The sequence below is a fragment of the Pseudomonas sp. QS1027 genome, assembly GCF_002814235.1.
GTDB lineage: Bacteria > Pseudomonadota > Gammaproteobacteria > Pseudomonadales > Pseudomonadaceae > Aquipseudomonas.
The window spans coordinates 172,263-402,948 of sequence record NZ_PHSU01000004.1 but is presented as its reverse complement, the minus strand read 5'-3'; the positions used below and the strand labels follow the sequence as shown (position 1 = coordinate 402,948).

Annotated in this window: 185 protein-coding genes, 5 pseudogenes and 1 riboswitch (2 of these 191 only partly in view); of the genes and pseudogenes, 86 read left to right on the top strand and 104 right to left on the bottom strand. The window is 60.6% G+C overall.

The genetic code is table 11. From position 1 onward, the window contains the following. Positions 1-122, top strand: the 3' portion of a protein-coding gene (locus CWE01_RS05515) for an AbrB family transcriptional regulator (protein WP_218274273.1). Its footprint begins 991 nt before the window's first position; only the last 122 of its 1,113 coding nucleotides appear in the window; the start codon falls outside the window, past its left edge; its stop codon occupies positions 120-122. A gap of 41 nt (positions 123-163) precedes the next feature. Then, positions 164-469, top strand: a complete 306-nt coding sequence (locus CWE01_RS05510) for a hypothetical protein (RefSeq protein WP_100939521.1) — start codon at positions 164-166, stop codon at positions 467-469. A 74-nt stretch (positions 470-543) separates the two neighbouring features. Here the strand turns inward: CWE01_RS05510 and CWE01_RS33255 are convergent, their stop codons facing one another. Further along, positions 544-693: a hypothetical protein gene (locus CWE01_RS33255; RefSeq protein WP_157815185.1), complete on the bottom strand. Its 150-nt coding sequence runs from the start codon at positions 691-693 to the stop codon at positions 544-546. A gap of 127 nt (positions 694-820) precedes the next feature. Beyond that, entirely contained in the window at positions 821-1,747 is a 927-nt protein-coding gene (locus CWE01_RS05505) for an alpha/beta fold hydrolase (protein ID WP_100939520.1), read from the bottom strand. A gap of 172 nt (positions 1,748-1,919) precedes the next feature. Here CWE01_RS05505 and CWE01_RS05500 point away from each other — a divergent pair, with 172 nt between their 5' ends. Further along, on the top strand, positions 1,920-2,354 hold the full coding sequence (locus CWE01_RS05500; protein ID WP_100939519.1) for a GNAT family N-acetyltransferase: 435 nt from the start codon (positions 1,920-1,922) through the stop codon (positions 2,352-2,354). A 9-nt stretch (positions 2,355-2,363) separates the two neighbouring features. On the opposite strand, the gene CWE01_RS05495 is transcribed toward CWE01_RS05500, so the two are convergent. Next, positions 2,364-3,023 (bottom strand): isoprenylcysteine carboxylmethyltransferase family protein, encoded by a 660-nt coding sequence (locus CWE01_RS05495; RefSeq protein WP_100939518.1) that lies wholly within the window; start codon positions 3,021-3,023, stop codon positions 2,364-2,366. A 261-nt stretch (positions 3,024-3,284) separates the two neighbouring features. Here CWE01_RS05495 and CWE01_RS05490 point away from each other — a divergent pair, with 261 nt between their 5' ends. From CWE01_RS05490 to CWE01_RS05480, 3 genes are all read left to right on the top strand, one after another. Continuing rightward, entirely contained in the window at positions 3,285-4,091 is an 807-nt protein-coding gene (locus CWE01_RS05490; protein ID WP_100939517.1) for an ABC transporter substrate-binding protein, read from the top strand. A gap of 79 nt (positions 4,092-4,170) precedes the next feature. Beyond that, positions 4,171-4,899, top strand: coding sequence for an amino acid ABC transporter permease (locus tag CWE01_RS05485; RefSeq protein WP_100939516.1), 729 nt, complete (start codon positions 4,171-4,173; stop codon positions 4,897-4,899). 1 nt (position 4,900) lies between these two features. Next, positions 4,901-5,587 carry an amino acid ABC transporter permease gene (locus tag CWE01_RS05480; RefSeq protein WP_100939515.1) on the top strand — a complete coding sequence of 229 codons (687 nt, stop codon included), beginning with the start codon at positions 4,901-4,903 and terminating at the stop codon, positions 5,585-5,587. Positions 5,588-5,604: 17 nt separating this feature from the next. Here CWE01_RS05480 and CWE01_RS05475 read toward each other — a convergent pair whose 3' ends face one another. Next, on the bottom strand, positions 5,605-6,498 hold the full coding sequence (locus tag CWE01_RS05475; protein ID WP_100939514.1) for a LysR family transcriptional regulator: 894 nt from the start codon (positions 6,496-6,498) through the stop codon (positions 5,605-5,607). Between the two features lie 129 nt (positions 6,499-6,627). Here CWE01_RS05475 and CWE01_RS05470 point away from each other — a divergent pair, with 129 nt between their 5' ends. From CWE01_RS05470 to CWE01_RS05460, 3 genes are all read left to right on the top strand, one after another. Next, entirely contained in the window at positions 6,628-7,062 is a 435-nt protein-coding gene (locus tag CWE01_RS05470; protein WP_100939513.1) for a GFA family protein, read from the top strand. A 9-nt stretch (positions 7,063-7,071) separates the two neighbouring features. Next, positions 7,072-7,527, top strand: coding sequence for a GFA family protein (locus CWE01_RS05465; RefSeq protein ID WP_100939512.1), 456 nt, complete (start codon positions 7,072-7,074; stop codon positions 7,525-7,527). A gap of 227 nt (positions 7,528-7,754) precedes the next feature. Further along, positions 7,755-9,323 carry a sensor domain-containing diguanylate cyclase gene (locus CWE01_RS05460; RefSeq protein ID WP_100939549.1) on the top strand — a complete coding sequence of 523 codons (1,569 nt, stop codon included), beginning with the start codon at positions 7,755-7,757 and terminating at the stop codon, positions 9,321-9,323. 58 nt (positions 9,324-9,381) lie between these two features. Here the strand turns inward: CWE01_RS05460 and CWE01_RS05455 are convergent, their stop codons facing one another. From CWE01_RS05455 to CWE01_RS05445, 3 genes are read right to left on the bottom strand one after another with little or no spacing between them, the layout of a single operon-like run. Beyond that, the gene (locus CWE01_RS05455) at positions 9,382-10,806 is read right to left on the bottom strand and encodes an efflux transporter outer membrane subunit (RefSeq protein ID WP_100939511.1); all 1,425 of its coding nucleotides are present in this window, start codon (positions 10,804-10,806) and stop codon (positions 9,382-9,384) included. Then, a complete protein-coding gene (locus CWE01_RS05450; RefSeq protein ID WP_100939510.1) occupies positions 10,803-12,389 on the bottom strand; it encodes a DHA2 family efflux MFS transporter permease subunit in 1,587 nt (528 codons plus the stop codon). The genes CWE01_RS05455 and CWE01_RS05450 overlap by 4 nt, the downstream gene beginning before the upstream one ends. Then, positions 12,382-13,488 carry an HlyD family secretion protein gene (locus CWE01_RS05445; protein WP_100939509.1) on the bottom strand — a complete coding sequence of 369 codons (1,107 nt, stop codon included), beginning with the start codon at positions 13,486-13,488 and terminating at the stop codon, positions 12,382-12,384. Before CWE01_RS05445 ends, CWE01_RS05450 begins: the two co-directional genes overlap by 8 nt. A 98-nt stretch (positions 13,489-13,586) precedes the next feature. Here CWE01_RS05445 and CWE01_RS05440 point away from each other — a divergent pair, with 98 nt between their 5' ends. Continuing rightward, positions 13,587-14,309 (top strand): CerR family C-terminal domain-containing protein, encoded by a 723-nt coding sequence (locus CWE01_RS05440; protein ID WP_100939508.1) that lies wholly within the window; start codon positions 13,587-13,589, stop codon positions 14,307-14,309. A gap of 5 nt (positions 14,310-14,314) precedes the next feature. On the opposite strand, the gene CWE01_RS05435 is transcribed toward CWE01_RS05440, so the two are convergent. After that, entirely contained in the window at positions 14,315-15,007 is a 693-nt protein-coding gene (locus tag CWE01_RS05435) for a helix-turn-helix transcriptional regulator (protein ID WP_100939507.1), read from the bottom strand. A 72-nt stretch (positions 15,008-15,079) separates the two neighbouring features. On the opposite strand from CWE01_RS05435, the gene CWE01_RS05430 reads away from it, so the two are divergent. Continuing rightward, positions 15,080-16,333, top strand: coding sequence for an MFS transporter (locus CWE01_RS05430; RefSeq protein ID WP_100939506.1), 1,254 nt, complete (start codon positions 15,080-15,082; stop codon positions 16,331-16,333). Here the strand turns inward: CWE01_RS05430 and CWE01_RS05425 are convergent. Both CWE01_RS05425 and CWE01_RS33805 read right to left on the bottom strand, forming a co-directional pair. Further along, complete coding sequence (locus tag CWE01_RS05425) at positions 16,325-16,765, bottom strand: DUF1801 domain-containing protein (protein WP_100939505.1); 441 nt, start codon at positions 16,763-16,765, stop codon at positions 16,325-16,327. The two genes, CWE01_RS05430 and CWE01_RS05425, sit on opposite strands and share 9 nt — an antisense overlap. Before the next feature lie 108 nt (positions 16,766-16,873). Beyond that, positions 16,874-17,002 (bottom strand): hypothetical protein, encoded by a 129-nt coding sequence (locus CWE01_RS33805; RefSeq protein ID WP_256579312.1) that lies wholly within the window; start codon positions 17,000-17,002, stop codon positions 16,874-16,876. Between CWE01_RS33805 and CWE01_RS05420 the strand changes: the two genes are divergently transcribed. The 3 genes from CWE01_RS05420 to CWE01_RS05410 all read left to right on the top strand — a co-directional run bounded on the left by CWE01_RS05420 (position 17,001) and on the right by CWE01_RS05410 (position 19,472). After that, positions 17,001-17,969 (top strand): alginate lyase family protein, encoded by a 969-nt coding sequence (locus CWE01_RS05420; RefSeq protein ID WP_256579311.1) that lies wholly within the window; start codon positions 17,001-17,003, stop codon positions 17,967-17,969. The genes CWE01_RS33805 and CWE01_RS05420 overlap by 2 nt on opposite strands. Before the next feature lie 196 nt (positions 17,970-18,165). Further along, the gene (locus CWE01_RS05415) at positions 18,166-19,164 is read left to right on the top strand and encodes a bile acid:sodium symporter family protein (protein WP_100939503.1); all 999 of its coding nucleotides are present in this window, start codon (positions 18,166-18,168) and stop codon (positions 19,162-19,164) included. Between the two features lie 161 nt (positions 19,165-19,325). Continuing rightward, positions 19,326-19,472, top strand: a complete 147-nt coding sequence (locus CWE01_RS05410) for a LysR family transcriptional regulator (RefSeq protein ID WP_100939502.1) — start codon at positions 19,326-19,328, stop codon at positions 19,470-19,472. Between the two features lie 45 nt (positions 19,473-19,517). Here the strand turns inward: CWE01_RS05410 and CWE01_RS05405 are convergent, their stop codons facing one another. Beyond that, a complete protein-coding gene (locus CWE01_RS05405; RefSeq protein ID WP_100939501.1) occupies positions 19,518-19,946 on the bottom strand; it encodes a helix-turn-helix domain-containing protein in 429 nt (142 codons plus the stop codon). 108 nt (positions 19,947-20,054) lie between these two features. Between CWE01_RS05405 and CWE01_RS05400 the strand changes: the two genes are divergently transcribed. Continuing rightward, complete coding sequence (locus CWE01_RS05400) at positions 20,055-20,819, top strand: SDR family oxidoreductase (protein WP_100939500.1); 765 nt, start codon at positions 20,055-20,057, stop codon at positions 20,817-20,819. Here CWE01_RS05400 and CWE01_RS05395 read toward each other — a convergent pair. Further along, on the bottom strand, positions 20,804-21,742 hold the full coding sequence (locus tag CWE01_RS05395) for a 5'-nucleotidase (RefSeq protein ID WP_177143117.1): 939 nt from the start codon (positions 21,740-21,742) through the stop codon (positions 20,804-20,806). The genes CWE01_RS05400 and CWE01_RS05395 overlap by 16 nt on opposite strands. 77 nt (positions 21,743-21,819) lie before the next feature. Continuing rightward, positions 21,820-23,145, bottom strand: coding sequence for an LLM class flavin-dependent oxidoreductase (locus CWE01_RS05390; RefSeq protein WP_100939499.1), 1,326 nt, complete (start codon positions 23,143-23,145; stop codon positions 21,820-21,822). A 203-nt stretch (positions 23,146-23,348) separates the two neighbouring features. On the opposite strand from CWE01_RS05390, the gene CWE01_RS05385 reads away from it, so the two are divergent. Continuing rightward, positions 23,349-24,245, top strand: coding sequence for a LysR family transcriptional regulator (locus tag CWE01_RS05385; RefSeq protein WP_100939498.1), 897 nt, complete (start codon positions 23,349-23,351; stop codon positions 24,243-24,245). A gap of 73 nt (positions 24,246-24,318) precedes the next feature. On the opposite strand, the gene CWE01_RS05380 is transcribed toward CWE01_RS05385, so the two are convergent. The 10 genes and pseudogenes from CWE01_RS05380 to CWE01_RS05335 form a co-directional block, all read right to left on the bottom strand. Beyond that, positions 24,319-24,963 (bottom strand): glutathione S-transferase family protein, encoded by a 645-nt coding sequence (locus CWE01_RS05380; RefSeq protein WP_100939497.1) that lies wholly within the window; start codon positions 24,961-24,963, stop codon positions 24,319-24,321. Between the two features lie 184 nt (positions 24,964-25,147). Continuing rightward, a pseudogene (locus tag CWE01_RS05375) lies at positions 25,148-25,716 on the bottom strand (MFS transporter); the annotation flags it as partial. 65 nt (positions 25,717-25,781) lie between these two features. Beyond that, positions 25,782-27,293: an efflux transporter outer membrane subunit gene (locus CWE01_RS05370; RefSeq protein ID WP_100939496.1), complete on the bottom strand. Its 1,512-nt coding sequence runs from the start codon at positions 27,291-27,293 to the stop codon at positions 25,782-25,784. Between the two features lie 19 nt (positions 27,294-27,312). Continuing rightward, positions 27,313-30,552 (bottom strand): efflux RND transporter permease subunit, encoded by a 3,240-nt coding sequence (locus CWE01_RS05365; protein WP_100939495.1) that lies wholly within the window; start codon positions 30,550-30,552, stop codon positions 27,313-27,315. A gap of 15 nt (positions 30,553-30,567) precedes the next feature. Next, positions 30,568-31,752 (bottom strand): efflux RND transporter periplasmic adaptor subunit, encoded by a 1,185-nt coding sequence (locus tag CWE01_RS05360; RefSeq protein WP_100939494.1) that lies wholly within the window; start codon positions 31,750-31,752, stop codon positions 30,568-30,570. A gap of 166 nt (positions 31,753-31,918) precedes the next feature. Beyond that, positions 31,919-32,566, bottom strand: a complete 648-nt coding sequence (locus CWE01_RS05355; RefSeq protein ID WP_100939493.1) for a gamma-glutamylcyclotransferase — start codon at positions 32,564-32,566, stop codon at positions 31,919-31,921. 148 nt (positions 32,567-32,714) lie between these two features. Continuing rightward, positions 32,715-33,008 (bottom strand): LysR family transcriptional regulator, encoded by a 294-nt coding sequence (locus CWE01_RS05350; protein ID WP_100939492.1) that lies wholly within the window; start codon positions 33,006-33,008, stop codon positions 32,715-32,717. Next, positions 32,995-33,318, bottom strand: coding sequence for an antibiotic biosynthesis monooxygenase (locus tag CWE01_RS05345; RefSeq protein WP_100939491.1), 324 nt, complete (start codon positions 33,316-33,318; stop codon positions 32,995-32,997). Before CWE01_RS05345 ends, CWE01_RS05350 begins: the two co-directional genes overlap by 14 nt. A 122-nt stretch (positions 33,319-33,440) precedes the next feature. Further along, a complete protein-coding gene (locus CWE01_RS05340; RefSeq protein WP_100939490.1) occupies positions 33,441-34,073 on the bottom strand; it encodes a response regulator transcription factor in 633 nt (210 codons plus the stop codon). Between the two features lie 30 nt (positions 34,074-34,103). Further along, positions 34,104-35,465: a cache domain-containing protein gene (locus tag CWE01_RS05335; protein ID WP_100939489.1), complete on the bottom strand. Its 1,362-nt coding sequence runs from the start codon at positions 35,463-35,465 to the stop codon at positions 34,104-34,106. Positions 35,466-35,627: 162 nt separating this feature from the next. Between CWE01_RS05335 and CWE01_RS05330 the strand changes: the two genes are divergently transcribed. Continuing rightward, a complete protein-coding gene (locus tag CWE01_RS05330; protein ID WP_100939488.1) occupies positions 35,628-37,685 on the top strand; it encodes a carbon starvation CstA family protein in 2,058 nt (685 codons plus the stop codon). 76 nt (positions 37,686-37,761) lie between these two features. Here the strand turns inward: CWE01_RS05330 and CWE01_RS05325 are convergent, their stop codons facing one another. The 3 genes from CWE01_RS05325 to CWE01_RS05315 form a co-directional block, all read right to left on the bottom strand. Next, on the bottom strand, positions 37,762-39,381 hold the full coding sequence (locus tag CWE01_RS05325) for a methyl-accepting chemotaxis protein (RefSeq protein ID WP_100939487.1): 1,620 nt from the start codon (positions 39,379-39,381) through the stop codon (positions 37,762-37,764). Between the two features lie 438 nt (positions 39,382-39,819). Further along, on the bottom strand, positions 39,820-40,818 hold the full coding sequence (locus CWE01_RS05320) for an NADP-dependent oxidoreductase (RefSeq protein WP_100939486.1): 999 nt from the start codon (positions 40,816-40,818) through the stop codon (positions 39,820-39,822). 94 nt (positions 40,819-40,912) lie between these two features. Next, a complete protein-coding gene (locus CWE01_RS05315; RefSeq protein ID WP_100939485.1) occupies positions 40,913-41,782 on the bottom strand; it encodes an alpha/beta fold hydrolase in 870 nt (289 codons plus the stop codon). A gap of 170 nt (positions 41,783-41,952) precedes the next feature. Here CWE01_RS05315 and CWE01_RS05310 point away from each other — a divergent pair, with 170 nt between their 5' ends. Next, positions 41,953-42,531 (top strand): TetR/AcrR family transcriptional regulator, encoded by a 579-nt coding sequence (locus CWE01_RS05310; RefSeq protein WP_100939484.1) that lies wholly within the window; start codon positions 41,953-41,955, stop codon positions 42,529-42,531. Positions 42,532-42,553: 22 nt separating this feature from the next. Here the strand turns inward: CWE01_RS05310 and CWE01_RS05305 are convergent, their stop codons facing one another. Further along, positions 42,554-43,408 carry a helix-turn-helix domain-containing protein gene (locus CWE01_RS05305; protein WP_100939483.1) on the bottom strand — a complete coding sequence of 285 codons (855 nt, stop codon included), beginning with the start codon at positions 43,406-43,408 and terminating at the stop codon, positions 42,554-42,556. A 208-nt stretch (positions 43,409-43,616) separates the two neighbouring features. Here CWE01_RS05305 and CWE01_RS34170 point away from each other — a divergent pair, with 208 nt between their 5' ends. Next, positions 43,617-43,982, top strand: coding sequence for an antibiotic biosynthesis monooxygenase (locus tag CWE01_RS34170; protein ID WP_157815184.1), 366 nt, complete (start codon positions 43,617-43,619; stop codon positions 43,980-43,982). Here the strand turns inward: CWE01_RS34170 and CWE01_RS05300 are convergent. The 5 genes from CWE01_RS05300 to CWE01_RS05280 are packed head-to-tail and all read right to left on the bottom strand — an operon-like array spanning position 43,903 to position 48,742. Further along, positions 43,903-45,207: a dicarboxylate/amino acid:cation symporter gene (locus CWE01_RS05300; protein ID WP_100939482.1), complete on the bottom strand. Its 1,305-nt coding sequence runs from the start codon at positions 45,205-45,207 to the stop codon at positions 43,903-43,905. The genes CWE01_RS34170 and CWE01_RS05300 overlap by 80 nt on opposite strands. Before the next feature lie 30 nt (positions 45,208-45,237). After that, a complete protein-coding gene (locus CWE01_RS05295) occupies positions 45,238-46,179 on the bottom strand; it encodes a D-2-hydroxyacid dehydrogenase (protein ID WP_100939481.1) in 942 nt (313 codons plus the stop codon). Then, on the bottom strand, positions 46,176-46,571 hold the full coding sequence (locus tag CWE01_RS05290; RefSeq protein ID WP_100939480.1) for a VOC family protein: 396 nt from the start codon (positions 46,569-46,571) through the stop codon (positions 46,176-46,178). The genes CWE01_RS05295 and CWE01_RS05290 overlap by 4 nt, the downstream gene beginning before the upstream one ends. Then, positions 46,568-47,536 carry a hydroxymethylglutaryl-CoA lyase gene (locus CWE01_RS05285; protein ID WP_100939479.1) on the bottom strand — a complete coding sequence of 323 codons (969 nt, stop codon included), beginning with the start codon at positions 47,534-47,536 and terminating at the stop codon, positions 46,568-46,570. The genes CWE01_RS05290 and CWE01_RS05285 overlap by 4 nt, the downstream gene beginning before the upstream one ends. 15 nt (positions 47,537-47,551) lie before the next feature. Next, positions 47,552-48,742, bottom strand: a complete 1,191-nt coding sequence (locus CWE01_RS05280; protein WP_100939478.1) for a CaiB/BaiF CoA-transferase family protein — start codon at positions 48,740-48,742, stop codon at positions 47,552-47,554. A gap of 117 nt (positions 48,743-48,859) precedes the next feature. Here CWE01_RS05280 and CWE01_RS05275 point away from each other — a divergent pair, with 117 nt between their 5' ends. After that, on the top strand, positions 48,860-49,789 hold the full coding sequence (locus tag CWE01_RS05275) for a LysR family transcriptional regulator (RefSeq protein WP_100939477.1): 930 nt from the start codon (positions 48,860-48,862) through the stop codon (positions 49,787-49,789). Positions 49,790-49,802: 13 nt separating this feature from the next. Here CWE01_RS05275 and CWE01_RS05270 read toward each other — a convergent pair whose 3' ends face one another. Then, entirely contained in the window at positions 49,803-50,693 is an 891-nt protein-coding gene (locus CWE01_RS05270; protein ID WP_100939476.1) for a LysR substrate-binding domain-containing protein, read from the bottom strand. A gap of 213 nt (positions 50,694-50,906) precedes the next feature. Here CWE01_RS05270 and CWE01_RS05265 point away from each other — a divergent pair, with 213 nt between their 5' ends. The 5 genes from CWE01_RS05265 (at position 50,907) to CWE01_RS05245 (ending at position 56,357) form a co-directional block, all read left to right on the top strand. After that, a complete protein-coding gene (locus CWE01_RS05265; RefSeq protein ID WP_100939475.1) occupies positions 50,907-52,025 on the top strand; it encodes an ABC transporter ATP-binding protein in 1,119 nt (372 codons plus the stop codon). A gap of 15 nt (positions 52,026-52,040) precedes the next feature. Then, on the top strand, positions 52,041-52,961 hold the full coding sequence (locus CWE01_RS05260; RefSeq protein WP_100939474.1) for an ABC transporter permease: 921 nt from the start codon (positions 52,041-52,043) through the stop codon (positions 52,959-52,961). Beyond that, complete coding sequence (locus CWE01_RS05255) at positions 52,958-53,767, top strand: ABC transporter permease (RefSeq protein ID WP_177143101.1); 810 nt, start codon at positions 52,958-52,960, stop codon at positions 53,765-53,767. The genes CWE01_RS05260 and CWE01_RS05255 overlap by 4 nt, the downstream gene beginning before the upstream one ends. A 27-nt stretch (positions 53,768-53,794) precedes the next feature. Then, positions 53,795-54,832, top strand: coding sequence for an extracellular solute-binding protein (locus CWE01_RS05250; RefSeq protein ID WP_100939472.1), 1,038 nt, complete (start codon positions 53,795-53,797; stop codon positions 54,830-54,832). Between the two features lie 61 nt (positions 54,833-54,893). Beyond that, the gene (locus CWE01_RS05245; protein ID WP_100939471.1) at positions 54,894-56,357 is read left to right on the top strand and encodes an amidase; all 1,464 of its coding nucleotides are present in this window, start codon (positions 54,894-54,896) and stop codon (positions 56,355-56,357) included. A 13-nt stretch (positions 56,358-56,370) separates the two neighbouring features. On the opposite strand, the gene CWE01_RS33800 is transcribed toward CWE01_RS05245, so the two are convergent. Next, positions 56,371-56,496: a hypothetical protein gene (locus CWE01_RS33800; RefSeq protein WP_256346585.1), complete on the bottom strand. Its 126-nt coding sequence runs from the start codon at positions 56,494-56,496 to the stop codon at positions 56,371-56,373. Positions 56,497-56,664: 168 nt separating this feature from the next. Here CWE01_RS33800 and CWE01_RS05240 point away from each other — a divergent pair, with 168 nt between their 5' ends. After that, positions 56,665-59,037 carry a bifunctional diguanylate cyclase/phosphodiesterase gene (locus CWE01_RS05240; protein WP_100939470.1) on the top strand — a complete coding sequence of 791 codons (2,373 nt, stop codon included), beginning with the start codon at positions 56,665-56,667 and terminating at the stop codon, positions 59,035-59,037. Positions 59,038-59,040: 3 nt separating this feature from the next. Here the strand turns inward: CWE01_RS05240 and CWE01_RS05235 are convergent, their stop codons facing one another. From CWE01_RS05235 to CWE01_RS05225, 3 genes are all read right to left on the bottom strand, one after another. Next, positions 59,041-59,478, bottom strand: a complete 438-nt coding sequence (locus CWE01_RS05235) for a phosphate ABC transporter substrate-binding protein (protein WP_100939469.1) — start codon at positions 59,476-59,478, stop codon at positions 59,041-59,043. Between the two features lie 11 nt (positions 59,479-59,489). Further along, complete coding sequence (locus CWE01_RS05230) at positions 59,490-60,728, bottom strand: hypothetical protein (protein ID WP_100939468.1); 1,239 nt, start codon at positions 60,726-60,728, stop codon at positions 59,490-59,492. Positions 60,729-60,921: 193 nt separating this feature from the next. Continuing rightward, positions 60,922-62,811 (bottom strand): ATP-binding protein, encoded by a 1,890-nt coding sequence (locus tag CWE01_RS05225; RefSeq protein WP_100939467.1) that lies wholly within the window; start codon positions 62,809-62,811, stop codon positions 60,922-60,924. A gap of 293 nt (positions 62,812-63,104) precedes the next feature. Here CWE01_RS05225 and CWE01_RS05220 point away from each other — a divergent pair, with 293 nt between their 5' ends. Genes CWE01_RS05220 through CWE01_RS05210 form a run of 3 tightly spaced genes read left to right on the top strand, consistent with a single transcriptional unit; the run spans position 63,105 to position 64,722 of the window. Beyond that, positions 63,105-63,320: a 4-oxalocrotonate tautomerase family protein gene (locus CWE01_RS05220; RefSeq protein WP_100939466.1), complete on the top strand. Its 216-nt coding sequence runs from the start codon at positions 63,105-63,107 to the stop codon at positions 63,318-63,320. Next, a complete protein-coding gene (locus CWE01_RS05215) occupies positions 63,317-63,967 on the top strand; it encodes a DsbA family oxidoreductase (RefSeq protein ID WP_100939465.1) in 651 nt (216 codons plus the stop codon). The genes CWE01_RS05220 and CWE01_RS05215 overlap by 4 nt, the downstream gene beginning before the upstream one ends. Positions 63,968-64,011: 44 nt before the next feature. Continuing rightward, on the top strand, positions 64,012-64,722 hold the full coding sequence (locus CWE01_RS05210; protein WP_100939464.1) for an SDR family NAD(P)-dependent oxidoreductase: 711 nt from the start codon (positions 64,012-64,014) through the stop codon (positions 64,720-64,722). 63 nt (positions 64,723-64,785) lie between these two features. On the opposite strand, the gene CWE01_RS05205 is transcribed toward CWE01_RS05210, so the two are convergent. Next, positions 64,786-65,595 (bottom strand): alpha/beta fold hydrolase, encoded by an 810-nt coding sequence (locus tag CWE01_RS05205; protein ID WP_100939463.1) that lies wholly within the window; start codon positions 65,593-65,595, stop codon positions 64,786-64,788. A gap of 148 nt (positions 65,596-65,743) precedes the next feature. Then, the gene (locus CWE01_RS05200; protein ID WP_100939462.1) at positions 65,744-66,637 is read right to left on the bottom strand and encodes a LysR family transcriptional regulator; all 894 of its coding nucleotides are present in this window, start codon (positions 66,635-66,637) and stop codon (positions 65,744-65,746) included. A gap of 104 nt (positions 66,638-66,741) precedes the next feature. Between CWE01_RS05200 and CWE01_RS05195 the strand changes: the two genes are divergently transcribed. From CWE01_RS05195 to CWE01_RS05185, 3 genes are read left to right on the top strand one after another with little or no spacing between them, the layout of a single operon-like run. Next, the gene (locus CWE01_RS05195; protein ID WP_100939461.1) at positions 66,742-67,410 is read left to right on the top strand and encodes an RraA family protein; all 669 of its coding nucleotides are present in this window, start codon (positions 66,742-66,744) and stop codon (positions 67,408-67,410) included. Further along, positions 67,407-68,069, top strand: a complete 663-nt coding sequence (locus CWE01_RS05190) for an RraA family protein (protein ID WP_100939460.1) — start codon at positions 67,407-67,409, stop codon at positions 68,067-68,069. The genes CWE01_RS05195 and CWE01_RS05190 overlap by 4 nt, the downstream gene beginning before the upstream one ends. Continuing rightward, a complete protein-coding gene (locus CWE01_RS05185) occupies positions 68,066-69,280 on the top strand; it encodes a pyridoxal phosphate-dependent aminotransferase (protein ID WP_100939459.1) in 1,215 nt (404 codons plus the stop codon). Before CWE01_RS05190 ends, CWE01_RS05185 begins: the two co-directional genes overlap by 4 nt. A 47-nt stretch (positions 69,281-69,327) precedes the next feature. On the opposite strand, the gene chrA is transcribed toward CWE01_RS05185, so the two are convergent. The 4 genes from chrA to CWE01_RS05165 all read right to left on the bottom strand — a co-directional run bounded on the left by chrA (position 69,328) and on the right by CWE01_RS05165 (position 73,639). Further along, the gene (gene chrA, locus CWE01_RS05180) at positions 69,328-70,542 is read right to left on the bottom strand and encodes a chromate efflux transporter (RefSeq protein ID WP_256579310.1); all 1,215 of its coding nucleotides are present in this window, start codon (positions 70,540-70,542) and stop codon (positions 69,328-69,330) included. Positions 70,543-70,633: 91 nt separating this feature from the next. Continuing rightward, positions 70,634-72,172, bottom strand: coding sequence for an ATP-binding protein (locus CWE01_RS05175; protein WP_100939457.1), 1,539 nt, complete (start codon positions 72,170-72,172; stop codon positions 70,634-70,636). A 114-nt stretch (positions 72,173-72,286) separates the two neighbouring features. After that, positions 72,287-72,613: a hypothetical protein gene (locus CWE01_RS05170; RefSeq protein WP_256346582.1), complete on the bottom strand. Its 327-nt coding sequence runs from the start codon at positions 72,611-72,613 to the stop codon at positions 72,287-72,289. Between the two features lie 15 nt (positions 72,614-72,628). Continuing rightward, complete coding sequence (locus CWE01_RS05165) at positions 72,629-73,639, bottom strand: AraC family transcriptional regulator (RefSeq protein WP_100939456.1); 1,011 nt, start codon at positions 73,637-73,639, stop codon at positions 72,629-72,631. A gap of 268 nt (positions 73,640-73,907) precedes the next feature. Here CWE01_RS05165 and antA point away from each other — a divergent pair, with 268 nt between their 5' ends. From antA to antC, 3 genes are read left to right on the top strand one after another with little or no spacing between them, the layout of a single operon-like run. Continuing rightward, the gene (antA, locus tag CWE01_RS05160) at positions 73,908-75,317 is read left to right on the top strand and encodes an anthranilate 1,2-dioxygenase large subunit (RefSeq protein ID WP_100939455.1); all 1,410 of its coding nucleotides are present in this window, start codon (positions 73,908-73,910) and stop codon (positions 75,315-75,317) included. Further along, positions 75,314-75,805 carry an anthranilate 1,2-dioxygenase small subunit gene (antB, locus tag CWE01_RS05155; RefSeq protein WP_100939454.1) on the top strand — a complete coding sequence of 164 codons (492 nt, stop codon included), beginning with the start codon at positions 75,314-75,316 and terminating at the stop codon, positions 75,803-75,805. The genes antA and antB overlap by 4 nt, the downstream gene beginning before the upstream one ends. Positions 75,806-75,823: 18 nt before the next feature. Then, a complete protein-coding gene (antC, locus tag CWE01_RS05150) occupies positions 75,824-76,855 on the top strand; it encodes an anthranilate 1,2-dioxygenase electron transfer component AntC (protein ID WP_100939453.1) in 1,032 nt (343 codons plus the stop codon). A gap of 96 nt (positions 76,856-76,951) precedes the next feature. On the opposite strand, the gene CWE01_RS05145 is transcribed toward antC, so the two are convergent. After that, positions 76,952-78,481: an FAD-dependent oxidoreductase gene (locus CWE01_RS05145; RefSeq protein WP_100939452.1), complete on the bottom strand. Its 1,530-nt coding sequence runs from the start codon at positions 78,479-78,481 to the stop codon at positions 76,952-76,954. Between the two features lie 139 nt (positions 78,482-78,620). On the opposite strand from CWE01_RS05145, the gene CWE01_RS05140 reads away from it, so the two are divergent. Continuing rightward, positions 78,621-79,034 (top strand): MarR family winged helix-turn-helix transcriptional regulator, encoded by a 414-nt coding sequence (locus tag CWE01_RS05140; protein ID WP_218176791.1) that lies wholly within the window; start codon positions 78,621-78,623, stop codon positions 79,032-79,034. A 10-nt stretch (positions 79,035-79,044) separates the two neighbouring features. Here CWE01_RS05140 and tauD read toward each other — a convergent pair whose 3' ends face one another. From tauD to CWE01_RS05110, 6 genes are all read right to left on the bottom strand, one after another. Further along, a complete protein-coding gene (gene tauD / locus CWE01_RS05135) occupies positions 79,045-79,866 on the bottom strand; it encodes a taurine dioxygenase (protein ID WP_100939450.1) in 822 nt (273 codons plus the stop codon). Between the two features lie 5 nt (positions 79,867-79,871). After that, the gene (tauA, locus tag CWE01_RS05130; protein WP_100939449.1) at positions 79,872-80,858 is read right to left on the bottom strand and encodes a taurine ABC transporter substrate-binding protein; all 987 of its coding nucleotides are present in this window, start codon (positions 80,856-80,858) and stop codon (positions 79,872-79,874) included. Between the two features lie 218 nt (positions 80,859-81,076). Further along, positions 81,077-81,937 (bottom strand): sugar phosphate isomerase/epimerase, encoded by an 861-nt coding sequence (locus CWE01_RS05125; RefSeq protein WP_100939448.1) that lies wholly within the window; start codon positions 81,935-81,937, stop codon positions 81,077-81,079. Between the two features lies 1 nt (position 81,938). Then, positions 81,939-83,180, bottom strand: a complete 1,242-nt coding sequence (locus CWE01_RS05120) for an NAD(P)/FAD-dependent oxidoreductase (protein WP_100939447.1) — start codon at positions 83,178-83,180, stop codon at positions 81,939-81,941. Positions 83,181-83,198: 18 nt separating this feature from the next. Continuing rightward, positions 83,199-83,519, bottom strand: a complete 321-nt coding sequence (locus CWE01_RS05115) for a MocE family 2Fe-2S type ferredoxin (protein WP_100939446.1) — start codon at positions 83,517-83,519, stop codon at positions 83,199-83,201. Between the two features lie 42 nt (positions 83,520-83,561). Further along, entirely contained in the window at positions 83,562-84,659 is a 1,098-nt protein-coding gene (locus CWE01_RS05110) for a fatty acid desaturase family protein (RefSeq protein WP_100939445.1), read from the bottom strand. Between the two features lie 182 nt (positions 84,660-84,841). Between CWE01_RS05110 and CWE01_RS05105 the strand changes: the two genes are divergently transcribed. Further along, positions 84,842-85,891, top strand: coding sequence for a LacI family DNA-binding transcriptional regulator (locus CWE01_RS05105; protein WP_100939444.1), 1,050 nt, complete (start codon positions 84,842-84,844; stop codon positions 85,889-85,891). 77 nt (positions 85,892-85,968) lie between these two features. Here CWE01_RS05105 and CWE01_RS05100 read toward each other — a convergent pair whose 3' ends face one another. Both CWE01_RS05100 and CWE01_RS05095 read right to left on the bottom strand, forming a co-directional pair. Next, positions 85,969-103,743, bottom strand: a complete 17,775-nt coding sequence (locus tag CWE01_RS05100) for a non-ribosomal peptide synthetase (protein WP_100939443.1) — start codon at positions 103,741-103,743, stop codon at positions 85,969-85,971. Further along, positions 103,740-113,234 carry a non-ribosomal peptide synthetase gene (locus CWE01_RS05095; RefSeq protein ID WP_100939442.1) on the bottom strand — a complete coding sequence of 3,165 codons (9,495 nt, stop codon included), beginning with the start codon at positions 113,232-113,234 and terminating at the stop codon, positions 103,740-103,742. Before CWE01_RS05095 ends, CWE01_RS05100 begins: the two co-directional genes overlap by 4 nt. Positions 113,235-113,559: 325 nt before the next feature. Here CWE01_RS05095 and CWE01_RS05090 point away from each other — a divergent pair, with 325 nt between their 5' ends. Further along, the gene (locus CWE01_RS05090; RefSeq protein ID WP_100939441.1) at positions 113,560-114,432 is read left to right on the top strand and encodes a helix-turn-helix transcriptional regulator; all 873 of its coding nucleotides are present in this window, start codon (positions 113,560-113,562) and stop codon (positions 114,430-114,432) included. Between the two features lie 362 nt (positions 114,433-114,794). Here CWE01_RS05090 and CWE01_RS05085 read toward each other — a convergent pair whose 3' ends face one another. After that, the gene (locus CWE01_RS05085; protein WP_100939440.1) at positions 114,795-115,676 is read right to left on the bottom strand and encodes a LysR family transcriptional regulator; all 882 of its coding nucleotides are present in this window, start codon (positions 115,674-115,676) and stop codon (positions 114,795-114,797) included. Between the two features lie 96 nt (positions 115,677-115,772). Here CWE01_RS05085 and CWE01_RS05080 point away from each other — a divergent pair, with 96 nt between their 5' ends. Both CWE01_RS05080 and CWE01_RS05075 read left to right on the top strand, forming a co-directional pair. Then, positions 115,773-117,170: an MFS transporter gene (locus tag CWE01_RS05080; RefSeq protein WP_100939439.1), complete on the top strand. Its 1,398-nt coding sequence runs from the start codon at positions 115,773-115,775 to the stop codon at positions 117,168-117,170. A gap of 285 nt (positions 117,171-117,455) precedes the next feature. Further along, positions 117,456-118,133, top strand: coding sequence for a type 1 glutamine amidotransferase domain-containing protein (locus tag CWE01_RS05075; RefSeq protein ID WP_100939438.1), 678 nt, complete (start codon positions 117,456-117,458; stop codon positions 118,131-118,133). Between the two features lie 108 nt (positions 118,134-118,241). On the opposite strand, the gene CWE01_RS05070 is transcribed toward CWE01_RS05075, so the two are convergent. Both CWE01_RS05070 and CWE01_RS05065 read right to left on the bottom strand, forming a co-directional pair. After that, positions 118,242-118,826, bottom strand: coding sequence for a TetR/AcrR family transcriptional regulator (locus tag CWE01_RS05070; protein ID WP_100939437.1), 585 nt, complete (start codon positions 118,824-118,826; stop codon positions 118,242-118,244). A 129-nt stretch (positions 118,827-118,955) separates the two neighbouring features. Continuing rightward, positions 118,956-119,390: a nuclear transport factor 2 family protein gene (locus CWE01_RS05065; RefSeq protein ID WP_100939436.1), complete on the bottom strand. Its 435-nt coding sequence runs from the start codon at positions 119,388-119,390 to the stop codon at positions 118,956-118,958. A 142-nt stretch (positions 119,391-119,532) separates the two neighbouring features. Between CWE01_RS05065 and CWE01_RS33795 the strand changes: the two are divergent. The 4 genes and pseudogenes from CWE01_RS33795 to CWE01_RS05050 all read left to right on the top strand — a co-directional run. Next, a pseudogene (locus tag CWE01_RS33795) lies at positions 119,533-119,865 on the top strand (saccharopine dehydrogenase NADP-binding domain-containing protein); the annotation flags it as partial. A 65-nt stretch (positions 119,866-119,930) separates the two neighbouring features. Beyond that, on the top strand, positions 119,931-120,506 hold the full coding sequence (locus tag CWE01_RS33790) for a hypothetical protein (protein ID WP_256579318.1): 576 nt from the start codon (positions 119,931-119,933) through the stop codon (positions 120,504-120,506). Then, the gene (locus CWE01_RS05055) at positions 120,503-120,976 is read left to right on the top strand and encodes a hypothetical protein (protein ID WP_100939435.1); all 474 of its coding nucleotides are present in this window, start codon (positions 120,503-120,505) and stop codon (positions 120,974-120,976) included. Before CWE01_RS33790 ends, CWE01_RS05055 begins: the two co-directional genes overlap by 4 nt. Before the next feature lie 109 nt (positions 120,977-121,085). Then, complete coding sequence (locus CWE01_RS05050) at positions 121,086-121,769, top strand: phytanoyl-CoA dioxygenase family protein (protein WP_100939434.1); 684 nt, start codon at positions 121,086-121,088, stop codon at positions 121,767-121,769. Between the two features lie 37 nt (positions 121,770-121,806). Here CWE01_RS05050 and CWE01_RS05045 read toward each other — a convergent pair whose 3' ends face one another. From CWE01_RS05045 to CWE01_RS33785, 3 genes are read right to left on the bottom strand one after another with little or no spacing between them, the layout of a single operon-like run. Next, positions 121,807-122,592, bottom strand: coding sequence for a 2-keto-4-pentenoate hydratase (locus tag CWE01_RS05045; protein ID WP_100939433.1), 786 nt, complete (start codon positions 122,590-122,592; stop codon positions 121,807-121,809). Continuing rightward, on the bottom strand, positions 122,544-123,158 hold the full coding sequence (locus CWE01_RS05040) for an NAD(P)-dependent oxidoreductase (protein ID WP_100939432.1): 615 nt from the start codon (positions 123,156-123,158) through the stop codon (positions 122,544-122,546). Before CWE01_RS05040 ends, CWE01_RS05045 begins: the two co-directional genes overlap by 49 nt. A gap of 3 nt (positions 123,159-123,161) precedes the next feature. After that, complete coding sequence (locus CWE01_RS33785; protein WP_256579309.1) at positions 123,162-123,287, bottom strand: hypothetical protein; 126 nt, start codon at positions 123,285-123,287, stop codon at positions 123,162-123,164. A gap of 72 nt (positions 123,288-123,359) precedes the next feature. On the opposite strand from CWE01_RS33785, the gene CWE01_RS05035 reads away from it, so the two are divergent. Both CWE01_RS05035 and CWE01_RS05030 read left to right on the top strand, forming a co-directional pair. Next, complete coding sequence (locus tag CWE01_RS05035) at positions 123,360-124,055, top strand: tRNA (adenine(22)-N(1))-methyltransferase TrmK (RefSeq protein WP_305884363.1); 696 nt, start codon at positions 123,360-123,362, stop codon at positions 124,053-124,055. A gap of 87 nt (positions 124,056-124,142) precedes the next feature. Continuing rightward, the gene (locus CWE01_RS05030; protein ID WP_256579308.1) at positions 124,143-124,598 is read left to right on the top strand and encodes a DUF4400 domain-containing protein; all 456 of its coding nucleotides are present in this window, start codon (positions 124,143-124,145) and stop codon (positions 124,596-124,598) included. Between the two features lie 113 nt (positions 124,599-124,711). On the opposite strand, the gene CWE01_RS33665 is transcribed toward CWE01_RS05030, so the two are convergent. From CWE01_RS33665 to CWE01_RS04995, 7 genes are all read right to left on the bottom strand, one after another. Beyond that, positions 124,712-130,441: a calcium-binding protein gene (locus tag CWE01_RS33665; RefSeq protein WP_100939430.1), complete on the bottom strand. Its 5,730-nt coding sequence runs from the start codon at positions 130,439-130,441 to the stop codon at positions 124,712-124,714. Between the two features lie 9 nt (positions 130,442-130,450). Beyond that, positions 130,451-130,921 (bottom strand): hypothetical protein, encoded by a 471-nt coding sequence (locus tag CWE01_RS05020; RefSeq protein ID WP_100939429.1) that lies wholly within the window; start codon positions 130,919-130,921, stop codon positions 130,451-130,453. 47 nt (positions 130,922-130,968) lie between these two features. Continuing rightward, positions 130,969-132,393 (bottom strand): HlyD family type I secretion periplasmic adaptor subunit, encoded by a 1,425-nt coding sequence (locus CWE01_RS05015; RefSeq protein ID WP_100939428.1) that lies wholly within the window; start codon positions 132,391-132,393, stop codon positions 130,969-130,971. A gap of 6 nt (positions 132,394-132,399) precedes the next feature. Further along, complete coding sequence (locus CWE01_RS05010) at positions 132,400-134,544, bottom strand: type I secretion system permease/ATPase (RefSeq protein ID WP_100939427.1); 2,145 nt, start codon at positions 134,542-134,544, stop codon at positions 132,400-132,402. A gap of 169 nt (positions 134,545-134,713) precedes the next feature. After that, entirely contained in the window at positions 134,714-136,177 is a 1,464-nt protein-coding gene (locus CWE01_RS05005) for a TolC family outer membrane protein (protein ID WP_100939426.1), read from the bottom strand. A 111-nt stretch (positions 136,178-136,288) separates the two neighbouring features. After that, positions 136,289-136,585, bottom strand: a complete 297-nt coding sequence (locus CWE01_RS05000; RefSeq protein WP_256579317.1) for a nitrilase-related carbon-nitrogen hydrolase — start codon at positions 136,583-136,585, stop codon at positions 136,289-136,291. Between the two features lie 147 nt (positions 136,586-136,732). Beyond that, positions 136,733-137,158, bottom strand: coding sequence for a helix-turn-helix domain-containing protein (locus CWE01_RS04995; RefSeq protein WP_100939424.1), 426 nt, complete (start codon positions 137,156-137,158; stop codon positions 136,733-136,735). Between the two features lie 100 nt (positions 137,159-137,258). Here CWE01_RS04995 and CWE01_RS04990 point away from each other — a divergent pair, with 100 nt between their 5' ends. After that, positions 137,259-138,173, top strand: a complete 915-nt coding sequence (locus CWE01_RS04990; protein WP_100939423.1) for an NmrA/HSCARG family protein — start codon at positions 137,259-137,261, stop codon at positions 138,171-138,173. 92 nt (positions 138,174-138,265) lie between these two features. Here the strand turns inward: CWE01_RS04990 and CWE01_RS04985 are convergent, their stop codons facing one another. The 5 genes from CWE01_RS04985 to CWE01_RS04965 form a co-directional block, all read right to left on the bottom strand. Next, on the bottom strand, positions 138,266-138,361 hold the full coding sequence (locus CWE01_RS04985) for a colicin E3/pyocin S6 family cytotoxin (protein ID WP_100939422.1): 96 nt from the start codon (positions 138,359-138,361) through the stop codon (positions 138,266-138,268). Next, positions 138,324-138,635, bottom strand: a complete 312-nt coding sequence (locus tag CWE01_RS04980; protein WP_256579307.1) for a pyocin S6 family toxin immunity protein — start codon at positions 138,633-138,635, stop codon at positions 138,324-138,326. Before CWE01_RS04980 ends, CWE01_RS04985 begins: the two co-directional genes overlap by 38 nt. Positions 138,636-138,667: 32 nt before the next feature. Further along, positions 138,668-138,910 (bottom strand): pyocin S6 family toxin immunity protein, encoded by a 243-nt coding sequence (locus tag CWE01_RS04975; protein ID WP_100939421.1) that lies wholly within the window; start codon positions 138,908-138,910, stop codon positions 138,668-138,670. Between the two features lie 8 nt (positions 138,911-138,918). Beyond that, positions 138,919-140,115, bottom strand: coding sequence for a colicin E3/pyocin S6 family cytotoxin (locus CWE01_RS04970; RefSeq protein WP_256579306.1), 1,197 nt, complete (start codon positions 140,113-140,115; stop codon positions 138,919-138,921). Positions 140,116-140,428: 313 nt separating this feature from the next. Beyond that, positions 140,429-140,602, bottom strand: coding sequence for a LysR family transcriptional regulator (locus CWE01_RS04965; protein WP_256579316.1), 174 nt, complete (start codon positions 140,600-140,602; stop codon positions 140,429-140,431). Positions 140,603-140,731: 129 nt separating this feature from the next. On the opposite strand from CWE01_RS04965, the gene CWE01_RS04960 reads away from it, so the two are divergent. After that, complete coding sequence (locus CWE01_RS04960; protein WP_100939419.1) at positions 140,732-141,349, top strand: FMN-dependent NADH-azoreductase; 618 nt, start codon at positions 140,732-140,734, stop codon at positions 141,347-141,349. 48 nt (positions 141,350-141,397) lie between these two features. Here the strand turns inward: CWE01_RS04960 and CWE01_RS04955 are convergent, their stop codons facing one another. Beyond that, entirely contained in the window at positions 141,398-142,132 is a 735-nt protein-coding gene (locus tag CWE01_RS04955; protein WP_100939418.1) for an ABC transporter substrate-binding protein, read from the bottom strand. A gap of 141 nt (positions 142,133-142,273) precedes the next feature. Then, a complete protein-coding gene (locus tag CWE01_RS04950; RefSeq protein ID WP_100939417.1) occupies positions 142,274-143,173 on the bottom strand; it encodes a LysR family transcriptional regulator in 900 nt (299 codons plus the stop codon). Between the two features lie 103 nt (positions 143,174-143,276). Between CWE01_RS04950 and CWE01_RS04945 the strand changes: the two genes are divergently transcribed. The 3 genes from CWE01_RS04945 to CWE01_RS04935 all read left to right on the top strand — a co-directional run bounded on the left by CWE01_RS04945 (position 143,277) and on the right by CWE01_RS04935 (position 145,049). Further along, complete coding sequence (locus CWE01_RS04945) at positions 143,277-143,654, top strand: cupin domain-containing protein (RefSeq protein ID WP_100939416.1); 378 nt, start codon at positions 143,277-143,279, stop codon at positions 143,652-143,654. A gap of 228 nt (positions 143,655-143,882) precedes the next feature. Continuing rightward, the gene (locus tag CWE01_RS04940) at positions 143,883-144,470 is read left to right on the top strand and encodes a TetR/AcrR family transcriptional regulator (RefSeq protein ID WP_100939415.1); all 588 of its coding nucleotides are present in this window, start codon (positions 143,883-143,885) and stop codon (positions 144,468-144,470) included. Between the two features lie 75 nt (positions 144,471-144,545). Continuing rightward, complete coding sequence (locus CWE01_RS04935; protein WP_100939546.1) at positions 144,546-145,049, top strand: hypothetical protein; 504 nt, start codon at positions 144,546-144,548, stop codon at positions 145,047-145,049. A gap of 27 nt (positions 145,050-145,076) precedes the next feature. Here CWE01_RS04935 and CWE01_RS04930 read toward each other — a convergent pair whose 3' ends face one another. Beyond that, entirely contained in the window at positions 145,077-146,210 is a 1,134-nt protein-coding gene (locus CWE01_RS04930) for a multidrug effflux MFS transporter (RefSeq protein WP_100939414.1), read from the bottom strand. Between the two features lie 99 nt (positions 146,211-146,309). On the opposite strand from CWE01_RS04930, the gene CWE01_RS04925 reads away from it, so the two are divergent. Further along, complete coding sequence (locus CWE01_RS04925) at positions 146,310-147,074, top strand: helix-turn-helix transcriptional regulator (protein ID WP_100939413.1); 765 nt, start codon at positions 146,310-146,312, stop codon at positions 147,072-147,074. A gap of 19 nt (positions 147,075-147,093) precedes the next feature. Here CWE01_RS04925 and CWE01_RS04920 read toward each other — a convergent pair whose 3' ends face one another. Next, positions 147,094-147,825, bottom strand: coding sequence for an SDR family oxidoreductase (locus CWE01_RS04920; RefSeq protein WP_100939412.1), 732 nt, complete (start codon positions 147,823-147,825; stop codon positions 147,094-147,096). Between the two features lie 101 nt (positions 147,826-147,926). Here CWE01_RS04920 and CWE01_RS04915 point away from each other — a divergent pair, with 101 nt between their 5' ends. Further along, positions 147,927-148,841, top strand: a complete 915-nt coding sequence (locus CWE01_RS04915; protein WP_100939411.1) for an AraC family transcriptional regulator — start codon at positions 147,927-147,929, stop codon at positions 148,839-148,841. Here CWE01_RS04915 and CWE01_RS04910 read toward each other — a convergent pair. From CWE01_RS04910 to CWE01_RS04900, 3 genes are all read right to left on the bottom strand, one after another. After that, entirely contained in the window at positions 148,828-151,452 is a 2,625-nt protein-coding gene (locus CWE01_RS04910) for an EAL domain-containing protein (RefSeq protein ID WP_100939410.1), read from the bottom strand. The two genes, CWE01_RS04915 and CWE01_RS04910, sit on opposite strands and share 14 nt — an antisense overlap. Positions 151,453-151,734: 282 nt before the next feature. After that, positions 151,735-152,655, bottom strand: a complete 921-nt coding sequence (locus CWE01_RS04905; protein ID WP_100939409.1) for a DMT family transporter — start codon at positions 152,653-152,655, stop codon at positions 151,735-151,737. A 281-nt stretch (positions 152,656-152,936) separates the two neighbouring features. Continuing rightward, positions 152,937-153,836, bottom strand: coding sequence for a LysR family transcriptional regulator (locus tag CWE01_RS04900; protein ID WP_100939408.1), 900 nt, complete (start codon positions 153,834-153,836; stop codon positions 152,937-152,939). A gap of 100 nt (positions 153,837-153,936) precedes the next feature. Here CWE01_RS04900 and CWE01_RS04895 point away from each other — a divergent pair, with 100 nt between their 5' ends. The 9 genes from CWE01_RS04895 (at position 153,937) to CWE01_RS04850 (ending at position 165,309) form a co-directional block, all read left to right on the top strand. After that, on the top strand, positions 153,937-154,671 hold the full coding sequence (locus CWE01_RS04895; protein WP_100939407.1) for a glycine betaine ABC transporter substrate-binding protein: 735 nt from the start codon (positions 153,937-153,939) through the stop codon (positions 154,669-154,671). Positions 154,672-154,894: 223 nt separating this feature from the next. Further along, positions 154,895-154,997, top strand: a riboswitch (guanidine-I (ykkC/yxkD leader). A gap of 65 nt (positions 154,998-155,062) precedes the next feature. Beyond that, a complete protein-coding gene (locus CWE01_RS04885) occupies positions 155,063-156,130 on the top strand; it encodes a putative urea ABC transporter substrate-binding protein (RefSeq protein WP_100939405.1) in 1,068 nt (355 codons plus the stop codon). Between the two features lie 14 nt (positions 156,131-156,144). Continuing rightward, positions 156,145-156,960, top strand: coding sequence for an ABC transporter permease (locus CWE01_RS04880; RefSeq protein WP_100939404.1), 816 nt, complete (start codon positions 156,145-156,147; stop codon positions 156,958-156,960). Then, entirely contained in the window at positions 156,957-157,754 is a 798-nt protein-coding gene (locus CWE01_RS04875) for an ABC transporter ATP-binding protein (protein ID WP_100939403.1), read from the top strand. The genes CWE01_RS04880 and CWE01_RS04875 overlap by 4 nt, the downstream gene beginning before the upstream one ends. Further along, positions 157,747-158,460 (top strand): urea amidolyase associated protein UAAP1, encoded by a 714-nt coding sequence (locus CWE01_RS04870; RefSeq protein WP_100939402.1) that lies wholly within the window; start codon positions 157,747-157,749, stop codon positions 158,458-158,460. The genes CWE01_RS04875 and CWE01_RS04870 overlap by 8 nt, the downstream gene beginning before the upstream one ends. Before the next feature lie 10 nt (positions 158,461-158,470). Continuing rightward, the gene (locus CWE01_RS04865) at positions 158,471-159,097 is read left to right on the top strand and encodes an urea amidolyase associated protein UAAP2 (protein WP_100939401.1); all 627 of its coding nucleotides are present in this window, start codon (positions 158,471-158,473) and stop codon (positions 159,095-159,097) included. Positions 159,098-159,280: 183 nt separating this feature from the next. After that, a complete protein-coding gene (gene uca, locus CWE01_RS04860) occupies positions 159,281-162,880 on the top strand; it encodes an urea carboxylase (RefSeq protein WP_100939400.1) in 3,600 nt (1,199 codons plus the stop codon). After that, positions 162,877-164,640, top strand: coding sequence for an allophanate hydrolase (atzF, locus tag CWE01_RS04855; RefSeq protein ID WP_100939399.1), 1,764 nt, complete (start codon positions 162,877-162,879; stop codon positions 164,638-164,640). Before uca ends, atzF begins: the two co-directional genes overlap by 4 nt. A gap of 177 nt (positions 164,641-164,817) precedes the next feature. Then, positions 164,818-165,309 carry a GNAT family N-acetyltransferase gene (locus CWE01_RS04850; RefSeq protein ID WP_100939398.1) on the top strand — a complete coding sequence of 164 codons (492 nt, stop codon included), beginning with the start codon at positions 164,818-164,820 and terminating at the stop codon, positions 165,307-165,309. 39 nt (positions 165,310-165,348) lie between these two features. On the opposite strand, the gene CWE01_RS04845 is transcribed toward CWE01_RS04850, so the two are convergent. Beyond that, positions 165,349-166,623: a glucarate dehydratase family protein gene (locus tag CWE01_RS04845; protein WP_100939397.1), complete on the bottom strand. Its 1,275-nt coding sequence runs from the start codon at positions 166,621-166,623 to the stop codon at positions 165,349-165,351. Next, positions 166,620-168,017: an MFS transporter gene (locus tag CWE01_RS04840; RefSeq protein WP_100939396.1), complete on the bottom strand. Its 1,398-nt coding sequence runs from the start codon at positions 168,015-168,017 to the stop codon at positions 166,620-166,622. The genes CWE01_RS04845 and CWE01_RS04840 overlap by 4 nt, the downstream gene beginning before the upstream one ends. Positions 168,018-168,122: 105 nt before the next feature. Here CWE01_RS04840 and CWE01_RS04835 point away from each other — a divergent pair, with 105 nt between their 5' ends. Further along, positions 168,123-169,025 (top strand): LysR substrate-binding domain-containing protein, encoded by a 903-nt coding sequence (locus CWE01_RS04835; RefSeq protein WP_100939395.1) that lies wholly within the window; start codon positions 168,123-168,125, stop codon positions 169,023-169,025. 32 nt (positions 169,026-169,057) lie between these two features. Here CWE01_RS04835 and CWE01_RS04830 read toward each other — a convergent pair whose 3' ends face one another. Next, positions 169,058-170,245 carry a XylR family transcriptional regulator gene (locus CWE01_RS04830; protein WP_100939394.1) on the bottom strand — a complete coding sequence of 396 codons (1,188 nt, stop codon included), beginning with the start codon at positions 170,243-170,245 and terminating at the stop codon, positions 169,058-169,060. Between the two features lie 153 nt (positions 170,246-170,398). Between CWE01_RS04830 and xylA the strand changes: the two genes are divergently transcribed. From xylA to CWE01_RS04810, 4 genes are all read left to right on the top strand, one after another. After that, positions 170,399-171,715, top strand: coding sequence for a xylose isomerase (gene xylA / locus CWE01_RS04825; protein ID WP_100939393.1), 1,317 nt, complete (start codon positions 170,399-170,401; stop codon positions 171,713-171,715). 141 nt (positions 171,716-171,856) lie between these two features. Further along, positions 171,857-172,858 carry a D-xylose ABC transporter substrate-binding protein gene (gene xylF, locus CWE01_RS04820; protein WP_100939392.1) on the top strand — a complete coding sequence of 334 codons (1,002 nt, stop codon included), beginning with the start codon at positions 171,857-171,859 and terminating at the stop codon, positions 172,856-172,858. A gap of 32 nt (positions 172,859-172,890) precedes the next feature. After that, on the top strand, positions 172,891-174,447 hold the full coding sequence (xylG, locus tag CWE01_RS04815; RefSeq protein ID WP_100939391.1) for a D-xylose ABC transporter ATP-binding protein: 1,557 nt from the start codon (positions 172,891-172,893) through the stop codon (positions 174,445-174,447). Then, complete coding sequence (locus tag CWE01_RS04810; RefSeq protein ID WP_100939390.1) at positions 174,448-175,584, top strand: sugar ABC transporter permease; 1,137 nt, start codon at positions 174,448-174,450, stop codon at positions 175,582-175,584. It abuts the gene before it with no gap. Between the two features lie 145 nt (positions 175,585-175,729). On the opposite strand, the gene CWE01_RS04805 is transcribed toward CWE01_RS04810, so the two are convergent. After that, positions 175,730-178,213, bottom strand: a complete 2,484-nt coding sequence (locus CWE01_RS04805) for an autotransporter domain-containing protein (protein WP_100939389.1) — start codon at positions 178,211-178,213, stop codon at positions 175,730-175,732. Positions 178,214-178,495: 282 nt separating this feature from the next. Here CWE01_RS04805 and CWE01_RS04800 point away from each other — a divergent pair, with 282 nt between their 5' ends. Then, positions 178,496-179,482: a helix-turn-helix domain-containing protein gene (locus tag CWE01_RS04800; protein ID WP_256579305.1), complete on the top strand. Its 987-nt coding sequence runs from the start codon at positions 178,496-178,498 to the stop codon at positions 179,480-179,482. A gap of 98 nt (positions 179,483-179,580) precedes the next feature. Here CWE01_RS04800 and CWE01_RS04795 read toward each other — a convergent pair whose 3' ends face one another. After that, the gene (locus tag CWE01_RS04795; RefSeq protein ID WP_100939388.1) at positions 179,581-182,415 is read right to left on the bottom strand and encodes an autotransporter domain-containing protein; all 2,835 of its coding nucleotides are present in this window, start codon (positions 182,413-182,415) and stop codon (positions 179,581-179,583) included. Between the two features lie 256 nt (positions 182,416-182,671). Between CWE01_RS04795 and CWE01_RS04790 the strand changes: the two genes are divergently transcribed. Next, positions 182,672-183,010 carry a helix-turn-helix transcriptional regulator gene (locus CWE01_RS04790; protein WP_100939387.1) on the top strand — a complete coding sequence of 113 codons (339 nt, stop codon included), beginning with the start codon at positions 182,672-182,674 and terminating at the stop codon, positions 183,008-183,010. Here the strand turns inward: CWE01_RS04790 and CWE01_RS04785 are convergent. From CWE01_RS04785 to CWE01_RS04770, 4 genes are all read right to left on the bottom strand, one after another. Then, complete coding sequence (locus CWE01_RS04785) at positions 182,970-184,319, bottom strand: MFS transporter (protein WP_100939386.1); 1,350 nt, start codon at positions 184,317-184,319, stop codon at positions 182,970-182,972. The genes CWE01_RS04790 and CWE01_RS04785 overlap by 41 nt on opposite strands. A gap of 155 nt (positions 184,320-184,474) precedes the next feature. Continuing rightward, complete coding sequence (locus CWE01_RS04780) at positions 184,475-185,749, bottom strand: cation:dicarboxylate symporter family transporter (protein WP_100939385.1); 1,275 nt, start codon at positions 185,747-185,749, stop codon at positions 184,475-184,477. A 91-nt stretch (positions 185,750-185,840) separates the two neighbouring features. Next, positions 185,841-187,049: a pyridoxal phosphate-dependent aminotransferase gene (locus CWE01_RS04775; protein ID WP_100939384.1), complete on the bottom strand. Its 1,209-nt coding sequence runs from the start codon at positions 187,047-187,049 to the stop codon at positions 185,841-185,843. Positions 187,050-187,056: 7 nt separating this feature from the next. Then, a complete protein-coding gene (locus CWE01_RS04770; protein WP_100939383.1) occupies positions 187,057-187,719 on the bottom strand; it encodes an RraA family protein in 663 nt (220 codons plus the stop codon). A 153-nt stretch (positions 187,720-187,872) separates the two neighbouring features. Between CWE01_RS04770 and CWE01_RS04765 the strand changes: the two genes are divergently transcribed. The 6 genes from CWE01_RS04765 to CWE01_RS04740 all read left to right on the top strand — a co-directional run bounded on the left by CWE01_RS04765 (position 187,873) and on the right by CWE01_RS04740 (position 193,488). Next, positions 187,873-189,042, top strand: coding sequence for an alpha-hydroxy acid oxidase (locus CWE01_RS04765; RefSeq protein ID WP_100939382.1), 1,170 nt, complete (start codon positions 187,873-187,875; stop codon positions 189,040-189,042). Then, positions 189,039-189,935 carry a LysR family transcriptional regulator gene (locus CWE01_RS04760; RefSeq protein WP_100939381.1) on the top strand — a complete coding sequence of 299 codons (897 nt, stop codon included), beginning with the start codon at positions 189,039-189,041 and terminating at the stop codon, positions 189,933-189,935. Before CWE01_RS04765 ends, CWE01_RS04760 begins: the two co-directional genes overlap by 4 nt. 120 nt (positions 189,936-190,055) lie before the next feature. After that, on the top strand, positions 190,056-190,877 hold the full coding sequence (locus CWE01_RS04755; RefSeq protein WP_100939380.1) for an ABC transporter substrate-binding protein: 822 nt from the start codon (positions 190,056-190,058) through the stop codon (positions 190,875-190,877). Further along, positions 190,874-191,719 (top strand): amino acid ABC transporter permease, encoded by an 846-nt coding sequence (locus CWE01_RS04750; protein ID WP_100939379.1) that lies wholly within the window; start codon positions 190,874-190,876, stop codon positions 191,717-191,719. Before CWE01_RS04755 ends, CWE01_RS04750 begins: the two co-directional genes overlap by 4 nt. Positions 191,720-191,752: 33 nt before the next feature. Beyond that, the gene (locus CWE01_RS04745) at positions 191,753-193,135 is read left to right on the top strand and encodes an LLM class flavin-dependent oxidoreductase (RefSeq protein ID WP_100939378.1); all 1,383 of its coding nucleotides are present in this window, start codon (positions 191,753-191,755) and stop codon (positions 193,133-193,135) included. A 20-nt stretch (positions 193,136-193,155) separates the two neighbouring features. Then, entirely contained in the window at positions 193,156-193,488 is a 333-nt protein-coding gene (locus tag CWE01_RS04740) for a TfoX/Sxy family protein (RefSeq protein WP_100939377.1), read from the top strand. A gap of 128 nt (positions 193,489-193,616) precedes the next feature. On the opposite strand, the gene CWE01_RS04735 is transcribed toward CWE01_RS04740, so the two are convergent. From CWE01_RS04735 to CWE01_RS04725, 3 genes and pseudogenes are all read right to left on the bottom strand, one after another. After that, positions 193,617-194,672: a HoxN/HupN/NixA family nickel/cobalt transporter gene (locus CWE01_RS04735; RefSeq protein ID WP_100939376.1), complete on the bottom strand. Its 1,056-nt coding sequence runs from the start codon at positions 194,670-194,672 to the stop codon at positions 193,617-193,619. A 462-nt stretch (positions 194,673-195,134) separates the two neighbouring features. Further along, a pseudogene (locus tag CWE01_RS04730) lies at positions 195,135-195,571 on the bottom strand (helix-turn-helix domain-containing protein); the annotation flags it as partial. Positions 195,572-195,582: 11 nt separating this feature from the next. After that, positions 195,583-196,191, bottom strand: a complete 609-nt coding sequence (locus tag CWE01_RS04725; protein ID WP_100939375.1) for a TetR/AcrR family transcriptional regulator — start codon at positions 196,189-196,191, stop codon at positions 195,583-195,585. A gap of 94 nt (positions 196,192-196,285) precedes the next feature. Between CWE01_RS04725 and CWE01_RS04720 the strand changes: the two genes are divergently transcribed. After that, positions 196,286-197,167: an SDR family oxidoreductase gene (locus CWE01_RS04720; protein ID WP_100939374.1), complete on the top strand. Its 882-nt coding sequence runs from the start codon at positions 196,286-196,288 to the stop codon at positions 197,165-197,167. Positions 197,168-197,555: 388 nt separating this feature from the next. Here the strand turns inward: CWE01_RS04720 and CWE01_RS33515 are convergent, their stop codons facing one another. The 5 genes and pseudogenes from CWE01_RS33515 to CWE01_RS04695 all read right to left on the bottom strand — a co-directional run bounded on the left by CWE01_RS33515 (position 197,556) and on the right by CWE01_RS04695 (position 200,954). Beyond that, on the bottom strand, positions 197,556-197,777 hold the full coding sequence (locus CWE01_RS33515; RefSeq protein ID WP_177145223.1) for a hypothetical protein: 222 nt from the start codon (positions 197,775-197,777) through the stop codon (positions 197,556-197,558). A gap of 488 nt (positions 197,778-198,265) precedes the next feature. Then, a pseudogene (locus CWE01_RS04710) lies at positions 198,266-198,484 on the bottom strand (cupin domain-containing protein); the annotation flags it as partial. Positions 198,485-198,677: 193 nt separating this feature from the next. Then, complete coding sequence (locus tag CWE01_RS04705) at positions 198,678-199,622, bottom strand: HD-GYP domain-containing protein (protein WP_100939371.1); 945 nt, start codon at positions 199,620-199,622, stop codon at positions 198,678-198,680. A gap of 397 nt (positions 199,623-200,019) precedes the next feature. Beyond that, positions 200,020-200,250 (bottom strand): annotated as a pseudogene (locus tag CWE01_RS33780) (DUF808 family protein); the annotation flags it as partial. Between the two features lie 95 nt (positions 200,251-200,345). Next, positions 200,346-200,954 (bottom strand): LysE family translocator, encoded by a 609-nt coding sequence (locus CWE01_RS04695; protein WP_100939369.1) that lies wholly within the window; start codon positions 200,952-200,954, stop codon positions 200,346-200,348. 24 nt (positions 200,955-200,978) lie between these two features. Here CWE01_RS04695 and CWE01_RS04690 point away from each other — a divergent pair, with 24 nt between their 5' ends. From CWE01_RS04690 to CWE01_RS34165, 3 genes are all read left to right on the top strand, one after another. Continuing rightward, a complete protein-coding gene (locus CWE01_RS04690; RefSeq protein WP_256346846.1) occupies positions 200,979-201,509 on the top strand; it encodes an Lrp/AsnC family transcriptional regulator in 531 nt (176 codons plus the stop codon). Positions 201,510-201,543: 34 nt separating this feature from the next. Next, on the top strand, positions 201,544-202,680 hold the full coding sequence (locus CWE01_RS04685; protein WP_100939367.1) for an acyltransferase: 1,137 nt from the start codon (positions 201,544-201,546) through the stop codon (positions 202,678-202,680). 110 nt (positions 202,681-202,790) lie between these two features. After that, positions 202,791-202,964: a DUF6124 family protein gene (locus tag CWE01_RS34165; RefSeq protein ID WP_371315541.1), complete on the top strand. Its 174-nt coding sequence runs from the start codon at positions 202,791-202,793 to the stop codon at positions 202,962-202,964. 233 nt (positions 202,965-203,197) lie between these two features. Here CWE01_RS34165 and CWE01_RS04680 read toward each other — a convergent pair whose 3' ends face one another. Continuing rightward, complete coding sequence (locus tag CWE01_RS04680) at positions 203,198-203,557, bottom strand: hypothetical protein (protein ID WP_100939366.1); 360 nt, start codon at positions 203,555-203,557, stop codon at positions 203,198-203,200. A 197-nt stretch (positions 203,558-203,754) separates the two neighbouring features. Here CWE01_RS04680 and CWE01_RS04675 point away from each other — a divergent pair, with 197 nt between their 5' ends. The 3 genes from CWE01_RS04675 (at position 203,755) to CWE01_RS04665 (ending at position 216,049) form a co-directional block, all read left to right on the top strand. Further along, positions 203,755-203,967, top strand: a complete 213-nt coding sequence (locus tag CWE01_RS04675; protein ID WP_100939365.1) for a hypothetical protein — start codon at positions 203,755-203,757, stop codon at positions 203,965-203,967. A gap of 338 nt (positions 203,968-204,305) precedes the next feature. Next, positions 204,306-214,892, top strand: coding sequence for a non-ribosomal peptide synthetase (locus CWE01_RS04670; protein ID WP_100939364.1), 10,587 nt, complete (start codon positions 204,306-204,308; stop codon positions 214,890-214,892). Then, complete coding sequence (locus CWE01_RS04665; RefSeq protein ID WP_100939363.1) at positions 214,889-216,049, top strand: FAD-dependent monooxygenase; 1,161 nt, start codon at positions 214,889-214,891, stop codon at positions 216,047-216,049. Before CWE01_RS04670 ends, CWE01_RS04665 begins: the two co-directional genes overlap by 4 nt. Positions 216,050-216,102: 53 nt before the next feature. Here the strand turns inward: CWE01_RS04665 and CWE01_RS04660 are convergent, their stop codons facing one another. From CWE01_RS04660 to CWE01_RS04625, 8 genes are all read right to left on the bottom strand, one after another. After that, positions 216,103-216,651 (bottom strand): cupin domain-containing protein, encoded by a 549-nt coding sequence (locus CWE01_RS04660; protein WP_100939362.1) that lies wholly within the window; start codon positions 216,649-216,651, stop codon positions 216,103-216,105. 121 nt (positions 216,652-216,772) lie between these two features. Next, complete coding sequence (locus CWE01_RS04655; RefSeq protein ID WP_100939361.1) at positions 216,773-217,675, bottom strand: DUF808 domain-containing protein; 903 nt, start codon at positions 217,673-217,675, stop codon at positions 216,773-216,775. A gap of 107 nt (positions 217,676-217,782) precedes the next feature. Next, a complete protein-coding gene (locus CWE01_RS04650; protein ID WP_100939360.1) occupies positions 217,783-218,928 on the bottom strand; it encodes a hypothetical protein in 1,146 nt (381 codons plus the stop codon). A 136-nt stretch (positions 218,929-219,064) separates the two neighbouring features. Continuing rightward, a complete protein-coding gene (locus CWE01_RS04645; RefSeq protein ID WP_100939359.1) occupies positions 219,065-220,651 on the bottom strand; it encodes a GMC family oxidoreductase in 1,587 nt (528 codons plus the stop codon). Positions 220,652-220,700: 49 nt separating this feature from the next. After that, positions 220,701-221,582 (bottom strand): sugar phosphate isomerase/epimerase, encoded by an 882-nt coding sequence (locus tag CWE01_RS04640; RefSeq protein WP_100939358.1) that lies wholly within the window; start codon positions 221,580-221,582, stop codon positions 220,701-220,703. 109 nt (positions 221,583-221,691) lie between these two features. After that, complete coding sequence (locus CWE01_RS04635) at positions 221,692-222,711, bottom strand: glycoside hydrolase family 3 N-terminal domain-containing protein (RefSeq protein WP_100939357.1); 1,020 nt, start codon at positions 222,709-222,711, stop codon at positions 221,692-221,694. Then, positions 222,698-223,729 carry a glycoside hydrolase family 3 N-terminal domain-containing protein gene (locus CWE01_RS04630; RefSeq protein ID WP_100939356.1) on the bottom strand — a complete coding sequence of 344 codons (1,032 nt, stop codon included), beginning with the start codon at positions 223,727-223,729 and terminating at the stop codon, positions 222,698-222,700. The genes CWE01_RS04635 and CWE01_RS04630 overlap by 14 nt, the downstream gene beginning before the upstream one ends. Before the next feature lie 73 nt (positions 223,730-223,802). Beyond that, positions 223,803-224,969 carry a Gfo/Idh/MocA family protein gene (locus CWE01_RS04625; RefSeq protein ID WP_100939355.1) on the bottom strand — a complete coding sequence of 389 codons (1,167 nt, stop codon included), beginning with the start codon at positions 224,967-224,969 and terminating at the stop codon, positions 223,803-223,805. A gap of 465 nt (positions 224,970-225,434) precedes the next feature. Here CWE01_RS04625 and CWE01_RS04620 point away from each other — a divergent pair, with 465 nt between their 5' ends. Further along, the gene (locus tag CWE01_RS04620; protein ID WP_100939544.1) at positions 225,435-226,301 is read left to right on the top strand and encodes a helix-turn-helix transcriptional regulator; all 867 of its coding nucleotides are present in this window, start codon (positions 225,435-225,437) and stop codon (positions 226,299-226,301) included. Here the strand turns inward: CWE01_RS04620 and CWE01_RS04615 are convergent. After that, on the bottom strand, positions 226,292-227,392 hold the full coding sequence (locus CWE01_RS04615; protein WP_100939354.1) for a thiamine pyrophosphate-dependent enzyme: 1,101 nt from the start codon (positions 227,390-227,392) through the stop codon (positions 226,292-226,294). The genes CWE01_RS04620 and CWE01_RS04615 overlap by 10 nt on opposite strands. A gap of 509 nt (positions 227,393-227,901) precedes the next feature. Between CWE01_RS04615 and CWE01_RS04610 the strand changes: the two genes are divergently transcribed. From CWE01_RS04610 to CWE01_RS04600, 3 genes are all read left to right on the top strand, one after another. Further along, positions 227,902-229,062: a PotD/PotF family extracellular solute-binding protein gene (locus tag CWE01_RS04610; RefSeq protein ID WP_100939353.1), complete on the top strand. Its 1,161-nt coding sequence runs from the start codon at positions 227,902-227,904 to the stop codon at positions 229,060-229,062. Positions 229,063-229,157: 95 nt separating this feature from the next. After that, positions 229,158-230,093 (top strand): ABC transporter permease, encoded by a 936-nt coding sequence (locus CWE01_RS04605; RefSeq protein ID WP_100939352.1) that lies wholly within the window; start codon positions 229,158-229,160, stop codon positions 230,091-230,093. 27 nt (positions 230,094-230,120) lie between these two features. Continuing rightward, a protein-coding gene (locus tag CWE01_RS04600) for an ABC transporter permease (RefSeq protein WP_100939351.1) crosses the window boundary here: on the top strand, positions 230,121-230,686 show its 5' portion. 226 nt of this gene lie beyond the right edge of the window; the window shows 566 of its 792 coding nt (coding positions 1-566); its start codon is at positions 230,121-230,123; its stop codon lies off the right edge, out of view.

The following is a 230,686-nucleotide window of genomic DNA, read 5'->3' as shown; positions in this document are numbered from 1 at the left end:
ATGTGCCCTTCGTCATGACCATGCAGATGGCGCGCTTCGGCGTGGTGCTGTTGGCCGGGCCGGCAATCGCGGCCTTCATCGCCCGTCGCGTCGCCCCCACGAGCCACGCTACCGATAACTGAACCACCAACCTTTATCCATGCCCCTCGCCTGAAGGTGATCCATGTCCATCACAGCTTTTTTTGCCGGTGTCTTTCTCTGCAATGCCCTTCCGCACCTGGTCAGCGGCCTGTGCGGTGAAGTCTTTCCCACACCCTTTGCGAAACCGCGAGGCAAAGGTCCCTCATCACCCCTGGTGAATTTTCTCTGGGGTGCCTTCAATCTGCTGGTGGGGCTTGTGCTGCTGTCGAGACAGCCGGTGATTATCGGCTTGAATCCGGAGTTTATCGCGCTGACAGTCGGTGCCCTGGCGATAGGGACTTACCTTTGCGTGCACTTCGGCAAGGTGCGTGCGTCCGCCAAAGCCTGATCCCTGGTGCCACTCCCTGCCGAAAGGAACGGCGGACGTCCGCAGGGAGGCCGGATAGAGACCGCTACGTAGAACTATCGATCAAGGCTTGGCGACATGCCCTTGGCATCGACCAGGACCTTGCCCGCGCCGGTGTCAGCGACTTTGGCAGGCGCATCGGCGAAGGCCGGGCCGGACAGGCAGGTCATGGCGACGGCAGCAGCGAGGGTGATTTTCTTCAGCATCGGTAGCTCTCTGTTTGTAGGATAAGTCGAACCATGTAGGAATGGCGCAAACAGCCGCCACATGGGGAAAACACGTGACAGAGCGCTTTATTCACCCGACCTGAAAATATTTATGGTTCTCTTTCTCTCAAGTAGCCTCTTCCAGGAACTCGCGATACTGCGCCGCCGTCTGCTCCGGCCGCTCGACCATCGGCAGATGGCCCACGCCGTCCCAGCACTCCAGACGCGCATGGGGGATGCCGGCGATCCAGGTTTTTGCACTGGCCAGGGGGACCATGCGGTCTTCGCGCCCCCACAGCAGCAAGGTCGGGACACGGATATTGCTCAGCCAGGGCTCCATGCGCGGGCTGTCATGGAAGTCGTCGAAGATTTCCGCGAGCTCAGGGCGCCGCTCGATATAGGCCTGCGACTCCGCCGCCAGCAACACGCCCGGTATCCAGGGTGGCGAGGCCATGGTCATGGAAAAGAACCGATCGAACTCCGCCCGCGAGTGGATCAGAAACGGGTTCTTGCCTTGCTTGACCAACTCTTCCACTTCATTGGGCTGCGGCAGGTTCACCCCCACAGGGCCCATCAACGCCAGGGACAGCACGCGCTCCGGATAATGCGCCGCCAGCCAGGTGCCGACGTAAGCTCCCATGGAGCTGCCGACCACATGCACCTTGTCGATCCCGCTGGCGTCCAGCAGTTCGATCATGCGTTGCGCCTGGGTCGCGATGCTGTAGTCAGCCCCCGCTTCGAAGCCACTTTTACCGTGCCCGGCCAGGTCGGGAATGATCACCCGGTAGTCGGCCACGAAGGATCGCGCAAAACGTAGCCAGAGGTTCTTGTCGGCACTGAAACCGTGGATCAGCAACAGCGGTGCTGCGTTGCGCTGGGTCCCACCCTGGAAGGTCGCCAAGGTCATCCGTTGAATCGCCACCGGGACTTCCTTCACCCGGGAAAGCCGTGCTTCCAGGCTCGTAATCAGGTCAAACAACAGCCCTCCTGCACGTGGATAGGTCCACCATCCCCACACGAGGAGGATGGCGATCAGGGCAAGGATCAGGAACATCAACACTTCTCCAGAACAGGGTTCGCGAAACCAGTCTCCGCACGACCTATCGAGTCATAAAAACAGAACGGGCATCCGCCAGCAAGACGCCTGGGCGGATCGACGTGACAACGCCTGAGTGGCTTCTGATAGGCTGCCAGACCGGACAATCCACACAGCCAGGCCCAGCCCCATGATCAATATCCGTGCCATGACGATGGACGATTACCAGGCGGTCATCGACCTTATGCGCAACACCCCGGGCATCTCCCTGCGCGATGCCGATTCCCGTGAATCGACCGCCCGCTACCTGGAGCGAAATCCGGGAATGAGCTTCGTGGCGCAAGTCGACGGCGAGCTTGGCGGCTGCATCATGTCAGGGCATGACGGTCGCCGGGGCTACTTGCAGCACCTGCTGGTCCTGCCCCGTTATCGGCGTCAGGGCATCGCCAATGCACTGGTCGAGCGCTGCCTGTCGATCCTGGAGAGCCACGGTATCCTCAAGTGTCATCTCGACGTGTTCAAGACCAATGAGGAGGCTGCCCGTTATTGGCAAAGCCAGGGCTGGCAGCTCCGGCAGGATATCGACCGCTATTCGTTTACCCGCTCGGGCAATCAGAACGCGTGACGCTGTGGCTCAATAAACCCCGGGCAGCAGACGCCAGGTGCGGGCACGATAAGCCTCGTACTCCTCGCCAAACTCGGCCTTGAGCAAGGCCTCTTCCGAGTGCATGCGCGCGATCAGTGGGATCAGCGTCAGCGCCGTCAGCAATACCCCGACGCCGGAGCGGAAAGCCAGTGCCCAGCCCAACGAGTTGACCAGCAGCCCGAGGTAACTCGGGTTGCGCAGGGTTCGATAGAGCCCTGTGGTCACCAGCCGGTGCCCCGGCTGAATCGCCACCAAACCGCTGAAGCGCTTGCCCAGCACAAACACCGGCCACATCCGCAGCACGCCGCCAACGGCAAACAGCAGCACACCGAACCAACGCACGCCCTCCCCGCCAAAGGTCCACCAGCCCAGGCGGGCCGTCCAGGGCACCAGCCCCACCAGCAGCAAGCCGAGGGCGCCGATGACCGGAATCACCCAGCGATTGCCGCGATCCTCACGGACACCGGGGCTGAGATTCGCTTCGGTAAACAACGCAGAGCCCGCCAACAAGACGGTCACCACGGCGAGTGCGAGCAATGCGGGCTGGGCAACAAACGCCGACCAGCCACCGAAACCCCACACCGCCAGCCCGAGATAACCCAGCGTCGCCGCGATGCTGAAAAACGCCAAGCGAAATGAGATTTTCATGCTGCCCTCGGCTGAATGAAACGGATGCTTTCAGTCTAGAAGCATTCGTCGATGCCGGATTGATAGGACTTCGTTTACCCAGTCAGGCAATAGGAACGCGTGACAGACCGGCAACGCTCTAGCGTGCGGGTTACAGGAATCCCCCCGAAAAACCTGCTTATTCCAAAAAGACATCAACAAATTCTTTTATATTCTTTTATTGTTCATCCGCGGACTGCAAGACTCGGCACCAGAATCATCCACTAAGTGTTGAGATCATCAATGAAGAAATTAACTGCCCTCACTGCCCTCACCCTCGCCGTCCTCTCGGGATTGGCCCATGCCGACCGCCTGGAAGACATCAAGAAATCCGGCGTTCTGCGTGTCGCCTCGTTCGACAGCAACCCGCCTTTCGGCTTTATCGATGCCAAGAGCAAACAGATCGAAGGCCTGGACGTGGACTATGCCAAGGCCATCGCAGACAAGCTGGGCGTCAAGCTGCAACTGCAACCGACCAACCCGGCCAACCGCGTCCCGCTGCTGGTCGCCAACAAGGTCGACCTGGTCCTGGCCAACTTCACCATCACCCCGGAGCGCGCCGAACAGGTCAACTTCAGCATTCCCTACTTCAGTTCCGGCCAGCAGTTCATCGTCAGGAAAGGCACCCTCAAGTCCCAGGATGAGCTGAACAAATGGCGTGTCGGCGTGGACAAGGGCACCGTCAACGAAGGCGTGCTGCGTGAGAAATTCCCGGGCGCCAAAGTCGTTGCCTACGACGATACCCCGTTCGCGTTCACGGCCCTGCGCAACGGCAACGTCCAGGCCATCACCCAGGACGGTCCGAAGCTGATCGGCCTGCTGGCCAACGTGCCGGACAAGGACAAATACGAGATTCCGCCCTTCACCATTTCCAACGACCTGATCGGCGTCGGCCTGCCCAAGGGCGAAGCCGCACTGACCGAAGTGGTCAACCAGACGCTGGTCGAGCTGGAAAGCAAAGGCCAGGCGCAGAAGATCTACGACACCTGGTTCGGCCCGGACACCAAGACGCCGCTGACCCGCCTGTACAAGATCGGCGACAAGAGCTGATCGCCCTCTCCGCCGTACACCCACAGCCCGCGCGGTTTTCCGCGCGGGCTCTTTGTATTCTGGATGGACACCGTGATTGATGTTTGGTGAATTGCTGGGCCCGCATTACCTGAAATGGCTGTTCGATGGATTTCTCCTGACCCTGGCCCTGTCCGCCGTGGTCTGCCTGGTGGCCACCGGGCTCGGCTTCCTGGTCTGCCTCGCGCGCCTCGGTAGCTCTCGCCTGGCGTCCTGGCCGGCACGGGCCTACCTGGCGTTGTTTCGCAACACGCCGCTGCTGGTGCAATTGTTCTTCTGGTATTTCGGCCTCAGCGCCCTGCTGCCCGAAGGGCTGGTGAACTGGTTGAACACGCCCCATGAAGTGAGCCTGGCCGGCGTTGAAATCAGCTGGCCGTCCTTTGAGTTCATCGCCAGTTTCTGGGGACTGACGCTATACACCTCGGCCTTTATCGCCGAAGAGTTTCGCGCCGGCGTCGCCTCGGTGCGCCCGCAGCAACGCGAAGCCGGCGTGGCCATGGGTTTCCGACCGGCACAGGTGTGGCGTTATATCGTCCTGCCCCAAGCCTTGCGCACCGCCCTCGGGCCCTTGCTCGGGCAGTACATGAACGCGCTGAAGAACTCCTCGCTGACCATGGCCATCGGCCTCGCCGAGCTGTCCTACGCCTCGCGCCAGGTGGAGACCGAAACCTTCAAGACCTTCCAGGCCTTCGGCTTCGCCACCCTGCTCTACATCTTCAGCATTGCACTGATCGAAGCGGCCGGACAATGGATCCGCCAGACCAGACGTTATCGCCAGGGAGCCGCGTGACATGGACTTTTCCGTTATCAGCGACAACCTCGAATACTTCCTGATCGGCGCCTATCCCGACGGTCCCCTGGGCGGCGCGGCCCTGACCCTGGTGCTGAGCGTACTGTCCGGCATTTGCGCCGCAATCCTCGGCCTGGTGCTGGGCATTGCCCTGAGCAGCCTCAAGGGCTGGCCACGGGGGATATTGATCGCGGTGCTGGGTTTCCTGCGGGCGATCCCGGTACTGATGTTGATCTTCTGGAGCTACTTCCTGCTGCCGATCATCTTCCACGTGGATATCCCGGCGCTGTTCACCGTGGTCTGCGCACTGTCGCTGATCGGCGGCGCCTACCTGGCGTACTCGGTCCACGCCGGGATCCAGAGCCTGCCGGACGGCCAGTGGGCGGCGGCCCGCGCGCTGGGCATGCGGCCCGTTCAGGTCATGCGCCTGATCATCCTGCCGCAGGCCTTGCCGATCATGCTGCCGTCGTTCCTCAACCAGTGGATCTCGCTGATCAAGGACACCTCCCTGGCCTATGTGATCGGCGTCGGCGAACTGTCCTTCGTGGCAACCCAGGTCAGCAATCGGGTGATGGTCCACCCCACGGAGATCTTCCTGTTCGTGGCGCTGGTCTACTTCGTGTTCTGTTCCAGTCTCGATCTGCTGGCCAATTTCGCCACCAGAAGGCAGACGGTGAAGCACGCGTGATCAAGCAGCCTGGGGACTTAGTGAGTCCCCAGGAACTGGGTCAGCGATTCCCCCAGCGCATCGAACACCAAGGCAATGCGCTGAACCCGACGCATGTCCTGGTGCATGGCGGTCCACACATCCACGGTAAAATCCACCTGTTCGGGCAACACACGCACCAGACCATGACGCCGGGCCAATTGGCTGGAGCAGACGCCAATCCCGAGCCCGGCGCGCAACGCCGCCAGTTGCGCGAGGTGGTCATCGGTACGAACCGGCGTTCGCTGCGCTGTGCAGTCGAACCCGCGTTCGCGCAGAAACTGCAGTTCCACCAGATTGCGGTCAGGCCCGATCAACGGGTAGTCATCCAGCTGTGCGACGGTGTCTGGCACGCCCTGCTCCGCCAGCAGTTCAGGGGTGGCATACAAGCCGACCTGCAAGTCGCCGACCTTGCGGGTGACCACGGTCGCTTCGGTCGGGCGACGGATACGCACCGCCACATCGGCCTCCTGCCTGGCCAACGCTTGCAGGCGATTCGACACGCTGAGTTCGACGGCCAGTTGCGGATAGGTCTGGCGTAGCGTGCGCAACATGGGGGGCAAGACCTCGACCCCGAGCAATTGGCTGCTGGTCAGGCGCACTGTACCGCCCGCCAATTGCGCATCCGCCGACGCCGCCCGGTTGAAGGCATTGGCTGCCATGGCCATCGCCTCGACATGGCTGATCAGGTCCTTGGCCGTCTCCGTCGGCAGCAGCCCGGCCGGTGAGCGGATAAACAGGCTGACGCCCACGCTCTGCTCCAACGCCTCGATCCGCCGGCGCGCGGTAGCCTGTGCGATGCCCAGCAAACGGGCCGCCCCCGAGAGACTGCCGGTGCGCAATACCGCCAGAAAGGCACGCTGGGTTTCCCACTGTAGCTGAGGCGCGTTCATACATTTCCTGTGAGCCGCTGGGCAATTTTGGCTAATTTTCTTTCGCGAGGCACGGCCTCATGCTGGTCAAGCATATCCCACGGACACCCCGCGTCGTCCGCCGCCTCAACGTTTGAAGGAGTTTTACCGATGCCACTCACTGGTCAATGCCGCTGCCGCGCCGTGAGCTACACCCTGGCTGCCGACCTGCCGCTGGCGGTCTACGCCTGCCATTGCCGTGACTGCCAGACCTGGAGCGGCAGCGCTTTTGCCCTGCATGCGCTATTGCCGGAAGGCACCCTCCGCGCTGAAGGACCGATCACTGAATACGCCTATGACAGCAACGGTCTGCATTCCCGTCACGCCCTCTGCGGTGTCTGTCATACCCGACTCTACAACACCACCAGCGCCGCCCCCGGCCTGCAGGTGCTGCGCGCTGGCACGCTGGATAACAGCCCGTCCCTTCAGCCTGTCGCGCATATCTGGGTGCAACACAAACAACCCTGGCTAACACTGCCGGAGGGGCTGCCCGCCTGGCCACAGAGCCCGACGCCCGGAGCATTCGCTGAAGCGTTGAGAGGATAGGAGGTCGTTATGAGTCAACCAGTATTTGCCAGCGGCAGTTGCCGCTGTGGTCAGGTCGCTTTCGAACTGCGCGCCCAGCCGATCATCACCACGGCCTGCCATTGCACCGGCTGCCAGAAAATGTCGGCCAGCGCGTTTTCCCTCAGTGCGTTGGTGCTGGACGAGCAGTTCGTGGTGACTCAGGGAGAGCCGGTGATCGGTGGCTTGCATGGGGCAACGCGACACTACTTCTGCCCCCATTGCCTGAGCTGGCTGTTTACCCGCCCGGCGGGCAACGAATCGGTTGTCGGCATGCGTTCCAGCTTGCTGGACAATCCAAGGCAATTCGCCCCGTTCATTGAAACCTGGACCTGCGAAAAGCTGCCGTGGGCCAGTACCGGGGCCGTGCATGACTTCGAGGAATTCCCCGAACCGCAGGACTTTGCAGCATTGGCGCAGCAGTATGCGCAGTGGCATCAGGCATAAGGACTCAAGCAAGGCGCCGTTCAACGAGCAATTCCACCGCAATGACGATCACGATTGCCCGGGACCTTCCGGCTTTCCAGCAGCTTTACGATGAGCAGACAAAATGCCCTTCAATCACACTCAAAAAGATAGCAAACCACAATAAAAACACCCAAAAAAATTATTTAACTTTAATAAAAAGAACATAAGCTACACAAAGCCATTTCAACCACATGGATGTGTTGTTCATGCTCACAAAAACGACTTCAGCTTTCAACGCCAAATGGGCGGATACCAAGCTCAAGATCAGTCATGTGATTCTCTTTGTCGCGGCAGTCTGCATTTCATTGATCGGCATCAGCATCTGGGGGGTCTCCAACTCCCTGGCGTATCACCTGCATGAAAAAGAGATCGAGATGTCAAACCTCTCGAAGGCCTTGTCGTCCAGCATAGCGGCCACACTCACCCAAGCTGACATCGTCATACTCGGGATCCAAGAGCAGACCAATATTGAAGGCACTGGACCGGCGGAATTGAAAATACTCGGGGAGATATTAAAGGCCCAGCAAGAACGACTGCCACAAATCCATGGCTTTTCGATTTACGACGAGCAAGGACGCTGGTTATTAAATTCAGACAACAGAAACCGGCCCGACACAAACAACTCGGACCGCGACTACTTCATCTACCATCGCGACCATACCAGTTCCGCGGCATTCCTGGGTCCTCCCATACGCAGCCGCTCAACAAACGAATGGATCATCACCCTGTCGCGCCGGATCAGTCACACGGATGGCAGTTTTGCGGGTGTGACAATAGTCACCCTCTATCTTAAATACTTCCTCAGCCTCTATGACAATATCGACATCGGCAAGAATGGCATCATCAACCTGGCCTCCTCGACAGGGCACATCATCGTACGCTCCCCCTTTCACGACACTGAAGTGGGTACCGACATTTCAACCGGGGAGGTATTCGCCTTATTGAAGCCCGGTGCCGCCTCGGGCACCGCAACGATAAAGTCATTTATTGACAATGTCGTACGAATCATCAGTTTTCGCCGCGTTGATGGCTATCCCCTTGTGGTCATCGCGGCTTTTGATAAAGATGAAATATTGACGGACTGGCGTCGAGAGTCCTTTGCAAGTTTTATCATATCGTCCATATTGCTGCTCATCCTCAGCCTGCTGGGCTATCGCCTGATAAAAATCATGAACCAGCAGATTCAAGCACAAAAAGAACTGCAATATTCCGAAAGTGCCTACATCGAGGCGAACAAGGCGCTCGGCCAATTGGCACTCGAAGATGGCTTGACCGGGCTCTCGAATCGCCGCAAATTCGACCTATTTATCAGCGCGGAAATAAACAAAGCCAAGCGCAAACCCGATGACCTCGCTCTCATCCTGATCGATATCGACCTGTTCAAGAAGTACAACGACCATTACGGCCATGTACAAGGCGATGAATGCCTGAAATCCGTGAGCACCCTGATCAAGAAAAATATCACTCGGGAAAATGATCTTGCAGCCAGGTATGGCGGAGAGGAATTTGCCATTGTCCTCCCGGGTACCGATTATGTCGGTGCTTTTATCATCGCCGAGAAAATCCGAACAGATGTGGAGCGCAGTGCCATTCAACACTGCGAATCAGCGGCCAACGTCGTCACCATCAGCATTGGCATCAGTGCCTTGTCCGGGTCAAAGGCCGACACCCCCGAGCAGTTGATCGATATCGCTGACAAAGCACTGTACGTCGCAAAATCCAATGGCCGGAACCGGACGGTTATTTCCAACAATCTGTCCAGCGCCCTGGCCTGACCCCATGCCGCAGTGCATGGGCTCCATCAGCGGCACGCAGCCAGCGCTGCCGCTTGACTCAGCCCTGCCACCCCAACCCCAACGCCTTGTGCAACGAAGCAAAATCCTTCAGCAATTCACTGTCACCGCTCACCCGATTCTGCTCGGCGTCAAAGCGCGTGCGTTCGGCATTCAGCCAGTCCAGGGTGCTGGCGGTACCCGCGTCATAGCGTTCGCGGGTCAGGCTCGCCGCACGGGCCGACGAAGCTTCGATATCACGCAGCAGGACTACATTTTCACGCTGGTGACCGTAGCGTGCCAGGGCGGTGTCCGCGTCGCGCAGCGCACCGAGGACCACGCTGCGGTAATGGGCCCGGGCTTCGTCGACGCCGCCTTCGGCGCTGTCGACATCGGCCGCCACGCGACCGAAGTCCAGGGCATTCCAAGTCAGACGCGGGACCAGCAGCCAGGTGGCGTTGTCCTTGCGCACCAGGTGCGAAGGCGCCGCGGCACTGAAGCTGAGATCACCGGTCAGCGATAACTTGGGAAACCAGTCGGCCTTTTTCTCGCCGACCTGTGCGGTGCTGGAGGCCAGTTGACGCTCAGCGGCGCGAATGTCCGGGCGAGATTTGATCACCGCCGCCGGATCAGCGACCGGTACACTCGCGGGAACACTCGGCAGCGCCCCGGGTTGGCCGAGCCGGCTGTCCAGTTCGCCCGGTTCCAGGTCACAGAGCACTGCCAGTTGGTCCAGCGACTCGATGATCTGCGCCTGCAACGGCAGGCGCTGGGCACGGGTGGTCTGCCATTGGGTGGTGACTTGCTCCAACTGCAATTGTGAAGCCACGCCACGGCTGCGGCGTTGCTGGGTCAGGTCGACCACCTGGGCTTCCAGACCCGCCGAAGCATCGACCAGGGCCAGGCGGGTTTGCTGGTCACGCAAGCCGACATAGGCTTGCACCACTTCAGCAGCCAGTTGCACCTGGGCATCGGCCAGGCTCTCGGCCGAAGCATCGGCACTGGCAGAAGCCGCCTCGATGGCTCGGCGTGTACCGCCAAACATATCCACTTCCCAGCTGGCATCGAAGTCCGTCAGATACAGCGACAACGGCCCACGACCACCACTGCTCTGCTGCCCTGTCAGGCTGGAAAGATCGGGAGAGCGCATGCGAATCGCCGTGGCATTGGCACTCATCTTGGGCAGCTCGGCGGCCTGCTGGCCGTGCAACCCGGCCCGGGCCTGACGCAAGCGCGCCTGGGCCACACGAATATCCGAGCTGTCATTGAGGGCGGTTTCCACCAGGCTGTCGAGCTGAGCATCGCCCAGTTCACGCCACCAATGGGCAACCGCCGGGGTGCTGAGGGCAACGGGGTCCGCATGGGCGAAACGTCCAGCGGACACGGTTTTTTCGGCCACCGCAGGCGCGCCGTGGTAATCGGGGCCGACAGTGCAACCGGCGAGCAGGCCCACGATCAGGGCCGAAATCAGGGTTCTATCGATCATCGTGCAGGGCTCACCGCAAGGGTCGGTTTCTTGAGTAGAAGGGCCAGGGGAATACACAGGGCCAAGGCAATGCCCAGCAGGTAGAAACAATCGGTGAAAGTCATGACCGACGCCTGCAGGGCAATGTCGCGACTCAACTGGCCGACCGTCTGCAATTGCGCCAGGGCCTGGTCACCGCCCTGGCTCATGAAGGACGCCGTCTGTGCCGCCATATGGTCCTGCCCCAAGGTGCTGTTGGCCGTCAGCGATTCGCGAATCATCGCGTCGTGATAGCTGCTGCGCCGATCGATCAGCACCCCGGTCAGGGCCAGCCCGATGGAGCCGCCGATATTGCGCGACATGTTGTAGAGCCCCGCCGCCTCGCCTTTTTCGTGGGGCAGCACAGCCGCCATGGTGATCTGGTTGAGCGGCATCATCGCCAGGATCTGGGCGAACCCGCGCACCAGTTGCGAGGCGTCGAAATCATGGCCGACACTGTCGACCGTCAGGTTCAGGCTCATCATGCAACTGATCACGAACAGCACCAGCCCGGTGCCCACCAGCCAGCGGCTGTCATAACGCTGCATCAGCCGCGGCAGGATCGGCATCATCATGAACGCCGGGACACCGGAGAGCAGCATGATCGCCCCGGATTGCTGGGCGTTGTAGCCGGCAATACTGTTGAGAAACTGCGGCAGCAGGTAGGAAATCCCATAGATGGCCGCCCCCACCGTCGACACGATCAGGATCACGCTGGCGTAGCGCGGGTTGCGCATCAGGCTGAGCTTGATGATGGGTTGGCGGGCCGTGAACTGACCGACGGCGATCAGGATAAAACCCAGGGTCATCAGCAGACTCAGACCGACAATCATCGAGGACTCGAACCAGTGTTCACGCTGCCCCTCTTCCAGGATCACCGTCAGCGAACTCAAGCCCAGGGCCAACCCAAGGATGCCGATCCAGTCCGCCTTGATGAACTGTTGAAGGTCGGCCTTTTCCGGGCGAATGCCGGTCCAGAGCAAGGCGATCAGCGCCAGGCTGATGGGCAGGTTGAGAAAAAAGCACCAGCGCCAACTGGCGTTCTCGGTCAACCAACCGCCCAGCACCGGCCCCATCAAGGGCCCGAGCAAGACGGTCAGGCCAAACATCGACATGCCGATTGCCATCTGGTGCCGGGGCAGGCGTGTGCCGATGATGGTCTGCGCCGTCGGGATCATCGCGCCACCGGCAAAGCCTTGGCCGACACGCGCCAGGATCATGCCCGTGAGGCTGCTGGACATGCCGCAGAAAAACGAAAACAGCGTGAAGGCCATTGCCGTGCCCATCAGGAACCGACGCAAGCCGAAGACCCGGGTCAGCCAGGCCGCCAGCGGGATCATGACGATCTCCGACATCAGGTAGCCGGTGGCGATCCAGGTGCCTTCCGTGCCCGAGGCGCCGATCTGCCCCTGGATCTGCGGCAAGGCCGAGTTGGTGATGGAGATGTCCAGCGTGGCCAGCAAGGCGCCGAGGGAGCCGGCCGCGACCGCGATCCAGTCGGTCACCGAGGCATTCGCCTCCTGCGGCGCGCCCTGCGTGGCCGCAACCGTCGTGGCGTTAGCCATGGTGGCGGGTGTCCACGTCAACGGTCACCGACAGCCCCGGCATCAGCACGGCGCGCGCCGACTCCGGCACATCCAGTTGGATACGTACGGGAACCCGTTGGACGATCTTGGTGAAGTTGCCGGTGGCGTTCTGCGCCGGCAACAGCGCGAACTGCGAACCGGTGCCGGGCGAGAGGCTGTCGATATGCCCGCTCAGATCTTCACTGCCCAGCGCGTCAACGTGCACCGTGACCGCCTGGCCAGGTTGCATATGGTGAATCTGGGTTTCCTTGAAGTTGGCCGTCAGGTAGAGCGCCTGCACCGGCACCACGGTCAACAGCCGCGTCCCCGGTTGGGTGAACTGGCCGACCCGCACGCTGCGATCGGCCACCCGGCCGTCCAGGGTGCTGATCACGGTGGTGTCGTCCAGGTCCAGCTGCGATTGCCGGGCACTGGCCTGGGCCACCGCCAGTTGCGCCTGGGTTTGCTGCAACTGCGCCTTGAGCGTGCCGATACGGGTTTCAGCCGCGCGCAACGCGGCTTGATGCGCGGCCAGGCCGGTGCTGGCCTGGGCCAGTTGATTGTTCAGATCAGCCAGATGTTCTTCGGTCTCCGCCCCGGAGCGGGCCAGTGGCCCATAACGCGTGACCTGGGACTTGGCATGGCGCAGGTCGGCGTTGGCGCCGTCCAGTTGGGCCCGGCCCTGAGCAATGCTGGCGCCCTGCTCCACCAGTTCGGCTTCAGCCCTCGCTACATCGGCCTGGCGCGAAGCCACGGTGGCCTGGGCCTCGTCCAGCGCCGCCTGATACTTGCGCCGATCGAGGCGCACCAGCGGCTGGCCAACGCTCACGCTTTCGTTATCGCTGACCAGCACTTCGGCAACGTACCCGCCGACCTTGGGCGCCACGGTCATGCTGTCGGCCTGCAGGTAAGCGTCATCGGTGCTTTCAATGAACCGCCCACTGAACCACCAATGCGCGCCCCAGCCGATCAGCGCCAGGAGCGCGACCACGGCGACCCCGATCAAGGCTCGTGGCGGCTTGTTGCGTCGCTCGGAAAGGTTGCTTTCAACCACGGGCTCAAGGCGACCGTGCTGACCGATAGGCTGATCGACGGACATGCCGTACTCCAAAGTATTCCAGTTGGTAAAAAATGCGGCGATGGCGAATTTATGTCAAGTGATATAATTTGTTCTGGCATTCTTTTTCAGGCTCACCCATGGCACGACATCGACCAGCAAATGAAGGCGGCTACCAGCGCGGGGAAGAAACGCGCCTGCGGATTATCGAAGCCGCCGTTGACCAGTTCGCCACCCATGGTTTCGAAAGCGCCTCGACGCGCCAGATCGCGACCGCGGCCGGGGTCAATGCGCCAGCGCTGCAGTACTATTTCGACAACAAGGAAGGGGTTTACCTGGCGTGCGTCGAGCACATCCTCGCGCAGCTCTGGGCGCAGCTGACGGACGAGGTCTCGGCCGCCGAAGAGGCGCTGGAAGATCCCCACGCCGATGACCGGACATTGATCGAGCGTTACCTGGATATTCTCGGCGTCTTCCTGTCGTTCATTCTCGAGACACCGGAATCCGCCGACTGGCGTCGCTTCATGGCCTGCGAACAAGCCGGACTGGGCCCGCCATCCGCCGCCAAGCTGATGGAGCAAGGCCTCAATCAGCGCCTGTCCCACGTCACCCGCACCATCGTCGGGCGCCTGACCGGACGGCCCGCCGATGACGAAAGCACGATCATCCGGACGATGGCCCTCAACAGTCAAAGCATCGTCTTTCGCGTGAAGCGCGCGCCCGTTCTGCGGGCGCTGGGCTGGGACACCATCGACCAGCAACGCATGGAAACCGTGCGCAACGTGATGCTTTCACAGAATCGCCTGACGCTGCTGGCACTGGTCAGTGAGCGCGACGCGGCAGACGCAGGAACGACGCAGTGACGCCTTTAACGAGCCTGTAGGCCAAACGCGGTTGCCAGGCTCTTCGCGCCCTTCGGCGTCAGGTTCAGAGCCCTGGAATCGAGATGGCGGTTCACCCAGCCACGCTTGAGCAGCAGCTCCAGCAGGGCCGCGCCCAGCGCACCACCGATATGCGGTGAACGCTCGCTCCAGTCCATGCAGGGATAGGCCAGGCGCCGGCGCTGACGCGACACGGCCGCGATATCGATGCCCAATCGCACCAACGAGGCGGCGCCCGCTTCGGTGAGGACATAGTCCTTGCCCTGCTCTTCGATCCAGCTCGCCTGTAACAAGGCATCATGCAGTTTGACCGCGACTTCCCCGGCGATATGGTCATAGCAGGTCCTGGCCTGCTTCAGGGCTGAAGGCGTGCTGGGCTGAAACGGCGTCACGTGACGATCAGTAAGCGATAACAAGGCCTCCAGCGCGTGCGCCACCTGGGGGTTGGCCAATCGGTAATAGCGATGCCGGCCCTGAACCAGCATCTCCACCAGCCCCTGCTCACGCAAACGCAAAAAATGGCCGCTGGCGGTGGACGCGCCGATGTCGGCTACAGCCGCCAATTCCGTGGCCGTGCGCGCGTGGCCGTCCAGCAGACTGCAGAGCATTCGCGCGCGAGCCGGATCGGCAATCGCGCCGGCCACCGCAGCCAGAGAAAGATCAGCCGCTTCGACATCCATAGTTCACCTCTTCCCGAAGTATCGCGGTTTTTCATCATCATACTGATGCCAGACCACTTGAAGGGATTCCTCATGAAACAATCGATTTTTTTCGGCCGAAAGGTCGTGGCGGCGACGTTTGTGATGGCGGTGTTCGGCTGGGGGATTGGCTTCTACGGTCCGCCGATCTTTCTCTACGCGGTGATTCAACGGACCGGCTGGTCGCTGCCCTTGTGCTCGGCCGCCGTCACCCTGCATTTTCTCGCGGGCACCCTGGTGGTGGTGAACCTGCCCGTCTTGTACAAGCGCCTGGGTCTTCCGCGCACGACCGTGCTCGGATCGATCCTGCTCGGCATCGGCGTGTATGGATGGTCGGTTGCCGATCAACCCTACCAGTTGTTCCTGGCCGCACTGTTGAGTGGATTGGGCTGGGTGACCATGGGGGCAGCCGCGGTCAACGCACTCATCTCTCCATGGTTTGTCGCCAGGCGTCCGGCCGCCCTGGCAATGGCCTATAACGGCGCCAGTATCGGCGGGGTGATCTTTTCATCCGCGTGGGTGTTCCTGATCGACCGGATCGGCTTCACCCAGGCCGCGCTAGGGGTTGGCCTGGTGTCGATAGCGACGATTGCCGTGCTGTCGATCAAGGTCTTCAAGCTCCGGCCTGAAGACCTCGGGCAATATGCCGATGGTGCGGATCAGCCACCTGAGCAGGTGGCTGTCTCCCCGGGTAGCACGACAACCTCGCTATGGCGCAATCGTCGATTCGTGACACTGGCGGCCGCCATGTCCCTGGGGTTGTTCGCCCAGATAGGGCTGATTACCCACTTGTTCCTGCTGCTGGTCGATCACGTCACAGAAGCAAAGGCCGGATTGGCGATGGGCCTGGCAACGGCAAGCGCCATCGCCGGCCGGTTTCTGGTCGGTTGGCTGATGCCACCCAATGCCAACCGGCGCACCGTTGCCTGCCTGAGTTATGGCTGCCAGTTGCTCGGCTGCCTGGTCATGACCGGATTAGGCAACTTCCCCGATCTGCTATGGCTGGGGGTCATCCTTTTTGGCGCGGGGATCGGCAACGCCACCTCCTTGCCACCACTGATTGCCCAAGCCGAATTCCCGCGCCAGCAGACGCAGCGCGTGGTGACGCTGATCGTCGCCACCGCCCAGGGCTGCTATGCCTTTGCGCCAGCGTTCTTTGGTGCACTGAAGTCACTGGGCGGGTCCCATGGCGAACTCCTGCTGTTGGGGCTGGCAGCCGGAATCCAGGGGCTGGCGATATTGGCTCTGGTGCTGGGTAACCGGCGTTCGGCTCAACAAATCCCGGAATTCAGCCGGCCCTCACTCTGACTGCGACTTTGATCGGGTCGACTTGCTGCGAGCCGCCGAAGTGTTGAGCACCACGGCGGCGCGAACCAGAGCGGTCAATGCCTGCTCATCGATCTGCTCGCCCTCGCGTATATCGATGGCGCGCCGGGTGTTGCCTTCAAGGCTGGAATTGAAGAGACCCGCGGGATCCTCCAGCAAAGCGCCCTTGGCGAAGGTCATCTTCACCACCTGCTTGTAGGTCTCGCCGGTGCAGATGATCCCGCCGTGGGACCAGACCGGTACGCCCCGCCACTTCCACTCCTCGACCACGTCCGGGTCGGCCTGCCGGATAAGCGCTCGAACCTGGGCGAGGGTTTCGCCTCGCCAGTCCCCCAGTTCCTTGATTCTCGCGTCAATCAGTTGCGAGGCCGTGCCGCCCTCGTCTTGCGGTAAACCGGTTTGTTCCTTGTTCATGGCCGTTGTCGTCCTCTTCGTGGCGGTTACCGCTCGCCGGTTTCATCAAGAAAGAAACCACGCCGTGCTAATTTTTCCACCACTTACCAGCCGCACTGGTTTCACTTATCAAGCGTTGAGATAGAGCATGTCACGAGCTTTCCCCGCTACAGCAGCCTGGGTCTTCGGCATCAGCGCAACATTGCTCAATACATTCGCGAGCGCCGCCCCGACAGCCGTAACTTCAGCACCAATCATGAATCTCTGCCAGCCCGCCACCACCAGCCCATCCGCCAGGCAGTTGCTGGCGGCCGCACAAAGGCATCTCGGCGATGGTACCAACGCCCTGCCCCGTCTGCATACGGAAGGCACCCTCCCGCACCAGGGCATCCGCGACCAGAGCATCGCGGCGGAAAAGGATTGGCCGGTATTGCGCCAGGCAGCGCTGGCCTGGCGCCTGAGCGCCGATCCGCGCTATCTGCAACAGGTCGAAGCAGGCCTTGCCGCCTGGACCGGCACCTATCAGCCGGACTTCAACCCGATTGACGAGACCAATCTCGATCAACTGATCGATACCTATACCCTCACCGCCAACGCACTGAGCCCGCAAACGCGGGCCGCCAGCCAGGCCTTCCTGCGCAAACTCGGAAACGGCTACATCGCGCAAATCCGACAATTCCACGGTTCGAAGGGCGGTAAGGAGATCAACAACTGGCAGAGTCATCGCGTCAAGCTGGTGACAATGGCCGCCGCCGCACTGGCAGATCACGCCATGCTCGAACAGGCCTTCCAGCTGTTCCAGCAACAGGTGACGGACAATCTCCTGCCAGATGGTTCGGTGTTCGACTTCAGGGAGCGCGATGCGCTGCACTACGTCGTCTATGACCTGGAGCCACTGGTTCAGGCAGCCCTGGCGGCCAAGCCCTACGGTGGCAACTGGCTGACTTACACCGCCCCCACCGGTTCCTCCCTGGTCCGCTCGCTCGATTGGCTGGTGCCCTATGCCAACGGTCAACGCAGCCATCAGGAGTTCGTGCATACCCGCGTGAAGTTTGACCGCGACCGCGCCAACGTCGGAGAAGCCGGGTACAGCGGCACCTGGGAGCCGAAAAGCAGCAACAAGCTCTACTGGCTGGCAGCGCAACTGGATGCGCGTTACTTGCCCCTGGCCCGGCAACTGTCACCGACCCCTCAGGACTGGATCGGGGCCTGCTACCTGAAATAGGCATGGGCAACTGATCATTTCCGGCAGCGAAGCCGCCGTGGAACACCAGGGTTACATGGCAGGCGTGCTCGAAGCGGCCGATTGGGCGATGCGTTATGTCCTTTAGGCGACATTCATGGACTTATTGGCGTTAGTCGGCAATCGATAGACAGGCTAAAGTCCATCTACTGTTTTTTGCTTCTGGATGACGTGCCTGATGACCCGCCCTCGTTTCTTGCCCGACAACTTCACCCTGACCCTGGTCAGCGTGGTGCTTCTCGCCAGTTTCCTGCCCGCCAGCGGCCAGGTCGCTGTCGGTTTCAGTTGGCTGACCAATATCGCCATTGCCCTGCTGTTCTTCCTGCATGGCGCCAAGCTGTCGCGCGAGTCGATCATCGCCGGTGCCGGCCACTGGCGCCTGCATCTGCTGGTGTTCAGCCTGACCTTTGTCCTGTTCCCACTGCTGGGTGTCGCGCTCAAGCCGCTGCTGTCGCCGCTGATCGGCGACAAGCTGTATATGGGCATGCTCTACCTCTGCGCCCTGCCGGCCACGGTGCAGTCGGCGATTGCCTTCACCTCCCTGGCCCGGGGCAATGTGCCGGCGGCGATTTGCAGCGCGGCGGCGTCGAGCCTGTTCGGTATCTTCCTCACGCCGTTGCTGGTGACCTTGCTGCTGGATGTGCACGGCAGCGGCGGTTCGACCCTCGATGCGATCCTGAAAATCAGCGTGCAACTGCTGCTGCCGTTCATTGCCGGGCAGATCGCCCGCCGCTGGATCGGCGCCTGGGTGGGACGCAACAAGGCCTGGCTGAAGTTCGTTGACCAGGGCTCGATCCTGCTGGTGGTGTACAGCGCCTTCAGCGAAGCGGTGAACGAAGGCATCTGGCATCAGATCCCGCTCTGGGACCTGGCCGGCCTGGTGGTGGTCTGCGGCGTGATACTCGCGCTGGTGCTGCTGGCGTCCACCGTGCTGGGCAAGGCCTTTGGCTTCGACCAGGAAGACCGCATCACCATCCTCTTCTGCGGCTCGAAGAAAAGCCTGGCCACCGGCGTACCCATGGCCCAGGTGCTGTTCGCCGGTAGTACCATCGGCGTGCTGATCCTGCCGCTGATGCTGTTCCACCAGATTCAGCTGATGGTCTGTGCGGTGCTGGCGCAGCGTTATGCAAAACGGCAGGAGTCGGTGGCTGAATTGATGGGGCAGGTTGATCCTTGATAAACGTGACCCAGCGGACTATACGGCAGAAGCCTTGACGGCGACGCTGGGTACGGATTTGCCCACCTGCAAGACATAGACCCCAACAATGATGCACAGCCCAGGCTCAGTGAGCCGGCCACCATCACCATGTAGAACACGCCACTGACATTGATGCCGCGATGAAATACAACAGCTTCACCCAGGCGGCGGAGGAACTGCATGTCACCCCCGGAGCCGTCGGGCAGCAGATCCAGAAGCTTGAAGAGTGGCTGGGGACGTCGTTGTTCATACGCTCTGTCCGTCACTATCCTGAGGTTGCTGGATAACCTTGGCCCTGCCGGACCTTTGTCGAACCTGTGAGGTGGGCTGCTTCATTTTTTTTCGTCGAAATCTCGACGCGACTTCTCGATCTCATCCAGGTTATTGGCGGCCCAGACCCAAACGCCACAAAACGCGGCACTCAAGGTCACGCCCAGGGAAGTGAGGGTGTACTCGACTTTCGGGGGAACCACGGCGTACACCGTACGTTGCACCAATCCATCACGCTCCATCGCGCGCAAGGTCTGAGTCAGCATTTTCTGGCTGATACCCTCTACCCGCTCGCTCAAACGAGTGAAACGCAAAGGTTTTTTATCAATCAAGGCTTCAAGGATCAACATCGTCCATTTGTCCGCGACGCGACCGATAAGGTCCGTCACCAACGATGCAATACGCGGGTCTATGTCTGCAGGAGGTGTAAGGCTGGAGTAGAACCGTGCCGCCGCAATCTCTTCCTCGGTAAAGTTCGGAATGTCCTTCATCTTTTACACTCTCCGCAGGGTAAGTATCTAACGTTTGGGTGCCTTCTTTCATTTGGATAGTGTATCGCCCATGCTGGCCGCTCGCGTCAAAAAACGAGGGCTTACCTGATGAAAATGAACAATCGTGTTGTCCTGATTACGGGCGCAAGCAGTGGGATAGGGCTCGAGCTGGCGCGCCAGCTGATGGCACTCGGAAACACCGTAATTATTACCGGGCGCGATAGGGAGAAGCTCGATTCAGTGCGAGCGTCGCTTCCTGGAATACACACGTTTCAAAGCGACGTGAGTGACCCGGCGAATATTCGCTCATTATTTCTGAGCATCAGTGAACAATTCGCCAATCTCGACATACTGATCAACAATGCCGGCGTGATGCGCAATATCCGGCTGAAGAACGCGTCCGAGCTCGTCAGCCTGACCCAGGAAATAGACATCAACCTGAATGGCCCGATATGGATGATCCAGCAGTTTCTTCCGCTGCTACTCAAACAGCCGGAAAGCATGATCGTCAATATCTCCTCCGGCCTTGCGTTTGTTCCCTTCCCCGCAGCACCTATCTACAGTGCCTCGAAATCCGCACTCCATGCTTATACCCGGTGTTTGCGGGCGCAACTGAAGCACTCCAGCGTCTCGGTTGTCGAGGTCGCCCCCCCGGGCACTGAAACCCCGTTATACCGAGGCGAGTTTGCTCAAGAGATGAAGGACACAAAAGGCATGGAGGTGGCGCTTCTGGTGCGACTCGCCATCAAAGGGATAGAAGCCGGAAAACCCGAAATCCGCCCAGGTCTCAGCAACGTACTGAAGATCGCAAGCCGCATCGCCCCCGGGAGCATTTTCCGGCAGATGACCAGGATGAGTCAGCTTTTCGGCTGATTCGTCACACCGAATGGAATATGCACGGAAGGCACGACCGCGCTGGCCGATTTCAGGTGGCCCGACTGGTCGTCGAAGAAGATGTGCGGTTTCAACACAGCCAGTACTCGACCTTTCTCGATGCCGCCGAGGAAAAAAGCGTCATTGGCCATGACGCCCCAACTCTTCAGCGTATTCAGCGCCCGTTCGTGGGACGGCGCACTGCGGGCGGTCACGATAGAAACCCGCAGACGATTCTTGTACTCGGCGTTCAGCGCTTTGTATTTCTCTTCCTCCGACTGGATCTTCGCGATACGCACAAAGAACTCTTTAAGCGGCCCTGGATTGTGGGGCTGCGCCACATTTTTCACTTCATGGGCGTGAAAACCCACCAGCCCGGACGCCTGCATCACCGACTCGGACTCATCCCCCGCGAGGACGCCATCAAAGTCGAAGGCGATCCTGAGGGTATCGTCGTCTTCGTCATCATCGGATTTTGAGTCCATCACCTGACCCGCCGGATACCCAGCCTTGATAGCAGCGTCCACATCGGTCTTGTCGGCCGAAAGAAAGAGCGCAATATTCAAGGCCGGGATGTACTCGTAAGGCGACTTGCCCTGCATGAAGATCGCCCGCGTCATCCCCAATCCGTAGTGATCGATGGTCCGCATCACCCGCAGTCCCGTGTCCGGATCGTTCTTGGACAGCAGCACCACTTCCACCAGGGGATCTTCCGGGTCGGAACTCAAATCATTCAGAGAGAGCAAACGCTTGATGAAAGGAAAGGCGATACCCTTGGGCAGCGGCTCGTCCAGTTTCTGCTCCTGGAACTTCCGATACTCCTCCTCCCCCTGGCTCTTGAAGACTGCATCTGAAGCACTGAGGTCAAACACAGCGCTCGATGCCACGCCAATCACCAAGCGATTATCCAGCTCATAGGGCATAACCAATCTCCGTCGTCATGGCGACATACTATCAGCAACCGCCAGTCGATGGCCGTGGCCCGCTTGCCCCCCGGCACCTAGGAAAAGAACCGATTTTCCGGGCGTGGTAATCCGAGATTTTCGCGCAGGGTCGTCCCCTCATATTCACGCCGGAAAATGCCCCGGGACTGCAACTCGGGAACGACCTTGTCGACAAAGTCATCCAGTCCGCCCGGCAACCAGGAAAACATGATGTTGAAGCCGTCACTGCCCTCGGTCTCCAACCATTGCTCCATCTCATCGGCAATGCTCCGGGCCGTCCCGACGAACGACAGGCCGGCATAACCGCCGAGGCGCTGGGCCAATTGACGAACCGTCAGTTGTTCACGATCGGCCAGGGCCAGCACCCGCTCGCGGGAACTCTGGCTGCCATTGGTTTCGGGGATGGGCGGAAGGAACCCGTCAGGATCGAATTTCGTGGCGTCGACCCCAAGGGCCACCGACAGCGAGGCCATCGCACTCTGCTCATGCACCAGGCTGTCGAGGTGCGCGCGGATCCGCCGGGCGTCCTCTTGCGTATCGCCCACCACCACAAAAGCCCCCGGCAGAATCTTCAGATGTTCCGGGTTGCGACCGATCAAATTCATACGGCGCTTGATGTCGGCATAGAACGCCCGGCCCTCCTCCAGCGTGCCAGGGGCGACAAAAATCACCTCAGCGGTTTCGGCCGCCAGCTGGCGTCCCGGCTCGGAGGAGCCGGCCTGGACAATCACCGGCCAACCCTGCACCGGACGGGCGATATGCAGAGGGCCGCGCACGCTCAGGTAGCGGCCCTTGTGGTCGAGGGTATGCAGCTTGTCCGGATCGAAGTACACACCGCTGTCGGCATCGCGCACGAAGGCGTCATCCGCCCAACTGTCCCACAGCCCGGTCACCACATCGTAGAACTCCCGCGCCCGGGCATAACGCTCATCGTGGGAAAAGGCCTGTTCCAGGCCGAAGTTCAGAGCCGCATCAGGGTTGGCGGTGGTGACGATATTCCAGCCGGCACGGCCGTTGCTCAAGTGATCCAGGGAAGCGAAACGGCGGGCGATATGGAACGGCTCGTCGTAGGTGGTCGATGCGGTCGCCACCAGGCCGATATGCTCGGTGGCCTGGCTGAGGGCGGACAACAGCGTAAAGGGTTCGAACGAGGTGGCGGTATGACTGCGCTTCAAGGCCTCGATGGGCATGTTCAACAAGGCCAGGTGATCGGCCATGAAAAACGCATCGAACCGGGCGCGCTCCAGGCTTTGGGCGAAACGCTTGAGGTGGGCGAAGTTGAAATTGGCGTCGGGATAAGCGCCCGGGTAACGCCAGGCGCCGGTGTGGATGCTGACCGGACGCATGAAGGCGCCCAGCTTGAGTTGGCGTCGTGCACTCATGAAGAACTCCATTGTCAGGAAGATTCCCGAGCATCGGCCAGATGGACTTTTCCTGTCCAATAATCAAAGGTGCTGGCTTATGCCATTGCCTCTCATCGAGAGACAATGTGTCGCCCCAAAGGCGTCAATCACTCGAAAAATAACGTCTATAGTTCGCCTGCCGAAACCCACTGACAGGCTGAGGCGCTCAACGAGAGACAATCATGGAACGTATCGATGCTTCATTTCCGGACATTGCCGCCTTTGTCGGCGTCGCGCAGACCGGCAGTTTTACCCGCGCCGCCGAGAACCTCTCAACCAGCAAATCCAACGTCGGCAAGGCCGTCCAGCGCCTGGAGGCCAGGCTCGGCACCAAGCTGTTCCAGCGCACCACCCGCGCCGTACGCCTGACCGAAGACGGTGAAACCTATCTGGAGGCGGCCATCGCGGCCCTGGATGGACTGCGCGATGCCGCGCAGGCGTTGGCGGCTCGCAAGGAAGAACCCATTGGCCGGGTGAGGCTGGACATCCCCTCGGGTTTTCGCCAACTGTTTCTGCCGACCATTTCCGAGCTTCGTCAGCGCTATCCGCAGGTGACACTGGAACTGTCCATGACCGATCGCATGTCCGATGCCGTGGGCGAAGGCTGGGACATCGTGGTCAGGGCCGGCGAACTGCCCCAGGACAGCGAGATGACCGTGCGCCGGTTATGCAACACCACGCTCACCCTGTACGCCGCCCCCGATTACCTCGCACGCCATGCACCGATAGAGTCCGCGGCGGATCTGGTCCACCACGAAGCGATCATCTTTCGTGGCTTCACCGGTCGGTTACGGCCCTGGTCACTGGCTGAAAATGGCCATATCCGGGAGTTTTCCCCCACCCCGGTGCTGGTGGTCTCGGATGGCCAGGCGGTGATCGATGCCACCGTTGTCGGACTCGGCATTGCCCAACTCTTCGACAAGGTCGCCCAACCCTACGTGGATTGCGGCAGGCTGGTGCCTGTGTTGCCCGCTGTGGATGCACCCGGCCCGCCCGTTCACGCCCTGATTCCCCTCGGCCACCGGATGCCGGCGAAAATCCGCGCCGTGCTGAACTACCTGGCGGATCGCTTGCGCTAGGCCATCTCCTCCGGCAGAAAGTTGCCAATAAAAAAGGCCGCAGAAGCGGCCTTCCTACATAACGATATCAACCTCAGGCTGACTTGCGCGCTTCATGAAGCGCAACGATCTCGGCTTCGTCTTTCAGTGCCTTCTGTACAGAAGCACGGGCATCAATACGTGCCTTGTACGCCATCAGATTTTTCAGGTGGGTGATCGGTGCACCGGAGCGCTCATGCCACCAGGTACCGAACACATATGCATCGGCAACGGTGAAGGTATCGCCGGTGAGATAAGCACGACCATCGGCCAGACGCGCATCGAGTACGCCGTAGGCGCTGGCCAGCTTGGCGTGGCTCCATTTGATCCCGTCTTCGGTCATCAGCTTGCGCATCAGGGGGATGTGTTTCTGGGCGATTTCAGTCGCCAGGAAATTCAGCAGTTGATCGAACTTGGCACGTTCCAGGGTACCGGCAGGAGGTGTCAGTTGCGACTCTGGAAACTGGTCGGCCAGGTAGGAAGAGATAATGACGGTTTCAGACAGTTGATCGTTCTGGGCATTGTCGAGCACCAGAACCGGTACATAACCCAATGGATTGACTTCATTGAAGTCATCGCCATTGGAAGTGCTCTTGCCGAACACATCAAAGTGAATCAACTCCGGGCTCAGGCCCAGTTCATTGGCAATGATCTGGACGGTTTGGGAGCAGGTCTGATGGGCGATATAAAGTTTGGTCATGATAACGATACCTGAAGTGAGTTCGGTGAGTCGGACCCTGGTTGGGTGCGATGGATAAAGTGTGTGCTTTCAAGTTTTGTTGATAAACAACCCGTAAAGCGATGCTCTGTAGACCACTGGGCGACAATCAAGCCGCGTCACTGGCCCCCTCCTCGGACACCGTGCGGTTTTTACTCAACAGGCCCAGCACCACGGCGGCGGAGGCCAGCAGGCAGACCACCAATGGGCTGCCCCAGCCGCTGTCAGGCGCCTGGATCACGCCGAAGGTGAACAAGGCCAGCACCGCGCTGAAGGTGATCGTGCCTGGCCAGTCCAGGCCCATGGCATCCGGGTCGCGGGTTTCACGCATGCGCGGAAGGCCAAAGACCATGGCGATCACACCAATCAACGCAGTAAAGACAAAGATCGCCCGCCAGTTGAAGGCTTCGATCAGTACACCCGCCACCAGCGGGCCAAACGCCAGGCCGATACCAAAAGTCGTCCCCAGCATACTGAACGCCCGGGTACGGGCATGCCCTTCGAACTCTTGCGCCAGTGCGGCCGAACCACTGGCCAGCGCCGCCGTACCGGCAACATGAACGCGTTGGTGATCCAGGTCAGGGCCACCGGGCTGCCGCCCAGATCCCGGCCAATCGCGGGCGTGGCAACCGCCCCGCCAGTAAAACTCAGGGGAAGCACCAAAGCGGAAAGACAAATCGCTGCAAGATTGAGCAACTTGTCCCGCGATTTGGCATCGTGGTCAATCGAGGTCATGGTTTCACCGTTAGTGGGATGGACAGTTGTGCGGGCAGCCGTTGAAGATCGCGCTGCCCGCTAAATCAATTTTGCGAAAGCGTCACATCGGGCTGGAGCGCCCGGGCATCCCCCCAACCGCCGCCCAGGGCGCGAATCAGGTTGACCGTTGCGGCTGCCTGAACACCTTCCAGCTGCACCGCCGCACGGCGTGATTGCAAGGCCACACGCTCGGCATCGATCACCGCGAAATAGCTGGCATCGCCTTCGGTGTACTGGGCACGGGCCAGTTTGGCGGCGCGCTGGGAAGCCTCCACCGCTTGCGCTTGAGTGCGGGTCTGGTCTTCCAGCACCCTCAGGTCGGAGAGGTTGTCTTCCACTTCACGGAACGCCACCAGCACCTGCTGCCGGTAGTTGGCGACCTCTTCTTCGTAGACCGCCCGGGCATTGGCCAGATTGCCCTTGCGCAGGCCGCCATCGAAGATCGGCAGGTTAAGCGCAGTGCCGGCCAGAGGCCCCAGGAGGAACGTACGGCTGCTCCATTTGAAAAGATTGCTCAGCGAACCCGACTCGAAACCCGCCGAGCCGGTCAGGGTCAACGACGGGAAAAACGCCGCTTTCGCCACGCCGATCCGGGCATTGGCGGCGGCCATGGAACGCTCGGCCGCGGTGATGTCCGGACGCCGCTCCAGCAGCGACGACGGCAGGCCGGCGGGCACCCGCAGGTTCACCGCTTGCAGGGGATTGGCCGCCATGGAGAACTCCGCCGGCGTCTTGCCCAGCAACACCGCGAGGCTGTGCTCCGAGGTTGCGCGCAGGCGCTGCACGGTCATGGCATCGGAACGGGCCGTCGCCAGTTCGGATTCAGCCCGGGCAACATCCAGATCGGCGATGTCACCCGTGGCGTAACGCTGCTGGAGCAACTTCAAGGCCTGCTCACGCAATTCGATCGCCCGGCTGTACACCTCGACTTCCGCGTCCAGCTCACGCAACGCGAAATAGTGCTGCGCGACATCGGCCTGCAACGCCAGCAGCACCGAATGGAACAAGGCCTCGCTGCGCTGGGTTTGGGCATCGGCGGCCTCCACCGTCGAGGACACTCGACCAAACAGGTCGACCTCGTAAGACACCCCGGCCTGGGCCCGCCACATCGTCTGGCTGACGCCCTGGCCACTGTCCGACTGGAACTGCGAGGCCGGCGAGACCTTCTCCCGGGTCGGGCCGAAGCCCGCGTCCAGGGTCGGGAACAGCGCGGAACGGGCCGACTGGTTCAGCGCCCGCGCCTCCTTCAGCCGGGCCGCCGCCGCCACCAGGTTCTGGTTGGCGTCGTGGGCCTGGCTTTCGAGCTGATTCAACGCGGTGTCGTTGAACACCCGCCACCACTCGCCCCGTGGGATGGACTCCGACGGCTCGGCGGTTTTCCAGTTGCCCGCCTCAGCAGGCTTTAAAAGCGGCTGGGTCTTTTCCTCCTTGTACGCCGGAGGCATCGACACCTGGGGTTTGAGGTAGCTCGGGGCCAATGAGCAACCGGCTGTCGCCAGCAGGGTTGCCAGCCACACCGTCCCGAAAAACAGGCGATTCAAGGCAAAGACTTTCATGTCGTTCTCCTTACTTCTGTTACGCGATTTCAGGCGCGCGAACCGAAGACTGGGTGGAAGGGATAGCGTGATCCGAAGGTTCATGGCTGCCGATATCAGCGCCCAGGTGCGGGTGCTTGCCGTGCTTGTCCACCAGATGTTCCACACCCGACAGCTTGCGCAGCAGCACGTAGAACACCGGCGTCAACATCAGGCCGAACAAGGTCACCCCGAGCATCCCGAAGAACACCGCGACGCCCATGGCCTGGCGCATCTCGGCACCCGCGCCGGAGGAGAACACCAGCGGCACCACGCCCATGATGAAAGCGATGGAGGTCATCAGGATCGGCCGCAGCCGCAACCGGCTGGCTTCCACCGCCGCCTGGACGATGGTGCGTCCCTGCATCTCCAGCTCCCGGGCAAACTCGACAATCAGGATCGCGTTCTTCGCCGACAGCCCCACCAGCACCATCAAGCCGATCTGGGTGAAGATGTTGTTGTCGCCATGGGTCAGCCACACACCGAGCAAGGCAGAAAGAATGCTCATCGGCACGATCAGAATGATTGCCAGTGGCAAGGTCAGGCTTTCGTAGAGGGCAGCCAGCACCAGGAACACCAGCAGCACGCTGATCGGGAACACCCACATTGCCGCGTTGCCTGCCAGGACCTGTTGATAGGTCAGGTCAGTCCACTCGTACTTGATGCCGCGCGGGAACACTTCCTTGGCAATGCGATCGACCGCCGCCTGGGCCTGGCCGGACGAGTAGCCCGGCGCCGGGCCACCGTTGATGTCCGCCGCGGTATAGCCGTTGTAGCGCACGACCATTTCCGGGCCATAAGTGGTGGTGACTTTGATCAGCGACGACAGCGGCACCATCTCGCCTTTGTCGTTGCGGGTTTTCAGCAAACCGATGTTTTCAGCGGTGGCACGAAACGGCGCATCCGCCTGTGCCCGCACCTGGTACACGCGACCGAAGGCGTTGAAGTCGTTGACGTACATCGACCCCAGGTAGATCTGCAGGGTGTCGAATACATCCGTCACCGACACGCCCAACTGCTTGGCCTTGACCCGATCCAGCTCAACGTTCAGCTGCGGCATGTTGATCTGGAACATCGAGAACGCCGGGCCCAATTCAGGGGCTTTCGCCGCAGCGGCGAGGAAATCCTGGGTCGCCTTGTTCAGCGCCTCATAGCCCAGCGCGCCACGGTCCTCGACCATCAGCTTGAAACCACCGACCGTCCCCAGGCCCGCCACTGGCGGTGGTGGGAACACGGCAATCGCTGCGCCCTTGATCCCGGCATACTTGGCATTCAACTGCGCCACGATGGCCGAGGCGGACTGGTCCTTGGAACGGTATTTGGACGGTTCAAGCACAGGGAACACCAGCGCGCTGCTGGGGGAGTTGGCCAAGCTGACCGACAACCCGGGGAACTGCGGCAGGTTCCTGACCCCTGGAATGGCCAGGGCGATATCACCCATTTCACGAACGACTTTCTCGGTGCGATCAAGGGTGGCGCCGCTGGGCAACTGCGCAATAGCGACCACGTAGTCCTTGTCTTGTGCGGGTACGAAACCGCCAGGCACGATCTGCCCCATCCAAACCGCGCCGCCCAGCAGGATGCCGTAGATCACCAGCATCACCAGCTTGCGGTTGATCACCCGGCGCACGCCGTGGCCATAGCTTTGCGAGCCACGGTTGAAGACCCGGTTGAACAGCGTGAAGAAGCGTCCGAACAGTGCGTCCATGATCCGCGTCAGCCGGTCTTTCGGAGCATCGTGCCCCTTGAGCAGGATGGCCGACAGCGCGGGCGACAGGGTCAGCGAGTTGAACGCCGAGATCACGGTGGAGATGGCGATGGTCATCGCGAACTGCTGGTAGAACTGCCCGGTCAGGCCGGACATGAACGCCAACGGCACGAATACCGCCACCAGCGTCAGAGCGATGGCAATGATCGGCCCGCTGACTTCCTGCATGGCTTTATAGGTCGCATCCCGTGGCGAGAGACCGTCGGCAATGTTGCGTTCGACGTTCTCCACCACGACGATGGCGTCGTCCACCACAATGCCGATGGCCAACACCATGCCGAACAGCGACAAGGCGTTGATGGTGTAGCCAAAGCCCAGCAGCAGCGCAAAGGTCCCGATGATCGACACCGGCACCGCCAGCAATGGAATCAGCGAGGCGCGCCAGGTCTGCAGGAACACGATCACCACCAGCACCACCAGGGCGATGGCTTCGAGCAGGGTCTGGATCACCGCATGAATACTGTCGCGCACGAACTGGGTCGGGTCGTACTTGATGCCGTAGTCGACACCGTCCGGCATGTCCTGCTTGATCTCCTCCATGACCTTGCGCACGTCATCGGAAATCTGCAACGAGTTGGCGTTGGGCTGCTGGAAGATGATCATCTGCACGGCCGGCTTGTTGTCCAGCATCGCCCGCAGGGTGTACTCGGAAGCCGCCATCTCGACCCGCGCCACATCGGACAGATGGGTCACCGCCCCGCCGCCGGCCTTGAGGATGATGTCGCGGAATTCCTGCTCGGTTTTCAAACGGCCCTGGGCGTTGACGCTCAGTTGCATCGGCACGTTGGTCAGCATCGGCGCACCGCCGACGATACCGGCCGCCACTTGCACGTTCTGCTCGCGGATGGCGTTGACCACATCGGTGGCCGTCAGGTTCAGGCGCGCCACTTTCTGTGGGTCGAGCCAGATCCGCATCGAGTAGTCACCGGCGCCCCACATCACCACTTCACCCACGCCCGGAATCCGTGCCAGGCGATCCTTGACGTTGATCAGGGCGTAGTTGCGCAGGTAAGTCAGGTCGTAGCGCTGGCTGGGCGAGGTAATGCTCACGCCCATGGTCAGGGTCGGCGACGACTTGATCGTGGTCACGCCCAGGCGTTGCACGTCCGGAGGCAGGCGCGGCAAGGCCTGGGCCACACGGTTCTGGACGAACTGCTGGGCCTTGTCCGGGTCGGTGCCGAGCTTGAAGGTCACGGTGGTGGTCAACTTGCCGTCGCTGTTGGCCAGCGACTGCATGTACAGCATGTCTTCGACGCCGTTGATCTGTTCTTCAATCGGCGACGCCACGGTTTCCGCGATGACTTTAGGGTTGGCGCCCGGGTACTCGGCGCGAACCACCACCGAGGGCGGCACCACTTCCGGGTATTCGGCGGTGGGCAGTTTGGTCAGGGCAATCAGCCCCGCCAGCACCACCAGCACCGAGAGCACGCCGGCGAAGATCGGCCGGTCGATAAAGAATTTAGAGATATTCATGAGGATGCTCTCCCGTCAGGCCGCAGGCTTCGCGGCACGGCTGATGTTCGCCATGTCAACGCTATTGGCGTGGACGCTGTCGTTCGGACGCACACGCTGCACACCGCTGACGACCACACGGTCACCGGCTTTCAAACCGGAGGTGATGATGCGCAAGCCTTCATGCAGGTTGCCCAGGGTGACTTCGCGGTACTCGACCTTGTCGCCCGCCCCCACCAGCAGCACGAATTTCTTCGCCTGGTCCGTGCCGATCGCCGAGTCGTCCACCAGCACGACCTCCGACGGCTTGCCGCCGCCGACCTTGAGGCGTGCGTAGAGGCCCGGCAGCAGCGCCCCGCTGGCATTGTCGAAGCGGGCACGCACGCGGATGGTTCCGGACTGGGTGTCCAGTTGGTTATCGATGGAATCGACGACCCCCATGCGCGAAAAGCTGTCCTCATTGGCCAGGCCAAGGGATACCGGGGCGGGCTGGGCCGAAGACTGATTCAGGTAGCGCAGGTAGGTTTGCTCGTCGACATCGAACGAGGCATAGATGGGCGACACCGACACCACACGGGTCAGCAGCGGCGCTGCGGCACCGGCCGAAACGACGTTGCCGACGGTCAGTTCCGCACGCGACACGCGACCGCTGATGGGCGCGCTGATTTCGGTGTAGGACAGGTTGACCCTGGCCGCATCCAGCGCCGCTTTGGCCACCTTGACGTTGGCGATGGCTTCACGGGAGGCATTTTGCTTCTCATCGAAATCGCGCCTGGAAATGGCGTTCTGATCGATCAGTCGTGCCGCGCGGCCGGCATCGGTGGCGGTGTAAAGCGCACGGGACTCGGCAGCCGCCAGTTGCCCTGCCGCACGATCCACTTCAGCCAGGTAAGTCCGTGGGTCGATGGTGAACAAGGGATCACCCTTCCTGACCAGGGCGCCATCCTTGAAATGCACGGCAACCAGGGTGCCGGAGACCAACGGGCGAATATCCACCTTGCCCACGGCTTCGAGACGGCCGGAATAGTCCTGCCATTCACTGACGGGCTTGAAGACGACAGTAGCGACATCCACTTCGGTCTTCGGCGCCTGGGTCACCTCGGCGGCATGGGCTGCGTTGATGGGGGAAAAATGACCGCCATACTTCACGGCGATCCCGGCAGTGCCGGCCACTAAGAGCGCACTCAACGCGACGGAAAGTCGTTTGTGATGGGCGATCATTTCTTTATCTCCTACTTGTTAAATGACATGGGAAGCCGTGATTGAAAAATGACTTCGTTCTCCTGCAACACTTTAAAAACCTGAACATCTTTATTTCGGGCACAAAGAGGCCCGCGCCCGGAACTTGGGCCTTGCAGATAAATAATCCATTGCTTGAGGTGTTACTTCACAGGGCAATACCTGCCGATAATGCACCGATATATTCGTCCACTACACCGCTGGCGCATAACGCGTCATTCAGTTTGCGAACATAATCCGCATTCGTCCCCATGGGGCCTGACGCTTGAGCAATAAACGGCGTAATCGACTCAATACTTGCATCCTGCTCATACAGTGGGTGATCCGGCTCGGCGACAAACACCAGCGCCATGATGGGTGTGCCGTCATCCAGAGAGACCGGCGCCCATACCGGACGGTAGGCGCCCGTCGGCATCTCACGCACCCACAGTAATATCAACTCTTCCTGCGCAACCTGCTCCGTCAAGCGCAAGGCAACACCCTGAGTCGAACCACCCGGTTCCAGAGCGAGCATTCGCCCAGGTGTTTCAAGCGTGGCGCGACCGGCAATGATTCGCATACAAAAACTTCTGTGCCAGCCGTGTAAAGTTGCACGCTGTTGGCCGGTGAAACTCAACAGGGGATTCCACAATAACGAGCCGTAAGCAAAGACCCAGACATCGCCAGAAGTTGGGCGAGTCGCCAGGGTTTCGCGCAGGGACTGCTCGATCCGCTCAAGTGTCCACATCATCTCTGTTGGCACTTCACCAAAGTGTTCAAGGTAAGCGCCGGAGGTGATCAGCTGTTTCGTCAACATCGCCACGTCCTCTGAATCTTCGCTGCCGATGTTTGAATAATGACGCAACGCCATAACCGGATAAATAACGCGAAGTGATACTGTTAGTCGCCATTCGGGAGACAATCGCGGGTGAAGCAGCCGACAACCCGGCGCCAGAACCCGACAATCAGTTTTTTGCGCACTTGTGATGGGTCAGCAGCAGCTCGATCTGCGCCATGGCCGGTAACAGCAGGCCGGCGATTTCCCGAGCCTTGGCCGTGGGGCGCATGCTCTGGCCTCCCCGCACGAACAGCGGATCACCAAAGTAGCGACGCAAACGGACCAATGAACCGCTGACGGCCGGCTGGGTGACCCTCAGGCAATGGGCGGCTCGGCTGACACTGCGCTCGCGGAAAACCAGGGTGAACACCAGCATCAGGTTCAAATCAAGGCCACTGAACGGCACTTCATTGACCGACATGACGTTCAACTTCAGATCGCCCCAGGACAAAGCTGTTGAAGTGGATTCGACGGATCAGGCCACTGTTCAACAGCTCCATGAAACCGATCAACTCAGGATGGTTGAAATGCGCCAGCATCTGCCCCTCGGAACGCCAGTAACCGGTGACGATCCAGGCGTTTTCAAGCGCATGATGGTCAGCGACCCCATAGCCCATGCACGCCGAACTGTTCAGCAGCGCATGCACGATATGGGAAAGCTTCGTGCCGACCTCACCCGCCCGTCCGGGAGCGGCTTCTATTTCGATGGTATTGATCGCTGCAATGGGCATTATCAACTCTCCTGCGTGAGAGCCTGAATTATGTCGGGGCACCCAGTAGGCATAAATAACGCGCCGTGCGCTTCACCGTCGCCACGAGGGCGACAATTAAATAGCCCGTGTGCTGACGGGCCTCAGTGGGAAATGATCCCGTGGTCAATCGCGTATTTGACCAGGGCCGCGGGCTTGTCGATGTTGAGCTTGCGGCGGATGCTCAGGCGATGGGTCTCCACCGTGCGTACGCTGATGTCCAGCTCGCGGGCCATTTCCTTGTTGTTCATGCCCTCGACCATCTTGCGCAGCACCTGGCTTTCGCGCGGGGTCAGCTCGTTGTCGGTGTGCTTGTCGGCGATCAGCCGCTGGGCGATCGCGGCGCTGTAGAAGGTCCCGCCGCTGGCGATGGCTTCAATGGCCGCAATGATTTCCCGTGAAGGGGAATTCTTCAGCACGTAACCGCTGGCGCCGGAACGCACGGACTCACTCACATACTCATGGTTGTCGTACATGCTGAGGACCAGGATCTTCAGCAACGGATACGTCTTGCTCAACACCCGGGTCAGCTCGAGTCCGTTCATGTCCTTCAGGCCGATATCCACCAGCAGCAGGTCCGGCTGGCAGCGCCGCACCATCTCAAGCGCCTCGGCGCCACTCTCGGCTTCGCCCACCACTTCCAGGGCGGGCATGATCGCCAGCAGGGCCTTGATCCCATCCCGGACCAGGGAGTGATCGTCGACCAGGGCGACGCGGATTGGATAAAGCAGGCTCATCAGGGACGTTCGCTCTTGTGGTGGGCTGAGTCAGGACTTTGTAGTGGGCATTTTAAGCGGCAACAGCACGTCCAGCACACTTCTTCCCGGCGTCGATGCCAGCTCCAGGCGTCCGCCAAAATGCTCGACCCGTTCACGGATATTACGCAAACCGATACCGGCGTGACGCCGTTCGACCTGGGCGACGTTGAAACCGATACCGTCATCGACCACCGTCAACCGTACGGACTCGACGGACCCGCGCAGGGTAATCGAGACAGTGTGCGCCTGTGCGTGGCGCTCAATATTGGTCAAGCCTTCCTGCACGATGCGAAACAGAGAGACCGGTAGTCCATCGACCAGCTGGCAATCGAACTCGTTGTTATCGTAGGTCACCACCAGCCCGCTGCGCTGCTCGAACTCGGCGGCGAGCTGGCCAATCGCCGCTGGCAGGCCCAGGGTGTCGAGCAAGGACGAGCGCAGGTCATGGGAGAGACTGCGGACCTCGCCAATCGCCTCCCCCAGACGCTCGACGGCTTCCCTTAAAATGTCCAGCCCCCGGTCCTGCCCCTTCTCCAGCACATGGCTGGCCAGTTCGAACTGAAACTTGATGGACACCAGTACCTGGCTGATACCGTCGTGCAGTTCACGGGAAACCCGTGAGCGCTCTTCCTCCTGCAAACTGACGATACGCTGGGTCAGACGCTGAAGCTTCTTGTCAGCCAGGCGATGCTCGCTGACGTTCAGGGTCATGCCGCTGGCAAAGACCAGCAGCACCGCCACCAGGGCGACCACCGCGATCGCCAGCATCGTCTTGCGGATGCCCTGGGCCACCTCGTCACGGGCCTGCTGGGTGGCGCGCTCGACGTCCTCAAGGTAAATGCCGGTCCCGAGCATCCAACCCCAGTTATCCAGCATCACCACATAAGCGAGCTTGTCGGTCACCTGGCCGGTGGAGGGCTTGTTCCAGGCGTAGCGCTGAAAGCCCTCCCCGGATTCGGCACTTTTCAGCAGCGCCTGGATCACCGGCAAGCCGTGGGGGTCCTTCATGTCCCAGAGGTATTGGCCCACCAGCTCCGACTGCCGCGAGTGCATCAGGCTGCGGCCCTGGCGGTCGTAGACAAAGAAGTAACCGTTGATCCCGAAGCTGAGCTTGCGCAGCTCTTCCAGCACTTGCTGCTGGGCGTGGGCGTCCCCCTTGCCGTCGTCGTAGAGCGGCGCGATCAGGCTCTGCGCCATTTCGACGTAGTTTTTCAGTTCCGCACGCTTGCTCGCCAGAATGCTGTCTTCGATCAGTTGCGCCTGCTGATCGCCCAGTTGGCGGTTCAGGGAAATCACCAGCGCGCAGATGACCGCGATAGCCAGGACCAGGGGCAGGATCCCCAGGGCGACGATTTTGTGCTTGAGCTGCATGGCGAATCCCGGGCTTCTCGGTAGAACTACGTAGACGCTGCGTACGTAGTCGTGCGGATACTTTTGTTGACGGCATACACGGATATTGGGCCAGCTCCGTACCGCGGACACAATTATAAAAATTACCGCCGCAGTCTACCGACTGTTGGCAGGAGACACGCAATGAACCGTCTGGCTAAACACCTCGTCTGGTTTGCCGTGGCTGTCCTGGGAGCGTTTGCGCTGAGTGTCGTGGCCCTGCGCCGCGGCGAAGCCATCAACGCCCTCTGGATCGTAGTCGCCGCAGTCGCAATCTACCTCGTCGCATACCGCTACTACAGCCTGTTTATCGCCAGCAAGGTGATGCAACTGGACCCCAGTCGCGCCACTCCCGCCGTCATCAACAACGACGGCCTGGACTACGTACCCACCAATAAACACATTCTTTTCGGTCACCACTTCGCGGCCATCGCCGGCGCGGGGCCGTTGGTCGGCCCGGTATTGGCGGCGCAGATGGGCTACCTGCCCGGTACGCTCTGGCTGATCGCCGGCGTGGTGCTGGCCGGTGCCGTGCAGGACTTCATGGTCCTGTTCATGTCCACCCGTCGCAACGGCCGTTCCCTGGGGGACATGGTCCGTGAGGAAATGGGCCGCGTGCCGGGGACCATCGCCCTGTTCGGCTGCTTCCTGATCATGATCATCATCCTCGCGGTGCTGGCGCTGATCGTGGTCAAGGCCCTGGCCGAGAGCCCATGGGGCATCTTCACGGTGATGGCGACCATCCCGATCGCGATGTTCATGGGCATCTACATGCGCTACATCCGCCCGGGCCGCATCGGTGAAATCTCCGTTGTCGGCGTGCTCCTGCTGCTCGGTTCGATCTGGCTCGGCGGGCAGATTGCCGCCGACCCGGTCTGGGCCAAGGCCTTTACCTTTACCGGGCTGCAGATCACCTGGATGCTGATCGGTTACGGTTTTGTCGCGGCGGTGTTGCCGGTCTGGCTGATCCTGGCGCCGCGCGACTACCTGTCGACCTTCCTCAAGATCGGCACCATCATGGCCCTGGCCATCGGCATCCTGATCACCATGCCCGTGCTGAAAATGCCGGCCCTGACCCAGTTCGTCGACGGCACCGGCCCGGTGTGGAAAGGCGGCCTGTTCCCGTTCCTGTTCATCACCATCGCCTGTGGCGCCGTCTCGGGCTTCCACGCGCTGATTGCCTCCGGCACCACGCCCAAGCTGCTGGCCAGCGAAGGCCATGCCCGCTATATCGGTTACGGCGGCATGCTGATGGAGTCCTTCGTGGCAATCATGGCGATGGTCGCCGCCTCGGTCATTGATCCGGGCGTCTACTTCGCCATGAACAGCCCGGCGGCGGTGGTTGGCGCCGATGCCGTGAGCGTGGCGCAGACCGTTACCAGCTGGGGCTTCGCAATCACCCCTGATGCCCTGCTGGCCGTGGCCAAGGACATCGGTGAAACCACCGTGCTGGCCCGCGCCGGCGGTGCGCCGACCCTCGCGGTCGGTATCGCGCAGATCCTCCACCATGTGCTGCCGGGTGAAAACACCATGGCGTTCTGGTACCACTTCGCGATCCTGTTCGAGGCGCTGTTTATCCTGACGGCGGTGGATGCGGGGACCCGTGCCGGACGTTTCATGCTGCAGGACCTGCTCGGTTCCTTCGTCCCGGCGCTCAAGCGCACCGAGTCGTGGACCGCCAACCTGATCGCCACCGCCGGTTGTGTGGCGATGTGGGGTTACCTGTTGTACCAGGGCGTGATCGACCCGTTGGGCGGCATCAACACCTTGTGGCCGCTGTTCGGCATCTCCAACCAGATGCTCGCCGGTATCGCGCTGATGCTCGGCACCGTGGTGCTGATCAAGATGAAACGCCAGCGCTATATCTGGGTCACCTTGCTGCCCGCCGCCTGGCTGCTGATCTGCACCACCAGCGCCGGCTTCATCAAGCTGTTCGACGCCAACCCGGCCATCGGTTTCCTCGCCCTGGCGAAGAAATACAGCGTCGCGCTGGACGCCGGCCAGGTGATCGCCCCGGCCAAGGACATCACCCAGATGCAGCACGTGATCTTCAACGCCTATACCAACGCCGTGCTGACAGGTCTGTTCCTGTTCGTGGTCTTCAGCATCCTGTTCTATGCCATCAAGGTCGGTGTCGCGGCCTGGGGCACCAAGGAGCGCACGGATAAGGAGTCGCCTTTCCAGGCTATTCCGGAGGTTTGATCGAGGATTGCCGACGCAGATGAAAAAAGGCTCCGTATCGAAAGATACGGAGCCTTTTTCGTTGAGGCCCGGCGGCCTAGACTTTAAACCGCGCCACGGTCTGGTGCAGGGCGCCGGCCATCTGCGCCAACTCCAGGCCAGCCGTGTGAGTCTGCTGGGCACCCTGCGAGACCTGCTCGGACAGGTTACGAATCCCCACCAGGTTGCGATCCACCTCCCGCGCCACCAGGGCCTGTTCCTCCGTGGCACTGGCGATCATCAGGTTGCGTTCGTTGATCTGCGAGATCGATCGGGTGATCTCCTCCAGCGCCTCGCCGGAGCGCCGCGCGACCTCCAGGGTGGCCTGCACCAACTGACTGCTGCTTTGCATGGCGCTCACCGCCTGCCCGGTGTCCTGCCGCACGTTGCCGATCATCTGCTCGATTTCCTGGGTCGAGACCTGGGTGCGATGGGCCAGCGCCCGCACCTCATCGGCGACCACCGCAAAACCGCGTCCGGCATCACCGGCCCGAGCCGCTTCAATCGCCGCGTTGAGGGCCAGCAGGTTGGTCTGCTCGGCGATGCTGCGAATCACGTCCAGCACTTTGCTGATGTCCTGCACGCGCCCGGCCAATTGCTGGATACGCTGTGAGGTATCGGTCATGCCATCCGCCAGCGTGCCGATCGAGGCCACTGTTTCCTGGACTTGCTCACGGCCGCGCTGCGCGGTTTGCTCGGAGACCTTGGACGCCTCGCTGGTGCTGACGGCGTTGCGCGCAACTTCGTCGACCGCCGCGGTCATTTGATTGACCGCCGTGGCCGCCTGCTCGATCTCCTGGCCCTGCAACTGCAGGCTGTTGCGGGTCTGGCTGCTGACCACGCTCAACTGCTCGGACGAACTGGCCACCTGATCGACCGACGCCGCAATGCCCTTGACCATCGTATTCAGGTTTTGCTGCATCTTGTGCATGTTCAGCATCATACTATCGGCGCCACTGGCATTCAGCGGCACCTGAATCGTCAGGTCGCCCTGGGCGATTTGACTCAACACCCGCGCGGCCGCATCGGGCTCCCCGCCCAAAGGCCGGGTGACACTGCGCGTGACGACGATCGCCGCCGCGGTGACCGAGACCAGGCAGAGCACAAACAAGCCCAGCATGTTCCGCCGCGCGTCGTTGTACAGCTCCTCCGCCGACCGCTCACGATCGACGAAGATCTGCCCTTGCAGCGCCATCAGGGCGTCCAGGCTCTGGTAGACTTGGAGCTCGGCGGGAATGACTTGCTGCTTCAACTGCGTCATGGCGGCATCGACAGTGCCTTGCTTGATCAGCACCTGCACTTGGGTGAACGCGGCGACATAAGCCTCGCGATTCCGTTTCAGGGTCGCATAGGCGCTCTTGCCCTCTGGGGTATCGAGCAACGGCTCGAGGGTTTCAAGGGCCTGGCTGATGTGTTTTTTGGTGGTTTCGATGGACTGTTGTGCTTGCTGATTGTCTTTGTCGAGCAGCAGATCCCGGGTGTTCCTGGCGTTATCCCGCACACCGGTGGCGATGACCATGATCGGATCGATCTTCGGCCAGTCCTGCTTGACGATCACCATCGCCTGTTCCTTGAGCGTTGCCAGATCGTGCAACGCATACAACACCAGGCCAGTGAGGACCAACGGCGCAATTGCAAAGCCGATGACAATACGTTGTGCCGTGCTTAACTTGGCCATATCAGACACTTCCCGATCAGGGTTTCGAATACGGTTACGGCAAAAAAAAACGCCTGAAACCTCTCGGTTCCAGGCGCCTTTGCCTGTTCCTTTACGGTGTTGAAACCAGGCCTCCCTGCCTGATCCACCGATGTTGCCTTTCACCTGTTCGAACAGCCGCTCGTCGTTAAGCGAGGGGCCGTCCACAGGACTGCGCTTGAGGTGAACCTGAAAGGAGTATTGCACCCTTTGTGCCAGCCGCCAGCGCGAGGGACTTCAATACTCACTGATTAGGGTAACCATTCGAGACGCCTGGACGAATGATGGCAAATACCCATGAGCCCATCCCTGATTGGTGCAAGCCGCCACCCGTGGCGCCCTATAAAAGTGCAGATAGTGATCACCGTTCCCATCGCGCCCCGTCGCGGTGCCCGGGCCTGGGGAGTCAGCGATTCACCGTTAGCTGACCTTGATGATCACCTTGCCCTTCGCCCTGCCCTGTTCGACATAGCTCAATGCCTCAGCGGTCGACTCCAGCGGGAAGACTCTATCCACCACCGGCTTGATGGCGCCAGACTCAATAAGGGCGCTGATTTCGTGCAACTGTGCACCATTTGCCCGCATGAAAACGAACGCGTAGCGGAGACCGGCTTTACGCGCCTTCCTGCGGATGCCTAGGCTCAACAGGCGCATGACCTGCTTCAATCCCCAGGACAGGCCCTGCTCTTCGGCGAATTGCGGAGTCGGTGGGCCGGAGATGGAAATCAGTTGTCCGCCCGGTTTCAGCACCTTGAGCGATTTCTCAAGGACATCCGACCCCAGGCTGTTCAACACGACGTCGTAGCCCTGCAGCACAGTCTCGAAGTTCTGCTTCTTGTAGTCGATCACAACGTCCGCGCCCAGGGCTTTCACCCACTCGACATTGCTTGTGCTGGTGGTCGTGGCCACAAAGGCCCCCAGGTGCTTGGCGAGCTGGATGGCGACAGTGCCCACCCCACCTGAACCCGCATGAATAAGCACCTTCTGCCCCTTCTTCAGCTTGGCGGTTTCCACCAGCACCTGCCAGGCCGTCAGTGCCACCAGGGGCATGGACGCGGCTTCGCCCATGTCGAGGTTTCCGGGCTTCAGCGCCAGCGCATCCTCCGTCACGCTGATAAATTCGGCAAAGGTACCGATGCGATCATCCTGCGGGCGGGCGTAGACTTCGTCGCCAGGCTTGAACCGGCGCACGTTGGCCCCGACACGCACCACCACGCCCGCCAGGTCATTGCCCAGTACCAAGGGAAAGCGATACGGCAGGATCAGCTTGAACTCGCCCTTGCGGATCTTGGAATCCAACAGGTTGACGCTCGCGGCATGGACCTGGACCAGAACGTCGTTGGCCCGCACCTCAGGCTCGGGTAGCAGGCCAATCTGTCCATTCCCCTTGCCATAGCTATCGATGAAAAATGCCTTCATGGTGATCTGACTCTCTGAATGACGAAGTTGAAGCGCCGTGGTGAGCATGGACGGCGCCGGAATCCCGAGACTGCCTGTTCGGCGAGTCGAAGTGTCAGGCCTCGAGGAAGGCCAGGGCCTTGGGCACGAAGTCGGCGTGGTGCTGGAAAATCCCGCCGTGCCCGGCGTCTGCATAGATGATCAGTTGCGCGTTCGGGATGCGGTGCGCCATATCAGTAGAGTTGACCGTAGGCACCATGATGTCGTTATCACCATTAGCGATCAGCACCGGGATGCGCAGGCTCCCCAGATCCTGGGGAGCCTGCCGCCCCCAGGCCTTTATCGCTTTCAATTGCCGCATGAAGGCGGCAGGTGTGGGACCTTTGTCCCGGTTCTGTTTGCGCTCCGTCAGTCGCTTCAAGAAAGCCTTGGCCGCTTGCCGACCATTGGCCGTAGTCGTGAAGAACAGGTAGGACTTCGGGTCCCGCTGCGTCAGCAAACCCTTGATCATCAACGGCCAGGACACGCTACCCACCTTGTCGATACCTTGGCCGCCCGCAGGCCCGGTGCCGGTCAAAATCAGCTTGCGGACCAACCCGGGGGCTTTGAGCGCGATGTCCTGCGCCACAAAGCCGCCCAGTGAAAACCCCAGCAGGTCGACCTTCTCGAAGCCCAGCGCGTGGATCAGGGCGATGGCATCCAGAGCCATTTCAGCGACGGTCAGCGGCGCTGTTCCGCCTGAGGCGCCGATACCCCGGTAGTTCGTGGCGATGACATGACGCCTGGCGGCAAGGCCATCGACGATCCGCGGGTCGAAATTGTCCAGAACCGCGCCCCAATGGTTGAACAGAATCAAGGGCACACCACCGCGAGGCCCCAGATCACGGTAGGCAAAGGCTGTCCCCGCGACGTTGATCGAGCGGTTCACCGCATCGACATACGACGGAGCGGACCCCAGGTGCAGGTATTGCTCGGCATGGCTCATTGTTGACTCCGTGGGTTTCGTAGGGGTGTCGCCCATAACCTCGGCCTTGCAGAGAGTGGCGAGTCATTATGATGATGATCATAATCCAAATCGTCAACTACTTTGATGACGATCGACATCTATGTATAGTGAGCGCCTGACTGTTGGCAGAAACAACGAGGCATCGAGGCATGAGAGTCACCAAAGCCCAAGCCCAGGCGAATCGGGCACACATCGTCGAAACGGCGTCCGTGCTGTTCCGTGAGCGGGGCTATGACGGCGTGGGAGTGGCGGACCTGATGGCGGCGGCCGGCTTCACCCATGGCGGGTTCTACAAGCATTTCCGTTCAAAAGCCGATTTGGTGGCGGAGTCGGCGGCATGCGGGCTGGCACAGACCCTGGCCAATGGCGCCGGCCTCGACCTGGCCGAGTTCGTCACGCTGTACCTGTCCCGGGAGCACCGTGATGGCCGCAGTGTGGGTTGCACGATGGCGGCCCTCTGCGGGGATGCCGCGCGTCAATCGGAAGAGATCAAGGCGACTTTTGCCGACGGGATCGAAAACACCCTCGCCGTCCTGGAACGCGAGAGGCTGGCACTGGGCGACGTGGATCAGCACACCGCGCGGGCAACGATGATCAACCGGCTGGCCCAGGCGGTCGGTGCCGTCATGTTGTCCCGTGCCTGTCCGGATGACTCACCACTGGCCGATGAGATTCTCGAGGTCTGTCGCACGGCCATGCTCGCGCCCCTGCAGCCGCCGACCCGCTGAAATCTCAGACGCCCCCCGCCCCTCAGCTATCAGCGCCCAGCACGATACCGGGCACATTGGCGAAGTCGCCCTCCCGCGTGGTGTTGGCCACCCGCTCCAGCAGGTAGCGCGCCGGGGGTTTGCCGACCGCCTTGCGGAACATGGTGACAAAGCCGCTGGAACTCTCGTAGCCCAGGTCCAGGGCCACCGCCTGCACACTTTCGCCCCGGGTCAGCCGCCGCAGTGACAGGATGATATGCAACTGCCGGCGCCAACGGCCGAAACTCACGCCGGTTTCCTGCAACAACAGCCGACTCATGCTCCGCTCGCTCATGCCGATACGCGTGGCCCACTCGCTCATCGGCACCTTGGCCGAAGGCTCGTCCAACAGCCGCTGCGCCAGTTGCCGTAGCCGCCGGTCTCGCGGCATGGGCAAGTGCAGGTCTTCCACCGGGGCCTCGCATAACTCGTCGAGCAACGTCGCGACCAGACGGGCATCGCGCCCCTGCACGTCATACAGATGTGGCAGGCTCACCGCCCGCAGGATCAGTTCCCGCAATAGCGGCGAGACCGCAAGGGTGCAACAGAATCGAGGTAGATTGGCGACGGCCTCAGGCTCGATGAACAGGCAGTAGCACTCCGTTTCGCCAGAACCACGAGCCACATGCAGCATGCTGCCCGGGATCCACACCGCGCATTGCGGCGGCACGATCCAGACCCCATCCTCGACCTCGCAATTGAGGATGCCGCGTACCGAATACAGCAGTTGTGCCTTGCGGTGCTGGTGCTTGGCATGCTCCCAGCCTTCGGAGACCAGGGAGGCATTCAAGGCGTAGACAGGACGGGGAATGTTATCGACATCCCGTGAGCCCGCCAGATCGTCGCATGAAGTTTTCATCAAGGAAGTGAGCCTCGGGGCTGAACGAGCATTTGGCCGTTTTGAAAAATAGTGTGGCCATATTTCGCAATGACGTCCAGTCGGGGGCTGAGTATCGTGTGGGTGATCCTATTGAGTACCCAGGAGTACCGACATGCTGGTCAATGCCACACGGTTCCCGCTGGTCTGGATGCAGACAGGCCTATCCACCCTGACTTAGGTAAATCCCATGCACCTCGTTGCCATCAGCACCGTTGAAATCCACGCAAAAGATAGTTGTTCAACGACCCTCCAGGCTCGACTGGACGCATTGGTTGAAACCTTGCGGGCGCTCTCAGGCTGCGCCTCCTACAGCCTGACGCGTTGCTCTTCACGCCATGACGTCTGGATCATGACCGGCTACTGGAATGCGCTGGCTACCATGGAAGCGCACTTCAGCCTGCCTTGCCTGGCGGATCTGTTCGCCCTGACGCTGGAGCGACTGGCCGATACCCTCAAGTTCGGCACCTTTGTGCTCAGTGCTCCCGGGCACAACCCTTGTGCAATTCGGCCGCCAGCCTCTCTTCGTCCAGCGCCCCTTCCCACTTGGCGATAAACAGCGTTGCCACACCGTTGCCGATCACATTGATCAACGCCCCGCCCTCGGAAATGAACCGGTAGACCCCCAGTACCAGCACCAACCCCGCCGCCGGGATCACATCCAGGCTGCCGAGGGTCGCCGCCAGGGTGATGAACGCCCCGCCGGTGATACTGGCCGCGCCCTTGGAGGTCAGCAGCAGAATGAACAGCAAGGTCACCTGGTGCCAGAGGTCGAGGGGAATATCCAGCGCCTGGGCAATGAAAATCGCCAACACCGTCATGTTGATACAGCTGCCATCGAGGTTGAAGCAGTAACCCGAAGGCACCACCAGGCCCACCACCGATTTCTCGCAGCCAAGGCGCTCCAGCTTGCCCATCAAGCGCGGCAAGGCCGACTCCGAAGACGAAGTCCCCAGCACCAGGAACAGTTCGTCGCGGATGTACTTGAGAAATTGCCACAGGCTGAAACCCGCCAGCCGCGCCACCAGATTGAGCACCACAAAGACAAAAAACAGCGCCGTCACGTAATAGCAGATCAGCAAGTTGCCATACGCCCCGAGAGAGCCCACGCCGTACTTGCCGACCGTAAAGGCCATGCCGCCGAAGGCGCCCAACGGCGAGACATACATGACAATCCTGACCATGCGGAAAAACGCCTGGGCCACCAGGTCGATCAGGTTCAGCAACGGCTTGCCGGCGGCACCGAGCATCTGCAAGGCAAAGGCGAACAGAATCGAGATAAACAGCACCTGGAGGATATCGCCCTCGGCAAAGGCGCCGAACACGGTACCGGGCACGATATGGGTGAGAAACCCCACCACGCTCTGTTCATGGGCCAGCTTGCTGTAGCTGTCGATGGCATGGGCATCGAGGCTCGCCGGGTTGATGTGCATGCCGGCACCGGGCTGCATCAGGTTGACGCCGATCAATCCGACCACCAGCGCCAGGGTGGTCAGCACCTCGAAGTACAGCAGCGACTTGAACCCGACCCGGCCGATGCGCTTGAGGCTCTGCATGCTGGCAATGCCGCTGACCACGGTGCAGAAGATGATTGGCGCAATCAGCATCTTGATCAGCTTGATGAAGGTGTCGCCCAGCGGCTTCATTTCTTCGCCGAGGCTGGGGTAGAAATGCCCGAAGACAATGCCCAGCACGATCGCCAGCAGCACCTGCACATACAGATGGCGGAACACTCCGCGCAGTCTTGAAGGGCGCGGTTTTCCTATTGTTATTGTTGTCATGGGTCGACCTTCTTGTTGGGGGTGAAGCCGTTACGAAACGAGGTTGATCAGGTTCCCCGAGTAGTAGCCGTGCAGGTTGCCGAGGATGCCATCGGCCAGGCGTTGCAGGCTGCTCTGGCTGGCCCAGGCCACATGGGGCGTGACGATCAGGTTGGCATGGCGGTGGGTGAGCAAGGGCTGGTCAGCCGCCGGCGGCTCCTGGCCCAGCACATCGAGGGCTGCACCGCCGAGACGGCCGCTGTCCAGCGCGGCGAGCAGCGCGAGCTCATCCACCAACGGTCCGCGGGCGGTATTGATCAGCAAGGCACCGGATTTCATCCGCGCCAGTTCCGCGGCACCGATCAGGTGGCGGGTGTGCTCGGTCAGCGGGCAGTGCAGCGAGATCACATCGCTTTGCGCCAGAACCGTTTCAAACGCCTGGTAACCCTTGCGCACGGGGATCGCGCCACGGTGTTCGGCATACAGCAGCTGCATGCCCAGGGCACTCGCCAGACGGGCCGTGGCTTGGCCGATGCCGCCTTTGCCGATGATGCCCAGCACACTGCCCTGCACATCCCGGATCGGCGCGCGATGGACGCAGAAATGCCGCGAACCCGGCCAATCCCGCACGGCGGCGGCCTGGTAGGCGAACAGCTGGCGACGCAGGGCGAAGATCGAGGCGATCACCGATTCGGCGACACTTTGCGCCGAGTAGGCCGGAACATTGCACACCGTCACGGCGAAATCACGGCAGGCCGCCAGGTCGATGCAGTCGTAACCGGTGGCGGCGACGCAGATAAACTTCAGGTTGGGCAGTTGCTCAAGTTCGGCCCGGCCGATGCGCACCTTGTTGGTGATCACGGCATCGGCATTGCGGGCGGCGTCCACCACTTGCTCCGGAGTCGTGTCGGGACGGTCCTGCCAGTCCGTGACCCAGGCCGGGCGCGCCAGGCCCACGGGCAGACTGGCGCTGTCGAGAAAGACCACCTTCATGCTGCAGGCTCCGGCTGTACCGGTTCGGAAATCTCGATCAGGTTCAGGTCCGGATCACGCACATACACCGAGCGGATCGGCCCGGTGGCGCCAGTGCGCAGCACCGGACCTTCGATGATTGGCCAGTCGACGCGGGCCAGATGAGCAATCACCTGGTCCAGGGGGATCGAAGCGATAAAACACAGGTCCAGCGCCCCCGGCACCGGCAGGTGCGCCTTGGGCTCGAACTCGTGACCACGCACATGCAGGTTGATTTTCTGCTGGCCGAAGGCGAATGCCTTGCGCCCGCCGGCAAAGGTCTGCACCTGCATGCCCATGACTCGCACGTAGAAGTCCTCGGCGGCCACCGGGTCGATGGTGGTCAGCACCAGGTGGTCAAGATGGTCGATCATGGTTGCAACTCCTGGGTTCGGGTCGACGGCACCTGTTTTTCCAGGTTGGCGACATGGGCGGGTATCGGGTGCAGGTCCAGGCGTTTGCCGGCCTTGAGGATCTGGCTGGGAATCTCGTGGCCGACCAGGCCCGGCAACTGCGCGGCCGCCGCCAATACGCGGTCCAGGTCGACCCCGGTGTCGAAGCCCATCAACTGCAGCATGTGCAGCAGGTCTTCGCTGCAGACGTTGCCACTGGCCCCTGGCGCGTAGGGGCAACCGCCCAGGCCGCCAAGGGATGCGTCGAAACGGTCGACACCGGCATCAATGGCCGCCAGGGCATTGGCCAGGGCCATGCCACGGGTATTGTGGAAATGCAGGGTCAGTTGCAGCGCCGGAAAACGCTCACGCACCGCACGGGACAGCGCCTCGACCTGACTCGGGTAGGCCATGCCCGTGGTGTCGCACAAGGTCACGCCACGGGCGCCCCGTTCGGCAAAGCGCTCGACCCAGTGCAACACCTCGCCCACCGGCACATCGCCCTGCATCGGGCAGCCGAACACCGTCGACAACGACACATTGATCGCCACCGGTGCCTGGCCGATCACGCTGAACACCTCGCTGAGCTGGGCAAACGACTGCTCGCGAGTCATGCGCAGGTTGGAACGGTTGTGGGGTTCGCTGACCGACATCACCAGGTTGGCTTCATCGATATTGCACCCCAGGGCCCGCTCGGCACCGCGCACATTGGGCACCAGCACGGTGTATTCCACCGCCGGATGACGCCGGATGCCGTGCATCACCGCTTCGGCGTCCCGCAGCGCGGTAATGGCCTTGGGCGAAGTGAACGAGGTGACCTCGATCTTGGCGAAACCGCATTGGCTGAGGCTGTCGATCAGGGCGATCTTGTCGGCGGTTTCGATAAACCGCGCTTCGTTCTGGAAGCCGTCACGGGTGGCGACTTCCTGCAGGAAAAGACGTTGCATGGGTATTCCTCGGGTTCAGATGATGCCGCGTTGGCGCCAGTCGGCCTGCTGCGCCGGGTCGATGCCAAGCTGGTCGAGAATCTCGCCGGTGTGCTGGCCGAGAGTGGGTGCCGGGCGTGCTACGCGGCCCGGCGTGCTGCCCAGCTTGGGCACGATGCCGGGCAAGGTCACTGGCGTGCCGTCGTCCAGCTGGCTGTCGAGCAACATGTCGCGCGCCCGGTAATGCGGGTCCTGGGCGATGTCGGCGGCGTTGTAGATCTTGCCGGCCGGGATGCGCGCCTCGGTCAGGATCGACAGCACTTCGTCGAGACCCAGCCGCGCGGTCCACTGGGAGATGGCGGCATCGATGCGCTCGACCTGCAACACGCGGCCGTCGTTCTGCGCAAGGTCAGGATCACTCGCCAGATCACGACGGCCAATCACCTCCATCAGGCGTTGATAGATGCTGTCGCCATTGCCGGCGATCAGGGCAAACCCACCGTCGCGGCAACGATAGGCATTGGTCGGGGCGATCCCCGGCAAACTGCTGCCGGCGGGCTCGCGAATGGTGTTGAACACCGAGTATTCGGGCAACAGGCTTTCCATCATGTTGAACACCGACTCGTACAGCGCCACGTCGATCTGCTGGCCTTCCCCGGCGTTCTGCTCGCGATGACGCAGGGCGAGGAGAATGCCGATCACCCCGTGCAAGGCCGACAGCGAGTCGCCAATGGAAACACCGACCCTGACCGGCGTGCGCCCGGGCTCGCCGGAGAGATGTCGCAGGCCGCCCATGGCTTCGCCGATCACCCCGAAGCCGGGACGGTCACGGTAGGGGCCGGTCTGTCCGTAGCCGGAAACCCGGAGCATGATGAGTCTGGGATTCAGCGCGTGCAGTGTGTCCCAACCCAGCCCCCAGCTTTCCAGGGTCCCCGGGCGGAAATTCTCGATCAGCACATCGGCGTCGACCACCAACTGACGTACCACCTGCTGAGCCTCGGCCTGGCGCAGATCCAGGGTCAGCGAGCGTTTGTTGCGCGACTGCGCGGCCCACCAGACGGAGGTCCCGTCGTGCAGCAGGCGCCATTTGCGCAGCGGGTCACCGCTGAGCGGCGGCTCGATCTTGATCACATCGGCACCAAACTCGCCGAGCATTTTCGCCGCAAAGGGTCCGGCGATCAGTTGACCGAGCTCAACGACCTTGATGCCTTGCAGAGGTAATTCCATGACATTTCCCGCGCTTGTCGAGTACTTGTGCTAGGGATAATCGACACAAATTGAACAGATGAAAATTTCATATTTCGCCACTATCCTTTCCAAACTGGAAAGCCTCGGACTCTTTTGATGATCAATCCCCTGCATTTCGACCTGTTGTCCTTGCGCCTGCTGATCTTCGCCGCCGAGTCCGGCAACCTGACCCGCGCCGCCGACAAGGCCAACATGACGGTCTCGGCAGCCAGCAAGCGCCTGGCCGAGCTGGAGCGCACGACCCAATGTCCGTTGTTCGTGCGCCTGCCGAGGGGGCTTGAACTGACGGCGGCGGGACAAGGCATGGTCGAACACGCCAGGACGATTCTTGAAGGGGTCAACCGCATGGCCTCTGATGCCAGTGATTACGCGGTGGGTGTACGCGGACATGTACGGCTATTCGCCAACACCTCGGCGGTGGTCCAGTTCCTGCCGGATGACCTCGCGCAGTTCCTGCGCGACAACCCGCACGTACGCATCGGGCTGGAAGAAGCCCTCAGCGAACCGATCATTCAAGCCGTGGAAAACGGGCGTGCCGATATCGGTATTTTTGCCGATAACGTGCCGGCCGAAGGGCTCTGCACGCTGCCCTATCGTGATGACCGCCTGGTGCTGCTGGTGCCTGTCGGCCATGAGTTGGCCAATGCGGGCCGTGTGTCCTTCACGGACACGCTCGGCTTCGATTATGTGGCACTCAACCAAGGCAGCTCATTGCTGCGCAGAATCACCGACGCCGCCGTGAGCGCGGGCAAGGTCCTCAAGGTGCGCATTCAGGTCAGCAGCTTCGACGGTATCTGCCGCATGATCGAAGCGGGTTTGGGGATCGGGATATTGCCGTTGCAGGCGGTGCGGAGCGAATTGCTCGGTACTCGCCTGATAGCGGTCGACTTGAGCGATGACTGGGCGCAGCGCACCCTGTTTGTCGGGGTCAAGGACGCAGCGCAACTGGCCCCGGAGGCGGCCAAGTTGTTTGAGTATCTGAGTAGTGTGCGTGGCGCGGACAAACAAGAACGCCATTCGCACTGAGGTGGCTTGCTACTTAAGCACCAAACTCCTTTTCCAACTCCGCCTGCAACCACTCGATAAACCATGTCACATCCGCCGACAGTTCGGCAGACGGCGTCAGCACTCGATAGCTTTCGAGCCTCACCTGGGCGTCGACCGCCCGCACCAACCGGCCGGCCTTGAGCTCTTCGCGCACCAGCACTTCATTGGCCAGGGCAATGCCCTGCCCGCTCTCGGCCACCGACAGGGCATGGTCATTGTTGACGTAGAGCATGTCGGAGTTGAGGTGAATATCCAGACCGTGGGCGGTGAACCACAGGTTCCACCACTCCCCGTCATCGACGTGGATCAGGTTGTGTTTCACCAGATCCGCCGGGGTCTCGATGGGCTCGATGCCGGCCAGGTAACCCGGGGTACAGATCGGAAAGACCCAGGGACGGATCAGGCTCGCCCGTGAATGCGGATATTGCCCGTCCAATCCATACACGATCCCCAGGTCAGTGCTCTTGCCATCCACCGAGGTGAAGGTGGAATTGGGCTCGATGGCGAACTTCAAGCCCGGCCGCAGGTGGCGCATGACTTCGATGCGTGGCATCAGCCAGCGCTTGGCGAATCCCGGCACCACCATGATCCGCAGCCAGCGCTCGGCCTCCTTGGGCCGGACCTCCTTGCCGGCGTCGATCATCAGTTGCAAGGCCGCTGCAATCTTGCGGTGATACTTCTCCCCCGCCAGCGTCAGGGTGACACCCCGTGAGGTGCGCTCGAAGAGTTGAACCCCCAGCCATTCCTCCAGCAGCTTCACATGCCGACCGATAGCGGGCTGGGTCACGTGCAAGTCTTTCGAAGCCTCGACGTAGCTGCCCAGGCGGGCCGCCGCATCGAAGGCACGCACGGCATTGAGCGGTGGCAAACGGCGATCAGGCATGATTGCAGGCGCCCTTGGCTATTAATTTATTTAACAGCAGCTATGTTAAATCTGAAGTTTCGCTGTCGCAACCGCTCACTGATAATCAAGCCACAACAAAACAAACGAACACCCGAACACATCTCGATCCTGCCCAAAAAAATAATATCCATTGCTCATCGATTTGGCTGTCTGCGGCACATCGGCGAGCCATGGGGGAATCGGAGGTCACGCATGAATGCTGTGCATTCGCTGCAAACACTGGCGGTGTCGATCCGCTCGGTGCGCAAGGTCTACGGAGATCCACACACAGGTCCCGTGGCGCTGAAAAGTATTGATCTGGACATCCGCGACAACGAATTCTTTACCCTGCTCGGCCCGTCGGGCTGCGGCAAGACGACCCTCCTGCGGATGATCGCCGGGTTTGAATTTCCGACCGAAGGCGAGATTCTGCTCTACGGCGAGAACATCGCCGACCGCCCGCCCTTTCAACGCCCGGTCAACACGGTGTTTCAGCATTACGCGCTGTTCCCGCACATGACCATCGCCGAAAACCTGGCCTTCGGCCTCGAATCCCAGCCCATGGGCAAAGTCCTGAACAAGGCCCGGATCGCCGAGCGGGTCCGCGAAATGCTCGCCCTGGTGCAGATGGAGCGCTTTGCCAGCCGCAAGCCGGCGCAACTGTCCGGTGGTCAACAACAGCGTGTGGCCCTGGCCCGGGCCCTGGCACCCCATCCCAAGGTATTGCTGCTCGACGAACCGCTCTCGGCCCTCGACCTCAAGCTACGCCAGGCCATGCGCGAAGAACTGAAAACCATCCAGGCCAGGACTGGCATCACCTTCATCTTCGTCACCCATGACCAGGAAGAAGCCCTGACCATGTCCGACCGTATCGCCGTGTTGTCCGAAGGCGAAGTACAGCAGGTCGGCCGCCCGGAAGATATCTACGAGCGCCCGCGCAATCGCTTTGTGGCGGACTTTATCGGCGAAACCAACTTCATCGAAGCGACGGTCACTCACCTCGAAAACGACCTGGCCTGGTTTGCCGGGCCCGCCGGTCATCCGCTGCCGGCGCAGCCCTGCAGCGACGTGCTGGTCGGCGCAAGCGTGACGCTGTCGGTGCGGCCGGAACGCCTGCACCTGGTGGCGTCGCACACCGAAGCCGCGCTGCGGTGCCGGATCGAAGCGCAGGTCTATCTCGGTACCGACCTGCAATATCAGGTCAGCCTGAGCGACGGCTCGCGTCTCACCGTGCGTACGCCCAACAGCGTCGAGCAGAGCCTGCGCTTCGCCGTGGGCAGCCAGGCCGGCCTGCTGTTCGACCGCGGTAGCGCCAGCGTCCTGCACGATTGAACACGAGGATTTGCCATGCACGCCATCCCCATAGCCAACACCCTGGAACGTCGCCGCGCCTTCCAGAGCTTCCTCGGGGTCAGCCCGGCGCTGATCGCCATCAGCCTGTTTCTGATCGTGCCGATCCTGATCGTCATCGGCTATTCGCTGATGGAAGCCAACCCCTATGGCGGGGTGAACAAGGTCTTCAGCACCGAGGCCTACACCTCGCTCTTGTTCGAACGCCAACTGGACGACAGCCTGGCCTTCACCGACGCCTACCTGATGATCGCCTTGCGCTCGATCGGCATCGCCGGGCTGACCACCCTGATCACCCTCCTTATCGGCTTTCCGGTGGCGGTCTGGCTGGCGATGCAGCCGGCCCATCGGCGTGGCCTGCTGATTTTCCTGATCACCGTGCCGTTCTGGGCCAACCTGCTGATCCGCACCTACGCCTGGATTCTGCTGCTGCGTAACACCGGGCTGATCAACAACAGCCTGATGGGCCTGGGCCTGATCGACCAGCCGCTGCCAATGCTCTACACCGACGGCGCCGTGCTGCTGGGGTTGGTCTACACCTACGCGCCCTTTGTCGTGCTGCCGATCTACGCCACCCTGGAAAAGATGGACACGCGCCTGCTGGAGGCCGCCCAGGATCTCTATGCCGGACGCCTGCGCACCTTGCACAAGGTGGTGCTGCCCATCGCCAAGCCAGGGATTATCGCCGGCGCCATCCTCACCTTCGTGCCCTGCCTGGGGGCGATGATTGCCCCGGAGCTCCTGGGTGGCGGTACCAGGATGATGCTCGGCAACCTGATCTTCAGGCAGTTCAGCGACGCGCGTAACTGGCCCTTCGGCGCAGCGCTCTCGCTGGTGCTGATGGCGGCGGTGATGCTGGTGCTGACGGTGTATGCCCTGCGTGCCGAACGCCAGCGCATCGCCAAGGGAGGTGTGTGATGCGACGTCTCTTCAAGCGAAACGAGTTCAGCGTGCAGGACTTCCCCGGCTTCGGCGGCTTCAGCTTCCTGTTCTACCTGTACCTCTACGCACCGATCGTGGCGCTGGTGGTGTTCTCCTTCAACGCCAATCAATCGGCGACGGTCTGGACCGGCTTCAGCCTCGACTGGTATCGCGCGGCCTTTGCCAACCAGGCACTGCGCCAGGCAGCGGGCAACAGCCTGCTGATCGCGGTGTGCGCCAGCATGATCGCCACGGCCATTGCCACCCTCGCTGCCCTCGGCACTTCGCGGGGGGCCCGGTTCAAGGGCCTGCAACTGTCCATGGGCGCGATCATGCTGCCGCTGGTGCTGCCGGAAATCGTCACCGGGGTCGCCACCCTCGCGCTGTTTTCCACCCTCGGCCTGTCGCTGGGCTACGGCAACCTGATCATCGCCCATACGGTGTTCTGCATTCCCTTTGCCTACCTGCCGATCCGGGCCCGACTCAATGACATGGACCTGTCGCTGGAACAGGCCTCGGCCGACCTGTATGCCGGCCCGTGGCGGACCTTTCGCAAGGTCACCCTGCCACTGCTGATGCCAGGGATTTTCTCCGGGCTGATGCTGGCCTTCATCGTCTCGCTGGATAACTTCGTCATCTCGATGATGGTCTCCCAGGCGGGCACTACCACCTTGCCGATCTTTATCTTCGGCCTGTTGCGCATGGGCGTGACACCCGACGTCAACGCCGTCTCGACCCTGATCCTGGGCGTCTCGGTGCTGTTCGTCAGCCTCTCCTGCCTGCTGGGCAAAAAGAACGCCTGAACCTTCTACGTACTGTGGGGAAATAGCATGAGCAAGCTGATTGCAAGCGTCACCACCTCGTTGTTACTCGCCTTGCCGCTGGCCGGGGTCAAGGCTGCGGAAAAACTCAACGTGGTGAGTTGGAGCGGTTACTTTTCGCCGGAGATTCTCGCCAAGTTCCAGCAACAGACCGGCATCGAAGTCACCGTGGATTCCTACGATTCCAACGAAACCCTGCTGGCCAAGCTCAAGCAAGGCGGCGCCGGCTATGACGTGGCGATTCCGTCGCACCAGTTCGTGCCGATCCTGATCAAGGAAAACCTGCTGGAGCGCTTCGACCCGGTCAAGGAGCCCTACTATGCCGGCATTGTCGACAACTTGAAGAAACCCACCTGGGACCCGGAAGGTGCCTACTCCGTGCCATTCATCTGGGGCACCACCAGCGTGGTGCTCGACAGCGCACGCTACACAGGCCCGACTGACAGCTACAAGGTGCTCTATGAGCCGCCGGTCGAGTTGCAGGGCCGGATCAACATGCTGGATTCGGTCAGCGACGTGATCGACACGGCCAGCCTGTACCTGAATATCCCGCTGTGCAGCGAAGACCCGAAACAGATGCAGCAGATCCTGGCGCTGCTCAAGGCGCAGAAACCCTTCGTCAAGACCTACAGCTCCAAGGCCGGCTCGATCCGCGAGAACCTCGCTGCTGGCGAAATCGACATGTCGATGTTCTGGGGTGGCTCGTCGATGCGCGCCCGGGAAATGAAACCCAGCCTGAAATACCTCTACCCGAAAGAAGGCGTGATGGCCTGGGTCGACAATATGGTCATCCCGGCGGGCAGCAAGAACCCGGCGAACGCCAAGGCCTTCATCGCCTTCCTCAGCCAGCCTGAAAATGCCGCGATGACCCAGAACTTCCTCAAGCACCAGAGCCCGATCAAGGGCGTGGAACCCTTCCTCGACGCCGGCCTCAAGGACGCACCGGAACTGCATATCCCCGCAGGCACGCGGGTGGTGTTCAGCCAGACCTGTGGCGAAGGTGCAATTCGCCTGGCCGACCGTCTCTGGACCAACCTGATGCGTTGATCCCTGTCGCCCCGTCGCCAGGACGGGGCCTTTCTCCCGCCGTCTGAAAGGCAGTGTTGCAATGACTTCCAATAACATCAACGAACTGGTCCTGCTGCAGGCCCACGAACTCGCCGAGCGCATTCGCCGGCGCCAGGTTTCTTGCCGGGAAGTGATGCAGGCCTACCTGACCCACATCGAGCGCTTCAACCCCCGGGTCAATGCGCTGATCAGCCTGCAAGCCCCCGAAGACCTGCTGGCCCAGGCCGATACCCGCGACGCCGAACTGGCCCGCGGCCAATACCGCGGCTGGATGCACGGCCTGCCCCATGGGATCAAGGATCTGTCCCAGACCCGGGGTATTCGCACCACCCTCGGCTCGCCGCTGTACAAGGACTTTATTCCCGATCGCGATGGGATCATGGTGGAGCGGATCAAGGGCGCCGGCGCGATCATCATCGGCAAGAGCAACACCCCGGAATTCGGCCTCGGCTCGCAGAGCTACAACCCGCTGTTCGGTGCGACCGGCTGCGCCTTCGATCCGAGCAAGACCGCCGGTGGCAGCAGCGGCGGCGCGGCGGCGGCGCTGGCCCTGCACCTGGTGCCGGTCGCCGATGGCAGTGACATGATGGGGTCGTTGCGCAACCCGGCCGCGTTCAACAATATCTTCGGCTTCCGTCCGTCCCAGGGCCGCGTGCCCTTCGATGACAGTACCGATCTGTTTTTCGATCAGTTGGGTTACGAAGGTCCCATGGCTCGCAGCGTGCGCGATGCCGCCTTGTTGTTATCGGTGCAGGCCGGAGCGGATGCCCGGGCGCCCCTGTCCATCGCCGAGCCCGGCAGCGCTTTCGCCGCGCCGCTGGAACGGGACTTCACCGGTACCCGCCTGGGCTGGCTGGGCGACCTGAACGGCTACCTGCCCATGGAAAACGGCATTCTTTCACTGTGCGAGAAGACCTTCGCCGATTTCGAAAGCCTGGGTTGCCACATAGAGCCCGTACAACCTGAATTTGCCCCACAACAATTGTGGAGCAGTTGGAGAACCTTGCGCCACTGGATGGTTGCCGGGTCCCTGGGACCTGCCTATGCCGACCCGCAAACGCGTGCGCAGTTGAAACCGGAGGCCTGCTGGGAAATTGAAAACGGCCTGAAGCTCTCGGCCAGCGAAGTGTTTGCCGCTTCGGTGGTACGTAGCAACTGGTACCGCGCGATTTCGAAACTCTTCGAACGCTACGACTATCTGCTGATGCCGAGCGCCCAGGTGTTCCCGTTCGACAAAAATATCCCTTGGCCAAAAGCCATTGAAGGCGTGGCCATGGACACCTATCACCGCTGGATGGAAGTGGTGATTCCGGGCACGCTGTCCGGCTGCCCGGTGGCCAGTGTCCAGGCCGGCTTCAACGAAAATGGCCTGCCGATGGGCCTGCAGATCATCGGCAGGCACCAGGCCGATTTTGCCGTGTTGCAACTGGCGCACGCCTATGAGCTGGCGAGCCGCTGGTTCACGCGGCATCCGTCGCCGCTGCTCGGCGAGGCCTGGCACTGAACACGCCTCCTGTTCACGCCAGCTTGGCCACGGGGGCGTGGCGAGTGCTGGTAAACAGCCCACCCCCGATGTCCCGCACGATGTCCAGGTGCACCTGCGGGTCCCGGGTTTCGGACTCCAGCAGCAAGGTGGAGGCCACCACCGTCGCCCCACAGTAATCAAGGCAGGTGCGGTTTGTGGTCTATAGTTCCTAGCGAATCAATTGATCATTTCTTTCGCACGGACGCTACAAGGCCCCCCTCCTCGAGCCACCACCCCGTCGGATGCCCGCTAGCCTAGAGTGTTGCTACAACGCAGGGAGCACAGCATGTCGATCCAACGGACAAATGGACTGAGGTCGACTCCCGGTAGCGCAACACCCGCAGACACCACGCCCGAGACTCACAGCAACCTCTTTCGGCGTGTTCCGGAGCTGATCAGGGAAGCCTACATCCTGTTCCCGCTGCTGGCCGCCCTGCTGGTACTGGCCATCTGGTCGGCCACCCTCTACCTCATCAAGATAGAACAGACCCGGGCCCAACGCAGCGCAGCCACCACCAGCCTGGAGATCAGCGCCACCTATGAAGCGCAGATGTTGCGAGCCGTTCGCGAAATTGACCAAACCCTCAAGCTGGTCAAATACACCTATGAGGCCGAGGGTGAGCGTAATCCCCTGCCCAAGCTCAAGGAACGGTCCTTGCTGCCACCGGCCCTGCTGTTTGACGTCAGTGTGGTCAACCCGGACGGCGAGCCCGTGGCAAGCACTCGCGCCAACGAGGCGGGAAATATCACCGAACCGGATGAACAACAGACGTTGCGGCACAACGATACGCTGTTGATCAGTCGTCCCTGGAAAAGCCCGCTGACGGGAGAATGGCGATTGCGCTTCAGCCGTCGGCTCAACGCAGCGAACGGCGCGTTCTCGGGTATTGCCCGGGTCGAAGTCGATGCGGCTTATTTCGTCAGCAGCTATGACGACTCGAAACTCGGCGACCGGGGTGTACTCGGACTCCTGGGAACCGACGGCATCTTCCGGGTACGACGCACCGGAGAGTCGGTGCTGGCCGGCGATGCCGTCGACTACGCGACACTGGCCCCCAATACCGAGGACACCCAGGCACGGCTCTCGACCAACGCCTGGGATGGCGTGCGTCGCTATACCAGCGTGCGCCAGCTGTATGACTTTCCCCTGGCGGTGATTGTCGGCTTATCCGCCGAAGAACGCCTGGCCGCCGTGAACCGGCAAGCGCAGGCCTACCTGTGGCGGGCCGCCGCTGGCAGTCTGCTGCTGGTACTCCTCGCCGGCCTGCTGAGCCGCATGAACTGGCAGCTGGCGCAAAGTCGCTTGCGCGCCGCCGAGGACAAAGTGGCCTATGCCGAGCGCGTCGAGTACCTCGCCTATCACGACGGTCTCACTGCACTGCCCAATCGCAGTCTGTTCAGCAAACTGTTGAGCCAGAACATCAGTGAGGCGCGCCGTTATCATCGACAACTGGCAGTGTTGTTCCTTGACCTCGACCGCTTCAAACACATCAACGACACGCTGGGCCACCATGCCGGCGACCATCTGCTGCAGGAAGTCGCGGGTCGCCTCACGGCCTGCCTGCGCGCCAGCGATATCGTCGCTCGCCTGGGTGGCGATGAATTCGTGGTCTTGCTACCGGAGCTGTCCGAGGCCAAATATGTGGCGAACACCGCACAGAAAATCCTCTCCGCCATTGCCAAGCCTTTCAAGCTTCAGGGGCAGGAGTTCCGGGTGACCGCCAGTGTCGGCATCAGCCTCTATGCGCAAGACGGCCTGGACGAACAGACGCTGACCAAACATGCCGATATCGCCATGTATCAGGCCAAGCAACAGGGTAAAAACAACTTCCAGTTCTACTCCGAGAAACTCAACGCCGAGTCGCTGGAACGCTTGACCCTGGAACTCGGCCTGCGCCATGCGCTGGAGCGTAATGAGTTCCGCCTCCACTATCAGGCCAAGCGCGATATCCGCAGCGGCCAGATCACCGGCATGGAAGCACTGTTGCGCTGGGAACACCCGGACCTCGGGCTGATAGCGCCCATGCAATTTATCCCCGTCGCCGAGGAAACCGGCCTGATCGTGCCCATCGGCAAGTGGGTACTGAGGACCGCTTGCCTGCAAAACATCGCCTGGCAACAGCAGGGACTGCCGCATCTGGGGATCGCCGTAAACCTGACGGCCCGTCAGTTTGTCGATGACAACCTACTCACCGACCTTGCCGCGATACTGGCAGAGACCGGCATGGAAGCCGGCTTGCTGGAACTGGAGATCGCCGAGAGCCTGCTCATGCAGGATGTCAAAAGAGCGCTGCAAGTGTTGAACGGCCTTAAAAAACTGAAGATCCGGATCGCCATCGACGACTTCGGGATTGGCTACTCGTCGCTCTCGGCACTCAAGCAGTTCCCACTCGACTCGATCAAGATCGACCGCTCGTTTATCCGTGACGTCACCAGCGTGGCGGAAGACAAAGCCCTGACCGAGGCCATTATCGCCATGGGGCGAACCCTCAGCCTGACCGTGGTGGCCCAAGGCGTGGAAACCCGCGAGCAGGCCGACTTCCTGCGGGACAACGCCTGTGACGAGTTCCAGGGTTTCTACTTCAACAAGCCGATGCCGGCCGATCAGTTCGGGGTCTTGCTCCAGACACAGGCGGCCAACAAGGCCCCCGGCAGATAACCGTCATTGCGGGTCGACGGGCAGCGCCCTGACGCTGGCATCCACTTCCCGAGCCTCGATATAGCCGATGCTATCGGGATTCCCGGCAATCCGTTTCTTCACTTCCGCGCCATTGGCTACCGCTTCCGGCGGCTGGCCCCTGCCAGTAAAAATGATTTTCGACCAGTGCGCCTTGAGCTGCGCGGCCGACTTGCCGGTGAAGACGGTGTAGAACTCATCACGGGTCGCGGAGCCTTCCGTCTGATCGATTGGAATGGCCTGCTTGCCGCTGGGAAAGCGATTGCTCTTGCCCAGGAAGATGTCCGCCACCTGATTACGCGTCAGCGCCTGCACCGGGCTGGCAGCGGCGACAACCACCACTACCTCGGCCATGGCCAACGTGCTGCCCAGACACAGGGCAAACCCTGCCACCGTGCAACCGGCACGTTTGAGAAAGCCCATGATCGGCGCCATCAGAAGACAAAGTCGACAGCGAGGCTGAGCAGGTTGAACGAGCCTCCCGGCTGATAGTCCGGCTGCAAGTTGATCAACGGGCCCGAGGCATTGCTATCCAGACGCGTGTAGTCGTACTGCAGTTTGGCGTCCATATTTTTCGTGAAATCCCAGCGCATGCCAACGGACAGGGTGTGCTGGCCGCTGCCCGATGCCAATTGGCTATTGAGTGCACTGTTAAGACCGGCAGCGGCGCTCGCGAGATCTGGCGATAACCCCGATGTCGTCAGGCCCGCGCTGGAAGTTTCGCTGATCGTCTTTGAGCGCGCGTAGGTGACATAGGGTGTGAATGTGTCAATCCTGTATCCACTGCTGACATACCAGGCGTTTATCGTCCCTATGACCGAAGGGCTGTCGGTATGCCCCCATTCACCCATGACAAACCATTTGCCGGGATCATAGATGGCCCCCACACCGATGAACTCAAAGGGCTTGCCCTTGACATCATAACGGTCGGCTATCGCATTGCCTTGCGCACCGAAGCCTCTGAAACCGTCGAAAAGTGGATTGAACGACTCCACGGTCACGTGGGTTTTCTGGTAGGTGACGCGGAGGGTCAAGTCCCTGTATTCAGTCAAATTGGAAATGCCCCACGCGTCCCTGCTCAAGGTCCTGCCGGTGTTGTCGGGCATCCGGAAATCGCCCTGGCCGACATTGCCCTGCACGGTATTGGTCAGGTCGCCGAAGTGCAGTCGGTAGCTGAGGTCGAGGCCATCGGTGCTGGTGACCGGTATCAGGCTATAGACCTCTCCCGGCGGGCGTACCCATGGCAGGGTGTAACCGACTTTTCGGCTGTCGGAGAGCAGGAAAGCCGGCTGCACCGTGCGACCGGCGCGCAGGCTGAAATCGGGCGTGAACTGGTATTTGAAGTTCGCCCATTCGAGGGTGGGACGGTAGCTGTCGTCGTAACGCTGCTCCGAGATGACCTGTACCACGGCCGAGAGCTGCTGGGTAAGGTTGGCCGTTACCTGGGCACCGATCAGGCTGTCGACATCGGCATCCCAGTTACGGGTGTAACCGGCACCATTGGGCTTGTAGATGCTGGACGTGAAATCGGCGTTTTTCTCGCTGGAGTGAACAATACCGACCGTGCCGAAACTACTCAGGGAAAACGTTGGCATCGTCGAGTCGTCGGCGTTGACGGTGGCGACATACAGCGCCATCACTGCCAGGGCCAGTGTATTGAGTTTTGGCGTCATGGGATCAACGCAGCCGTATCAGGCAAGCGAAGACATGCAGGCACGCGTTCGCTCTGGAAAGCGTCTCGAGATTGACTGATGGGGTGTCGGGGAAGACCGCGGCCATTCGTTTCTATTCCTTGTAACGTTGGCTCAATAAAATCCAGCGATGCCACGAGCGAAATTGTAGACGACAAAAACCCTTGCGCTCGGGTTATGCAGCCACTGCGGGGCTCGAAACCTGGCTGGGCAGTTCCAGGGTGAAGATTGCCCCTTGTCCCGGCCCGTCGCTGTGGACCTTCAATACCCCGCCCATCTCCATGGCCGCCAGGATGCAGCTGTGCAACCCGAAACCATGACCGTCTTTGCGCGTGGTGAATCCGTGGGCAAAAATCCGCGTCAGATTCTCTGCGGCAATGCCCTCGCCATTGTCGATCACCTGGATAACCAAGGTCTGCTCCGGCAGCATCTCGGTATGCAGGGTAATCAGCGGAGGTCGATCGGCCGGATTGTCCATCGCCCCGCCGGCATTTTTTATCAGGTTGACCAGGATCATCAGCAGGCGATGCTTGTCCAGTTGCAAACAGGGCGTTTCGGCAAACTCTTTCACCACGGTGATCTGCCGGGCGGCGAGGAAGCTGGCGTTCATGCGCAAGGCGTCCTCGATCAACTGCGGTACCTGCACGGTCTCGGCGAGACTCGACACCCCTGAATAAGACTGCTGGGCCGCGACGATTTCCTTGATGTGATCAATGCTCTTGGTCAATTGCTCGAGCTCATCGGCCATGCTCTTCTGTTCGACCGCCAAAGCGTCCACCAGCTGGTTCAGATAGCCCGGCAACAGCTTGCCTTTCGCGTCCTGGGAGATGAAGTCCCCCAGATCCGCGGCATGCTCGTTCATCAACTGCACCGCTTTGCTCAGTCCCAAGGCCTTGCTGGTGCGCAGCTTGCGGGTAACCACCTCGGCGGAGACATTCACGCTATTGAGCACATTGCCGACGTTATGCAGGACGTTGGTGGCGATTTCCGCCATGCCGGCCTGGCGCGCAATGGCGACCAACTGGGCCTGGGCTTCGGCCGCGCGCAAGCGGCTTTGCGCCAGCTGCCAGCTCATCCGGCTCAGCAGGCCGACCAGCAATACCAGCAACAGGCTGCCGCCTGCGGCACGCCACACATAGGTATGCGCCTGCCCGGTCACCGTGGCCAGTTGTTCGTCTTCGGAAAGCCCGACAATCACTGCCAGGGGCAGGTCATAGAGCTGGCGGGCGCTGGTGTAGCGGCGCACGCCGTCCCAGGTATTGGTCGCCAGCAGCGCCTGGGTGTCCTCGGTGTCCGGGACCAGCGCCGCGTAATCGACCGCGTTGCCGGCCAGCACCGACTCCCCGGTACGCAGCACCCGGAAAACGCCATCGGTGCCCAGCAGGCCGAGTACGCCGCGGTCGCCGAGTTTCGAGGCGTCATAACTGCTGACGAAATAGGCCGCATCGACCTCGACCCGGGCGATACCCGAGAACCTGCCGTCCGGCGCATTGAGGCGACGACTGAAGCGCAGCCGCCATTCTCCTGTCTGCGGGTTTTTCCAGGGACGGCTGATCAACAACGTATCGTTGTTCAGCAATGCCTGCTGCTCATCCGGGTCAGCGACAGTGTCCGTCTCGTTGGCCCGTGTGCTCGCCACCACACCGCCGCCCGGGTTGGCCACACTGACGTCAAACAGCAAGGGCGGCGGCAACAACGCCCGTTCCTTGAGCCTGGGCAGCGGATTACGCTCGCCCTCGGCCTCATAGGTGTATTTGACCAGCTTGAGGGTTTGATCGATTTCGTGAACGGCACGCAACATCTGCGCCTCGTAGGTGGCGCCGATCTCCAGGCTGGCCGTGGTTGCAGCGCGTTGCGCGCGTAACAGTTCACTGTTGATGAGGTACAGCGTCGTCGCCCAGATGACCAGCAACAGGACAACCGCCAACAAGGGAAACAGGATATAGGCTTCCTTGACCTGATCGAGCCCACGCCGAAACAGGCTATGGGTGCTCTTGGCAATGGCCTCTGCGAACCGGGCGATACGAGGAGACGACCCGAGTCCGTTTGGTCGTTGGAACGACATGTTGTGCTCCCTGCGTTGTACTGATACTCCAGGTTGGCCGGCATCCGACGGGATCAGGGCTCAAGGAGATGGCGGGGGCTCCCGGCAGTGTCCGCAGGAATGAAATTCCCAACGGATCCGATAAGAACTATAGATCACAAACCGGTTGAACGAGCCCGATTAGCGAGCATCCAACTCATTACATCACGTCACCAATGATGTTCTTCTCACCACCTTTATCCATCCATCGCAACACAATAGATTGACTCCACTGCCTGCCATCATGCCGATGGGCAGGCCACTGGAGACTTGTCATGCCTTTTGTCAGCGTGCGCATAACCCGCGATGGCGTCACCTCGGAGCAGAAAGCCCAGGTGATTGCTGAAATCACTGAAACCCTGCAACGGGTGCTGAACAAACGCCCGGACCTGACCCATATCGTGATCGAGGAAGTCGACACCGATAACTGGGGCTACGCCGGTATCAGCACCACCCAATACCGCCAGCAACTGGCGCAGAACCCGTCATGAGCGCGCCGGTCAAGCTCGACTTCATCTCCGATGTGGTCTGTCCCTGGTGCGCCCTGGGCGTGACGGCCCTGGAGCAGGCGATCGCCAACCTGGCCGGTGAAGTCCCGGTCGAGTTGACCTTCAAACCCTTCGAACTGAACCCGGACATGCCCGCCGAAGGCGAACACGCGGTCCGGCACATGATGCGCAAATACGGGCGCAGCGCCGAGGAAGTCGCCGCCGGCAAGCAGATGCTGATGACCCGTGGCCAGGCCATCGGTTTTCAGTTCGACCTGGAAAAACGCAGCCATTTCTACAACACCTTCGATGCCCACCGCCTGTTGCTCTGGGCCTTGCAGGAAGGACGGCAGCTCGAACTGAAGAGAGCCTTGCTGCGCGCCTATTTCAGCGACGGCCAGAACCCGAGCGACCGCGAAACCCTGGTGCGTCTGGCAGCTGACGCGGGCCTGGAAGCAGATCGGGCCCGTGAAGTGCTGGCCTCAGGCGAATTCGCCGACGAAGTCCGTGAACTTGAGGATTTCTACCGCGCACGCGGCATCAACTCGGTGCCGGCGATGATCCTCAACGGCCGCCATCTGGTGTCCGGTTCGCAATCGGTCGAGTACTACGAACAGATGCTGCGGGAAATCGCCCACGCCGCCCCTTGATACATCACGCCCTACCCCACTTATCCGCCTATAGAGGTTTTGTCATGAGCACTGCAAAAAAAGTCGTTGTGATTACCGGCGCGTCCCAAGGGATCGGCGCTGCACTGGTCAAGGCCTACCGTGATCTCGATTACCGGGTGGTCGCCACTGCCCGTTCGGTCAAGCCGTCGACTGATCCGGACATCCTCACGGTCGTCGGCGACATCGCCGACCCGGCCACCGCCGAGCGCGTCATCCGTGAAGGTGTCGCCCGTTTTGGCCGCATCGACAGCCTGATCAACAACGCCGGGATCTTCATCGCCAAGCCATTCACCGGCTACACCCACGAAGACTATGTCAACGTGCTGGCGGTGAACCTGAATGGTTTCTTCTACATCACCCAGCTGGCCATTACCGAAATGGAAAAACAAGGCAAGGGCCATATCGTCAACGTCACCACCAGCCTGGTGGATCACGCCATTGACGGGGTGCCGTCGGTGCTCGCATCGCTGACCAAGGGCGGGCTCAACTCGGCGACCAAGTCCCTGGCGATCGAGTACGCCAAGCGCGGGATCCGGGTCAATGCGGTCAGCCCCGGGATCATCAAGACCCCGATGCATGCCGAAGAAACCCATGAAGCGCTGGGCCGCCTGCATCCGGTTGGGCGGATGGGGGAAACCGGCGATATCGTCCAGGCGATTGTCTACCTGGAATCCGCCGGCTTTGTCACCGGTGAAATCCTCCATGTGGATGGTGGGCAGAGTGCCGGACACTAAGAGACTCGGCTGAATACAAACGCCCCGACCTTCAGGCTTCGGGGCGTTTGGGTTGCAGGTCGCTTAGCCACCACTCTGGAAATCGGCAATCTGCTGCCACATCGCAATCGGATTGGAATACATGGGGAAGTGCCCGCACTGCGCAATGGGCGCCAGCCGCACGCCTTCGGCCTGGATATGCGAGAGATAGGACAGCGAGGCGTTCTGCTCGCCATACATGAACATACGGGGGCATTTCAGACCGAGGAATTTGCCCATCAGGTCGGCGTTATCGGAAAGCTCGACCATTGACTGGAAGATCCCGCGCACCGCACCGGCCCGGACCTTGTGCCGCAAGCTGGCCGAATACAGCGCACTGGCATACGCCGGAGCCTGGCGGGTACGTTCGATAAACGCGGCAAAAAAAACCTCGGGATCGTCCGCCGGATAGTCGACGATCTGCCGGCTGAGAAAGCAGTCTTCCGGGGCAATATTGCCCTCGATATCGACAAAGCTGAGTATCCGCCCTGGGAACTGATGGGCCAGCATCAACGCGGTGAGTCCGCCCATGGAGTGGCCGACCAGATGGAAGCGCTCGATATCGAAATGCTCCAGTACCTGCAACGCCGTCTGCAGCAGGAAAGGAATGGAAATCCGCGACAGATCACTGCACTGGCTTTCGCCGCAACCCGGCGCGTCATAGGCGACAAAGGGATGCCCGGCAAAGGCCGCCTGTTGCACGATGTCGGCGTAGTCTTCCTTGGTCGAGCCAAAGCCATGCAGGAAGACAATGGGCGCCAAGGCCCCCTCACGACAGATGGCGGCGACGTTCAGTTGAACCCCCTCTACCGTCAGGGGGAGCTGCGTGTGGGTGAACGTTTCTGCTGAGGGCACGTTAATGACTCCTTGAACGAAAGATTGCCGCCCAGACGCGGGCTGCCGACGGCACAGGCGGCAATTTCGAGGAAATCAGGCCTTCTGTAAATTCCTCATTGAGGAAGGTTTTCATACGCAAAACCTATCGACCTCGCAAACACCCCGGTCATACCTTGGCCCGAAACCGGGTGACCAGCGCTTCTACCAATGGATTGGGCCGGCTGGTATTCCAGGCCATCGCGGTGGTAACCACCTGCAACTTCTGGCTCAGCGGCCTAAACACCACATTGGCGGGGGCCAGCTTTTTCAATGACGCCGGCACCAGCGCGATACCTTGGCCATAGCTGACAAAGGCGATCTGCGAAGCGACCGAGCGCACTTCATGCAGTACACGCGGGGAAAAACCACTGGCCCGGCAGGTCGCAATCAAGTTGTCGAAATACACCGGACTGACCTTTCGGGAAAACATCACCAGGGGCTCATTGGCCAGGCTCGACAGGCTGACTCGCGAGCGCGAGGCCAATGGATGGTCACCGGGCAGCGCCACCACCAGCCGATCTTCCGTCAATGGCAGTGACCGGATCGAAGCCCCCAGATCACCGTCCAGACGGGCAAACGCCAGGTCGATATCCCCGGCCTCCAGCGCCGGGACGGCTTCAACGCTGTCGATTTCCCGCACCGACACCGTGAGGTGCGGGTATTCACGCTTCAGTTGTTCGATCAAGCCCGGCAACACGTCAAACATGGCCGTTGAAATCGCGCCGATGGTCAGCAGGCCCGACTGCCCCGCCACCGCCTCTTCCACGGCCAGTTCCAGGCGCTCCAGTTGCTCGGCGAACTTGCGTACCGCCGGCAGGATCGCGGCCCCGACCGGGGTCAGTTTCGCCCCGCGTCGCGAGCGTTCGAAAAGCGTGACCTTGAGGGCCTGCTCCAGGACCTGGATCTGCTCGCTCAGCGGTGGCTGGGACATGCCCAGACGCTTGGCGGCGCGGCCGAAATTCTGCTCTTCGGCCACCGCCAGGAACAACCAGAGGTGACGAATCAGACGAAAATTGATCATGGCTAATCCATAGGTTCAGCGTATCTAACGCTTCTGTGATTAGTAATATACCTATCAAACTTCCTCACCGAAACTGGGCGCCTCCGTCACCACAGGGCTCCCCCATGACCCACAAGAGTTTGCTGGAACGCTTGGCGGCGCTGGACACCAACACCGTGTCCGATGCGCTCGATTTCCTCGGCCTGCCCGGCGCCACGGTCGGGCTGCGTCCGCTGTGGAACTGCCCGAAAATCGTCGGACGGGCCAGTACCGTACTGCTGGCCCCCAAGTCCGATAAAGCGCCGAGCGTGCACCTGATCACACCAGTGGTCGAACAGATCGACAGCGACGATCGGGTGCTGGTGATTGCCGGCGGCCTCGAAGGCATCTCCTGCTGGGGCGATATCCTCGCCAATGCCGCATCCGCCAAGCAGGTGCGCGGCACGGTGATCGACGGTTTCAGTCGCGACATCGACGGCAGCGAAGCGATTGGCTACCCGGTCTACGGCCGTGGAGTGACGATGATCAGCGCGCGCAATCGCGTGGTGCAGATCGATGCAGCCGTGACGATCAACATGGCTGGTGTCGACGTCAGCGAGGACGATTATGTGATCGCCGACAACTGCGGCACGCTGTTCATCTCCTCTCCCCATATCGAGAAGGTGATCGACCTTGGCGAACGCATTGCCCGTCGCCAGGACGGCATGGTCGAGGCCGTGCGCAGCGGTCGTTCGGTGGCCGAGGTGATGCATGACACCCAGTTCGAAGCCATCTACGTGGAGCCCGCGCGATGAATCTTGAAGATCGGCAACTGGTTGCCCTGTTCGAAGGCCTGGACACCCCGGGCGTGTCCGACGCCATGGACAAGCTCGGCCTGCCCGGCCAATGCCTCGGCATCGCGCCCCTGGACAACTACCGCGCGGTGATCGTCGGTCCGGCGTTCACCGTGCAGTACGTGTCGGCGAGCGTGCCGCCCGGCACCGTGGGTGATTTCATCGAGGACGTGGCGCCCGGTGACGTGGTGGTCATGGCCAACGACGGCCGCACCGACTGCACAGTCTGGGGCGACATCATGACCCAGTACGCCGGCACACGACAGATTGCCGGTACCGTCATCGACGGTGTTTGCCGAGACGTGAACAAGGCGCTGGGGGACGGCTATCCGATCTTCAGCAAGGGCCGCTTCATGCGCACCGGCAAGGACCGCGTACAGGTCCAGTCGACCCGCCAGCCGGTGTCCATCGGCACGGCGCGGGTTTGCGACCGCGACATCGTGGTCGCCGATGCCAACGGCGTGGTGATCGTGCCCCGTGCCCGTGCCGCCGAAGTGGCAGCCTGTGCCCGCCAGATCGAAACGGTCGAAGCCGGGATTCGCGCCCTGATCAGCCAAGGCAAAACCCTGAAAGAAGCCAGGGCCGCACTCGGTTATCACAACCTGCAGAGGAAGGTATGAGCATCGATATTCAACGGCTGAACCAACGCCTGGCCAGCGCGCAACCTTCGGCGACCTACCGGATCATGGACCGGGTGGCGGAACGGCGGGCACAAGGCGCAACGATCATTTCACTCTGCGCGGGCGAACCGGACTTCGATACGCCCGAGCATGTGCGTGCTGCGGCCATTGATGCCATCGAGCACGGCCACACCCGCTACACCCAGGTCGCCGGTGTCCGTTCGCTGCGTGAAGCGGTGGCGGCCAAGTTCCGGCGAGAGAACGGCCTGGACGTCACCTGGCAGGACACCCTGGTCTGCAACGGCGGCAAACAGGTGATCTACAACGCCCTGGCGGCCACGCTGAACGAGGGCGATCAAGTCATAGTGCCCGCGCCCTACTGGGTCAGTTACCCGGAGATGGTCCAGCTGTGCGGCGGTGAAGCGCGGATCGTTGTCTGCGATGCCGATACCGGCTTCAAGTTGACCGCCTCGGCACTGAATGACGCGATCACGCCGCAGACCCGCTGGCTGATCCTCAATTCGCCGTCCAATCCCACCGGTGCGGTGTACAGCCGGGAGGAGCTCCAGGCGCTGGCCGCTGTGTTGCTGGCCCATCCCCAGGTACTGATCCTGGCCGATGATATCTATGAACACCTGATCTTCGACGATCAGGCGTTCCATACCCTGGCCCAGGTGGAGCCAAGGCTGGCACCGCGGACCCTGACCATGAACGGTGTATCCAAGGCCTATGCCATGACCGGCTGGCGCATCGGCTTTGCCACGGGGCCACGCTGGTTGCTGGCGGCCATGGAAAAACTGCAAGGGCAGCAGACCTCGGGAGCGAGTTCGGTTTCACAGCAGGCGGCACTCGCGGCGCTGGAAGGCCCCAAGGATTTCATCCACGAAAGCCGGGCAGTTTTCCAGCGCCGTCGCGACTGGATGGTGGCGTTGCTGAATGACATACCGGGACTGGCATGCGAGAGTCCGGCGGGTGCGTTCTATGCCTTTGCCTCTTGCGCCGGCCTGATGGGTCGCACCTCACCCGCAGGGCGAGTACTGCACAGCGATGAAGAGGTCGCCCATGCCCTGCTGGATGAAGCGGATGTCGCCGTTGTGCAGGGCAGCGCGTTCGGGCTCGGCCCCTACATCCGCATCGCCTATGCGCTGGATGACGCCTCCTTGCGCCAGGCTTGCGAAGCCATTCAGCGGTTTTGCAGCGCCTTGCGCTGATCCAGCATGTCCAGCGACGCCAGTGTCATTGGCACTGGCGTCCACGTTCATACGATGCTCAGCAAGCCTCCCAGCAAGCCACATCCCAGCACCACCAACCAGGGCGGAACCTTCCAGAACATCAAGGCGACCAGGGCCAGCAACGCCAGCCCGAAATCCTCGGGCTTGAAGATTGCGCTGGTCCAGACCGGGTTGTACAAGGCCGCCAGGAGCAACCCGACCACCCCCGCGTTAACCCCCGCAAGCGCCGCCCGGGTGCGCACGCTGTGGCGCAGTGGCTCCCAGAATGGCAGCACACCGATCACCAGCAGGAACGAAGGCACGAAAATAGCGATGAGGCACAGCGTAGCGCCCGCCCAACCGGAAGGCTGGACGCTCATGGAGGCGCCGAGAAAAGCCGAAAAGGTCAGGAGTGGGCCCGGCACCGCCTGCGCCAGGCCATAGCCGGCGAGAAACGTGTCATTGGCGACCCAACCATTGGGCACCGTGGCCGCCTGAAGCAACGGCAGCACCACATGCCCACCACCAAATACCAGCGAACCGGCACGGTAGAAGGCGTTCACCATGGCAAGCGCGGATGAAGGCCAGACCTCGATCGCCAACGGCAGGCCAACCAGCAGGCTGAAGAACAGCACCAGCGAGATCACCCCGACTGTCCGGCTGACCGAGATCGGCAAAGACTCCGCCGCTTGACCCTGAGCGGGTTTGAACAGCAGCAAACCGATGACGGCGGTACAGGCGATCACCCCGATCTGTCCCCAGGCGTTGGGCCACAGCAAGGCGGCGCAGGCCGCGAGCGCAGCAATGGTCACCCGGGGCACATCGGTGCAAAGAGTGCGCGCCATGCCCCAGACGGCTTGAGCCACCACGGCCACCGCGACGATCTTGAGACCGTGCGGCAGGCCACTGGGCAATGCACTTCCCCAAGTGGACATCCCCTGGGCAAACAGGACCAGGACGATAGCCGAGGGCAAGGTAAACCCTGCCCATGCCGCGAAAGCCCCGCCCAATCCTGCACGCGACAGCCCTACCCCGATGCCGACCTGGCTGCTGGCAGGTCCTGGAAGAAACTGACACAGGGCGACCAGATCGACATAACTCTGCTCGCTGAGCCATTGGCGCCGAGCCACGAACTCCTCGCGAAAGTAACCCAGATGCGCGATCGGCCCGCCGAAAGAGCTCAGCCCCAGGCGCAGGAACACCAGAAACACTGTCCATGCAGAGTCGGGTCTGCCCCCCTTGGTGCTACTGGCTGCTGACAATGTGCAGGCTCCCCGAAGTCGCGGCTGTCGTTTGCTCGCTGATCTCATTCAGGCGCAACTTTACTATCGGGGACTGCTCATCGAACACCTCTTATCCACCCATGACCTGCACCTGCGCCAGGGCTTCCATCAGTTGCGACTGGCTGTAGGGCTTGAGGATCCGCGGTAGCCTGGCGGCCAGACCGTCCAGATGCTGGGCATACCCGGTGGCCAGAATGATCGGCAGTTCGGGGTAGAGTTTTCGCACGACCTCGGCCAACTCGGCCCCATTCATCTGCGGCATGGCCACGTCGGTGATCATCAGGTCGATGCCGGGGTATTGCCCGAAGCATTGCAGGGCCTGCAGACCGGAAGCCGCACCAATCACCTGATGCCCCAGGTCCTCGAGCAACAACATGGTGCTGTTGAGCACCAGGCTGTCATCGTCGACCACCAGGACCGTCATGGGTTTGAACAGCGACCTGTGCCTGTCCTCTGTTGGCAACGGCAGTCTCGGAGCGGCCCCGGTGTCCACCGGCAACCAGAGTTCGGCCGTGGTGCCCTGGCCCTTGCTGCTTTTCAGCACCAGTCGACCGCCCAACTGTTCCGCCAACCCATGGACCATCGACAGCCCAAGTCCGGTGCCCTTGCCCACCCCCTTGGTGGTGAAGAAGGGATCTGCTGCGTAGGCCAGGGTCTGTTCATCCATACCTTCGCCATCGTCGACAACCGACAGGCACACGTACTGATCGTGCACCAGCGTAGCGAGCTTGTCGCGGACCTCGGCTTTGATCGAAATAGTGCCGCCAGCCGGCATCGCATCGCGGGCGTTGCTCACCAGATTGAGCAAGGCCAGCTCCAACTGGTTGATGTCGACATGCACCGCTGGCAATCCTTCCGTCAGCTCAGTCCGAACCGTCACCTGGTCCCCCACCGAACTGCAGAGCAGGTCGAAAAGATTGTCCACCAACCGAGGCAGTTGCACCGCCTCGGTCTTGAGTTCCTGGCGCCGGGCGAAGGCCAGCATCCGCTGGGTCAGCGATACACCACGTTCGGTCCCGAGCAGCGCGTTATCCACCAGCCGCGAGAGCTTCGGGTCGCCATCGACGCGTTTGCGCAGCAATTCGAGGTTACCCTGGATAACGGTCAGCAGATTGTTGAAATCATGGGCGACACCGCCACTGAGTTGACCGACGGCCTGGAGCTTTTGCGACTGGAACAACGCCTCACGCGCCAATTTCAAGTCCTTTTGTGCTTCGGCCGTGTCACTGATATCGCGGGTGATCTTGGCGAAACCGAGCAGGTTGCCCTCTGGATCGCGAATCGGATCGATGACCACATGACACCAGAAGCGTGTGCCATCCTTGCGCACCCGCCAGCCCTCGCCCTCGAACCGCCCCTCGACGATGGCGGTATTCAAGGCCCGTTCGGGCAATCCGGCCTGGCGGTCTTCGGGGGTGTAGAAACAGGAAAAGTGTGCACCGAGGATTTCCGCTTCCAGATACCCCTTGAATCGCCTGGCTCCGGTGTTCCAACTGACGATAGTGCCCTGGGGGTCAATCATGTAGATCGCATAGTCGATCACGGCATCGACCAACAAACGAAAACGATTGTCATCGAACAGGCTTCGAAGTGCGGGCTGGTCAGGCATAACGGCCTCCGATATTGTTTTTCTACTGCCTTGGATCGGCTCCGTTAGTATGACCTAAACCACCCCCTGCACCACGTACATCGACCTCCCTTCCCGCGACCCACTCAATTGGCCTTACTGTTTGACCTCCAGCATGTCAAAACCCTTGAGGCGGTAGAGCAATACCGAGAGCGCCCAACTGGCGACAAAGATGCCGATGATGATGTAGCCCAGGGTACCGAAGTGATCGTTGAGATTGCCGATGGCATCCCACAGCGGCCCCTTGAGCGCGAGCTGGTCCGAGAGCAGACCCAGAGCCTCAATAGTGCCGATGACCACGGCGACCACCACCGATACCAGGGTAATCGTCATGTTGTAGTAGATCTTGCGAATGGGCTTCATGTAGGCCCAGCCGTAGGCGCCCAGCATCAGATGGCCGTCCAGGGTAAGAAAAGGGAACAAGCCTACAGGTGACGCTTACAAGGACCTGTCACGCCGGGCATCGACCCGCTGCAGGGTCATGCTCGGCGTTTCATCGAACAGCTTGCGGTATTCGCAGGAAAACCGCCCCAGGTGGCTGAAGCCCCAGCCCATCGCGATCAGCGAGATATTGCGGGCCGAACGATCTTCAAGGATTTCCTGGCGGACACCCATCAGGCGGTACTTTTTCAGGTAAGCCATGGGCGACATCTCGAAGTACTTCCTGAAGTCTTCGAACAACTTGAAACGCGACACCCCGGCGGCGGCCTCGATATCGTCGAGGTTCAGCACATCACGGGCATGGGCATGAATGAAGTCCTTGGCACGAACCAGGTAGTGCGGCAGTTTCACCCCCAGGCGCTCGCGCAGTTCAGCGGAATAGTTATGCGGTTGGGACAGGATCAGTCCCTTGAGCAAGGCACTCTCCAGATCACGATTGAACAGCAACTGGCCGTACAGCTCACTGCGCTCCATCTCTTCGATAAAGTGCCTGACCGTGCGCCACCACGAAGCAACGGACCCGCTCACCGCATCCATTTCGGGCTCAAAACGCAGGGCGCTGTCCAGGGGATGCTGCAACATGTCTTCCAGGGTCTTGCGCATCGCGCTGCGGGTGATCACCACCTGCAGCTTGCGACAGTCGCCGGTGATGCTCAGTTGCTGGCTCTCGTTGGGCGAAACGATGACACCCTGGTCACGATCAGAGCGCAGCAACACCCCGCCCCTGCTCAGTTCCTGCTCACCACTCAACGGCAGGCTCAGGCTGTAGCTGTTGAAGCTGTCGAGGTCGGTGACCCCCACCGTGACATCGGTGCCGTATTCGATGATGCCCAGGGTGGTCGACATCGATTTGAGCACGTTGCCACTGTGGTGGAACTGAATGCTGTCGGGTTTGCTCGCATAGAGCAAATGGGGGCCACAGATAGTCGACATCCACGAATGCGCCCCTGCCAGATCGAAGTGATCGGCATGGATGTCTCGAAAATGATGTTCGGGCTTGCTACTCATCGGCGTTACTCAACAAGGCTTTTATCGGTACGCGCTCTGACGGCACGTTCGCGGGTAAAGAAGCAATCCCCGCGCCAAGTCATCCTTGCACAATAGCCGGGCTGCGGGTGTCATCCCGTGAGCAGGCGGCCTTGTTTCCGACATTTAGTGGGCGATTACCGGCCACAAAATTTCCGGACTGTCTTCGCCAACTATGCGGATAGACCGACAGGTCGACGTCCACTTTTAATGCAGGTACCGATTCGCCCGATGAAACAGGTACCGACTCATGCATTATTCGAAAAGCGTCGCCCAATGGCAGACCTTCATCCAGGGTTGCCTGGACTTCCGTCCGGTGGAGGGCATCTACCGGATCGCCCGGGAAATGTTCACCGAACCTGAACTGTTCGATCTCGAGATGGAGCTGATCTTCGAGAAAAACTGGATCTACGCCTGTCACGAAAGCGAGATCGCCCACAAGCATGACTTCATGACGATGCGGGCCGGTCGCCAGCCACTGATCATCACCCGCGACGGCGAAGGCCGCCTCAACGCCCTGATCAATGCCTGCCAGCATCGTGGCACCACCCTGACCCGCGTCGGCAAGGGCAACCAGTCGACCTTCACCTGCCCTTTCCACGCCTGGTGCTACAAGAGCGATGGCCGCCTGGTCAAGGTCAAGGCGCCGGGTGAATACCCCGAGGGCTTCGACAAGGCCACTCGCGGCCTGAAAAAAGCCCGTATCGAAAGCTACAAGGGGTTTGTATTCGTCAGCCTTGATGTCGACGGCAGCGACAGCCTGCAAGACTACCTGGGCGACGCCAAGGTGTTCTTCGACATGATGGTGGCGCAGTCGGCCACTGGCGAGCTGGAAGTGCTGCCCGGCAAATCGTCCTATACCTATGACGGCAACTGGAAGCTGCAGAACGAAAACGGCCTGGACGGTTATCACGTCAGCACCGTGCACTACAACTACGTCGCCACGGTGCAGCATCGCCAGCAGGTCAACGCCGAGAAAGGCGCCGCCTCGGGCGACACCCTGGACTACAGCAAGCTGGGCGCCGGGGACTCCGAGACCGACGACGGCTGGTTCTCCTTCAACAACGGCCACAGCCTGCTGTTCAGCGACATGCCCAATCCGGCGGTGCGCCCCGGTTACGCCAGCATCATGCCGCGCCTGGTCGAAGAATATGGCCAGGACAAGGCCGAGTGGATGATGCATCGCCTGCGCAACCTGAACGTCTACCCGAGCATGTTCTTCCTCGACCAGATCAGCTCGCAGCTACGGATCATTCGTCCCCTGGCCTGGAACAAGACCGAGATCCACAGCTTCTGCCTGGGGGTCAAGGACGAGTCCGATGCCGATCGCGAAAACCGTATTCGCCAGTTCGAAGACTTCTTCAATGTCTCCGGCCTCGGCACCCCCGACGATCTGGTGGAATTCCGTGAAGCCCAGCGCGGCTTCCAGGCTCGCCTGGAGCGCTGGAGCGATATCTCCCGCGGCCATGACAAATGGGTCACCGGACCGACCCGCAACAGCGAAACCCTCGGTATCCAACCGGCCCTGACCGGTACCGAGTTCACCCATGAAGGCCTCTACGTCAACCAGCACGGCAACTGGCAGCGCTTCCTGCTCGAAGGCCTGGCGCGCAAGGCCGCCGAAGAGCAACCCCTGCAACTGCGCGAGGTGCAGGCATGAATTCGCAACTGCAATACCGTGTTGAACAGTTTTTCTATCGCAAGGCCGAACTGTGCGATGCCCAGGACTGGGACGCCTACCTCGACCTGTTCAGCGAGGACAGCGAATTCCACCTGCCGCAATGGGATTCGGAACACGTCTACACCACCGACCCGAAGAAAGGCATGTCGCTGATCTACTATGCCAACCGCGGTGGCCTGGAAGACCGGGTATTCCGCTTGCGCACCGGCAAGGCCGCTTCGACCATCCCGATGCCACGCACCTTGCACATGCTCAACAACATCCGTATCGCGGCGCTGGAAAACGATGAGCTGGAGGTCAAGCTCAACTGGCAGACGCTGTACTACCGCATGGCCACTTCCGAGCAATTCTACGGCCGCGCCACCTACCGCCTGCGGCCCGACGGCGAGAGCTGGAAGATTGCCCGCAAGCATGTGCTGCTGCTCAACGACACGATCAATTCGGTGCTCGATTTCTACCATCTGTAAGCCACGGAGTACGGGCTGATGAACCACAAAGTGGCTTTCAATTTTGCCGATGGCAAGACCTCGTTTTTCGAGGTCAAGGCCAACGAGTTGCTGCTCGATGCCGCGCTGCGCAACGGCGTGAAGATCCCCCTGGACTGTCGTGAAGGTGTCTGTGGCACGTGCCAGGGGCGCTGCGAATCCGGCCAGTACACGCAGGACTATGTCGACGACGAAGTGTTCAGCGACACCGACCTGGCGCAAGGCAAGATGCTCTCGTGCCAGACCCGCGTGCAATCCGCGGCGTCCTTTTACTTCGACTTCGATTCAAGCCTGTGCAATGCCGGCGCCACCCAGCACCTACAGGCCGTTATCGCCAAGGTCGAGCAGGTTTCCAGCAGCACGGCGATCCTGCATGTCGACGCCAGTTCCAGCGAGCGTCTGCTGGACTTCCTGCCCGGCCAATACGCGCGCCTGAAGGTACCCGGCACCGATGCCTGGCGCTCCTATTCGTTCGCCAATCGGCCCAACCCGGGCAATCAGCTGCAATTCCTTATTCGGCTGCTACCGGATGGCATGATGAGCAACTTTATCCGCGAGCGTTGCGAGCCCGGGCAAGCGCTGGAGTTGGAGGCCCCGCTGGGCAGTTTCTATCTGCGCCAGGTCAACAAGCCGCTGGTGATGGTGGCCGGCGGCACGGGGCTCTCGGCGTTTCTCGGGATGCTCGACGAGATTGCCGACAGGAACGGATGCCAGCAGCCCATCAAGCTGTTCTATGGCGTCAATCAGCACACTGATTTGTGCGAACTGAGTCGCCTGGCGGATTATCGAGCCCGTATCGAAGGTTTCGAGTATCACCTGGTGGTCAGCCAGCCGTCGCCGGAATGGCCAGGCAAGACCGGGCGGATTCCCGAACACTTCGATCCCCAGGCCATGAACGCCAACCCGTTCGACCTCTACTTGTGCGGCCCGCCGCCGATGATAGAAGCGGTCAAGACGTGGTTGACCGAACAGCGTGTCGACGGCTTCCATCTGTATTACGAGAAGTTTGTCGACAGCAACTCGGGGACCTGACAACAAGCGCACAACGGGGCATCGGACTGACGTTCCCCTGTGTGGCGGCGCCCCTGATCCGAAATGTGTTCGGGGTGTAGGCCCACCAGGATAGCCTCAACCCTTGAAGGGGTCAGCATGACCAGTGACTGCCCTACCGAGTCCGACCTGCTCGAGGTAGGCCTCCAGCCTCGCCACTTCCCCGGCCGCGACAATGGCCCCCATATAGCCGTCCGGACGCACCAGCAACCAATCGCCCACCGCTGGGGTGTAGCCGTCGTAAAAGTGGCCTCCCGCATCGATCAGGTCGCCGTGGAGGCCGAAGACATGGATATGCAGGCCCGGGCGGGGTTGCACCGAAGCACGCTCGACCTGATAGCCGAGCAATGTCCAGTGCCCGCCTCGGAACAGCTCGAACAGTCGGCTCGATTGACCGGCGGCACCCCGGACCGGGGCATCCGGGGCACGGTCGCCGGCGACCACACCGCTGGCAGCATCGGCCTTTCCCAGCGCTAGCGAGGATTCGGGATAACCGATATCAAGCTGGTGCACTTCCCGGCCGCGGCGCATCTCGCCTCGGGTCTGGGCATCGAGAAGCCTTGCCGCCAGCCCGAGCATCGCTGCCGCCACCGGTCGACGTTCTTCCTCATAGGTATCGAGCAAGGTATCGGGCGCCCCTTGCGCCACTGCCGCCAGCTTCCAGCCAAGATTGTAGGCGTCCTGCACGCTGGTATTGAGGCCCTGGCCACCGGTTGGCGGATGGATATGAGCGGCATCCCCGACGAGGAACACACGACCGACGCGGTAGTGATCGGCCAGCCGTGCGTTCATGTTGTAGGCCGATGCCCAGGACACGGACTGGATCTGAATATCGCTACGTCCTGTACGCTCGGCCACCATGGCTGTCAGCCCTTGAACGCCAAGGTCGACGTCGATATCCAGTGGAATTGGCCCCTGTATCTGGAACATCGCGGTCCCGGCGAGCGGGCAAAGAAAAATCTGCCGCTGCATGTCACCATCGTTGAAGCAATGCCAGACATCACGCGCAAGCCCCGTCAGCAGCACATCGGCGACGACGGCGCGAACCCCCAGGGTCTTGCCCGGAAAACCGACGCCAAGCGCAGTGCGCACAAAACTGCGACCGCCATCGGCCCCCACCAGCCAGCGCACACGCAGGCTCTGTTCGCCGGCGGGGCCTGAAAGACGCGCTGTCACGCCGTCCGCATCCTGCTCGAAACCGACCAGTTCACAGCCGAACTCAGGTAGCTGTCCCAGTTCGAGCAGACGTTCGCGCATCACCCCTTCAGTGAGGAATTGCGGCACCATCAGCGGCAACTGATGAGGCTCGCCCGGCGTCGGGTCATTGTGTTCCATAAGATCAGAATCGGTATAACCGCCATCGTCACGGTAATGCCGCTGCAGTGGGTATCCCCCGCCCGCCGCGACGAGCCGGTCGAGGATGCCGAGATCCTCGAACACTTCCTGGGTCCTGGGCTGGATGCCCTTGCCGCGGGAGCCGCCGAATGGACCCTTCATTTTCTCGATCAGGCGAAAGGAAATACCCCTGCGCGCCAGATCGATCGCCAACGTCAAACCGGCCGCCCCCGCACCGCAGATCAGTACATCGACTTCACATTGCCCTTTCATCTCGACCTCGATATGTGTAGTTTGCACATATAAGTGTTAGCCCCGAGGGAAAATAGTGTCAACAACAAATGTGCAAAATACACATATTAATGCTCGAATTCGCGAGCTTCATGGGGCACTGATTGAGATTGTGGGCGTCATGAACCGCCCTCAGCGCGACGAAGCAATGGTCCGAGAAGCGGGTATCTCCCTCGAAGGCGCGCTGTTTTCGCTGCTGGTTCTGGTTGAGCGCCTGGGCCCTATCGGCGTGGTCGAGTTGGCTGATCGCGTAGGACGCGACTACACCACGGTCAGCCGGCAAGTGGCGAAGCTGGAAAGCCTCGCCCTGGTCGACCGCCAGGCGAACGCGAACGATCGCCGCATCCGTGAATCGGTCATCACCGAGAAAGGCAAGGTGATGACCGATCGGATCGATGAAGCCCGTGAAAGGCTTGGGCAGTCCATTTTCGCAACCTGGGACAACCAGGATGTGGATGACCTGGTGCGCCTGATGCGCAGGTTTGCCGACGACCTCAAGGGTGACGGCTCGGCTGATCAGGTGGGCGCCAACTGATCGAGTCCGATCAGAACGGCACATCCCCCAGAATGGTTGCCCGATGCATCACCCGCCGCTGCGGACGATAGTCATCGACGGCGTAATGCTGGGTGATGCGGTTATCCCAGAAGGCAATATCGCCGGTTTGCCAACGCCAGCGCACGGTGAACTCAGGGCGACTGATATGGCCGAACAGGAAGGCCAGCAAGGCCTGGCTTTCCGCCGGTTCCAGTTCGTTGATACGCGTGGTGAAACCGTCATTGACGAACAGTGCCTTGCGCCCACTGCGCGGATGCGTACGCACCACCGGGTGTGAAAGCGGTGGGTGATCCTTGCGCGCCTGTTCGTAGCGCGCCAGGCTGCCATAGCGTTCGAGGGAAAACGACTTGCTGAAGTCATGGGTTGCGGTAAGACCGTCCAGCAGCGTCTGCAACGGTGCCGACAACCCTTCGAACGCCGCGATTCCACTGGCCCACAACGTGTCCCCGCCATAGGCGGGCAGTTGCTTGGCACTCAGCACGGACCCCATGGCCGGCGCCGCCAGAAAAGTCACGTCGGTGTGCCAGACAGCGTTGTCCCCCAGGTCGGTCACGGCGGTATCGAGCAACAGGATTTCCGGGTGTGATTCCACGTCCGGGTAAAGCGGATGCACATGCAAGTCACCGAAGCGGGCAGCGAACTGCTTCTGCTGCGCCGGCGTGATCGGCTGGTTGCGAAAGAACAAGACCTGATGCTCGAGCAACGCCTGCTCGATGGCGTCGCGGTTCGCGTCATCGAGTGGCTGGCTCAAGTCCAGCCCATCGACTTGAGCACCCAATGCCGGGCTGATCGGGAGGATGGTCAATGACATGCTGATTATTCCGAGATGTACTTGTCGCTGACATAGGGCGAGTAGTCGGGCAGCACGCTCTCGATCTTGCCCTCCTCCTTCAGGAACTCAGCGGTTTGCGCCACGGCCTTAACCGTGCCACCGCCCAACAACTCCGGGGACTTCTGCTCGGCAGCGTCCGGGAAATGCGAGCCTTCCAGCAGTTCCGGGATATCGGCCGGGTTGGCACCGGTAAAGCGCGCGATGGTCTTGACCTGTTCGGAATCGGCGGTCCACTGCGCTTTATGGGCGTTGTAGTCGGCAATCGCGGCCAGGCTGACCTGGGTGAACTTTTTCAGGACTTCCGGGTGCTTCTCGGCAAAATCCTTGCGCGCAACCCAGACTTCGAAGGTCGGCGAACCCCATTTCGAGACTTCACCGGCATCGGTGAGGATAGTCCCGGTTTTACGGATTTCGCCCAAAGCCGGCGACCAGGTAAAGGCGCCGTCGATATCGCCACGTTTCCAGGCAGCGGTAATTTCCGCGGGAGACAGATTGACCACCTTCACTTTGCTCGGGTCCAGGTTCCAGTGCTTGAGGGCACCCAGCAGACTGTAGTGGGAGGTCGAAACGAACGGTGTGGCGATGGTCTTGCCGATCAGATCCCGAGGGCCGTTGATGCCGCTGCCGTTGCGCACCACCAGGGCCTCGGAGCCTTTGATCTGCGAGGTGACGATAAACGCCACCAGCGGGAGTTTGCGCGAGGCCGCAGCGGCCAATGGGCTTGAGCCGAGGTTGCCGATTTGCAGGTCACCAGACGCCAGCGCCGCAATCACCGCCGGCCCGGCATCGAAGCGCCGCCAGCTGATTTTTTCACCGATGGCCTTATCGAACGTGCCCTCGGCGATGGGCAGTTTGGTCGGGTCGATGCCGGTGATGTAGCCGATGGTCAAGTCAGCCGCGTGGGCACTCAGGGAAATACCGACAACCCCCAACAGGGTGATCAATTTGCGGCTAAACGATAGGGCATTCATAAGGTGATGGACCTGCGAATTGAAAAGGGGGACTCCACTTTTCACTCGTGGGCTACGGAGCAAACGCAGGTGCTGAGCGTTTAACCGTAACCACGGGGTGGCGTGGTGTAACTAGGCTAAACGTTCTAAAGGATATATTTTAAATACCGTTTTAGAATTAGCTTAGAGAAGTCGCCTTCGGCTTTTCCCCACCCTTCCTGCACTGGGTGCCCGCCGGCTCACAGGTCGAGGCGACGGGCATTGTGCCGGGGCTGGAGGCTGTCATTCCACACCTGACGTATCTGCTCCTTGAGCATCAGTGCCTCGTCCCAACGGTTGCTGATCTCCCGGCCATCGGCGCCGGTAATGGCGTACGGCGGTGGCCCCAGCTCACAGGTGAACGACAGGCTGGCCGGGGTATTCGGACGCTTCAGCCAATCTTCGATCCCATAACGCCACCAACCCAGGAAGCGCTCCAACCCGGCTTGATGCTGAGCAAAACTCAGGGGCACCTGGACCTGCTCACAACTGGCCACGCGACCATGGAAGCCCCAGCTATGGCGCAGGATCGTCCGGATCTGCTCGTCATCCTCGGCAGCGGGCGGCTCCGGCAGCTCGCGGCCAACGACATAGTGGGACAGGTCAGCCAGCAACTGGAGGTCAGGCATCTCGGCGAGCAGATCAAGGGTGAACAGCAGGTCACTGGTCAGCCGGTAACGATGGGTTTCCAGGAGAATCGGAAAATCCACCTGCTCGGCCAGCCGCTGCCAGCCCTCGACCAACCGAACAGCCTCGGCCAGGGTTCGCGGACGCACATCCGCCTGCAAGGTGAGGTGATGGCAGCCATGGCGACACGCCACATCGAGCACCGCCGCCAGGTCATCCACCGTGCGCGGAAAGGCCTGGCCTTCGATCTGCAAACCAAGCCCCCGGGCCGCGGCGCTCAGGCGTGCCGCGTGGGGCCCGACCCAGAAATGGTCGGTGACCCCATCGAAGCCGGCGGCGACAATCCGCTCCAGTTGCGCCTCCAGGGGCTGGTCACATTGACCCCGATGATCGAGCATGGCCCACAAGGACTGAAACACCAGAAATTCACGCATATCAACTCCACAACAAGGGTTTGAGAGGCTCGCCGGCATCGGCCAGGAGATGCACATCCAGGGAGATTCGACTGGCAATCAGGCGCTCGCACAGCTTGATGTCCTTGGCGACGCTGTTGCCCGGCCCCCAGGCGCAGGCCCCCTGTAGACGCCGTTTGGCATCGAGGTAGAACAACAGGAAAGCGCCCCCTGGAAGTAACCGGCTGACACTCGGTTCGCTGCCGGCAATCACCCCGACGGTCTGCAGTCCCCAGTCATACTGATCGGACCAGAAACCGGGAATCATCTCGAAGGGCTGCTCGGCGCCCAAGAGGTTGAGCGCGGCATGACGGCCCTGGGCCTCGGCGTTGCGCCAGGTCTCCTGGCGCTGAAAAGCCCCTTGCGGATGCAGGCGGAACTCGCAGACGTCCCCGGCGGCAAAGACATCCGGCGCGCTGCTGCGCAGTTGCGCATCGACACGGATCCCCTGCCCCACCTCGAGTCCCGCGGCCCTGGCCAGTTCAATATTGGGTTGCATGCCGATCCCCACCAGCAGCAGATCACAGGGCAAGCGCTGACCATCCACCAGACGCACCGCCTCAGCCTGTTCGACGCCCTCCACGGACTCGATCACCACACCCAGGCGAACATCCACGCCCTGGCCCCGATGCAAGGCCAGCAATGCCTCGGACAAACGCTGCGGAAGCACCCGCCCGGCCAGTCTTGGACCGGCTTCAAGCAAGGTCACGTGGCAACCGAGAGCCCGGGCGCTGGCCGCGACTTCGAGCCCGATAAATCCGCCGCCGACAATCACCAGTCGCGTCTGCGGGCCCAAGCCATTACGCAAGGCCATGGCTTCGTCGTGGGTCCTCAGGTAAAGCACATTGCGCCAGTGCTCGGGAACATTGGGCAAGCGCCGCGCCCGACCGCCAGTGGCCAGCAGCAGGCGGCGATAGGACAACCAGCCCGTGTCAGCCAGTTGCAGGCGATGCCCCTGGGTATCCAGGCGTTGTACCTGAATGCCCGGCAAGTGCTCGATCTCCAGCCCGGCCAATTGCGAACTGTCGCTCAAGCTGTAGTCGCCCAGGGCCTGGGCTCCCAGCAGCAGGCCCTTGGACAGCGGCGGACGCTCGTAGGGCGGATGGGCTTCATCGCCGATCAGGACCAGGCGTCCGGAGTAACCTTCGCTGCGCAGGGTCAAGGCCGCCCGGCCACCCGCGTGTCCGGCGCCGACGATGACCAGTGGATCATTGCCAATATTCATGACAGAGCCTCCGTCCGGTCAGTGCGCAATGGCCAACAGCACCCGGCCCGCCTCGACCCGCACCGGGTAGGTCCTGAGGTTGACGCACACCGGCGCCCCCAGCGCCTTGCCGGAACGGTAATCGAAGCGCCCGTTGTGCTTGGGACACTCGATGACATGCTCCATCACCAGGCCGTCGGCCAGGTGAATGGACTCGTGGGTGCACAGCCCGTCGGTGGCGAAAAATTCGCTGTCGGCCGAGCGATAGACCGCATAACTGTGCTGGGCATGGTCGAAGCGGATGACATCTTCTTCGTCGATATCGTCCACGGCGCATACGTCGATCCATTGATCTGTCATGACCATCTCTCTTGTTGTTCTGAATGAAGGAAGGTGCCGGTATCAGCTGGTGACCAGGGCCCGGTCTGGAACCTGTGCAGGGTGCGGGACAGGCCGCTGAACGAAATAACCCGGGTCCTTGCGCTGGCGCCAGATCGTCGGGAGGATCTCCCTGAACGCCGCGAGCAGGCTGGTGTAAGGCGGCGGGCAATCGTTGCGGATCGCCTCGTGCAACTGTGGCAGGGCGTGGTACGGCACCATCGGGTACATGTGGTGCTCGAGGTGGTAGTTCATGTTCAGGTAGATAAAACGCAGCAGCGGATTCATGTGGATCGTGCGGCAATTGCTGCGATGATCCAGGGTGTCCTCGGCCAACCCAACGTGTTGCGAGAGGCCGAACAGGTAGGACAACCAGCCGCCGTACAAGGTTGGCAAGCCGATGAACATCAGGGGCAGCACACTCTGCAGGTACAGCGCAGCCGCCACGGTCAGGCCATAGATGACCAGCCAGATACGTGCACAGGCGATCACCTTGGGCCACTCGGATTCGGGAATGAAGGTCTTCTCCTCAGGGTCCATCCCTCCCAGGGCATGCCGTACCACCGAGCACCACGTCTTGTAGGCATGAGGCAGGGCAAACAGGCTGAGGAACATCTTCGGCAGGCTGGGCGGCCGTGGTTCGACGATCTCCGGATCACGGCCGACGACGATGGTATCGGTGTGGTGCCGGGCATGGCTCCAGCGCCATACATGGGGCTCGAACATGGTCATGAAACTCGCCAGTTGATAGACCGCATCGTTCATCCAGCGGGTCTTGAAGGCGGTACCGTGACCGGCTTCGTGCCAACGGGCATTGGCGGCCGTACCGTAGAGCACGCCATAGGCAAGGAAGAACGGAATGCACAGGTAGGAACCCCAGAACCAGTAGCCGCCCCAGCCCGTCGCCGCCAGTGCCAGCAACCAGATCGCGGTGTCGCGCAAGGCCGGGCCGTCGCGACGTTGCATCAGTTCCTTGAGATGTTTACGCGGTATCGGCGATTGATGCCATTGGCCCGAGGCCAGGCCCTTTTCCACCGCGCGGGCGGCTTCGGGGCCGGTCAGACGATAGTCACGGGGGGAAGGTCGGGAGGCATGGGCAAAGGTCGCGCTGGGTTCGGGCATCTTCTTATTCTCCACAAGCTGGGTGATTTCAGGCGCTTGCCTGGATGTGGGATCACATCGCTGGGGAAAATATAGGCAGCCGGGAAATCCCTCTCAATCCCTTGCACTCATTCCCTATCAAGCTATCATCCGCTCCCAGTAGCGCTTGATAGTTTTCTATCAAGGCCCGCCTGAGGCCCGCCATGAATTCGCGTGTACGCCCTACCATCGCCACCGTCGCCGAGCAGGCCGGCCTGAGTGTCGCGACCGTCGACCGGGTGCTCAATGCCCGCGCGCCGGTCAATCCGCAAACCGCCGAGCGGGTGTTCCAGGCGGCCGAGGCCGTCGGTTATTTCGCCGCCCGGTTGATCGGCCAACGCATCCGCGAACGGCGTCCCAGCTACCGCTTCGGCATTCTCCTGCTCGGCACCGCCCAGGCCTTCTACGGCAACCTGGCAACGGCGATCAATGCGGCGGCGCAACACCAGTCCGACGCCAACCTGAGTTGCCAGTTCGACTACGTCTTCGATCGCAGCCCCGCTGCCATCGTGGCCCAGATCGAACAACTCGCGGTGCAATGCGACGGGCTGGCGGTGGTCAGCTTCGCCCACCCGCTGATCAACGCGTGCATCGCCCAGATCCGCGCCGCCGGCGTGCCCGTGGTCGCGCTGCTCTCGGATATCGACGAAGCCGCCCAGGAGCCCTATGTCGGCCAGGACAATCACGAAGTCGGACGCACCATGGGCTGGCTGGTGGCGCACACCTGCGGCGCGCGCCGGGGAAGCGTTGCCGCGCTGCTCGGTGGGCACCGGTTTCTCGGGCACCAGGCCCGTATCGACGGGCTGCGCAGCTATCTGGCACAGCACGCGCCGGGGCTGAAAATGCTCGAGGCGGTGATCAACCTGGACAATAACGATCTCACCGAGGAAGTCACCCTCGACCTGCTGGCGCGCCATGACGATCTGCGCGGCCTGTGCGTGGTCGGCGGCGGTGGCGACGGGATCATCAGTGCATTGGCGCAACAACCCCGTCCACCGACTTTGTGCAGCATCCTGCCGGAGTCCACCGAACGTTCGCGACAAGCCCTGGAGCAAGGCCTGATCAGCCTGGTGATCGACTCCCAGCCACCGCTGCTGGCACAGGCACTGGTCGAACTGATGGTGGAGCTGCAAACCCGGCCGGACTTCGACCCGCTTCGCCAACGCATCCATGTGCCCCTGCAGATCATGACCTCGGAGAACGCCCGAAGCTGATCGGCCTTTTTCCAGTCCCACGGCATCCCCCCGACCGGCCCGAAGGCCGGTCAGGGTCTCGCCCCGCCATCAAGGTTTCATGACAGCGTCCGCGCGAGCCCCACCTCCTGCCCGTCGTACCACCAGGCGGCCAGACTGTAGACGTCGGGTGCCTTGAGGATGCTGAAGTGGTTCCCCGGCCCGTCCCACAGCACCAGCTGTGGCAACAGCTGCTGCCAGCCCGCCGCCATGGCCGCGTGCTCACGCTGGTTGGCGACGCCATCCAGGCTCGGGTCAGCCACCCGCACCAGGCTTGCCGGGCCGGTGTAACCCGGTCCTGGTCGGTACGGGGTGCGCAAGGCACTGCCGAACGTGCGGACAATCCCTTGCAGTGCCTGTGGCGCCAAGCGGGGTGGCAACAGACCGACCCGGACCATGGCCGCCTGCAACAGATGCAGTTGGCTGGCGTGATCGGACTCGGCGAAAGCCTGGGGTTCGAGATCGAAGGATTTGCCGCTGGACAGTTGCAACGCCTCGATCAGTCGCTCCAGAACCGCCGTGCTGGTGTAGGGCTGACCGCACAATGCATCGCCACCCGGCGCTTCGCTGTCGATCAAGGTCAGAGAAGCGACCTCTCGCCCTCGTGCCTCGAATATCACCGCCATGGCATGGGCAGCCCAGCCACCGAAGGAATGCCCGACCAGGTGCAACGGGCCTTGCGGATACAGCGCCTCAATGGCCTGCACATGACAGTGGGCCGCCGCTTCCACCCGACTGTGGGGAGCGCCGCGACCGTCCAGCCCGCGCGGCTGCAAGCCGTACACCGGCCAGCCCGGGCCCAGCGCATCGGCCAGGCCGATAAAGCTGGTGACGCTGTCGCCGGCACCCGGCACACAGAACAGCGGTGCATGGCCACCCTGCCCGCTCTGGATCGCCAGCAGCAGCTGGTAGCCGGGCGCCGGGTCGAGCGGGTTGCCGTCGAGGGTCAGCGCCTGGCTGATGGCCTGGCCCAGGACCTGAACATGGGGCGCCTGCATCATGCTCTGGTGATCGCCCGGCACGCTGATGCACTGCACCTGCCCAGGCAACAACGCCTCGGCCCAGCCCAACGTCGGGCTGGTGCCGGCCGGCGCCGGTTCGCGCTGCTGCGCGCAGAACAGGTGCACCGGCAGGTTGAGCGGTTCGACCCGGTAGTGAGCCAGGGCATGCCCGTGCGCCACCTCCCGTTCGAGGTAGTGCCGCAGTTGCGAGTCGCTCGCCTGGGCCAGTTCCGGATACAGCAACTGCTCGTCCCGGCACAGTCGCAGGAGTGCCTCGAAGTCCGGCAGGACGGGTTGCCCGAGTATCGACGCCAGACGTGCCAACGGAGTGATGCCTGCTTCGCCCTGGATTTTCCAGTGCGCGCTACAGTGCGCCAGCAATTGCCGTTCAAGCAGGTCCGGCCCTTGCCAACGCCCCTTGCCCTGGTCGACCAGTCGCGGCACATAGGTGTCTATCAGGCCAAGGAAGCTGACCGGCTCGTCCATGCCCAGCAGCTGTGTCGCCACCTCGTAGGCCAATACCCCACCGAATGACCAACCCGCCAGGCGGTAGGGGCCGTGGGGTTGCACGGCACGGATACGCTCGACCAGGCGTGCCGCCAGGCATTGCATCGTGCGCAGTTGCGGCTGGCCCGGGCCGGTGCCGGGCAGGCCATGGATCGGGAAGTCGCCTTCCAGATGCATGCCCAGTACCGGGAAATAACTGTCCAGGCCCGTGAAGTCATGGACCAGGAACAACGGCGGCTCGCTACCGCCCGCGCGCACCGTGACCACTTCCCGCCCGGCGGCCGGTAGCAACGAACCTTGTTCGAGCCGATCGGCCAGCGCCGCGACACTCGGGTGCTGGAACAGCTCGGCCAAGGTCAATGCCAACCCGGCCTGCTGCATCAGACTGACCAGGCGGATCGCCGACAGGGAATGGCCGCCCAGCTCGAAGAAGCTGTCGTGGCGACCGACCCGCTCGACCTCCAGCACCGTGGCCCAAAGTGCAGCCACCTGCTCTTCCAGCACCGTGGCCGGCGCCTGGTAGGTGGCAACGGCCATGGCTTCCAGGCTCGGCACCGGCAGCGCGCGGCGGTCGACCTTGCCGTTCTGGGTCAGTGGCAGCGCGTCGAGGCCGACATAGGCGCTCGGCACCATGTATTCCGGCAAGCGTGCCAGCAGTTGCGCGCGCAAGCCGGCGCCGTCGAGCGAGAGATCCTGAAGCGTGAAGTACGCCACCAGACGTAGCGCGCCCTGCTCGAGACTCTGGGCGACGACCACCACCTCGCCCACACCCGGGCACAGGGACAACTGCCGCTCGATCTCACCCAACTCAACGCGCATGCCGCGAATCTTCACCTGATCGTCGTTGCGCCCCAGGTACTCCAGGGTGCCGTCGGCCAGCCAGCGCACCCGATCGCCGGTGCGATACATCCGCGCACCAGATGGCCCGGCAAACGGATCGTCGAGGAAGCGCTCGGCAGTCAATTCCGGACGGTTCAGGTAACCACGAGCCACACCGCTGCCACCGACATACAACTCGCCGGGCACGCCCAGGGGCACCGGCTCGCGACGCTCATCCAGCACGTAGAGCCGGGCATGACTCACTGGCTTGCCGATATGCAACACCCCGCCCACCGCCATCAACCCGGAGCTGGCCACCACCGTGGTTTCCGTGGGGCCGTAGTTGTTGACCACGGCAAAGCCCGGGTCGCGATTGAACTGGCGCAGACGGTCGCCACCGATCAGCAAGGTGCGCAGCGTCGGATGCTGCCGGTCGCGACTGAAGGCGTACTCGGCCACCGGCGTCGGCAGGAACGCCACCTCCAGCGGTTGAGCCAGCCACCAGTCGAGCAGCGCATCGAGCTGTTCGTTGCCGATCTCGGCCGGCGGCAAGTGCAGCACGGCCCCGGCACACAGCGCCGGCCAGACCTCCCAGGCCATGGCGTCGAAACCAAAACCGGCGACGCTGGCGGTGTGAGTGCCGGCGTGCAGGTCGAAAGCCTGGCAGTGCCAGTCCACCAGATTGCCGAGGGTCCGGTGCTCGACCATCACGCCTTTGGGCTGGCCCGTGGAGCCCGAGGTGTAGATGACGTAAGCCAGGTGTCCAGGTGTCAGCCCGGGCACCTGCGGATTGTCCCCATGCTCCGGCCAGTGCGGGCGATCCAGGGCGATCAGCGGCACACTCAACTCGGGCAGACGTCCCAACAACGCGTGCTGGGTCAGCACCGCCACGGGCGCGCTGTCGTCCAGCAGATAGCCGACGCGCTCGTCCGGGTGCGCCGGATCGACCGGCACATAAGCGGCACCGGCCTTGAGAATCGCCAACAACCCCACCAGGGTATCCAGGCTACGCCGGGCCAGGATCGCCACGCGATCGTCGGGACACACGCCGAGGCCGATCAAGTGGTGAGCCAGGGCATTGGCGCGACGGTTCAGTTCGCCGTAGCTCAGACGGCCCTCTCCCACTTGTGCGGCCACGGCATCAGGACGCTCAAGCGCCTGTTGTTCGATGCGCTGGTGGAGCGTCAGCCGCGACTCGCTATCAGCCCGTTGCGCATTGAAATGCTCCAGCAGTTCACTCCGTTCCGCGCGAGGCAGAACGTCCAACTGATCGACCGGGGTTTGTGGTGCCTGTTCCAGTGCGTCCAACAAGCTTTCCATCGCGCACGCCAGGTAGGCGCAGACGCGCCGTGCATCGACACCCGCTGCACTGAGCGCGCTCAGGTCGAAGGCCTCGCCCAGATCGTCGACGCTCAGGGTCAGCGAGTAATTGCTGCGCTCCTTGGCCTGCAACAGTTCGATGCCCTGCCAGGCCACGCTGGCGGCTTTATCGCCACCTTGAGGCGCGGCGCCATGGCGGTAGTTGAACAGCGCGCTGAACAACGGCGCACCTGCCGGCAAGGCGCTGCATCGCTGGGCCAGGGCCAGCGGCGCCTGCTCGTGGGCGAGCAGGCCGGTGAGCCGACGATGGGTCTCCAATACGGCGTCGCGAACCGTCTGGCCGCCCAGGTCGATACGCAGCGGCAACGTATTGATAAACACCCCCAGGGCCCGTTCCGCCCCTTCGCTGCCCTGCAACCTGCCGAGGAGTACGGTGCCGAACACCACACTGTCGCGCCCGGATAACTGCCCCAATACCTGGGCCCAGGCCAGGTGCATCAGGCTCGCGGCGCTGACGCCCAGGCTACGGGCTTGCTCGCGAACACGCCGGCACAGGATAGCGTCCAGTCGCTGCCGGGCCTCGCCGGGTACGTCAGCGCCCGGCAGCGAAGCCGGGCCATACGGCAAGGTCGGTTCGTCGATACCCGCCAGCTGTTCGCGGAAAAACGCTTCATGGGCCCCGTCGCCCGGTCCCAGCAAGGCTTGGGCAATGTAGTTACGGTATGGCACCGGGGCCGGCAGTTGCGCCTCCTGGTCGAGCAGCATCGCTTGCAGTTCGTGGCTCAGCAGCTCGAGGGCCACATGGTCCATGATCAGATGGTGGAACAGCAGCACACCGACGATCCGTCGATTGGCCGGGTCATCGGCATGGACCAGACGCAGCAGCGGCGCCTGGGTCAAATCCAAGGGTTCAGGGTCGTCCAGTGCCGCCAGCGCCACCTCGACGACAGGCAGTCGAGCCTGACGCCAGACCACCTGCACCGGCGTTTCCAGACCTTCCCGGCACAGCGCGGTACGCAACACATCGTGGCGCGCGATCACCCGCTGCAACGCCTGGCAGAAGGCGTCCAGGCGGGCGCGGTCGGCAAAGGCGAAACGCGCCTGCAGGCGGTAGGGATCGCCGTCGCCGGACGCCAGGTAGTGGTAAAAGATACCGGCCTGCAGCGGCCCCAGCGGGTAGATATCCTGAACGTTGGCCACACCGCCCGGCACGCTGGCGACGATCCGGTCGATCGCCCCCTGGTCCAGCGCCACCAGGGGCAACAGGTCCGGGGTGATGCGTGAACAATCCAGGCCGATCCGATTGGCCGGTACCTGCACTTTCGGGCCACGGCCCACGGCAGCGGCCAGGGCGGCGAGTGTCGGCTGGGCGAACAGCACGCGGATATCGGCCTCCAGCCCGAGGCGACGCATGCGTGCCACCAGGGTTACGGCCAACAGGGAATGCCCACCCAATTCGAAGAAGTGGTCATGGCGCCCTACCCGTTCGACCTGCAGCAGTTCACTCCAGATCTCCGCCAGGGCGACTTCCAGTTCGCCTTGCGGCGCCTGATATTCACCCGTGAGCAGCGCCTCCCGGTCCGGTATCGGCAAGGCACGACGGTCGACTTTGCCGTTGGCGGTCAGCGGCCAGGCATCGAGCCGAACCAGGGCGCCGGGGACCATGTAGCCCGGCAGTCGGGCCTGCAACGCGGCGCGCAACTCACTCAATGCCAGCGGCGCGACGTCGGCCCGCTCGGTGAAATAGCCCACCAGCCGTGGCTGGCCCGGCTCGTCCTCGCGGGCCACGACCAGCGCTTCCTCGATGCTCGACAACTGACCGAGTTGGCTCTCGATCTCACCCAGCTCAATGCGCACGCCACGAATCTTCACCTGATCGTCATTGCGGCCCAGGTAGTCCAGCGTGCCGTCAGCGTTCCAGCGCGCCAGATCGCCGGTGCGGTACATCCGTGCCTGCGGATCGGCATTGAACGGATCGCGCAGGAAGCGCTCGGCGGTCAGGTCCGCACGGTTCAGGTAGCCACGGGCCACGCCCGCACCCGCCACATACAGTTCACCCGCAACGCCAAATGGCACCAGTTGCAGTTGCTCGTCCAGCAAATAAACCCGGGTATTGGCGATCGGCTTGCCGATATCCAGTCCGCCACCCGGCAACAGCCGGCCCGAGGTGGCAACCACCGTGGCCTCGGTCGGGCCGTAGTTGTTGATCACCGCAAAGCCGGGATCCCGAGGGAACTGACGCAGGCGGTCGCCGCCGATCAGCAGGGTACGCAGCGTCGGGTGACGCAGGTCGCGGCTGAAGGCGTACTCGGCCACGGGCGTCGGCAGGAACGCCACCGCCAACGGCTGGGCCAGCCACCAGTCGAGCAGTGCATCGAGCTGTTCGTTGCCGATCTCGGCCGGGGGCAAGTGCAGCACGGCCCCGGCACACAGCGCCGGCCAGACCTCCCAGGCCATGGCGTCGAAACCAAAGCCGGCGACGCTGGCGGTGTGGCTGCCGGCGTGCAAGTCGAAGGCCTGGCAATGCCAGTGCACCAGATTGTTGAGGGTGCGGTGCTCAACCATCACCCCTTTGGGCTGCCCGGTGGAGCCGGAGGTGTAGATCACGTAGGCCAGGTTTTCAGGTGTCAGCCCCGGCACCTGCGGATTGCCGGACTGTTCCGGCCAATCAGGGCGATCCAGGGCAATCATCGGCACGGCCAGCTCTGGCAGGCGGGCAAACAACGTCTGCTGGGTCAGTACCGCCACGGGCGCGCTGTCGTCCAGCAGGTAGCCGACGCGCTCATCCGGGTGCGCTGGATCGACCGGCACATAAGCGGCACCGGCCTTGAGGATTGCCAGCAGGCCGACCAGGGTATCCAGCCCGCGACGGGCGAGGATCGCCACACGGTCGTCGGGACGCACGCCGAGGCCGATCAGATGATGAGCCAGGGCATTGGCCCGACGGTTCAGTTCGCCATAACTCAGACGGTCCTCGCCGACCTGGGCGGCCAGGGCCTGCGGTGCCCGCAACGCCTGGGCCTCGATCAAGGCATGAATGCTCTGCCCCGCCGGGACATCCAGGCCGGTGGCATTGAGCGTCTCAAGCAGATATCGACGCTCCACGTCGCCCACCAGCGGCAACTGCTCGAGCACGACCTGGTCGTCGGTCACCAGGGCCTGCAACAGTTGCTCGAAGTATCCGGCATAACGACGCACGGTCGCCTCGTCGAACAGGGCGGTGGCGTATTCCAGCGACCCCACCAACGCCTCGCCCTGCTCGCCAAGGTTGAGCGACAGGTCGAATTTGGACACCTGACTGGTCTGCTCCACCGGCGCGATGACCAACCCGTCCAGGGGCGGCAGCGTGCTTTCACCGGCCAGCCAGTTCAGGGTGGTCTGGAACAACGGCGCATGGGCCAGGCTGCGCGTCGGCCGCACGATCTCCACCACCTGCTCGAACGGCAGATCCTGATGATCCTGGGCCTCCAGCACACAGGTCTTGACCCGTTCCAGCAGCGCCGCACCGGTCAGCTTGCCGGCCGTGTCGATACGCACCGCCAGGGTGTTGACGAACAAACCGACCAGACCCTCCAACTCGGCGCGGCCACGGCCCGCCACGGGGCTGCCGATGACCACCTGCGCCTGGCCTGACAACCGCGCCAGCAGCGCCGCCCAGGCGCCCATCAGCACCATGTACAAGGTAACGCCACGACGCTGCGCCAGGGCCCGCAGGCCTGCATTCAACTGCGCGCCCAGACGGATCGCCAGACTGGCACCGGCGAAGTCCTGCTGGGCCGGCCGCGGTCGATCGATGGGCAACATCAGTACTGTCGGTGCATCGGCCAGGGTCTCACGCCAATAGGCGACCTGACGTTGCAGCCGCTCACCGGCCAGCCAGCGCCGCTGCCACGCGGCGTAATCGCCATACTGGATCGCCAGCGCCGGCAGTGGATCGTCCTGGCCCTGACGCAAGGCCGGGTACAGCGCCATGAGCTCACGAATCAGCACGCCCATCGACCAGCCGTCGGCGACGATATGGTGGACGGTCAGCGACAGCACATGCTGGTCCTCATCCAGTTGCAACAGTCGTGCACGGACCAGCGGCCCCTGGACCAGATCGAACGCCTCAGCGGCTTCCTCCCGCAGGCGCGAGGCCAAGGCGTCGGGCTGCCGGCGAAGATCCTCGCGCTGTAGCAAGGTCTCGGCTGACAAGGCCGCAATCACGACCTGCGCACCCTCGTCACGGGGGACGAAAGCGCTGCGCAAGGCCTCATGACGCTCGACGATGCGCTCCAGCGCCCGCCCCAGCGCGCCGACATCCAGGCTACCGCGCAGGCTCAAGGCCAGGGGAATGTTGTAGGCCTGGTTGCCACCCTCCATTTGCGCCAGAAACCACAGCCGCTGTTGAGCGAACGACAACTGCAACGGCTGATCCCGCGGGGCCGGCTGGATAGGCGGCAATTCGCTGCGTCCGGCAGCGGACAGAACGGCGGCCACAGCGGCCAGCTCGCCGAGGGCAAACAGTTCACCCAGAGGCAACTCCACCCCCAACTGCTGACGCACCTGGGAGACCATGCGCATGGCCAGCAGTGAATGCCCGCCCAGGTCGAAGAAGTGATCGTGGCGACCGACCCGCTCCACCTGCAACACCTCGCCCCAGATCTTCGCCAGGGCCGGTTCAAACTCACCTTCGGGCGCTTCGTAGGCCAGGCCGAACAGCGCCGAGCGCTCCGGTTTCGGCAGCGCCCGGCGGTCGAGCTTGCCGTTGGCCGTCAAGGGCAATGCCGCCAACTCGACGAACGCCGCCGGCACCATGTACTCCGGCAGATGGGCCTGCAACGCCACACGCATCTGCGCCGGTGCCAGCACCTCGACGTCCGGATGGCAGGTGAAATAGGCGACCAGGCGTACCCCGCCCGGCTCGTCCTCGCGGGCCATGACCACGGCTTCGGCAATCCCCGGCAGTTCATGCAGGCGACTGACAATCTCGCCCAACTCAATACGGAAACCACGGATTTTCACCTGGTCGTCATTACGCCCCAGGCATTCCAGCTGGCCATCCTCCAGCCAGCGACCGAGATCGCCGGTGCGGTACATCCTGGCCCCCGGCTGCTCGCTGAACGGGTCGTCCAGGAACTTCTCGGCCGTCAGCTCAGGCCGGTTGAGGTAACCGCTGGCCACCCCGTCGCCGCCGATATACAGCTCACCGACCACGCCCAAAGGGGCCAGGCGCCGATGGGCATCCAGCACATAGACGCGGGTATTGCCGATGGGACGACCGATCGGGATCGTCTCCGCGCCGTCGGCCACTGTCCGCACTTCGCAGGAGGTCGCAAAGGTGGTGGTCTCGGTGGGACCGTAGACGTTGATCAGACGCAGGCCTTGCGCCGGCCCCAGCAACCGGCGGAAAGCCGTCGGGTCCGCGCGCTCGCCGCCGGAGAGAAGCAGGCGCAGGCCTTGCAGCGCCTCGGGGATCAGTTGCACATACTGGTTGAACAGGGCCGTGGTGAGGAACAGGACGCTGATGCCCTCCTCGGCCAAGGCCACACGCAGGCGGGTCGGATCCACCAGGGTCGAGTGATCGATCACCCGTACCTGCCCGCCATTGAGCAAGGCGCCCCAGATCTCCATCGTGCTGGCGTCAAACGCGGGGTTGGAAGCAAAGGCCATGCGGTCGCGTTCATTGAAGTCGGCATAACCGTTGTTCAACACCAGCCGGGCGATACCGCGATGGGATACACGGACGCCCTTTGGCGCCCCCGTGGAACCGGAGGTGTACATGACATAGGCGACGCTGTCGGACCTTTGCGTCAGGTCCGGGTCTTGAGTCGGCTGGTCGTCCAGGGCCACGCGGTCCAGGTCGATGCGCCGGATGGCGAAGTCGAGCGGCATCCCGCTGTGGGCCAGCACGCTGACCGCCTGGCAGTCCTGGAGCATGTAGCCCAGACGCTCGGTCGGCGCATTGACGTCCAGTGGCACATAGGTCGCCGCGCATTTGCCGATGGCCAGTTGGCCGATCAGCAAGTCCAGGGAGCGCGGCAACAGGATCGCCACATGCTCGTCCGGCCTGACCCCTTGCGCCATCAGGTAGTGGGCCAGGCGGTTGGCGCGAGTGTTCAGTTCGCCGTAGGTCAGCGCGTGCTTGCCGTGCACGGCGGCCAACGCATGGGGATGACGGGCCGCACGCTGTTCGAACAGGCGGTGTACCGGTTGCTCGCGCGGGTAGTCGAGACCGGTGTCATTGAAGTCGACCAGCAGGCGCCGACGCTCGCCCGTCGACAACACGGACAGTTGTTCCAGGCCCTTTCCGGGGTCCTGCTCCAAGGCCTGCACCAGGGCGGCCACGGCCTGGTGCAGGTAAACGCAGATTCGCTGCGGATCGATGCTCCATGCCGTCTGGGCGGTCAGGCTGAAGCCATCGCCCAGATCATCGACGCTCAGGGCCAGCGGGTAGTTGCTGCGCTCTTCGGCGTGCAGCAGGTCAATGCCATTCCAGGCCGAGCGAGTCGCCTCATCCACAGCCGGGGCCGTTGTGCCGTGGCGATAGTTGAAGAGCGTGCTGAACAAGGGCGCACCGGCTGGCAAGGCACTGCAACGCTGGGCCAGGGCCAGTTGCGCGTGTTCGTGGGCGAGCAGGCCGTTGAGCCGGCGGTGGGTGTCCAGCACGGCCTCATGCACGGACTGCACGCCCAGATCGATGCGCAGCGGCAAGGTGTTGATGAAGACACCCAGGGCCCGCTCCACCCCCTCGCTACCCTGCAGGCGCCCGAGCAGCACGGTGCCGAACACCACGCTGTCGCGGCCGGACAACTGCCCCAGCACTTGCGCCCAGGCCAGGTGCATCAGGCTCGCGGCGCTGACGCCCAACTGCCGGGCCTGATCGCGTACCTGACGACCCAAGGCCTTGTCCAGGGACAGCCGGGCCTCGCGCGGCGTTTCCTCTTCGGCGGCCGGCAGCAGGCCGTAAGGCAAGGTCGGCTCGTCGATATCGCCCAATTGTTCGCGGAAGAAGGCTTCATGGGCCCCATCGCCAGGCCCTTGCTGTACTTGGGCCACATAGTTGCGGTACGGCACTGGAGCCGCCAGTTGTTGCTCCTGGTCAAGCAGCACGGCCTGCAACTCGTGGCTCAGGACGTCGAGGGCGACATGGTCCATGACCACATGGTGGAAGCGCAGCACGGCGAGGATCCGCCCGTGACCCGGGTCAGGGGCGTACACCAGGCGCAACAGTGGCGCCTGGGTCAGGGCCATGGGGGCTGCGTTGTTCATGTCGTGCAGCGCGATCTCGTCGACCTGCAAACGGGCTTCACGCCAGACCACTTGTACCGGCGCCGGCAATCCTTCCCAAAACAGCGAGCTGCGCAGGATATCGTTGCGCTCGATGACACGCTGGAGGGCGTTACAGAACGCGTCCAGACGTGCGTAATTGGCAAAGGCAAAACGTGTCTGCTGCAAATAAGGGTCGTTTTCGCCCGCTGCCAGGTGATGGTAAAGAATACCCGCCTGCAACGGCCCCAATGGGTAGATGTCCTGCACGTTGGCGCCGCCACCGGGGACCTTCGCGACGATACGGTCGATCTGCGTCTGGTCCAGTGTCACCAGAGGCAAAAGGTCCGGTGAGATATGTTCGCAGGCGTCAGGGATCAAGTTCGCTGGCACCAGGATTTCCGTGCTGCCGCCGACTGTCGCTGCCAGCGCCGACAGGCTCGGCTGAGCGAACAACACGCGGATATCCGCGCTCAAGCCCAACTGGCGCATGCGAGCGAGCAACGTGACGGCCAATAGCGAGTGACCACCGAGTTCGAAGAAGTTGTCGTGCCGGCCCACGCGCTCGACCTTGAGCAATTCCGCCCAGAGTTGCGCCAGTACGGTTTCGGCTTCCCCTTGTGGAGCCTCGTATTCACGGCTGATCAATGCGCCACCATCTGGCGCCGGCAACGCCTTGCGATTCAGCTTGCCGTTAGGGGTCAATGGCAGTGCATCAAGTTGCACGTAGGCTGCCGGAACCATGTATTCCGGCAGTGCGCCTTGTAGATGAGCGCGCAGGCTTTCGATCTCCAGCAGCGTTTCAGGCTGCTGCGCCGTGACATAAGCCACCAGGCGTTTTTCGCCAGGGTTGTCTTCCCGTGCCAGGACTACGCTTTCCTTGACGCCAGGATAAGCGGCCAGACGCGCTTCGATTTCGCCCAGTTCGATACGGAAACCACGGATCTTCACCTGGTCATCGTTACGGCCCAGGTATTCCACCGTGCCGTCCGGCAGATAGCGGCCCAAGTCGCCTGTGCGGTACATACGCCCGGCGGTGAACGGATCATCGAGGAAGCGTTCGGCGCTCAGTTCTGGACGGTTCAGGTAACCGCGGGCTACTTGCACGCCACCGATATACAGCTCGCCTGCCACACCCAACGGTACTGGCTGACGGCTGGAGTCCAGCAGATAGATCCGCGTGTTCGCCACCGGTTTGCCGATAGGCGTGTTGTCCGGCGTTTCGCCCAGAGGACCGGCGCAATCCCAGGCCGTGACGTCCACGGCAGCTTCGGTCGGACCATACAGGTTGAACAGCCCAACTTCCGGCAACTGCTGCTTGAAGCGTCGCACCAGATGCCCTGGCAAAGCCTCACCGCTGCACATCACCCGCAGCAGACCACTGTCTCCGGCCTCACCATGGGCTAGGAACAGATCCAGCATCGACGGCACGAAGTGCAAGGTGGTGATGTTCTGCTCGCGAATCACTTCACGCAGGTAGCCCGGGTCACGATGACCGCCTGGACGCGCCATCACCAGCCGCGCGCCGTTGAACAGAGGCCAGAAGAACTCCCAGACCGAGACGTCGAAGCTGAACGGGGTTTTCTGCAACACGCTATCCGAAGCATCCAGGCCGTATTCGTCCTGCATCCACAGCAAGCGGTTGACCACGCCACGGTGTTCGTTCATCACGCCTTTCGGCTGACCAGTAGAACCGGAGGTGTAGATCACATAGGCCAGATGCTCTGGGCGGACTTCAGCCCGCAGCGGATTGCTATCCGATTGTGCGAGGAAACCTTCACGCTCGGCATGCTCAGGATCGAGCAACAGTACCGGTACGCTGCTTGCTGGAAGCACCGCACGCAAAGCCTCTTGGGTGAGGACTACAGCAGGAGCACAGTTCTCCAGCATGTAGGTCAGGCGATCAATCGGATAATCCGGGTCCAGCGGCACATACGCAGCGCCGGCTTTGAGAATCCCCATCAACCCTGCAACCATTTCCAGGCTGCGGTCGACACAGATTGCCACCCGATCATCCGGACCAATGCCCAGGCCGATCAGACGATGGGCGATACGGTTGGCCTGACGGTTGAGTGCGTCGTAAGTCAGGCTGCCCTTCTCGTCGACGACCGCTACCGAGTCACCACAACTGGCAACCCGCGCCTCGAACAGGCCATGCAAGGTCAAATCCTGCGGATAGTCGACCGCGGTGGCATTGAAGCCCTCCAACAAGTGCTGGCGCTGTTCATCGTCGAGCAATGGAATCTCTGCCACCAACGCCCGCTCATCGGCCGCCATCCCACGCAACATGGCTTCCAGGTAACCCAGGCAACGCTGCATGGTCGACTCGTCGAACAACGCCGTGGCGTATTCCAGATTGCCGAACAGGCAATCCCCCTCCTCGGCCATGTCCAGCAGCACGTCGAATTTGGCCGTGTGACCGCTGTTCTCCAGGCCCTGCAGGGTCAGATCGCCGAGTGCCAGATCGACGTTCTCGTTGTTCTGCCAGGACAGCATCGCCTGGAAAATCGGGCTATGGGACAGGCTGCGTTGCGGACGGACCAGCTCGACCACCTGCTCGAACGGCAGGTCCTGATTGGTCTGAGCGGCCAGGGTCTGGCGCTTGACCTGTTGCAGCAGGGCTTCGACGCTCAAGGTTGCCGAGAGATCGACACGCACCGCCAGGGTGTTGACGAAGCAGCCGATCAAGCCCTCCACCTCGGCGCGCAGGCGGTTGGCCGCCGGCGTGCCGATCACCACGTCATCCTGCCCGGACAGCCGGCTCAGCACCGCAGCCCAGGCGGCCATGACCGTCATGAACAAGGTGGTGCCCTGCCGTTGACTCAGGGCCTTGAGACCACGAGTCAGGTCAGCATCGAGGACCAGGCCGAGCCTATGCCCGCTGTAATCCTGCTGTGCCGGACGCGGTCGATCACTCGGCAAGGTCAACAAAACCGGTGCACCGGCCAGGGCCTGTTGCCAGTATTGTCCTTGTTGTTGCAGCACTTCGCCTGTCAGCCAGTTGCGCTGCCAAGCCGCATAGTCGGCGTACTGCACCGGCAACGCCGGCAGCGGATCCTCCTCTGCCTGGCGGAAGGCTTCGTAGAGCACGCCCAGCTCGCGGGTCAGGACCCCGGCGGACCAGCCATCGGCGATGATGTGGTGCAGGGTCACCAGCAGCACATGATCGTCATCGGCCATGCGCACCAGACGCCCACGCACCAGCGGCCCACGCAGAAGGTCAAAACGCTCGCGAACCTCTTCGGCGGCGATGGACAACAGCTCTTCTTCCGCCTCTGCCTGCCCGGCCAGCACATGCAATTGCAGGCTGAAGCCGATATCAGCCGGGGCGATGCGTTGCTCCACTTCCTGGCCCTGCCACTGGACAAAGGTGGTGCGCAGCGATTCGTGACGGGCAACGATGCGATCCAGTGCCTGCTTGAGGGCAATGCGATCCAGACTGCCACGCAGACGCAGCCCGGCGGGGATGTGATAAGCCGAACTGCCACCATCCAGTTGCGCCAGGAACCACAGGCGCTGCTGGGCAAACGACAACGGCAAGGCCTGGTCGCGGGACACCGGCACGATCGGCGGCTGACGGCTGACGGCTGCCTGGGCCAGCACCTGGGCCAATGCCGCCAGTTCCGGCTGGGCGAAGATATCTGCCAGGCTCAACTCGACGCCCAGGCGCTGACGCACCTGGGAAACCAGGCGCATCGCCAACAAGGAATGACCGCCCAGCTCAAAGAAGCGGTCGTGACGCCCTACCCGCTCGACCTGCAACAGCTCGCTCCAGATCTCGGCCAGGGCCATTTCCGTTTCGCCCTGCGGCGCCTGGTACTCCCCCGTATGCAGCGCCTCGCGGTCCGGCGCCGGCAAGGCACGGCGGTCGACTTTTCCATTGGCGGTCAGCGGCCAGCTGTCCAGTCGGACCAGTGCGCTGGGCACCATGTAGCCAGGCAGCCGGGCCAACAGCGCGGCGCGTAATTCACCCAACGTCAGCGGCGTGACATCGTCCCGTTCGGTGAAATAACCCACCAACCGAGGCTGACCGGGTTCGTCCTCACGGGCCACGACCAGCGCTTCCTCGATACCCGACAACTGGCCGAGCTGGCTCTCGATCTCGCCCAGTTCGATGCGTACCCCACGAATCTTCACCTGATCGTCATTGCGGCCCAGGTAATCCAGAGTGCCGTCGGCATTCCAGCATGCCAGGTCACCGGTGCGGTACATCCGTGCGCCGGGTTGCTCGGCAAAGGGGTCATCGAGGAAGCGCTCGGCAGTCAACTCCGGGCGATTCAGGTAGCCGCGAGCCACACCGGCACCAGCCACATAGAGTTCACCCGCGACGCCAAATGGCACCAGTTGCTGTTGCTCATCGAGCAGATAAACCCGGGTATTGGCAATCGGCTTGCCGATATCCAGCCCGCCACCCGGCAACAACCGGCCCGAGGTGGCAACCACCGTGGCCTCGGTCGGGCCGTAGTTGTTGATCACGGCAAAGCCCGGGTCCGAATGGAACTGACGCAGGCGGTCGCCGCCGATCAGCAGGGTACGCAGCGTCGGGTGACGCAAGTCGCGACTGAAGGCGTACTCCGCCACCGGCGTCGACAGGAACGCCACCTCCAACGGCTGGGCCAGCCACCAGTCGAGCAACGCGTCGAGCTGCTCGTTACTGATATCGGCTGGCGGAAGATGCAGAACAGCCCCCGCACACAGGGCTGGCCAGACTTCCCAGGCCATGGCATCGAAACCAAAACCGGCGACACTTGCGGTATGACTACCGGCGTGCAAGTCGAAGACCTGGCAATGCCAATCCACCAGGTTATTGAGAGTCCGGTGCTCGACCATCACACCCTTGGGCTGCCCGGTGGAGCCGGAGGTGTAGATCACATAGGCCAGGTTTGCAGATGTCAGCCCCGGCACATGAGGATTGCCGGCCTGCTCCGGCCAGTCAGGGCGATCGAGGGCGATCACCGGCACAGCCAACGCCGGCAGACGCCCGAGCAATGCGTGCTGGGTCAGCACCGCCACGGGCGCACTGTCGTCCAGCAGGTAACCCACTCGCTCGTCCGGATGTGCCGGATCGACCGGCACATAACCGGCACCGGCCTTGAGAATCGCCAACAGACCGACCAGGGTATCCAGGCTGCGCCGGGCGAGGATCGCCACGCGATCATCAGGGCGCACGCCGAGGCTGATCAGGTGACCGGCCAGGGCATTGGCGCGACGATTCAGTTCACCATAGCTCAGACGCCGCCCACCTACTTGCGCCGCCACCGCATCGGGTTGTTCAAGTGCCTGCTGTTCGATGCGCTGGTGCAACGTCAGGTGGGTTTCATAAGCTGTCCGATGGGGATTGAAGCCTTCCAGCAATTCGCTGCGCTCGGCACCGGGAAGCATGCCCAACTGCTCGACCGGGGTCTGCGGTGCGCGTTCCAGCCTGTCCAGCAGGTTTTCCATCGCACACGCCAGATAGGCGCAAATGCGCCGCCCATCGATGCCGCGTGATGTCTGCGCGGTAAGGCTGAAGGCCTCACCCAGATCGTCGACACTCAGGACCAGCGGGTAGTTGCTACGCTCCTGCGCATGCAGCACTTCAATGCCCTGCCAGGTCTCGCCGCCTGCCTGGGGCGGCGCGCTGTGGCGATAATTGAGCAAGGCGTTGAACAGCGGTGTCGGCGCGGCCACGCCACTGCAACGCTGGGCCAGGGCCAGCGGCGCATGCTCGTGGCGCATCAGCGCGGTCAGGCGCTGATGGGTGGCCATGACGGCGGCCTGCACGGTCTGTTCGCCCAGGTCCAGGCGCAGCGGCAAGGTGTTGATGAAGATGCCCAGGGCCCGCTCGGTGGCCTCGGCGCCGAGCATGCGCCCCATCAGCACGGTGCCGAAGACCACCCGTTGATGCCCGGTCAGCCCCGACAGCACCCGCGCCCAGCCCAGGTGGAACAGGCTGGCAACACTGACGCCGAGGCTGCGGGCCCGGGTGCGCAGACGCTGGCACAGCGCGAGGTCCAGGCCCAGGCTGTGTTCTTCAATGTCAGCGCCATCACCGCTGAGGTCCTGCAGGTCGTAGGCCAGGGTCGGCTGGTCGAGGTCGCCGAGCATGTCGCGGAAAAACCCTTCGTGCTCCTGCTCGCTGACACCGAGCAGTGCCTGGGCCACGTAGTTGCGAAACGGCACCGGCGCACCCAACTGGTCGGCCTGGCCGAGCAGGCAGGCCTGGATTTCCTGACGCACCACCTCAAGGGCACTGTGGTCCATGGCGATGTGGTGGAACAACAGGGTCGCCTGCACACCGCGGTCCTGTGCGTACTCGCGACAGGCCAACCGAATCAGCGGCGCCTGGCCAAGATCCAGGGTGGTATCCGCACCAGCCAGCAACGTATCGACCTGCAGTTCGGCGTGACGCCAGACGATCTGCACCGGTGTTTCCAGCCCCTGCCAGTGCACCGACGTGCGCAGGATATCGTGCCGCGCGATCACCTGGCGCAGCGCCTCGACAAAGGCCAGCAGACGTTCGCGGTCGGCAAAGGCGAAGTCCACGTGCATCACGTAGGGGTCGCCCTGGGTGGCGCTGACGTGGTGGTAGAGGATGCCTTGTTGCAAAGGCGCCAGCGGGTAGATGTCCTGAATATTGGCCGTCCCACCCGGCACGGCCTCGACCAGTTGATCGATAGCGGTCTGGTCGAGGGCGACCAGGGTCAGCATGTCGGGCGTGATGCGCGTGCAACCGGGCGGAATGCCGTTAGCCGGAAATGCCGAGGCATCGCGCTTGCTCATCAGGGACGGGTCCTGCTCAAGCAGCGCGATCAGTGCCGGCTTGTGCTCGCGCAGCTTTTCCACCAGACCGTTGGCACTCAGTGCCAGACGGTTGCCCTTCACCACCAGTTGGCCGTCCTTGACCGTCAGGTGGACATCGTTGGCCTTCAGTGTCGCCAAGAGTTCATTGATGCTCACAGGATAATCTCCATGCTCTCTGTGATAGCTGCGTAGCCTGCCAGCGTCGGTTGTTCGAACAGCGCCCGGACATTGGCCTCCAGGCCCTCCTGGCGTAGTCGCGCGGTAAGACTGACCGCCAGCAGCGAATGGCCGCCCAGTTCGAAAAAGTTGTCGTGTCGCCCCACCCGCTCGAGACCGAGCATCTCGGCCCAGAGTTGCGCCAGGAGGATTTCCATCTCGCCCTCCGGCGCCGCGTAGGGCCGCGCCAGCACGGCATCGGCATCCGGTGCCGGCAAGGCCTTGCGATCCAGCTTGCCGTTGGGACTCAAGGGCAACGCCTCGAGGTGCACATACAGCGCCGGAACCATGTAGTCCGGCAGTTGCGCCCGCAGCGCGTCACGCAAAGCCTCGACCGGCAGCAGCCTGCCCGTGTAGTAGGCCACCAGCCGCTGGCCACCGGGTTGATCGTCGCGGACCAGCACCACGGCCTGCTGGATATCCGGCTGGCGCGTCAGGCACGCCTCGATCTCGCCCGGTTCGATACGCAATCCATGGAGCTTAAACTGATCGTCGTTACGCCCCAGAAACTCCAGGTTGCCGTCCGCCCGCTGGCGCACCAGATCGCCGCTGCGGTACAAGCGGTCGCCGGCGACGAAGGGACTGGCGATAAAACGCTCGGCCTGCAGTTCAGGCAGGTTCAGGTAGCCACGGGTCACCCCGGCACCACCGATATGCAACTGACCGCTCACACCCAGCGGCACTGGCTGGTCGCAGGCGTCCAGCACATACAGGCGGGTGTTGCTGATCGGCAGGCCGATGGGCAATGCCGTGTGCGGTACCGGCTCGTGGGGCTCCAGGGTCCAGGCGCTGCAGTCCACCGTGGTCTCGGTCGGCCCATAGACATTGTGCAGGCGCACCGAGGGCAGACGCTTGCGCACCTGCTCGGCCAGCGCCACGCTCAACTCGCCACCGCCGCAGACGATATCGCTCAAGCCGTCACAGCCAGCACTTTCCTCCAGGTTGAGGAAGGCCTGGAGCAAGGCCGGCACGAACTGCACCACGCTGACCTGCTGCTCGCGAATCAGCCGCACCAGATAAGCCGGATCGAGCTGGCCATCCGGACGGCTCAACACCAGCGGCACGCCGGCGCACAGTGGCCAGAACAGTTCCCAGACCGAAGCGTCAAAGCTGATCGGGGTCTTGTGCAGCAACGCGCCACCCCGCGTGGGCGGGCACAACCGCGAAGTCCAGTGCACCAGGTTGACCACTCCACGGTGCTCGACCATCACGCCCTTGGGCATGCCGGTGGAACCGGAGGTGTAAATCACATACGCCAGGTGACGCGGGGTCAGCTCGGCGATACGCGGATTGTCGATGTGCTGCGGGCTCCAGGCGGCACTCTCAAGATTGACCTGTAGCGCACGCTCCTCACCCAGCAGCTCACGGGTCGCGGCCTGCATCAGTACCACCACCGGCGCGCTGTCCTCGAGCATGTAGTGGATACGCTCGCGCGGATAGCCCGGGTCCAACGGCACATAGGCACCACCGGCCTTGAGGATGGCCAGCAGCCCGACCACCATGGACACGCCGCGCTCGACGCAGATCGCCACCCGGTCGCCGGGCTGAACCCCCAGGCCGATCAGATGATGGGCCAGGCCGTTGGCCTGTTCGTTGAGTTGTTGATAGCTCAGTTGCGCACCTTCGGCCCGCAGCGCCACAGCCTGCGGCGTACGTGCAACCTGGGTCTCGAAAAGACCGTGGAGAGTGTGCTCCAGATCGTGTTCGACCGTGGTGGCGTTGAACCCCACCAGCACCCGCTGACGCTCCTCGGCGTCCAGCACCGGCAACCGCTGCAGCGGCAAGTCGGGACGCTTTTCAAGGGCCTCGACCAGGCCAACCAGCACCTGCTGCACATAACCACAGACACGCCGGGCACCGACCTGGGGCGGGGCCATGACGGTCAGGCGGAATTTATCGCCAAAGTCATCGACGTTGAGGCCAAGCGGATAGTTGGTGTGCTTTTCACTGGCCAGGATTTCCAGGCCGCGCCAGGCTTCACGCTGCGCATCCTGCCTGGCCTGCCCCGCGCTGTGCCGATAGTTGAGCATGGCGCTGAACAGCGGCAACGGCGCGGCCACGCCGCTCCAACGCTGGGCCAGGGCCAGGGAGGCATGCTCATGGCCGAGCAGCGCCGCGAGACGGGCGTGGGTAGCACGTGCCCCTTCGCGTACACCGGTAGTGCCCAGGTCGACCCGCAGCGGCAGGGTATTGATAAACATACCCATGCCACGATCGGCACCAGCCCCCCCTTGCAGGCGACCGAGCAGCACCGTGCCGAACACCACGCGGTCATTACCGGTGGCGGCTGACAGCACACGGGCCCAGGCCAGGTGAAACAGGCTGGCGACACTGACACCCAGTTGCCGCGCCTGACTGCCCAAGCGCTGCATCAAATCGTCAGACAGTGCCTGCTGGGCCTCTTCGATAAAGCGCCCATCGCCCTGGACATCGCGCAGGCCAAACGGCAGGGTCGGCTCGTCGATATCGCCCAGTTGCTCGCGGAAGAACGCTTCGTGCTCCGCCTCGCTGACACCCAGGCGCGCCTGGGCCACATAGTTGCGGTAAGGCACGGCGGGCCGGGTAGGAGCGGGCTCGCCTCGCAGGTCGGCAAGCATCTCCTCGCGCATCACTTCCAGGGCCGTGGCATCGACGACGATATGGTGGAACTGCAGCGCAGCCGAAAGACGCGCGCTGCCAGGGTCGTGGCTGTAAACCAGACGGATCAACGGTGCCCGGCTGAGGTCCATGCGGGCCGAGTCGGCTTCGGCGTCGATCTGCGCGAGAGGGACCTCGTCGACAAGCAGTTCGGCCTCGCGCCAGACCACCTGCTGCGGGTTTTCCAGGCCATCCCAGAGTACGGCGGTACGCAGGCTGTCATGGCGCGCGACCACCTTGCGCAAAGCCTCGGCCAACGTCTGCAGACGCTCCAGGCTGTCGAAGGTCATGCGCAACTGCAGCAGGTATGGATCGCCCTGCTCGGCCGTCAGGTGGTGATAGAGAATGCCTTCCTGCAACGGCGCCAGCGGGTAGATATCCTGCACATTCGCGGCACCACCCGGCACTGTGGCCACAATACGGTCGATGGCCGCCTGGTCGAGACGGGACAGGCTCAACAGGTCGGGGGTGATCCGCGTGCAGCCGCTCGGTATCCGGTTGGGCGGCACCACGACCTCGCGGCCCTTGCCGACGGAAGCCGCCAAAGCGGCCACGGTCGACTGGCCCAGCAGCACCCGGACGTCCACATTCAAACCGGCGTTGCGCAGTCGCTCGGCCAGGCTGACCGCCAGCAACGAATGGCCGCCCAGCTCGAAGAAGTTATCGTGTCGCCCTACCCGCTCCACGCCCAGCACCTGCGCCCAGAGCCCGGCCATAAGGACCTCCACCTCACCTTGCGGGGCCTCGTAGACGTGCCCGGCCAGAGCGGCGGGATCCGGGTCCGGCAAGGCTCGACGGTCGAGCTTGCCGTGGCTGGTCAGGGGCAAAGTCTCCAAGCGCGTGAAGGCCAGCGGCACCATATAACCTGGCAAACGGGTCCGCAGGGCCTGGCGCAGCGTGTCAGGGTCCACGGCAAAGGTTTCCGTGAACCAGGCCAGCAAGCGCTCACCACGCACCAGCACCACCGCGTCCTTCACCCCAGGCTGGCTGGCAAGGACCGCCTCGATCTCGCCCAATTCGATGCGCATGCCACGAATCTTCACCTGGTCGTCGTTGCGCCCCAGGTAATCCAGGGTGCCGTCGGCGTTCCAGCGCACCAGGTCGCCGCTGCGATACATCCGCGCCTGCGGTTCGCTGCTGAACGGATCGCTGACAAAGCTCTCCCCGGTCAGTTGCGGCCGATTCAGGTAACCACGGGCGACACCCGCGCCGCCGATATACAGCTCGCCGATCACGCCCACCGGCACGGGCTGGCGTTGCTCGTCCAGCACATAGTTGCAGGTGTTGGCGATCGGCGCGCCGATAGGCAGCGAGCCCCCCACGCGCACCCGTCCAGAGGTGGCAACCACCGTGGTCTCGGTGGGGCCATAGTTGTTGATCACGGCAAAACCCGGCTCGCGATCGAACTGGCGCAGACGGTCGCCGCCAATCAGCAGGGTTCGCAGGGTCGGGTGCTGGTGCGTTCGCCTGAAGGCCTGCTCGGCCACCGGGGTGGGCAGGAAACTGACCTGCAGCGGCTGCGCCAGCCACCAGTCGAGCAACGCATCGATCTGATCGTTGCCGACCTCGACCGGCGGCAGATGCAGCACGGCCCCGGCACAGAGGGCCGGCCAGACCTCCCAGGCCATGGCGTCGAAACCGAAGCCGGCGATGCTGGAAGTGTGGCTGCCGGCGCGCAAGTCGAACGCCTGGGCGTGCCAGTGCACCAGGTTGTTGAGGGTACGATGCTCGACCATCACGCCCTTGGGCTGGCCGGTGGACCCGGAGGTGTAGATGACATAGGCCAGATGGCCGTCGTGCAGACCGGGTACCTCTGGGTTGCTGTCCGACTCGTGATGCCAGGCATCCTGGTCCAGGTCCACCCGAGGAACATCACCGACCAGATCGAGGGTCGCGCCCTCGGCCAGTACCACCCGTGGCGCGCTGTCCTGTAGCAGATAGGCGATGCGCTCGGCCGGATAGGCCGGGTCCACCGGCACATAGGCGGCACCGGCCTTGAGCACCGCCAACAGACCGACCAGGCGCTCCATCCCCCGGTGCAGACACAAGGCGACTCGCTCGTCCGGCTTCACGCCGAGACCGATCAGGTGATGCGCCAGGCGGTTGGCGCGCTGGTTGAGCTCGGCGCAGGTCAGGACTTGCCCGCCCTGGACCACCGCAGGTGCCTGCGGCGAACGGGCGGCCCGGGCCTCGACCAGGGCATGCACGGTCTGGCCCCGGGGGAAGGCTTGCGCCGTGGCATTGAAGTCCACCAGCACCTGTCGGCGCTCCTCCGCGCCCAGAATCGACAGCGTATCCAGCGCTACCGGCGACGCCCGTTCCAGGGCCTGGACCATCTGCGCCAGCGTGTTGTGCATCCAGCCGGCGACGCGCTCGGCACCGATGCCTTCCAAGGCCAGCACCTGCAGATCGAAATCTTCGCCCAGGTCGTCGACGCTCAGCGTCAGCGGATAGTTGCTGCGCACCTCGCCGCCGAGCACCCGCACGCCCTGCCACAGGCCTTGACCATCACGCGGCTTTACGGCGGCGCTGTGACGATAATTGAGCAAGGCGCTGAACAGCGGCGACGCCGCCAACACGCCACTGCAACGTTGGGCCAGCGCCAGCGAGGCATGCTCATGGGCAAGCAAGGCCGACAGCCGCCCATGCACAGCCTTCAGCGCCTCGCGCACGCCTGTGGCGGTATCGACCCGCAACGGCAAGGTATTGATAAACACGCCAAGGGCTCGATCAGCGCCCTCGCCGCTTTGCATGCGTCCCAACAGGACCGTGCCGAACACCACATCCTGGCGGTTGGCGAGCACGCCCAGCACCCGCGCCCACGCCAGGTGCATCAGGCTGGCGGCGCTGACGCCCAGGTGACGCGCCTGTTCCCGCACGCGCAGGGCGAGGTCGCTATCGAGCAGGCGACGGGCCTCTTCAATATCGCGACCATCGCCGCGCACATCCTGTACGCCGAGGGGCAAGGTCGGCTCGTCGACATCGCCAAGCATTTCGCTGAAAAACCCTTCATGGCTGGCCCCGTCGTTGCCGAGCAGTACCTGGGCCACATAGTTGCGGTAAGGCACCGGCGCGCCCAGGTCCGCCTGCTGGTCGAACAGCAAGGCTTGCATCTCACGGCTGACCACCTCCATCGCGGTGTTATCCAGCACCAGGTGATGGAACAACAGGAAGGCGATCACCTGGCGATTGATCGGGTCGTGGGCATACACCAGGCGCATCAGCGGCGCCTGGGACAGGTCGAGACGATACTGGCGGGCGTCGAAGCGCTGGCGCAGACGCTCAACGACGCTGACGGACCCATCGCCAGCGTCGAAGCTGATGGCCTGCACCGCCAGCTCGGCCTTGCGCCAGACCACCTGCTGCGGTTTTTCCAGCCCCTCCCAGACCACGCTGGTACGCAGGATGTCGTGGCGATCGATCACCTGCTGCAGAGCACCGGCCCAGGCTTGCAGACGCTCCACGCTGTCGAACGCCAGACGCCACTGCAACAGGTACGGGTCGCCCTGCCCGGCACTCAGGTGATGATAGAGAATCCCTTCCTGCAGCGGCGCCAGCGGGTAGATTTCCTGCACATTGGCGACGCCACCGGGCACGCTGGCGACAATACGGTCGATGGCGGCCTGATCGAGCTGGACCAGGCTCAACAGGTCTGGCGTGATCCGTGTGCAATCGGCCGCTATCCGGTTGGCCGGCACCGCCACCTCCTGGCCATTGTCCCCGCATGCCGCCAGGGCCGCCAAGGTCGGTTGGCCGAGCAGCACATGTACATCGGCCTTGAGCCCAGCCTCGCGCAGACGCGCCACCAGGTTCACCGCCAATAACGAATGACCGCCAAGCTCGAAGAAGTTGTCATGCCGCCCGACCCGCGCCACACCCAGCACCTGCGCCCAGATGGCGGCCATGGCGATTTCCACCTCGCCTTGCGGCGCCTCGTAGACGCGCCCCAGCAGCGCAGCGGGATCCGGGTCCGGCAACGCACGACGGTCAAGCTTGCCATGACTGGTCAGCGGCAAAGCGGCCAGGCGCGTGAACGCCCGCGGCACCATGTAGCCTGGCAGACGGGCCCGCAGGGCCTGGCGCAGCACCTCCGGGTCCAGCGCAGAGGCTTCGGTGAACCAGGCCAGCAGGTATTCATCCCGCACCAGCACCACCGCGTCCTTCACCCCGGGCTGGTCGGCGAGGACCGCTTCGATCTCGCCCAACTCGATGCGCACGCCACGGATTTTCACCTGGTCGTCGTTGCGCCCCAGGTAGTCCAGGGTGCCGTCGGCATTCCAGCGCACCAGGTCGCCGCTGCGATACATCCGCGCCTGCGGTTCGCGACTGAAGGGGTCGGCGACGAAGCGTTCCTCGGTCAGTTGCGGCCGGTTCAGGTAGCCACGGGCGACACCCGCGCCGCCGATATACAACTCGCCGATCACTCCCACCGGCACCGGCTGTAGCTGCTCGTCGAGCACATGAACCTGGGTATTGGCGATCGGCCCGCCGATATGCAAAACCCCATCGGCCAGCACCTGTCCCGAGGTAGCGACCACGGTACTTTCGGTCGGGCCGTAATTGTTCACCACCCCATAGCGGCGGTTGCGAGCGAACTGGCGCAGGCGATCACCGCCGATCAGCAAGGTGCGCAGGGTCGGGTGTTCCTCGGCCTGGCTGAAGGCGTATTCGGCCACGGGAGTGGGCAGGAAGCTGACGTCCAGCGGCTGCGCACGCCACCAGCGCAGCAAGGCATCGATATCTTCGCCGCTGTCCTGGGTCGGTGCCAGGTGCAGGGTCGCACCGGCGCACAAGGTCGGCCAGACTTCCCAGGCCATGGCGTCGAAACCGAATCCGGCCAGGCAGGAGGCGTGTCCGCCCTCGCCTAGCGCGAAGGCATCGCAATGCCAGTCGACCAGATTGGCGAGCATGCGGTGCTCCACCATCACGCCCTTCGGCTGCCCCGTGGAACCCGAGGTGTAGATCACGTACGCGAGGTTGTGGCTAGCCAGGCCCGCGACCTGGGGATTGCCCTTGGGCGCGTGGCCCCAGTCGCAACGATCCAGTTCAATCAGCGGCACGACAACAGGTGGCAGGCGATCAACCAGGGCCGCCTGGGTCAGCAGCACGGCGGGTGCGCTGTCGTCCAGCAGATAGGCCAGGCGCTCGCGCGGATGAGCCGGGTCGATGGGCACATAGGCTGCACCGGCCTTGAGAATCGCCAGCAGACCCACCAGGGTCTCCAGGCCGCGACGGGCCACGATGGCGACACGGTCTTCAGGGCGCACACCCAGTTCGATCAGGCATTGCGCCAAGCCATTGGCTCGACGATTGAGTTCCCCGTAGGTCAGGCTTCTTCCCTGGTGCATCGCCGCCACGGCGTCCGGGCGTGTTCGGGCCTGGGCCTCGATGCGCGGGTGGATCATCTGCGCACCGGCAAAGGCCACGCCGGTGTCGTTCCAGCGGTTCATCTGCCGGCGTTCGACAGGCGTGAGCAGGTCGAATTCCTTCACCCGCAGGCCCGGGTTTTCGAGGCCTTGCTCCAGTACTTGCAGCACCCGCCCGGCCAGGGCCTCGACCTCGGCCGTATCGAACCAGGCGCGATGATGGACCAGGTGCAACCAGGCCTTGTCGTTGTAGCGGTTGCTGCGCAAATGCACGGCAAGGGGCGTGGCCTCATAACCATTGGAGACCTTCACCGCATGCGCCCGGGCCTCGCCGTAGCGGTAGTCATGGTCATCCTGTTCATAGGACACCGACACTTCGAACAGCTGCGCGCGCGCCTCACGGGACAGCTCCAGGCTACGATTCAGCTCGTTCAAGGGAAAACGCTGGTGACGGAAATCGCGCTTGAGGGTGTCGCGTACCTCGGCGACCAGCGCCTCGAACGTCAGCCCCTCGGCGAACGCCATGCGCACCGCGCTGACCTGGGCGAAGTGGCCCAGGGTCGCCTTGAAACGTGCGCCGCCACGGTTGAGCAACGGCAGGCCGACAACCCAGTCGTCGCGCTGCGCGGTGCGGGTGAAGTAGACGTGCAAGGCCACCAGCAGCACATGAAATGCCGAGCCGCCGCAGCGTTCGGCGAACTGCTGCATGCGGGTGTGCAGCGCGGCTGGAAAGGCCTGTACCCAGGTGTGGGACGGTGCCGGGTCGGTCACGCGGCGGTTGTGGTAACGCGGCGCCAACAGCGGCTCCGGCAGATGGCGGTACTTGTCCAGCCAGTAGGCCTGGTCCCGGGCATAGCGGGTGGAGGCCTGGTAGCGTGCGTCGTCCTCGATGAACTCGGCGTAGGACGAGCCCTTGATCTCGACAGCATCACCCTCGGCCAATGCCGTGTAATGCTCACCCAGTGCCTTGAGCAGTTGCCCGAAGCCCCAGCCGTCGAGACTCAGATGATGGGCGTGAATGGCCAGCCAGTGCTGGTCCGGGGCAAGGCAGAACAACGAGAAGCTCACCAGCGGGCTTCCATCCAGGGCAAAGGGGCGTTGCATCTGCTCGCGAATCAGCATCAGGGCGGTGTTGAGCGGTTCGGGGTGATCCCGCAGATCGTGCACCGGAAAGGGCACCGGCAAGGTGGCCGCGAAGGTCTGGAGCGGCAAGCCGTCCGCCCCGGCCCCCGGCAGCAACACGGTGCGCAACCCATCATGGGCGGCCACCAACTGCTCCACGGCTCGCTGCAGCAGCGTCCGATTCACGGGCCCGGCGAGTTCCGCGTAGCCGCCAATGTTGTAGAGCGGCGAGTCGCCTCGGCTGATCTGGTCCAACCAGATGTCACGTTGAGCGGCGGACAGGGGAAATACGTCGGCAGCAGTCATGGCACAAGATCCTTCTTGTAGGCTGATGAACAGCATATTAAGCAGCAGCCTGCCGACCCTGTCTGTCCCTCAAAACCCCGACAACGACCGTCGACGCTGCCCTGCCAGCCCTTGCGCAGAAGGCTCGGACAGCCATGAAGGCCAATGGCCATAGGGGTTTGCCAGCGTTTGCACTCGACCGAAAAGCCTGCAATTGGCGTCCCTATTTCCCAGTACAGACGTAGGATAAAACCTTAAGATTGAATGTCGGATATCATCAACTGACAAGGGCGACACCCGATATGGAGCCACCCTTCGAACGATCGCCATCAAGGAAGATACCAGCATGAAGCTGACGCACGACCTCACCCACGGACACGATCCGTACCTTTACCTGCGCTTGGGCGAACTGGTTTCCAGCGCCGCCGAGGAGGCCTTTGCCGAGCACATGCTGACGTTCGTCAACAGCCTGGTGCCGATCCACGGCCTGGACCTCAGCGAATGGACCCTGGATGCGGACCGGAGCAGTATCGGCCCGAGCAAATGCCTGGGCAGCGCCGGACAGCCCCACGACCTTTGCGCACCGGACAGCCTCCCCCATCCGCTGCTGCAAAGTGTCATGGAGATGGAGGCGCCGCTGCTGATCCAGCTCAAGACACCGCCCAGCCTGCAACACCCACAGCGCAGCGTTCACCAGTGCAATCTGGTCTCGGGCAGTGGCGATCTGCGCTGGGTCATCTGCTGCCATCGCCTGGCGAGCTTGCGGGCGTTCTCCGTGGCCGAACTGACGCTGCTCAAGAGCCTGTCCGACACCTTGCTACCACTCGTGGCACACCGTGCACAGCTGCTTGCCCAGCCCGGAACACGATGGACCGGCACCACACAGGCCGACTCCGAACTTGAGTCCTTGCATCAGGCTTTCAGCGGACGCCTGGCGCAGGATGCGGTCAACCTGTCGGCGCGCGAGCAGGAGGTCTGCCTGGGCTTGCTGACCGGTATCACCGTGTCGGAAATGGCCCAGCGCCTGAACGTCAAGAACAGCTCGGTGGAAACCTACCTCAAGCGCGCCACCACCAAACTGGGGGTCAGTGGCCGGCATGGCTTGACGCGCTGGATGGCGTTTGTGCCCAGCCGGGCGAAACATGTACCGGCTGTTGCAGCGGAGATGCCTGCCGCACCGGCAGGCAAGACCGGTCCACGAAAGGACCACTATGGATAAGCGCGGGGCCGGTCAAGACTGATGCGCGAGCCACTCACGACCTTGACACGAGTCCCGACAAATCCGCCGCCAGAGTCTCCAGAGTGGGCCTTGTGAGCCCAGGTGCTCGAGCCCGACCCGACAAAGGCGACCCTTTTCGAGATGAGCACAGCTTCGGGATGGGGACGCGTTGCGGGCAATGCCGAACACGGCCTATTGTTAGTCAGCATCCAGCTCCAGAAGCCAGTGCCCAACCTCTGGCAGACGCGGGCCATATGGCCCGCAGCCTGGGTGAGATCAATGCAAAAGAATCACGACCCACGGCTGCGGACTGGAAAAGGGCGACAGATTGATTTTCCTGGTCTGAATATTCGCTAACCGAGTCATCCCCGCTCATCGCTCACCCCCATCTCGAACGTCTGCTTCATTGCGTCGACGATGAAGTCGATAACCCCCCGAATCATCGGCGAATTGCGCAGGTCAGCATGCACGACCAGCCATATGTCGCGATGGAAAGCCTCCCCCTCGAACGGCAATCGTTGCAGGCCAGGCTCTTCCTCGCCCATGAAAAGCGGCAAGCCAGCCACACCGATCCCCGTGAGCGCCGCCACTTTCTGCGTGCTGAGGTCGCTGACTTCACAGACGATCGGTCGATTGGCGGCGACCGTCAGCATCCATTTCTGATGGGGCATATCCGCATACTGTGCGTCATAAATAATGAATCCCCAGTCATCCGGTCGCTGCGCCTGCGGGTAGTCGCGGCTGGCGTATAGACCGAAAGGCATTCGGCCCAACCTTCGCGTGACGTTGCGGGGTTCGCTCGGCCGGAACAGTCGTACGGCAATGTCCGCCTCGCGCCGTCCCAGCGAGACGCTCTGCACCTGGCTGGCAATGGACAACTGGATGCCCGGGTACTGCTGACGAAATACCCCCAAGTGCCGGGCGAAGAAATTGCTGGCGAGGACCGGGGGAACACTCAGGGTCACCCTCCCCGTCATGGAAGGCTGCTCGGCGCGCGTTACGCGCTCCACGGCGAAGGCAGTCGTCTCCATCTGCGCGGCCAACTCGAGCACCTGCCGGCCCAAGGCCGTGAGCTGGCAGGCACGCGGCAGGCGGTCGACCAGACGTACCTGCAGCTCGGCTTCCAGCGCACCCAGACGACGACCGACCGTGGCGTGGTCGACCTTCAGTTGCCGTGCCGCCGCGGAAAGGCTCCCGGTCTGGGCCACGGCGACGAAATAACGCAGGTTTTCCCAGTCAAACATCGGTGCATTTTCTCCGGTTAACTGTGCAGGTTTATGGAGTATTCGAACAGAAGGCCCCTCCGTACGCTACTGGTTTTCCATGTGAAGGAACCTCCCATGCCCAGCCCGATCCGCTCGCATCCCCGCCTGACCCAGGTAGCCACCTGCCTCGGCTTCGTCGTCGTGCTTATCGATGTCAGTGTGGTCAATGTCGCACTCGATGCGCTGCGCTCGGCATTCGGCGCCGACGTCCTGGACCTGCAGTGGGTGGTCAATGCCTACGGCTTGGTCTTCGCCTCTTCACTGCTGCTGGCCGGGGCATTGGGTGATCGGTTTGGCGCCAAGCGCGTATTCATGGCGGGATTCGCCCTGTTCAGCCTGGCCTCCGTCGGCTGCGGCCTGGCGACCTCCCTGGCCGCCCTGATCGGTTGGCGAGTGGCCCAGGGATTGGGAGCCGCGTTGCTGGTACCCACTTCGCTGTCATTGCTGCGCCAGGTGTTCGAAGATCCCGCTGCACGCAGCCGGGCCATCGGCTGGTGGGGAGCCGGTGGTGGTATTGCCTTGGCCGCCGGGCCGGTAATCGGCGGCGTGCTGATAGAGAGCTTGGGATGGCGCAGCATTTTCCTGGTCAACCTGCCCATCGGCGTGATCGGGCTCTGGCTGACCGCGCGTCATGCCCCGGCCTCGGTAGCACAGCGCGGACGAAGCCTCGATCTACCCGGACAGGTCACCGGTGTACTTGCATTGGGGACGCTGACCCTGGCCCTTACCGAAGCCACTGATCTGGGCTGGACCAGCCCCGCTGTCTTGGGCGTACTGGGGCTGTGCGGCGTCTTCAGCGGCGCCTTTCTCTGGCTGGAGGCGCGCAACCCCGAGGCCATGCTGCCGCTGGAATTGTTCCGGGATTGGACGGTCGGCAGCGCGACCGTCATTGGCTTGATCATCAACCTGGTGTTCTACGGAATGGTCTTTACCTTCAGCCTCTTCTTCCAGTCGATCTGGCAATTGAGCCCACAACGTACCGGCCTGGCCTTCCTGCCAATGATGGCGGTGCTGATGCTGATGAACATCCTCGCCGGGCGGCTCATGGGGCGTCTGAGCGAGCAGGCCCTGGTGGTGGCGGGCCTGACGGTTTCTGCCTGCGGTTACGCCCTGATGCTGCCCGCCTTGGCGACGCAGTCCTACACGCTTCTGGTCCTGCCGATGCTCCTTGCCGGCAGTGGCATTGCCCTGGTGATTCCCACTATCACCCAGGCGGTACTGACGGCCGTTCCTGCAAACCGCGCGGGAGTCGCTTCCGGCCTGCTGAATGCGGCACGACAAGTCGGGGGCGTCATGGGGGTGGCGCTCTTCGGCGGCCTGGTCCGGCACGCGCAGCCAGCGCTGTTTATGCTCGGTATGGAGCAGGCGCTGATTGCCTGCGTGGCGCTACTGGCGGTGAGTATTGTGACGGGATTCTTTGGCTTGAGGCATCACCGCGCTCAACGCCTTGCCAACCGTCGTGCCTGCACCTGAGGGTGTTCTCCCTTTCGGGCTTAATTTAGATATAGACGACTGGTCTATTTATTTATATAGTCCGTTTCACGAACACACTCATGACCCTCGTCATACGCCAGCACATCCATGCCACGGCCCCGTTCGAAATCGTTGAAAAGGGGTTCACGGCTGCTGGCCTATCGAGATCCCGCAGTGTGGTCGATGTTTTTTATCCATTTAATAGACGACCGGTCTATTAATACGAATAACGCAACGACCCATTTCGACAGCTACACTCCTCACCTCAACCGACAGGTAGATACCATGAAGATCCTCGTAGTCCTGACTTCCCATGACACCCTTGGCGACACCGGCAAGAAGACTGGCTTCTGGCTCGAAGAGTTGGCCGCCCCCTATTACGCCTTTACCGACGCTGGCGCCGAACTGACCCTGGCGTCGCCCAAAGGTGGCCAGCCGCCGCTTGACCCCAAGAGCAACGAGCCCGACTTCCAGACCGAAGCCACTCACCGTTTCGAAGCCGACGCGGTCGCTGTTCAAGCCTTGGCCAATACCCGTAAGCTGGCTGAGGTCTCCATCGCCGACTTCGACGCCGTGTTCTATCCCGGTGGCCATGGCCCGCTGTGGGATCTGGCGGAAGACAACCATTCCATCGCCCTGATCGAAGCCTCCATCCAAGCGGGCAAACCCGTCGCGGTGGTCTGCCATGCACCGGCGGTACTGCGCCACGTCAAGGGTAGCGATGGCCATCCGCTGGTGGCGGGCAAGGTGGTCACCGGCTTCAGCAACAGCGAGGAAGCCGCCGTGGGTCTGACCGAGGTCGTGCCCTTCCTCGTGGAAGACATGCTCAAGGCCAATGGCGGGCGCTACACCAAGGGTGCCGACTGGCAGTCCCACGTCGAAGTCGACGGGCTGCTCGTCACCGGCCAGAATCCGGCCTCCTCCGAAGCCACAGCCCATGCGTTGCTCAAACTGCTGGCCTGAGAAGGTGTCTGTAGCCTTGCACCACAATGATCGAAATTAGACCAGTCAATTAATACTCGATCAAAAAAATACCCGCCCCCAGAGGCGGGTATTGCATTCCAGGAGAAGTCAGATCCCCAGCATGGCCTTGGTCGTGGCCATGGCATTTTCCAGGGGGCGGCCATTGCGATGCAGCTTGCTCATCAGGCTCGCGCCAAGCCACAGCTGATACAGCGCCGTAGCCGTGCGATGGGCGTTGCCTGACGACAGGGACGCGTCGCGCAGCCCCTGTTCGATACAGTCAGTGATGTGTTCGATGATCCGGTCGGCGCCATCACGCAGGGTGATGCGCATGGGCTCAGAGAGGTCCGCCACTTCGGCGCTCAACTTCACGACCAGACACTTCTGCCCGTCGCAGGGCTCGCCATGGCTGTCCAGCCAATTCTGCCAATAGCCCATGAGGCGTTCGCAGCCACTCTGCCCTGGCGCGGCGAAGCGCTGCTCCATGTCGGCCAGGTAGTGGCGGAAGTAGTCTTCCAGCAGCGACTGGCCGTACTGCTCCTTGGACTTGAAGTAGTGGTAGAACGACCCCTTGGGCACGCCCGCCGTCTGCAGGATTTCGTTGAGGCCGACACCGGTGAAACCTTTGACCGACATCATCCGGTGGCCGGTATCGAGCAGGTGTTGGCGAGTGTCATCATAGCTGGGTTTCATGGTGCGCAGGATATCCAGAACTAGACCAGTCGTCTATATGGCAATTCAGTGACCTCATTATAAGCGTGATCTGCGCAATCGCGCTGAATCAGGAGAGGGGAGCACGAGTCACTCCCCTTCAGGTGAACTTCAGCCCTGGGTCTTGGCGGCCGCCAGGTAGGGTGCCAAGCGCCGTCCCATTTCCTCTCCGAGTGCCTGCAGCGCACTCATGGGGCGGACCATGACTTCGAACTCGATAATCTTGCCAGTCTCGTCGAAACGTATCATGTCGATGCCCTTGAGCTGTCGCCCCGCCACCTCGGCGCTGAACTCCAACACCACACTGAAGCCGTCGGCGGTGACCAGTTCACGATGGTAGGTGAAGTTTTCGAAGACCTTGATGACCGTGCCGAGGATGGTCGAGACCACCAGCACCCCGGGGTATGGGGTATGAGCCATGGGAGAGCGGAACACCACATCTGCCGCCAACAGTTCGGGCAGAGCGGCCAGGTCGCCGTGCGCAACCATGTCATGCCAGTGTTGCAGGGAGGCAGCGGCTTGCGGGTGAAGCTTGAGTTCGGACATCTTGCGTTCCTCGGTATCGTTATTGTTCTGGAGTACGTTCAACGTTCAGCAGCCAGCCCTGACGGTATTGCGGGTTGGCGGAGGGACCTCAGCCTGCATTGAACTGTGCAGTGCAGCCTTATACCCTAGCCGATCAGAGCTTATGCCAAGGATAGTCATGCGCGTCATCGTAATCGGCGGTTTGGGCAACTTCGGAGCGCGTATCTGCCAGCGCCTCGCGCAGGAGCCGGGCTTGACGGTGATAGCTGCCAGTCGCAGCACTGGCGGGAGCGTCCATACCTTCAGCTCCGGTCGGACCGTTGCCACCCTCCCCCTTGATATCAATTCCCCCGACTTCGAAGCCCGTCTCGCCGAAGCTGCACCGGGCCTGGTCATCCACTGTGCCGGGCCATTTCAGGGCCAGGACTATGGCGTCGCGAAGGCAGCTTGTGCTGTCGGCGCACACTACCTTGACCTCGCGGACGGTCGAGACTTTGTCGAGCACTTCTCAGCCAATGTAGACGCTCAGGCCAAATCCGCGGGCGTGTTGGTTATGCCGGGTTGGCCTTTGCACGCTGGAATGACGGCGCATGGCGTAAACAGTTCGGTTGGCAGGACATCCGGCGCTTCAGCTTCGTCGGCTTGTCCCCACGCCTGGGAGCGGCGTGTGATGTGCCAGACCTCGCCCTGTTTCCTGCCCGATACCCGGGTGTCCGCGATGTCGAATTCCATGCGGCGCTGGAACTGCGGATTCAGCATATCTGCCTCTGGTTGGCAGCCGCCTTGCGTCGGCTTGGCTTGCCATTGCCGATCGATCGATGGGCGGCTCGGCTGGATGCACTGTCCGCGCGGGTGCTTGATCCTCTGGGCAGTGACATGGGCGCCATGAAGGTTCAAGTGCGAGGGGTGCTTGAGGGTGGCAAACAAGGTTGTTTGACTTGGCAGTTAACCGCACCGGGCGGGAACGGGCCGGAGATTCCCTGTATGGCGGCGGTGTTGCTCGCCTGCAAATTGGCGAAGAACGAGCTTCACCTGACGGGAGCGTTCCCGTGTATTGGGTTACTGGAACTGGAGGAGTTCGAGGTTGAATTCCAACGCTGGAAATTCACCTCTGCCATTGCCGAGGAAACGCAATGAAGCAACGTCGAATCAGCCTGATCATGCCCTCCTCGGCCGCCGATGCTTTTGAAGCGTTTCACAACCATAGCCTGCGTCGGCAGTGGGATACGTTGCTGTCCCATGCGGCGGTCGAGGGCGGGGGCGATCACCCTTACATCGGCGCAATCACGATCAACCAGGGGCGCGGGTGGAAACGTCTGTTTGCGTTGCGTACGCGTTTCGTTAACTACCGGCCTGCCCAAGTGGCGGCTGCGGTAATAGTGGAGCCGGCGGGATGCTTTCAGTGGTGGGCCGCTTCAATGCGGCATCGTGACCTTGATGATGCCACCTCGGAGCTGATTTATACGTTCAGCGTCCGACTGCGACCGAGGTGGTTGGGGTGGGTGCTGGATCCGCTGGTCAACCGGGTGTTCGAATGGGAAACCCGGCAGCGTTTTGCGGCGATGGCGGCGTACCTGGGTGCTGTTACCAAGGAGCCCGGGGTATGAAAGTCGGATTTCGATAATCCGCCGAAGACTTTCCACCTGTATGAGCGGCTGATGCCTGGCTCCGGGCTATTCTGCAAGACGCCTTGCTGGTTAGGGAATTGAGGAAGCGATGACTGACCGCGAACAACTCCATCGAGATGGCTATGTACTGCTTCGTCGAGCGATCCCGGCCGAGTGGCTGGGTGAGCTTCGCGCCGTGTTCGATGCGGGTGTGAAACCCTCGGACCAATGGCCAGTGCCGCGTAGCGCGGACTGTCGCCATTCGCTGTTGGACGTTGATTCGAAGGTTCAGGCCGTGTGCCGTCTACCGGCGGTGCTGGCGGCGGTGGGTGAGTTGATTGGAGAACGGTTCTTCCTCTCGCAGGTGGAGGGTCGCGAGCCCCTTGCCGGTGGCGGTCATCAGCAGCTGCACCGCGATTTGTCGGCCCAACGGCCCGGCGACATGGTGGGAGTCCTGGCTTATTTCGACGATTTTGGCCCCGAGAACGGCGCAACACGTATCGTCCCCGGCAGCCATCGCCCTGAGCCGGGAGAGCCGCCATTCAACTTCAATGACGAGTCCCGGTCCGTGCAGCTTTCAGGCTCCGCGGGTGATATCCTGGTATTTGATGTCGATCTGGTGCATGCGGGCAGTCTGAACGCCATCGGCGCACGCCGTCGCTCCATCCTGATCAGCTATTTTGCGGAACCTCTATACGCCTCACACCTGGAAACAGTGAGCCTGCGAAATATCCGGATGGACACAACCGAACGGTTCGATCCCGTGGGTTCTGGACAAGAGGTTCAGCGTTGATGCATTGGCTTGCGCTATTACTGATGCGTCCTGGCGCTCAAAGAGAGAACGTCAGCTCCTGATTGAAGTAACTCACTGACAGGACGTGACCGGCACCTTTGATGTCGATGGGTGCACACATGGCGCCAGTAGAAACCAAGTCACCCGCACGCAGTGTCACGCCCCGCTCGGCCGCATGCTGGTACAGGGCCGCCAGTGAACTCAGAGGGTCTGTGGCGCTGTCACCAAACAGCCCCTTTGCCTTGGGTAGGCCGTCCAGATTAACGACGGCAGTTTCGGCCAGTTCACGCATCATCTGCAGGTCAAGACCTTCGCAAATCGGCTTGCCCACGACCAGCGCTTCAAAACCTACGTTATCCGCGGCATAACTTGGCCACCCGACTGTCTTACGGTCCGTGAAGCGTGAGCGCAGCACCTCGAAGGTCACACAGGTGGAGCGAATGTCTTCAGGATCCACCGTTCGGCCAGCCAGCGGAGGAAGGTCTCGATCCAGAACGAAAGCAATTTCGCATTCGACAGTCACCGAGGCATCAGCAGGCAGTTGCAGGTGTATGCCACTCCCATGCAAACGGGCTTTTTCCAACTGCCCTACCAGCGGCCGTGACAATTTTGCCGCGCGCATCGCGCCTGGGCTACCCACGCCCAGCTTCCAGCCAGCCCGAACACCGTCGGCGGCTTTAAAAAGCTCGTCCTGCGCGTCATAGCCCTGTTCAAGGGTTTCCGGTTTTACTTCAGTTGGGAGCATGTTCAGCAGCTCGCCGCTGCGCCACACCTTCAACAAAACCGATGCGGTAGCGACTGGATCAAAACGAGTAGTTTGCATGTGGAGCTCCTTATTATTCGGCACGCAGTCGCCATGGCGGAGGATAACATCGGTAGCGGCATACCCATCTTCGCGCTCAGTCCTGCTCCACTGACAAAGTCCTTGTAGGCATGCTTGAGTGGATAGCCATTGCTGAACCGTCCAGCAAGAATATGCGGCACAAAGAACTCCGAGGCATAACTATGACCTGTGCCACTGTTCACGACCGCCGCGACTTTCTCTGCGTTCAGACCCAGCTTGACGGCCATCGGCAGGATTTCAGCAATAGCCGTGCAGTTGATATCGAGCAGCAATTGATTGATGAGTTTCGTCAGTTGACCGGTACCTGCCGCGCCCATGTGGAGAACGGTTGAGGCCATTGTTCTCAAGTAAGGGGCGACCTCATTGAATACCGGCTCGCCACCACCACACATGGCGGTCAGTGTGCCGTCGGCAGCGCGGGAGGCCATTCCGGAAACCGGTGCATCCAGGAGGTGACTGCCCAGCGCGGCCAATTTCATTTCGATGCTCAGGGTTTGCGCATAACCAATAGTGCTGGTATCGACGACAGTGCTGCCGGGGCGCATCCATTACGCGATGCCTTCGGCACCAAACAGGAAGTTGTCGACCACCTCATCGTCGGGCAGTGACAGAAACACCAGATCGCATTCGGCCAAGGCGCGGCGATCCCCCGGTCGCCAGCATTTGAAATACACGGCGTTGCTCGATAGAGTCGCGCCCCGATCCGGCCAAAGGTGCAGGATGCTCGTGGTGAAAAGGGGTTGCCGTTGAACGAACAGACATTGTCCATGCGCCTGGAGCGCGTGGCGGCGCATGTACCCGCAGGTGCGCGCCTGGCCGATATCGGCTCGGATCACGGCTACCTGCCGGTGGCGTTGATGCGCCGTGGCGCCATTGCGGCGGCGGTGGCTGGCGAGGTGGCATTGACGCCGTTCCACGCGGCCGAACGCACCGTGCGCGAGAACGACCTGGAGCAGCAAATCACCGTGCGCCTGGCCAATGGCCTGGCGGCGATCGAGCCGGGAGACGGGATCACGGCGATCAGTATCTGCGGCATGGGCGGCGAGACCATCCGTGACATCCTCGACAGCGGAAAAGCACACCTGAGCGGCCAGGAGCGCCTGATCCTGCAGCCCAACGGCGGCGAGCAACCACTGCGCCAATGGCTGATGGAAAACGACTACAGCATCCTCTGCGAGGAACTGCTGCGGGAAAACCGCTTCGACTACGAAATCATCGTCGCCGAGCGCGCCGGGCCGGTGATGTATAGCGCCGAGGAGCTGTATTTCGGCCCGCTGCAGATGCAGGCACGCAGCCCGGTGTTCCTGGCCAAGTGGCAGCGTGTGCTGCGTGAGAAGCAGAAGACCCTGACCAATTTCGCCCGGGCGCGGCAGGCTGTTCCTGAGGAGAAGGTGCAGGAGGTTGCCCGGCAAGCCCGATGGATTACTGAGCTGCTGGCTTGAGGGACTTTGCCTTGCGCTATGACTGATGTGTCCTGAAGCTCAAAGGGAGAACGTCAGCTCGTTATTGAAGTAACTCACTGACACGACGTGGCCGGCACCCTCCTCGGCATTTTGTTGGTGTCGTTGTTTTTCAGCGTGGTGACCGAGTGGATCGGGTTGTACTTCTTCTGGCCGGAGGAAGGCTGGCATCACTCGCGCGACATGCTGAACAGCGAGCTGGAGTGGTTGTCGGCAGCCTTTGCCCAGAGCCTGATGGCCGAGCAGCCCGGGCAAACCGCTCGTTGGATCGTCGGCCTGGCGTATGAATGGGATTTCGAGAAAGCCGGTTTGATCCAGTGGACCACCCAATCAGCCGAGCAGGCCCGATTGAACAGTAACCGGGATACAGGGTTTCAGTGCTACCTGGGGCTGGCCTATGTGCACTTGGAAAACTACGGGCTGGCGGCGGACTATGCGGCGCTGACCTTTCTGGCGCGAATTTTGATACTGACGCTGCCGTTGTTCCTGATGGCGCCCCTCATAACGGTGAAGCACTCCGATTAGCTGTGCTTCCGGGAGCCCAGCCTGTGCTACTGACCTCAACCGATGCCAGCAAGGACGTTGAAAACCGCTGCGAGCGTAACTAATCTCGCAGCGTATAACCGGCAATCAATCCATCACTTCCAACTGGCTGCCAATACTGGTGCCAACCCAGCATATGCGTTATCAGAGAGAGTGGTTTGAAAGTACGTCGGCGGAGAGAAAGATGCCATCGCATTCACAAGATTTTGAACCTGAGAATCCAAGAGAACCTTACCATCAGAAGCCACAAACTTCTCTACATGGTTTGCACTGCCCGAGAACCAATCCTTTACAACGAATGCATCCGTCGTCCCCATCACGCTGACTTCAAGATCATTGGTGCTGCTCAGCTGACGAAACCAAAGCTGATCACTCGTGATGTTGTAAGAAAACAGCGCCTGATCCTGATTTCCGACTGTCGCATCCGTGTCAATAATCGTATCTCGGCCAAACCCACGCGCCATTACATATGTGTCATTACCCGTACCACCAATGAGCGTATCAGCGCCGCCTCGTCCCTCTAGACGATCATTTCCAGCGCCACCGGTGAGGATATTGGATGATGAATTTCCGATCATTATATTATCAAGGACGTTACCGGTGCCATTAATCGCAGCACCGTCCGCCAGCGTCAGATTCTCGACATTGCTCCCTAACGTGTAACTAATCGAGGACTCCACACTGTCAACCCCTTCATTAGCATTTTCTACAACCACATCGCCAACGTTATCGACATAGTAAGTATCATCTCCAAGACCGCCAACCATTCTATCTGCACCGGCGCGCCCATCCAAAGAGTCATTGCCCGCCCCACCAGTCAAAGTATTCGCAGCACTGTTGCCTACAATCGTGTTATCCAGAGCATTACCTGTGCCATTGATAGCCGCCTTACCGGTGAGATAAAGGTTTTCAACGTTGGCGGACAACGTCCAAGTAACACTAGACTCTACGGTATCAATCCCTTCGTTAGGTAGCTCGATCGTCACATCACTGACAGAGTCGACAATATAGACATCATCGCCTGTACCGCCAGTCATTGTGTCATTACCAGCCCCACCATTTAGCAGATCGTTGCCCGCATTCCCGATTAACGTATCATTTCCAGCATTACCATTCAGAGTGTCGTCACCCGCACCGCCGACCAATTTATCCGCACCACTGGTCCCGTTTAACGTTTTTCCTGGCACTTGTATAGCGACATTAAAAGCACTGCTAACAGATCCTCCAAATGGATCACTTGCAGTAACCACGATATTCAAGGGTGCTACAGCGCCAACAGGAACAGTGCCACTAAACTGACCTGTCGCAGAGTTAATTTTCAACCAGACGGGCAGCACTGCCCCATTTGAAAGTTTTGCGCTATAGCTTAAAACATCATTATCAGGGTCAGAAAATACAGAGGCCAATGAATATATAAACGACTGACCTTCGACAAAAAACTGATCGTCTTGTGGTGCACGCACAACGGGAGCTCTGTTGGGGTTACCTACAGTGAAATCCAGCACCGTACCAGATTTTGCTTCATAACTATCCTTGGCCCAAAGAACCATCCGCGGTTTCCCAATATCAGCAGCCGTTGGGGTCCCCGATAAAGTCCGAGTAACCGGGTCAAATTTCAACCACCCTGGAAGACGGTCTTGTTCAAAGTAAGCAGTAACGTCATAAAAAACCTTATCCCCCTTATCAGAATCCGTCGCAAAATTCTCGGGAACTACATAGCTGAAAAACTCACCCACCGATGCTCTCAAGATGGGAGCAGCCCCTACGACAACGGGCCTATTGTTTACTGCATTATTTTTAATTTCCTCAAAATCTGAGGCACCCCACACCTTGCCATCAGAAAACTCGACTCTGTCAATTTTATTATTGTAAATGACACCACCACGGACCTCATCCGCCACATAGTATCCGGTCACCACGAGTTTATCTGTAGTGCCCTTAACCCGAAAGACAAGGTCAACGTTATTTTGCGTATAAATAATCAACTCATCACTTTTAACATCCGTAAATCTGATCGTATTGACAGCAGAAACCACATCACTGTCATTGATCGTATCGGCACCATCCCCCTTGCTGAAAACATAAGTATCGTTACCCATACCCCCTACTAAACTATCGTCACCTTGCCCGCCGACTAAAACATCATCCCCAGCCCTGCCGTCTAATACGTCATTTCCGGAGCCGCCACGAATGACATCATCACGGTCGAATCCGTAAAGATGATCATCTCCAGAACCGCCTTGAAGAACCATTGAATTAAGAGCAAACTCATCATATTTCAGAGAACCAGAAAAGCTATCACTGAACTGGATGCCCTGGCGAGCACCAATCGTGTCGTAAAAAAGCCCATCAATGGTAAGCGTCGAGCCTCCAGGAATTCCAACAATCAAATACCTATAATCAAAAGTAATGCTGATATCTTGAACACGCACACCATCAAGGAAAATATTTATTTTTTCTGGCAGGCTCGCAATTCGGTCATGCCCGCCGCCCGACCTCATAATGTAAGTATCTGATCCAGCCTTATCGCTTTCATAGATATCGTTCCCGCTCCCCCCGTCCAATACATTATTGCCGGCTCCAGAATAAAGAATATCGTTACCTGAACCGCCATAAAGCTGATCATCTCCTTCACCGCCATAAAGCTGATCATCTCCGTCACCGCCGAGCAACGTGTCGTTACCCTCAAAAGCCCAAAGGACATCGTTACCTGCGCCGCCGTCAAGTACCCCGCCGTTTCGAAAGGAGTAGAGAACATCATCGCCATCAGTGCCAATTGTCATTCGTTTTTCAAGAGCAGATTGATCCCATGCGCTCACACTGGAGAACTCAATAAGGTCAAGTTTATACTCATCGCTTTTGAAATACTGAGATACGCTTACCGAGCGTTGAATACCATAAGCACTAATAATCAGGTCATATCCCGACCTCGAAAAAATCGTATTACTTACCAGGAAGCCCTGCCCTAAGCGCAATGTATCGAGCCGCCCCGCACCGACATCAAAGTTATCTATCGTCGTATTGCCCGGACCGTCACCAACAACATACACATCGTTTCCATCCCCGCCTGCCAAATGATCGCTATCACCGGCAGATATCAATATGTCATTACCATCCTCGCCTGAGAGCACGTTCCTACCTGCCCCCCCATCTAAAACATCATCGCCTTCATCGCCAACCAATATATCGTCGCCGCCTCCACCCAATATTAAATCATTGCCTTTACCGCCAAAAATTCGATCATTTCCAGCCCCACCATCAAGTGTATCATTTCCATCCAAGCCATAAATCGTGTCGTCTCCTAGACCGCCGAACAATGTATCATCAGTACGATAACCCCATAAAATATCGTCCCCATCGGTTGGCCGTACAACCATTTCCTTTATGGTATCAATAGTCCACAGAGTACCGTCCTGGAACACTATTTCGTCAATTGCACTACTATAATTATCGAACACGCCCTCATTAAAATAATTTTTAATCACTGCACCATCAGTTCCACCGGCAATTCGCAATATTAAATCACTCTCACTCCGCTTTGCGCTGACTTCTGAATTTTTTATACCCCCACCAAACACTAACCTGTCTGGGCTTGCCCCTTTTTCATCTTTATCAGTATTGACAATTGTGTCAAATCCATCCCCCTTATAAAACAGGTAGGTATCCCCTCCATCCCCGCCAACAAGATAATCATCCCCGGCCCCGCCATAAATCAAGTCACTGCGTTCAGTACCAACGATATAGTCTTGCCCAGTCGTCCCTGTGAAAAACCCACTGACACCACTTAAAGTACTTACTAGCCCCTTGGCTCCACCCGACTCAAAAGAAGACAACCACTGTGAAAGCACCGTATTAAAGCTACGATCTTTGGAAATCGGCTCCAGAGCAGATCTCAGTTCAAAAGCATCAACGATACCCTCTACCTGATTAACCTCAAGTGCCGCCGAAAGCTTCTCCAAGACATGGGTATAATCATACTCCACCCCTTCGGAGGTAACCTTTAAAGAAATAGCATCAACATAAGGCTTGAGTCGAGTTTTCAGCAGCAACGACTCGTAAATAGAGTTCAGTAACTGATCATAAGCTTTGGTTAAAATAATGGCCTGCTGTGCGCTAACACTTAGGTCTTTCTCAGTCAACACATAGCCACTGCCAGCACCTGAATGGCCCACTTTAACTACAGTACTACTCGCCCCTGCACCTATAGAAATAAAAACATCATCACCTTGCACTTTTTGCTGGGTGAAGTTTAAAAAAGCTTGCCCATTAAATATCTCCAGGATAGAAATCTTTTCTAACAACGCTTTTTTTGACAGTTGTTCGTTCGTTGGAGATACACCTGCATTGCTTTGCGTCTCCCAAGAATATTCAAACCGGACATGCTCCCCTCCCTCTAGAGCGGCGTCTATTCTTTTCGGGAATTTATCAAAATTAGCCGTTGCCGCCCACTCTGCGACAAGTGTTCCTAGTAGCGCTTGTTGGTCAGCTCTCGTTTTTGCCTGCGAATATTGCTGAAGAACAAGAGCTAGAGGTAAGTTACCACTTGCAGCTTCAAGCAGATCACGGGCCGCACCTGATCCACGCATATTGGGTAATCGGGCAACCTCGGCATCAATTTCTACCTTATCTGTAAATTCTCGATAAAAAGGGTTGGACGCAAGATCCAAGTTCGCCGCCAAGCTTTGATTGCCGTTGACAGCGCCTGCGTGACCATCATCGTAGACAAAACTACCGACAGCACTTACAACATTATCACCAGAATTTTGACTCGAACCATTCGACACCAAACCTATACTTTTAATGTGCAAATCAGCTAGGCTTTTTAATTCGTCCGCCTGAGACACTCCGTCCTGATTTTTATCTTGCCAAACACGTACATCGCCAAATCTTGAATCTTGGGCATCAAATACACCATCCCCGTTAGAATCCAAATCTTTAAGTGCATCAAAACCGTTGCTAGCTTTTGTCCCGTCCCGCTTAATTGTATCAACACCAAATAACTCACGGCCGCTGTCAACTTTGCCATTACCATTAAGGTCCAGTACCAAAAAACCATCATCCCCTTTAACCCATCCAGTACCTGTTTTAACTCCGTCACCATCAAAATCGAAGGTGATACCGGCGTTTGAGGACACCGTTTCGATACCATCCCCATCCAAATCCAGCGTCAGGGGATCAACTCTAAATACAAAATTACTGGCCTCAAGAAAAGACTCATTAACACTTTTATCTATTTTTCCGCCCCCGCCTAGATCACTAGCACTCGAAGAGAAAACGGATGAAATTTCTTCAGACAACCAGTGATAGGCTCCATTGAAAGCATCCTCAATGGCCGCATCAACATCCGCCCCAGAAAACGCAAGGGTATCCAATATTTTATCTATATCCAGACCTGGGAACTGCTCAAGCAGCTCACCCTTGACCCGAGATAAATTCTCGGGATCGGAATACCAATCAGCAGTTTTTTTCAACTCAGCTGCCAACCAATCACTTGAAAGCCCGACACCAATAACGGCGCTCGCGATGGCGACAAGAGGCGAGGCACCAACCAGCAGTCCCACTGCGGCTATCGTACCGACAACAGCTGCTGTGGTACCAAGTATTTCTTTGCTCGATAATTTCCCTTCACTTTCAGCTTTAATTACAGTGCCGCCTTGCCACATCAAGTTCCCTAATTGGGCACCCGGGCTTTTACCAAAAAATGCCGCAACGACACCATATGTGTTTGTTATGGCGTCATATACGCCAGTCGAACTAGCCAGATCCTTAACAGACTTACCCTTTGACCAGACATCAAGGACCGTATTGAGAAATTTAGTATTCATTTCGCCCTCTCAAACAAAAAATGTGTTTTTCAAAAAAAACAAAAAAGCAAAAAACAGTATAATAAAAACAACATCTCTAAATGCTTTAAAAAAAGAACGACCTACTTCCTTTCGAGAAAGTGAAGATAAAACACCCCCTACTCCTTCCTCATCCCCTTCGACCTCTCTTTTGAGGAGCAGCTCTTTGGTATAACCATAAAAAAAGCCTGCCCCCCCTAACAACGCCACCAACACACATCTCAATTGATCGCCCACACTGAGCGCCCCCTCAGAATAGGAATAGAAATAGAAAATCATACTTAAACAGCAGAGCGCAGCTCCGAAGGCAGGAAGAATCCCACCTTTACCGCCACGACCTTTCATATTTCTAAAGAAGCTGAATGGACTGAACTTTTTTTCCGCCTTTAACCGCTCCTCAATACCAAAGCAGTAATACGGCAGAAACAAAATCATCCCCAGAAAAAACGTGATAAATGTCATATCCACCTCAATTATTTTAACGTCATCAATGCAATCGCTACTGCCCGTCAACGTTCCCTTAAACTTTCACCAACATGTTGCTGCAATGGACTAAGAAAATACTCAATCACTCTACGCCGATCCGTTTTCACCTCGGCCGTCACTGACATACCTGGAGAAAGTGAAACGTTTTGACCATGGACAGCGACTGCATCTTTGAGCAACCGAATCCTTGCGCTATAAATAGACCCGCGTTTTTCATCCTCAATCGCATCATCCGAAACTGTAACAACCTCACCCTCAACGGTGCCGTACTTAGTAAAGGTGAAAGTCTCAATTTTTACTGTGACAGGCTGTCCCGGCCGAATGAAGCCAATGTCCTTGTTCTCAAACATCGCCTCGACCTCAACCGGCTGATCACTCGGCGCGATGACCATCAAGGGTTGTGCTGCAGTGACCACCCCACCGACGGTATGCACATCCAGTTGCTGAACCGTCCCATCCACGGGTGCCGTCAAACTCATCAGGTGATCACGCTGCTCCGCCTTACTCAGTTCCTGCACCAGCGAGGCTGCTTTCTGCTCAGACTGTTGCTGTAGGTCCAGCATCGTTCGGCGGGTTTGGGCGAGCAGGACTTGCCTTCTGCGCTCGGCCTCTTTTTTCGAAGCACTGACTTCAGCCAATCGGGACTGCTGCACGGCCATATCCCGCTCCTGGTCCAACAGCGCCTGTTGCTTTTCAAGATAGGCATGGCGAGGGACGTACTGCTGCTCAAGTAACTGCTGATAGTCCTCGGCCAGGCGGCGAGCGATAGGGAGTGTTTTCTGCAAGGACGCCAGCGTTGCCCTGGTGGACTGAATCTCGGCAGAGCGTTGTTCAACTTCGGCATCGATTTGCTCCAGGGAACTGCGCAGTTCCTGATACTGGCCTTGCAACCAGCGCTGCGCCGCCATCTCCTGCTCGGGAGCCGCTTGAGGGATGTGCCCAGCCAAAGAACCGGGCTCTTTGCCCGTCCGAATGGATTCAATCAAGGCCGTTGCCCGCGCGCTGTCAACCTCAGCGGCCAGCAGATCGCTCTTCAAACGCTTGATGTCTGCACCGGTCATGCTGGTGTCCAGTTCCACCAGGACATCGCCCGCCTTGACCAGTTGTCCATCGTGGACTCGAATCGATTTGACCACCGCCACCTCACTGGGCTGGATGGTTTTACTCTTACCACTGGCAACAACCTTGCCGGTGGCCGTCGCCACCACATCGATTTCCCCGAGGATGGCCCAGAGCAACGCCAACACGGCGAACAACATGATGGTCCACTGTATGTAACGTGGTGCGGGGTGAACCGGTTGGTCCTGCAAGGCCAATGCAGCCGGTAAAAACTGCACCTCATGGGAAAGGCGCGCGGGTGCGTCCAACAACTTGCGCTGCCCCCACGCCTGCTTCCAGACATGGCGATAACGTCGAAACAGCTCTCGACCTGCCGAAGGTTGGCTCATGACAACTTATCCTTGTTGTAAGCGGTGCAGTCGCGAGTAATGGCCGGCCTGGTGGGCCAGCAGTTCAGCGTGAGTACCCTGCTCGACGATCTGACCACGGTCCATCACGATGATCCGGTTCGCATCGCGCACGGCGGACAACCGGTGAGCAATGATGATCACTGTCCGGCCCTTGCAGATCGCCTGCATGTTTTGCTGAATGATCCGTTCCGACTCATAGTCCAGCGCACTGGTCGCTTCGTCGAAAATCAGGATTCGGGGATTGCCGATCAGGGCTCGGGCGATGGCCACGCGCTGACGCTGGCCGCCGGACAGCGAAGCCCCATGCTCCCCGACTACCGTGTCGTAGCCTTCAGGCAGTTCAAGAATGAACTCGTGGGCACCGGCCATCTTCGCCGCCTGCATGACAGCCTCCAGAGGGGCCCCAGGATCGGTCAGTACGATGTTTTCGCGGATGCTGCGGGCGAACAGCATGTTGTCTTGCAAAACAACACCGATCTGGCGACGTAACGAGGAAACATCGGCCAGCGCCAGGTCCATGCCATCGACCAGCACCCGTCCGCGCTCAGGTACGTAGAGGCGCTGGAGCAGACGGGTCAAGGTACTCTTGCCGGATCCCGAACGACCGACGACACCAATCACCTCCCCGGCCTCGATCACCAGGCTGACGCCTCGCAGCACTTCGGAACCATCTGGGCGATAGCGGAACTGAACCTGATCGAACTCCACGCGTCCCTTGAGCGTGGGCAACGCACTGCGCGTCGCCTGGGACAGTTCGGTTCGGCTATTGAGGATGTCGCCCAGGCGCTGCACCGAAACACCGGTTTGCTGGAAGTTGGTCCACAGCTGAGCCAAGCGCATGATCGGTTGTGCGACACGCCCGGCGAGCATATTGAACGCGACCAACTGGCCTACGGACAATTGCCCGTCGATCACCAGCCGCGCGCCCAGCCAGAGGGTCGCCACCGTGACCAGTTTGCCAATCAGCGAGACACTTTCATTGGCGATCGTCGACAGGGTTTGGGTTTTGAATCCAGCGGCCACATAGGCGGCCAACTGGTTGTCCCATTTGCGGGTGATCTGAGGCTCAACAGCCATCGATTTCAACGTGTCGATGCCATTGATCGTTTCGACCAGGAATGCCTGGTTCTCGGCACCGCGCGCAAAGCTCTCATTCAGCCTGGCCCTGAGCAGCGGCGTGATAAACACCGACACAATCACGTAAAGCGGCAGCGAGACCAACACGATCAAGGTCAACCAGCCGCTGTAAAAGAACATCACGGCAATAAAGACCACGGAGAACAATACGTCGAGCAACAGGGTGATGGCGTTGCCAGTCAGAAAGCTGCGAATATTTTCCAGCTCACGAACCCGGGCGACCGAGTCTCCCACCCGACGCGCCTGAAAGTAGGCCAGGGGCAAGGTGATCAGGTGACGGAACAGTCGTGAGCCCAGTTCGACATCGATCCGGCTCGCAGTATGAGCAAAAACGTAGCTGCGCAAGCCACTCAACGTCGACTCGAACAGCATGATCCCCAAGAGACCGACAGCCACAACATCGAGCGTCGTGAGTCCGTGATGAACCAGCACCTTGTCCATCACCACCTGGAAAAACAGGGGGGTGAGCAAGGAGAAAATCTGCAAGACAAAGGAAACGAGCATCACCTCGCCCAGCAGCTTTCGGTATTTCACGATGGCTGGGATAAACCAGGTGAAATCGAACCGGGAGACCTCTCCCGCTTGGGAGGTTTGCGATCGGATGAGGATCAACTCGCCGCTCCAACGAGCTTTCAACTCGTCAGCGGTAAGAACCTGAGGGCGCTGCGCCCGCGGGTCGTGAATCAGGATCTTGTCCTGATCGACCCGGGCAATGATGAAGTAGCTGCCATCGTCTGCACAGGCAATCGCTGGCAACGGTGTTTGCGGGAGACGATCAAATTTGCTACGAACTGATTTGGATTTCAGTTGAAGCTGACGGGAGGCCAGCAGTATCTCTGCCTTACCGAACTGCTGCCCTTGGGCCACATATTCGTGGGCCAATTGCTCTGCCGATGCGGCAACGCTGTGAAAGCGTGCCAGCATGACCAGACAGGCCAACCCCGTATCAAGCGTATCAGAAGGCTGAGCAGCCCCCTCGCCCTGTCCGTGCATACAACCGCATCCTTGCTGAATCGCTTTGAAACCTGATTTTTAAGCCATGAGGCCCAGGGTTGCTGATCATAGGCGGATTGGACCCAACAGAAAAAGGGCAATGCGACATCATATGTAACAAGCTGATACAAACAGACACATAAACAAACAATTGGCGAAAACGCTTATCTCATAGGCCTTTGACACCGCGATCGACCGAAGGCGGACGCTGCTGATCACCCCCCATGCTGGTCAGTTCTGGAGGCAGAAAATCGCGACGCGGGTCGTAGTCCGGTTTTAGGAACTGGGTAAGACTTTGCAGATCCGACGGGCTGAGGGTGCCCGCCGACTGCTTCAACCGCAGGTTATTGAGGATGTAATCGTAACGAGCGTTGTTGTAATCCCGCACCGAGGTGAAGAGCTGCCGTTGAGCGTTGAGCACATCCACGGTGTTACGGATTCCGATATCTGCCCCCACCTTGGTCGCCTTCAATGAGCCCTGGGCGGAAAGAATGGTCTTTTTACGGGCTCGGATCTGCTCGATGTCCGAGTTCACCGCACGGTAAAAGTTACGGGTATTGAGCACCACCTCCCGGCGTTGCCCTTCCCTCTGCTCCTCGCTCTGGCTCAGTCTCTTGTAAGCCTCCCGTGCCTGGGAGCTGACCCGGCCACCGCTGTACAGCGGGATACTCACTTCAACCGCGATAGAACTCTGGGCGACGTTGCCCCCGTAATCGTTTCGACCAATGTCGCTCGGGTTGCTGTAGCCAAAACTATCGTTGTCCCCCTTACGGTACGACGCCACGGCATCCACGGTCGGTGCATGCCCGGCTTGTCGCTGGTGGAGCGTTTCTTCCGCAGCTTGAACCGCCAGGTTGCTCGCCTGAAGCTTGAGGTTTTGCTTCACCGCGGTATCGACCCAAAGCTTGGCGTCCTCAGGAATAGGCGAAAGCACCGGCAGTTGGTGCCGTACACCTTCAATGCTCACGTATTCGTGATTGGTCAGGCGCACCAGTTGCTCAAACGCGTCATCGACCTTGCGTGCGGCGAGTTCGCGGTTGGCTTGAGCATTGTCATAGGCGGCCTCGGCATCAAGGACGTCGGTAATGCTCGACATCCCCCCTTTCAGGCGTCCACGTGCCTGGTCCATCTGCTGCTTGAGTGCGGCCTCCTCCGCTTCGGACGCTGCGTGGGTGTCGGTCGCCCGTAGCGTTTCGAAGTAGGTTTCCGCTGTTTTCAGGATCAGTTCCTGCTCCGTCGCCGAGAGTTCGGCAGCGGCCTGTGAGGTGCTCGCCTGGGCTGCTTTCAAGCCGAACCACGATTCCACATGAAACAAGGGCTGTTTCAGGTTGGCTTGGTAGGTGGTGCCGCTGCGCTCACGTGTCAGCTGTGGTGAATCACGATCCAGACGAGTCGACTCGATATTTGCGCTGGTGCTGATCGCCGGCAACAGATTGGCCCAAGCCTGGGGAACGGCTTCCGATTGTGCTTCAAATCCAGCGCGTGCCGCTGCCAGTTCGCTGTTGTGCGTCACGGCCTCTCGATAAACCGACAGCAGGTCAGCTCGATTCGAAGTGAATGAGGAGGTTTCCGAAGCCAGCAAGCTGGCAGGCAGTAGCCACGCCAGCAAGGCGACGCAATACGTGCGGCTCATGAACAAGTCCTTTTGCGAAGCCCGGATGAGAGAGATATGGAGGGGCAGTTACAGCGGGCGGGGAAGCTATGCCAGAGTCAGTCGCAGGTCAAGAATCATCGGATCAAACCATCAGCGGTGAAGCATCATTTCCGAAATGCCCATCCAGTTTTCAAAGCAATTGAGGCCGCCGACGGTAAAGGCATCGAGTGGATGAACCCGCAGACCGTGCCCATCGCCTGGCGACCACGTCAGGCGTTCTTCATAGGTTGGCATCAGCTTGCGATGCACAGAACCAATGACACCGTCCGGTCCGATATACACCCGTGAGCAATACACGCTGTAACCGCCGCGATCCGCCGGCCGTTCGATACAACCGAGCATGACGGCAATGTTGTATTGGGCGGCGGCGGCACAAACGGCATCCAGATGCCCAGCCTCGATCCGTTTTTATGGTGGTCGTGCGCAAGACACTTCAGTGCGCCGGGTTTCCTGATCACCGGTCGACGAACCTGCGTACGGCCGCCACCCCTTCGTTTAGTCGCGAATGTGGCGGCTCCCTCAACAGATCGGGTGTCATTCGCCAGGTTCTCGGTTGAGCTCGTGCTTCGTATCATAAGCCTGACGGCAGCCCTCTATATTGGGCCAATTCTCCCTGATCCATGAGGTAAAACCCTCCAGAGCAGGAAGCATGCTCGCCCCCATCTCCGTCAACTCATACTCAACGCGTGGAGGCACTTCTGGAAAGTAATGCCGCACCAAAAGTCCATCGCGCTCAAGGTTACGAACGGTTAGCGTCAGCATGCGCTGTGTGATTCCCACGATCCCGCTCTTGAGAGCTGAGAAACGAAGCCGGTAACCGGGCGCCACCGCCAAATGTGACAGGACAAGAATCGTCCACTTGTCACCGAGCCTCGCCAGCACACCGTTGGGAGCACACGGCTTGAAACGCGGGCCTTGTTCAGTTTCCTGATAAGGGCGGCCATTTATTAGCTTTTCCATGAGTATCATCCGTGTGCTTGAGGGTGAAAAATGTGCCGTCTTGTGGTGCCTTTTCATCAGTATATATTGGTAACCCTTGGATGTTCACGAGGGTCATTTCATGTCAGGCACTAAAGGTTCAATCCTGGTTTTCGGGGCAACGGGTCAGCAAGGAGGGTCAGTCGCCTGCGCGCTTCTCAAGGACGGTTGGCGGGTTCGCGCACTTGTCCGCGATCCTGCTTCCTCGAAGGCTGAGTCGCTTCAAGCATCCGGCGTTGAGCTGATTCAAGGCGACTTCAATGATAGGGAGTCGATCCGAAGGGCGATGCAGGGCATGCACGGTGTCTTCAGCGTTCAGCCCAGTTCACCGGGTGGGACTGTGAGCGACGAGGACGAGACCCGTTTTGGCCGTGTTGTCGCTGATCTGGCCGTTGAAAACGGCATCGACCATTTTGTTTATAGTTCGGGGGGAGCCGTAGGCGAAAAGCCAACGGGCATGGGCCATTTCGATAGCAAGGCTCATATCGAAGCACATATCCGCACACTGCCGATCACAGCGACCATTATTCGACCGGCGTGCTTCATGGAAATGCTGGTAATGCCTGGCTTTGGACTGGACGAAGGTCGCTTCAACTTCTTCATGAAGCCTGATCAGGCAATGCAACTCGTTGCAGTGGAAGACATCGGCAAGTTCGTGGCCGCAATCTTCGCGGATAAGCTGCAATTCAGTGGAAAGACGCTCGACATCGCGAGCGATACGGTAACGGGTAAAGACCTGGAAGCCACGTTTACACAGAGGGCGGGCTTTCCGATCAGCTATGCACGTTTTTCCGAGGAGGTCCTGGAGCAAAACCCCTTCCTGAGAAAGCTCGCCGAGCTGATGGACGACGGAACCCTCGAAGGCAAGGCCGATCTGGACAGTTGTTGGAAGATCATTCCCGACCTGCAACGCTTCGGCGACTGGCTTGCCAAAACTGGTCGCCCGGCCTTCGAGGCAGCGCTCGGGAAATCTGGCACGTGGGCCTACAACACTTGATTGGCTGATCAATGGCGGCCTAAGTCATACAAGGTGACTTAGGCGGACGCTTACGGTTAAGGCCTACTCCTGCGAGAGGTACATAAACTCTCCTACTTCTCTACTTTTCGGCCAGGTTTGGCTACTTTGGTTTGCCCACCTGTAGCAAGATCAAACTCGCCCAGATGTTTTCCCTGCCTGTCGTACATTTCGACCGTCCGCCTTTAAAAAATCAGCGTTCCCCCAAGCCAGCACACCAATGAACATCTTTAAATTTGTTGGCAGTGCCTGCCCGATAAGCTCAGATATTTTCGCTAGCTGCTCCTTATCCAGCAACCATTCTGCTGCAGACATTTCATTCAGGTTTTTATGGCCGAGAAGCTGCACGACTTGTTCGTTAAAACAGCTGTCCAAATCAAGCTCAAATTTGAGCGAATCATCATAGGTGCTTTCAGGTAAAAACCCACTGACACATAGGTACATGACGACCTTTCTCCGACTTCGGTGTGGGGAGCCTAATCTCTCACCACTCCAATAAATAGGTCCAAATCGCTGGGTAGCGGCTCTTTGATAACAGAAGCAATCTGCAAAATCTGATGATGGGTAAGCGGTAGTTCCCCATCACTTTCCTCCGCTAAGCTTTTCCAGCCCAACACATCCATGACTGCCTGTTCAAACTCGGGGGCGACATCGAGATCATATTTCAACGAATCATCTTCATGATCTTCCGACAAGAAACCAGTTATATATAGATGCATAAAACCCCCTACTTTTCTATTTTCCGACCAGGCTTGGCCGGTTTCGTTTGTTCACCTGTCTCTGGGTTGTACTCCCCAAGATGATTACCCTGCCTGTCATACATTTCGACCGCCCCGTGCTGGCTATCCCACTCGTAAATACGTCCCTTACGATCTTTCCAGCGAGTACGTTTTTTGCCTCCCCCCTGAACGCCACTTTTTACTCTGACCCTCGTAGCATCAGGGAAAGCCAGCAACCCCTTAGGCGCTTGATGATAAGAATGATCCCCCCCAAACGGATTCGAATACACCACATAAATCGACTTCAACCCGGAGTTGATCGGGAACGTAATGATCCGGTCGCCCAAGGTAATGTCGTCAGCAACGGGATAACCGTCAATCTGTGAATCCACCCCTTCCTCAATGGGATGCACAAGGATGCTGTCCATCGGCGCATCCGTATGTTCCGGGAAAGTCAGTTCGGGGGTGAGTAGCGGGCCACCGTTGGGCGTCCAGAGCAGAGTGATGCCATCACCCAGATGGGCTTCCAGCGTGCGGCCATCGGCCCGCCATTGGGCTTTGACAATGCGAACGCTGTCGTCCCCAGAAGCCCCGGTGTGAATACCGTAGAGCTGCAACACCCCCTCGGCATCATGACGAAACTGGAAGCGCACACGGGAAGCCGCCGCCGACATCTGGCGCAGTTCGTCGTCGCTGTACAGGGTGCCGTCCCCCATGCGAGCGGGGAGCATCCCGGCGATAAAGACCGTGGCACCACCACCGGCGACCATGGCGCTGCGCAACATCCAGCGAAAGCCCTCTTGGACGATACCGCCTCCGGCGATTCGACCCAGCGCCGCATCGGCTCCCAGCGTGGCGCCAAGTGCGGCAGCTCCCGCGGGAATCACCTTGGTCTTCGACACCATGACCTTGCCGAAATGGGAGGCCGGCTCGGTGACCGTGCCCGCCTCTGTACAGCACCAGTTTGCAGGCTCACAGGACTTGGCAAAGATTGCGCCTTGTGACGGTTTCGGTAGAGGCCAGGACTCTTTTTGCAGAGGGATTTCCGGAGGCGTCGGGGCGGGGTCGTTCTGTTGGACGCCACCGAAGCAACCCCAGCCTTCTGTCCGCCAGTCAGGCTCCTTACACCAGGAGCATGGCTGGCCGGGCCGACAGAAGAGGCAATCTTTTTTGTCGCGGCCGAAAAAATCGTTGCTCCATTTCAAACCCATGTTCCTTCGTACTGGTTTGCAGTACGAAGGAACATGCGGGAGGTTTTCACGGTGATAAAGCCCCTGAAGAGTGTTTACAAAATGCCCTTCAGTGTTTACAGATTGGTCCTACTTCAGGCCGCCGGTTGACGCTCGATTGCCCGTGAAGCTTTTAGCGTCCTCACCCAGCAGGCCCAGTGGATCACCGTGCTGCTGGCTGAGCACGGTCCAGGTTTCGTACGAACAGGATTACTATGAATGAGCGGAGCACATCTATCTGGCAGGCCGGTCAGAGGGGGCTCGCGACCTCTCACGAAGGTCAGTTATTTCAGGCTCTCGCAAGAGAACTCCCTTTCCATTGTGCACTACGGTCGAACAGGGTGACGCCTTGCGTGTGCTCCAATGTCCTGATCATTTGACTGATCGCCGACTGGACCCGCCCCAGACGTCGTGCGGCCGCTGAAAAGCTACCCGAGTCGGCAATGGCCACGAGCACTCTCAATTGATCCAATGTGAGCGAACCTATCAATCCATCACCTCAAATGATCAACATCATCACATTTTAATCACTTACACGAATATCCTACAGACTTTACGATCGGCGCCTCTTTATCTTTATTGGAGCCGAAAAATGACAAATCTTCTTATGATTGAGGCGAGCCCCCGCGGCAATATCTCTGTTTCACGTCACATGGCCGTTGAATACATCGATGAATGGCAACGCGCCAACCCCAATGGGAAGGTTATCCAGCGCGATCTTACGAACACGCCCTTGAAGTTCACGGACGCCCCTTGGCTCACCGCGTACTTCACACCGCCGGACAAACAATCCGCTGAGATGAAAGACGCACTGAAACTCTCGGACGAGCTCGTCGAAGAGCTTCTGGGGGCTGACGTTATCGTCATTGGCACGCCGGTCTACAACTACAACGTCCCGGCCGTTTTGAAGGCTTGGTTCGACCATATCGTACGCAAAGGCATGACCCTCGGTTTTTCAGGTGAAGGACTTTTAAAAGGCAAGCGTTGCACGGTCCTGCTGGCCTCGGGCGGTGTCTATACAGAGGGTTCGCCAATTCGAGACCGGGACATAGCCACGCAGTGGCTTCGCCTCATCTTGAATGTTCTCGGCATTGAGGACATCGAATTTATAGCGGCCGGTGGCACAAAGGTGATCGATCTGGGGGAACAGTCTCGGTCCGAATATATGGCACCGATAATCCCGTTGATCCGAGAGGCTGTGTATCCGTAAGGTGTCAATTTAATCCTGGAGCGTGCGGGCAGCGTTGATTGCGCGCGCTCATTGCCCAATGGGATGACTGTACCGATCCTGAATGCGCTGCAACTCGCCCGAGCGACGCAGTTGCTCCAGGGCACTGGCCCAGGCGGCTACCAGTTTGTCGTCACAGTCGCGGCTGAAGGCGATGTACAGCGATGAGCGATAGAGCTCGACGGGAATCTGCCGCAGCGTACCGGGGGCGATGTTCAGCTGGCGACTGTAGTAAGCCACCCCCGCAGCGGTGTCACCGACGATGATTTCAGTACGCCCGGCTATCAGCATGCGATAGAGCTGTCGGCTCTCGGTTGCAATTTTTTCCAGATTGTTGAAGCCCAGCGGCTGCAGAACCGCAGGTATCAGGCCCGCCTGTCTCGTCGTGATCCGTGGGGCGTGCAGTAGCTGCTCCAGGGAATTCAACGGCTGCTGTGTATTGGCCAACTGATAGGGGTAAATGGACTCTTCCACGATGGGGCCGACCCACTTGTATAAGGGTTCTCGCTCCGCTGTTCGGAACAGGGAATACATTATCGTCTTGGGCCGGGTATTCAATTCGCGGGAGCTTCGCATGCTGGGCAGCAGCACCACCTCAAAGTCATCCCCGGTCAACGCCATGATCCGCCGAACGATCTCCGTGGAGATGCCGGTGAGCTGATTGTTCTCCTGGTAGTTGTATGGCGCCCACTCTTCCTGCTCGGCCCTGACGGGAGTTCCGAGCAATAGACAGAACAGCGCTGCAACAAGCGTCGAATATTTCACGTGTTCTGCCTGATTGACTGCGCGGTGATCAATGGCGGCACCGACTTAAAAGGGCAAAAGCAGTATAGACCCTGACATCCGTCTAACGTTTGATGCAGTCCCGTAAACCATCAACACGGGGATTGGAACCCGCCCGGAACATCAAGAACGCAGTCGCTTTTTCACTGAGGCATGGCCGCTCCTGTTGAGCCCAAGGTAATGCTCACGAATCACCTCGGCCATATCCAGAGCCGCCGGATGCGCGTCTTCCGCCACCCTCAGCTGGATTGCAAAGTCCGGCAACAGGGGCAGGCCGGATTCGCTGCCAAGCTCGCGCAAATCATCAGGTACCAGCGAGCGCAACCACGGCGTCAGTGCCAGCTCGCTACGCACGGTTGAAAGCGTAGCCTCCGCCGAGGCGTTTTCGAAAACGACTCTCCAGCGGATATCCGCTTCGCTCAACAATGAAAATGCCGTGCTGCGGAATGTGCAGGTGGGGGTGACAAAACACAGCGGCAAAGGCCGCTGGCGGAAAAGCTCGCCGGAACGACCGACCCACACCAGAGCCTCCACTGCCAAAGGCTCACCCTCGGCTTCACTCATTGGGCACTGGTTGATCGTCAGATCAACCAGACCTTTGCCGTAATCCTGCATCAGGTCCACCGACGAGCCCGTCACAAGGCTCACCTCTACCTCGGGATGGCGTTGCGCGTAGGTCTTGAGAATCGGCGCGAAATGCGCGCCGGCCATGTCATAAGGCACACCCAAGCGAACTGTTTTCGGAGTCGTCGCGCCGAACATTTCCTCGCATAAATGATCGTTGAGAGCGAGCAGACGCCGAGCATGGGGTAACAACCCCGTCCCCCGCTCAGTCAAGCGACTGCCACGGACATCACGCGCCACCAACACGCAATCGAAAAAGGCTTCCAGGCGCTTGATCTGCTGGCTGATGCCACCTTGGGTGACATGCAGGCGCCGAGCAGCAGCGCTGATGCTGCCCGCTTCCGCCACCCCGACAAAGGTCCGCAGCAGAGTGAGATCGATAGTGCGATTTCTGGACATTGTCGAGCCATTACGAATGCTAATGCCGGCATTATAGACATTCGATATTCCCCGTCACACGGCCGATGTACCTTGCCCTGCCTACCCTGACGGAGCCCGGACAATGATCAACGCCAACAGCACCATCAACTTCGAAGCGGCCTTGGAGAACGTGACCCAATACTGGTCGCCTCAAGTCATCGGCCGCGTCAATGACCAGTACATCAAGGTGGCCAAACTCAAAGGTGAGCTGCTCTGGCATGCCCATGCCGACGAGGATGAAATGTTCCTGGTGGTCTATGGAACCTTGAAGATTCAGTTGGAGCAGCGGGATGTGATTCTCAAGACCGGCGAGTTTTTTGTCATACCCAAGGGGGTCAGGCATAACCCGGTGGCTGAGGAGGAATGTGGCATCGTGCTGATTGAAACGGTCACGACGCTGCATACCGGCGATGAGATCACTTCCAGAAGCGTTCCTATCGAGGCGCAGCTCGCACGGTAATGCTCTCTCCCACCGCCCTCAGACTCGACGCCTGATGACGGCGCAAGGCCGAACATGTAACCCCCTCCCCTGACCGACCGCAGGCTTTCCCTTTTGCTGGGAGCGGTCGCTTGACAGAAAACCAACCTACTAGTAGGTTTATCCCATCTGACAGCCTATTGGCTGACTCACCCCATCTCCTGGGGCCGAGCACATCCAGCGTTGCGCGGTAACTTTATGGAATTGTCTATGACCACAGAACTGTCTCCGAAGGCGACCGAGATTGCCGAGTACGCCCAGTCATTGCTGACAATCGGGGGCTACAACAGCTTCAGTTATGCTGATATTGCTGAGCGGGTAAGTATCACCAAGGCGACCATTCATCACCACTTTCCCAGCAAAGCAGCGTTGGTCCGGGTCGTGGTCGCCCGGTATCGCGAGCAAGCGCGGGAAGGCCTGGCGGCGCTCGGCCGACAGATTGCCGATCCATTGGCACAGCTCAATACCTACGTCGATTACTGGTCCACCTGTATCCGTAGTGGTAGCTCGCCGTTCTGTATTTGCGCGATGCTGGCCGTCGAACTGCCGACGATCCCAGAAGAAGTCGCGGCCGAAGTTCGCGGGCATTTTCAGGACCTGACTGACTGGCTCACATCGGTCCTCGAAAAGGGCGCCGCCACGGGGCAGTTTCAATTGCAAGACAGCTCGACGATCGAGGCAAAGGCTTTCATGGCTAGCGTGCATGGAGCCATGCTGGCCGCACGAGGGTTCGGCGATCCCGGCACCTTCCAGGCGCTTGTTCAGTTGTCCATCAGCAGGCTGACTTCGGCTCGCTGATCCGTATTGAGAAGACCGGTGCAGGCCGGTCTTTTTTTCACCCTTACACCCAACCAACTAGTAGAGAGACACCCCATGACTCACCCTATATCGCCTTTAGGCGCCATCCATACCGTTATCAGCCTGATCCCCGTGATTGCCGGCGCCTACAGCTTTATCCGCTATCACAAGATCGACCCGAAGACGCGCGCCGGCAGTCTCTACCTCATCAGTTTGACGCTCACGGTCGCCACGTCCTTCGGGGTCTCCAGCACCGGAGGTCTAAATGCCGGGCATGCGTTTGGCATCATTGTGCTGCTTGCCGCCTATGCCGGTGCGTGGGCGCCAAGGATGAGTTTCCTGGGGCGAGCCCGGCCGTATTTGAGCGCATTTGGGCTGTCGTTCAGTTTCCTGCTGTCATTCGTGCCTGCCACCAATGAAACCCTGACCCGACTACCCGTCTCGCATCCGCTGGCCGATCATCCGATGGCGCCGGTGGTGCTGAGCACGCTCGTGGTGTGGCTAGGCTTCTTCATCGTCGGGTTTGCTGCGCAATGCCGGCAGATTTATTCGCGGAACAAGGCCTTGGTACAAACATAAAGCGGGATCATCAGACGGTTACGCGGCTCAAGCACGGTATTCCCTCGGCATCAGTGCCAACAGCAATCCCAACGAGCCGCATACCAGCAAAGTCAGGCCCAACGCCTGGGACCACGCCGCCAGCAGCATCCCCACGCCAATCAGCAAGTAATACAACAAGCCGAACAACGCACCGGCGGTACCCAATCGATCACCATAGTTCGACAGGGCCGAGCCGAGGACATTGGGGATCGCCATGCCAAACGCCAGCACCACCAGCAGCATCGCCAACACAAACAGCACACTGTCCTGCAGAAGCCACACGCCAACACCGCCGGACAATCCCGACAGCGCAGCCACACGGATCAACCGGGCACTGGTCAATCCACGGCGTAGCAAACGCTTGTTGACCCAGGCGCCAAGGCCCGACCCCAAGGCCAGGATCACGCCGCTGTAACCGAACATCCGGCCACTCAACCCCAGCCTTTCAAACATGAACGGTGCAAGGCTGTAGTAACTGAACAGGGCAATGTTGAACACCGCCACCAATAGCGCCGAACGCCAGAGGTCCAGGTCCCGCAGCATACGCCACAGCGTTTCGAACAGACCGGCAGTGGCCAGATGCAGCGGCCGGGTTTCCGGCAACGCTCGCCAGGACCACAGGGCCAACCCCAGGGACAACAGCAACAGGCAGCCCAGCACGCCTCGATAACCGAAGGACTGCACCAGGCTCGCCCCGCCGAACAGCCCAATCGCCGGGCTGGCAGCCAAGGCAATGCCCACCAGCGAAAACACCTGCGCCAGTTCCGCACCGCTGAAGCGATCGCGCAGCAGGGTCTGCGTGACGACCGAGCCCACTGCCGCACCAAAGGCTGCCAGCACCTGGGCGACCAACAAGGCCTCAAAGGTACGCGCAGTCAGCGCCAGTACCGACGCAGCGGCATACAACAACAGCCCCGACAGCATGGCCGGCCGCCGTCCGATCCGATCACACAGCCGCCCCCACACCACCACGCCAAAAGCAAACGACAGGAAGTACACCGACAGGGTTTGCGCCGCCTGCTGCGGCCCCACGGCAAAGGCCCGGCTGATATCCGCCAGCGCAGGGCTGTAAAGGGTTTGCGCGATTTGCGGGAACATCAACAGGGTAATCGCCAGCCCCAACCACTTTGTAGACTTCATCACGGCTTCACTCGCCAGAAAAACAGGCGGCAAGTTTGAAGCGTGCCAGATGTCGTATTATCAAGACTCAGACAACTAATCATTGAAATCGGACAATCGATGGCCTGGCTCGACACCCATGACGCTTTCAACCCTGACCGATACCCCGCACCGGTCATTGGTATCGCGTCCACTCTCGGGGATCACGACTCCGGCCTCCATCAACATCAACGCGGTCAGTTGCTGTTTACCCATCAAGGCTGCACGCGCATCACACTGGCGCAGCACCTGTGCCTGCTGCCGCCCTCCCGCGCCGCCTGGATACCCGCCGGCGTGAATCACCGTGCGGTGATGCAGCAGACCGTGGACTATCGATCGATTTATCTGTCTGCCGAGTTGTGCGCCGAACTGCCGCAACAGGTCTGCGTGATCGAAGTCACGCCGTTGCTGCGCGCCGTCCTGGAACCCATCGCCACTGCCGACTTCGACACCGATTGGCAGCAGGGCAAATTCGTCCACTTGCTGGGGCTGTGCCTCAGCGAAATTCGTGACGCGGTACGCCAGCCCATGCTGCTGCCCTTGCCCCGGGACAGACGTTTGAAGCCACTGCTGGCCATGCCCGAACAACTGCCGCCGACCGTTCAGGCACTCGAGCAGCAAATCGGCGCCAGCAGCCGGACCATCGGCCGTATTTTCCAGCGCGAGACCGGCATGAGCTATCAGCAATGGCGCCAACAGTGGCGGCTGATGCGCGCCATCGAGCTGCTGTCCATCGGCCGCAGCCTCAGCTACAGCGCCTTCGAATTGGGCTTTTCCAGCGACAGCGCGTTTATCGCGTTCTTCAGGGACCTGACCGGCACGACACCGGGCGCCTGGCTCAAATGAGCCGCTTACGAGTCCAGACTCAGCTGACCAACGCCAAGGCGTCCGCTCCGGCAACAATACGAACCGGCGCTGATGGATCATTGGCAGCACGCCATACCGCTTCGGCCACATCACGCGCCAACGTGATCTCGGACGACTGGGCCCATTGTGCAAAGACGCTCTTCGCCAGATCGGCATACGCCTCGGGGATCAGTATTCGATCCTGTGCGTTTTCACCGAAGCGCGTTTCAGGTGCCCGTCCCGGGAGTACCAGACTCACTCGGATATTGAACGGCTGAAGCTCCAGGGCCAGGGACTCGGTGAACGCATTGATCGCCGCCTTGCTCGCGGTGTACACGGAAAGCAGCGTAAGGGACTTCAAGGTCACGCTCGACGTGACGTTCACCACGGTGCCCGCCTTGCGCTGCCGGAACTGAGGCAGCAGCGCCTGGGTCAGGGCGATGGTGCCAAAGGTGTTGGTCTCGAAAATACCGCGAACGGCCTCCATCGGAGTGCCTTCAAGGGCGCCGAACATGCCAATCCCAGCATTGTTGACCAGCACATCGATGGGGCCCGCGGCCTCTACCACCTGCTGGATGCTCTGCGGATCGGTCACGTCGAGCGCCAGCACACGCAGATGCTCGGAGCGTGGGAATAGATCTTCGCGCGGCGTGCGCATGGTGGCGATGACCTTCCAATTGTGGTCGAGAAAGTATCGGGCGGTTTCAAGGCCGAAACCGGATGAGCAGCCTGTGATCAGAACGGTTTTCATCAGTGACTTCCTGTAGGTAATAGGCGGTACGGAAACGATACGGCCGCGCATCCGGACTTGCTACACTCCAAAGTCCATATTCCATTCGCAGGAGTCCTGCCGTGATTGATCCGTTATCGGAAGTCGTCAGCCTGCTCCAGCCGTGCACGCCATTCTCGAAGGTCGTCAGCGGTGCGGGTCGCTGGCGTGTTCGCCGATCGGAAGCCGGACAGCCTTTCTACTGCGTGATCCTCGAGGGTGCGTGCCGCCTTGCGGTTGAGGGACGCGAGCCGATCGACCTGCAGGCCGGCGACTTTGTCTTGATTCCTTCCTCGCCGGGGTTTGCGATGTCGAGCCTTGAGCCGCCGCCCGAGGACGTTGAGACCGCGCCCGTCGCGCAACTCCAGGGCGGGTTCCGGCTGGGTGTGCAAGGCGGGCCGCACGAAGTGCTGGTGCTGGTGGGCCACTGCCTCTTCGGCTCGCCGGACGCGGCCCTGCTGGTATCGCTCCTTCCGCAGTTGATCCATGTGCGCGGCGAAAAAAGACTCACCACCCTTGTTCAACTGGTGAGCGAAGAGTCTCGCGAGCGGCGGCCAGCACGGGAAGTGATTCTGGAACGCCTGCTGGAGGTGCTGCTTATCGAAGCCCTCCGCTCCACGGCGGGGCCCGCAACCTCGCCGGGACTCTTGCGCGGGCTTGCCGACGAGCGCCTCGCCGTGGCGATCCGACGAATGCATGAAAGCCCGACCCGATCCTGGACGATTGCGCAGTTGGCGAAAGAAGCCGCCCTCTCCCGCTCGGCCTTCTTCGAACGTTTCAACCGCGCACTGGGAACAGCACCGATGGCGTACCTGCTGACTTGGCGCATGGCCTTGGCCAAGAATCTGCTACGCCGCAAGGAAGGTGGCCTGGCGGAAATTGCGCAACGTGTGGGCTATAGCTCGGCGAGCGCGTTCAGCGTCGCCTTTACCCGCCATGTCGGGCTGCCACCCACGCGTTATGCGCAGAACGAGACGGATCCACTCATGGCAGGCTGAGGTCGTCAACGATCGCAGTCGCCATCACGCCCACCACCTCCCCACAGCACTCAGCCTCACTCGCCATGACCCATTGCGCGAACGCCTCGCTCGGCAGCGGGATCGAGAAGAAATAGCCTTGCCCGACCTCATAGCCCTGCGCCATGAGGATGTCGCGCTGGGCGACCTGCTCAATACCTTCAGCCACCACGTGCAAGCCCAGCCCCCTGCCGATACCAATGACGGACTCACTCAGGGCGCGGCAGGAGGCATCGCGCTCCAGGTCGTCGACGAAGCTCTTGTCCAGTTTCAACTCGCTGATCGGCAGGCGCCGCAAATACCCCAGGCTGGAGTAGCCGGTGCCAAAGTCATCAATCGCCAGGCGCACGCCCAAGGCATGCAAATCGCGGAGGGTCTGCTCGGTGCCTGCGCTATTGGACAGAAGGACGCCCTCGGTCACCTCCACACGCAGGTCGCCCGGCTGCAAGCCGCAATATCGCAATTGCCGGTCGATCAACTCGGCCAGATTGCGATTGTGGACGTTGATCGGCGACAGGTTGATCGACAAGGAGGGGATCCCCAAACCTTGCCGACGCCACTGCGCCATTTGCTCGCAAGCCTGCTGCAGCACCCACTGGCTCAGGATATTGATCAGCCCGCACTCCTCGGCCAGAGCAATGAAGCGGTCGGGCCCGATAGGACCCAGGGTTGGATGCGTCCAACGCGCCAACGCTTCGGCACCCACCACCCGTCCGCTGCGCAGCTCAATCTGCGGTTGATAAACCAGATGCAGCCCATCGCCGGCCAGGGCCTCGCGCAAGTCCGTCTCCAGCATCAGGCGCTCCTGGGCGGTCTTGTTCATCTCCTCGAGAAAGAAACTGAAGCTGCCGCGTTCGACGCGCTTGGCCTGGTACATGGCGATGTCAGCGCAGTGCAGCAGGCTTTCCATATCCTGCCCATCCCTCGGGAACAGGCTGATGCCGATGCTCGCCGACAACACCACGGACGTCCCCGCAACGGTGGCCGGGACACTGAGGGTCATCATCAGCCGCTCAAGAAAGAAGGTGACCTGGGTGGCGTCCATCCGTGGCAGCACCAGCACGAACTCATCCCCGGACAAACGCCCGACGATGTCCGACTCCCGCAGCACACTGCGCAGCCGTTGCGCCATGACTTGCAGCAGCTCGTCCCCCGAGGCGTGCCCCAGGGCGTCGTTGATCTGCTTGAAACGGTCCAGGTCGACAAACAGGACCGCCAGTTCGGTCTGTTCTTCAGCGGCTTCAAGCAGGGTTCGCTCGGCCTGGGCCAACAGGAAATTGCGATTGGGCAGACCGGTCAGGGCATCATAAAAGGCCAGCCGCTGAATGGACTGCCGGGCCTCCTCCCGTTCCAGGGCCAACAGGCACAGGTGGATGCCCGCCGTCACCAGATGCGTATGCAGCGGATCAGGTCCACGAGGTTCCCTGAAATATAGCGCAAAGGTCGCCGCGACCCGTCCCGCGGCGTTGCGGATCGGAACCGACCAGCACGCCTGAAAAGCCAACTGTTGTGCCAGGACCTTGTAGTCGGCCCAGAGCGGATCGTTCTGAATGTCCGTCACCAGAACCGGCTCGCCCCGGTAGGCCGCCGTGCCGCAGGAGCCATTGGCCGGGCCTGCTGACAGGCCCTCGATCGCCCGGGAGTAGTCCGGCGGCAAGCCCGGGCTGGCCAAGGGGTGGAGCATTCCGTCCTTGTCCACACTGAGGATCGAGACCGCGACCTCAGGGGCGATGTGTTCAATCTCCTGGCACAGCAAGGTCAACACGCTTTCAAGAGACGCTTCTTTCAACAGCGCGCCAATGATCCTGTCCTGCAACACCTCATGCAGCTTTGTCCGGGTAATGTCGGTCAACACAATCACAATGTTTTCGACCGTGCCCCGAACATCGAATACCGGCGTCGAGGAAACATGCAGCCACAGCCGCTGGCCATTGCGCTTGCTGATCAACGCGCTGGTTTCATTGGATTGACCGCCGAGGAGTCTTTCCAGCACCTGCTGCGCATTCGCCTTGGCTCGGGTACCCGGGGTGAAGAATATCAGCGGTGACTGACCGATCACCTCTTCGCGGGAATAGCCCAGCAAGCGAACGAACCCGTCATTGACATAGATGAGCTGCCCATCGGCGTCGGCGATACAGGTGGCCGAGCGGGTGGCATTGACTGATATCGAGAGCAAGCGGTGCTCGATGTCCTTCAGGCGCGCCTGGGTGATGTCCTTGAGAAAGGCGGCGTGGAGAATACGGCCCTGCAAGGTGATTTTCGAGATGGACATCGAGCCCCAGCGCTCTTCGCCATCCTTGCGCACAATTCGCAGATCCCGGCTGGTGCCCACAAGCTTGTTGACCGCGGTCTCGCGGTTGGCACTGATAAAGCCGTCATGCTGGGCGTAGGCAGCCTGAGGCACCAACGTCTTGATGTCGTGGCCAAGCACCTCATGGCGCAAGCACCCCCAGAGCTGCTCGGCCGCCCCATTGAAGAACACCACGGCGTTGTGATCATCAATGACCACCACGGCATCAATAGCCTGCTCCAGTGTCTGCACGAAAAAGGGCTCCGCTTCTTCGCCACTGATCAACCCGACGCTAGAGTCCATTTTTTTACCACTGTATGCCTGCCATCACCGCCCTACGCCCTTGTCAGCACGTGAGGTACCAGAAGCGTGACCCTGTCTTTACAACCGAGTGTATGGCTCTCTCACTCAAAGCACCTGGTGTCAGGCACTGCGATGAAAACAAGCTAAACGGTCATAATCCGTTCTTGGGATGTCAGTTTAATGGCTCTGTGTGTTTACGCTGTAAAACGCCCGGGCTTTTTTGTAAAAAAAGCCTAATGACTTCCAGGACGCGTTTCTGGCACCGCAACAGCTTTTATTGGATCAATCCGAGGCCGGGCTCTGCGCTGAGGGTTCCTGCTTCGGCTTGCTCTTGCTGAGAACGAACCACACAGCTAGACAAATAAGGCCGCCGCCGTACAAATGTGCGGTCGAAAGATGCTCACCCAGGAACATCACACCCCACAGCACGCCGAAGGGAGGGACAAGGAAGGTCACCGTCAGCGAACGCACCGGCCCGATATCTGCGATCAAGCGGAAATACAGAATGTACGCACACGCAGTACAGATGAACCCCACCGCAACCAGTGCGATCCACACCTGCGGGTTACCCCAGGTCGCCGGTGGACTTATTGCGGCTGAGATTCCGAAGAACGGCGCGAGAAACAGCGTCGCGCCCATCTGACTGCCAAAAGCGACGAGTTTCGCGTCCAGCCCACCCTTGTCAGCGACCCATCGTTTAGTCAGAAATCCTGCTGCGCCGTAGCAACTGGTGGCGACCAGACACGCCAACGCGCCCATGACCACGCCCATTGAAAGTGTGACGGGGCCGGTGCTGGTCAGCCATGTAATGCCCATCAAACCGATCAGCACGCCGGCGGCCTTTTTCAGGGTCAACGAATCGCTGAAACACATCCAACCGATCATCACCCCCATCAGCGGTGTGGTCGCATTGAAAATGGCCGAATAACCGGCAGGTAACAACAGTGCCGCCACGCTATACATTAAAAACGGGATGCCGGAATTGATAACGCCCAACACCATGATCGCCTTCAGCTTGCCGTTGAAGTCGACTTTGGTTTTTAAAATGGCAAGGATGACGGCCAAGCCAATGGCGCCCAGCAACACGCGAAAAAATGCCGTCGGCAATGCGCCCAGAACAGGAGCCGAGATGCGCATGAAGAGAAAACTGGCGCCCCAGATCGCCGCCAGAACCAGTAGTCGAACATAATCGGATAATTTCATGGGTTGCCTGCGGCGCTGTTCGTTAACTAAAAAATGACTCGATAATTGCACCACTGATACGGGGCAATCCAAAAAGTGGTTGGAATGGTCAAGGGGGAAAGGCCAGATATACGGCAGCCATGATGGACTCCTCTAGGTTTGGAGCCTCAAAGTAAGGATGCTCGCAATGTGCTCGCACTCCGATTCTTGCTGCCGAAAATGGGGGTGCGCTCGGGCATCGTTTTTCTGGCGATCAACAAGCCGTTTTGAGGGTGGGTCATATCGCTGAGGCCGGCGCCTGATCAGTGATTGAATCCGCCCTTTTCAAAGATATTGAACAGGCATTCCGCAAAAAAACGCACCCGTCCTGGCTGGGTACGCGCAGGTGGAAACAGCATCTGGAGGGGGATCGGTGGCGATGCATATTCCGGCAGCAATTCAATAAGACGACCGGCCCGGATATCGGGTCCGACATCCAGCTCCGATTTCAGAATGATCCCTCGCCCCTCCTGACACCACTGACGAACGAGTGCGCCGTCATTCGCAATCCGGTCGCCCCTGACAGTGATATTTTGCTTGGCTGAGCCTTTCCCAAAATGCCAAAGATTGTCCAGATTCTGGCCGAAACGCATTACCAGACAATTATGGTTTTTCAAATCCTCGGGTACTTTCGGTGCGCCATGAACATCGATATAGCGGGGTGCGGCACAGAGTATCCGTCTTTTGGGCCCCAGGCTTTTCACCCTTAGCGTGCTGTCCATCATCACGCCAAAGCGCAAGGCAATGTCGATGCCCTCACCCACGATATCGACATAACCGTCAGATAAAAGCAGCTCGACCCTTACCCCTGGATGTTCGGCAAGAAAGTGATTGATGACGTCTGAAACCACGGTTCTGCCGATATCGCTGGGCGCACTGACCCTGATAAGACCGGCCAGGGTCTGGGCCCCCAAGCGGATACGTGCTTCAAGATCCCCTACCCCATCGAGGATCTCCCTGGCGTCTTCGACGAGCATTCGCCCCTCGTCGGTCAAGCTCATGGCCCGTGTGGTGCGGTTCAAGAGACTGACACCAAAATGGGCTTCCAGCGCCGCGAGCCGCTCCGATACGGTGGTCGATGACAGACCCGCCTCGCGCCCCGCTGCCGCCAGGCTGCCTTTCTCGACTATTTGCATGAACAGCGCGATGTTATCGAGCAGCATTAAACGGATTCTCCGGATTATCTTTCCGTAGATAGCCCGTTTTTCCGTAAAAGACAAACACCTAACCTGATCTCGCCTTCAATACGCGAGAGACGTTCAAATGACAGCGCACATCCGCATCGGCCATATCGGTCTGTCCTTTCATGAGGCAAGCGCCCTGGAAGTGGGTCGTGTCCTTATCGAACAGGGTCACACGGTGAGTTATGCCTCGGCCGCTCACGAGGCTGCATTCGAGAGGTTGGGACGTGGCGAAGTCGACCTGCTTGCGTCCGCCTGGCTGCCGTCCAGTCACGAGAAGTACCTTGATCCACTGCTCGATCAGGTCGAGAAAGTCAGCGTGCTCTATGAGCCCTATTGCATCTGGGGCGTGCCGGACTACGTGCCAGTGGCGGATGTGGAAAGCATTGAGGATCTGCTGCGAGAACCCGCTTCAAGCCGGATGGAGCGTTTGATCCAGGGCATCAATCCGGGTGCCGGCATCAGCCGGTTTTCGGCTGAAATGATCGGCGCCTATGGGCTGGGAAACGCCGGCTACGCATTTCGCTCCGGCAGCGAGGCGGATTGCTTTGACCGTTACGAGGCTGCGGTTGCCGAGGAACGTTGGCTCGTGATTCCGCTGTGGCACCCTCATTTCCTGCATAACCGATACAGCATACGGGCCCTGCAAGATCCCAAAGGTTTCTTGGGCGGCCAGGATCAAGCAACGCTGATCGTGCGCAAGGATGCCCGCGAACGGATCGGTGCGCGCGCGATGGAAGCGCTGGCGCGACTCTACATCGGCAACTCGAAGTTGAGCGCCCTTGAGGATGCTTTACGCAAGCAAGTGCCCGCGTAAGCTGGGCCAGCGGTCGCCCCAATCGAGTGCGAGTCGCCCCAACCCGGAGCGTATCCCAGAGGCGGGCGGTGGAAAGCAGCCGGATCCGGCTCCGGTAAACCCGCTGCATCTCACCGCTGCCCGGACTTCAGTTGGGCGTTGGAAAAAAAGACCATGATCTGGCACGCCTCTCGCAAGGAGCTGGGTGTGCAGGAGTAGCGCGAGCTAGACGCACCACAATTTGCAAATAGTTGGCTAGGGTTCCGGCTTGCTGAAAAGCGAGTGACTGGTCCGAGAGCTAACGACCTCCAGTTGAGGTTACACGGCGGGATAAAAGCCCGGGAGACAGACCACCTATTCATACAGGTGTCGCGCTGCTCCTTGTCCGCCCACCCTCAACTGGAGTCTTACCATGCGAAAACCTCTTCTATCCGCCTTTCTCGCCGCAAGCATTGCCCTATTGGTCAGCCTGCCTTCCAACGCCGCGGCCAAGACTGATTTCAACGTCTGCTGGACGATCTATGCAGGCTGGATGCCTTGGGAGTATGCGCAAGCCCAAGGCATTGTCGACAAGTGGGCCAAGAAGTACGGCATCCACATCAAGGTCACCCAGCTCAACGATTATGTCGAGTCGATCAACCAGTACACCGCCGGCCAGTTCGATGGCTGCACCATGACCAACATGGATGCCCTGACCATCCCCGCCGCCGGTGGCGTGGACAGCACTGCCCTGCTGGTCAGCGACTTCTCCAACGGCAACGACGGCATCGTCATCAAGGGCAACGGCAAGACCGTCGCCGACCTCAAGGGCATGAACGTCAACCTGGTCGAGCTTTCGGTCTCCCACTACCTGCTGGCTCGGGCACTGGATAGTGTCGATCTGCAGGAAAAGGACCTGAAAGTCATCAACACCTCCGACGCTGACATTTCCGCCGCCTTCAACACCGACGCCGTCCAGGCGGTCACGACCTGGAACCCCATGCTCGCCGACATCAAGGCCAAGCCGGGAGTCACCGAGGTGTTCGACTCCAGCAAGATCCCTGGCGAGATCATCGACATGATGGTGGTCAATACCCAGACGCTCAAAGACAACCCCGCGCTGGGTAAAGCCCTGACCGGCGCCTGGTTCGAAGTCGTGGCCTTGATGGGCAACCCGTCCGCTTCCGGCGAAGCAGCCCTGGAACACATGGCCAAGGCCTCCGGCACCGATCTCGCCGGTTTCAAGGCGCAATTGGCGACGACCCAACTGTTCCATACACCGCAGCAGATGCTGGACTTCGTCAACAGCCCCGAACTGCCAAAAACCATGGACAAGGTCTCTGGTTTCTCCTTTGAACACGGCCTGCTTGGCCAAGCGGCCAAGGACAGCAGCGCGGTCGGCATGAGCTTCGCCCATGAGATCACCCGCGGAGACAAGGGCAATCTCAAACTGCGCTTTGACCCCGGCTACGTGCAGATGGCTGTCGACGGCAAGCTGTAAGCGGAGAACGCACCATGCGTCTGATCAACCGTCATCCCGATCGTCCAACACGGTTGTTGCTGGTGATCCTGCCGTTCGCCCTGTTGCTGTGCGCCTACTTTCTGGGCTCTGCGCAGCGGCTGACGGAAAACCCCAACGACAAGCTGCTGCCCAGTGCCGCGCAGATGAGCGATGCGGTGAAACGCATGGCCTTCAGTGAGGACAAGCGCAGCGGCGGCTATGTGCTCTGGCAGGACAGCGCGTCCAGTCTGCGGCGCCTGGCCATCGGCCTGGGTATCAGCGCCCTGATCGGTCTGTGCCTGGGCATCGCCGCGGGCACGCTGCCGCTGTTCGGCGCGCCGCTGTCGCCGTTGCTGGTGGTGCTGTCCATGGTGCCGCCGCTGGCGATCCTGCCGATTCTGTTTATCGTCTTCGGCCTGGGTGAACTGTCCAAGGTGATGCTGATCGTCATCGGCATCACGCCGATACTGGCCCGCGACCTGGAACAACGGGCTCGGGAAATCCCCGTCGAGTTGCTGATCAAGGCCCAGACCCTGGGAGCCTCGACCTGGACCCTGATCCTGCGCGTGGTCCTGCCGCAACTGCTGCCACGGCTGCTGATTTCGCTGCGGCTGGTGCTGGGATCGGCGTGGCTGTTCCTGATCGCGGCCGAGGCCATCGCTTCCGAAGATGGCCTTGGCTATCGGATCTTCCTGGTACGCCGCTACCTGGCCATGGACGTTATTTTGCCCTACGTGGTGTGGATCACCCTGTTGGCCTGGCTGATGGACTGGGGTTTGAAGCAGCTCACCCGACGTGCCTTTCCCTGGTATGAAGGAGCCCGCTCATGAGCTTTATCCAAGTCAACAACGTGTGGCAGCAGTATGGCGACCATGTGGTGCTGGAGGGCCTGAACCTGAGCATCGCCGAAGGTGAATTCTGCACCCTGGTCGGCACGTCCGGCTGCGGAAAATCAACCTTCCTGCGGCTGCTGCTGGGCCAGGAACGCGCGAGCCGTGGCCAGATCCTGCTCGACGGCCAACCGCTCGCCGCGGAACCGGACCCGAGCCGTGGCGTGGTGTTCCAACGCTATTCGGTGTTCCCCCACTTGAGTGCGCTGGACAACGTCGCCCTCGGCCTGGAGCTGCCCCGGGCGCCACTGCTGGGCCGGTTGTTGGGCCAGCGCAAACGCGTTGCCCGCGAACAGGCGGCGGCGCTGCTCCACAAGGTCGGCCTCGGCCATGCCCTGGACAAATACCCGGCGCAGCTCTCGGGTGGCATGCAGCAACGCCTGGCCATCGCCCAGGCCTTGATCATGAAGCCACGAATGCTGTTGCTTGACGAGCCCTTCGGCGCCCTCGACCCCGGCATCCGCAAGGACATGCACACCCTGCTGCTGGATCTGTGGCGCGAAACCCGGCTGACCGTATTCATGGTCACCCACGACCTCAGCGAAGGCTTCAGCCTGGGTACCCGGCTGATGGTCTTCGACAAGGTTCGCGTCGATCCCCATGCGCCCTATGCCTATGGCGCGCGCATCACTTACGACCTGCCGCTCAACAGCAAGCGCAGCGAGGCCCAGGCGGTCCTCGCGAACTCGCTGACGAGCGCTCTTCAACCGATCCTGGGACTTACCCATGAATGACACGACTGTTTTTGCCGATGAACGCCTACCCGGCGGTGGCCACCTTTCCTTTGTTCTCAAGCGCGGGCAGCTGCTGCGTCTGACCGACCTTCAAGGCGGTGCCAATGTCAGCCTGATGCTGTTCAACGCGCACGAAAAAACCGAGCGCCTGAACCTGCCTGACAGCCTCAAATGCCAGCACACCGCCAAGCTGACAGCTGGCCATTGCCTGTACTCGGACATGGGTCGGGTGCTGGCCGCAATCACACGTGACACCTGCGGTTGGAGCGACAGCCTCGGGGGCGTGCTCTGCGCCGACGAGGTCGAGCAGAAATATGGCCGAGGCCGCTATCAGGAACTGCGCAACGGTTTTTACCGCAATGGCACGGACAACTTGCTCGTGGAGATGGGCAAGTGGGGATTGGGACTCTCCGACCTGTCCATGACCCTCAATCTGTTCAGTCGAATCGATGTCGACGCCAACGGTGCGTTGCACTTTGTCGAGGGCCATTCCAAAACGGGCGATTGCATTGAGCTCTACGCACCGATGGACACCCTGTTCATGATCACGGCCCTGCAACACCCCATGGACCCCGCACCTGAATACGCGCCCAAACCAGTGCAACTGACCTTTATGAGCGCCGACGCCAGCGTCGCCGAACACTGCCGGACTTCGCGCCCCGAAAACCTGCGCGGCTTCATCAACACCGACCGCCTGTTCGCTTGAGGACGATCACATGACCACGCACCTGCATCCCGAATCGGCCATCTACCGGGCCACCGTCCCGGCGGGCGAGCCCTGGCTCACCGAAGTGAAGGCCGGCCAGACCCTGCGCATCCTCGACCTCGAGGGCAACCAGGCCGTTGACACGCTGTTCTACAGCGCGGCCAACCCGCGCGAGCGTTACGACGTCCAACGCACCCTGCGACGCCAGAACAACGTCTACCTGAGCACCGGCAGCGTGCTCTACTCCAATCTTGGCCGGCCCTTGCTGACCATCATCGAAGATAACTGCGGCCGCCACGACACCCTCGGCGGTGCCTGCGCCCAGGAGAGCAACACCGTGCGCTATGCCCTGGACAAGCGCCATATGCACAGCTGCCGCGACAACTACCTGCGCGCCTGCTCCCACGATGGCCGACTGGGCAAACGGGACATCAGCCCGAACATCAACTTCTTCATGAACGTGCCGGTGACGCCCGAAGGCGCCCTGACCTTCGAGGACGGTATCTCCGCCCCCGGGAAGTACGTGCAGTTGCGGGCCGAGATGGACGTGATCGTGTTGATTTCCAACTGTCCGCAGCTGAACAACCCGTGCAACGGCTATAACCCCACCCCTGCGGAGCTGCTGATATGGGACTGAAACCCTGGCTCAAGCCCCTGCGGTTGTGGCTGTTCACGATTTGCCAGAGTCGCTCGGGCCAGACACAGCCTCGCAAGCGGCCTTGATCGCTGTCCGGGGACGACCCCGAGACCCTCTCGAAAAACTGCGGGACGACCCGCACCCCAGCCGAGGCGGCTCCGTGCCGCCTCCAGGGAAATCGTCATGTTTGACACACTGTTGATTGCCAACCGCGGTGCCATCGCCTGCCGCCTCCTGCGCACCTTGCGCGAACTCGATGTCAAAGGCGTCGCGGTCTATTCCGAAGCGGATATCACCAGCCGCCACATCCTTGAAGCCGACCAGGCCTTGAGCCTGGGTGAAGGGGCCGCGGCCGACACCTACCTGGTGGTGGACAAGATCCTCGCAGCAGCCAAGACCTGCGGCGCCCAGGCCATTCACCCCGGTTATGGCTTCCTTTCGGAAAACGCCGCCTTTGCCGAGGCCTGCGAAGCGGCCGGGATCGCCTTCGTCGGCCCGACGCCTGAGCAACTGCGGCTGTTCGGCCTCAAGCACACCGCTCGCGCCCTCGCCCGCCAGCAGGGCATCCCGTTGCTCGAAGGCACCGATCTGCTCGACAGCCTCGACGACGCCCTGCGGGCCGCGACGCAGGTGGGCTACCCGATCATGCTCAAGAGCACCGCGGGCGGAGGTGGCATCGGCATGCGCGTATGCCGCTGCGCCCAGGAGCTGCAAGAAGCCTTTGAGACCGTCAAACGCCTGGGCCAAAACAACTTCAGCAACGCCGGTGTGTTTATCGAGAAATACATCCAGCGCGCCCGCCATCTGGAAGTCCAGGTGTTCGGTGACGGCGCCGGTGAGGTCCTGGCCCTGGGCGTACGCGATTGCTCGGTGCAACGACGCAACCAGAAGGTGCTGGAAGAAACCCCCGCGCCAAACCTGCCTGACGGCATGGCCGAAGCCCTCTGCAGCGCCGCCGTGCGGTTGGCCAAGGCGGTCAACTACCGCAGCGCCGGTACCGTCGAATTTGTCTTCGACAGCGACGATCAACACTTTTACTTCCTGGAAGTGAACACCCGCCTGCAGGTCGAGCACGGTGTTACCGAACAGGTCTGGGGCGTCGACCTCGTGCGCTGGATGGTGCAACTGGCCGCGGGTGACTTGCCACCGCTCGGCGAGCTGGGCGCCCGCCTGCAACCTCGCGGCCACGCGGTGCAAGCACGTTTGTACGCAGAAGATCCAGGCAAGGACTTCCAGCCAAGTCCCGGTCTGTTGACAGCAGTGAAATTCCCGTCAGCCGATGGCCAGAGGTTGCGCATCGATACCTGGGTCGAGGCTGGCTGTGAGATCCCCCCCTACTTCGACCCGATGATTGCCAAAGTCATCACCTGGGCCGAGGACCGCGAGCAGGCGCGCCAGCATCTGTACCAGGCGCTTGGCGACAGCCAGCTTTACGGCGTCGAGACCAACCGTGACTACCTTCGTCAAATCCTGCTCGATATGCCGTTCGCCAGCGGCCAGCCCTGGACCCGCTGCCTGGAAGGCCTGGCCTATCGCGCACAAACCTTCGAAGTACTCAGTGGCGGCACCCAGACCAGCGTGCAGGATTACCCGGGGCGCCAGGGCTACTGGGCGGTAGGCGTGCCGCCTTCGGGTCCCATGGACAGCCGTGCGCTGCGCCTGGGTAATCTGTTGCTGGGCAACCCCGAGGGTTGCGCCGGTCTCGAGATCACCATGAGCGGGCCGAGCCTGCGCTTCAATACTGACGCCGTGCTGGCGGTAACCGGCGCGGTGTTGCCGGTATCGCTCGATGGCGCAGCAGTGGCAATGAATACCGCGCTGCGGGTCAAGGCAGGTTCGGTATTGAGCCTGGGCAGCATCACCGGAGCCGGCGCACGCAGTTATCTATGCCTGCGCGGTGGCGTGCAGGTGCCGGATTACCTGGGCAGCAAAAGCACCTTCACCCTCGGCCAGTTCGGTGGCCATGGTGGACGGGCGCTGCGCGCCGGCGATGTGCTGCACCTGGCCCCGCTGACCGACGCAACGGCCGGCGCGGTGCTTGCCGGGCAGGAGCCGCTGGCGGCGCTGCGCTCCATCCGCGTGATCTATGGCCCCCATGGCGCACCGGAATACTTTACCGAAGACTACATCCACACGTTCTTCAGCACCGACTGGGAAGTGCATTTCAACTCCAGCCGAACCGGCGTGCGCCTGATAGGTCCCAAACCCGAGTGGGTTCGGGCCGACGGTGGAGAGGCCGGGCTCCATCCGTCCAATATCCACGACAACCCCTATGCCATCGGCGCGGTGGATTTCACCGGGGATATGCCGGTGATTCTCGGCCCCGACGGCCCCAGCCTGGGTGGCTTCGTGTGTCCGGTGACCGTGATCGAGGCCGACCTCTGGCAATTGGGGCAACTCAAGGCCGGGGACAAGGTGCGGTTCATCCCGACCAATCTCGCCCAGGCACGCCAACTCGCCAGCGCGGCGCTGACCGCCGAGCCCCCCAGGGACGCCGCCGTGATCGGGCTGCAATCCCCCATTGTGCTGGACCTGGGCCAGGATGATACCCGCCTGGTGGCGCGCCTGGCCGGTGATACCCACCTGCTGCTGGAGATCGGCGCCGCCGAGCTCGACCTGGTGTTGCGCTTCCGGGGCCACGCCTTGATGCAGGCGCTCGAAGCCAAGGCGTTGCCGGGGGTCATCGACCTCACGCCCGGTATCCGCTCGCTGCAGGTCCACTACCAACCCGAACAACTCCCCCTGGCCCACTTGCTGGAGATCGTGGCTGGCGAATGGGACGCGGTCTGTGCTGCCCGCGACTTGCAGGTCCCCTCTCGCATCGTGCATTTACCGCTGTCGTGGGATGACCCGGCTTGCCAGCTGGCCATTGAAAAATACATGACCACCGTTCGCAAGGATGCGCCGTGGTGTCCCAGCAACCTGGAGTTCATTCGCCGCATCAATGACCTGCCCGACCTGGATGAAGTACAGCGCACGGTGTTCGAGGCCAGCTATCTGGTCATGGGCCTGGGCGATGTCTATCTCGGGGCACCGGTAGCGACGCCGCTGGATCCCCGGCATCGCCTGGTGACCACCAAGTACAACCCGGCGCGGACCTGGACCGCCGAGAACTCGGTGGGTATCGGCGGGGCCTACCTGTGCGTTTATGGCATGGAAGGCCCCGGCGGCTACCAGTTCGTCGGGCGTACGCTGCAGATGTGGAACCGTTACCGTGAAGTGGCGGCGTTCTCCGGCAAACCCTGGCTGTTGCGCTTCTTCGATCAGATCCGATTCTACCCGGTCAGCGCGCAGGAGTTGCTGCGCATCCGTCGCGATTTCCCCCTCGGTCGCTTCGACTTGAACATCGAGCACAGCCAATTGCGCCTGGCCGACTACCAGGACTTCCTCGCCAGTGAAGCGAGCAGCATCCAAGCGTTCCGAGACCGGCAACAGAGCGCTTTTTCCGCCGAAAGACGGCGCTGGATCGACAGCGGCCAAGCGCACTTCGAAAGCAGCGAAGCGCTTGTCGAGGCACCCGAAGAGGCGCTCTTGCCGGCTCATCAAACCAGCGTGGAAAGCCCCATTGCGGGCAACCTCTGGCAGGTTCAGGTCGCTATCGGCGAGCGGGTCGCCGCAGGCGTGGCGTTGGTGGTGCTGGAGTCGATGAAGATGGAAATTCCGGTGCTTGCGCCCTGTGCCGGCATTGTTCGAGAAGTGCTCGTGCAACCCGGCTCGGCGGTGCGCGCCGGGCAACGGGTGGTCGTGATTGAGCCCGTCCCCCCTACAGGAGAAAAGCCATGAAAACCGATCTGCAACTGGACGTGCTGCGGGCACGCTACGCCAGCGGCGAATGCTCGCCACGTCGCCTGATCCTCGCCCTACGTGAACAGGCCGAGGCGTTGAATCCCGACTTCAATCTGTTCATCCACCTGCTCAGTGCCCAGGAGCTGGAGCCTTACCTGGTCGCCCTTGAATCCAGCACGATGGAAAGCCTGCCGTTGTACGGCGTGCCCTTTGCCATCAAGGACAACATCGATCTGGCGGGTATCCCCACCACGGCGGCGTGCCCGGCGTTCGCCTATACCCCGCAGCGTTCGGCGACCGTTGTCCAGCAGTTGATCGACCTGGGGGCGGTGCCGTTGGGTAAAACCAACCTCGACCAGTTTGCCACCGGCCTCAACGGCACCCGCTCACCCTACGGCCCCTGCCGTAACAGCGTGCTCGCTGAATACCCGTCGGGGGGCTCCAGCGCGGGCTCGCCCTTGACGGTGGCACTGGGTTTGACCAGCTTTGCACTGGGCACCGATACCGCAGGCTCGGGCCGGGTACCGGCGGCGCTCAACAACCTGGTGGGGCTCAAGGCGACCAAGGGACTGCTGTCCACGGCCGGGGTGGTGCCGGCCTGTCGCACCCTCGACTGCGTAACGACCTTCACCGCCAGTGCCGCCGAGGCGAGCCGCCTGTTGGCGCTGATCGCGCAGCAGGATCCTGAAGATGAATACAGCCGCGCCAATCCCGCCTGGAACGATGGTACGGCGTTCGGCACTGTGCGGCCGTTTCGATTTGGCGTGCCACGGGCCCAGGACCTGGAGTTTTTCGGCTGCACTGAAGGACCGGGGCTGTTTGCCGCCGCGATCGAGCGCTTGCAGGCATTGGGCGGCGAAGTGGTCAGTCTCGACCTGTCGCCGTTTCTTGAGGCCGCACGGCTACTCTATGAAGGTCCATGGGTGGCCGAGCGCTATAGCGTCGTCGGCGAGCTGGCGCAGGCTCAGCCAGATGCGGTACTGCCCGTGATCCATGCGGTGCTGGCGAAAGCCCCCCAGGTGAGCGGCGTGCAAACCTTCCGCGCGCAGTATCGCCTGCAGGCACTCAAGGCGCAGTGCGACCGCCTGATGGCCGGGCTGGATTGTGTACTGACGCCCACCATCGGTCGCCCGGTGACCTTGGCCGAGCTTGCCGAAGAGCCGATCCTGCGCAACGCCGAGCTGGGTTACTACACCAACTTCATGAACCTGCTGGACTATGCCGCCGTGGCCGTACCGAGCGGCTTCATGGCCAACGGCTTGCCCTGGGGGGTGACCTTGTTGGGTCGGGCCTTCACCGATCAATACCTGCTGAGCCTCGCCCATGCGTATCAGGGCGGCAAAAAGCCTGCCCATGAGGCTCGCCATGATCAGGCCCGCCTGGTGGTCTGCGGCGCGCACCTTGACGGCCTGGCGCTTAACGGGCAACTCAAGCAACGCGGCGCGCGCCTGCTCGAAACAACCCGGAGTTCACCGGATTACCGGCTGTACGCACTGGCCGGCGGCCCGCTGAAGCGTCCGGGGATGGTCCGGGTCGCTGAAGGTGGTGTGGCCATCGCCGTGGAGGTCTGGCAATTGCCCAGCAGCGAGTTGGGCTCGTTCCTGACGGGGATCCCGGCCCCGCTGGGGTTGGGTAAGGTGCAGTTGGACGATGGTCGTTGGGAGACCGGGTTCATTTGCGAGGCGCATGGCCTGGAGGGCGCTACAGATATCAGCGCTTGGGGCGGGTGGCGAGCCTGGTTGTCCGCGCAGTCCTGAGTCCATCGCCTGAACAAGCGCCCCGGCATCAGACGACACTGATCCTGGGGCGCCCAAACCTGGCGAACGTCAACGCGGTGGAATTAAGCATCCGAGTACCTCCTCATCCGCCACCTGCTTGCTCTAACATAGCGCCTCCCGTCTCCCTCAAGACCCACCCAACGACCAGGAACCGCAATGTCCACCCTCAGCTTTCGCAATGCCGTGCCGTCAGACGCTTCGCGCTGCTATCAAATCGAGTCTTGCGCCTACGAAGGCGATGAAGCCGCGACCCTGGAGAAGATTGCAACGCGCATCGCCCAGTATCCGCAGGGTTTTCTGATTCTGGAGGATGGCGGCGAGGTCATCGGTTTCATCAACAGTGGCTGCGCCCACGAGGTGGTGATGTCCGATGAAGCCTTCAAGGAACTGGTGGGGCATTCGGCCGAGGCGCCGAACGTCGTGATCATGTCCGTGGTGCTGGATCCCGCGCAGCAGGGTAAAGGCCACTCCACACGGATGATGGACGAGTTCGTCCGGCGCATGAAGGCACTGGACAAGAAAACCATCCACTTGATGTGCAAGGAGCAGCACGTGGCGCTGTATCAGCGCATGGGCTATCGCTACGTGCAGCCCTCGCCTTCCGACCACGGTGGCATGGCCTGGCATGAGATGGTCATGGACCTCTAACGCCTGCTCGCCACCGCCTGAAGTTGCCTTGCCCGAAAATCAAAACCGCGGCTTGAGCGCCTTCCAGTCCGGCTTGTAACGCTGCATCTGCCTCACGTCATCGCGCTGGCGGATACCGCAGGTCAGGTACTGGTCATGCAGCTTGCCCAACTGGTCGTGATCCAGCTCAAGACCCAAGCCGGGGGCGCGGGTGATTTTCACGCAGCCGTCGACAATCGGCAGCTTGCCGCCCTTGATCACCTCTTCATCCGGCTCCTGCCAGGGGTAATGGGTGTCGCAGGCGTAATCGAGGTTGGGCACCGAGGCCGCGACATGGGCCATGGCCATCAGGCTGATCCCCAGGTGCGAGTTGGAATGCATGGACACCCCCAGGCCAAAGGTCTGGCACATCTTGGCCAGTACCTGTGTGTCACGCAGGCCGCCCCAGTAATGGTGGTCGGCGAGCACGATCTGCACGCTGTTCAAGGCCACGCTGCGGCGAAACTCATCAAAGTCGGTGACCACCATATTGGTCGCCAGCGGCAGCCCCGTGCGTTTGTGCAGTTCGGACATACCCTCCAGGCCCGGTGTCGGGTCTTCGTAATATTGCAGGTCATCGCCCAGCAGCTCGGCCATGCGAATCGAGGTTTCCAGGGACCAGTTGCCGTTCGGGTCGATCCGTAGCGGGTAACCCGGGAAGGCCTTTTTCAGCGCCTTGATACACGCGACCTCATGTTCCGGCTCCAGCGTACCGGCCTTGAGCTTGATGCTCTTGAAACCATAGGTCTCGATCATGCGCCGCGCCTGGGCCACGATCTGTTCTTCGTTCAGCGCCTCTCCCCAACTGTCCGGTTTGTAGGGCGAGTCGATATGCTGGGCGTATTTGAAAAACAGATAGGCGCTGAACGGGATCTCGTCGCGGATCGCACCGCCCAGCAAATCCACCAGCGGCACATTCAGTGAGTGCGCCTGCAAATCCAGGAAGGCCACTTCGAACGCCGAATAGGCGTTGCTCACCGCTTTGCTGGCATGGGAACCCGGCGCCAGTTCCGCACCGGCGAGGCTGGTGGTCTTGTTCGCCGCCACCGTGGCCTGCACGATGGAGCGCAGTTGATTGAGATTGAACGGGTCGAGGCCGATCAACAGGTCTTGCAGTTGCTGCTGGATCGCCAGTGCCGGGGCATCGCCGTAGCTTTCGCCCAGGCCGATATAGCCGTTGTCGCTCTCGATCTCGATGATCGAACGCAGCGCAAAGGGCTCGTGAATACCACTGGCGTTGAGCAGTGGCGGATCGCGAAAGGCGATGGGGGTGACGGTGACACGTTTGATTTTCAAGAGGCTGCTCCCTGTGGGCCTAGGCTCAAGGCTTGATGACTGATAGAGGTTTTGCGCGCCAGGGGCTCGACGGGTTTACCGGGTTGTGTGCGAGAGGTATCGCCACGCGGTGCAGTCCGGGCGAAGAAGATCACCACGGCCGCCACCAGCGAGGTGGCGGCCAGGCCATAAAGCCCGCCTTCGATGGAGCCGGTGGTCTGCTCCAGGAAGCCAAATGCGGTCGGCGCGACAAAACCACCGAGGTTGCCGATGGAGTTGATCAGGGCGATCACCGCGGCGGCGATGCGGGCGTCCAGATAACCTTGCGGAATCGGCCAGAACAACGCTGAGGCGGCCTTGAACCCGATCGCGGCAAAGCAGATGGCAACGAAGGCGAAGATCGGCCCGCCGGTGGTGGACATGAACATGCCGAACGCGGCAATCACCAGGGTCAATGCCACCCAGGCCTGCGGGTGTTTCCATTTGCTGGCCATGGCGGCAAAGCCATACATCGCGATGATCGAAATGAGCCACGGAATCGAGTTGAAGAGACCGACGTGGAAATCGCCGATATTGCCCATTTTCTTGATCATGCTCGGCAACCAGAACGTGGCGCCGTAAATGGTCAGGGCAATGGAAAAGTAGATGAAGCAGAACAAGGCGATCTGCCTGTCCGCCAGCAGTTTGAACATCGACGGTTTGACCGTCAGCGCCGCTTCGCGTGCCTGCTGTTCCAGTGCGATAGCGCCGATCAGCGCGGCCTTTTCTTCCGCACTCAGCCATTTCGCCTGACGCGGATGGGACTGCAACCAGAACCAGACAAAACCGCAGAGCACGATGGAGGCAAAACCTTCAATCAGGAACATCCACTGCCAGCCATGCAGGCTGAAACCGTTGACGTTCAGCAGCGCGCCGGACACCGGGCCGGAAATCACCGACGCAATGGCCGAGCCGCTGAGGAAGATCGCCATGGCCTTGCCCCGCTCGGTCGACGGTAGCCATTGGGTGAAGTAGTAGATGATGCCCGGAAAAAAGCCCGCTTCGGCCGCACCGAGAACAAAACGCAGCACATAGAAGCTGGTTTCACCGCGCACAAAGGCCATGGCCATGGCCGCCGCGCCCCAGGTGAACATGATCCGCGTCAGCCAGGCCCGCGCACCGTAGCGTTGCAGCAACATATTGGAGGGGACTTCGAATATCGCGTAACCGATGAAAAACAGCCCGGCCCCCAGGCCATAGGCCGCGGCGCCAATGCCCAGGTCGGTTTCCATATGGCTGCGCACAAAGCCGATGTTGACCCGGTCGATGTAGTTGACGATGAACATCACCACGAACAGCGGCAGTACGTGGCGCTTTACCTTGGCCGCAGCGCGGGCCAGCAGATTCGGGTCCGGCGGACTCTGGAGGGTATTCAAGGGCGACTCCCGATCATTGTTTTTTTAGGGACCCGCCGATCATGGACGCACTCATTGATCTCGTCTAATCTAACCTGGTATTCGATTGATACCTGGATTAGATCAATGTTCGAGCTCACACAACTGCGTTGCTTCACCACCGTGGCGACCGAACTCAACTTCCGTCGTGCCGCCGAACGGCTGAACATGACGCAACCGCCCCTCAGCCGGCAGATTCAACTGCTGGAGCACCACCTGGGCGTCGAGTTGTTCACCCGCACGACCCGCAGCGTCGCCCTGACCGCCGCTGGCCGGGCCTTCTTCATCGAGGCCCAGAACCTGCTGGAGCGCGCCCAGCAAGCCGCCGCGAGCGCCCGACGCTTCGCCGAAGGAGACATCGGCTCGGTCAATATCAGCTTCGTCGGCAGTGCGGTGTACGAGTTCCTGCCCAAGGTCATCGCCGAAGCACGGCTCAAACAGCCCCATGTCAAAATCGAGCTGTCGGAGATGAACACCTACCAACAGCACGAAGCCCTGCGTGCTCGCCGTATTGACCTGGGCATCGTCCGCGCACCTTTACTGGAGCCGGGCTATGCCACCGAATGCCTGGTGCGTGAGCCGTTCGTGTTGGCCGTGCCCAGCAGTCACCCGCTGGCCAGTGCTGAAACCGTGTCCGTCCAGGACCTCGATGGGCAACCCTTTCTCATGTACTCCCACGCGGCCTACCCGCCTTTCAATGAATTGCTCACCGGCATGCTCCGCTCCGCCCGCGTCGCCCCGCAGTACGTGCAATGGCTCGGTTCCTCGCTGACCATCCTGGCGCTGGTCAACGCCGGCATGGGCCTGGCCCTGGTGCCTCGTTGTGCCACCAGCGTGGTGTTCAAGAACGTGGTGTTTCGCAGCATCGATCTGGGCGAAGGCGTGCAGAGCGAGCTGCATCTGATCTGGCGCGAGAACAATGACAACCCGGCCTTTGCGATGCTGTTGGAGGGGATTCGAAAAGCCGTGCGTGATGGATGGGGAGTCTGAAATCTGGCTGAACCCCGTATCAAACCGTTCGATCAATAAATCGCTGCGTTGACGCCCTGCTGATACTCCCGTGGCGTACAGCCGAACTCACGGCGGAACACCGTGTGCAGGTATTGCGCCGATTTGAAGCCGCAATTTTGCGCGATATCGGCAATCGCCGAATCCGTGTTTTCCAGTCCGTTGGCCGCCGCCGCCAGTTTGAAGCGCAGGATCTCGTCGTGCACGCTGCAGCCGCGCACCTTGCGGAAGTGCGACTCCAGCGATGAGCGCGATACACCCACGTACGCCGCCACCTGCGCGGTCTTGATGCCCTGGCAGGCGTATTGGCGGATAAAGAGCAGCGCCTGCATGACGTAGGGATCGCCCAACGGTTGATGCAGACTCGAGGCCTGCACATTGATCGCATCCGGGGGGATCAGTATCTGCGTGCCCGTGGACGGCATGCCGTGCAGCATCTGATGGAGCAGGTGCGCGGCGGTCCAGCCCATGGTTTCGGTGCCTTGAACCACTGAACTCAGCGGCACCCGGGTCAGGGTCCGGGTCAGCGGATCGTTGTCGATGCCGATCAACGCCACCTGCTCCGGCACGGCGATCCCGGCGGTCAGGCAGGCTTGCAGCAGTTGCCGGGCACGGGCGTCACTGACGGCGATGATGCCGATGGGTTTGGGCAGGCTTTGCAGCCAGGCGATCTGCTGTTCGACGGCACTGTCCCAGAGCGGCGCGCTGGTGCCCATGCCGCGATAGACCTCAGCCGGCAGGCCATCGCGCTTCAGCAGTCGGCGAAAGGCTTTTTCCCGCTCCTGCGCCCAGCGATTGGCTTGCGCTTCCGGCAGGCTGAAGCAGGCAAAGCGGGTCAAGCCGGCCTCGATCAGATGCTCGTAGGCCAACTTCATCAGCGCGTCATTGTCGGTGGCGACATAGGGAATGCCTTTCGGATAGGCGCGCGCATCCTGATAGGAGCCGCCTACCGCCACGACGGGCAACTTGATCCCGGCCAGCGCCTCGCCGATCAGCGGGTCGTCGAAGTCGGCAATGATCCCATCGCCCTGCCAACGCTCGATCCCTTTCAACCGACAGAGGAAATCCTCCTCAAGGAACAGGTCCCAGGACGCGCGGGTGCTGCTCAGGTAGTTGCCGATGCCGCTGATGATGCCGCGATCGTAGATCTTGCTGCCGTTGAACAACAGCGCAATGCGGTGGACGGGCGGGACGGTTTTCATTGTTTTTATCCTGGGCCGATCCACACAGACTAGGCGCGCAAACGATGAATCTCAATACTCAAAATCGCACTGCGTCTTGGTGATTTTCATAATTTGCAGCCACTGGGCCGTTGCTAGTATCGAGGTACAGCCAAGAACAACAAGGACATTCCAATGCCGTTCTTCCCCGTTGTCGACAAGATTCGCTACGAAGGTCCCAGCAGCGACTCACCCCTTGCCTTCCGCCACTACGACGCCAACAAGCTGGTCCTCGGCAAACCCATGCGCGAGCATCTGCGCATGGCGGCCTGCTACTGGCACACCTTCGTCTGGCCCGGGGTGGATATGTTCGGTGCCGGCGCGTTCAAGCGCCCGTGGCAGCATGCCGGGGATCCGATGGAACTGGCCATCGGCAAGGCCGAAGCGGCGTTCGAGTTCTTCTCCAAGCTGGGCATCGACTACTACAGCTTCCACGACACCGATGTCGCCCCGGAAGGCAACTCGCTGAAGGAATACCGCAACCACTTCGCGCAGATGATCGACCACCTGGAGCGCCATCAGGAACAAACCGGGATCAAGCTGCTGTGGGGAACCGCCAACTGCTTCAGCCACCCGCGCTTTGCCGCGGGCGCCGCCAGCAACCCCGACCCGGAGGTGTTCGCCTGCGCCGCCGCCCAGGTCTTCAGCGCCATGAACGCCACCCAACGGCTCAAAGGCGCCAACTACGTGCTGTGGGGCGGTCGTGAAGGTTACGAAACCCTGCTCAATACCGATCTGAAACGCGAACGCGAACAATTGGGCCGCTTCATGCGCATGGTGGTCGAGCACAAGCACAAGATCGGTTTCAAAGGCGACCTGCTGATCGAACCCAAGCCCCAGGAGCCGACCAAGCACCAATACGATTACGACAGCGCCACGGTCTTCGGTTTCCTGCACCAGTACGGCCTGGAAAACGAGATCAAGGTCAATATCGAGGCCAACCACGCGACCCTGGCCGGGCACAGCTTCCATCACGAGATCGCCACGGCCGTCTCCTTGGGGATCTTCGGCAGCATCGACGCCAACCGCGGCGACCCGCAGAACGGCTGGGACACCGACCAGTTCCCCAACAGCGTCGAGGAGATGACCCTGGCCACCTACGAAATCCTCAAGGCCGGCGGTTTCACCCATGGCGGGTTCAACTTCGACGCCAAGGTCCGTCGCCAGAGCGTGGACGAGGTCGATCTGTTCCACGGCCACGTTGCGGCAATGGACGTCCTCGCCCTGGCCCTGGAGCGCGCGGCGGCCATGGTGCAGAACGATCGACTCCAGCAATTCAAGGATCAACGCTACGCCGGCTGGCAGCAGCCGCTCGGCCAGGCGGTGCTGGCGGGTGAGTTCAGCCTCGGCTCACTGGCCGAACATGCCTTCAGCCACGAGTTGAATCCGCAGGCCGTCAGCGGCCGGCAGGAGATGCTCGAAGGCGTGGTGAACCGGTTTATCTACCCCTGACGGCAGGCAAACCCTGGCGTCGCGGTGACATTCTCACGACAAATCCATGCTCGCCGAATCCTGCGACGCTCTACAGTTCCACCGGCAGCTTATTCATCGCCAGGCAGTGTCTTTCAAACAACAATAAAAGGACGCACCATCATGAACCTACTAAAACGCACTCTGCTCGCCAGCGCTCTGGCCCTGCTCTCGCTACCGGTCATGGCCGATGCCGCCCACCCGAAGATCGGTTTCTCCATCGATGACCTGCGCCTGGAGCGCTGGTCACGAGACCGTGACTACTTCGTCGCGGCGGCGGAAAAAATGGACGCCAAAGTCTTCGTACAGTCAGCCGATGCCAATGAGCAGAAGCAGATTTCGCAGATTGAAAACCTCATTTCCCGTGGTGTCGATGTGATCGTCATCGTGCCGTTCAACGCCACCGTGCTGACCAACGCCGTCGCCGAAGCCAAGAAGGCCGGGATCAAGGTGGTGTCCTATGACCGGCTGATCCTCAACGCCGATATAGACGCCTACATCTCCTTCGATAACGAAAAGGTCGGCGAGATGCAGGCCAGCGGCGTGCTGAAAGCGGCCCCCAAGGGCAACTACTTCCTGCTCGGTGGCGCGCCCACGGACAACAACGCCAAGGTCCTGCGCGAAGGTCAGATGAAAGTGCTGCAACCGGCCATCGACAAGGGTGATATCAAGATTGTCGGCCAGCAGTGGGTGAAGGAATGGAATCCCACCGAAGCCCTGAGCATTGTGGAAAATGCCCTGACCCGGAACAACAACAAGATCGATGGCATCGTCGCCTCCAACGACGCCACCGCCGGGGGTGCCATCCAGGCACTGGCCGCGCAGCAAATGGCCGGGAAGGTGCCGATCTCGGGCCAGGACGCAGACCTGGCGGCGGTCAAGCGGGTGATCGATGGCACCCAGACAATGACCGTCTACAAGCCGCTGAAACTGATCGCCTCGCAAGCGGCCAAGCTCTCGGTGCAACTGGCGCGTAACGAGAAACCCACCTACAGCTCGCAATCCGACAATGGCAGCAAGAAGGTCGACACCATCCTGCTGACCCCGATCCCGTTGACCAAGGACAATATCGACCTGCTGGAAAAAGACGGGTTTTATACCAAGGCGCAGATTGCCGGACAGTGACCCACCGAGCTGTACCCTGTGAGCACCTCGCCATGTCCGACTACCTGTTGCAAATGAACGGCATCGTCAAAACCTTTGGCGGTGTCAAAGCCCTGAATGGCATCGATATCAAGGTCAAGCCGGGTGAATGCGTGGGTCTGTGCGGCGAGAATGGCGCCGGCAAATCCACGCTGATGAAAGTCCTGTCCGCGGTCTATCCCCATGGCACCTGGGAAGGTGAAATCCTCTGGGACGGGCAGCCGCTCAAGGCGCAATCCATCAGCGACACCGAAGCCGCCGGGATCGTCATCATTCACCAGGAACTGACCCTGGTCCCCGACCTGTCGGTGGCCGAAAACATCTTCATGGGGCACGAGCTGACGCTGCCCGGCGGGCGCATGAACTACCCGGCGATGATCCACCGTGCCGAAGCCCTGATGCGCGAGCTCAAGGTGCCGGACATGAATGTCTCGCTACCGGTTTCACAGTACGGCGGTGGTTATCAGCAACTGGTGGAAATCGCCAAGGCGCTGAACAAGCAGGCGCGCCTGCTGATCCTCGATGAGCCTTCATCGGCCCTGACCCGGTCGGAAATCGAGGTGCTGCTGGATATCATCCGTGACCTCAAGGCCAAGGGCGTGGCGTGCGTCTATATCTCCCACAAGCTGGATGAAGTGGCCGCCGTGTGCGACACCATTTCGGTGATCCGCGATGGCAAGCACATCGCCACGACCTCCATGGCGGACCTGGACATCCCGAAGATCATCACCCAGATGGTCGGACGGGAAATGAGCACGCTCTACCCCACCGAACCCCATGCTATCGGCGAGGTGATTTTCGAGGCACGCCACGTCACCTGCTACGACGTCGACAACCCCAGGCGCAAACGGGTCGACGATATCTCGTTCGTCCTCAAGCGCGGGGAAATCCTCGGCATCGCCGGGCTGGTCGGCGCCGGTCGCACGGAACTGGTGTCGGCGCTGTTCGGCGCCTACCCCGGCCGCTATCAAGCTGAAGTCTGGCTGGACGGCCGGCCGATCGACACACGCACGCCACTCAAATCAATCCGCGCCGGCCTGTGCATGGTCCCTGAAGACCGCAAGCGCCAGGGGATCATTCCTGACCTGGGAGTCGGCCAGAACATCACCCTGGCCGTCCTGGGCAACTACTCGAAAATGACCCGCATCGACGCCGAAGCCGAACTGGGCTGCATCGACAGGGAAATCTCGCGCCTGCACCTCAAGACCGCGAGTCCGTTCCTGCCGATCACCAGCCTCTCCGGCGGCAATCAGCAAAAAGCCGTGCTGGCGAAGATGCTCCTGACCAAACCCCGCGTGCTGATTCTCGATGAGCCCACCCGCGGGGTGGATGTCGGTGCCAAGTATGAGATCTACAAGCTGATGGGGGCGCTGGCGGCCGAAGGCGTGTCGATCATCATGGTGTCCTCGGAACTGGCCGAAGTGCTGGGTGTTTCCGACCGCGTCCTGGTGATCGGCGAAGGCCAGCTGCGCGGCGATTTCATCAACCACGAACTCACCCAGGAACAGCTGCTCACCGCCGCCCTCAGCCCTCCCGATGACCATAACAATAATGATCGGAAAACCGCTTAGATGAATCAGGTCAAACAACTCTTCACCCGCTACAAAATGCTCGCGCTGGTGATCGCCGTAGCGATTATCTGGCTGTTCTTCAGTTGGCAAACCGACGGCGGTTTCCTGACCCCGCGCAACCTCTCCAACCTGCTGCGGCAGATGTCCATCACCGGGATTCTCGCCTGCGGCATGGTGCTGGTGATCATCAGCGGCGAGATCGATTTGTCGGTGGGCTCATTGCTTGGCCTGCTGGGTGGCCTGGCGGCGATTCTCGACGTGATCTATCACGTACCGCTGTTGGCGAATCTGGGCATTGTCGCCCTGTGCGGATGGATGATTGGCCTGGCAAACGGCTTTATGACCGCCTACCTGCGCATCCCGTCTTTCATCGTGGGCCTGGGCGGTATGCTGGCGTTTCGCGGCATTCTGCTGGGGATTACCGGCGGCACCACCATCGCCCCGGTGTCACCGTCGCTGGTCTACGTCGGCCAGGGTTATTTGCCACACACGGTAGGGGCCGGCCTCGGCATCCTGCTGTTGGCCCTGACACTTTTCCTGACCTGGAAACAACGCCGCAATCGCGCCCTCCATGGCCTCGCGGCACACTCATTGGTGCGTGACGTCTTGCGCGTGGTATTGATCGGCGCGGTGCTGGCCGGCTTCGTCTATACCCTGAACAGCTACGACGGGATCCCGGTGCCGGTGCTGCTTCTGCTGATTCTGCTGGGTGTGTTCAGCTACATCACCAGCCAGACCGTGTTCGGACGACGCATCTACTCGGTGGGCAGCAACATGGAAGCCACGCGCCTGTCCGGCATCAACGTGCAGGCCGTCAAGCTGTGGATCTTCGGCATCATGGGCCTGATGTGTGCCCTCGCCGGGGTGGTCAATACCGCGCGCCTGGCGGCGGGTTCACCTTCGGCCGGGAACATGGGCGAACTCGACGCCATCGCCGCCTGCTTCATCGGCGGCACCTCCATGCGCGGTGGCTCGGGCACCGTGTACGGCGCCCTCCTCGGCGCGCTGGTCATCACCAGCCTGGACAACGGCATGTCCATGCTCGACGTCGACAGCTACTGGCAGATGATTGTCAAAGGCAGCATCCTGGTGCTGGCCGTGTGGGTGGATGTGAGCACCCGGACCGGGCGACGCTGATCAGACAGCGCAGCGAGGGCCTCCAAACAGGGGGTAGAGATTGCTGTGCAAAGGGGTTCGTCCACATCCGCTGCCGACCGATAGACAAACGCCCATTGTTCATCACTGAACAACGGGCGTTTGTGGTCAAGCGCAATGTAGCGGATCAGAAGTTCCAGCGCGCCTGCACGTCACCGGTATTGGCGGTATAACCGTTCGCCGCTTCCAGGGTGTATTTCGCCCCCACGCTGAAGTTTTCACTGTGCAGCAGGGTCACGCCCAACGCCAGCACGCCGGTGTCGGCAATCGCTTTCGCGCCCGGACTGCTGAAGCTGGTGGCGCCTGAGGTATCGGCGGCAAAGTTGGCAACCGATTGCAGACCGTTGTCGTGGTACTCATGCCGCCAGGTCAGTTGCACCGAAGGCACTACGCTGCCGTAGGACGTGGCAAAGGAGCGTTCCAGCTTGGCGCCCAGGTCGCTCTTGAGCGAAGTGCTGTTGCTGGAGTCCAGGTGCAGCGCCGCGCCATTGCCGCCACTCTCGGTGTAGCTGTCCTGGCGCAAGGTGCTGTAGGTCAGGCCGGCAATCGGCGTGAGGATGGTGTGGGCGAGCTCCGGGCCGAGGTCGATCGGGTAACCGGCCACCGCGGAAGCGATGTACTGCATGCCGTCGTGCTGACCTTTGGCCGCGCCGTTGAAACCGCTGAAGTTGATTTCACGCTGGGTGTCGTATTGATGCTGGATGGCACCGAGCGAGAGGTCCAGGTACCACGGATTAGCCTGGTAACTGGCATAACCGAACAGGCCATAGGACTTCACGTCGGCGGAACTGCCGGCGTTGTCACCGTCGTTGTTGACCGTGGTCTTGGTGTAGCTGAACAGGCCGCCGGCACGCCAGCTGTCGTTGAGTGCGGCATCGGCGCCCAGCAGGAAGCCGCTGTAGCGGGCGTGGTAACCGGCGATATCGTCGCGCTCATCCAGGTGAGAACTGCCGCCGAAGGCCTGGCCCCAGAGCCCGGTGTTACGGGCGCTTTCACCGGTGGCCACACCGCTGCCGGTGCTGTCGTTCTGTGCGGTGCGCAACCCATCGAGGTGCGCCGCGGCGACATTGAGGACTTGCACGGTAGACGCGGTAGACGCCTGGGTGGCGGCACTGGCGTTCGCGGTCGGGCTCAACTGCGCCCCGGCGTGGTTGCCGGCGGCCGAAGAATCAAGGGCCGCGGCGGCGTTGAACAGGTTCATCAGGCCGGCATTCAGACCGCCGTAGTTGAACAGCCCGGCGAGGCTGGCGCTGCCATTGGCGCTGGTGGCCTGATTGAGCGGCGTGGACCCTGACGTCGACGTCCCCAGCGTCACCAGCAAGTCACTGTTGGCGCCATCAGCCACGCTGGTACCCGCCGCGTTGTAACCCGCAACGCTGTAGTGAAGGGTGCCGGCGTTGTAGTTCGTCCCGCTGGCATTGGCCTGGATCACCACATAGCGTTGGCCTTGGGCAAAGCCATAGCTGCCCAGCTTCTGCAGACCAATCGTGGACCCCGAAGCGATGTTCGCGCTACCGGATACCACCAGGCGCCCGTAACCGCTGTCGGTGGCAACATTACCGGTGGTCACGGCATTGTCGGCCACGCCGAGGATCAGGCTGGCATTGGCGCCCTGATTATAATTGCCGGTGATATCGATCGTATTGTTGACCTGCAGCGTGCCGGTCGAGTCATTGGTGACGGTGTGGGTGCCGACGTTGACATGATCATTGAGCAACTGGTTGCCAAGCCCGAACACCAGGTTCGAGTTGGTGTTGGTGATCTGCCCGATGTCTCCCGCGCCAATGCCCGCGCTGACGCCGGTCAGGACGCCGAACACCGGGCCGGTGCCGCCATTGATGGCCAGGTCTTGCACCGCGTCATTGCGGATCGTGCCGGCGATGGTGCCGGAGTTGGTAACGGTACCCAGGGTCCCCGTTGAAATGTTGTAAAGGGCGTATTGGTTACCCGTGACGATACCGCTGTTGTTCAATGTCCCGATGCTGCCGGCGTTGTAAATACCCGTATTGCCGCCAGAGATAGTGCCGCCAGTCTCATTGTTCAGCGAAGTGAGGGTAGCGCCGTTGTAAATACCCGCGAGCCCGCCAGAGATAGTGCCACCCGCCTCATTGTTCAGCGAGGTGAGGGTTGCGAAGGTGCCAACACCATTGGAGTCGCTGGAGATAATGCCGCTGTTGTTCAGTGTCCCGATGGTGCCGTAATTGTAAACGCCAGAGGAACCACCACCGTGAATGGTGCCGCTGTTGCTCAACGTCCCTATGGTGCCGCCGTTGCTGATACCCGTGTTGCCGCCAGTGACAGTACCGCCAGTCTCATTGCTCAGCGAAGTGATGGTACCGGTACCGCTGTTGTAAATGCCACCGTTGCCGCCAGAGACCGTGCCGCTGTTGCTCAGCGTCCCGATAGTGGAGGAGTTGACAATCCCGGTAACGCCGCCATTGATGGTGGTCCCCAGCGGATTGTTCAGCGAGGGGATCGGGGTGCTGTTGTTAAGACCAATATTGCCAGGGGTGGCACTGGCCTGGCCTGCGCCCAACGCCGAAGCAATGGCGATGGCCAGGACCGTCAATCGGCCTGGTGTACGTGATGATGGATGTCTGGACGAGTGCATGCGGTGTTTCCCCAACGGTAATGAAAGGGTCGTTGTGATTTTCGGGATTGACCATGCGCAGCAGCACGTCCTCCTGAACCACGACCTGATTGGCAGCTTTTTAGGCTCCAGGTTTTTTGGGTGGCATTTTGCCAGACTTCCCGAAAAGCACTTGACCGTGCGTATCAGTTTTTGAACTTTTTTTGAACCTGAGCACCGCATTGCGCTAACGTGTGGCGACTGGCGTCTTGGCGGAAACGATTGGATGCAAGCGCCACAATCAAAAAGTCTTATGGTGGTCCATTGTCCGCTCTCGAACTCAAGCACAATCACTTCAACGTCAGCGCTGAATCAGTACCTCGGCAGTTGCTGGCCTGGCGGGAGCGGGTCGGTCATGTCATCGATGTAATGCCTTTATTGACGCAAGTCGAAGCCCCTTTCCATGGGGTCATCGACCGATACGATCTTGGCACTGGACGCTTCACCGTTTGCCTCAGCGACGCCATGGCGCTCAATCGTTCAGTGGCACGTATCTCCACCGATACCCAGCGCGATTATGTCTTTCAGGTATTCATGGCGGGCGGGATCGAGTCCGTTGGGAGTGGCGGTCTGTCACTCCGTCGAGGGCATTCGACCGCCAGTATTTTCGCCACCGATCTGAATCAGCCGATACGCATGCAACGTAGCGCTTGCCAGGTGCTGACATTTTTCGTACCCCGGCCAGTGGTGGACGCAGCCTTTCCCCATGCAGAAGCTATCCACGGCAGAGTGTTTGAAAACGCCTCTCCCCTGATGCAATTGTTCATTGAGCAGGTGCTGGCGTTTTCCAGGAACCTTCCCGGGCTGAATGCACATGAAGCGGACAGCGCCTTCAATGTGAGTGTGCAACTGCTGCTCGCCGCGCTTGGCAAACAGACCAAACTCAGCGGCAACGCACGTGCTGCGGTACGCGCGGCCATGTTCGACAAAGCCCGACGTTATATTCAGGCCAACCTCCATCAAACCTCACTGTCCCCCGAAAGCTTGTTGGACGCTCTGCAATTACCCCGTCTTACGCTCTATCGCCTGTTCGAGCATGAGGGGGGGCTCGGCGCCTATATTCGCAATCGCCGGCTGCGCGAGGCCGCTGATGAACTGGTCAAATCCCCGAACCTGCCGGTGCTGGATATCGCTTATGGGCTGGGTTTCAAAAGCGCTTCGGACTTTAGCCGAGCCTTTCGTCGGACCTACGAAATGGCACCAAAAGATCTGCGATTCATCGCCTCGCAGCACCTGCTCAATACTCCATGACCACACGTCAGGACACGGTGATATGGCGATGAGAAAGAAAAACGCCCATTGTTCATGACTGAACAATGGGCGTTATCAGGTCAGTTGAATCTAACCGGTCAGAACTGCCAGCGCACCTGCACATCACCGGTATTGGCGGTGTAACCGTTCGCCGCTTCCAGGGTGTACTTCGCTCCCACACTGAGGTTTTCGCTGCGCAGCAGGGTCACGCCCAACGCCAGCACGCCGGTGTCGGCAATCGCTTTCGCGCCCGGACTGCTGAAGCTGGTGGCACCCGAGGTATCGGCGGCGAAGTTGGCAACCGATTGCAGACCGTTGTCGTGGTACTCATGCCGCCAGGTCAGTTGCGCCGAAGGCACTACGCTGCCGTAGGAGGTGGCGAAGGAACGCTCCAGCTTGGCGCCCAGGTCGCTCTTGAGCGAAGTGCTGTTGCTGGAGTCCAGGTGCAGCGCCGCGCCATTGCCTCCGCTCTCGGTGTAGCTGTCCTGGCGCAAGGTGCTGTAGGTCAAACCGGCAATCGGTGTGAGGATGGTGTGGGCCAGCCCCGGGCCGAGGTCAATCGGGTAACCGGCCACCGCGGAAGCGATGTACTGCATGCCGTCGTGCTGACCTTTGGCCGAACCGTTAAAGCCGCTGAAGTCGACTTCACGCTGGGTGTCGTATTGGTGCTGAACGGCACCGAGCGACAGGTCCAGGTACCACGGATTAGCCTGGTAACTGGCATAACCGAACAGGCCATAGGACTTCACGTCGGCGGAACTTCCGGTGTTGTCGCCGTCGTTGTTCACCGTGGTCTTGGTGTAGCTGAACAGGCCGCCGGCACGCCAGCTGTCGTTGAGTGCGGCATCGGCGCCCAGCAGGAAGCCGCTGTAGCGGGCGTGGTAACCGGCGATATCGTCGCGCTCATCCAGGTGAGAACTGCCGCCGAAGGCCTGGCCCCAGAGCCCGGTGTTACGGGCGCTTTCACCGGTGGCCACACCGCTGCCGGTGCTGTCGTTCTGTGCGGTGCGCAACCCATCGAGGTGTGCTGCGGCGACATTGAGGACTTGCACGGTGGAGGCGGTAGACGCCTGGGTGGCGGCACTGGCGTTCGCGGTCGGGCTCAACTGCGCTCCGGCGTGGTTGCCGGCGGCCGAAGAGTCGAGGGCCGCCGAGGCGTTGAACAGGTTCATCAAGCCGGCATTCAGACCGTCGTAATGGAACAGCCCGGCCAGGCTGGCGTTGCTGTTGGTGCTGGTGGCCTGATTGATCGGCGTAGCCCCTGCCGCCGCCGTCCCCAGCGTCACCAGCAAGTCGCTATTGGAGCCATCGGCCACGCTGGTTCCCGCCGCGTTGTAACCCGCAACGCTGTAGTGAAGGGTGTCGGCGTTGTAGTTCGTCCCCTCGGCATTGGCTTGAATCACCACGTAGCGTTGGCCTTGGGCAAAACCATAGCTGCCCAGCTTCTGCAGACCGATCGTGGAGCCCGAAGCGACGTTCGCACTGCCGGACACCACCAGGCGCCCGTAGCCTGAGTCGGTGTTGATATTACCGGTGGTCACGGCATTGTTGGCCACGCCGAGGATCAGGCTGGCGCCGCTGCCCTGGGTGTAATTGCCGTTGATATGGATCGTGTTATTGACCTGCAGCGTGGCCGCCAGGTTGGACACCGTATGGACAGGGTCACCCGAAACGTTGATGTTGTCATTGAGCAACAGGTTGCCAGAGCCGAATACCAGGTTCGAGAAACTATTGGTGATCTGACCGATGTTGCTGGCGCTCACACTACCAGCGCCTGCGCCGGTCAGGATGCCGAACACCGAGCCGGTGCCGCCATTGATCGTCAGGTTCTGAGAAGCACGATTCTCGATATTGCCGGCAATGGTTCCGGAGTTGGTGATAGTGCTCAGGGTCGCGCCGGGATTGTTAAAAAGGGCGAATGCATTACCCGTGATGAGGCCACTGTTGCTCAGCGTCCCGATGCTGCCGGTGTTGTAAATGCTCGTGACGCCACTGATGGTACCGCTATTGCTCAGCGTGCCGATGCTGCCGGAGTTGTTTATACCAGCCGAGCTAGCGCCGCTGATGGTGCCGCGATTGATCAGTGTCCCGATGCTGCCGGAGTTGCTAATCCCGGTGTTACCGCCACTGATGGTGCCGCCTGTGTCATTGTTCAGCGAGGTGATGGTGCCGGAGTTGCCAATCCCGACGCTGCCGCCGCTGATGGCGCCGCTGTTGCTCAGTGTCCCGATGCTGGAGCTGCTGCCGTTGTAAATACCCGTGCCGTTACTGTTGATACTGCTACCAGTCTGATTGTTCAGCGAGGTGATAGTACCGGTGTTGTAAATACCAGTGCTGCCACTGATGGTGCCGCCAACGTTATTGTTCAGCGAGGTAATACTGCCGGTGTTTTGAATACCGTTGATGGTGCCGCTGTTGCTCAGCGTCTCGATGCTGCCCAAGCTGTCGTTGAAAATGCCGGGGCCGCCGCCGCTGATGGTGCCTCCCGTGGTGTTGCTCAACGAGGTAATGGTGCCATTGTTGTGAATGCCGATGTAGCCGCCGCTGATGACGCCGATGGCACCGCTGTTGCTCAGTGTCCCGATGCTGGCGCCGTTGTTGTTGACAATGCCCGTGCCGTTACCGTTGATACTGCCGCCAGTCTGATTGTTCAATGAGGTGATGGTGCCGGTGTTGTGAACCCCAATGACGCCAATGATGGTGCCACTGCTGCTCAACGTCCCGATACTGCCAGAGTTGAGAATCCCGGCAACGCTGCCCTGCAAGGTGTTTCCCTGGGGGTTATCCAGTGTAGGGATCGTGCCGCTGTTGTTATCACCATAGCTAGGGCCTGCGGCACTGACCTGACCTGCGGTCAACGCCGACGCAATGGCGATGGCCAGGATCGTCAAGCGGCCTGGTGTACATGACGGTTGGAATTTGAACGAGTCCATGTGAAGTTTTCCCGAATGTAATGAAAGGGTCGTTGCGATTTTCGGGATAAACCATGCGCAACAGCACGTCCTCCTGAATCACGATCTGACTGGCAGTTTTTTATTTTCTGCGTTATTTGATAGCATTTTGCCAGATCTTGCGGGAAGCACTTGACCGTGCGTATCAGTTTCTGAACTTTTTTGAACCTGAGTGCCACCTTGCGCTGACGTGTGGCGACCAACATCTTGGCGGAAGCGATTGGGCGGTACGCGGGCCATGTTCGACAAAACCCGGCGTTATGTTCAGGCCAACCTCCATCGGGCCTCGCTCTCCCCCGAAAGCGTGTTGGAGGCCTTGCAGCTACCCCGCCCTAGGCTCTATCGCCTGTTCGAGCATGAAGGAGGACTCGGCGCCAATATCCGCAATCGCCGGCTGCGCGAGGCCGCCGATGAGCTGGTCAAATACCCCAACCTGCCGGTGCTGGATATCGCTTATGGGCTGGGTTTCAAAAGCGCTTCGGACTTTAGCCGAGCCTTTCGTCGGACCTACGACATGGCACCACAAGATCTGCGGTTCATCGCGTCGCAGCGTCTGCGCAATAGTTCGCGGACCTGATCGAACGTAACCGTTGAAGACTGTCTGGAAACAGCATCAGTGCAAACAGGCTGATACACATGACCGCCAACAGATACCAGGCAGGCGCCATTGGATTGCCGGTCACGCCGATCATCCAGGCCACGATAAAGGGGCAAAAGCCGCCAAAAATCAGTGTCCCCAGGCTGTAGATCGTCGCAATGGCAGTCGCCCGATAATAACGCGCAAAGGCTTCCAACATCATCACCGTGGTGGCGGCGTTGCTACACAGCAACAGCAGCGAATACCCACCGATGACCAGCAATGAGAGTGGCTCGCCAATCCCTGTCGTCAATAGCAGGAAAACCGGGTAAACCAGCACGATGCTGCTGATCATCGTCCAATACTGGATCGGCTTGCGCAGGCGTTGCCTGTCGGCGATGCGGGCCAGCAGTGGCACGCCGATGAAAATCAGAATGCTCGACAGGCAGGCGGACAGCAGGCTGACGGTCGCCGGCATATGCAGCGTGCCAACCAGATAAATGGGCATGTAAAACACCAGTATATAAATGCCCGCTGTCGGTGTTGCCATCAACAGTATGCCTAGCCAGAACGGCCGTGAGTGCTGCGCCAGGAGTGTCCTCATAGCCGGGCGACGGGACTTCTTCATCGCAACGTCAGGCATTTGCCGACGCAGGTACCAGCCGACCGGGCCGATCAGCAGCCCGATAACAAACGGAATGCGCCAGCCCCACTGGAGCAATGCCTCAGGGCTCAGCAGCATCGTGGTAAAGGCACCGACCAGAGCCCCTGCCAGCGCAGCGGCGGCCTGGCTCGCCGCGCGCCAGCTGACCCCGTAACAACGGTTCTTCCGGGCGGTCAGCTCCATCAGCACCACCGAGGAAACGCCAATCTCGCCGCCCACCGCGAACCCCTGCATCAGCCGCGCGACGACGATCAGTAGCGTGGCCCCTGGTCCCATGACGCTATAAGGCGGCGCAAATACCATCAACGCGGTGCCCAGCGTCATCAACGCAATAGAGCAGGTCAGGCCTGCCTTTCGTCCTTTGTGATCGGCCAGATGACCAATGAAAAAAGCGCCGATCGGACGCATCGCGAACCCGGCGCCAAAGGTGAGCAATGACAACAACAGCGATGCAAACGCGCTGCCGGAAGGAAAGAACAACTTGCCGATCGCCACCGCCGAAAAGCTGTAGACCGTGAAGTCATAAGTGGCCAGGCCATTACCGATAGCGGCAGCCAGAACCAGGCGCCTTTTTTTCGCGTGTGCCCGCGCTGACAACTCGAACAGGGACACTGGAGCCGATGGAGAGACGGTGGGGTTCTGCATTCATCCTGCTCTTGGACAACACTGAAAATCAGGACATGCTCCGGTAAACACCTTGATCGGGGGCCACCGGAATCCTGTTGCTGAATCTCAAGCATGATGGCATATAGCCTTATTCGACTATAAGCGATTTACAGCAACAAACCCGATACATACCACTAAAGCGATTCCGCTCGATCAGACAGTGGCGTTTGGGCAAGCGGAATCAGCCCCCTCTCCCATCGCGCGATCACAATCGGGGCCAACGCGTTCCCGAGCACGTTCAGGGTGGTAGTGCCCATATCCATGATTCGGTAGACACCGGCGATGAACGCAATGCCCTCCAGCGGCAGCCCCGCGCTGGCCAGGGTTGCGGAGAGGATCACGAACATGAAACCCGGCACGCCCGCCGCGCCCTTGGAGGTCAGGACCATGGTGATCACCAATACGGCTTGCTGCGACAGACTCAGTTCTATCCCATAGAGCTGGGCGACAAACAGCGTGCCTATGCCAAGGAATAGAGACGCCCCATCGAGATTGAACGAGTAGCCGACCGGGACGACGAAGGAGACCACCTCCCGTGGCACGCCAAACTTCTCCAGTTTGACCATGAGCTGTGGCATCACGGCTGCGGAGCTGGCACTGGAGAACGCCAGGACCAGTTCGTCCTTGATGTGCCGGATCAAGCCGAAAATCGAGATGCCCGCCATCCGCGCAATGCTTCCCAACACCAGCACGGCAAACAGCACCAGCGCGATATAGGTGACCACAATCAACTTTGCCAACGGCAGGAGGGAGGCGAAACCGAAGTTGGCGACGGTCACGGCAATCATGCCAAACACGCCAATGGGGGAATAAGCCATCACCATTGACGTCACCCGGAACATGGCATCGCTCAGGCCTTTGAAAACCGCCAGTACCGGCTCTTTACGCTCATCGGACAGGCCGGAGAGCCCCAGGCCGAACATGACCGCGAAGAACAGCACCGGCAGCAGATTACCCTTGGCCATCGCGTCCACGATGTTATCCGGGACAATGCCCAGCAAAAGGGCCACTGCGCCCTGATGCCCGTTACCGGAAGGCAGGCTGATGTTGGCCACTTTGAGGCTGTGCAGATCCGTGCCCGCTCCCGGTTGCAGCAGATTGCCGATCACCAGCCCGACAATGATCGCGGTGGTGGTCACGGCAAAGAAATACAGCAGGGTTTTTACCCCCATGCGGCCGAGCGCCTTGCGATCACCGTGACCGGCGACGCCCACCACCATGCAACAGAACACGATCGGTATGACGATCATCTTCATCAGCTTGATGAACAGATCTCCAGCGGGTTGCAGCAGGTTTTCCGTGAGCCAGGGGCGCGCTTCGGGCGCATGGTTGAGAACGACGCCGACAACGATGCCGACGACCAGGCCGATCAGGATCTGAACGACCAGAGGAATACGAGGTTTATGCATGTCCGTCTCACAGGTGATGTCAGTGGCAGGATCTTGTTTTCAAAGGGGAGGCAGTGCCCTCCCCCGACAGCTGTCGGCTCGAATCGACCGATCAGCGCAATGCTTCGCAGGCTTTGCGGATACGGGCACAACCTTCCCGGATCAATGTTTCGCCGCTTGCAAATGAGAGACGGACGTAGGGGCTGAGGCCGTATGCGTCGCCGACCACCGTGGCAACGCCGGCGTCTTCAAGCCAGTAGCGAACCACGTCGGCATCCGTCTGCAGCACATAGCCTTGAGGGACTTGGCGACCGAGCAACCCTTGCACATTGGCAAATACGTAGAACGCACCGTCCGGGGTCACGCATGTCAGGCCGGGTGTACCGGACAACAGGTCCAGCATCAGGTCGCGGCGTTTGCGGTAGAGGCTTGCCATGGCGCGAACAGGCGCCTGGTCGCCGACAAAGGCCGCCACGGCAGCGGCCTGGCTGATCGAGCTGGGGCACGTGGTGGTTTGCGAGAGCAGCTTGCCGATGGCCGCGATCAGCCACGCCGGGCCTGCGCCAAAGCCCAATCGCCAGCCGGTCATGGCATAGCCCTTCGAAGCCCCGTTCACGATCAGCGTCCGCTCTTTCAGATCGGGTGCTGCCTTGGGAAAGGAGACATGTCCGCCCTCGGTGTAGACGAAGTGTTCGTAGATCTCATCGGCCATGACCAGCACATGGGGATGACGGCGAAGCACTTGGGCCAGGGCTTGCAACTCTTCCAGGGTGTAGACGGCCCCACTTGGGTTATTCGGGGAATTGAGGACCAGCCATTTCGTGCGCGGGGTAATGGCTGCGTCCAGCTGCGCCGGTGTCAGCTTGAATCCGTTGTTTTCACTGCCGACGATAACAACGGGAGCCCCCTCGTTCAGCTTGGCGATGTCCGGATAAGAGACCCAATAAGGGGTATGAACAATCACCTCGTCATCGGGGTTGAGGGTGGCCGCCAGCGCTTCGAAGATGATCTGTTTGCCACCGGCTGCCGCCACCACCTGATCGAGGCTGTATTCAAGACCGTTGTCACGTTGCAGCTTGGTCACGATCGCCTTGCGTAATGCCGGCGTGCCGAGCGTGTTGGTGTAGTGGGTTTCACCCGCCAGCATCGCCGCTTTGGCGGCCTCCAGGATATGGGCCGGGGTATCGAGGTCGGGTTCACCGATGGTGAAGTTCACGATGTCGCGACCTTGCGCCCTTAACGTTGCGACCAAGGCATTGGCCGCAACGCTGGGCGAAGGGGCAATGCTCAAGACCCGCTGGGAAAGCAGTGCTGTGCTCATGGTTTCCTCACATCAGGCCGGCTTTGACGAGGGCGTTGGTGATCCACGATTGTTCGATCACCTGGGTCGCGATCTCTGCCTTCACACGTTCTTCGTGTGCTTCGTGTTCACGGGCTTTCGCCAACACGCCCTCGGCGTCCTCTTGGGAGAAAGCCACCAACCCATCTTCGTCACCGACAACGATGTCCCCCGGGTTGATGATCATCCCGCCGATGGACACTGGTACGTTGATCTCGCCCGGCCCCGTCTTGTAAGGTCCGCAGTGCACGACGGCCCTGGCGTAGCACGGGGTATTCTCGAAACACGCCACATCACGAATGGCGCCGTCGATGACAAAGCCGACGCAACCCCGTTGCAGGGCATACAACTTGATCAACTCGCCGATCACGGCGTTGTTGGTATCGCCTTGCCCATCCACCACCAGCACGTGGCCGGGCTTCAACATCATCAGCGCTTTGTAGATGTAGAGGTTGTCGCCTGGACGGGTCTTGACCGTCAGCGCGGTACCGACGAGCTTGCCTGTGCGGTTGTAGCGCGTCAGGCCACGGGCACCGATATGGCGCCCCATGTTGTCGCTGATATGAGGTGTCACGACAGAGGCGAATGCTTTGATCAAGGCATCAGAAGCAGGCGCAGGCGATGGTTCGATACGGGTGCCTGGAAGTAACATGATATCTCCCGGTTTTATCAGGTGTGCTTTCACGAAAACCTGATCTTAGGGAGAATCAAAAAATACTTTTAGCGATATTTATCTATGTTTTAGCATCTCTTTTAGTGATCTTATTAAAGCCGTATCGCTGCCCACGCCTCCAGGATGAGCCTTATGCCCTCCCCCTTGCACCGCTGTCTTTCACTCCAGGATTTCGAGCCTCTGGCCCGACGCCTGTTGCCCCGCCCCCTCTTCGCTTATGTATCGGGCGCTGTCGAAGACGAGCTATCGGCCATCGCAAACCGGGCGTCATTCCTGGACTACAGCTTCCTGCCAAACGTGCTGGTGGACGTCGCTCACGTCGATACGTCAGTGAGACTGCTTGGCCAAACCTACTCGTCCCCGATCGGCATTGCGCCCATGGGGATTGCCGCGCTGACCAGCTACCGCGGCGATATCGTGCTCGCCCGCGCGGCGGCTCAGGCGAAGGCACCGTGCATCATGAGTGGCTCTTCATTGATCCACCTGGAAGAGGTGATGGAGCAAGCCCCTGGTACATGGTTTCAGGCCTATCTCCCGGGAGAGGGGAAACAGATCAATGCGCTGATCGATCGGGTCGCCGCTGCCGGTGTTGAAACCCTGGTGCTGACGGTCGATACGCCGGTAGCCGCCAACCGCGAAAACAACGTCAGGGCCGGCTTTTCGACGCCGCTGCGTCCGAGCCTGAGATTGGCCGCTCAAGGGCTTCTGCACCCCAGGTGGTTGCTCGGAACATTTTTGCGGACCTTGATCGTTCACGGGATGCCGCATTTCGAGAACAATTACGCGACTCGCGGCGCGCCTATCCTCTCAAGAAATGTACTGCGGGATTTTTCGGACCGAGGTCATCTCACCTGGGAGCATGTCATCGACATTCGTCGCCGCTGGAAGGGCAAGTTGATCATCAAGGGCATCCTGAACCCACGGGATGCGGTGAAGGCCCAGCACATCGGCGCCGAGGCAGTGATTGTGTCAAATCACGGCGGACGGCAACTGGATGGGAGCGTGGCCCCCCTGAAAATCCTGCCGCGCATCGTGGATGCGGTACCGGATATGACGGTGATGCTCGACAGCGGCGTGCGCCGGGGCACCGATGCCATGAAAGCCATGGCGCTGGGGGCCAAGGCGGTCTTTATCGGGCGGCCGTTCAACTACGCCGCGACCGTGGCCGGCGAAGAAGGCGTGCGGCATGCACTCAAGCTCATCGGCGCAGAACTCAAGCGCGACCTGGGTCTGCTCGGTGTCGCCAGGCCCGAAGACCTGGGTGTCGAGAACCTGTTTTCCTCAATCGAGCCTGAGCAATGATCACGTTCAAGCAACTGGAAGCGATCTACTGGATTGTGGAACTGGGTAGCTTCGAATCCGCAGCCATGAAACTGAACATGTCCCAGTCAGCCGTCTCCAAGCGTATCCAGGAACTGGAAGACGCCTTTGACATGCCCATTTTCGATCGATCCAAACGCAGCGCGCGCCTTACGGAAAAAGGCACGGAGCTGTTCGAGCAGGCCTCGGAGATCTTGCGCCAACGCGATTACCTGCTCGAGCGCATCAGCTCCAAGGAGGTACTGGTCAGGCGCTTTCGCATCGGCGTCACCGAACTGACCGCGATGACTTGGCTACCGGCGCTGATCGAGGGCATACGCAGCGCTTATCCCAAAGTGGTACTCGAACCTTCAATCGAGATCAGCACCGATCTGGTGGCGAAACTGGAGAGCGATCAGCTCGACCTGATCATCGTGCCCGACATTTTTGCCGATGCGCGTTTTGTCAGTACCCCACTGAGCTCAGTAGAGAACGCCTGGATGTGCGCGCCTTCATTGCACCAGGGTAACGGGATAATGAACATGCAGGCCATTTCCTCGTACACCGTACTGACTCAGGGAGGCGGCTCCGGCACCGGGTTGATCTATGAGCGCTGGCTCGCCCAGAACGATGTCCGGGTCAACCGCACGATCAAAAGCAACTACCTGATCGCCCAACTGGGGCTGACGCTCTCCGGCATCGGCATCAGCTACCTGCCTCGCCAGTGCCTCTCGCCGCTGGTGGAACAGGGCCGGTTGCAGATCATCGAAACCGAGCCCGCATTGCCTCCCATCCACTACATCGCCGCACACCGTGCCGATCGACTTCAGGGCCTGAGTGTCGAAGTGGCGCGCCTGGCGGCGCAGTGCTGTGACTTCAGCCGCATGGTGTTGTAGCTCATCACCCCACGATATAGCCCAATCCAAGCCAAGTATTCATTTTAAGTATTACAAATCAATTTTATAGTGCGTTTAAATCTATTCAGTCTTTTTAAACAACTGCCTGAGTAATCGCCTTTGAAAAAAACAGTCCTTCTACCGCTGGGTCTCGCTCTGCTTGCGACCTGTTCCGTAGCACTCGCCGGCTCCACCCTTGATCGAGTGACAAAGAAAGGCGAGCTCGTCGGTGTCTTGATGGAAAGCTACCCGCCCTTCTCCTTTCTCAACGATCAAAACCAACTGGATGGTTTTGACGTCGATGTCGCCAAGGCCGTGGCACAGCGTCTTGGGGTGAAGCTGCATCTGGAAACGCCGTCATGGGATGTGATCGCGGCAGGCCACTGGAGCGGACGCTATGACATATGCGTCTGCTCGATGACCCCGAGCAAGGCGCGCGCTGAAGTGTTTGATTTCCCGGTGGAGTATTACCAGTCGCCAGCGGTCATTGTGGTGAACGCCAAGAACAATGACATCGCCTCGGGCAAGGACCTGTCAGGCAAGAAAGTCGGTGTCATCAGCGCCTCCACTTACGAGGCCTACCTGAACAAGGATCTGGTGATCGAGGGTGCCGAGGACAAACCCCTGAAGTATCCATTCGATCAGGTCCAGGTGGCGCCTTACGACAATGAAACGGTGGCCTTCCAGGACCTCGCCCTGGGAACCGGCGTGCGTCTTGACGCCATGGTCACCAACCTCATCACCGCTCGCGAACGGATTGCCCAGGACCCTCGTTTCAAGATTGCCGGTGACCCCTTGTATGCGGAACCCAACGTCGTGGCCGTCGAAAAAGGCGATGCGCAATGGAATGCCAAGGTCACCCAGGTCATCAGCCAACTCAAGGCAGACGGTACGTTGAGCAAGATTTCACAGAAGTGGATCGGTGCCGATATCAGCCAATGACAGCCTTTGAGCCAAACTCCACCCCCGTGACTTCGACAACCGACAGCAAGCCGCGCCGCTGGCGCCCTCTATTGAGTTTCCGGGCCCGGCTGTATCTGACCTGGGCGGTCATGCTCGGACTGTGCGTCCTGTTCTTCATGAGCTTCGATCTGAAGTTCTCGATCATCCTGGATAAATGGCCGAACCTGGTGGGCCTGCGCCTGGGACCGAACGGCTTTCTGCAGGGCGCCGCACTGACGTTGTTCCTGTGTTTCTGTTCGATCTGGCTGTCGCTGCTGCTTGGCTTCGTGACGGCTTTGGCACGGTTGTCATCCAGCGCGGTAGCCTTCGGTGTCGCCAGCTTCTACGCCTCGTTCTTTCGAGGCACGCCACTGCTGATCCAGATACTGCTGATCTACCTGGGCCTGCCGCAGCTGGGTATGGTGCCCGGGGCGATCAGCGCGGGCATCATTGCGCTTTCGCTGAACTACGGCGCCTACCTCAGCGAGATCTTTCGCGCGGGCATCATGGCCGTGGCACCCGGTCAGCGGGAAGCGGCAGCCGCCCTGGGCCTGCGTCCCACAGCGACCTTTGTGCACATCGTCTTGCCGCAAGCGATGCGCACGATCATTCCGCCAACAACCAGCCAGTTCATTTCCATGCTCAAGGACTCCTCGCTGATCTCGGTCATGGGTGTCTGGGAAGTGATGTTCCTCGCGCAGTCGTATGGCCGCTCCTCCTATCGCTATATCGAAATGCTCACCACCGCCGCCGTCATTTATTGGCTGCTCTCCATCGGCCTGGAGCTGATACAGGTACGCCTTGAGCGGTATTACGGCAAAGGGTTCAAGAACCAGCGGTGAGTCCCCCTTTCAACGACTTTTTCAGGAACGAAGATGTCCGATCCAAAACCTCTATTGTTTGCCCTCTACGAACAAGCCAGTGTCGGCTGCGGCGGTGCGCCGAGCCTCTGGACGCACCCGGCCGACGAACGCCTGGCCATCAACTCCCTGGGCTATTGGACAAACCTGGCGCGCATTGCCGACCAGGCCAACCTCGACATGCTGTTCTTCGGCGATGTGCTGGGTTTCTACGACGTCTTTGGCGGCAATGCCGATGCCGCGATGCAATGGGCCGTGGAGGCGCCGGCCAACGATCCGCTGATGATCATTCCCGCCCTGGCGGCGGTCACCGAGCATCTTGCCTTCGGGGTCACGGTCACCACCAGCTACGAACACCCCTTCACCCATGCCCGCCGTTTCAGCACCCTGGATCACCTGACCAATGGCCGCGTGGGCTGGAACATCGTGACCTCCTATCTGTCCAGCGCCGCCCGTAATTTCGGCCTGGAACAGATGATCAAACACGATGACCGCTATGAACGCGCCGAAGAGTTTCTCGATGTAGCGTACAAACTCTGGGAAGGCAGCTGGGCCGACGACGCCGTGGTGGCCGACAAGGCTCGCCAATTGTATGCCCGGGGTGATCGGGTACGACCGATCAATCACGTGGGCGAGCATTATCGAGTGGCCGGACCGCACCTGACCTCCCCGTCGCCACAGCGCACCCCGCTGCTGATCCAGGCCGGCTGGTCGGGTCGTGGTCGCGAATTCGCAGCCAAGCACGCCGAGCTGATTTTCATCGCAAAATCCAACCCCCACGAGATTCGTCAGGGGCTGGAAGACATCTGGGCCAAGGCCCAGGCACGCGGCCGTCAACGTGAGGATGTGAAATCCCTGACCGTGCTGCGGATTGTCACCGCCAAAACCGAGATTGAAGCCCAGCGCAAATATGACGTGTTGCAAAGCAACTACCATCTTCAGGCGCAACTGGTCAGTTATGCCGGCGACACCGGCATCGATATCAGCCGCTATGCCGACAGTGACGCGCTATCGACTCATACCGAAGGGTTGACGTCCTATGTCATGCACCCCGATGGCAGTGGCAAACCTTTGACGGCAGGCGACGTCAAACAGCGCTTTGCCAAGGTCACCCGTGGCAGCGACCTGATCCTGGTCGGCACCCCGCAACAGGTCGTCGATCGGATCGAGGAACATGCACGTATCTCCGGTACCAGCGGCTACATGATCAATCCGTTGATCAGTCCCGGCTCGCTTGAAGACTTCGTGGAGTTGATCATTCCTGAATTGCAAAAGCGTGGCCTCTACAAGACTCAGCCCCACAGCGGAACCTTCCGGTCCAGGCTGAGGGAAGATGGCAGCAATCATTTACCCGACTCGGCCTACGGAGCATCATTGCGTTTCGGCAGGAAGCGCTAGGGCACAGGAAGGTACGACTCATGGCTCGCGACCCCGGACTCGAAGAACTGATGCGTGACCAACTTTCCATCGTGGAAGGATTGTCGGAAAAAGCCATGTTCGGGGGGCTGGCCTGGTTGATGAACGGCCATTTGTTGTGCGCCGCGCGCGATGACGGCGCGCTGATCCGGCTGGGCAAGGACTACGACCGAGAGGTACTGGCTATCAGCGGCATCACCCCGATGATCTCAAGAGGCCGCATCATGGAAGGCTGGCTACGCATTGAAGCCGAAACCTTCGCTGACGATTTACTGGCACAGAAGCTTTTGGCAGAGGCTGTCGTGTTTGTCCGAGCCCTTCCTCGGAAGAAATAAGCGTCCCGACCCACCACGCAAAGCAAGGACGGCTAAATTCGATCGATGCCCCATGCTCCTGCGCAGCGCGCTTGCGCAGTACCAGGCGCATCGGCATAAGAAGGCAGTAACCGGCCTCCCAAAGTAAGCTATCGCTTGACCTCGATCATGTCGTAACCCTTGAGGCGGTAAAGCAACACCGAAAGCGCCCAACTGACGACAAAGATGCCGATGATGATGTAACCCAGGGTGCCGAAGTGATCGTTGAGATTGCCGATGACATCCCACAGTGGCCCCTTGAGCGCGAGCTGGTCCGAGAGCAGACCCAGAGCCTCGATAGTGCCGATGACCACGGCGACCACCACCGATACCAGGGTAATCGTCATGTTGTAGTAGATCTTGCGAATGGGCTTCATGTAGGCCCAGCCGTAGGCGCCCAGCATCAGATGGCCGTCCAGGGTATCGACCAGCGACATACCTGCACTGAACAGCAGCGGAAACACCATGATCGACCAGGGCGACAACCCCTGGGACGCCTGGGTCGCCGAAATGCCCAGCAGGGCCACTTCGGTGGAGGTGTCAAACCCCAGCCCGAACAGGAAACCCAGGGGGAACATGTGCCAGCTGCGCGTTACCAGGCGGAACAACGGGCGGAAAATCCGAGCCAGGAAACCACGGTTGGCCAACAGCAGGTCGAAGTCGTCATCAACATAGGCACCGCCTTGTCGAACATGGCGCCAGGACTTGTAGATCGAGCGCAGGATCACCAGGTTCATCAGCGCAATAATCAGCAAGAACAGCGCGGACACCGAGGTGCCGATCAATCCGCCCACGGCCTTGAACCCTTCCATGCGGTCCTGCATGGCCGAGGTCGCCAGGGCCACGCCTAGAGACGCCAGCACCACTACGGAAGAGTGCCCAAGGGAAAAGAAAAAACCGACGGAGACCGGGCGTTTCTTTTCCTGCATCAGTTTACGGGTGACGTTGTCGATGGCCGCGATATGGTCGGCGTCCACCGCATGGCGCAATCCAAAGCTATAAGCCAACAGGGCCGTGCCGAGCAGAACGGGGTGGTCATGAAAGGCCAGCAGGGCCCAGACCCAGGCAATCACGTTGATGCCGATCAGCACCCCGTAGATGCCAAAGAGCCGGGCCCGTATCTGGGTATTGGAGTCGCTGAAAACTCGTGCGAGTTGACGGATCATAAAACGGCACCTTATGGGAACACGCGTCCCGACCAGGAAGAGGAATGACGTTGCAAGACGAGGTCTGACTCCCGAACACCCGGGCTGCTACCTGGGTATGCGGATACAGTGGCGCGACCGTGCCGGGCTTGAACCGGCTTCTCGCCTGAAACATAAAGATACAACTACTGAACCAGTCTACACTTCGCAACTATGGGTTTCATGAATAAATAGGCAGCCGTTCTGCCACGCTCATCAGCGCTCGATCATCTCCCGCACAGCTTCTGGAGCCCTTTGCCTTCGGCAATTACTACGTGCCTGCAAGCCTGATGATGACACCAACATCTTCTGATGCTCAGGTCTATCCGGCGCTGACATCTCAACAGGTGTGTGCACGGCCTGCACCACGGGCCTGGTAGCGGAAACCCAGCAACACACCAATGGCTTATCCGGTGGATCCAGATACAACCCAATAACATCCTAGAATTTCTCTTCGAAGTTTGGATCTTTGGACGGTTTGAAGGTGCGTGTCAGGTGCGGCTTTAGTCGGTGGCGACCCAAATGCGCTGGACGCTGGCCGGTGAAATACCAGCGACTCGAGCCATGCTTCGACAGCTCCAGCGAGGCTGACCGATACGCGGCCGACTGACCTACTCAAGGGTTCGTTTCAACGCTTCGGCCGGCAGTGCGACCTCGTCCGGGCAAATCCACTAGGTCCTGTAGACACAGCTCTTGAATCGCTTGCACCAGCGGGTGACTGAAACAACGGAGACCGGTCAACTGCGTAATCTCGTTACGAGAACAACCTTGAGCGGTTAGCAAAATCATCCGCGCCCGACGAACGTCGCGCGGACTGATCTTATGCGCCGACTCAGTTCAATTTGTTCGTCTTCCCTGAGCACGATGCCCTGAGAGCTCATGTAATCACTAGTCATCCCAACATAGAAAAAGCGACTAATAGTATTTTCTTTACAATTTGTGGATCCTCACCACGAGAGATCTGTGACGAAGCATTACTTAACTGTGCATCGATATAAGCAGATGCAAACTCTGATGACATGTCTGCAGAAAACTCACATTTGGCCTTTGAACGTTCCACCCATTTCCAGTAAGCAGTTAATGCTTGCGCCTGAATGAAATCAATTTGTGCTCGTGCGGCTTCACCCAAGTGCGTGCGTGATTCGCGCATTTTTATCAAAAGACATCCCTTTGGGACCTCTTGACTATCACTAACTGAGGTGGCAAATGACACTAAGTTGTCAAGCGCCTCTCGAAACGGAATTTCTGTATTTAACATCTGCCGCACAGGATCTAGCACCTGCTCCTGATATTTAAGAATAACAGCTTTCATCAAGCCATCTTCATTCCAAAATTCACGATAAAGACCTGGCTTCGATATATCACATCTTCTGCAAATTTCATTAAGGGATAAATTGCGTATGCCCTCTTTCCAATAGGCATCCATTGCCACATCCAAAACGTGATCACGGTCTAGGGTCTTAGGTCGTCCCCTTGAAGGCTTTGTTGGATTTGAGCTCATTTCGTACCACCTGGTATTTTAACTTGACACGCGATGCCCCACCACATTATTGTACCAGTCAGTATTTAATTGACAAGCCATCAGGAAAGAAAATATGAGTGAAGCACAAAAAAACGTAATCATCACAGGTAGCAGCAGTGGATTTGGCCTAAAAGCAGTGAAAGATTTTGCAGATAAGGGCTACCGAGTGTTCGCCACCATGCGTGGCACAGAAGGCAAGAACGCCGCAGTCAAGACCGAGCTGGAAGCGTATAGCAAGCTCATCCATGTTGTAGATATGGATGTCACCAGCGACGAATCCGTCAAAACAGCCATTGAAAGTTTGCTGGCTAAAGCGGGCAAGATTGATATTTTGATTAACAATGCAGGCGTAATGTACCTTGGCATTACGGAGGCATTTAGCATTGCCCAAGCCAGGGAACAGATGGAAACCAACTACTATGGCACTATGCGCATTATACAGGCTGTCTTGCCCGCTATGCGGGAAGCCAAGTCCGGTCTGATCATTAACACCTCATCAATGGTCGGCCAGATTTCGGCGCCGTATTTCTCTACATACGCCGCCACCAAGCATGCCTTGGAAGGCTACGTCCAAGGCTTACGTTACGAAGTGGCGCCCTTCGGCATTGATGTTGCCATCGTGCAACCAGGCCCGTTCCCTACAGGTCTAAGTGCAGGAGGGCAAGAGCCTTCCCGTATTGACGTGCTGGACAGCTATGGTGAATTAGCAAAGATACCCGCCGCTATGTTCGCAGAGTTCGCGAAATTTATGCAGTCTGACCAAGCACCAGATCCACAGTTGGTCGTAGATACTTATTTAGCGCTAGCAGATATGCCTGCTGGCAAACGCCCTACACGCACGGCGGTCGGCATGGTTTGGGGTGTTGATGAAATTAACGCTGCCAAGCAACCCATTCAAGACCGTGTTTTAAAAGAAATGCAACTAGAAAATATTTTAGGCGGTGCTGACGTGTAATCTCCAGTATCAGGGCAAGCTGTTTCTTGCCCTGTGTCAGCCATATCACAATCGCATTCTTCCTCGGGAGGCGTCCAGTAGCAGTTCTTTAGTTCCGATTAACGCAGCTCAATTGAAAGAGCGAAGATCTAACACCACGCGGACTGCATAACGCTTCGAAGCCAGCGACCTGAGCCACTAGCTAAGCCCCTCCTGAGGCAAGGAGCATATAATAAAAATTACACTTATCTATAGCGGCCTACTTGCAACTTTATTCGTTGCACCAAGTGCCCGAGTAATTATTGGAAGAGTAGGCCTTGGCAGTCCTAGAATTCCAGATGCGAGACCTGCGCGCAAAAGCGGGTACCGACAAGGCAGAGTCCAGCGGAGATATCATGCAGGCCCGCCACTATGCAGCTGTACGAGCCTTGCGAAAGGCTTCGTGAAGCTCATTCGGGCCAGATAGACCTTCGCCCGGACTGTGATGGCCCGGAAAACAAAACTGACCAAATCCTGTTTTCTTGATGTCACCCTCCCCGCTTTTTGACACGCTCGTTGGGCCTTCTCGGGTGAGCTGACGGTTTCTCGTTGCCACCTGCTGTAAATCCGAGGTGCCGGATTCAATGGTCATGCGAACGCCGCATTGATCGCCACTCACGTGGATATCTTGAATGCATGAGTACAACGCTAGGCATCTGACGGCACCGCGGACTTGCTCTGAAACCAGGATATCTTCAATGCCACGCTTCCTAAAAAAATCACGTACCTATGCGTTTTACCGCCAGGAGGGCCGATGCTTCTACTGCGACTACCCCATGTGCATCACCTCTCCTCAGGAATATGCGCAGCTTTGTGGCTGCTCACTCAGGCAGGCAAAACAGATGCAATACACAGCCGAGCACCTGCTGGCCAGATGCGGGGGTGGCTCAAACCAAGCCTCAAACATCGCCGCAGTTTGCAAGTTGTGCAACTTGCGCCGGTATCAAGGCAAGATGACTCGACAATGGCACACCTATAGAGAACTCGTAAAGAGCAAGGTTGTACAAGGTCGCTGGCATCCATTTCGCCTTATGGGATCAGCCGTTCAGCCATAAGACAGACCTAGAAACGAGTCCGTGGTCAAACCCGCGGCCACAGACTCGTTGTCAGATTGCGAAAGCTATGGGGCAGCGTCGTCGGGAAGTAACAGCCGTCCCCCTCCGTCAGCACGCTGATCTGCCCGTCCACCGTCAGCTCAATGGCGCCGCGTGTGAGCAACCCGCACTTTTCGCCGACCGCATGCACGATCGGCTCCGCCCCGGAGCCGGCCCCAGGGGCGTACTGCTCGCGCAACATGCGATATCTTGTAACTTTCTCGTACAAGCTTGAGTCATGAACCCGTATCCATGACAGCCCTATTTAGAACCTGAGGATGGCGAGGGATGGCGTGCAGGAAGCGTACGAAAATATTTCCGCCCCCCCCAAAAAATGTGTCGCCTGATTAGATCATGTTTGCAGGCGCAGACGTCACAACCCGGCGTCTTCGTCAGGATTATTGGGGTTTGCTATCTTCCAGCCACAATAAGTCGGTGTCTTTGAACCTATAGCGCTGGACAGGCACACGCGCACAGATCCGATCCTTCTGCAACGGATCACTCAGGTCCAAGAGCGTTGGTGTTATATGGACATTCAAGACCGGCACATAGAACAACTTCACCTTGGGGGTCAAGAGTGAATGACTGTTCTGTTCAACAACAACGCCAATGCGGCCACTTTTCAGTTGAACAAGCGACCCCACAGGATAAATACCCACGCACTTCAAGAAAGCTCGAAATACTTCATCGTCAAAGTGCCCCTCCCACGATGACATTTTCTGGACCGCGACGGCTGGATCCCAGCCCTCGTTATAAACACGATCGGAGGTGATTGCGTCGTAGACATCACAAACAGCGGCCATCCGGGAAAAGAGGCTGATCTGCTCGCCAGCCAATTGATGCGGGTAACCCTGGCCATCGACCCTTTCGTGATGGTGCAGGCATACGTCCACAATCATTTCGCACACCTGCGAGGTGGCCGACAGTGTTTTTTCTCCTTCCAGAGGGTGGGTACGAACCAACTGCAATTCCTCGTCGGTCAATCGCCCGGGTTTGTTGAGGACGGCGCCAGGGATGGCCATTTTTCCGATATCGTGCAACAGGCCGGCGAGCCCCACTCTGCGGATCAATGCTTCAGGCAGTCCCAGTTGATTGCCCAAGGCAATCATCAGGGCGCAGACGGCAACCGAATGCATATAGGTGTAATCGTCGAGACTTTTCAGACGAGCCAAGCTGATAAACGCGTCGGGGTGGCGTGAAATCGAACTGGAAATGTCATCGACAAGTGCACTGACGTTTTCCAGTTCCAGGGCACGGCCCATCCGCGCGTGCCTGAACATCTCAACCACGGCGGCGCGGGATTTTGCGCAGAGGTCCCTGGCAGCAACCAGCTCGTCGTTCATCGCTATTCGCGGGGGCTGCGGGGAGCTGGAGGCGTCATGGGGAGAGGCTGATAAAACGCTGCTGTCTGGCGTTTCACTGGCGCAACCCATCACGCAACGAACATCCAACTCGGAGTGAGTGGGTCGATCCCTCCAAAAGGGCCTTGCCTCGCTGTCGGGGGCCTCCTGACAGAACTCATGACATTTCAACATGACCTGCCCTCGTTGAATTTTATTCTATGGCACTTCTAACCGTGTCAAAGCCGGGGGTAGGTAATGCCTGTTCGCCCACCGCCGCTCTCTCGGTCGAGGCGCCTCCTTGTCGGCGTACCGACGTGTCGACTGCCTGGAAAAGATACTGGCCCAACAATGGCATCCTCACTATCGGTGAATCCCTATTCTGGGATAGGAACATCGGAAACAGAGTAGGAAAATCCCTACGCTTCTGTAAATCAGCCTTGAGTTCAACCACTTTCTCTGCGCTCGCCGCGAGATCATCAGTCAGAACACTGGCGGTTTTCTTCACGGCGACTTTGCTCATCACCGATATGTCGTCCAACAAGGTGGCGATGTCATCGAACAACGCGAAAAAACTGCTACCTGCCTTGGTTTCAACTCCTGAACCTAACCTGCCTGGACGGCGGGCCAAGTATAAAGTTCAGGGGCGTGATCAAGCGCTCTTTCTTCAATACCGCTACAAGAAACGGAATCCGACTACCGAGCCTTGATCGACGCTCCAGGCAATCAATGGGTTAGACGCACAATGGCTGGCAGGGTAGCGCCTAACAAGACAAGCGCCATGACGATATTGAAGGCCAACGCCACATTCGCTCGCATCAGGAAACGTCGAAATACCACCCCGCCGACCGCCCAGATCCCGACACAGGGAGTAGACACGACCGCCAGCAGCGCAGCGGTCATGAACACGTTCACAAGATGGTTCTCGAGGGGAATATAGGTGGCTGCCGCGCTGATCGACATGGCCCACGCCTTGGGATTGATCCACTGAAAAACCACCCCGCCGAAAAAACCCATGGGCGAGCGTTCCTCGTCGCCGATCACCAACGGACCGCTGGAGGCAATCTTCCACGCGAGCCATAAGATGTAGGCCGCCCCCACGATGCTCAACGCGGTGTGAAACCCCGGAATGACCTCGAACACCGCTCCCAGGCCCAGGCCCAATATCACCAACTGGAGCGCCACACCTGCCGCGATGCCCCACACGAGGGGCATCGTGCGCCAGACCCCTACCCGGGCACCCGATACGAGGACCATCGCATTATTCGGGCCCGGCGTGCCTGTCATAACGATGGCGAAAAGCAGAAAGGGAAAAAGAAACGCCATATCGCTCATATATTCATCTGTTGTATCACGCCCATGAAGCGGAATATTCTATTGCTTAAATCAAAGAATTTTCTTGCGAACTCACGAGCAAAAATCAGATCCATGCAACAAACAACAGCTTTAGATCGAATTGACGAAAGAATATTGTCCGAGCTTGCAAAGGACGCGCGCCAAACCAATGTGAAACTGGCTGAACGGGTCGGTCTGTCCCCCTCTGCTTGCTTGAGGCGGGTACAGGACCTGGAATCTGCCGGTATCATCACCGGATACAGGGCCGTTATCGATAGATCCCGCCTGGGGGCTGGCTTTGTGGTTTACATCACCGTAGGCCTTTCCAATCACACCAAGGAAAGCCTTCAGGCCTTCGAGCGCGCCATCGCTGGCGCTCCGGAAGTCGTGGAATGCCACACCATCACGGGCGCCATCGAGTACCTGTTGCGCGTAGAGGTTGCGGATATCAAGGCGTACAAGACGTTTCATACCGACGTTCTCGGTACCTTGCCTCATGTATCGTCGATCACCAGCTACATCGTCATGGACTCGTCGAAGGACGAGCGCGCTTAACCCTGGGTAAAATGGGCGAACGGATAAGCTGACTATGAGCTTCGGTCTTCGTAATGCCCGGATCGACCTGATCCGGGGCGTCTCGATTTTTCTCGTACTGTTTCATCACTTCAACATCGCGTACCACCTGAACGACACGACCCTGGCCAGTGTATTGGGATGGGATGCCGTCCGCGCTGTCGCACGTAACGGCAACTATGGCGTGACTATGTTCTTCGTCATCTCGGGTTATTTGATTACCTCGAATGCCAATCGTCGCTGGCCCGGGCTCGTCGGCATGAGTGCGTGGGCGTTCTACGGGTTGCGTATCGCACGTATAGTCCCATGCCTTCTGTTGCTGATCCTCACCATCAATGTGCTTGCGCTAGCAGGTGTGACGATCTTCCAGAACACTCCGTCGACCGCAACGCCCGTCTCGTTCTGGACCGTGAATCTAGCGTCCCTGACCTTCTGGATGAATGTGCTGATCAGCGCCCGAGGATGGGTCAATTATCCTCTCGGTGTGTTGTGGTCCTTGTCGGTCGAGGAAGTGTTCTATCTCTCGTTCCCGATGCTCTGCCTTGCCCTGCGGCGGGAGTCGCTGCTGCTTGCCTTCTGGGGCGTGATCATTATCGTTGGGCCCTTTTACCGCTTCGCTCATCAGGGCGATGAGGAAGGCTTTCTCTATGATTATTTCGCTTGCTTCGACGGCATCGCCATCGGCTGTTGCACGGCACTGCTTGCCAAGCGAATGCCTATGCGCGGTCTTGTAGCGAAGGGCCTGCAGGCGCTCACCCTCGCCGCGATGACATTCCTCTACCTGTATTGGCCGATCGGGCAAGCCAACGTGCTTGGCGTGACAGCGATGGCCCTTGGCACCGCGGTGCTGTTGTTGGGTGCGCACCATCGGCCCTCCGACCTCGTCCGCCAACGCACCCGCCTCCTGGTCGGTCTCGGATGGTTTGGAAGGCTCAGCTACGAGCTCTACCTGTTTCACCTCATCGTGCTCGGCGCAATGAGAACGATCTTCCCGCCTTCCGTCGTTGTGGGGAATGAGAAAATTCTGCTCCTGGCTGTGTTCTTCCTACTGTCCGCCGCACTGAGTGCAGCGGTCGGGCGATTCTATGCAGAACCCTTGAACCGCAGCATCAGGCGATTCGTTGCTCGGCGGACGGTCAACGTCACCGTCTGAAAACGGGCAGTCCGGCTTTTCCGCGCGGCTATCGCAACAGCCTGTAAGCTGCACAGCGCCGCCGATATCACAGTGATCTATGGCACGATCCCGGGAGTCATGAAGACGCCCTGGCCAATGTCTACTCGATTCTGCAATCCGCAGCGGCCACGGCCTATGAGCACGCCGACAACCAGACCGGTTCGAACCGCAAGGTCGCGATGGGCGTGGTGCATCTGATTGAGTTGGCACAGCTGAAGATGGACTCGGTGCTGGATGAACAAGTGGTCAGCTTCAGCGGCTGACAGTGCTCTGAGGATGAGCGGAAAGCCTGGCTTCCGCTCATTTGAGTCTGAAGTTCAACAGCCAGTCAGCCCTCCCCTGGCGATTGACTGATACCTGTTCGGACAGGGATAGGAAACCCAAGACAAGGTCCGGTTTAGTTGAACCGCAACATTCCTTGAGTACCCGAGACAGAGACACCTCGGAACGGGCCCGCATCGCCACTGACGGAGATGGCGGAACCCGACGATGACGTCTATTTATTGCTCTTGCGGCGCAGCAGAACAAACAAACCGATCAGTTGCATCCCCACCACGACCATGACCACGCTCTTCCCTCCGATGCCGAGGCCAACCACCCAGTCGATAACCAGCAGCAAGAGCGCTACGCACACGGGAAGCATACAAAGGATGTACAACACTCTGATCAGCTTTCGATGACGTCGCCCCCATGTGGACGGCCCGTCGGTTTGAGCCATAGAGTCCAGAGGGTCCAGGAACTCCAGAAGAGCAATGAAAAAATCGATCATGATGTGTTCTAGCGCAATGGTTTCGAGAGGAGGTGTGGATTCAATTGAAACGCGCCTTTGTAACGGCTGCGTTTGGATTTTCTGCATTCCAACCCTCATTACTGCCAATGCCCACCCTGGTTCGAAAGCAGCTCTCCATCACCGGGCCCTTTCAACCGGTAGGATCGAACACAAGGACAGTGGCGCTCGCAGCCTCTCACAGCAGTCGGCCATTTCATCCCCGCACGGGAGCCCCGCCAAATCCAAACTTACCGGGGTTCTCACTTATTTCGCGGAGACCGCTCATGGACAACTTGGATTTGCTCGGCCTGGATAGTGGAAAAAGTACCTTTCATCTCATAGGGCACGACGGCAAAAGTAAGGAATTACTGCGCAAGAAAGCGGCGAGTCTAATTCCTGCTGCAATAGTGAGCCTCCAGCGTAAGTGGATGCCAGACTTGGAAGGCAGAAATATGGTGAATATAGATACCCGCATCAAGTTTCGCCATTTCTGCTGAATCAACTACACAGAACGTCCCCCTTTTCCGGTGCAGATTTATCCCCTCTGCAAACGCTTAATAACATCAAGCGGCTCGTTTTCAGTTATGGCTGCGCCTGCGCTTTGGAGTCCACTGACTTCATTACACGCCTCTGGAACACCATCGCCGGTACTTTACGCGAATGATATCGGCTGCTGAAGCAAGCGCGAAACCATAATGCCATCACGGTCGGTTCGCTGTAATTACCGAACAAACAGACCGTCAATTGCACATACCGCCCCCCCCTATTTCCTGGCTTTTCACGGCCGATCCACTGGCTGTTGACGAGCCTAAGTGACTTGAATACAGGCGCCAACATGACCTCCGCTGACTTGCCAATGCTCGACAATGAAAGTCCAGACTTTGAACTCACTTCCCCTCAGCAAGGCATCTGGTTTGACCAGATCGCGAACCCCGAACTGCCCTACTACAACATCGGCATGGTCTTTGAGATCAAGGGTGAACTGGATCTTCCACTGTTCGAGAAAGCGTTCCAACTGGTCGTGGATCGCCATGAGTCCTTGCGCCTGGTTCTCAGCGTGCAAGGCGCAACTGTACGTCAGCGCGTAGTGCCTTACGTCAAGGCGAAGCTGAGCGTTGTCGAATTTTCTGGCGAACAGGCTTGCGAGGAACAGGTAAAGGCTTACCTGCAAGACGCTTTTCGTCAGCCGTTCAACCTGCTGGGCGAGGTGCTTTGGGAAGCCAGGCTCGTGCGCTGCGGGCCGGGCCGGTATTACTGCCAGCATCGCTACCACCACCTGATAGGTGATGGCGTCACGGTCTATTTGCTCGTTCACGCTGTCGCAGATGCTTATAACGGCCTGTTGCGTGATGATCACAATCCACCTCAAGGGAACTCTTATCTCTCGTTTCTCGCAGAGGATCGAGCCTATGTGGAATCGACCCGCTTCGAACGTGACAAGGCTTTCTGGAAAGAGCTGTATGCCGAGCTGCCGCCGCCCTTGCTGCAACCGCGTGTTGCAGTTGCCGACAACCGCATAGCGCCCAGCGCGCTGAGCCAGATGATGATTCCCCGGGTTCTGTTCAATGAACTTGCGCGGTTTGCAAGCGGCAAGGGCCTGTCACTCCCCCATATATTCATGAGCATCATCGGCACTTACTTCTGCCGTACCACTGGCGTCGACTCCATCGTGATCGGCATGCCGGTCCACAACCGGACAACGGCTTACCAGAAGAACACGGCGGGCATGTTTTCTTCCCTGAATCCCATCCGTCTCGAAGTGGACCCCCAGGCCTCGTTTCTGGAACTGATGCAGACGACTTCCGCCAAGTTGCGCCGCAGCTACCGGCATCAACGCTTTCCGATAGCAGAACTTAACCGGATTTTGAAGCTGGGCCAGGCGGGCCGTCGGCAACTGTTTGACCTGTCACTGTCGTTTGAGAGTCTCGACGGAGATGTGGTATTCGGGGACAGCCCGATCAGAGTATTACCCCAATACAGCGGGTATGAGCGCCTGCCGCTGGCGATTTTCGTGTGTGACTATAATCCGAGCGAAGACGTTTATCTGGACTTCAACTTCAATACGGCGTTTTTCACGCTGGAAGAAGTGCAGCAGATTCAAACGCGCATTCTTTCAATGCTCGCCCACGTGGTCGAACGGCAAGACACACCGGTTTCACACTTTCCGATCATGCCGATGGCCGAACAGCAACAGGTGCTGCAGACATTCAACGCCACTGAACACCTGTACTCTCAAGACGGACTCATTCACACCCGCTTCGAGCAACAAGCAGAACGCCAGCCAGACGCCTGCGCCGTCAACGACCACAACGGCAAGGCGCTGACTTACTCCGAACTGAACCGTGAAGCCAACCAACTGGCGCATCATTTGATCAAACTGGGCATCGGCCCGGATGATCGGGTCGCCATCTGCGTCGAACGTGGGCCACAGATGATTATCGGCCTGTTGGGGATTCTCAAGGCGGGCGCAGGTTATGTGCCGCTGGACCCTGCCTACCCCGCCGAACGTCTGGCCTATCTGCTGCAAAACAGCTCACCGGCCGCGGTGCTGGTACAAGCCGCGACAGCGGACCTGCTGTCGCTCGGCTCACTGCCCGTCATCCATCTGGACGATGCCGCTTTGCAGGCGCAATCCGTCCAGAATCCGCACGTGCCGGGACTGGGCTCTTCGCATCTGGCCTATGTGATCTACACCTCAGGCTCCACCGGCTTGCCAAAAGGCGTGCAGGTCGAGCATCGCAACGTGGCCCGCCTGTTCTCGGCCACCGACGCGTGGTTTGGCTTCAGCGCAGATGACGTCTGGGCACTGTTCCACTCGTTTGCTTTCGACTTCTCGGTCTGGGAAATCTGGGGCGCACTGGTTCACGGCGGGCAACTGCTGATCGTCCCGCAAATGGTCAGCCGCTCACCACAGGAATGCTATGCGCTGATCTGCGACGCCGGGATCACGGTGCTCAACCAGACCCCTTCCGCCTTCCGCCAACTGATCGCCGCACAGGCTGACAGCCAGCAGGCGCACTCGTTGCGTCAAGTGATCTTTGGCGGCGAAGCGCTGGACAGCGCAATCCTCGAGCCCTGGTACGCAAGGTCAGCCAACGCCGGGACGCAACTGGTGAACATGTACGGCATCACCGAAACCACGGTGCATGTGACGTATTACCCCTTGCAGGCCGCCGATGCCGAGCGAACAGGCGTCAGCCCGATTGGCCAACGAATCCCGGATTTGCAGCTTTATGTGCTCGACGCCCGCCGCGAGCCCGTGCCTCTGGGCGTGGTCGGTGAGTTGTATGTCGGTGGCGCCGGGGTGGCGCGTGGCTACCTGAATCGTCCCGAGCTGAATGAAGAACGCTTTCTCGCCAACCCGTTCAGCGAACAGCCCGGTGCCCGGCTGTACCGCACTGGCGATCTGGTGCGCTGGTCTGCTGACGGCAGCCTCGAGTACCTGGGGCGCAATGACGATCAGGTCAAGATCCGTGGTTTCCGTATCGAACTGGGTGAAATCGAAGCCCGTCTGGCCGCACACGAGTCGGTAAAAGAAGCCGTGATCATGGCCCGTGAAGACGTGCCGGGAGACCAGCGTCTGGTGGCCTACTTCACCGCTGATGCTGAAGTGAGCCCCGACGTACTGCGTGGGCATTTGCAGGCGCAACTGCCGGACTACATGGTGCCCGCTGCCTATGTGCGCCTTGAATCCCTGCCGCTGACTGCAAACGGCAAGCTGGATCGCAACGCCCTGCCCGCTCCCGGTCAGTCATCGCTGGTCAGCCGCGAATACGAGGCCCCCATTGGCGACACCGAAACCGCCATCGCCGATATCTGGCAAGAACTGCTGGGCATCGATCAGGTGGGTCGCCATGACCACTTCTTCGAGCTGGGCGGGCATTCATTGCTGGCCGTCAAGCTGATAGAGCATATGCGCCAGATCGGCCTGAGCGCTGATGTTCGCGTGCTGTTCAGCCAGCCGACCCTCGCCGTCCTGGCCGCTGCCGTGGGCGGCGGCACGGAAATAGTGGTACCTGCCAATCTGATCCCTGGGGACTGCGAACGCATTACCCCGCAGATGCTGCCACTGGCGGACCTCACCCAGGACGCTATCGATCGCATCGTGGCCACGGTGCCCGGGGGCGTGGCCAACGTGCAGGACATCTATGCCCTGGCACCGCTGCAGGAAGGTATTCTTTATCACCACCTCTCCGCCGAGCGCGGCGATCCCTATGTCCTGAAATCCGTCTTTGCCTTCCAGGATCAAGCCTGTCTGGACGCATTCAGTCAGGCCCTGCAACAGCTGATCCAGCGCCACGATATCCTTCGCACCTCCCTGCACTGGGAAGGACTGGATAAATCGGTGCAAGTGGTGTGGCGTCAGGCCCCCCTGGCCATGGAAACCCTTGACCTCGATCCGACTCAAGGCGATATCGCCACGCAACTGCAGCGCCGCTATGACCCGCGGCACTATCGCCTGGATCTGCGACAGGCACCGTTGATGCGGCTGGTGAGTGCCTACGATGCCCCCCAGCAACGCATCGTCTCGCTGCTGCTGTGCCACCACCTGGTGCTCGACCACACCGCCCTGGAAGTGATGCGTGACGAAATACAGGCCCTGATGCAGGGTCAAGGCGATGACCTGCCTGCCTCGGTGCCGTACCGCAACTACGTGGCCCAGGCCCGCCTGGGCGTCAGCCTCGAAGCCCATGAAGCCTTCTTCCGCGACATGCTCGGCGACATCGACGAGCCGACCCTGCCGTTCGACCTGCACGATGTGCAAGGCGACGGGAGCGGAATCGAAGAAGTCCATCACCGTATTGATAACACCTTGAGCCAACGCCTGCGCAAGCAGGCCCGGCTGTCCGGAGTAAGTGCAGCCAGCCTGCTGCACCTGGCCTGGGCCCAGGTCGTCGGACGCTTTTCAGGACGCGATGTCGTCGTCTTCGGTACCGTCCTGATAGGTCGCATGAGCGGCTCGGCGGGCACAGACCGGGCGCTGGGCATGTTCATCAACACCTTGCCGATGCGCATCGACGTGGGTCACCAGGGGGCTCAGGCCAGCGTTCAAGCCACTCATGCACAGCTGTCCGCACTGCTCGGACATGAGCATGCCTCGCTGGCACTGGCGCAGCGCTGCAGCGGTGTGCCGGGCGATCTGCCCCTGTTCAGCGCCCTGCTCAACTACCGACACACTGACGGCGAAGCCTTGAGCAAGGAAGCCGGCGCAGTATGGGCCGGCATTCAAGTATTGAACGTCGAGGAACGCAGTAACTACCTGTTGACGTTGAACGTGGATGACCTGGGGGAGGACTTCATACTCAACGCCCAGACCGTTGTCGAGATCGGTGCGCAGCGTGTCTGCAATTACCTGCAGGCCGCACTGGAAAGCCTGGTCGAAGCGCTTGAACAGGCACCTCAGGCGCCCTTGCACAGCCTCTCGATCCTGCCGGAGCAGGAGCGCCATCAACTGATGGTCGACTTCAACGCCACTGAATTCGATTACCCATTGGAGCAGACACTCCACGGGTTGTTCGAAGCCCAGGTCGAGCGCACGCCGCAAGCGATCGCCGTGGTGCATGGCGATATCCGCCTGAGTTATCGCGAGCTGAATAACCGGGCCAACCAACTGGCGCATCACTTGCTCGATCTCGGGGTAAAACCGGATAGCCGTGTGGCGATCTGCGCCGAGCGTAGCGAGTTGATGGTCATTGGTTTACTGGCGGTCCTGAAAGCAGGCGGCGGTTATGTGCCGCTGGATCCGACTTATCCTGCGGACCGGATTGCCTACATGCTGCAGGACAGTGCTCCCGCTGCAGTCCTGGCTCAAAGCGCGACAGTGAGTCTACTGTCGAGCGTTTCGGTGCCGGTGATTGATCTGGACTGTCAGTCATTGCGCGGTCAATCGGTTGCCAATCCACACGTGCCGGGCCTGACCTCGGCTCATCTGGCCTACGTGCTGTACACCTCCGGCTCCACCGGCACGCCCAAGGGCGTGATGAACGAGCACCGTGGCGTGGTCAATCGCCTGCTTTGGGCGCAAGACCACTACACGGTGAATGAAACCGACCGCATCCTGCAAAAGACCCCCTTCGGCTTCGACGTATCGGTCTGGGAATTCTTCCTGCCCTTGCTGGCCGGTGCCCAGTTGCACATGGCACGGCCAGGCGGTCATCAGGATCCGGCCTATATCGCTCACGTAATCCGTGAACACGGCATTACCCTGATGCACTTTGTGCCTTCGATGCTCGATGTCTTTCTGGAGCATGGCGACAGCCAGGGCTTCAGTGACCTGCGGCGCGTGCTGTGCAGCGGTGAAGCGTTGCCCGGGCATCTGGTTCGCCGCTTCAAGACGCAACTGCCGGACATCGCGCTGCACAACCTGTACGGCCCGACCGAAGCGGCCATCGACGTCACCGCGTGGGACTGCTCGGGCCCCGACACGCCCGACAGTACGCCGATCGGCAAACCGGTTGCCAACACCCGTATTTACCTGCTTGATGCCTATCGGCAGCCCGTCCCCCTGGGGGTCGCGGGAGAGATTTACATCGGTGGGGTTCAAGTCGCACGCGGTTATCTGAACCGGGCACAACTGACGGCTGAGCGTTTCCTGACCGACCCGTTCAGCGACGACCCGAATGCCCGTCTCTACAGGACCGGCGACCTGGGCCGTTGGTTGGCCGACGGCACTGTCGAGTACCTGGGGCGCAATGACTTCCAGGTGAAGATCCGCGGCCTGCGCATCGAGCTGGGTGAGATCGAAGCTCATCTGCTGGCCTGCGAAGGTGTCAGGGATGTGGTGGTGATCGCTCGCCAGGAAACCGAAGGTGATACCTATCTGATCGGCTACATGGTCAGCGCCAGCGGAAACGAGCTTCCAGCCCACGCGCTGCAGGAGCAACTGCGCCAGCACGTCCCCGACTACATGGTGCCGAGGTATCTTGTTCAGCTGGAGCACTTCCCGCTCAATGCAAACGGCAAACTGGACCGCAAGGCCTTGCCCGAACCCGCACAGACCCTGGGCAGCACCGACGCGACAGCACCGCGCACGGCACTGGAACGGGCTCTGGCGCAGCTCTGGAAAGACAACCTGAAACGCGATGTACTGGGCGTCCATGATAACTATTTCATGCTCGGCGGCGATTCCCTGAAGGTCATCCATCTACAGATCAAGGCGCGTGAGCAAGGCATGGCGTTCACGCTGACGCAGATTTACCAGAACCCGACCATCGCTCAATTGGCTCGGCTTGTGAACGCGCAGCAGGCATCCCCATCGCAATTGCAGCCCGTAGAACATGTGAAGCCTTTTGCCCAGGTATCAGAAGACATCCGCCTGGCCAGCGAGGGCGTGTTCGATGAGGTGTTCGCGGCTTCGCAGCTCCAGGTCGGCATGATCTATCACTCGATGATGCACCCGGACTCGGCGATCTATCACGACATCTTTCGCTACCGGCTACGCCTGCGCTGGGATGCCGCGTCATGGAACCGGGCGTGCAACGCGTTGATCCAGCGTCATCCGGCCTTGCGCATGTCCTTTGATCTAAGCCACAGCGCAACGCCCCTGGCTCGTGTGCATGCCACGGTCGTGTCGCCGGTGCACGTCATTGACGTCACCTCTCTGAGCCCCGCCGAGCGGACACAGGCGATTTCCACTTACGTCGAAGAGCGCAAGCGTCACCGTCAGGATTGGCATCAGGCGCCGTTGTATCAGTTCGGCGTATTCGTCGCGGCGGACGACATTGACCTGGTTTTCAGCTTTCACCACGCCATTCTCGACGGCTGGAGCGTCGCCACCCTGATGCGTGACCTGATCACACTCTACACCTCGGCACCGGGGGCAGACGCTTTGCCCGCCCTGACCACCACGCCAGCCGACTTCATCGCCCTGGAGCAGGAGGCTGTGGTGACGGCTGAGCATCGTCTGTTCTGGAACGAATACCTGCGCGAGGCGCCCGCCGCGTCGATGACCAGTTGGGTCCATGCGGTCGCCCCGGACCCTATACCGCACCGCTCGGCCTATCGTGAAATGCCGGCGGCTGACCTGGCCCGGCTCGAGGCGTTCTGCCGAGCGCAGGATCTGCCGTTGCGCTCGGTCTTGCTGACGGCTCACGGCTTTGCACAAGCCATCATGTCCAACCAGAAAGAAGTGCTGTGCGGCATCATCAGCCACGGTCGGCCAGAGTTTGAGGATGCCGCCTCGATTCTGGGCCTGTTTCTCAACACCCTGCCCGTGCGTTTCAACACGCTGGGCCAGAGCTGGCTTGAGCTGGTCCGCCAATCGATTGCCCAGGAACAACAGGTGTTCAGTCATCGGCGCTATCCGTTCGCGCTGATCCACCGCGAAACCGACGTGACCTTGAACGTGGTGTTCAACTATGTCGATTTTTATGTGCTCAACGACATGCTGGCCCAGGACGATGGAATCCTCATTGACTGGGAAACGACCGAAGCCAGCAACTATGACCTGCTGACCACCATGGGTCGTCATCCGGGCAATGGTTCGTTGATTTTGAAGATGGACTACCGCACTGCCCGCGTCGCCGAAAGCCAGGTCCAGGCTTATACCGAATACCTGTTGCGCACACTGGCATTGATCATGGACGCGCCAGAGGCCAGCCCCTGCATACCGGCATGGTCACCTGTTCTCGAGCAGACCACGCCAGCCCCGGCCGCCACATTGGCTCATGACAATCTGGCAAGTCTGTTGCTGGACAGCTTTGCCCGCCATGAACAACAAACCGCCGTGAGCTTCGGCGGGACCCGGCTATCGTACCGCCAACTGAGAGACGCCAGTGCGCAGATGACGAGCTGGCTGCACCGGCACAAAATAGGCCAGGGAGACCGGGTTGCGCTCATGATGCCCCGCTCGCCTGATCTGATCGTGGCCTTGCTCGGTGTCATACAGTCTGGCGCCGCGTATGTACCGATTGATCTGAACTTCCCGGATGATCGCATCCGGCTGATTCTCGAAGATTCGCAGCCAAGCCTGGTGCTGTTCGCCGACGCGTCCGAAAAGCGGCTGGTATCACTGGCGGAGCACGTACACAAGCGGCACTGGGACAGCGTGGTCGCAGGGTTCGACAACGATCCGGGGCGCAGCCATGAGCGGGTTGCCCTGCTCGCTGCGGGCATAGAGGCCGACGACAATGCTTACGTACTGTATACGTCGGGTTCGACAGGCCGTCCCAAAGGTGTGGCCATGCCGCACCGCGCCTTGACCAATCTGATCCTCTGGCAGAACCGCGAGCAGGCGCAGGGTATCGACCCGGTCGTCTCGTTGAAAACACTGCAATATTCATCCATCTCGTTCGACGTATCGTTCCAGGAAATCCTCTCGACCCTGTCCTGCGGCGCTGAACTGGTGATGATCGAAGAAGCACTGCGCTATGACTTCATCAAATTGTTGAAGTTGATCCGCGCGCAGCAGATCAACCGTCTGTTCCTGCCCTACGTCGCCTTTCAGGGACTGGCCGAAGTGGCCATGCAATTGGGGATTCGCCCGGTATCGCTGCGCCGGATCAACGTGGCCGGTGAGCAGTTGAAGATCACCAGTGAGATCCGCGACCTGCTTGATGGCCTCGAAGAGTGTCAGGTGGAAAACCAGTACGGGCCAACCGAGTCGCATGTGGTCACGCGCCTCAAGCTTGAAGGTGCCAGCGAAACCTGGCCGAGCATGCCGCCGATCGGTACGCCTGTAGACGGGGTACGCCTGCATGTCCTGGATGCAGCAGGTAACGCCTGCCAGGTCGGCGTCATAGGCGGACTGTTTATCGAAGGTCCTTGCCTGGCAAACGGCTACTGGGATCGATCCGATCTGACCGACGAACGCTTTGTCTATCGGCAACTGGAGGGCCAGACCCGCAGGCTATATGAAACCGGGGACATCGGGTTTTACCTGCCTTGGGGTGATCTGGTCTATCAAGGCCGTGGTGATGCCCAGGTCAAGATTCGCGGCTACCGCGTCGAGCTGGGCGAGATCGAGGTGGCCATGCTGGGCTCCGCCCGATTCGGCGCCGACATTCGGCAAGTCGCCGTTATCGACAAGCCTGCAAACGATGGCAGCCGTTATCTGGTGGGCTTTATCCAGACGATGCCGGGGCGCCTGCTGGATCTGGATCAACTCAAGGCGGAGATGCGCCTTGCATTGCCCGATTACATGGTGCCAAACACGCTGATGAGCATTGAGCAACTGCCACTGGGCCCCACCGGCAAGATCGACCGTCGGCAGCTGCAAAAGGTAGAGATTCAAAACACCCTGCTGCGGCCCTTCACCGGGCCCCGAAATGCCACTGAAGACTTGTTGCAGGCTTATTGGCAGGAAGCCTTGGGCCTGGAAGAGATCAGTGTCCATGACAACTTCTTCGAGGTGGGCGGCAACTCGCTCAAAGCGGTGCAACTGGTAGCGAAGCTGGTCATGCATCAAGGTCTGGAGCCATCACTGTCCGACTTCATCCAGGCCCCGACCATCGCCGAATTCGCCCAGGTGCTGCAAAGGAGCGAAACCGGAGACTCGGCTACTGGCGCGCTGGTGGACTTCAAGAACGCCCCTGGCAAGCCACCGGTGTTTCTGGTCCACCCCATAGGCGGCCACGTGCTGTGCTATGCCGCCCTGGCGCGCGTCCTCAAGGATCAGGTCAATCTTCTTGCACTGCAGGCACCGGGAACCTGGGACGACCGTGAGCCGATCCAATCGGTACTCGGCCAGGCGGTGTATTATGCAGATGCCATCGAGCAGGTCGTACCGCACGGCGCGCTGAATATCGGTGGCTGGTCGTATGGCGGCGTCGTGGCGTATGAGCTGGCGAGCGAGTTGCAGCGTCGCGGACGGCTGGTGCATAACGTGTTCCTGCTCGACACCATCGTGCGTATCAATCAAGGCCGGGTGCAGGTCGAACGCTCCGAGTTCCTCAACTGGTTCATGTGGGAATTGCTCAGCGGCGACGGTCAGAAGGAATACGACTATCAGGCTCTGGACTTTTCCTCGATGAGCGATTCGCAAGCCTTCGCGACGATCCGACAGCACGGCATCGACCAGGGCATTTTCGACGACACCATTACCGTGGCGACACTGGACCAGCTGTTCCGGGTATTCCATGCCAACTGGCAAGGGATGCTGGACTACCGTTTCCCGCCACGGGACTTGCCCGTGACGCTCTTCGCGGCGGATGCAGCGCTGCCCGAGGTACTGCAAGGCCCCCACGAACTGGTAGGCACCGCCTTTAGCGATCCGTACCGCGGATGGCGCTCTGTTTCTCCTCAGGTACAGCGCATTGGCGTGGAAGGCGACCACCTGACGATGATGCGCGATCCCCATATCCAACGGGTTGGCAAATTCATCAAGTTACACATGGACGCGGCCCTGACAGGAAACGCGGGCAACAGAGCCGGCTTGACAGCCCCGTCAGACTTGAATGACTCGCTACAGGTGAAAACAGCATGACAGAACCCAGGAAAGCCATCGTGGCAGGCGCCGGTGTCGGCGGCCTGACTGCGGGCATCGCACTGCAACGCGCGGGATGGCAGGTCACGGTCTTCGAAGCGGCTCAAACCCTGCGCACCGGCGGCACCGGCTTGTCCATCATGGCCAATGCCATGGCGGCGCTGAATTCGATCGGTGCCCATGCTCCGGTCGAACAGGCTGGCCAGGAGATCCGCCAGTTCTTTTTCAAGAAACCGGGTGGCGCGCCCATCACCAGCATCCCCATTCATGAGATAGGCGAGCAACTGGGCTACCCCAGTATCAGTATCCAGCGGCCCTTGCTGCTGCGTGCGCTGGCGCAGCAGCTCGCACCCGACACGCTGATAACCGGTGTGCGCTGCGCAGGTTATACCAACCACGCCAATGGCGTGACGGTGCGCTTCGAAGACGGCAGCACCCAGGAGGCTGACCTGCTGATCGGCGCCGACGGTCTCAACTCGGTTATCCGCCGACAGATGCTGGGCGAGACGCCCATACGATCCTCAGGTTATGTCGCCTGGCTGGCGGTCACCCCACTCAGCCACCCGGTCATGACCGAGGGTTATGTGGCGCACTACTGGGGACGCGGCAAGCGCTTCGGGCTCTGCGATGTCGGCGACGGCCAGGCGTACTGGTGGGGAACCTGCAACCACGACAATGCCGCGGATGCCGCCTTGAGCATCAGCAAGCAGGAGGTGCTCAGTGCCTACGCCGGTTGGTCAGCGGAAGTCATCGCGGCCATCGAGGCCACGCCCGAGAGTGCCATCTTGAAAATGCATGCCCGGGATCGCGAGCCGGTGGAGCAATTCTTCGATGGGCATGTGGTGCTGCTGGGCGATGCGGCTCATCCGATGTTGCCGAGCCTGGGGCAAGGTGCCGCGCAGGCGATTGAGGATGCCGTGGTGCTGGCCGAGCACCTGGCGCGAACGCCGGACCTGCGCAACGCGCTGGCGCAGTATCAGGCGCGTCGACACCCGCGGGTCAATGGGATCGTCAATGCCGCGCGCTTTATGAGCGGCATTGAACAGGCCGAGTCGAAATTCCTCTGCTGGCTGCGCGAATGGTATTTCCGCCTGACCCCGCAGAGCAGTTTCCGCAAGAAGAACGTCGACATCCTGTCGTTCAAACCCACCGCCTGAGCAGGCGGTGGTTCAGAGGCCTCACTGGGCGTGTCTGAGCGCTCGCTCGGCGATCAAAAGTTCGCCGGCGTGTTGGCGCTGATGATCTCCGCTTCATCCTGGCCGATGTTGCGAAAGCTATGGGGTAGCGTCGTCGGGAAATAATAGCCGTCCCCGGCCGTCAGCACGCTGATCTTTCCGTCCACCGTCAGCTCGATAGTGCCACGCGTGACCAACCCGCACTCCTCGCCGATGGCATGCACGATCGGCTCCGCCCCTGAGCCTGCCCCGGGGGCGTACTGCTCGCGCAGCATGCGCATTTGCCGGCCAGGCACCTGGGCGCCGACCAGCAGCAGCCTGAGGCCATCACGGCCCAGGTCAGGTTGTTCATTGGCGCGGAAGATATAGCGCGGCTCCTCCACCGGTTGGTCGAAAGAGAAGAAATCCGCCAAGGTCATGGGGAACCCTTCGAGGAGCTTTTTCAGCGAACTGACCGACGGGCTGACACGATTCAATTCGATCAACGAAATCGTTCCATTGGCCAGACCGCTGCGTCTGGCCAGCTCCCGCTGGGATATCTTGTAACTTTCTCGCACAAGCTTGAGTCGTGAACCGGTATCCATGACAGCCCTATTCAGAACCTGAGGGTTGCGAGGGGCGGCCTGCTGGTGTCGTACGAAAAGACTTCCGCGCCCCCAAATTGTTGCCTGATTAGATCATGTTTGCAGGCACGGCACCTAGGGCCTAGCCAGATACGCGCTGGGTCAGCTGCTTTGCGGTCCAGGCCACGGCGACTGCAACGCCCCCTGCGATCAGTCCAACGACGGCTTGCATCAGATAGTTCTCCAGCCAATGCTTGATCGCAGGCGTGACGATCCATTCAGGACCGCCGTGGATCGCCTCCGCAATAAACGCTCCGCCGACAAAAAACATGGCGATGATGCCCACCCACGATAATAGTTTCATCAGCTTGGGCGCGGCTGATATCAGCCATCCGCCAATCCGCCGAAGCGTTTCCGCGAAATGGCCAGGGTTGGTGATCTTGCGCAGCCGCAGCCCGAGGTCATCAATGCGGACGATGCCAGCCACCAGGCCGTACACGCCAAACGTGACCAGCAACGAAATCAGCACCAGCGTTATCAGTTGCTGCACGAAGGGCGCCTCGGCCACAACATTGAGGGTGATCACCACGATCTCGGCGCTGAGGACAAAGTCGGTGACGATGGCGCCTTTCACCTTCTTCGCCTCGTAGACCTTCGCCTCGGCTTCACTGAGCCTCTTCAGCTTTCGTGCGCCATCCTGGTCGCCATGGGGTGTCAGCTTCTCGATAAGCGACTCGATGCCCTCATAACAGAGGTAGATCCCGCCAATCACCAGCAGCCAATGGACCAGCGAAGGGGCCAGGTAATTGAGCCCCAGCGCCAGCGGAACAAGAATGGTCTTGTTGACCAGGGAGCCCTTGCACACGGCCCACACCACCGGCAACTCACGATCCGCCTTGAGCTCAACCACCTTCTCCGCGTTCACCGCGAGATCATCGGTTAGAACACTGGCGGTTTTCTTCACGGCGACCTTGCTCATCACCGATATGTCGTCCAACAAGGTGGCGATGTCATCGAACAACGCGAAAAAACTGCTACCTGCCATGGTTTCAACTCCTGAACCTAACCTGTCTAGACGGCGGGCCAAGTATAAGGTTCAGGTGCGTGATGAAGCGCTTTTTCTTCAATGGCGCTATAGAACGTCCACAGCAATCAAGATCGGCCGGGGTGCACAGTAAAACTCTCCAGCAGCCTGGAGGTTGCTGGAGTGAAGTCCGCCGAATTCCCGTATTGATCCCAGGCGGTGAAATACACCCCGGCCTTGCCGGCGTTGGTGGCTGCCGCCACAGCGTTGACCGGTGAGCCTGGATAGCCAAATCCCTGGCCCGCCACCTGGGTGGAGTCATATTCGGCTACGGTGAAGTAGAGGGAGTGGCGGTCCTGATTGACGCTGACCGGCCACCAGTGCTGCGCCTCGCCCGACTGCTCCCGCATGCCGAATACCTGCGCCTGCGCGGGACTGGACTGGCTCCACGCATAGGCGATGTTGAACTTCCTGTAGCGTCTGAACGACTCGCCAGGGTTCTGAAAGGCCGTTGTTTCCTCGAAGACATGCCAATACTCGCCGATGCTGGCGGCAGCGATATCGAATCTCGTGAATTGGTGGCCTGGTTCCCGACAGGCAAACGCATAGTTGTGCGCCAGCATTTTTCGGCTCGCACTGTTGCCCTGATCCTGATAGGCCAGGAGGGACGTCAAGGCCGTGTTGGCCTCGGTATAGCGGACCGGCGCAAGGGCCGCGATACTGACCGTTGCTTTCGGCAAGTCACCCGGCTGTACGTGGCGCGTGGTCACCGAGTGGCTGCCGTTCCCGTTTGCATTGGGCACATCGATCTGCGCGGCGATCGCGATGGAAGCCAGAGGCTCCGCGGGCGGGCACATCACATAAAAAAGGAACTTCAGCGGACCATCGTCCCCGTCGTCGGGCTGGCCGCTGGAGAACGCCGCGTTCATCGAGCTGCCGGTGCTGAACTCGTTGCAACTGCTGGTATAACACCAGCGTGAGCCTATGCCGGCGGACGGCACGAACTCGAGCCGGTGGGCGTCCGCATCGTTCACCAGGCCCAAGGCGGAGCGCACCCGCCTGGTAATGCCCGGGTAACTCATTTCGGTGAGAAGATTGCCGCTGGCGTCCGTCGGCTTGACCGTCAGCAGCACTGCGATCTGCTGGAGGCCATTCTTGTATATTCTGCCGCTGGCTGGATTGCCCTCGTCCGCAAACTCGATTTTCAACTCATCAAGTGCGGTCCATGGCCCGGCTTCGGCCTTGACACCCAGCGATACCCCTGCATCCTTCATGGCAACTCCTTTGCATTCTTGTGTGTGAGTGAGTTTCAGATCCCGCCCCGCACTGTACATCAGCCCATGCGCGAAACGTGCCTTTGCTCAACCACACCCGACGCCAAAGGGGACAGCGGCCACTGTCTGAGTGGAGCTAGTGGGCCTGCCGGATCATGTCCGCGGCTTTTTCGCCAATCATGATGCACACCGAGTTGGGGTTGCCGGAGATCAACGTCGGCATGATCGACGCGTCGGCCACCCTTAGCCCGTCAATGCCATGGACCTTGAGATCCGGTCCCACCACCGCGTATTCATCCACGCCCATGCGACAGGTACCCGAAGGGTGCAGCGCGGCATGCGCCTCTTCGTGACAGAACTTCTTCATGGCCTCTCGCGAACGCACGCTCGCGTCGGGTACATGACGCCGCGCGACATAAGGCTTGAAGGCCGCCTGGGCCATGATCGCTTCCCCCACCAGGCAACCGTCCACCAGGCTTTCAATGTCGTAGGGATCGGAGAAATAGTTGGGCACGATGCGCGGTGGCGACATCGGATCGGCTGAATGAAGCTCGACATAACCTCGGGACCTGGGGCGTATCTGCCCCAGGTTCAAGGTGCAGCCGTTGCCACCCGGAACCGAATCGACCCCCTCCTCGATGCCGGCGCCTACCACCATGAAATACTGGATGTCCGGATGTCTGGCCGCCTTGTCGCCCCACCAGAAGGCGCCGCCTTCAATCAGGTTGGAGGCCGCCGGGCCTTGCCTGAACAGCGCGTACTGCAACCCCGCCATTATTTTCCACAGCGGTTTTTTGTACTTGTCATAGCTGTGTGGCCCGGTCAATTCATACACCAGGGACACTTCGATATGGTCCTGGAGGTTCTGCCCTACCCCGGGCAAATCCTTGACCACTTCGATGCCGTGCTTTTCAAGCTGGGCGGCCGGCCCGATGCCGGACACCATCAACAAGCGCGGTGAGTTGATGGCACCGGAAGACAGCACGATTTCCTTGTCGGCGTGCATCACACGGCGCACACCCTTCTCGAGGTACTCCACGCCGACGGCCTTGTTGCCCTTCAGCAAAATACGCAGCACCCGACAACCCGTCTTGACCGTCAGATTCTTGCGGCGTCTGGCAGGTGCCAGGTAGGCCACTGCCGCGCTGCTGCGAAAACCATTTTTCGCGGTGATCTGGTACAGCCCGCACCCTTCGGGTTTGCCCGAGTTGAAGTCTTCGTTGTACGGCAGGCCGTACTGCTGGCAAGCCCGCAGCCAGACCTTGGTCAGGGGATGGATGTTGATCGGATCGGACACACCCAGCGGCCCACCGACGCCATGGACGTCGTTGCAGAAGCGCTCGTTGTCTTCCGCCTTCTTGAAGTAGGGCAATACCTCGTTGTACGACCAGCCGGCGGCGCCCTGCTCGACCCAACCCTCATAGTCGGCGGGCACGCCGCGTATGTAGATCATCGCATTGACCGAACTGCCCCCGCCGAGCACGCTGGCCTGAACCATGGTCGGCGCCTCAGTGCGACGCTGGTCCTCGGTCGGCTCCCAGGCATAACGCTTGAGCAGCGGGCCCTGGGCGGTTTTGTAGTAGGCACCGGGGATATGGATGTAAGGGCTGCGATCGCGCGGCCCTTCTTCAAAAAGAACAACGGATGCAGAAGAGTCTTCGCTCAGACGCGAGGCGACCGTACAACCGGTCGAACCGCCTCCGATCACGATGAAATCCACCATGACGACCTCAGTTATTTTTAGTATTCAGTGGGTATTGAAAAGGGTTTGATCAACCAACCAACCGGGTCAGAAGCGCCTTCAGCTCCCTGGCAACTGCGTAGCTGTTTTGCTGCTGCTGTTTTTTGCAGAACAACTCGCAACTCCACCAGCCGACGTAACCGGTGGCTTTTACCGCCGCGGTCCACTCGGCAAGATCCAGCACGCCGCTACCCGTGGGCACGTCCCTGAGGACTTCTTCATTGGGAATACCGCCCTCGAAGGCGAGGGAGTCACAGACATGCACGCCGTAGATGGCGTCCTTGTTCATCCCCGCAATGTCCTGCGGGGTGACGCCGGAGGTAAAGCAATGCCAGTAATCGATGACCATCCTGACGTTATCGCGCTCGGTGCGATCGATCAGCTGCAGCTGGTGCTCCAGGCTGTTCAAGGGCGTCCAGGACAGGGCTTCAAGGTAAAGCAGCAGGTCGTACTGCCTGGCCAGGTCGGCCAGCGTTGCAAGATTTCTTGCGGTCAAGGCGTACTGCTCGGCTTGATCGCGGCCCAGTAAACCGGAGTAGTGCTCACTCTTGGCGCCGCGCTGAAAATCCAGCACGGCCTGTACGTTGATCGGCCCGGTGAGGACTTGCACGCCTTTGGCGCCGGCCAGATTGGCCAGTTGAAAAAGCCGCTCCGCTTCCTGCAGCAGGTCATCGCGTTCGGCGCCCTGGCGTTCGATATCCCTCAGGTAACCGATGCCCGGGACGTGGACGTCCTTGAGCAGGTTGCGAAGCTCCAGCTCGGAATAACCGGCCTGCAGATACGCTTCCAGTTTGGCGCTGTTGATCTCCAGCGCATCGAAACCCACGGCCTGTGCGATGTCGATATCCATCGCCAGGGTCGAATGTTTGGCGACTGTGGAATGCAGGACCAGGATGTCCGTTTGGGTTGCCATATGACTCTCCTACCGTTGTCATTGATTGTAGAGAGATGGGGTCCGACAAGAGATTTCGCACTTGGCGTAAATTCGCCGCAACCTGACGCAGTGGCTGCGTCAGGTTGGATCATTGGCGCCCCGTCAGACGCTCAGCCAGGCGGGTAACCGCCAGCGCGGCGGCATCCAGGCGTTCCTGGGGCAAGGTACCCAGGGCAACGGCGGTGACGATTGCCCGAACCATCTGCGCCATCTCCGGCATCGCCTTGGCGGAAATCAGCAGCAGGTCCGCACCGGCATTCAATGCCGCCACCGCGACCTCGCCGAGGGACAACTGCCCCAGGGTGGAGCGATGGTCCAGGTCGATGGTCATGACCAAACCCTTGAACCCCAGTTCCTGGCGCAGCACGCCGATCAGCTCGGGCGAAAGGGATCCGGCAACGGGCGGCGTGCAGGCGTTGAAAATCGCCGGCCCCATCATCACCGCGTCCGCCCCGGCGTCGACCCCGGCCTGAAACGCGGGCCAGTAGCGACGCAGTTGCTCCATGGATTCGCCGACCACCGCCTCTTCAGTCGACGGCTGGCGCAACAGCACCGGATGCCCGGGAAAGTGCTTCAACGTGCTGGCCAACCCGGCCCGGCGCACGCCACGGACATAGGCACCGACCATCGCCGCGGCCTGCTCGATATCATCGGACAGCGTGCGTCCCGCCAGCCAGACATTGGTGCCGCCGACCACATCGGCCGTTGGCGACAGCAGCAGGTTCACCCCGGCGTTGCGCACCGCGGTTGCCACCTGAAAACAGGCCTCTTCCAACTCGACACTGCCCATGGACCTGGCGAGATCCGGCTGCGGCAAAGCCGGGGTGACCCCCTGCAAGCGGTGGACGGCGGAAATATCAGCATCCGCCGCCAGCAGCAGCGGCCCGCCCAACTCGGTGGCCGTGCCGGTGAAGCGTTGCCACTTCTCCAGGGTTTCCGATTGCAGGCGAGTCGCGCTCATTTTTCCGCTGACGTACTCCTCCGCCGTCTCGCCAAACAACAGGCTGCGCCCGCCATTGCCGAGAAACCGACGCACGTCATCACTCAGGTCCAGCTCGAGCAATACCGGAAACAGGACGCTGTAGGCCTTGCGTTCATTTGTGCTCATGATCAACCCCGTGGGTGGCCACTGCGAGCTGGCGAACCTTGGCGGCGGCGTCCAACAGCACCTGGCGCGCCAGGGTGCCCTCCTCCACGGCCACCACAATCGCATCGGCGATGGCATCCAGGCCGGACTCACTGGAGACCAGCAGCAGATGCGCCCCGGCCACCAGTGAAGCGACGGCGGTGTCGGTGATGGCGTTGCCCCGCAGAATGGACACCGCGTCGAGGTCATCGGAAATGATCAGGCCCCCGAAGCCGAGGGTGTCACGCAGCACCCCGATCACCTTGGACGATGTGGAGGCCGAGTGGTCAGGGTCGATGGCGGGGAAAACCGCTGGCCCTGGCATCACGGCTTTCACACCGGTGGCGATGACTTCCTTGAAGACTTCGAGATTGTCATGGAGCAATTCCAGCGGCCCTGGCACCGTGGCTTCAGCAATCGCCGGATCATGCTCAGTCACGTAGTGCCCGGGAAAGTGCTTGGCGGTGGCGATGACACCCGCGCGTTGCACCCCACGGATAAAGGCGCAGGACACCCGGCTGACCTCAACCGGGTCGGCGCCCAGGTGTCGATTGAGCAACCACGGATTGGCACCGGTGACCACATCGACAATCGGCGCCAGGAACAGATTGACGCCCAGGCCACGGGCCACGGTGGCCATCTCGAAGCAGCGTTGCTCGATGTCCTCGGCACTGAGGCCCTGAAGCTGTGCCCTGGAGGCCACGGCCGGCACCAACTGGTGCAGACGCTCGATCCCGCCAAGTTCCTGATCCACCGCGATCAGCACCGGCCCGGCGGCCAATGCCGAGGCCTCGCGAACAATCCGGATAAAATCGGCCTTTGATTCGGTCACCTTGCGCGCCGGGCTCATGTCTCGGCCGACGTATTCATCCCGGGTTTCCCCCAGCAACAGGGAGACACCACCACGGCTCAGGTAACGGCGCACAGTGTCGTCCAGTTGCAAATCCCCGAACGCGGGCAGCAGTACCGAATACGCAGCGCGATGCAGTTCACTTGACATTACTTTTCCTCAACAGCGTTAGGGTGAGCAGAACGCTCGACTTCGTGGATACGCGGCCGTGCCACGCATGAGATCAATCTGGAAAAGGCACCCAGGCGCGCCGCCGATGGGATTCGACACAGGCCTGGGACAACAGCACGCCGCGCACGCCTTCCTGAATATCCGGCAACGGCACGCTGGTCACGCGGCGCCAGCCCTTCCCGGCCTCCAGGGCCTGGGCAAAATCAGCGTAGAGAACGGCCAGCGCTTCCAGGTAGCCTTCGCTGTTACCTGCCGGCAAGCTGGTGAAGGTCAACGTCTGCGCCACGTTGTCACTCTGGCCACGCCGGTAGACACGGTCGGCACCATCGGTGGGGGTGAACAGCAGGGTTTCCGGTGATTCCTGGCACCACTCGAGCGAGGCCTTGCTGCCAATGATCTTGAAACGCAGGCCGTTACGATGACCGGGTGCCGCAAAGCTGGCCCATAACAAGCCATCCACGCCGCCTTCGAATTCCAGTTGCACCACGCAGGTATCGTCCAGCCCCCAATCGGGCACCACGCTGGTCAACTTGGCATTCAGTTGCGTGCAGCGCCGTCCGGACAGGAACTCCAGCATGTTGAAGGCGTGGGTCCCGACATCGCCCAGGGCCCCGGTGGGGCCGGCCTTCTGCGGGTCACCGCGCCAGGCCAGGCTCTTGCTCAAGCCCTTCACACCCGACGCCAACCACTCCAGCAGGTATTCGACATACAGGAAGCGCACCTCCCCCAACTCGCCGGCCTGGATACGACTGCGGGCATCGCGGACCATGGGGTAGCCCTGGTAGGTATAGGTCAGCGCAAAAAACGTGTCGTGGCGCGCGGCAATGCTGGCCAGCTCCCGGGCTTCTTCTGGATGGTTGACCAGGGGCTTGTCGCAGATCACCGGGATCCCCGCCTCCAGGAATAGCCGGCACGGCTCGAAATGCAGGTGATTGGGCGTGACGATGACCACCGCCTCAATGGGGTCGGGCCGGCGCGACTCGGCAGCCGCCATGGCCTCGAAGGACAGGTAGATGCGGTCTGCCTCAAGGTTGAGCGCAGCCCCCGCCGCCCGGCATTTGTCGGCGTCCGCAGAGAAGGCGCCGGCGACGATATCGAAGCGATTACACAGGCGCATGGCAGCGCGGTGGTAACTGGCAAAATAAGCGCCTTGCCCGCCGCCGACCATGCCGACCTTGAATCGCCTTTTTCCGGGAATATCACCGGTCAACCTTGCCATAGCTGAAAACTCCATCAGAGAGCACGGAGTCGAGTATCAAGGCGGATGTTTTCTTTCTCCATTTCGCACACGGTCGATACCTGACGCGAACTGAAGCACCCCGCCAGGACGCGCCGTGTTACCCGCGAAAAATCAATCTGTTACTGACTGGGGTCGCGAGTAACCGGGAAAATCCCGGCGAATGGATGTTGCCCTGAAAAACAGCAGCTTCTTGCGCATCAGCATTGCCTGATAATGGGCAAAACCGCTTACAATCTGACGCATACGCGGGTCGATGAAAGTGACCGCTGCCCACTATAAACCGGCATGAAACATGCTTTATCCAGTACCAGGACGCTCAAGTATTTGAGGAGGTTATGACGGTTAAGCAAAAGGTTATTCGATAACCGCGCTATAACTTGAATAACTGGCGACTTAACCCAGCCCATCGAGAGAACAATGCCCAGTCGCGCAGACTTACCCACCCTGTCGTTAGCCGCCGCCACTTCGCATCCGGAGCGACAGCAGGTACGCAGTGACTTGCAAGCCAATGTGCAGAAGAACCTGAGTACCCTGGTGGAGTCCTGTCGATCCGTGGCCGACATGTGCCGCAAAGTTGATGTCAATCGCCAGCAGTTCAACAAGTACCTGGTGGGCCAGCACGTCCCTTCACAGAAAATCCTTCAGAAAATCGGCCGCTATTTCATGATGGAAGCGGAAGATCTTTTCCGCCCACCCGCCGAGTTCAAGAAGTTCTATGAAGGTTATGAAAACGAGTTGCCGACGGACCTGCGCGCCTCGGAGCAATTCAATCATTTCCTGCCGTTGGCCAAACAGTCGGTCGACTTGCTCGAAGACTATCTGGGCGTCTATTACCGCTACCACAACTCATCGATCTACAAGGGCCGGATCCTGCGCTCGGTCACCTGCCTGTATCGCGCCGATTCGATGGTGCAGTACGTCACCGTGGAACGCTTTCCCTTGCGCGATGGCAGCGGCAAGATTGGCTATTCATTCACCTATCACGGGTTTTGCCTGCTGCTGGGCGACCGGCTGTTCATGGTCGATTTTGAAGGCAAGCAACGTAACGAGATGACGTTTTCGATCCTGACGCCACAACATCGTCGCCCGATCCGCTTCCTCTATGGACTGGTGACGGGGGTGGCCTCGTCCTCGTTCCGCCAACCCTTCTCCACCCGCATGGCCCTCGGGCTCGTGGACAAGGGCAAGATCCGCAAGCATCACCTGCGCAACGCCACCGCCGTGCTACCCAGTGATCAGTCCATTCCCCTGGAAGTGCGGGAATACATGACCGGCGACAACGCCACCATTGTCTGGGGCGGTCAGGACTGAGGCGCTTGCAGGGCCGCTTCATGGCCCTGCCGCGCGGCCATCACCTCGACCAGTGACGGTCCCTTGCTGTTCAGCGCCTTGATCAGCGTGGGATTGAGTTGCGAAGCGTACTCGACCCGCCAGGCCTCAAGGCCAAAGTTGCGGGCAATCCCGGCAAAATCCGGGGAGTAAGGCTTGCCGTCGGGCAAATTGAACTCACCGGCCCGATGCGGCGCCATGGGCAGCGCTTGCCCATCGCTTACGCCCCCATCGCCACTGCTGTTGAACACCAGGAACACCACCGGAATGCTGTGCATCATGCACACCGCCATCTCCTGCATTGACTGCAGGAAATCCCCGCTGCCCACGGCGCACACCACCTGGCGCGCCGGCATCGCGAGCTTCGCCCCGATGGCCGCGGGAACCGCCCACCCCAGGGTCTCGGGATTCCCCGCGCTGAGATGCCGGCCCGGGTAATGGAGGGGGAACATCTCGCGGACCATGGCCTGGATGCGCCTGTCTCCGACCACCAGCAGCGCATCCCCTTCCAGCACCGAGCGCGACCCGCGACCTTCGCGCAATACGGCTATTTTTCGCCGGATGGCCTGGGGTTCCGCCCGCAAGATCGCGGGCGGCAGGCGGGCGTCAATGGAGGCGTGCTGAACCGCCACGTCAATCGCCAGGCTGACCGGACCGACGCGCTCACTCAGCATCGTATCGAACGCCTGGCGCAGGGCCTGGGGCAGTTGCTCGATCACCGACACCAGCGCCTGCTCTTTCGGGTCAGCGGCAGCCGCCTCGACCCGGGCATCGCTGATAAGCAGCAGCGCCGAGGCGTCCTCCCGGGCAACCGCCAGGGCTCCCAACGCTTTGGCAATGCCCGTCGGCCCCGTCAGCACGACGGCCATGGGACGGCCGCAGGCACGGAAGTAGCCATCGGCAAGATGAACGGCGCTGTGCCCCTGCATGACGTGGATAAACGGAATATCGGTCCCCGGCGCCAACAGCGCCTCCAACAGCGCCCACGAGCCGTCACCCGGCATCCCGGCCACATAATCGACACCGTTCGCTTTCAGCGCTTTCGCAACAATCTGGCCACCAGTGAGTTTCACGCAACACTCCCGTCAAACAGGCGCAGGCCTCGGCGCGAATGCACCGCGCCTCGTCCAAGAATCGCCTCGGGAGTATTGGCCTGGAACAGGCCTGGCTCAATTTCGCACCCCTGGCAAAAGAGACGCAGGTTGACGCAACCGCCCACCCTTCCCTGCCGCCCGGGGAGAACCATCGCCAGCAGGCGCCGGCTGCGCCGATTAGGTCACTTTGATGCGTCAGAGTGCGTCGCTTTTAAAAGGCCTGCGAAATTGAGTGCCCTGCCTGCCCAGCGAATACTCAATCCATGAAAACAACAAGCCGAGCCTATCAAGCGCTGGGCGCGCCGCTTCAAGCCTTGATCTCCTGACCCGAGAAAAAGCCCCGCGTCGCCCAGTCGAGGAAGAGTCAATCGGATCAGTGGAGGCCTTACCCGCCTCCCCAGCTGCATGGATCAATGCTGGCCATAACACTGCCGATCTACACCACCGCATACAACAATTTGCACCCACCCCCTAGGCAGGAACTCGAAATGAAAAAAGAAAATGAGACGGGTTATGGTTTGACCGGCATTGACCTGGAGTCCCTCAGTTTGAAACGGCGCACGTTCTTGCTCGGCGCCGCCGCCTCTGCTGCCGGGTTGTATATCGGTTCGTTCGCCCCCAGCGTGTTTGCCGCCACCGGTGGCCACCTGGAAATTCTCGGCTGGGAAGGTGAAACCGGTGAGGCCGAGTTGGCCGACTGGCGCAAGCAGCGCGGTATCACCGTGCACTCCAGTTATGCCAGCAACCAGGACGACATTACCGCCCGCTTGGCCGGCACCGATCCTGTACAGCTTGACCTGACCATGTACGCCCTGGGCTACGAGAAGATCTACAAGGAGATGGGCCTTCTCAAGGCCATCGACACCTCGAAGATCCCCAACTACTCGGCCGACAACACCCTGCCGCTGTTCTACAAAGGCAGTCGCTGGTACTGGGACGGCAAGCAATGGGGCATTCCGCTGCTGTGGGGCATGAACACCATCGTCTACAACCCCAAGAAGGTCAGCAAACCCACTGAGTACAAGGATCTGCTGGACCCGAAACTCAAGGGCCGGCTGACCTTTGTCGATGACGGCACCTCGAACTGGTCACTGATCGCGACCATTGGCGGCTACGGCGACAAATACCCGAACCTGACCCATGCCGAGTTCAAGGACTGCTTCGAGAAACTCAAGCCGTACCGTGATCAGTGCCGCGTATTTGCCGCCTCTTCGGGCGATGCGGTTTCCCTGCTGGTATCGGGCGAAGTGGATGCGGTGTTCTCGGCGTCCGCCAATACCCCGAGCGAAACCACCAAGCGCGGCGTAACGACCGCCCTCTCCGTGCCCCAGGAAGGCGCTGCCCTCTGGTGCGATGCCTTGTTCATTCCGAAAACGGCCAAGGACATCCCCCTCGCCCTGGATTTCATCAACAAGACACTGGAAGCCGAAACCCAGGCCAAGATGGCAACCACCATGTTCTCCGCCGTCGTCAATCCCAAGGCCATCCCCCTGCTCTCCGCCGAGCTGAGAAACACCTTCGACTATGAGCACCTGGACAGCTTCTTCGAGAAATCCAAACTCTATGGCCAGCCGCCCCTGAGCTCTGACAGCTATGTCACCTATGCGGAATGGATCGATCAGTGGGCGAACTTCAAAGGCTCGTTCTAGAGCTGTCGAGAGAACCGTAGAGTGCGTGTTTTCGAACACGCCCTGCTCACGCCAAAGCGCCCTCGTTATCGAAAAAAAGCACAGGCAACCTCACCATGACCGTACTCAACAACAGCGAACCCATCACCCTTGAAGGCAAGGATTCGAAGGCCGCCAACCCCAGCAAAATCGATAAAAAAACCCTCAGCGGATACTGGCTGGCATCGCCCCCGCTGTTCTTCCTGCTGGTGTTCTTCCTGGTGCCCTCAGTGCTGCTGCTGGTCGCCAGTTTCTGGACCGCCAAGACCTTCAGCATGGAGCCCGCCGCGACGCTGGCCAACTATGCCAGGGCCCTGAGCGCCAGCGGTTTCTATGAATCGCTGTGGATCGCCCTGCAAAACGGTTTCTGGACCGCCTTGCTCTCCACCGTCATCAGTGCCCCGGTGGCCTACTACATCGTTTATCGAACACGCTCCAATGCCGTGTTGTACCTGGCCCTGATCTCGTGGTTTTCCAGCTACCTGGTACGGGTCTATGCGTGGCGCTCGATCCTGGGCACCAACGGGGTGATCAACTCGACGTTGCAGCACTTCGGCCTGATCGACCAACCGCTGGAATGGCTGGTGTTCAGCAAGTTCTCGGTGGTGCTGACCCTGGTCCACATCATGCTGCCTTTCACCCTGTTGCTGCTGGTGTCGGGCCTGCGGGATATCAAGCGCGATTACCTGGAGGCGGCTGCCGACCTGGGCGCCGGCGGCGCTACCATCCTCTGGCGGGTGATCATGCCGATGGCGCACAAAAGCATTGTCAGCTCGTTCATGTTCACCTTCGTCCTCGCCGCCAGTGACTACGTCACGCCGCAAATGCTCGGCGGCAGGGATGCGATGACCACCGGCCTGGTGATCGCCAACCAGTTTCGCTCGGTCGGCAACTGGCCGCTGGGGGCGGCGATGGCCTACCTGCTGCTGATTGTATTCATGCTGGTGTACGCGCTGCTGCTGGGGGTCTTGCGGGCTGCAAACCTCGCCCCCGGCAAGCGTTACCACGACTGAATGCCGCCCACCAAAAGGTAACTCGCCATGATTCGGTTATTCACTTACGTGTACATGCTGTTCCTCTATGCACCCATCGCGATTATCGCGCTGTTCAGCTTTCACTCATCGGCCTCGTTGTCGTTCCCGTTCGAAGGTTTCTCGACCCAATGGTATGAGGCGCTGTTCAAGAGCTCGGACTTCATGACGGCACTGACCAACAGTGCCATCGTCGCCGTCAGTTCGGCCATTCTCACCACGCTGCTGGGCACGTTCTCGGCACTGGCGCTGATGCGCATGAAAGGTCGCGTGAAGGCCGTGTTCGCCTTTATGAACTTCGCCCCCATCACCTTGCCCGGGTTGTTCCTGGGGATCGCCCTGGTGATTTTCTTCTCGTTGATCGGCCTGCCCCGCTCGCTGCTGACGGTGATCATCGGGCATACGCTGTTCACCTTTCCGTTTTTCGTCGAGTCGGTGCGTTCACGGCTGGAGTACTTCGATCTGTCGTTCGAAGAAGCCGCCCGTGACCTGGGTGCCTCGCCGCTCAAGGCATTCTGGCTGGTGACGCTGCCGATCATCGGCCCGACCATCGCCGGTGCCGCGATCCTGGCGGT

Coding starts and splice junctions, on each gene's coding strand:
- CWE01_RS05510 (WP_100939521.1), top strand. CDS start 164: ATGTCCATCACAGCTTTTTTTGCCGGTGTCTTTCTCTGCAATGCCCTT.
- CWE01_RS33255 (WP_157815185.1), bottom strand. CDS start 693: ATGCTGAAGAAAATCACCCTCGCTGCTGCCGTCGCCATGACCTGCCTG.
- CWE01_RS05505 (WP_100939520.1), bottom strand. CDS start 1,747: ATGTTCCTGATCCTTGCCCTGATCGCCATCCTCCTCGTGTGGGGATGG.
- CWE01_RS05500 (WP_100939519.1), top strand. CDS start 1,920: ATGATCAATATCCGTGCCATGACGATGGACGATTACCAGGCGGTCATC.
- CWE01_RS05495 (WP_100939518.1), bottom strand. CDS start 3,023: ATGAAAATCTCATTTCGCTTGGCGTTTTTCAGCATCGCGGCGACGCTG.
- CWE01_RS05490 (WP_100939517.1), top strand. CDS start 3,285: ATGAAGAAATTAACTGCCCTCACTGCCCTCACCCTCGCCGTCCTCTCG.
- CWE01_RS05485 (WP_100939516.1), top strand. CDS start 4,171: ATGTTTGGTGAATTGCTGGGCCCGCATTACCTGAAATGGCTGTTCGAT.
- CWE01_RS05480 (WP_100939515.1), top strand. CDS start 4,901: ATGGACTTTTCCGTTATCAGCGACAACCTCGAATACTTCCTGATCGGC.
- CWE01_RS05475 (WP_100939514.1), bottom strand. CDS start 6,498: ATGAACGCGCCTCAGCTACAGTGGGAAACCCAGCGTGCCTTTCTGGCG.
- CWE01_RS05470 (WP_100939513.1), top strand. CDS start 6,628: ATGCCACTCACTGGTCAATGCCGCTGCCGCGCCGTGAGCTACACCCTG.
- CWE01_RS05465 (WP_100939512.1), top strand. CDS start 7,072: ATGAGTCAACCAGTATTTGCCAGCGGCAGTTGCCGCTGTGGTCAGGTC.
- CWE01_RS05460 (WP_100939549.1), top strand. CDS start 7,755: ATGCTCACAAAAACGACTTCAGCTTTCAACGCCAAATGGGCGGATACC.
- CWE01_RS05455 (WP_100939511.1), bottom strand. CDS start 10,806: ATGATCGATAGAACCCTGATTTCGGCCCTGATCGTGGGCCTGCTCGCC.
- CWE01_RS05450 (WP_100939510.1), bottom strand. CDS start 12,389: ATGGCTAACGCCACGACGGTTGCGGCCACGCAGGGCGCGCCGCAGGAG.
- CWE01_RS05445 (WP_100939509.1), bottom strand. CDS start 13,488: ATGTCCGTCGATCAGCCTATCGGTCAGCACGGTCGCCTTGAGCCCGTG.
- CWE01_RS05440 (WP_100939508.1), top strand. CDS start 13,587: ATGGCACGACATCGACCAGCAAATGAAGGCGGCTACCAGCGCGGGGAA.
- CWE01_RS05435 (WP_100939507.1), bottom strand. CDS start 15,007: ATGGATGTCGAAGCGGCTGATCTTTCTCTGGCTGCGGTGGCCGGCGCG.
- CWE01_RS05430 (WP_100939506.1), top strand. CDS start 15,080: ATGAAACAATCGATTTTTTTCGGCCGAAAGGTCGTGGCGGCGACGTTT.
- CWE01_RS05425 (WP_100939505.1), bottom strand. CDS start 16,765: ATGAACAAGGAACAAACCGGTTTACCGCAAGACGAGGGCGGCACGGCC.
- CWE01_RS05420 (WP_256579311.1), top strand. CDS start 17,001: ATGAATCTCTGCCAGCCCGCCACCACCAGCCCATCCGCCAGGCAGTTG.
- CWE01_RS33805 (WP_256579312.1), bottom strand. CDS start 17,002: ATGATTGGTGCTGAAGTTACGGCTGTCGGGGCGGCGCTCGCGAATGTA.
- CWE01_RS05415 (WP_100939503.1), top strand. CDS start 18,166: ATGACCCGCCCTCGTTTCTTGCCCGACAACTTCACCCTGACCCTGGTC.
- CWE01_RS05410 (WP_100939502.1), top strand. CDS start 19,326: ATGAAATACAACAGCTTCACCCAGGCGGCGGAGGAACTGCATGTCACC.
- CWE01_RS05405 (WP_100939501.1), bottom strand. CDS start 19,946: ATGAAGGACATTCCGAACTTTACCGAGGAAGAGATTGCGGCGGCACGG.
- CWE01_RS05400 (WP_100939500.1), top strand. CDS start 20,055: ATGAAAATGAACAATCGTGTTGTCCTGATTACGGGCGCAAGCAGTGGG.
- CWE01_RS05395 (WP_177143117.1), bottom strand. CDS start 21,742: ATGCCCTATGAGCTGGATAATCGCTTGGTGATTGGCGTGGCATCGAGC.
- CWE01_RS05390 (WP_100939499.1), bottom strand. CDS start 23,145: ATGAGTGCACGACGCCAACTCAAGCTGGGCGCCTTCATGCGTCCGGTC.
- CWE01_RS05385 (WP_100939498.1), top strand. CDS start 23,349: ATGGAACGTATCGATGCTTCATTTCCGGACATTGCCGCCTTTGTCGGC.
- CWE01_RS05380 (WP_100939497.1), bottom strand. CDS start 24,963: ATGACCAAACTTTATATCGCCCATCAGACCTGCTCCCAAACCGTCCAG.
- CWE01_RS05370 (WP_100939496.1), bottom strand. CDS start 27,293: ATGAAAGTCTTTGCCTTGAATCGCCTGTTTTTCGGGACGGTGTGGCTG.
- CWE01_RS05365 (WP_100939495.1), bottom strand. CDS start 30,552: ATGAATATCTCTAAATTCTTTATCGACCGGCCGATCTTCGCCGGCGTG.
- CWE01_RS05360 (WP_100939494.1), bottom strand. CDS start 31,752: ATGATCGCCCATCACAAACGACTTTCCGTCGCGTTGAGTGCGCTCTTA.
- CWE01_RS05355 (WP_100939493.1), bottom strand. CDS start 32,566: ATGTTGACGAAACAGCTGATCACCTCCGGCGCTTACCTTGAACACTTT.
- CWE01_RS05350 (WP_100939492.1), bottom strand. CDS start 33,008: ATGTCGGTCAATGAAGTGCCGTTCAGTGGCCTTGATTTGAACCTGATG.
- CWE01_RS05345 (WP_100939491.1), bottom strand. CDS start 33,318: ATGCCCATTGCAGCGATCAATACCATCGAAATAGAAGCCGCTCCCGGA.
- CWE01_RS05340 (WP_100939490.1), bottom strand. CDS start 34,073: ATGAGCCTGCTTTATCCAATCCGCGTCGCCCTGGTCGACGATCACTCC.
- CWE01_RS05335 (WP_100939489.1), bottom strand. CDS start 35,465: ATGCAGCTCAAGCACAAAATCGTCGCCCTGGGGATCCTGCCCCTGGTC.
- CWE01_RS05330 (WP_100939488.1), top strand. CDS start 35,628: ATGAACCGTCTGGCTAAACACCTCGTCTGGTTTGCCGTGGCTGTCCTG.
- CWE01_RS05325 (WP_100939487.1), bottom strand. CDS start 39,381: ATGGCCAAGTTAAGCACGGCACAACGTATTGTCATCGGCTTTGCAATT.
- CWE01_RS05320 (WP_100939486.1), bottom strand. CDS start 40,818: ATGAAGGCATTTTTCATCGATAGCTATGGCAAGGGGAATGGACAGATT.
- CWE01_RS05315 (WP_100939485.1), bottom strand. CDS start 41,782: ATGAGCCATGCCGAGCAATACCTGCACCTGGGGTCCGCTCCGTCGTAT.
- CWE01_RS05310 (WP_100939484.1), top strand. CDS start 41,953: ATGAGAGTCACCAAAGCCCAAGCCCAGGCGAATCGGGCACACATCGTC.
- CWE01_RS05305 (WP_100939483.1), bottom strand. CDS start 43,408: ATGAAAACTTCATGCGACGATCTGGCGGGCTCACGGGATGTCGATAAC.
- CWE01_RS34170 (WP_157815184.1), top strand. CDS start 43,617: ATGCACCTCGTTGCCATCAGCACCGTTGAAATCCACGCAAAAGATAGT.
- CWE01_RS05300 (WP_100939482.1), bottom strand. CDS start 45,207: ATGACAACAATAACAATAGGAAAACCGCGCCCTTCAAGACTGCGCGGA.
- CWE01_RS05295 (WP_100939481.1), bottom strand. CDS start 46,179: ATGAAGGTGGTCTTTCTCGACAGCGCCAGTCTGCCCGTGGGCCTGGCG.
- CWE01_RS05290 (WP_100939480.1), bottom strand. CDS start 46,571: ATGATCGACCATCTTGACCACCTGGTGCTGACCACCATCGACCCGGTG.
- CWE01_RS05285 (WP_100939479.1), bottom strand. CDS start 47,536: ATGCAACGTCTTTTCCTGCAGGAAGTCGCCACCCGTGACGGCTTCCAG.
- CWE01_RS05280 (WP_100939478.1), bottom strand. CDS start 48,742: ATGGAATTACCTCTGCAAGGCATCAAGGTCGTTGAGCTCGGTCAACTG.
- CWE01_RS05275 (WP_100939477.1), top strand. CDS start 48,860: ATGATCAATCCCCTGCATTTCGACCTGTTGTCCTTGCGCCTGCTGATC.
- CWE01_RS05270 (WP_100939476.1), bottom strand. CDS start 50,693: ATGCCTGATCGCCGTTTGCCACCGCTCAATGCCGTGCGTGCCTTCGAT.
- CWE01_RS05265 (WP_100939475.1), top strand. CDS start 50,907: ATGAATGCTGTGCATTCGCTGCAAACACTGGCGGTGTCGATCCGCTCG.
- CWE01_RS05260 (WP_100939474.1), top strand. CDS start 52,041: ATGCACGCCATCCCCATAGCCAACACCCTGGAACGTCGCCGCGCCTTC.
- CWE01_RS05250 (WP_100939472.1), top strand. CDS start 53,795: ATGAGCAAGCTGATTGCAAGCGTCACCACCTCGTTGTTACTCGCCTTG.
- CWE01_RS05245 (WP_100939471.1), top strand. CDS start 54,894: ATGACTTCCAATAACATCAACGAACTGGTCCTGCTGCAGGCCCACGAA.
- CWE01_RS05240 (WP_100939470.1), top strand. CDS start 56,665: ATGTCGATCCAACGGACAAATGGACTGAGGTCGACTCCCGGTAGCGCA.
- CWE01_RS05235 (WP_100939469.1), bottom strand. CDS start 59,478: ATGGGCTTTCTCAAACGTGCCGGTTGCACGGTGGCAGGGTTTGCCCTG.
- CWE01_RS05230 (WP_100939468.1), bottom strand. CDS start 60,728: ATGACGCCAAAACTCAATACACTGGCCCTGGCAGTGATGGCGCTGTAT.
- CWE01_RS05225 (WP_100939467.1), bottom strand. CDS start 62,811: ATGTCGTTCCAACGACCAAACGGACTCGGGTCGTCTCCTCGTATCGCC.
- CWE01_RS05220 (WP_100939466.1), top strand. CDS start 63,105: ATGCCTTTTGTCAGCGTGCGCATAACCCGCGATGGCGTCACCTCGGAG.
- CWE01_RS05215 (WP_100939465.1), top strand. CDS start 63,317: ATGAGCGCGCCGGTCAAGCTCGACTTCATCTCCGATGTGGTCTGTCCC.
- CWE01_RS05210 (WP_100939464.1), top strand. CDS start 64,012: ATGAGCACTGCAAAAAAAGTCGTTGTGATTACCGGCGCGTCCCAAGGG.
- CWE01_RS05200 (WP_100939462.1), bottom strand. CDS start 66,637: ATGATCAATTTTCGTCTGATTCGTCACCTCTGGTTGTTCCTGGCGGTG.
- CWE01_RS05195 (WP_100939461.1), top strand. CDS start 66,742: ATGACCCACAAGAGTTTGCTGGAACGCTTGGCGGCGCTGGACACCAAC.
- CWE01_RS05190 (WP_100939460.1), top strand. CDS start 67,407: ATGAATCTTGAAGATCGGCAACTGGTTGCCCTGTTCGAAGGCCTGGAC.
- CWE01_RS05185 (WP_100939459.1), top strand. CDS start 68,066: ATGAGCATCGATATTCAACGGCTGAACCAACGCCTGGCCAGCGCGCAA.
- CWE01_RS05175 (WP_100939457.1), bottom strand. CDS start 72,172: ATGCCTGACCAGCCCGCACTTCGAAGCCTGTTCGATGACAATCGTTTT.
- CWE01_RS05165 (WP_100939456.1), bottom strand. CDS start 73,639: ATGAGTAGCAAGCCCGAACATCATTTTCGAGACATCCATGCCGATCAC.
- antA (WP_100939455.1), top strand. CDS start 73,908: ATGCATTATTCGAAAAGCGTCGCCCAATGGCAGACCTTCATCCAGGGT.
- antB (WP_100939454.1), top strand. CDS start 75,314: ATGAATTCGCAACTGCAATACCGTGTTGAACAGTTTTTCTATCGCAAG.
- antC (WP_100939453.1), top strand. CDS start 75,824: ATGAACCACAAAGTGGCTTTCAATTTTGCCGATGGCAAGACCTCGTTT.
- CWE01_RS05145 (WP_100939452.1), bottom strand. CDS start 78,481: ATGAAAGGGCAATGTGAAGTCGATGTACTGATCTGCGGTGCGGGGGCG.
- CWE01_RS05140 (WP_218176791.1), top strand. CDS start 78,621: ATGAACCGCCCTCAGCGCGACGAAGCAATGGTCCGAGAAGCGGGTATC.
- tauD (WP_100939450.1), bottom strand. CDS start 79,866: ATGTCATTGACCATCCTCCCGATCAGCCCGGCATTGGGTGCTCAAGTC.
- tauA (WP_100939449.1), bottom strand. CDS start 80,858: ATGAATGCCCTATCGTTTAGCCGCAAATTGATCACCCTGTTGGGGGTT.
- CWE01_RS05125 (WP_100939448.1), bottom strand. CDS start 81,937: ATGCGTGAATTTCTGGTGTTTCAGTCCTTGTGGGCCATGCTCGATCAT.
- CWE01_RS05120 (WP_100939447.1), bottom strand. CDS start 83,180: ATGAATATTGGCAATGATCCACTGGTCATCGTCGGCGCCGGACACGCG.
- CWE01_RS05115 (WP_100939446.1), bottom strand. CDS start 83,519: ATGACAGATCAATGGATCGACGTATGCGCCGTGGACGATATCGACGAA.
- CWE01_RS05110 (WP_100939445.1), bottom strand. CDS start 84,659: ATGCCCGAACCCAGCGCGACCTTTGCCCATGCCTCCCGACCTTCCCCC.
- CWE01_RS05105 (WP_100939444.1), top strand. CDS start 84,842: ATGAATTCGCGTGTACGCCCTACCATCGCCACCGTCGCCGAGCAGGCC.
- CWE01_RS05095 (WP_100939442.1), bottom strand. CDS start 113,234: ATGACTGCTGCCGACGTATTTCCCCTGTCCGCCGCTCAACGTGACATC.
- CWE01_RS05090 (WP_100939441.1), top strand. CDS start 113,560: ATGAAGCTGACGCACGACCTCACCCACGGACACGATCCGTACCTTTAC.
- CWE01_RS05085 (WP_100939440.1), bottom strand. CDS start 115,676: ATGTTTGACTGGGAAAACCTGCGTTATTTCGTCGCCGTGGCCCAGACC.
- CWE01_RS05080 (WP_100939439.1), top strand. CDS start 115,773: ATGCCCAGCCCGATCCGCTCGCATCCCCGCCTGACCCAGGTAGCCACC.
- CWE01_RS05075 (WP_100939438.1), top strand. CDS start 117,456: ATGAAGATCCTCGTAGTCCTGACTTCCCATGACACCCTTGGCGACACC.
- CWE01_RS05070 (WP_100939437.1), bottom strand. CDS start 118,826: ATGAAACCCAGCTATGATGACACTCGCCAACACCTGCTCGATACCGGC.
- CWE01_RS05065 (WP_100939436.1), bottom strand. CDS start 119,390: ATGTCCGAACTCAAGCTTCACCCGCAAGCCGCTGCCTCCCTGCAACAC.
- CWE01_RS05055 (WP_100939435.1), top strand. CDS start 120,503: ATGAAGCAACGTCGAATCAGCCTGATCATGCCCTCCTCGGCCGCCGAT.
- CWE01_RS05050 (WP_100939434.1), top strand. CDS start 121,086: ATGACTGACCGCGAACAACTCCATCGAGATGGCTATGTACTGCTTCGT.
- CWE01_RS05045 (WP_100939433.1), bottom strand. CDS start 122,592: ATGCAAACTACTCGTTTTGATCCAGTCGCTACCGCATCGGTTTTGTTG.
- CWE01_RS05040 (WP_100939432.1), bottom strand. CDS start 123,158: ATGCGCCCCGGCAGCACTGTCGTCGATACCAGCACTATTGGTTATGCG.
- CWE01_RS33665 (WP_100939430.1), bottom strand. CDS start 130,441: ATGAATACTAAATTTCTCAATACGGTCCTTGATGTCTGGTCAAAGGGT.
- CWE01_RS05020 (WP_100939429.1), bottom strand. CDS start 130,921: ATGACATTTATCACGTTTTTTCTGGGGATGATTTTGTTTCTGCCGTAT.
- CWE01_RS05015 (WP_100939428.1), bottom strand. CDS start 132,393: ATGAGCCAACCTTCGGCAGGTCGAGAGCTGTTTCGACGTTATCGCCAT.
- CWE01_RS05010 (WP_100939427.1), bottom strand. CDS start 134,544: ATGCACGGACAGGGCGAGGGGGCTGCTCAGCCTTCTGATACGCTTGAT.
- CWE01_RS05005 (WP_100939426.1), bottom strand. CDS start 136,177: ATGAGCCGCACGTATTGCGTCGCCTTGCTGGCGTGGCTACTGCCTGCC.
- CWE01_RS04995 (WP_100939424.1), bottom strand. CDS start 137,158: ATGGAAAAGCTAATAAATGGCCGCCCTTATCAGGAAACTGAACAAGGC.
- CWE01_RS04990 (WP_100939423.1), top strand. CDS start 137,259: ATGTCAGGCACTAAAGGTTCAATCCTGGTTTTCGGGGCAACGGGTCAG.
- CWE01_RS04985 (WP_100939422.1), bottom strand. CDS start 138,361: ATGTACGACAGGCAGGGAAAACATCTGGGCGAGTTTGATCTTGCTACA.
- CWE01_RS04980 (WP_256579307.1), bottom strand. CDS start 138,635: ATGTACCTATGTGTCAGTGGGTTTTTACCTGAAAGCACCTATGATGAT.
- CWE01_RS04975 (WP_100939421.1), bottom strand. CDS start 138,910: ATGCATCTATATATAACTGGTTTCTTGTCGGAAGATCATGAAGATGAT.
- CWE01_RS04960 (WP_100939419.1), top strand. CDS start 140,732: ATGACAAATCTTCTTATGATTGAGGCGAGCCCCCGCGGCAATATCTCT.
- CWE01_RS04950 (WP_100939417.1), bottom strand. CDS start 143,173: ATGTCCAGAAATCGCACTATCGATCTCACTCTGCTGCGGACCTTTGTC.
- CWE01_RS04945 (WP_100939416.1), top strand. CDS start 143,277: ATGATCAACGCCAACAGCACCATCAACTTCGAAGCGGCCTTGGAGAAC.
- CWE01_RS04940 (WP_100939415.1), top strand. CDS start 143,883: ATGACCACAGAACTGTCTCCGAAGGCGACCGAGATTGCCGAGTACGCC.
- CWE01_RS04935 (WP_100939546.1), top strand. CDS start 144,546: ATGACTCACCCTATATCGCCTTTAGGCGCCATCCATACCGTTATCAGC.
- CWE01_RS04930 (WP_100939414.1), bottom strand. CDS start 146,210: ATGAAGTCTACAAAGTGGTTGGGGCTGGCGATTACCCTGTTGATGTTC.
- CWE01_RS04925 (WP_100939413.1), top strand. CDS start 146,310: ATGGCCTGGCTCGACACCCATGACGCTTTCAACCCTGACCGATACCCC.
- CWE01_RS04920 (WP_100939412.1), bottom strand. CDS start 147,825: ATGAAAACCGTTCTGATCACAGGCTGCTCATCCGGTTTCGGCCTTGAA.
- CWE01_RS04910 (WP_100939410.1), bottom strand. CDS start 151,452: ATGGACTCTAGCGTCGGGTTGATCAGTGGCGAAGAAGCGGAGCCCTTT.
- CWE01_RS04905 (WP_100939409.1), bottom strand. CDS start 152,655: ATGAAATTATCCGATTATGTTCGACTACTGGTTCTGGCGGCGATCTGG.
- CWE01_RS04900 (WP_100939408.1), bottom strand. CDS start 153,836: ATGCTGCTCGATAACATCGCGCTGTTCATGCAAATAGTCGAGAAAGGC.
- CWE01_RS04895 (WP_100939407.1), top strand. CDS start 153,937: ATGACAGCGCACATCCGCATCGGCCATATCGGTCTGTCCTTTCATGAG.
- CWE01_RS04885 (WP_100939405.1), top strand. CDS start 155,063: ATGCGAAAACCTCTTCTATCCGCCTTTCTCGCCGCAAGCATTGCCCTA.
- CWE01_RS04880 (WP_100939404.1), top strand. CDS start 156,145: ATGCGTCTGATCAACCGTCATCCCGATCGTCCAACACGGTTGTTGCTG.
- CWE01_RS04875 (WP_100939403.1), top strand. CDS start 156,957: ATGAGCTTTATCCAAGTCAACAACGTGTGGCAGCAGTATGGCGACCAT.
- CWE01_RS04870 (WP_100939402.1), top strand. CDS start 157,747: ATGAATGACACGACTGTTTTTGCCGATGAACGCCTACCCGGCGGTGGC.
- CWE01_RS04865 (WP_100939401.1), top strand. CDS start 158,471: ATGACCACGCACCTGCATCCCGAATCGGCCATCTACCGGGCCACCGTC.
- uca (WP_100939400.1), top strand. CDS start 159,281: ATGTTTGACACACTGTTGATTGCCAACCGCGGTGCCATCGCCTGCCGC.
- atzF (WP_100939399.1), top strand. CDS start 162,877: ATGAAAACCGATCTGCAACTGGACGTGCTGCGGGCACGCTACGCCAGC.
- CWE01_RS04850 (WP_100939398.1), top strand. CDS start 164,818: ATGTCCACCCTCAGCTTTCGCAATGCCGTGCCGTCAGACGCTTCGCGC.
- CWE01_RS04835 (WP_100939395.1), top strand. CDS start 168,123: ATGTTCGAGCTCACACAACTGCGTTGCTTCACCACCGTGGCGACCGAA.
- CWE01_RS04830 (WP_100939394.1), bottom strand. CDS start 170,245: ATGAAAACCGTCCCGCCCGTCCACCGCATTGCGCTGTTGTTCAACGGC.
- xylA (WP_100939393.1), top strand. CDS start 170,399: ATGCCGTTCTTCCCCGTTGTCGACAAGATTCGCTACGAAGGTCCCAGC.
- xylF (WP_100939392.1), top strand. CDS start 171,857: ATGAACCTACTAAAACGCACTCTGCTCGCCAGCGCTCTGGCCCTGCTC.
- xylG (WP_100939391.1), top strand. CDS start 172,891: ATGTCCGACTACCTGTTGCAAATGAACGGCATCGTCAAAACCTTTGGC.
- CWE01_RS04810 (WP_100939390.1), top strand. CDS start 174,448: ATGAATCAGGTCAAACAACTCTTCACCCGCTACAAAATGCTCGCGCTG.
- CWE01_RS04805 (WP_100939389.1), bottom strand. CDS start 178,213: ATGCACTCGTCCAGACATCCATCATCACGTACACCAGGCCGATTGACG.
- CWE01_RS04795 (WP_100939388.1), bottom strand. CDS start 182,415: ATGGACTCGTTCAAATTCCAACCGTCATGTACACCAGGCCGCTTGACG.
- CWE01_RS04790 (WP_100939387.1), top strand. CDS start 182,672: ATGTTCGACAAAACCCGGCGTTATGTTCAGGCCAACCTCCATCGGGCC.
- CWE01_RS04785 (WP_100939386.1), bottom strand. CDS start 184,319: ATGCAGAACCCCACCGTCTCTCCATCGGCTCCAGTGTCCCTGTTCGAG.
- CWE01_RS04780 (WP_100939385.1), bottom strand. CDS start 185,749: ATGCATAAACCTCGTATTCCTCTGGTCGTTCAGATCCTGATCGGCCTG.
- CWE01_RS04775 (WP_100939384.1), bottom strand. CDS start 187,049: ATGAGCACAGCACTGCTTTCCCAGCGGGTCTTGAGCATTGCCCCTTCG.
- CWE01_RS04770 (WP_100939383.1), bottom strand. CDS start 187,719: ATGTTACTTCCAGGCACCCGTATCGAACCATCGCCTGCGCCTGCTTCT.
- CWE01_RS04765 (WP_100939382.1), top strand. CDS start 187,873: ATGCCCTCCCCCTTGCACCGCTGTCTTTCACTCCAGGATTTCGAGCCT.
- CWE01_RS04760 (WP_100939381.1), top strand. CDS start 189,039: ATGATCACGTTCAAGCAACTGGAAGCGATCTACTGGATTGTGGAACTG.
- CWE01_RS04750 (WP_100939379.1), top strand. CDS start 190,874: ATGACAGCCTTTGAGCCAAACTCCACCCCCGTGACTTCGACAACCGAC.
- CWE01_RS04745 (WP_100939378.1), top strand. CDS start 191,753: ATGTCCGATCCAAAACCTCTATTGTTTGCCCTCTACGAACAAGCCAGT.
- CWE01_RS04740 (WP_100939377.1), top strand. CDS start 193,156: ATGGCTCGCGACCCCGGACTCGAAGAACTGATGCGTGACCAACTTTCC.
- CWE01_RS04735 (WP_100939376.1), bottom strand. CDS start 194,672: ATGATCCGTCAACTCGCACGAGTTTTCAGCGACTCCAATACCCAGATA.
- CWE01_RS04725 (WP_100939375.1), bottom strand. CDS start 196,191: ATGAGCTCAAATCCAACAAAGCCTTCAAGGGGACGACCTAAGACCCTA.
- CWE01_RS04720 (WP_100939374.1), top strand. CDS start 196,286: ATGAGTGAAGCACAAAAAAACGTAATCATCACAGGTAGCAGCAGTGGA.
- CWE01_RS33515 (WP_177145223.1), bottom strand. CDS start 197,777: ATGACCATTGAATCCGGCACCTCGGATTTACAGCAGGTGGCAACGAGA.
- CWE01_RS04705 (WP_100939371.1), bottom strand. CDS start 199,622: ATGAACGACGAGCTGGTTGCTGCCAGGGACCTCTGCGCAAAATCCCGC.
- CWE01_RS04695 (WP_100939369.1), bottom strand. CDS start 200,954: ATGAGCGATATGGCGTTTCTTTTTCCCTTTCTGCTTTTCGCCATCGTT.
- CWE01_RS04690 (WP_256346846.1), top strand. CDS start 200,979: ATGAAGCGGAATATTCTATTGCTTAAATCAAAGAATTTTCTTGCGAAC.
- CWE01_RS04685 (WP_100939367.1), top strand. CDS start 201,544: ATGAGCTTCGGTCTTCGTAATGCCCGGATCGACCTGATCCGGGGCGTC.
- CWE01_RS04680 (WP_100939366.1), bottom strand. CDS start 203,557: ATGCAGAAAATCCAAACGCAGCCGTTACAAAGGCGCGTTTCAATTGAA.
- CWE01_RS04675 (WP_100939365.1), top strand. CDS start 203,755: ATGGACAACTTGGATTTGCTCGGCCTGGATAGTGGAAAAAGTACCTTT.
- CWE01_RS04670 (WP_100939364.1), top strand. CDS start 204,306: ATGACCTCCGCTGACTTGCCAATGCTCGACAATGAAAGTCCAGACTTT.
- CWE01_RS04665 (WP_100939363.1), top strand. CDS start 214,889: ATGACAGAACCCAGGAAAGCCATCGTGGCAGGCGCCGGTGTCGGCGGC.
- CWE01_RS04660 (WP_100939362.1), bottom strand. CDS start 216,651: ATGGATACCGGTTCACGACTCAAGCTTGTGCGAGAAAGTTACAAGATA.
- CWE01_RS04655 (WP_100939361.1), bottom strand. CDS start 217,675: ATGGCAGGTAGCAGTTTTTTCGCGTTGTTCGATGACATCGCCACCTTG.
- CWE01_RS04650 (WP_100939360.1), bottom strand. CDS start 218,928: ATGAAGGATGCAGGGGTATCGCTGGGTGTCAAGGCCGAAGCCGGGCCA.
- CWE01_RS04645 (WP_100939359.1), bottom strand. CDS start 220,651: ATGGTGGATTTCATCGTGATCGGAGGCGGTTCGACCGGTTGTACGGTC.
- CWE01_RS04640 (WP_100939358.1), bottom strand. CDS start 221,582: ATGGCAACCCAAACGGACATCCTGGTCCTGCATTCCACAGTCGCCAAA.
- CWE01_RS04635 (WP_100939357.1), bottom strand. CDS start 222,711: ATGAGCACAAATGAACGCAAGGCCTACAGCGTCCTGTTTCCGGTATTG.
- CWE01_RS04630 (WP_100939356.1), bottom strand. CDS start 223,729: ATGTCAAGTGAACTGCATCGCGCTGCGTATTCGGTACTGCTGCCCGCG.
- CWE01_RS04625 (WP_100939355.1), bottom strand. CDS start 224,969: ATGGCAAGGTTGACCGGTGATATTCCCGGAAAAAGGCGATTCAAGGTC.
- CWE01_RS04610 (WP_100939353.1), top strand. CDS start 227,902: ATGAAAAAAGAAAATGAGACGGGTTATGGTTTGACCGGCATTGACCTG.
- CWE01_RS04605 (WP_100939352.1), top strand. CDS start 229,158: ATGACCGTACTCAACAACAGCGAACCCATCACCCTTGAAGGCAAGGAT.